This is a genomic window from Paractinoplanes brasiliensis (genome assembly GCF_004362215.1).
GTDB classification, from domain to species: domain Bacteria; phylum Actinomycetota; class Actinomycetes; order Mycobacteriales; family Micromonosporaceae; genus Actinoplanes; species Actinoplanes brasiliensis.
The window spans coordinates 6,117,585-6,348,270 of the sequence record NZ_SNWR01000001.1; the positions used below are offsets into that span (position 1 = coordinate 6,117,585).

General features: G+C 71.2%; 192 protein-coding genes and 5 pseudogenes (2 of these 197 only partly in view). 102 read left to right on the forward strand and 95 right to left on the reverse strand.

All coding sequences use genetic code 11. The features are described 5' to 3' along the window. Positions 1-213, forward strand: a pseudogene (locus C8E87_RS27755) (proteasome accessory factor PafA2 family protein) (it extends 890 nt beyond the left edge of the window). A gap of 156 nt (positions 214-369) precedes the next feature. Here C8E87_RS27755 and C8E87_RS27760 read toward each other — a convergent pair. From C8E87_RS27760 to C8E87_RS27775, 4 genes are all read right to left on the reverse strand, one after another. Beyond that, a complete protein-coding gene (locus C8E87_RS27760; protein ID WP_133875810.1) occupies positions 370-1,407 on the reverse strand; it encodes a glycosyltransferase in 1,038 nt (345 codons plus the stop codon). Continuing rightward, positions 1,404-2,540 (reverse strand): glycosyltransferase, encoded by a 1,137-nt coding sequence (locus tag C8E87_RS27765; protein WP_133875811.1) that lies wholly within the window; start codon positions 2,538-2,540, stop codon positions 1,404-1,406. The genes C8E87_RS27760 and C8E87_RS27765 overlap by 4 nt, the downstream gene beginning before the upstream one ends. A gap of 65 nt (positions 2,541-2,605) precedes the next feature. Continuing rightward, positions 2,606-3,058: a glycosyltransferase gene (locus C8E87_RS27770; protein WP_239080337.1), complete on the reverse strand. Its 453-nt coding sequence runs from the start codon at positions 3,056-3,058 to the stop codon at positions 2,606-2,608. A gap of 93 nt (positions 3,059-3,151) precedes the next feature. Next, entirely contained in the window at positions 3,152-3,334 is a 183-nt protein-coding gene (locus C8E87_RS27775; RefSeq protein ID WP_133875812.1) for a hypothetical protein, read from the reverse strand. Between the two features lie 440 nt (positions 3,335-3,774). Between C8E87_RS27775 and C8E87_RS27780 the strand changes: the two genes are divergently transcribed. Then, a complete protein-coding gene (locus tag C8E87_RS27780; RefSeq protein ID WP_133875813.1) occupies positions 3,775-3,981 on the forward strand; it encodes a hypothetical protein in 207 nt (68 codons plus the stop codon). Between the two features lie 403 nt (positions 3,982-4,384). Here C8E87_RS27780 and C8E87_RS27790 read toward each other — a convergent pair whose 3' ends face one another. Together C8E87_RS27790 and C8E87_RS27795 are read right to left on the reverse strand one after the other, a co-directional pair. Then, a complete protein-coding gene (locus tag C8E87_RS27790; protein ID WP_166661256.1) occupies positions 4,385-6,007 on the reverse strand; it encodes an MFS transporter in 1,623 nt (540 codons plus the stop codon). A 238-nt stretch (positions 6,008-6,245) separates the two neighbouring features. Beyond that, positions 6,246-7,337 carry an alkene reductase gene (locus C8E87_RS27795; RefSeq protein ID WP_133875815.1) on the reverse strand — a complete coding sequence of 364 codons (1,092 nt, stop codon included), beginning with the start codon at positions 7,335-7,337 and terminating at the stop codon, positions 6,246-6,248. Positions 7,338-7,601: 264 nt separating this feature from the next. Here C8E87_RS27795 and C8E87_RS27800 point away from each other — a divergent pair, with 264 nt between their 5' ends. Then, a complete protein-coding gene (locus C8E87_RS27800) occupies positions 7,602-8,516 on the forward strand; it encodes an alpha/beta fold hydrolase (RefSeq protein ID WP_133875816.1) in 915 nt (304 codons plus the stop codon). Between the two features lie 251 nt (positions 8,517-8,767). On the opposite strand, the gene C8E87_RS27805 is transcribed toward C8E87_RS27800, so the two are convergent. From C8E87_RS27805 to C8E87_RS27830, 6 genes are all read right to left on the reverse strand, one after another. Further along, a complete protein-coding gene (locus tag C8E87_RS27805; RefSeq protein ID WP_203720734.1) occupies positions 8,768-9,286 on the reverse strand; it encodes a DUF6069 family protein in 519 nt (172 codons plus the stop codon). A gap of 159 nt (positions 9,287-9,445) precedes the next feature. Next, positions 9,446-9,832, reverse strand: a complete 387-nt coding sequence (locus C8E87_RS27810) for a hypothetical protein (RefSeq protein WP_133875817.1) — start codon at positions 9,830-9,832, stop codon at positions 9,446-9,448. Between the two features lie 157 nt (positions 9,833-9,989). Then, a complete protein-coding gene (locus C8E87_RS27815) occupies positions 9,990-11,057 on the reverse strand; it encodes a nitroreductase/quinone reductase family protein (protein WP_133875818.1) in 1,068 nt (355 codons plus the stop codon). A gap of 425 nt (positions 11,058-11,482) precedes the next feature. After that, a complete protein-coding gene (locus C8E87_RS27820; RefSeq protein ID WP_133875819.1) occupies positions 11,483-12,946 on the reverse strand; it encodes an arabinofuranosidase catalytic domain-containing protein in 1,464 nt (487 codons plus the stop codon). A gap of 18 nt (positions 12,947-12,964) precedes the next feature. Beyond that, entirely contained in the window at positions 12,965-14,788 is a 1,824-nt protein-coding gene (locus C8E87_RS27825) for an RICIN domain-containing protein (protein ID WP_133875820.1), read from the reverse strand. Positions 14,789-14,868: 80 nt separating this feature from the next. Next, positions 14,869-15,882 carry a LacI family DNA-binding transcriptional regulator gene (locus C8E87_RS27830; protein WP_133875821.1) on the reverse strand — a complete coding sequence of 338 codons (1,014 nt, stop codon included), beginning with the start codon at positions 15,880-15,882 and terminating at the stop codon, positions 14,869-14,871. Between the two features lie 280 nt (positions 15,883-16,162). Here C8E87_RS27830 and C8E87_RS27835 point away from each other — a divergent pair, with 280 nt between their 5' ends. From C8E87_RS27835 to C8E87_RS27855, 5 genes are read left to right on the forward strand one after another with little or no spacing between them, the layout of a single operon-like run. Further along, entirely contained in the window at positions 16,163-17,416 is a 1,254-nt protein-coding gene (locus tag C8E87_RS27835) for a sugar ABC transporter substrate-binding protein (protein ID WP_438866165.1), read from the forward strand. A gap of 2 nt (positions 17,417-17,418) precedes the next feature. Then, positions 17,419-18,381 carry a carbohydrate ABC transporter permease gene (locus C8E87_RS27840; protein ID WP_133875823.1) on the forward strand — a complete coding sequence of 321 codons (963 nt, stop codon included), beginning with the start codon at positions 17,419-17,421 and terminating at the stop codon, positions 18,379-18,381. Then, positions 18,378-19,187 (forward strand): carbohydrate ABC transporter permease, encoded by an 810-nt coding sequence (locus tag C8E87_RS27845; protein WP_133875824.1) that lies wholly within the window; start codon positions 18,378-18,380, stop codon positions 19,185-19,187. The genes C8E87_RS27840 and C8E87_RS27845 overlap by 4 nt, the downstream gene beginning before the upstream one ends. Positions 19,188-19,214: 27 nt before the next feature. Next, positions 19,215-20,921, forward strand: coding sequence for an amylo-alpha-1,6-glucosidase (locus tag C8E87_RS27850; RefSeq protein WP_133875825.1), 1,707 nt, complete (start codon positions 19,215-19,217; stop codon positions 20,919-20,921). Further along, positions 20,824-21,273 (forward strand): TetR-like C-terminal domain-containing protein, encoded by a 450-nt coding sequence (locus tag C8E87_RS27855; protein WP_133875826.1) that lies wholly within the window; start codon positions 20,824-20,826, stop codon positions 21,271-21,273. Before C8E87_RS27850 ends, C8E87_RS27855 begins: the two co-directional genes overlap by 98 nt. Here the strand turns inward: C8E87_RS27855 and C8E87_RS27860 are convergent. Next, a complete protein-coding gene (locus tag C8E87_RS27860) occupies positions 21,228-21,980 on the reverse strand; it encodes a GntR family transcriptional regulator (protein WP_133875827.1) in 753 nt (250 codons plus the stop codon). The two genes, C8E87_RS27855 and C8E87_RS27860, sit on opposite strands and share 46 nt — an antisense overlap. Before the next feature lie 104 nt (positions 21,981-22,084). Between C8E87_RS27860 and C8E87_RS27865 the strand changes: the two genes are divergently transcribed. The 5 genes from C8E87_RS27865 to C8E87_RS27880 are packed head-to-tail and all read left to right on the forward strand — an operon-like array spanning position 22,085 to position 26,813. After that, on the forward strand, positions 22,085-23,200 hold the full coding sequence (locus C8E87_RS27865; RefSeq protein ID WP_133875828.1) for an SIS domain-containing protein: 1,116 nt from the start codon (positions 22,085-22,087) through the stop codon (positions 23,198-23,200). Between the two features lies 1 nt (position 23,201). Continuing rightward, a complete protein-coding gene (locus C8E87_RS27870) occupies positions 23,202-24,137 on the forward strand; it encodes an N-acetylglucosamine kinase (RefSeq protein WP_133875829.1) in 936 nt (311 codons plus the stop codon). Further along, positions 24,134-25,042 (forward strand): DMT family transporter, encoded by a 909-nt coding sequence (locus C8E87_RS44645; protein ID WP_203720733.1) that lies wholly within the window; start codon positions 24,134-24,136, stop codon positions 25,040-25,042. Before C8E87_RS27870 ends, C8E87_RS44645 begins: the two co-directional genes overlap by 4 nt. Further along, positions 25,039-25,971: a 1-phosphofructokinase family hexose kinase gene (locus C8E87_RS44650; protein ID WP_203720732.1), complete on the forward strand. Its 933-nt coding sequence runs from the start codon at positions 25,039-25,041 to the stop codon at positions 25,969-25,971. Before C8E87_RS44645 ends, C8E87_RS44650 begins: the two co-directional genes overlap by 4 nt. Next, entirely contained in the window at positions 25,968-26,813 is an 846-nt protein-coding gene (locus C8E87_RS27880; RefSeq protein WP_133875830.1) for a class II fructose-bisphosphate aldolase, read from the forward strand. Before C8E87_RS44650 ends, C8E87_RS27880 begins: the two co-directional genes overlap by 4 nt. Positions 26,814-26,899: 86 nt before the next feature. On the opposite strand, the gene C8E87_RS43865 is transcribed toward C8E87_RS27880, so the two are convergent. The 5 genes from C8E87_RS43865 to C8E87_RS27905 are packed head-to-tail and all read right to left on the reverse strand — an operon-like array spanning position 26,900 to position 43,086. After that, on the reverse strand, positions 26,900-28,723 hold the full coding sequence (locus tag C8E87_RS43865; protein WP_166661258.1) for a hypothetical protein: 1,824 nt from the start codon (positions 28,721-28,723) through the stop codon (positions 26,900-26,902). Continuing rightward, a complete protein-coding gene (locus C8E87_RS27890) occupies positions 28,716-34,376 on the reverse strand; it encodes a hypothetical protein (protein WP_133875831.1) in 5,661 nt (1,886 codons plus the stop codon). Before C8E87_RS27890 ends, C8E87_RS43865 begins: the two co-directional genes overlap by 8 nt. Before the next feature lie 7 nt (positions 34,377-34,383). Further along, entirely contained in the window at positions 34,384-37,722 is a 3,339-nt protein-coding gene (locus C8E87_RS27895; RefSeq protein ID WP_133875832.1) for a hypothetical protein, read from the reverse strand. Beyond that, the gene (locus C8E87_RS27900; protein WP_133875833.1) at positions 37,719-41,132 is read right to left on the reverse strand and encodes a DUF6603 domain-containing protein; all 3,414 of its coding nucleotides are present in this window, start codon (positions 41,130-41,132) and stop codon (positions 37,719-37,721) included. The genes C8E87_RS27895 and C8E87_RS27900 overlap by 4 nt, the downstream gene beginning before the upstream one ends. Before the next feature lie 16 nt (positions 41,133-41,148). After that, entirely contained in the window at positions 41,149-43,086 is a 1,938-nt protein-coding gene (locus tag C8E87_RS27905; RefSeq protein WP_133875834.1) for a S8 family serine peptidase, read from the reverse strand. Between the two features lie 294 nt (positions 43,087-43,380). Between C8E87_RS27905 and C8E87_RS27910 the strand changes: the two genes are divergently transcribed. Then, a complete protein-coding gene (locus C8E87_RS27910) occupies positions 43,381-45,567 on the forward strand; it encodes a heavy metal translocating P-type ATPase (protein WP_203720746.1) in 2,187 nt (728 codons plus the stop codon). After that, the gene (locus tag C8E87_RS27915) at positions 45,564-45,821 is read left to right on the forward strand and encodes a flagellar M-ring protein FliF C-terminal domain-containing protein (protein ID WP_133875835.1); all 258 of its coding nucleotides are present in this window, start codon (positions 45,564-45,566) and stop codon (positions 45,819-45,821) included. The genes C8E87_RS27910 and C8E87_RS27915 overlap by 4 nt, the downstream gene beginning before the upstream one ends. Before the next feature lie 328 nt (positions 45,822-46,149). Here C8E87_RS27915 and C8E87_RS27925 read toward each other — a convergent pair whose 3' ends face one another. Further along, the gene (locus C8E87_RS27925) at positions 46,150-46,449 is read right to left on the reverse strand and encodes a metal-sensitive transcriptional regulator (protein ID WP_122980656.1); all 300 of its coding nucleotides are present in this window, start codon (positions 46,447-46,449) and stop codon (positions 46,150-46,152) included. Between the two features lie 211 nt (positions 46,450-46,660). Then, the gene (locus C8E87_RS47100) at positions 46,661-46,777 is read right to left on the reverse strand and encodes a metal-sensitive transcriptional regulator (RefSeq protein ID WP_498368244.1); all 117 of its coding nucleotides are present in this window, start codon (positions 46,775-46,777) and stop codon (positions 46,661-46,663) included. A gap of 127 nt (positions 46,778-46,904) precedes the next feature. Between C8E87_RS47100 and C8E87_RS27935 the strand changes: the two genes are divergently transcribed. Next, positions 46,905-48,332: an MFS transporter gene (locus C8E87_RS27935; protein ID WP_133875836.1), complete on the forward strand. Its 1,428-nt coding sequence runs from the start codon at positions 46,905-46,907 to the stop codon at positions 48,330-48,332. Positions 48,333-48,602: 270 nt separating this feature from the next. On the opposite strand, the gene C8E87_RS27940 is transcribed toward C8E87_RS27935, so the two are convergent. From C8E87_RS27940 to C8E87_RS27975, 9 genes and pseudogenes are all read right to left on the reverse strand, one after another. Next, on the reverse strand, positions 48,603-49,220 hold the full coding sequence (locus C8E87_RS27940) for a TetR/AcrR family transcriptional regulator (protein WP_203720731.1): 618 nt from the start codon (positions 49,218-49,220) through the stop codon (positions 48,603-48,605). Positions 49,221-49,432: 212 nt separating this feature from the next. After that, on the reverse strand, positions 49,433-50,494 hold the full coding sequence (locus tag C8E87_RS27945) for a cation diffusion facilitator family transporter (RefSeq protein WP_133875837.1): 1,062 nt from the start codon (positions 50,492-50,494) through the stop codon (positions 49,433-49,435). Positions 50,495-50,712: 218 nt separating this feature from the next. Then, positions 50,713-51,291 (reverse strand): alpha/beta fold hydrolase, encoded by a 579-nt coding sequence (locus C8E87_RS27950; protein WP_133875838.1) that lies wholly within the window; start codon positions 51,289-51,291, stop codon positions 50,713-50,715. A gap of 89 nt (positions 51,292-51,380) precedes the next feature. After that, positions 51,381-51,743 carry a hypothetical protein gene (locus C8E87_RS27955; RefSeq protein WP_133875839.1) on the reverse strand — a complete coding sequence of 121 codons (363 nt, stop codon included), beginning with the start codon at positions 51,741-51,743 and terminating at the stop codon, positions 51,381-51,383. 29 nt (positions 51,744-51,772) lie between these two features. Further along, positions 51,773-51,970: pseudogene (locus C8E87_RS27960) on the reverse strand (hypothetical protein); the annotation flags it as partial. Between the two features lie 34 nt (positions 51,971-52,004). Next, on the reverse strand, positions 52,005-52,745 hold the full coding sequence (locus tag C8E87_RS46690) for a class I SAM-dependent methyltransferase (RefSeq protein WP_166661259.1): 741 nt from the start codon (positions 52,743-52,745) through the stop codon (positions 52,005-52,007). A gap of 112 nt (positions 52,746-52,857) precedes the next feature. Beyond that, the gene (locus C8E87_RS43870; protein WP_166661260.1) at positions 52,858-53,448 is read right to left on the reverse strand and encodes a hypothetical protein; all 591 of its coding nucleotides are present in this window, start codon (positions 53,446-53,448) and stop codon (positions 52,858-52,860) included. A gap of 34 nt (positions 53,449-53,482) precedes the next feature. Beyond that, positions 53,483-54,163, reverse strand: a complete 681-nt coding sequence (locus C8E87_RS27970; protein WP_133875841.1) for a response regulator transcription factor — start codon at positions 54,161-54,163, stop codon at positions 53,483-53,485. Continuing rightward, entirely contained in the window at positions 54,160-55,275 is a 1,116-nt protein-coding gene (locus tag C8E87_RS27975) for a sensor histidine kinase (RefSeq protein WP_166661261.1), read from the reverse strand. Before C8E87_RS27975 ends, C8E87_RS27970 begins: the two co-directional genes overlap by 4 nt. Before the next feature lie 111 nt (positions 55,276-55,386). Here C8E87_RS27975 and C8E87_RS27980 point away from each other — a divergent pair, with 111 nt between their 5' ends. Continuing rightward, complete coding sequence (locus tag C8E87_RS27980; protein WP_133875843.1) at positions 55,387-56,088, forward strand: ABC transporter ATP-binding protein; 702 nt, start codon at positions 55,387-55,389, stop codon at positions 56,086-56,088. Continuing rightward, positions 56,085-56,810 carry an ABC transporter permease gene (locus C8E87_RS27985; RefSeq protein ID WP_133875844.1) on the forward strand — a complete coding sequence of 242 codons (726 nt, stop codon included), beginning with the start codon at positions 56,085-56,087 and terminating at the stop codon, positions 56,808-56,810. Before C8E87_RS27980 ends, C8E87_RS27985 begins: the two co-directional genes overlap by 4 nt. A gap of 197 nt (positions 56,811-57,007) precedes the next feature. On the opposite strand, the gene C8E87_RS27990 is transcribed toward C8E87_RS27985, so the two are convergent. Next, positions 57,008-57,493, reverse strand: a complete 486-nt coding sequence (locus C8E87_RS27990; protein WP_133875845.1) for a nitroreductase/quinone reductase family protein — start codon at positions 57,491-57,493, stop codon at positions 57,008-57,010. Positions 57,494-57,922: 429 nt separating this feature from the next. Here C8E87_RS27990 and C8E87_RS27995 point away from each other — a divergent pair, with 429 nt between their 5' ends. After that, positions 57,923-58,285, forward strand: a complete 363-nt coding sequence (locus C8E87_RS27995; protein WP_133875846.1) for a VOC family protein — start codon at positions 57,923-57,925, stop codon at positions 58,283-58,285. 190 nt (positions 58,286-58,475) lie between these two features. Here the strand turns inward: C8E87_RS27995 and C8E87_RS28000 are convergent, their stop codons facing one another. Together C8E87_RS28000 and C8E87_RS28005 are read right to left on the reverse strand one after the other, a co-directional pair. After that, positions 58,476-58,868, reverse strand: a complete 393-nt coding sequence (locus tag C8E87_RS28000; RefSeq protein ID WP_203720730.1) for a nitroreductase family deazaflavin-dependent oxidoreductase — start codon at positions 58,866-58,868, stop codon at positions 58,476-58,478. A gap of 139 nt (positions 58,869-59,007) precedes the next feature. Further along, the gene (locus tag C8E87_RS28005; RefSeq protein WP_133875848.1) at positions 59,008-59,988 is read right to left on the reverse strand and encodes a hypothetical protein; all 981 of its coding nucleotides are present in this window, start codon (positions 59,986-59,988) and stop codon (positions 59,008-59,010) included. A gap of 220 nt (positions 59,989-60,208) precedes the next feature. Between C8E87_RS28005 and C8E87_RS43875 the strand changes: the two genes are divergently transcribed. From C8E87_RS43875 to C8E87_RS28025, 5 genes are all read left to right on the forward strand, one after another. Continuing rightward, the gene (locus C8E87_RS43875; protein WP_166661262.1) at positions 60,209-60,397 is read left to right on the forward strand and encodes a PLDc N-terminal domain-containing protein; all 189 of its coding nucleotides are present in this window, start codon (positions 60,209-60,211) and stop codon (positions 60,395-60,397) included. Further along, positions 60,394-61,269, forward strand: a complete 876-nt coding sequence (locus C8E87_RS28010; RefSeq protein WP_166661263.1) for an ABC transporter ATP-binding protein — start codon at positions 60,394-60,396, stop codon at positions 61,267-61,269. The genes C8E87_RS43875 and C8E87_RS28010 overlap by 4 nt, the downstream gene beginning before the upstream one ends. After that, positions 61,266-62,015 (forward strand): ABC transporter, encoded by a 750-nt coding sequence (locus C8E87_RS28015; protein ID WP_133875850.1) that lies wholly within the window; start codon positions 61,266-61,268, stop codon positions 62,013-62,015. Before C8E87_RS28010 ends, C8E87_RS28015 begins: the two co-directional genes overlap by 4 nt. Positions 62,016-62,231: 216 nt before the next feature. Continuing rightward, positions 62,232-63,068 (forward strand): enoyl-CoA hydratase/isomerase family protein, encoded by an 837-nt coding sequence (locus C8E87_RS28020; RefSeq protein ID WP_133875851.1) that lies wholly within the window; start codon positions 62,232-62,234, stop codon positions 63,066-63,068. 256 nt (positions 63,069-63,324) lie between these two features. Beyond that, a complete protein-coding gene (locus C8E87_RS28025) occupies positions 63,325-63,699 on the forward strand; it encodes a winged helix-turn-helix transcriptional regulator (protein ID WP_133875852.1) in 375 nt (124 codons plus the stop codon). A 38-nt stretch (positions 63,700-63,737) separates the two neighbouring features. Here C8E87_RS28025 and C8E87_RS28030 read toward each other — a convergent pair whose 3' ends face one another. Continuing rightward, positions 63,738-63,902, reverse strand: a complete 165-nt coding sequence (locus C8E87_RS28030; RefSeq protein WP_133875853.1) for a universal stress protein — start codon at positions 63,900-63,902, stop codon at positions 63,738-63,740. A 79-nt stretch (positions 63,903-63,981) separates the two neighbouring features. Here C8E87_RS28030 and C8E87_RS28035 point away from each other — a divergent pair, with 79 nt between their 5' ends. Continuing rightward, positions 63,982-64,671 carry a CBS domain-containing protein gene (locus C8E87_RS28035; protein ID WP_133875854.1) on the forward strand — a complete coding sequence of 230 codons (690 nt, stop codon included), beginning with the start codon at positions 63,982-63,984 and terminating at the stop codon, positions 64,669-64,671. A 155-nt stretch (positions 64,672-64,826) separates the two neighbouring features. On the opposite strand, the gene C8E87_RS28040 is transcribed toward C8E87_RS28035, so the two are convergent. From C8E87_RS28040 to C8E87_RS28060, 5 genes are all read right to left on the reverse strand, one after another. Then, positions 64,827-65,072 (reverse strand): acyl carrier protein, encoded by a 246-nt coding sequence (locus tag C8E87_RS28040; protein ID WP_239080336.1) that lies wholly within the window; start codon positions 65,070-65,072, stop codon positions 64,827-64,829. Positions 65,073-65,077: 5 nt separating this feature from the next. Further along, positions 65,078-66,370: a dihydrolipoamide acetyltransferase family protein gene (locus C8E87_RS28045; RefSeq protein ID WP_133875855.1), complete on the reverse strand. Its 1,293-nt coding sequence runs from the start codon at positions 66,368-66,370 to the stop codon at positions 65,078-65,080. Continuing rightward, a complete protein-coding gene (locus tag C8E87_RS28050; protein ID WP_133875856.1) occupies positions 66,363-66,716 on the reverse strand; it encodes a transketolase C-terminal domain-containing protein in 354 nt (117 codons plus the stop codon). The genes C8E87_RS28045 and C8E87_RS28050 overlap by 8 nt, the downstream gene beginning before the upstream one ends. 256 nt (positions 66,717-66,972) lie before the next feature. Continuing rightward, positions 66,973-67,587, reverse strand: coding sequence for a GNAT family N-acetyltransferase (locus C8E87_RS28055; RefSeq protein ID WP_203720728.1), 615 nt, complete (start codon positions 67,585-67,587; stop codon positions 66,973-66,975). Between the two features lie 357 nt (positions 67,588-67,944). Further along, positions 67,945-68,334 carry a VOC family protein gene (locus C8E87_RS28060; protein ID WP_203720727.1) on the reverse strand — a complete coding sequence of 130 codons (390 nt, stop codon included), beginning with the start codon at positions 68,332-68,334 and terminating at the stop codon, positions 67,945-67,947. Positions 68,335-68,693: 359 nt separating this feature from the next. Between C8E87_RS28060 and C8E87_RS28065 the strand changes: the two genes are divergently transcribed. Both C8E87_RS28065 and C8E87_RS28070 read left to right on the forward strand, forming a co-directional pair. After that, positions 68,694-69,359: a hypothetical protein gene (locus tag C8E87_RS28065; protein ID WP_133875858.1), complete on the forward strand. Its 666-nt coding sequence runs from the start codon at positions 68,694-68,696 to the stop codon at positions 69,357-69,359. 1 nt (position 69,360) lies between these two features. Continuing rightward, the gene (locus C8E87_RS28070; protein WP_133875859.1) at positions 69,361-70,392 is read left to right on the forward strand and encodes a hypothetical protein; all 1,032 of its coding nucleotides are present in this window, start codon (positions 69,361-69,363) and stop codon (positions 70,390-70,392) included. Positions 70,393-70,703: 311 nt separating this feature from the next. Here C8E87_RS28070 and C8E87_RS28075 read toward each other — a convergent pair whose 3' ends face one another. The 7 genes from C8E87_RS28075 to C8E87_RS28105 form a co-directional block, all read right to left on the reverse strand. Further along, positions 70,704-70,946 (reverse strand): thioredoxin family protein, encoded by a 243-nt coding sequence (locus C8E87_RS28075; RefSeq protein WP_133875860.1) that lies wholly within the window; start codon positions 70,944-70,946, stop codon positions 70,704-70,706. 13 nt (positions 70,947-70,959) lie between these two features. Further along, positions 70,960-72,024: a permease gene (locus C8E87_RS28080; protein ID WP_133875861.1), complete on the reverse strand. Its 1,065-nt coding sequence runs from the start codon at positions 72,022-72,024 to the stop codon at positions 70,960-70,962. Beyond that, positions 72,021-72,326 (reverse strand): ArsR/SmtB family transcription factor, encoded by a 306-nt coding sequence (locus tag C8E87_RS28085; protein ID WP_203720726.1) that lies wholly within the window; start codon positions 72,324-72,326, stop codon positions 72,021-72,023. Before C8E87_RS28085 ends, C8E87_RS28080 begins: the two co-directional genes overlap by 4 nt. Positions 72,327-72,494: 168 nt before the next feature. Further along, positions 72,495-72,905 carry an arsenate reductase ArsC gene (locus tag C8E87_RS28090; RefSeq protein WP_133875862.1) on the reverse strand — a complete coding sequence of 137 codons (411 nt, stop codon included), beginning with the start codon at positions 72,903-72,905 and terminating at the stop codon, positions 72,495-72,497. A gap of 269 nt (positions 72,906-73,174) precedes the next feature. Then, entirely contained in the window at positions 73,175-73,915 is a 741-nt protein-coding gene (locus C8E87_RS28095; RefSeq protein ID WP_133875863.1) for an aquaporin, read from the reverse strand. A 19-nt stretch (positions 73,916-73,934) separates the two neighbouring features. Next, complete coding sequence (locus tag C8E87_RS45760; protein ID WP_133875864.1) at positions 73,935-74,594, reverse strand: arsenate reductase ArsC; 660 nt, start codon at positions 74,592-74,594, stop codon at positions 73,935-73,937. Further along, entirely contained in the window at positions 74,587-75,276 is a 690-nt protein-coding gene (locus C8E87_RS28105; RefSeq protein ID WP_133875865.1) for an arsenate reductase/protein-tyrosine-phosphatase family protein, read from the reverse strand. Before C8E87_RS28105 ends, C8E87_RS45760 begins: the two co-directional genes overlap by 8 nt. Positions 75,277-75,604: 328 nt before the next feature. On the opposite strand from C8E87_RS28105, the gene C8E87_RS28110 reads away from it, so the two are divergent. The 5 genes from C8E87_RS28110 (at position 75,605) to C8E87_RS28130 (ending at position 80,791) form a co-directional block, all read left to right on the forward strand. Further along, positions 75,605-75,925, forward strand: coding sequence for a rhodanese-like domain-containing protein (locus C8E87_RS28110; protein ID WP_133875866.1), 321 nt, complete (start codon positions 75,605-75,607; stop codon positions 75,923-75,925). Positions 75,926-75,934: 9 nt separating this feature from the next. Further along, positions 75,935-77,320 (forward strand): MBL fold metallo-hydrolase, encoded by a 1,386-nt coding sequence (locus C8E87_RS28115; protein ID WP_133875867.1) that lies wholly within the window; start codon positions 75,935-75,937, stop codon positions 77,318-77,320. 99 nt (positions 77,321-77,419) lie between these two features. Next, positions 77,420-78,022, forward strand: coding sequence for a rhodanese-like domain-containing protein (locus C8E87_RS28120; protein ID WP_133875868.1), 603 nt, complete (start codon positions 77,420-77,422; stop codon positions 78,020-78,022). Continuing rightward, complete coding sequence (locus tag C8E87_RS28125) at positions 78,019-78,942, forward strand: sulfite exporter TauE/SafE family protein (RefSeq protein WP_133875869.1); 924 nt, start codon at positions 78,019-78,021, stop codon at positions 78,940-78,942. Before C8E87_RS28120 ends, C8E87_RS28125 begins: the two co-directional genes overlap by 4 nt. A 271-nt stretch (positions 78,943-79,213) precedes the next feature. Beyond that, the gene (locus tag C8E87_RS28130) at positions 79,214-80,791 is read left to right on the forward strand and encodes a methyl-accepting chemotaxis protein (RefSeq protein WP_133875870.1); all 1,578 of its coding nucleotides are present in this window, start codon (positions 79,214-79,216) and stop codon (positions 80,789-80,791) included. A gap of 175 nt (positions 80,792-80,966) precedes the next feature. Here C8E87_RS28130 and C8E87_RS28135 read toward each other — a convergent pair whose 3' ends face one another. Beyond that, entirely contained in the window at positions 80,967-82,898 is a 1,932-nt protein-coding gene (locus C8E87_RS28135; RefSeq protein WP_133877125.1) for an APC family permease, read from the reverse strand. Between the two features lie 134 nt (positions 82,899-83,032). Here C8E87_RS28135 and C8E87_RS28140 point away from each other — a divergent pair, with 134 nt between their 5' ends. From C8E87_RS28140 to C8E87_RS28165, 6 genes and pseudogenes are all read left to right on the forward strand, one after another. Beyond that, complete coding sequence (locus C8E87_RS28140) at positions 83,033-83,152, forward strand: winged helix-turn-helix domain-containing protein (RefSeq protein WP_438866166.1); 120 nt, start codon at positions 83,033-83,035, stop codon at positions 83,150-83,152. A gap of 65 nt (positions 83,153-83,217) precedes the next feature. Then, entirely contained in the window at positions 83,218-83,544 is a 327-nt protein-coding gene (locus C8E87_RS28145; protein WP_133875871.1) for a PadR family transcriptional regulator, read from the forward strand. After that, positions 83,541-83,897, forward strand: a complete 357-nt coding sequence (locus C8E87_RS28150) for a DUF1048 domain-containing protein (protein WP_133875872.1) — start codon at positions 83,541-83,543, stop codon at positions 83,895-83,897. Before C8E87_RS28145 ends, C8E87_RS28150 begins: the two co-directional genes overlap by 4 nt. A 1-nt stretch (position 83,898) precedes the next feature. Continuing rightward, positions 83,899-84,186 (forward strand): DUF1048 domain-containing protein, encoded by a 288-nt coding sequence (locus C8E87_RS28155; protein ID WP_133875873.1) that lies wholly within the window; start codon positions 83,899-83,901, stop codon positions 84,184-84,186. Positions 84,187-84,366: 180 nt separating this feature from the next. Continuing rightward, a pseudogene (locus tag C8E87_RS28160) lies at positions 84,367-84,558 on the forward strand (ATP-binding cassette domain-containing protein); the annotation flags it as partial. After that, positions 84,555-85,049 (forward strand): annotated as a pseudogene (locus C8E87_RS28165) (ABC transporter permease); the annotation flags it as partial. The pseudogenes C8E87_RS28160 and C8E87_RS28165, both read left to right, overlap by 4 nt. 8 nt (positions 85,050-85,057) lie before the next feature. On the opposite strand, the gene C8E87_RS28170 reads toward C8E87_RS28165, so the two are convergent. Both C8E87_RS28170 and C8E87_RS28175 read right to left on the reverse strand, forming a co-directional pair. After that, a complete protein-coding gene (locus C8E87_RS28170; RefSeq protein WP_239080335.1) occupies positions 85,058-85,333 on the reverse strand; it encodes a VIT1/CCC1 transporter family protein in 276 nt (91 codons plus the stop codon). Between the two features lie 134 nt (positions 85,334-85,467). Further along, positions 85,468-86,010, reverse strand: coding sequence for a DUF2231 domain-containing protein (locus C8E87_RS28175; protein ID WP_133875874.1), 543 nt, complete (start codon positions 86,008-86,010; stop codon positions 85,468-85,470). Between the two features lie 175 nt (positions 86,011-86,185). Here C8E87_RS28175 and C8E87_RS28180 point away from each other — a divergent pair, with 175 nt between their 5' ends. The 3 genes from C8E87_RS28180 to C8E87_RS28190 are packed head-to-tail and all read left to right on the forward strand — an operon-like array spanning position 86,186 to position 88,643. After that, complete coding sequence (locus C8E87_RS28180) at positions 86,186-86,731, forward strand: FMN-binding protein (RefSeq protein WP_243755161.1); 546 nt, start codon at positions 86,186-86,188, stop codon at positions 86,729-86,731. After that, complete coding sequence (locus C8E87_RS28185; protein ID WP_203720725.1) at positions 86,728-87,408, forward strand: response regulator transcription factor; 681 nt, start codon at positions 86,728-86,730, stop codon at positions 87,406-87,408. Before C8E87_RS28180 ends, C8E87_RS28185 begins: the two co-directional genes overlap by 4 nt. Positions 87,409-87,419: 11 nt before the next feature. Further along, entirely contained in the window at positions 87,420-88,643 is a 1,224-nt protein-coding gene (locus C8E87_RS28190; protein ID WP_239080333.1) for a sensor histidine kinase, read from the forward strand. Positions 88,644-88,682: 39 nt separating this feature from the next. Here the strand turns inward: C8E87_RS28190 and C8E87_RS28195 are convergent, their stop codons facing one another. Then, positions 88,683-89,003, reverse strand: coding sequence for an STAS domain-containing protein (locus C8E87_RS28195; protein ID WP_133875877.1), 321 nt, complete (start codon positions 89,001-89,003; stop codon positions 88,683-88,685). A gap of 136 nt (positions 89,004-89,139) precedes the next feature. On the opposite strand from C8E87_RS28195, the gene C8E87_RS28200 reads away from it, so the two are divergent. The 6 genes from C8E87_RS28200 (at position 89,140) to C8E87_RS28225 (ending at position 94,864) form a co-directional block, all read left to right on the forward strand. Continuing rightward, complete coding sequence (locus C8E87_RS28200) at positions 89,140-89,577, forward strand: DUF6153 family protein (protein WP_133875878.1); 438 nt, start codon at positions 89,140-89,142, stop codon at positions 89,575-89,577. Between the two features lie 86 nt (positions 89,578-89,663). Continuing rightward, positions 89,664-90,314, forward strand: a complete 651-nt coding sequence (locus tag C8E87_RS28205; protein ID WP_203720724.1) for a DUF305 domain-containing protein — start codon at positions 89,664-89,666, stop codon at positions 90,312-90,314. A 272-nt stretch (positions 90,315-90,586) separates the two neighbouring features. Next, positions 90,587-91,192: a CueP family metal-binding protein gene (locus C8E87_RS28210; RefSeq protein WP_133875879.1), complete on the forward strand. Its 606-nt coding sequence runs from the start codon at positions 90,587-90,589 to the stop codon at positions 91,190-91,192. A 217-nt stretch (positions 91,193-91,409) separates the two neighbouring features. Then, complete coding sequence (locus C8E87_RS28215) at positions 91,410-91,616, forward strand: heavy-metal-associated domain-containing protein (RefSeq protein WP_133875880.1); 207 nt, start codon at positions 91,410-91,412, stop codon at positions 91,614-91,616. Positions 91,617-91,618: 2 nt separating this feature from the next. Next, positions 91,619-92,587 carry a DUF8832 domain-containing protein gene (locus C8E87_RS28220; protein ID WP_133875881.1) on the forward strand — a complete coding sequence of 323 codons (969 nt, stop codon included), beginning with the start codon at positions 91,619-91,621 and terminating at the stop codon, positions 92,585-92,587. Positions 92,588-92,599: 12 nt separating this feature from the next. Then, a complete protein-coding gene (locus C8E87_RS28225) occupies positions 92,600-94,864 on the forward strand; it encodes a heavy metal translocating P-type ATPase (protein WP_133875882.1) in 2,265 nt (754 codons plus the stop codon). 272 nt (positions 94,865-95,136) lie between these two features. Here C8E87_RS28225 and C8E87_RS28230 read toward each other — a convergent pair whose 3' ends face one another. Continuing rightward, on the reverse strand, positions 95,137-98,124 hold the full coding sequence (locus tag C8E87_RS28230; protein ID WP_133875883.1) for a S8 family peptidase: 2,988 nt from the start codon (positions 98,122-98,124) through the stop codon (positions 95,137-95,139). A 122-nt stretch (positions 98,125-98,246) separates the two neighbouring features. Here C8E87_RS28230 and C8E87_RS28235 point away from each other — a divergent pair. The 11 genes and pseudogenes from C8E87_RS28235 to C8E87_RS28285 all read left to right on the forward strand — a co-directional run. Continuing rightward, positions 98,247-98,456 (forward strand): annotated as a pseudogene (locus tag C8E87_RS28235) (hypothetical protein); the annotation flags it as partial. Positions 98,457-98,638: 182 nt separating this feature from the next. After that, positions 98,639-100,087 carry a type III PLP-dependent enzyme domain-containing protein gene (locus C8E87_RS28240; protein WP_133875884.1) on the forward strand — a complete coding sequence of 483 codons (1,449 nt, stop codon included), beginning with the start codon at positions 98,639-98,641 and terminating at the stop codon, positions 100,085-100,087. After that, complete coding sequence (locus C8E87_RS28245; RefSeq protein WP_133875885.1) at positions 100,084-101,403, forward strand: pyridoxal-phosphate dependent enzyme; 1,320 nt, start codon at positions 100,084-100,086, stop codon at positions 101,401-101,403. The genes C8E87_RS28240 and C8E87_RS28245 overlap by 4 nt, the downstream gene beginning before the upstream one ends. A gap of 1 nt (position 101,404) precedes the next feature. After that, complete coding sequence (locus C8E87_RS28250) at positions 101,405-102,637, forward strand: aminotransferase class V-fold PLP-dependent enzyme (protein ID WP_133875886.1); 1,233 nt, start codon at positions 101,405-101,407, stop codon at positions 102,635-102,637. Between the two features lie 97 nt (positions 102,638-102,734). Further along, positions 102,735-103,508 (forward strand): class I SAM-dependent methyltransferase, encoded by a 774-nt coding sequence (locus C8E87_RS28255; protein ID WP_133875887.1) that lies wholly within the window; start codon positions 102,735-102,737, stop codon positions 103,506-103,508. 272 nt (positions 103,509-103,780) lie between these two features. After that, positions 103,781-104,845, forward strand: coding sequence for a hypothetical protein (locus tag C8E87_RS28260; RefSeq protein WP_239080332.1), 1,065 nt, complete (start codon positions 103,781-103,783; stop codon positions 104,843-104,845). A 218-nt stretch (positions 104,846-105,063) separates the two neighbouring features. Then, on the forward strand, positions 105,064-106,059 hold the full coding sequence (locus C8E87_RS28265; RefSeq protein WP_133875888.1) for a metal ABC transporter substrate-binding protein: 996 nt from the start codon (positions 105,064-105,066) through the stop codon (positions 106,057-106,059). A 1-nt stretch (position 106,060) separates the two neighbouring features. Beyond that, positions 106,061-106,813 (forward strand): metal ABC transporter ATP-binding protein, encoded by a 753-nt coding sequence (locus C8E87_RS28270; RefSeq protein WP_133875889.1) that lies wholly within the window; start codon positions 106,061-106,063, stop codon positions 106,811-106,813. Beyond that, positions 106,810-107,694, forward strand: coding sequence for a metal ABC transporter permease (locus tag C8E87_RS28275; protein ID WP_133875890.1), 885 nt, complete (start codon positions 106,810-106,812; stop codon positions 107,692-107,694). The genes C8E87_RS28270 and C8E87_RS28275 overlap by 4 nt, the downstream gene beginning before the upstream one ends. Next, positions 107,678-108,514, forward strand: a complete 837-nt coding sequence (locus tag C8E87_RS28280; RefSeq protein ID WP_133875891.1) for a metal ABC transporter permease — start codon at positions 107,678-107,680, stop codon at positions 108,512-108,514. The genes C8E87_RS28275 and C8E87_RS28280 overlap by 17 nt, the downstream gene beginning before the upstream one ends. Continuing rightward, entirely contained in the window at positions 108,511-108,810 is a 300-nt protein-coding gene (locus C8E87_RS28285) for a metalloregulator ArsR/SmtB family transcription factor (RefSeq protein WP_133875892.1), read from the forward strand. Before C8E87_RS28280 ends, C8E87_RS28285 begins: the two co-directional genes overlap by 4 nt. Before the next feature lie 37 nt (positions 108,811-108,847). Here C8E87_RS28285 and C8E87_RS28290 read toward each other — a convergent pair whose 3' ends face one another. Further along, entirely contained in the window at positions 108,848-109,105 is a 258-nt protein-coding gene (locus tag C8E87_RS28290; protein ID WP_133875893.1) for a type B 50S ribosomal protein L31, read from the reverse strand. 148 nt (positions 109,106-109,253) lie between these two features. Beyond that, on the reverse strand, positions 109,254-110,486 hold the full coding sequence (locus C8E87_RS28295) for a CobW family GTP-binding protein (protein WP_133875894.1): 1,233 nt from the start codon (positions 110,484-110,486) through the stop codon (positions 109,254-109,256). A gap of 44 nt (positions 110,487-110,530) precedes the next feature. On the opposite strand from C8E87_RS28295, the gene rpmB reads away from it, so the two are divergent. From rpmB to C8E87_RS28315, 4 genes are read left to right on the forward strand one after another with little or no spacing between them, the layout of a single operon-like run. Beyond that, a complete protein-coding gene (gene rpmB / locus C8E87_RS28300) occupies positions 110,531-110,767 on the forward strand; it encodes a 50S ribosomal protein L28 (protein WP_133875895.1) in 237 nt (78 codons plus the stop codon). Continuing rightward, on the forward strand, positions 110,767-110,934 hold the full coding sequence (gene rpmG, locus C8E87_RS28305) for a 50S ribosomal protein L33 (protein ID WP_133875896.1): 168 nt from the start codon (positions 110,767-110,769) through the stop codon (positions 110,932-110,934). Before rpmB ends, rpmG begins: the two co-directional genes overlap by 1 nt. Next, positions 110,934-111,239, forward strand: a complete 306-nt coding sequence (rpsN, locus tag C8E87_RS28310) for a 30S ribosomal protein S14 (protein ID WP_133875897.1) — start codon at positions 110,934-110,936, stop codon at positions 111,237-111,239. Before rpmG ends, rpsN begins: the two co-directional genes overlap by 1 nt. Before the next feature lie 44 nt (positions 111,240-111,283). Then, on the forward strand, positions 111,284-111,613 hold the full coding sequence (locus tag C8E87_RS28315) for an ArsR/SmtB family transcription factor (RefSeq protein ID WP_133875898.1): 330 nt from the start codon (positions 111,284-111,286) through the stop codon (positions 111,611-111,613). Between the two features lie 221 nt (positions 111,614-111,834). Here the strand turns inward: C8E87_RS28315 and C8E87_RS28320 are convergent, their stop codons facing one another. Further along, positions 111,835-112,677 carry a helix-turn-helix transcriptional regulator gene (locus C8E87_RS28320; RefSeq protein WP_133875899.1) on the reverse strand — a complete coding sequence of 281 codons (843 nt, stop codon included), beginning with the start codon at positions 112,675-112,677 and terminating at the stop codon, positions 111,835-111,837. A gap of 485 nt (positions 112,678-113,162) precedes the next feature. Here C8E87_RS28320 and C8E87_RS28325 point away from each other — a divergent pair, with 485 nt between their 5' ends. Next, positions 113,163-113,807, forward strand: a complete 645-nt coding sequence (locus C8E87_RS28325) for a class I SAM-dependent methyltransferase (protein ID WP_203720722.1) — start codon at positions 113,163-113,165, stop codon at positions 113,805-113,807. A gap of 24 nt (positions 113,808-113,831) precedes the next feature. Next, positions 113,832-114,677 (forward strand): helix-turn-helix transcriptional regulator, encoded by an 846-nt coding sequence (locus C8E87_RS28330; RefSeq protein ID WP_133875900.1) that lies wholly within the window; start codon positions 113,832-113,834, stop codon positions 114,675-114,677. A 129-nt stretch (positions 114,678-114,806) separates the two neighbouring features. Here C8E87_RS28330 and C8E87_RS28335 read toward each other — a convergent pair whose 3' ends face one another. Both C8E87_RS28335 and C8E87_RS28340 read right to left on the reverse strand, forming a co-directional pair. After that, complete coding sequence (locus C8E87_RS28335) at positions 114,807-115,973, reverse strand: sensor histidine kinase (RefSeq protein ID WP_203720721.1); 1,167 nt, start codon at positions 115,971-115,973, stop codon at positions 114,807-114,809. Next, a complete protein-coding gene (locus C8E87_RS28340) occupies positions 115,970-116,638 on the reverse strand; it encodes a response regulator transcription factor (RefSeq protein WP_133875901.1) in 669 nt (222 codons plus the stop codon). Before C8E87_RS28340 ends, C8E87_RS28335 begins: the two co-directional genes overlap by 4 nt. A gap of 145 nt (positions 116,639-116,783) precedes the next feature. Between C8E87_RS28340 and C8E87_RS28345 the strand changes: the two genes are divergently transcribed. The 4 genes from C8E87_RS28345 to C8E87_RS28360 are packed head-to-tail and all read left to right on the forward strand — an operon-like array spanning position 116,784 to position 120,254. Beyond that, positions 116,784-117,284 (forward strand): hypothetical protein, encoded by a 501-nt coding sequence (locus C8E87_RS28345; RefSeq protein WP_133875902.1) that lies wholly within the window; start codon positions 116,784-116,786, stop codon positions 117,282-117,284. Continuing rightward, the gene (locus C8E87_RS28350) at positions 117,281-118,348 is read left to right on the forward strand and encodes a peptidoglycan-binding protein (RefSeq protein ID WP_133875903.1); all 1,068 of its coding nucleotides are present in this window, start codon (positions 117,281-117,283) and stop codon (positions 118,346-118,348) included. Before C8E87_RS28345 ends, C8E87_RS28350 begins: the two co-directional genes overlap by 4 nt. Further along, positions 118,345-119,043 carry an ABC transporter ATP-binding protein gene (locus C8E87_RS28355; RefSeq protein ID WP_133875904.1) on the forward strand — a complete coding sequence of 233 codons (699 nt, stop codon included), beginning with the start codon at positions 118,345-118,347 and terminating at the stop codon, positions 119,041-119,043. Before C8E87_RS28350 ends, C8E87_RS28355 begins: the two co-directional genes overlap by 4 nt. Continuing rightward, positions 119,040-120,254, forward strand: coding sequence for an ABC transporter permease (locus C8E87_RS28360; protein WP_133875905.1), 1,215 nt, complete (start codon positions 119,040-119,042; stop codon positions 120,252-120,254). The genes C8E87_RS28355 and C8E87_RS28360 overlap by 4 nt, the downstream gene beginning before the upstream one ends. Before the next feature lie 164 nt (positions 120,255-120,418). Here C8E87_RS28360 and C8E87_RS28365 read toward each other — a convergent pair whose 3' ends face one another. Both C8E87_RS28365 and C8E87_RS28370 read right to left on the reverse strand, forming a co-directional pair. Further along, the gene (locus tag C8E87_RS28365) at positions 120,419-121,354 is read right to left on the reverse strand and encodes an SDR family oxidoreductase (RefSeq protein WP_239080331.1); all 936 of its coding nucleotides are present in this window, start codon (positions 121,352-121,354) and stop codon (positions 120,419-120,421) included. 328 nt (positions 121,355-121,682) lie between these two features. Further along, positions 121,683-124,736: a PAS domain-containing hybrid sensor histidine kinase/response regulator gene (locus C8E87_RS28370; protein WP_239080330.1), complete on the reverse strand. Its 3,054-nt coding sequence runs from the start codon at positions 124,734-124,736 to the stop codon at positions 121,683-121,685. Positions 124,737-125,027: 291 nt separating this feature from the next. On the opposite strand from C8E87_RS28370, the gene C8E87_RS28375 reads away from it, so the two are divergent. Continuing rightward, positions 125,028-126,314: a serine hydrolase domain-containing protein gene (locus tag C8E87_RS28375; RefSeq protein WP_239080329.1), complete on the forward strand. Its 1,287-nt coding sequence runs from the start codon at positions 125,028-125,030 to the stop codon at positions 126,312-126,314. Positions 126,315-126,646: 332 nt separating this feature from the next. Here the strand turns inward: C8E87_RS28375 and C8E87_RS28385 are convergent, their stop codons facing one another. From C8E87_RS28385 to C8E87_RS28395, 3 genes are all read right to left on the reverse strand, one after another. Further along, positions 126,647-129,229 (reverse strand): cation-translocating P-type ATPase, encoded by a 2,583-nt coding sequence (locus C8E87_RS28385; RefSeq protein ID WP_133875908.1) that lies wholly within the window; start codon positions 129,227-129,229, stop codon positions 126,647-126,649. A gap of 217 nt (positions 129,230-129,446) precedes the next feature. Then, a complete protein-coding gene (locus C8E87_RS28390) occupies positions 129,447-130,067 on the reverse strand; it encodes a DedA family protein (RefSeq protein WP_133875909.1) in 621 nt (206 codons plus the stop codon). Then, positions 130,064-130,927, reverse strand: a complete 864-nt coding sequence (locus tag C8E87_RS28395; RefSeq protein WP_133875910.1) for a universal stress protein — start codon at positions 130,925-130,927, stop codon at positions 130,064-130,066. The genes C8E87_RS28390 and C8E87_RS28395 overlap by 4 nt, the downstream gene beginning before the upstream one ends. Before the next feature lie 216 nt (positions 130,928-131,143). Between C8E87_RS28395 and C8E87_RS28400 the strand changes: the two genes are divergently transcribed. The 3 genes from C8E87_RS28400 (at position 131,144) to C8E87_RS28410 (ending at position 135,609) form a co-directional block, all read left to right on the forward strand. Continuing rightward, a complete protein-coding gene (locus tag C8E87_RS28400) occupies positions 131,144-131,896 on the forward strand; it encodes an ABC transporter ATP-binding protein (protein WP_133875911.1) in 753 nt (250 codons plus the stop codon). A gap of 11 nt (positions 131,897-131,907) precedes the next feature. Further along, positions 131,908-134,337, forward strand: a complete 2,430-nt coding sequence (locus C8E87_RS28405) for an FtsX-like permease family protein (RefSeq protein WP_203720720.1) — start codon at positions 131,908-131,910, stop codon at positions 134,335-134,337. Between the two features lie 150 nt (positions 134,338-134,487). After that, complete coding sequence (locus C8E87_RS28410; protein WP_133875912.1) at positions 134,488-135,609, forward strand: acyltransferase family protein; 1,122 nt, start codon at positions 134,488-134,490, stop codon at positions 135,607-135,609. A 162-nt stretch (positions 135,610-135,771) separates the two neighbouring features. On the opposite strand, the gene C8E87_RS28415 is transcribed toward C8E87_RS28410, so the two are convergent. Both C8E87_RS28415 and C8E87_RS28420 read right to left on the reverse strand, forming a co-directional pair. Next, positions 135,772-136,962, reverse strand: a complete 1,191-nt coding sequence (locus tag C8E87_RS28415) for an acyltransferase family protein (protein WP_133875913.1) — start codon at positions 136,960-136,962, stop codon at positions 135,772-135,774. Between the two features lie 119 nt (positions 136,963-137,081). After that, positions 137,082-138,020 carry a CE1 family esterase gene (locus C8E87_RS28420; RefSeq protein ID WP_133875914.1) on the reverse strand — a complete coding sequence of 313 codons (939 nt, stop codon included), beginning with the start codon at positions 138,018-138,020 and terminating at the stop codon, positions 137,082-137,084. Positions 138,021-138,256: 236 nt separating this feature from the next. Between C8E87_RS28420 and C8E87_RS28425 the strand changes: the two genes are divergently transcribed. The 6 genes from C8E87_RS28425 (at position 138,257) to C8E87_RS28450 (ending at position 143,001) form a co-directional block, all read left to right on the forward strand. After that, on the forward strand, positions 138,257-139,663 hold the full coding sequence (locus C8E87_RS28425; protein ID WP_166661265.1) for an MFS transporter: 1,407 nt from the start codon (positions 138,257-138,259) through the stop codon (positions 139,661-139,663). Continuing rightward, positions 139,660-140,109: a universal stress protein gene (locus tag C8E87_RS28430; RefSeq protein WP_133875916.1), complete on the forward strand. Its 450-nt coding sequence runs from the start codon at positions 139,660-139,662 to the stop codon at positions 140,107-140,109. The genes C8E87_RS28425 and C8E87_RS28430 overlap by 4 nt, the downstream gene beginning before the upstream one ends. A 157-nt stretch (positions 140,110-140,266) precedes the next feature. Continuing rightward, positions 140,267-140,776 carry a GyrI-like domain-containing protein gene (locus tag C8E87_RS28435; protein WP_133875917.1) on the forward strand — a complete coding sequence of 170 codons (510 nt, stop codon included), beginning with the start codon at positions 140,267-140,269 and terminating at the stop codon, positions 140,774-140,776. 54 nt (positions 140,777-140,830) lie between these two features. Beyond that, positions 140,831-141,328: a pyridoxamine 5'-phosphate oxidase family protein gene (locus C8E87_RS28440; protein ID WP_133875918.1), complete on the forward strand. Its 498-nt coding sequence runs from the start codon at positions 140,831-140,833 to the stop codon at positions 141,326-141,328. Positions 141,329-141,865: 537 nt separating this feature from the next. Next, positions 141,866-142,141, forward strand: a complete 276-nt coding sequence (locus C8E87_RS28445) for a DUF1876 domain-containing protein (RefSeq protein WP_133875919.1) — start codon at positions 141,866-141,868, stop codon at positions 142,139-142,141. 209 nt (positions 142,142-142,350) lie between these two features. Beyond that, on the forward strand, positions 142,351-143,001 hold the full coding sequence (locus C8E87_RS28450) for a hypothetical protein (protein ID WP_133875920.1): 651 nt from the start codon (positions 142,351-142,353) through the stop codon (positions 142,999-143,001). 121 nt (positions 143,002-143,122) lie between these two features. Here the strand turns inward: C8E87_RS28450 and C8E87_RS28455 are convergent, their stop codons facing one another. The 3 genes from C8E87_RS28455 to C8E87_RS44655 all read right to left on the reverse strand — a co-directional run bounded on the left by C8E87_RS28455 (position 143,123) and on the right by C8E87_RS44655 (position 145,067). Beyond that, positions 143,123-143,386 (reverse strand): 2TM domain-containing protein, encoded by a 264-nt coding sequence (locus tag C8E87_RS28455; protein ID WP_133875921.1) that lies wholly within the window; start codon positions 143,384-143,386, stop codon positions 143,123-143,125. Between the two features lie 100 nt (positions 143,387-143,486). Then, on the reverse strand, positions 143,487-143,957 hold the full coding sequence (locus C8E87_RS28460) for a universal stress protein (RefSeq protein ID WP_133875922.1): 471 nt from the start codon (positions 143,955-143,957) through the stop codon (positions 143,487-143,489). A 414-nt stretch (positions 143,958-144,371) separates the two neighbouring features. Then, on the reverse strand, positions 144,372-145,067 hold the full coding sequence (locus C8E87_RS44655; RefSeq protein WP_239080328.1) for a phosphoribosyltransferase: 696 nt from the start codon (positions 145,065-145,067) through the stop codon (positions 144,372-144,374). A 438-nt stretch (positions 145,068-145,505) separates the two neighbouring features. Between C8E87_RS44655 and C8E87_RS28475 the strand changes: the two genes are divergently transcribed. Then, complete coding sequence (locus C8E87_RS28475) at positions 145,506-145,937, forward strand: hypothetical protein (protein ID WP_166661266.1); 432 nt, start codon at positions 145,506-145,508, stop codon at positions 145,935-145,937. 44 nt (positions 145,938-145,981) lie between these two features. Here the strand turns inward: C8E87_RS28475 and C8E87_RS28480 are convergent, their stop codons facing one another. Further along, the gene (locus tag C8E87_RS28480; protein ID WP_133875923.1) at positions 145,982-146,719 is read right to left on the reverse strand and encodes an ATP-binding protein; all 738 of its coding nucleotides are present in this window, start codon (positions 146,717-146,719) and stop codon (positions 145,982-145,984) included. Positions 146,720-146,936: 217 nt separating this feature from the next. Here C8E87_RS28480 and C8E87_RS28485 point away from each other — a divergent pair, with 217 nt between their 5' ends. The 4 genes from C8E87_RS28485 to C8E87_RS28500 all read left to right on the forward strand — a co-directional run bounded on the left by C8E87_RS28485 (position 146,937) and on the right by C8E87_RS28500 (position 150,211). Further along, the gene (locus C8E87_RS28485) at positions 146,937-147,878 is read left to right on the forward strand and encodes a sigma-70 family RNA polymerase sigma factor (RefSeq protein WP_133875924.1); all 942 of its coding nucleotides are present in this window, start codon (positions 146,937-146,939) and stop codon (positions 147,876-147,878) included. Then, on the forward strand, positions 147,875-149,152 hold the full coding sequence (gene eno, locus C8E87_RS28490; RefSeq protein ID WP_133875925.1) for a phosphopyruvate hydratase: 1,278 nt from the start codon (positions 147,875-147,877) through the stop codon (positions 149,150-149,152). The genes C8E87_RS28485 and eno overlap by 4 nt, the downstream gene beginning before the upstream one ends. Positions 149,153-149,309: 157 nt before the next feature. Next, a complete protein-coding gene (gene trxA / locus C8E87_RS28495) occupies positions 149,310-149,699 on the forward strand; it encodes a thioredoxin (protein ID WP_133875926.1) in 390 nt (129 codons plus the stop codon). A gap of 65 nt (positions 149,700-149,764) precedes the next feature. Then, positions 149,765-150,211: a methyltransferase family protein gene (locus tag C8E87_RS28500; RefSeq protein WP_166661267.1), complete on the forward strand. Its 447-nt coding sequence runs from the start codon at positions 149,765-149,767 to the stop codon at positions 150,209-150,211. 6 nt (positions 150,212-150,217) lie between these two features. On the opposite strand, the gene C8E87_RS28505 is transcribed toward C8E87_RS28500, so the two are convergent. The 8 genes from C8E87_RS28505 to C8E87_RS43880 form a co-directional block, all read right to left on the reverse strand. Next, entirely contained in the window at positions 150,218-151,045 is an 828-nt protein-coding gene (locus C8E87_RS28505) for a sulfite exporter TauE/SafE family protein (protein WP_133875928.1), read from the reverse strand. Further along, on the reverse strand, positions 151,042-152,100 hold the full coding sequence (locus C8E87_RS28510) for an SLAC1 anion channel family protein (RefSeq protein WP_133875929.1): 1,059 nt from the start codon (positions 152,098-152,100) through the stop codon (positions 151,042-151,044). The genes C8E87_RS28505 and C8E87_RS28510 overlap by 4 nt, the downstream gene beginning before the upstream one ends. Positions 152,101-152,175: 75 nt before the next feature. Continuing rightward, the gene (locus C8E87_RS28515) at positions 152,176-153,375 is read right to left on the reverse strand and encodes an NAD(P)/FAD-dependent oxidoreductase (protein ID WP_133875930.1); all 1,200 of its coding nucleotides are present in this window, start codon (positions 153,373-153,375) and stop codon (positions 152,176-152,178) included. Next, the gene (locus tag C8E87_RS28520; protein ID WP_203720718.1) at positions 153,372-154,046 is read right to left on the reverse strand and encodes a peroxiredoxin; all 675 of its coding nucleotides are present in this window, start codon (positions 154,044-154,046) and stop codon (positions 153,372-153,374) included. Before C8E87_RS28520 ends, C8E87_RS28515 begins: the two co-directional genes overlap by 4 nt. Positions 154,047-154,071: 25 nt before the next feature. Beyond that, entirely contained in the window at positions 154,072-155,457 is a 1,386-nt protein-coding gene (locus C8E87_RS44660) for an MBL fold metallo-hydrolase (RefSeq protein ID WP_203720741.1), read from the reverse strand. Between the two features lie 134 nt (positions 155,458-155,591). Then, complete coding sequence (locus C8E87_RS28530; RefSeq protein WP_133875933.1) at positions 155,592-156,488, reverse strand: universal stress protein; 897 nt, start codon at positions 156,486-156,488, stop codon at positions 155,592-155,594. A gap of 302 nt (positions 156,489-156,790) precedes the next feature. Further along, the gene (locus tag C8E87_RS28535) at positions 156,791-157,993 is read right to left on the reverse strand and encodes an NAD(P)/FAD-dependent oxidoreductase (RefSeq protein WP_133875934.1); all 1,203 of its coding nucleotides are present in this window, start codon (positions 157,991-157,993) and stop codon (positions 156,791-156,793) included. Between the two features lie 106 nt (positions 157,994-158,099). Further along, positions 158,100-158,261, reverse strand: a complete 162-nt coding sequence (locus C8E87_RS43880; protein WP_166661268.1) for a DUF8730 family Cys-rich protein — start codon at positions 158,259-158,261, stop codon at positions 158,100-158,102. Positions 158,262-158,479: 218 nt separating this feature from the next. Here C8E87_RS43880 and C8E87_RS28540 point away from each other — a divergent pair, with 218 nt between their 5' ends. Genes C8E87_RS28540 through C8E87_RS28555 form a run of 4 tightly spaced genes read left to right on the forward strand, consistent with a single transcriptional unit; the run spans position 158,480 to position 163,576 of the window. Continuing rightward, positions 158,480-159,163, forward strand: coding sequence for a response regulator transcription factor (locus C8E87_RS28540; RefSeq protein WP_203720717.1), 684 nt, complete (start codon positions 158,480-158,482; stop codon positions 159,161-159,163). Continuing rightward, on the forward strand, positions 159,160-160,506 hold the full coding sequence (locus tag C8E87_RS28545) for a sensor histidine kinase (protein ID WP_133875936.1): 1,347 nt from the start codon (positions 159,160-159,162) through the stop codon (positions 160,504-160,506). Before C8E87_RS28540 ends, C8E87_RS28545 begins: the two co-directional genes overlap by 4 nt. Positions 160,507-160,562: 56 nt before the next feature. Then, positions 160,563-161,390: an LmeA family phospholipid-binding protein gene (locus C8E87_RS28550; protein WP_166661269.1), complete on the forward strand. Its 828-nt coding sequence runs from the start codon at positions 160,563-160,565 to the stop codon at positions 161,388-161,390. Beyond that, positions 161,387-163,576, forward strand: a complete 2,190-nt coding sequence (locus C8E87_RS28555) for an MMPL family transporter (RefSeq protein ID WP_133875938.1) — start codon at positions 161,387-161,389, stop codon at positions 163,574-163,576. The genes C8E87_RS28550 and C8E87_RS28555 overlap by 4 nt, the downstream gene beginning before the upstream one ends. A 197-nt stretch (positions 163,577-163,773) precedes the next feature. Here C8E87_RS28555 and crcB read toward each other — a convergent pair whose 3' ends face one another. The 7 genes from crcB to C8E87_RS28590 form a co-directional block, all read right to left on the reverse strand. Continuing rightward, the gene (crcB, locus tag C8E87_RS28560) at positions 163,774-164,133 is read right to left on the reverse strand and encodes a fluoride efflux transporter CrcB (protein WP_133875939.1); all 360 of its coding nucleotides are present in this window, start codon (positions 164,131-164,133) and stop codon (positions 163,774-163,776) included. Then, positions 164,130-164,471, reverse strand: a complete 342-nt coding sequence (locus tag C8E87_RS28565; protein ID WP_239080346.1) for a DUF190 domain-containing protein — start codon at positions 164,469-164,471, stop codon at positions 164,130-164,132. Before C8E87_RS28565 ends, crcB begins: the two co-directional genes overlap by 4 nt. Then, a complete protein-coding gene (locus C8E87_RS28570) occupies positions 164,471-164,959 on the reverse strand; it encodes a fluoride efflux transporter FluC (protein ID WP_239080327.1) in 489 nt (162 codons plus the stop codon). Before C8E87_RS28570 ends, C8E87_RS28565 begins: the two co-directional genes overlap by 1 nt. A gap of 113 nt (positions 164,960-165,072) precedes the next feature. Continuing rightward, positions 165,073-166,935, reverse strand: a complete 1,863-nt coding sequence (gene nhaA, locus C8E87_RS28575; RefSeq protein ID WP_133875941.1) for a Na+/H+ antiporter NhaA — start codon at positions 166,933-166,935, stop codon at positions 165,073-165,075. Positions 166,936-167,005: 70 nt separating this feature from the next. Then, positions 167,006-168,292 (reverse strand): Na+/H+ antiporter NhaA, encoded by a 1,287-nt coding sequence (gene nhaA / locus C8E87_RS28580; RefSeq protein WP_133875942.1) that lies wholly within the window; start codon positions 168,290-168,292, stop codon positions 167,006-167,008. A 99-nt stretch (positions 168,293-168,391) separates the two neighbouring features. Then, positions 168,392-170,002, reverse strand: coding sequence for an efflux permease Rv1217c-related protein (locus C8E87_RS28585; protein WP_133875943.1), 1,611 nt, complete (start codon positions 170,000-170,002; stop codon positions 168,392-168,394). Then, positions 169,999-170,886, reverse strand: coding sequence for an ABC transporter ATP-binding protein (locus tag C8E87_RS28590; RefSeq protein ID WP_438866196.1), 888 nt, complete (start codon positions 170,884-170,886; stop codon positions 169,999-170,001). Before C8E87_RS28590 ends, C8E87_RS28585 begins: the two co-directional genes overlap by 4 nt. A 541-nt stretch (positions 170,887-171,427) precedes the next feature. Between C8E87_RS28590 and C8E87_RS28595 the strand changes: the two genes are divergently transcribed. Genes C8E87_RS28595 through C8E87_RS28605 form a run of 3 tightly spaced genes read left to right on the forward strand, consistent with a single transcriptional unit; the run spans position 171,428 to position 178,440 of the window. Further along, positions 171,428-174,133, forward strand: a complete 2,706-nt coding sequence (locus C8E87_RS28595) for a trypsin-like serine protease (RefSeq protein ID WP_166661270.1) — start codon at positions 171,428-171,430, stop codon at positions 174,131-174,133. A 42-nt stretch (positions 174,134-174,175) separates the two neighbouring features. Then, entirely contained in the window at positions 174,176-178,093 is a 3,918-nt protein-coding gene (locus tag C8E87_RS28600; protein ID WP_133875945.1) for a hypothetical protein, read from the forward strand. An 11-nt stretch (positions 178,094-178,104) separates the two neighbouring features. Further along, positions 178,105-178,440 (forward strand): hypothetical protein, encoded by a 336-nt coding sequence (locus tag C8E87_RS28605; protein ID WP_133875946.1) that lies wholly within the window; start codon positions 178,105-178,107, stop codon positions 178,438-178,440. Positions 178,441-178,517: 77 nt separating this feature from the next. On the opposite strand, the gene C8E87_RS28610 is transcribed toward C8E87_RS28605, so the two are convergent. Next, positions 178,518-179,972, reverse strand: a complete 1,455-nt coding sequence (locus C8E87_RS28610) for a PepSY-associated TM helix domain-containing protein (protein WP_133875947.1) — start codon at positions 179,970-179,972, stop codon at positions 178,518-178,520. A gap of 230 nt (positions 179,973-180,202) precedes the next feature. Between C8E87_RS28610 and C8E87_RS28615 the strand changes: the two genes are divergently transcribed. Next, positions 180,203-181,666, forward strand: a complete 1,464-nt coding sequence (locus C8E87_RS28615) for a cobyric acid synthase (protein ID WP_133877136.1) — start codon at positions 180,203-180,205, stop codon at positions 181,664-181,666. Positions 181,667-181,693: 27 nt separating this feature from the next. Here the strand turns inward: C8E87_RS28615 and C8E87_RS46445 are convergent, their stop codons facing one another. Next, positions 181,694-181,816, reverse strand: a complete 123-nt coding sequence (locus C8E87_RS46445) for a hypothetical protein (protein WP_279536872.1) — start codon at positions 181,814-181,816, stop codon at positions 181,694-181,696. On the opposite strand from C8E87_RS46445, the gene C8E87_RS28620 reads away from it, so the two are divergent. The 3 genes from C8E87_RS28620 (at position 181,815) to C8E87_RS28630 (ending at position 186,688) form a co-directional block, all read left to right on the forward strand. After that, on the forward strand, positions 181,815-182,372 hold the full coding sequence (locus C8E87_RS28620; protein WP_133875948.1) for a dihydrofolate reductase family protein: 558 nt from the start codon (positions 181,815-181,817) through the stop codon (positions 182,370-182,372). The two genes, C8E87_RS46445 and C8E87_RS28620, sit on opposite strands and share 2 nt — an antisense overlap. Before the next feature lie 468 nt (positions 182,373-182,840). Further along, positions 182,841-185,276: a non-reducing end alpha-L-arabinofuranosidase family hydrolase gene (locus tag C8E87_RS28625; RefSeq protein ID WP_133875949.1), complete on the forward strand. Its 2,436-nt coding sequence runs from the start codon at positions 182,841-182,843 to the stop codon at positions 185,274-185,276. A gap of 38 nt (positions 185,277-185,314) precedes the next feature. Next, positions 185,315-186,688, forward strand: coding sequence for a poly(ethylene terephthalate) hydrolase family protein (locus C8E87_RS28630; RefSeq protein WP_203721007.1), 1,374 nt, complete (start codon positions 185,315-185,317; stop codon positions 186,686-186,688). A gap of 88 nt (positions 186,689-186,776) precedes the next feature. Here the strand turns inward: C8E87_RS28630 and C8E87_RS28635 are convergent, their stop codons facing one another. Next, positions 186,777-189,533, reverse strand: a complete 2,757-nt coding sequence (locus C8E87_RS28635) for a glycosyl hydrolase family 95 catalytic domain-containing protein (RefSeq protein WP_133875950.1) — start codon at positions 189,531-189,533, stop codon at positions 186,777-186,779. A 367-nt stretch (positions 189,534-189,900) separates the two neighbouring features. On the opposite strand from C8E87_RS28635, the gene C8E87_RS28640 reads away from it, so the two are divergent. Next, positions 189,901-192,324: a ricin-type beta-trefoil lectin domain protein gene (locus C8E87_RS28640; protein WP_133875951.1), complete on the forward strand. Its 2,424-nt coding sequence runs from the start codon at positions 189,901-189,903 to the stop codon at positions 192,322-192,324. A 340-nt stretch (positions 192,325-192,664) separates the two neighbouring features. On the opposite strand, the gene C8E87_RS46695 is transcribed toward C8E87_RS28640, so the two are convergent. The 4 genes from C8E87_RS46695 to C8E87_RS28660 all read right to left on the reverse strand — a co-directional run bounded on the left by C8E87_RS46695 (position 192,665) and on the right by C8E87_RS28660 (position 200,098). Beyond that, positions 192,665-195,364: an ATP-binding protein gene (locus C8E87_RS46695; protein WP_133875952.1), complete on the reverse strand. Its 2,700-nt coding sequence runs from the start codon at positions 195,362-195,364 to the stop codon at positions 192,665-192,667. 90 nt (positions 195,365-195,454) lie between these two features. Beyond that, the gene (locus C8E87_RS28650; protein ID WP_166661271.1) at positions 195,455-196,660 is read right to left on the reverse strand and encodes a cytochrome P450; all 1,206 of its coding nucleotides are present in this window, start codon (positions 196,658-196,660) and stop codon (positions 195,455-195,457) included. A 118-nt stretch (positions 196,661-196,778) separates the two neighbouring features. Further along, positions 196,779-199,208 (reverse strand): cation-translocating P-type ATPase, encoded by a 2,430-nt coding sequence (locus C8E87_RS28655; protein WP_239080697.1) that lies wholly within the window; start codon positions 199,206-199,208, stop codon positions 196,779-196,781. Next, a complete protein-coding gene (locus C8E87_RS28660; RefSeq protein ID WP_133875954.1) occupies positions 199,205-200,098 on the reverse strand; it encodes an AfsR/SARP family transcriptional regulator in 894 nt (297 codons plus the stop codon). Before C8E87_RS28660 ends, C8E87_RS28655 begins: the two co-directional genes overlap by 4 nt. Positions 200,099-200,257: 159 nt before the next feature. On the opposite strand from C8E87_RS28660, the gene C8E87_RS28665 reads away from it, so the two are divergent. Further along, positions 200,258-200,734, forward strand: a complete 477-nt coding sequence (locus C8E87_RS28665) for a phospholipase (RefSeq protein WP_239080696.1) — start codon at positions 200,258-200,260, stop codon at positions 200,732-200,734. Between the two features lie 105 nt (positions 200,735-200,839). Here C8E87_RS28665 and panD read toward each other — a convergent pair whose 3' ends face one another. From panD to C8E87_RS28695, 6 genes are all read right to left on the reverse strand, one after another. Further along, positions 200,840-201,268, reverse strand: coding sequence for an aspartate 1-decarboxylase (gene panD, locus C8E87_RS28670; RefSeq protein ID WP_133875956.1), 429 nt, complete (start codon positions 201,266-201,268; stop codon positions 200,840-200,842). A 39-nt stretch (positions 201,269-201,307) separates the two neighbouring features. Beyond that, a complete protein-coding gene (locus tag C8E87_RS28675) occupies positions 201,308-202,999 on the reverse strand; it encodes an acyl-CoA dehydrogenase family protein (RefSeq protein WP_133875957.1) in 1,692 nt (563 codons plus the stop codon). After that, on the reverse strand, positions 202,996-204,768 hold the full coding sequence (locus C8E87_RS28680; protein WP_203721006.1) for a fatty acyl-AMP ligase: 1,773 nt from the start codon (positions 204,766-204,768) through the stop codon (positions 202,996-202,998). Before C8E87_RS28680 ends, C8E87_RS28675 begins: the two co-directional genes overlap by 4 nt. 3 nt (positions 204,769-204,771) lie before the next feature. Further along, entirely contained in the window at positions 204,772-205,545 is a 774-nt protein-coding gene (locus tag C8E87_RS28685; RefSeq protein ID WP_133875958.1) for a thioesterase II family protein, read from the reverse strand. Between the two features lie 139 nt (positions 205,546-205,684). Beyond that, the gene (locus C8E87_RS28690) at positions 205,685-208,069 is read right to left on the reverse strand and encodes an ABC transporter permease (protein WP_133877140.1); all 2,385 of its coding nucleotides are present in this window, start codon (positions 208,067-208,069) and stop codon (positions 205,685-205,687) included. Next, positions 208,069-208,797, reverse strand: coding sequence for an ABC transporter ATP-binding protein (locus tag C8E87_RS28695; RefSeq protein WP_133877141.1), 729 nt, complete (start codon positions 208,795-208,797; stop codon positions 208,069-208,071). The genes C8E87_RS28690 and C8E87_RS28695 overlap by 1 nt, the downstream gene beginning before the upstream one ends. A 128-nt stretch (positions 208,798-208,925) precedes the next feature. On the opposite strand from C8E87_RS28695, the gene C8E87_RS28700 reads away from it, so the two are divergent. Both C8E87_RS28700 and C8E87_RS28705 read left to right on the forward strand, forming a co-directional pair. Beyond that, positions 208,926-210,173: a sensor histidine kinase gene (locus C8E87_RS28700; protein ID WP_133875959.1), complete on the forward strand. Its 1,248-nt coding sequence runs from the start codon at positions 208,926-208,928 to the stop codon at positions 210,171-210,173. Then, positions 210,170-210,805, forward strand: coding sequence for a response regulator transcription factor (locus tag C8E87_RS28705; RefSeq protein ID WP_133877142.1), 636 nt, complete (start codon positions 210,170-210,172; stop codon positions 210,803-210,805). The genes C8E87_RS28700 and C8E87_RS28705 overlap by 4 nt, the downstream gene beginning before the upstream one ends. Here the strand turns inward: C8E87_RS28705 and C8E87_RS28710 are convergent. Continuing rightward, positions 210,790-211,353, reverse strand: a complete 564-nt coding sequence (locus tag C8E87_RS28710; RefSeq protein ID WP_133875960.1) for a flavin reductase family protein — start codon at positions 211,351-211,353, stop codon at positions 210,790-210,792. The two genes, C8E87_RS28705 and C8E87_RS28710, sit on opposite strands and share 16 nt — an antisense overlap. A 133-nt stretch (positions 211,354-211,486) precedes the next feature. On the opposite strand from C8E87_RS28710, the gene C8E87_RS28715 reads away from it, so the two are divergent. The 4 genes in view from C8E87_RS28715 to C8E87_RS28730 are tightly spaced (at most 43 nt apart) and all read left to right on the forward strand, a layout consistent with a single transcriptional unit that may run on beyond the window. Continuing rightward, positions 211,487-213,220, forward strand: a complete 1,734-nt coding sequence (locus C8E87_RS28715) for an acyl-CoA dehydrogenase family protein (RefSeq protein WP_203721005.1) — start codon at positions 211,487-211,489, stop codon at positions 213,218-213,220. Between the two features lie 42 nt (positions 213,221-213,262). After that, positions 213,263-213,526 (forward strand): acyl carrier protein, encoded by a 264-nt coding sequence (locus C8E87_RS28720; RefSeq protein WP_133877144.1) that lies wholly within the window; start codon positions 213,263-213,265, stop codon positions 213,524-213,526. Positions 213,527-213,569: 43 nt separating this feature from the next. Next, positions 213,570-224,495: a non-ribosomal peptide synthetase gene (locus tag C8E87_RS28725; RefSeq protein WP_133875961.1), complete on the forward strand. Its 10,926-nt coding sequence runs from the start codon at positions 213,570-213,572 to the stop codon at positions 224,493-224,495. Further along, positions 224,492-230,686, forward strand: partial view of a non-ribosomal peptide synthetase gene (locus C8E87_RS28730; protein WP_133875962.1) — the 5' portion only. The gene runs 4,776 nt beyond the window's last position; 6,195 of the gene's 10,971 nt are visible here — the first part of the coding sequence; the start codon lies at positions 224,492-224,494; the stop codon falls past the right edge of the window. The genes C8E87_RS28725 and C8E87_RS28730 overlap by 4 nt, the downstream gene beginning before the upstream one ends.

A 230,686-nucleotide genomic window follows, 5' to 3' on the forward strand; every position in this document is an offset into this window, starting at 1 on the left:
CTGCAGATCTTCGAGGCCAAGGAGGTCCCGCCGCAGACGACCCGGGCCCGGCTCCGCGGCGAGTTCATCCGGGCCGCGAAGGAGAAGCAGCGAGACTTCACCGTCGACTGGGTGCACCTCAAGCTCAACGACCAGGCTCAGCGCACCGTGCAGTGCAAAGACCCGTTCCGGGCGTACGACGAGCGGGTGGAGCGCCTGATCGCCGGCATGTGACCCACCGAGCCGGCCGAGCCGTTCTGCTTGCCGCTGTGGTCGCCGTAGTCGCGGGCTGCAGGCCACGGAGCTCGTTCATGTCGTCGTCGGAGATGGTGAAGTCGACCTGGGCGTGACCTGCTTCGGCAAACCCTCACACGAGCGGCGATCGGCGCCTCAACCGGTGTGGTGCTGGAGAGTGGAGATCAGGGCGAGGGTGGACTCGGCGCCCTGGTTCAGGTTGGGTCCGTGCAGCGTGAGCCCGTCGTAGCCGCCACCGGTCGCCGGGTCCCACATGATCTGGTTGATGTCGTTGGCGCCGAGGAACCAGTCGACGCAGCGGCGGGTTCCGACGTGCCAGCTCGCGTCGCCGGTGACCGCGGCGGCGGTGGCGCAGGCGTCGGCCAGCGCCGCCACCTCGATCGGTTGCTGGTCGTGACGCAGCCTGGGGTTGCCGCGGAGCCAGCCGGACGACGGGAGCACCGACAGGTGGCCGTCGCTGATCTGAATGTGCAGCAGCCAGGTCAGCATGCGCAGGCCGGCGGCCCGGGCCGCCGGGTCGTCGAGGAGGTCGCCCGCGACGATGAGGGTTTCGGCGAGGGCGGCGTTGGCGTAGCTGAGGCGTTCCTCCGGCCACGGCCAGTGCGGGTCGAGACCCGGACGGCCGATGACAGCAGCGGCATCGGCGAGAAGCTCCGCGGCTGTCTCGTTGCCGGGGTCGGTGCGGAGCAGCTCGGCCGCACCGAGCGCGGCGAAGGACATGGCTCGCGGGGCGTCGGTCCGGCACGAGGCGCCCCGGGTGAAGGCGAGAAGAGCTTCCTGACGGATCCACGGCACCGGGCAGCGGGCGGCGGCGGTGCCGAGGCCCCACAGAGCGCGCCCCCACCAGTCGCCGAGACCGGGTTGATCGGTCCAGGCCCGGTGGAACCCGAGCCGGTTGTGGAAGGCGCCCTGGGCGTCCTGCGCGTGGGTGAGGAAGGTCAGATAGCACTCCGCGAGCCGGATCACGTCGGTCGACAGGGCGGCCTCGCGGCTGGTGACGACGAGGCCGCGAGCGACGTCGTCGGTGCAGTAGCCGTGCTCGCGCCGGGCGGTGGCGTGGCGGGCATGCTCGAAGAGGCCGGTGTCATCGGTGAGCCGCACCAGGTGGGCGAAGGTGGGACCGGAGATGTCGTGACCGGCTGCCGGCGCGAAGGTCGCCGTCCTGACGGTCACGGGCCGGCCGCGACGGCCGGCCGGGCGGCGGCGACCAGCGTCGTCGCCAGGTCGTGGTATCGCTGCGCGACGGCCGGCCAGCGCAGCGTCGACCCGGCGTGGCCGTTGCGTTCGAGCAGAGTCGCGGCCAGCGCGGGCTTGGTGATGATTCGGCGGATCGCGGCGGCCAGGGCAACCGGCTTCTTGTGCGGCACGAGCAGACCGGGCCCGTCGGTGAGCAGTTCCACAGCGTGCGGGAACGGGGTCGCGACGACCGGGATCCGGGCCGCCACCGCCTCGACCAGGACGCCTGAGGTGACCTGCTCGGTGGAGTCGTAGGGAAGCACCACGACATCGGCGGAGCGCACGAGTGCCCCGAGCGCCGCGTCGTCGAGGTAGTCCGGCGCGTAACGCACCCGGTGCGCGATGCCGAGGGTTGCCCCGAGCCGGTGCAAACTCGCCCGGTACGCTTCGCCGTGCAGCTCAACAACCTTGGGGTGGGTCCGGCCGGCCACCGTGTAGACGGGCTCCGGCTCGACGTCCCGCAGCAGTGCCAGGCCGCGTAGCGCCCACTCGATGCCCTTGCCGGGTCCGAGCAGACCCCAGGTGAGCAGGTGCGGCTCGGCACGCCGAGGTGCCACGGCGTCGGCGTAGCCGGAGGCGCCGTGCGGGATCACGGAGATCTTCGCGGGGTCGACGGCATAGCCGGCAAGCAACCGGTCGTACGCGGCCCGGGTGATGGTGACGACCGCGCCGGCGGCAGCCACAATCCCCTCGAGCAGTGACCTCTGACTTTCGGTGGGGTGGGTCAGCACAGTGTGCAGAACGACGATGCTCGGCACGGTGAGCCGGTGCAGCACGGACAAGACTTCTCCGCCGTCGCGGCCGGGGTAGATGCCGTACTCGTGCTGGATGACGGCGACGTCGAAAGTGTTGAGCACCTCGGCGGTGTCACGCCAGCCGACCGGTGTCGTCGCCCTCCAGGTGTGCACCACCCCGGGCGCGGGTACCGGGTCGTCGCCCTTCGCCGCCACGCGCACGACGCCGCCTGGGCAGTCGGGCGTGCCCAGATGCGCGACGAGTGCGGAGTTGAACGTTGCCAGGCCGCAGCGGGTGGGTGGGTGAGTGCTGAGGAATCCGTACCTGATCGTCATGATGTGCCTTTCGGTCATCGGCCCGCGGCGTCGAACGCCGGCCGGGTCGAGAGAGCAGTACGGGTTCAGCGACGGCTGTCGCCGATGAGCCTCTCGTAGACAGCTGGGTAGCCGGCGACCATCCGGTCGGCGCCGAAGCGTTCGCGGGCCTGCGAACGGCAGCCGGCCCGGTCAACCGTGTGAATCGAGTGGACGGCCGCCACAGCTTGGCCGATGTCGCGTACAAGGCGACCGGTGATGCCCTCGTCGACGATGTCGGGCAGGGCGCCGCGCGGATAGGCGATGACCGGCGTACCGCAGATCAGGGATTCCACGATCGACAGACCGAACGGCTCGTCGAAGTCGATCGGGTGCAGCCGGGCTGCGGCGCCGCCGAGGATCTCGCCGCGACGCGGGTTGAACGGGAGCCCGTCGGCGTCGACACCGTGGTGCACCGTCACGGCATAGTCGAGGTCGGGGCTGCGGTCGGCGTCCGAGATGGACACGAACGACGAGTCGCTCGCCTGATAGGCGGGCAAGATCCGGGGACTCGAGCAGGCCGGTCACCTGTTCCCAGGGGCCGTAGGCTCGCGGCGGAGTTCGCCAGGTCACCGGTCCCAGGAGGGCGACCCTCACGGGGAGTCGGATCCGGCCAGCTCTTCCAACACGGTCGGGTCAAGACGAAGCGTCGCGAGCAGGCCGCTGTGCCGGGCCGAGTCGATGCGGTCGGGCAATTCACGGTCGACGAAATCGGCTCGGGCATGCTGGCCGCGCTCACGCAGAACAGCGACGACGGCTGCCTTGGATATGATCATTTTGTCTGCTTCCTGGAATCACCGGTGGTCGATGGGCTGAAGCCGCCGGAGTCTGGAGCGACAACTACCAGCCTACGCCTACCACCGGAGCCGCACTCCGAGCGCGGCGGGCAGGGCGCCGGCGGCACCGGTCCGGTGATGCTTTGCCGCGTGCGGAGCAGGGTAATGCGCGTGCTGCACATCTGACGCCGTGGCCGCCTTGCCGGCGGTATGCGGGGGACATCGGCGCGGCGGTCCGCTTCTCGCCGGTGATGGGTCGTCGTCAGCGAATACGGGGGTTCGAAAGGTTGCGAACGTCGTCGGTCGCCGGCGGCAGCCACCCATATTCGTCACATTCGACGGAAGCATGGTCCGGTGGAGGATGAGGTCGTTTGCCTGCAGGTGGTCGTCGGCCGTCCGAAACGGCTGTACGGTCATGGTGGAAAAGGGGTGGTCTGCCCGTGCGCTATCTCAGCGACGTCAATCTCCGTGCCGTACTCGCGGTCCTCATCAGCCGCTCCGGCGGAACGGTCGAGATCGCCAACACCGAACTGTACGACGCGATGTTGCCGGATCAGGGTCGCACCGAGACGTTCGTGGTCGAGGAGACCGCGACCGGTGTGCGCCTGTCGCTCGCGCCTCGCCGCGGGGAGGGCACCGGGACCTAGACATCCTTTGCGATCAGGGTCTGGCTGGTGAGGGCGGAGATAGACCGGTTCCGGTGAGGCAGCCGTCAATCAGACGGGTGCGGTATTGCATGCGTTCGAGGCGGTGCTTCACCGCGGCGGCCAGGCCGGTGGCGGTGTGTACGCCGAGTCTGAGTGCCAGTTCCGGACCCGCTCAGGCCGGTGGGAGCCTCGGCGGGGCTGGACGGGAGACCGCCGATGCCGTTGAGGTCGAAGACCCGCGCCCGTACCGGCCACCCGGCCCTGACTCGGGCCTGAACCCCGCCACGCAAACCGGCCGGCCCGACGACGAGCTGCCACTGCCGCTCGACCCCTCAGGCGTACGCCCTGAACTGTTACAGCTCGAGCGGGTGTGTTCTCTGCGACAGCATCCGGCGAGAGCTCGTCAATCCTCTGTGTGGTCTTCGGGCGCCTGGGCGGGCGACGCGAGCGTGTGCTGGTCGGTCGACGCCGGCGTTTGTTTCTCGGGCGGCCGGGCGGGCAGGGCGATCGCCGTGAGCAGAATGCCGGCGGCGGCGACACCGGCCGCGGTGAGCAGGCCGAGATGCATGCCGTCCATGAAGGCGGATCGGGCCGCGGCGGTGAGCAGGTGGCCGGCCTCACCGCCGAGCCGGGCTGCGACCTCAAGAGCGCCGCCGATCGAGCCGTGGACCGTGGCGGTAACGTCGCCCGGCAAGTGGTACGGGGCCAGCGCGGTGCTGATCTGGTCCTGGTAGCGGGTGTTGAGGAGGCTGCCGACGACGGCGACGCCGAGGGCGCCGCCCACTTGCAGGGAGGTGCCGTTGGTGGCAGCCCCCACGCCGGTGCGGCCGGGTGGCAGGGAGCCCATCACGGATTCGGCGGTGGCGGGCATGACGAGTCCGGCGCCGAGCCCGAGCAGGATCATTCCGGGCAGTACGTCCCCGTACGACGAGTTGGTTGTGGCGGTGGACAGCTGCCACAGGCCGCCGGCGACGGCAGTGAGCCCGGCCGCCACGACGAGCTTGGTGCCGATCAGACGGACCAGCTGGGCCGAAGCGGGTGCGGCCACGGCGAGCACTGACGCCACCGGCAGGATTCGCACGCCGGCGGCCAGCGCCGAGTAGCCGAGGGTGAACTGCAGGAACTGGGTGAGCACGAACATCGCGCCGAACAGTGCGAACGTGTTCAGCCCGGCGGCGGAGGTGGCGACTGAGAAGCGGCGGCTGCGGAAGAAGCTCAGGCTCAGCATCGGATGCGAGCTCGCGTTCTCCCAGACGACGAACAAGGCCAGCACCACGAGGCCGCCGAGCCCGGCGCCGAGGACGCGGCCCGACCCCCAGCCGTCCGTCGGTGCCTCGATGATCGCCCACAGCAGCAGGCCGAGGCCCGCGATCGACAGGGCGGCGCCGACCGGGTCGGCACGCCGCGGGACCGGGTTCCGCGAGTCCGGGACCAGCAGCAGCGCGCAGGCGAAACCGAGGGCGGCGATGGGAACGTTGACGAGGAAGACCGAGCCCCACCAGAAGTGGGCCAGCAGCAGGCCGGCCGCGATCGGGCCGATCGCGATGCCGAGTCCGCTGGTGGCAGCCCACGCGCCGATCGCGCGTTGCCGGGCAGCCGGTTCGCGGAACATGTCGGTGATGATGGAAAGCGTGGCCGGCATGATCAGGGCCGCGCCGACGCCCATGCTCGCGCGGGCGGCGATCAGCGTGTGCACGCTGGACGACCACGCCGCCCACGCGGAGGCGACGGCGAACAGGCAAAGGCCGAGCAGGACCGCGCGCTTGCGTCCGTAGCGGTCGGCGAGACTGCCGGCGACCAGTAGCAGGCCGCCGAAGACCAGGGCGTAGCCGTCGACGACCCATTGCAGCTGGCTCGAGGTGGCGTGCAGGTCGCGGACCAGGGTCGGCAGCGCGACGTTGAGGATGGTGTTGTCGAGGGTGACGATCAGCAGCGATACGCAGAGAACGAGCAGCGCCCATGCTCTGTGCGGGGGAACCGGTGGTTGCTGGGTCACCTGGGTGTGGTCAGCCTTGGTCGTACTCATGGCCCCATCAAGAACCTCGGCCGGTCGGGCACGCCACGGGCATCCGCCCCCCATCAGCGCGCCATAGGGCCTCGGTACCGTGGACGAGACGACGGGCTGCCGTCCCGGACGGCGCTCCGAAGGTGCCGGCCGGCATCGGAGTCGGGAGCGGCCGGGCACGTCCTACGCTTGGCGGGTCCGGTCGGTGGTCGCTGCGGGTCGGTGCGGACCCGTCCAGCCGCCGGATACGACGGTTGCGTCAGACGGACACCGGGGCGATCGGGCCCGGGCCGTACGTAGGGTAAGTGAGGTAGCCGTCGTCGCCGCCGACGTAGTAGGTGTCCGGATCGGCCTCCGTCAGCGGTAGATCTGCCCGGAATCGCTCCACGAGGTCGGGATTGGCGAGGTACGCGCGGCCGAACGAGACCAGGTCCGCCCCTTGGGCCAGCCAGCGCTGGGCGTCGTGCCGGGCCGACGGGACGGGACTGTTCGCCGCCGACGGGTTGACGATCAGCGTGCCGGGCCACGCGCGGCGCAGTCCGAGCAGGACCTCGTCGTCGTTGCCCACCAGGTGCACGTACGCCGGGCTGAGCCGGACGAGTTCGGTGAGCAGTGCCCCGTACATCTCGGCGATGTCGGTGTCGATGGCGTCCCCGATGCCCGCACCCGGCGACAATCGCAGGCCGACGCGATCCGCGCCGATCGCATCGACGGTGGCCGCGACCGCCTCCACCGCGAACCGGATACGCCCGGTGATGGTCCCGCCGTAGCGGTCCGTGCGCAGATTGGCGTTGCCGGAGAGGAACTGCCCGATCAGGTATCCGTTCGCGCCGTGCAGTTCCACGCCGTCGAAGCCGGCCTCCACTGCGCGCCGCGCCGCTGCCGCGAAACTCTGCGCTTCATCGGCCACCTCGTGGGTCGACAGCGCGCGCGGCGTCGGTGCGAGCTGCGGTCCGGTGGGGGTGAAGACGTAGACCTCGCGTGCGGCGACCGCGGACGGCGCGACTGGTTGGTGACCGGTCGTGTCCGGGTGACTGATCCGTCCCGCGTGCATGATCTGCGCGAAGATCCGTCCTTCGCCGGCGTGCACGGCCGAGGTCACCTGCCGCCACGAGTCGACCTGGGCAGGCGTGTAGAGCCCCGGCGTCAGCGGGTTGGACTGCCCGACCAGGCTGGGTTGGACACCCTCGCTGATGATCAGGCCCGCGCCGGCCCGCTGGGCGTAGTAGGTCGCCATCGACGCGGTCGCCAGGCCGTCGCGGTCGGATCGGACGCGCGTCATCGGAGCCATCACGACCCGGTTGGGGAGGCGGAGTCCGCCGAGCAAGACGGTGTCGAAGAGTGAAGTCATGACTCGACCGTAAAATCTGACACCGATGTGAGATGCAAGTCGTAGATGCGTGACGTGGCAAGGCTCACCCGGCCTGGGCGCCGAGATCTGACGGGTGAAGCCCGGCGCCGCGACGGAGGAATCGGTCCGACAACGACTTCCGAGGTCGGGGCCGGCGTTCGGGACCATGGTTGACCGGGGTACGTCCGTCCGGCCCTGCCTGTGCACCCGGGCCGCGTGTGAGCGTGGCATTGCGGCGCGTACGCGGAAAGGGGGGAGCCGCAGATGCTGGATCCGCTCGCCCCGGCCCGCACCGACGGTCGCGTCCGCATCGGCCGCCGGGAGGTCGCCTACACCATGGCCGGTCGCGGCGAGCCGTTGTTGCTGGTGCACGGGCTCGGCAGCACCCGGCAGACGTGGAACGGCATCTTGGACGGGCTGGCCGTCACCCACACCGTCATCGCCCCCGACCTGCCCGGGCACGGCGAGTCGGACCCGCCGGCCGGCGACTACTCCCTGGGCGCCTTCGCGGTCGTCCTGCGGAACCTGCTGATCGCGCTGGGGCAGCGGTCGGCGACGTTGGTCGGCCACAGTCTCGGCGGGGGGATCGCCCTGCAGTTCGCCTACCAGTTCCCGGAGCGCACCGAGCGGCTCGCGCTGATCGGCAGCGGTGGGCTGGGGCAACAGCTGACGCCGATGCTGCGGGCCGCCACACTGCCGGGCGCGAAAGTCGTGGTGGCGGTGCTGGCGCGCTTCCCCGAGTCCTTCACCCGCGGCTTCCTGCGGGGCGTCACCCGGGCGGTGCCCCGGTTCCTGGCCCGGCCCGACTCCGGACCGGTGGCCGAGGACCTGCACCGGCTCATCGACCCCCGGCAACGGCGGACGTTCGTGCGTACCGCCCGCAACGTGATCGACTGGCGGGGTCAGACGGTCAGCGCCACCGAGAGCCTCGCGCTGCTGACCGACCTGCCCGTGCTGCTGGCCTGGGGCACCGACGACCGGGTGATCCCCCGCTACCATCACCGCGCCGTCGCGGAGCAGCTCACCGTGCCACAGCTGCTGGAGATCGCGGGGGCCGGCCACTACCCGCACATCACGGCGCCGGGCGAGGTCCTGGCGGCCCTGGCAGAGTTTCTGGTCTCGACGAAGGCGTTTCACTACACCGAGGAGCGGTGGCGTGAACTGCTGACGTCGCGGTAGGGGAGGGCCGGCGGGAGGTCGGCGGTGCGACGCCGGGGCCGCTTGCGGATCAGGTACCGGTGGTCGCCGTCCCGGCGTTCGGCGACCGCCAGTTCCTGCCCCGTCGCGCGGCACCACGCCCGTACGTCGCGCCCGGCCGGTCACCATCACCAGTACGCCGGCGAACCACCGTCCGGAAGGGTCGGAGGTCACCTGCGGGGCCGTCAGCTCGGGCCGTTCCCCGGCCCCTCGGCATCCGGCGGGCGCGGCGATCAGGACCTTGCCGGCCGCTGCGGTCTGGATCTGGTCAGCTCGCCGTCGTACGGTTCCGGGCCGCCCGGTCGTCGCGTCGCCCGAGCCACGCTGTCCACGGTCGTCGCGATGGTGACGCCGATCGCCAGGTTGATCAGGGCGGTGGCGATCTGCGAGCTGGTCCGGCCGGCAAGGGTCAGCGGCATGACGACCGCGATGACCGTCAGCAGGGCCATGATCCAGCCGAAGAAGCGCCGAGGTTCGGCCACGGCGACCGTGAGCAGGTGCATCAGTGCGGCCGCGAGCAGCGCGGAGACCGCAGCGCCGGCCGCGTAGGTGACCGTGCTGGCGTCGCCCCAGACACCGTCACCCCGGGGCGCCATGATCGGCACATCGAACAGGCCGCGGGCGACGAGCACGCCCACGACGGCGACCAACGCCGCCACGACCGCCGTGGCGAGGCTGGTGGCCCAGAATCGTGCAGCGTCCAGTGTGTATCGCTCGGGCCCTTGGCGGATGTCGCCACCGTAGGCTGTCATCGGAGGATCCTTTCGTCGTGACCGGATCGTCGTTACGCGCATCGCCCGGTACGACCTCAGCCTGCGACCGCCCGCGCTCGGTCGCCACGGCCGAAAGGCCACGCCGCCGGGGGCCTTCGTCGCGGACGGAGCACGCCCGTCAGCAGGCACAGTCGGTGATCATGGCAGGGTCAGGGTGGCGGTCCAGCCGAGCATGACGGCGCCGCTGACGAGCAGGGCGATGAGGTACACCGGGACGCCGAGCAGGGCGGCCAGGGGGACACCCCACAGCGGGTTGCCGCCGAGCAGGTCGATGAGCCCTCGGGTGGGCAGCGCCTCGATGAGCAGGTAGCCGACGGCGCTGTAGGCGAGGAAGTAGAGGCCGATACGCCGGCCGAGCTGCCAGGTCTGCCGCGCGAGCCGGGGCAGCCGCAGCCGCCGGATGACGGCCGGCGCCGTCACCACGGCCGGTGTGGCGGCGCCGGCCAGGGAACCGCCGGAACAGCCGGACGTGGCGCAGGCGCCGGTTCCCGCGGCGCGGTCCGCGTCCTGGGCGGCGGCCGGCAACCGGGCTTGACCGGCCAGCAGGCCGCGATCCTCCAGGCGGGCGGTGACACCGCCCGCGGCGAAGCCCAGCGCGGTCGCGCCGGCGAAGTACAGCAGCGCGAACGGCCAGCGGGTGCCGTTCGGAGAACCCCGTGCCTGCGGGGACGACAGGATGAGGTTACGGGCGCGGCGTGGGCGGGGCGGCCGCCAGGTAACGGCGGAAAGACGGGTGCGCGCAGGACAGGATCAGCGCGGCGGCCAGCACCGCGTAGAGGACCTCGAGCACCGACCGGTCGGGGATCAGTGCCACCTCCAGCGCGATCCACCCGAGCAGAGCAATCCCGGCGAGACCGGTCGCCGCCCAGGACCAGTGCCGGCCCGTGGCGCGTTCCAGCCAGGTCGCGCCCGGCCGGCGCGGCCGACACCGGACGCCCCAAGCGGCCAGCAGCGACCCGGCACCGATACCGAGACCCAGCACCAAGCCCGGAACCCGCCAGTCGGAGACCAACGGCACATGATCGAGCCACTGCGCCTTCAGGTAGCTGTTTCCCCTCGGGTTGAACAGCATCTCGGCGCCGCCGCCGACTGCGGTCACCCCGACGAACGCCAGCGCGAGGATCACCGCGGTCGCCGTAGCCGGCCGCCCGCGAGCCGACGGTTCGCCTGCCGTCCCGGCACCCGGCGCAGACACCGCCAAGACCGACAGGTCCGAAGGGTGTTCAGCGCTCGCAGCACCGTTTTCGGGCGTCAGCCGTAGGACGGGGATCGACCGGCTGGTTGCCCGCGCATACGCCGCGTACCCCGGTGCCCGGTCAACGACGCGCCGCCACAGGTCCGCGGCCCGCTCGCCGGTGACCGGTTCGGCGCGAACGGCCAGTTGCCGTCCGCATACCTCGACCTGAGCCCGCGGTTCCGCCACCACATTGAAGTACCAGGCAGGATGCGTGGCTGACCCGCCGTTGGCGGCGACCACCACCATGGCCTCGCCGTCCGGCCAGAACTGCAGCACCACGCTGCGCGGGCGGCCCGACCGGCGCCCGGTGGTCGTCAGCACCAAAACATCGACCCGCCATGGCCGGGCGACCCCGCCCCGGCTGCGTCGAACCGCCCACACGGCCAGCGGAGACAGACACCGATCCAGGTTGCGGTGCACGCTCAGGGCGGCGGCCCACCACCGCGGCAATCTTCCCATGCGATCCGGTCGCACTTCGGCCGAAGGCGTCGTTGCTCCCCGCCGGCTGGACATCGCGCATCAGCCTTCCCAGGCGGCCGCACCGCTTGCCGACGCGGCGTCTGTCTACCCGTCTATCAGACGATCCGCCGGCGCAGGCAGGGCCGACCCACTCGTCGGGCCGGGTCGAAAGCCTCGTCGACGAGCGCGTCGCAGAACTGGCGCATGCCTGGGGAAGCACATCCCGGCACCTCCGCCTTGCCGGCCGAGATCACTTGGCGGTTCAAGGACCGTCGGCCCTGGCAGGAAAGGCGGGGCGCCGACGGAATGGGGTGAGGGCCGGACCGCCACCACCGTGATGCGCCGGGACTGGCCGCTGGTCCAGGTTTCGGTCAGCGAGGTTCATCAGGCCGACGATGATGTGCCGGCACCGCAGACTGCCCGGCAAGGGGACGAATCGGGTCCCTTGCCGGGCAGCGGAGGCAGCGTCGGGAGGGCGCCTATCGGTAGCCGGCCGCGACGATGTTGGCCTGTACCGCGTTCTCGGTCGCGTCGGACGGGTAACCGGTGACCATCGCGCCCTCGTAGAAGGTGCCGGCGCTCTGGTTGGCGCCGCCGTCCGGTTTGCAGCAGTCGCCGCCGCTGCCGAGCACGATCGCCCCCTGCTTCTTCATCGGGCTGTATCCGGGCGGCAGCGACCCGTCCCACAGCGTGAAGAGACTTCCGCTCTGGGCGTTGCTGCCCTTGATGGCGAACCGGGAGGTGCCGTTGTTCTTCAGCGTCGCGGTGACGAACTTGCTGGTGAACGCGCGCTGGTTGGGGTTCCAGGTGCTGCTGCCGCCGGGGAACAGACCCCATTCGAGGTCGGCCTGCACCCACGGCCCGGACCCGGAGCAGCCGCCGAACCAGCAACTGGTGCCGAAGTAGATCGCGTCCATGGCCCCGGCGGCGTCGGCCTTGCGGGTGGTCTCGCTGTTGCCGTAGTCGAAGCAGCAGCCGCTGTTGACGTGGGTGCCGCTGGTGACCATGTACATGCCCTCGGGTGCGCTGCCGGTCGGGACACCGGTCAGGTGCCCGTCGCGCCAGTAACTGTTGCCCGGTTTGATGTAGAGCGAGTACGCCTTGGCGCCGCCGACGGTCAGCGATTCGGTCGTGGCGACGGCGGGGGAACTCTGCGGCGAACCGGGCACGACCGGCGACCCCTGGTACCACAGGTCGTTGCCGCGGCCCGACTGGTCGTAGACGACGGTCACCACACAGGTCGTGCCGGCGCAGAACGCGTCCTGGCTCGCGGCGTCGGCCGCCCCGCTGCTGAGCGTGCCGATGTTGCGGGTCTGGTTGTCGGAGCGCCGCACCTGGTAGAGGTTGCCGCGATAGGAGCCGTACAGCGCCCGTACCGTGCTGTGGGCCGCCACGCACGGCGTTCCGCCGGCGGCGTAGATGTCGCAGGTTCCGCCGCTGCCGGTCGGCGCGGTGACCTGGGACCATCGCTGGTTCGCCTGGCCGTTGCAGGCCCACAGGATGATCCGGGTGCCGTTGGCCGTGCCCGCACCGTTGGCGTCGAGGCACAGCCCGGACTGCACCCCGGTGATCGTGCCGTCGTCGTTGACGTTCCACTGCTGGTTGGACTGGCCGTTGCAGTCCCAGATGACGACCGCCGTCCCGTTCGTGGTGCCGCGTCCGGAGGCGTCCAGGCACTTGGCGCCGTACACGGTCAGTTGTTTCGTCGTGGTGTGGGTCCAGGACTGGTTTCCGGCCGAGGTGCAGTCGTTGAGCTGGGTCTGCGTGCCGTTGGTGGCGCTGGAGCCGGGCACGTCGAGGCAGCGGCCGGACTGCGCGCCGACGATGCGAGTCGCGGTCCCCACGATGGCGGCCGAAGCGGCGACCGGGACGGCCACGACGGCGAGAAGGAGGCTCAGCGCGGCCGGCGGTACGAGGTATCTGCGGGGTCGGGAGTCAACCATGACGAACGCTCCAGGGGGTCATCGGCCGGGCAGGCGCCAGGTCTGATTGAGCGGGGACGCTTGGCTCGTGGGGTTGCAGGCCCATTGGTGGATCGGTGCGCGCGGGGCGGTGGAGACGGTGCTGACGTCGACGCACTTGCCGCTGTGCCGGGCGACGAGCTGGTGGTCGTGCGAGTCGTTGCCGGCGTAGCTGACCCGGCGCAGGGTGAACTGCTGATTCTGGGCGCCGCTGTTGCAGGTCCACTGGATCACGGCGGCGCCGTCCGCGGTGGATGCGCCGCTGACGTCCAGGCACTTGCCGCTCTGCTGGTTGACGACGGTGTACGTGTCCGCGACGCCGGCCGACGGCCGGAAGTTCCACTGCTGCTGGGCGCCGCCGTTGCAGGTGAACTGCTGTTGCTGGTTGCCGTCGGTGGTGCGGGAGTCGGTGTTGTCGAGGCAGAGGCCGCTGTGTTGCGCCACCGCGATGCTCTGGAAGCTCCCGCTGGTGGTGGGCGGCAGCACCGTGATCGTGTACGCGTCGTTGACGGCGTTGTTGGCGATGGCCACGGTGGCGGTGTTGCCGTTGAGCGGGACGACCTGGTCCTGGACCGTGGCCGGGCCGGCGACCGCGCCGCCGTTGTTGTACGGGATGCGGTGCACCTGGATGCGGACCTGGTTGCCGGTGACGACGCCGGCGGTGCTGTTCAGCCCTTGCAGGTTGACGGTGAGCGTGCCGGTGGTGCGGCCGCCGCCGATCAGGACCTTGGCGTTCCCGTCGGTCTTGGTGGCGTAGGAGTCGTAGCCGGCCGACGCCGTGCCGGCCACGGCGGTCCCGGTCTGCTGGGCGTAGAAGCGGTAGACCCACCACTCGCCCGTTGGCTGGTACTGACCGGCGGAGGTGCGGGTGAGCAGGTTGCCCAGGTCGTTGTGCAGGTTGCCGCCGCTGGCCCAGTTGGCGCGCAGCCCGTCGGCGCCGGCCCGTTCGAGCCGGGCGATGTACCAGGCGCCGTCGCCGGGATTCTGCTCGTTCGAGGCGCCGTACTCATTGATCTGGTAAGGCCGGGGGTGGGCGATGCCGCGGGAGTCGAGGGTGGTGTTGGCCGCGGCGACGTTGGTGACCGGGTCGCCGGGCAGCGAGTGCCAGCTGACGATGTCCGGCACCACGTTGTTGCCCTTGACGTAGTCGAGGTACTGGGTCCACCACGCGTAGCCGGTGGACGGCACGCACGCGCAGCTCGGGCCGACGATCAGGGTGCCCGGCATGTCGGCGCGCAGCCGCTGGTAGGTGCGCCGCCACAGGTCGAGGTACTGCGATGCGGGCCGGTTCCAGAACAGGGTGATGTTGGGTTCGTTCCAGATGTCCCACTGGACCGGGACACCGGTCGCCTTCACATCGTTGATCACCCGGGTGAGGAAGTTGTCGTAGTCGGTCCAGTCGCCGTTGTCGCCGGGGAAGCGGGCGATGGCGGCTCCGTCGGCGCCCCACAGATCGTGGGCGAGCAGGATGAACTTCCCGCCGAGGGCCTGGGTCCGCAGCATCTGCGCGCGGGTGGCGTTCCACCGGCGGTCGTACCCGCCGCCGACCCAGCCGCCGCCCGCCAGCTGCGCGCCGCCGGCCCGCATGGCCTGGTATTTGACGTCGGTGAAGAAGTTGTCCGGCGGCGCGGCGCCGTTCTCGGTCATGCCGTAGATCCAGCCGGACGCCCGGTAGGTGGGGGTGGCGGTGGTGGCGGCGAAGTTGACGCTGATGCTCTGGTCGTCCGCGCGCGCCGGGGACGGGGCGGCGAGGACGCCCAGCCCGGTCAGGACAGCGGCCAGGGTTCGGACGACTTTGGTGCGGAGCGGGGATCCGGGTTTCATGGCGCCTCCGGTTGGGGGGGACGAGGGCAGCGGGAATCGCGGGAGGAGCCGGCGGCTCGTCCCGGGGGAGGGCGGACGGTTCAGTCGGTGCGGGCGGGTCCGGTGCTGTCGCGCAACGAGATGGGCGGTGCGAGCAGCAGGTGACGCGGCGCGCCGGTCGGCGCGGCGATCCGCTCGAGGAGTAGTTCGACGGCGTGGGCGCCCATTTCTCCGGTGGGCACGTCGGCCGCGGTGAGCTGGGGCCGGAAGCCTTCGGCCCAGTGCCGGGCGGCGACCCCGGCGATGGACATCTCGCGCGGGACGGCGACGTGGAGCCGCTCGATGCCGCGTTGGAGGCCGGGCAGCGCCGCCTCGTTGATGGTGGTGATGGCGGTGACTTCCGGATGGCGTTCGCGCAGCTGTTCGAACCATTCCTCGCCGGCGGCGGGGTCGTCGGCGCAGGGCAGCTCGATCCCCCTCAGGCCCCGCCGGCCGACTGCCTCGGCGAAGCCTGCCTGAGCGCGGTGGGCCGGGCCGTAGCCGGCCGCGACCAGTTCGGCGGAACGGTTGAGCAGGGCGATGCTGCGGTGGCCGAGATCGGCGAGATGATGCACGCTGCGGGCGACCAGTTCGGCGTAGTCGATGTCGACCCAGCAGACGCCCTGCGGGTGAGCGGTGTGACCGATGGTGACGAACGGGAGCCCTTCCTGCTGGAGCCGGGTGACCCGTTCGTCCTCCAGCCTGATCTCCATGAGGATGATCCCGTCGACCCGGCGGCCGGAGATCAACCGCTCGAACGACCGGTCGTGGTCACCGCCGGACGGGGAGAGCAGCACGTCCAGGTCGGCGTGGGCGGCCGCCTCGACGACGCTGGCGACGAACCCGAGCTGCATGTCGGTCAGGCGCAGGCTGGCCGGCGGGATGACCAGCCCGAGGGTGCGGGTGCGGCCCTCCTTGAGCGCCCGGGCGGCGGCGTTCGGCCGGTAGCCGAGCTCGTCGATCACGGCTTGGATCCGCTGTTTGGTCTGGGCGCTCACCGATCGGCGTCCGCTCAGCGCATAGGACACGGTGCTGCGCGACACGCCGGCCCGGCGGGCGATCTCCCCGATGTTCACGCGTACCTCCTCACCCTGACCTCGCAGCTTGACCTACCCCGGCGCCGACCCGGACAGCGGGGTCTCCGGCATGTCGAATCGGTTCGCGGCTGACGCTAGACAGCGATATCCGCCGATGTCAACGGCGGGTCCGCCAGATGACCGGGATGTTGCAAAAGGCGGTAATAACGCTCAAGAAGAGTGTTGACCGGACCTCGAAATGAGCCCTACTGTCGGCGCAGCACCTGGTCGAATCGATTCGAATCCCGTCGTGCGATGTCGCATACAGGAGATGGTTGCCGTGAGAAACCCGTCCCTCAGCCGCCGCGCAGCCTGTTGCGCGTTGTTCGCCGTGGTCCTGACCGCGCTCAGCGGCGCCTGCTCCGACGCCGGGGCGCCCTCATCCGGAACGTCGGCCCAGGAATTCACGGTCTGGGATCCGTACCCGCAGTTCGACGCCTCGTCCGACTGGGTCAAGCTGCTGACCAAGTGCGGCGCCGACGCGGGCGTCGCCGTCAAGCGCAGCGGATTCGACACCACCGACCTGACCACCAAGGCCCTGCTGGCCGCCCAGCAGGGCGACTCGCCGGACGTGCTGATCGTGGACAACCCCGTGGTCTCCACCCTGGCCGAGGCCGGCGTGCTCACCACCACCGACGACACCAAGGTCGACACCGCCGCGATCGAGCCCAACCTGCTCGCCGCCGGACAGCTCAACGGCAAGACCTATGGCGTCCCGATCGGCGCCAACACCCTCGCGCTCTACTACAACAAGAAGGTTCTCGACGCGGCCGGGGTCGATCCCGGCACGATCACGGACTGGGAGTCCCTGACCGCCGCGCTGGCCAAGGTCAAGGCAGCCGGCAAGAAAGGCATCACCTTCTCGGCGATCGGCACCGAGGAGGGCAGCTTCCAGTTCCTGCCCTGGTTCTGGGGCTCCGGCGCCGGCCTCACCCAGCTCGACTCGCCGCAGGCCGTCGCCGCCCTCACCCTATGGACCGACTGGCTGAAGAACGGCTACGCCCCGAACTCCGTCATCAACAACACGCAGACCACCAGCTGGCAGGAGTTCGCCAGTGGCGGCTACGCCTTCGCCGAGAACGGCACCTGGCAGCTGGCCAACGCCAAGAAGACCGGCTTCGAGTACGGGATCATCCCCATCCCCGCCGCCACTGGCGGAACCGCGCCGGCACCCACCGGCGGCGAGTTCGTCACCGCGCCGGTGCGCGACGACACCGCCCGGTACGCCACCAGCGCCCGGCTCATCGGCTGCCTGACCAGCTCCGACAACGCGTACACCACGGACACCACGCTGTCGTACGTCGCCGCGACCGACGCCGTGCAGGCCAAACAGGTGGCGGCGAACCCGGACCTGAAGGTGTGGGTCGAGGCGGTCGAGGCGGCCAAGGGACGGACGAGCGACAACCTCGGCACGAAGTATCCGAAGATCTCCGAGCCGCTGTGGGGCGCGTTCCAGGCAGCCCTCTCGGGGAGCGCATCGCCGCAGGACGCGCTGAGAGCCGCCCAGGCGTCGGCCGCCGCGGCCACCAAGTGACCATGGCGACACCCGTGACCGACCGTTCTCCCGCCGTGGCCCGGCCGCCGGCGGGAGAACGGCACGACGCGGCCGCTCGTCGCCGGCGCCGGGCGGAGCAATGGCAGGCCTGGGCGTTCGCCGCGCCGGTCGTCCTCTACCTCGGCGCGTTCTACGCCTACCCGCTCTACCGCAACCTCGACCTGAGCCTGCGCTCCTACACCGTGCGCTCGTTCGTGCACGGCGGGGCGCCCTTCACCGGGCTGGACAACTACCGCACCGTCGTCGCCGACCCCACGTTCTGGCCGGCGCTGACCCGCACCGTCGTCTTCACCGTGGTCTGCCTGGCGTTCCAGTTCGCGATCGGCATGGCCCTGGCTCTGTTCTTCCGCCAGCACTTCCCGCTCTCCGCCACGTTGCGCGCGCTGTTTCTCGTACCCTGGCTGTTGCCTCTGATCGTCTCCGCATCGAGTTGGTCCTGGATGCTCAACAGCGAGTCCGGCGTCGTCAACGCCGGGTTGAGGGCACTCGGGGCGGGGCAGGTGAACTGGCTGACCGATCCGCGGTGGGCGCTGGTCAGCGTGATCGTCGCCAACATCTGGATCGGCATCCCGTTCAATCTGGTCGTGCTCTACAGCGGCCTGCAAGCCGTCCCACCGGAGGTTCACGAGGCGGCGGAGCTGGACGGCGCGTCCGGCTGGCAGCGCTTCCGATGGGTCACGTTCCCGCTGCTGCGTCCGGTGTCGGCCATCACGATCCTGCTCGGCCTCGTCTACACGCTCAAGGTCTTCGACATCATCTGGATCATGACCCGCGGTGGTCCGGCCGACGCGTCCACCACGCTGGCCACCTGGTCGTACCGGCTGGGCTTCGGCAGCCTGGTACCCCGGTTCGGGCCCGGCGCGGCGGTCGGGAACCTGCTGATCGTCATCGCGCTGGCATGCGGGCTGATGTACATCCGGGTGCAACGCGGGCAGCAACGATGAGGAAGGCGTGGAAGACCGCGGCCGGCCTCGCGCTGACGGCCGTCATGCTGTTCCCGGTCTACTGGCTGATCAACGTGTCCTTCACCAAGGACACCGACATGCGCGCCGACCCACCGCACCTGTTCCCCTCCGACGGCACTCTGGAGGGCTACCGGGCAGTGCTCGACCAGCAACTGCCGTACCTGGGCACCAGCCTCCTGGTCGGGTTCGGCACCGTGGCCGTGACGCTCGCGCTGGCCGCCCCAGCCGGCTACGCGCTGGCCAAACTGCGTCCACGCGGCGGTGGTGTCCTGGGTTTCGTCCTGCTGATCGCCCAGATGATCCCCGGCATCATCATGGCGATGGGGTTCTACGCCGTCTACCTGCGCGCCGGCCTGCTGAACTCGGTCGCGGGCCTGATCCTGGCCGACTCGACCATCGCGGTGCCGTTCGGGGTGCTGATCTTCGCAGCCTTCATGGCCGGCATCCCCGACGAACTGATCCACGCCGCGCTGATCGACGGCGCCTCACGGTGGCGGACGTTCGTCTCGGTGGTCCTGCCGGTCAGCCGCAACGCGATCGTCACCGTCAGCGTGTTCGCCTTCCTGTGGGCCTGGTCGGACTTCGTGTTCGCCGCGACCCTCGACGGCGGCGGCGCCCACCAGCCCATCACGCTGGGCATCTACCACTACATCGGCAACAACAACCAGCAATGGAACGCGATCATGGCCACCGCCGTGGTCGCCTCGATCCCCGCGACGCTGCTGCTCATCCTGGCGCAGCGCTACGTGGCCGCCGGCGTCACCGCCGGCGCCGTCAAGGACTGATCAGCTCCCCACGAAAGGCGCCCGTCCGTGATCACGACCTTCTCCGTCCAGGACATCCCGTTCAGCTACCCGGGGTCCTGGTTCGACATCTCCCCCGTCATCGCGGAGAAGACCTACGCCGCAGACCTGCACCTGGTCTCGCACCAGTCCGGCATGCACCCGGTCCTGCGCTTCGAGCCCCGCCACGCCGGCGGCCGTGCCGAGGCCCGGGTCGTCGCCGGCCCGACGAGGTTGCGATGGGAACACCCGGCCGGCGACATCGAGGCGGCGTACGAGTCCGCCGACACCGTCCGCCTGCGCGGCGTCGGCCTCGGCCTGCGCGTCACGGCGGCGGCGACCACGCTGACGCCGTTCTCCGGCACCTACCTGTACCGGGACCCGCGCGCCGCGTCGTACGTGTTCACCTCCTACGAGACCGGGCGGCGCTACCGGCTCACCGTGCTCGGCGGGAGCGCGCACACCGCGACCGGAGCCGAATCGCTCGGCGCCGGCGACCGCCACGTCGATCTGCCCGCCGACGCGGCCTGGGAGGTGGCCATCGAGGAGTACACGAGCAGCCGCGACCCGTACCGCTCCACCGCGTCCTTCGACGAGGTGGCCCGCACCGCCGCCGACAGGTTCGGCCGTTACCTCGAGGCGGTCGCCCCGTGGCGCGACGCCCGGACCCCCGCCGCCGAACTGGCCACCTATGTGCTGTGGTCGGCCACCGTCGCCCCCGGCGGGTTCTTCCACCGTCCCGCCGTCCTGATGTCCAAGCACTGGATGGACAAGGTCTGGAGCTGGGACCACTGCTTCAACGCGCTGGCCCTCGCCGCGGGCGATCCGGGGCTGGCCTGGGACCAGTTCCACATCCCGTTCGACCACCAGGATCCGACCGGCGCGTTGCCGGACTCCGTGGCCCATTCCGAGGTGCTCTACAACTTCGTCAAACCGCCCATCCACGGCTGGGCCTTCGGTCACCTGCGCCGGCTGCTGGCGGAGCCGCTCGACCGCGATCAGCTGAGCGAGACCTACCAGCGGCTGAGTCACTGGACGACGTTCTGGCTGACCCAGCGGCGCGCACCCGGCCGACCTCTTCCGCACTACCAGCACGGCAACGACAGCGGGTGGGACAACGCGACCACCTTCGACACCGGCCGCCTGCTGGAAACAGCCGATCTCACCTGCTTCCTGATCATGCAGCTTCGAGAGCTGAGCGCGCTCGCCACCGAACTCGGTGACACCGGCGCCGCCGGGAACTGGACCGTGACCGCCGAGGAGCTGACCACCGCGCTGCTGTCGACCCTGTGGGACGGCAGCCGATTCGTGGCCCACAGCCCCGAGACCGGCGAAACAACGAGCAGCACCAGCTTGCTGGCGCTGATGCCGATCGCCCTTGGCGCCGACCTGCCCGCCGACATCCGGACGACGCTGGCCGCCGGTCTCAAAGCCCACCTCACCCCGCACGGCCTGGCCACCGAGCCGCTCGACTCGCCCCGCTACACCGCGGACGGCTACTGGCGCGGTCCCATCTGGGCGCCCGCCACCCTGCTGATCGAGGACGGCCTGCGGCGGGCCGGCCATGACGCGTTCGCCGACGATGTCAGCAGCCGCTTCCGCGAACTGTGCGAGACGTCGGGCTTCGCCGAGAACTTCGATGCCGAAACGGGGGACGGCCTGCGGGACCGCGCGTACACCTGGACGGCCGCCGTCTATCTCGTCCTCGCCGCGGCCCACCAGGGCCGGGCAACCTGACTCACCGGCGCGTCGGGTGTTCGTGGCCGGCGTTCCCGGCCGGCTCGACGACCAGGCCCTTCCGTCTGCCCGAGCCGTCTGCCGACGCGCCCACGGCCGCGGTGAGATCGACCTGGAGCGGACGCCCTCCGCAGTGTTCGCCATGCCGTTCGACCTGGTGCGCCACGACATTCATATGGACCTCGAACCGGTGCCGGCCGCCCGCATCCGCTCGATCGTCGACGACCTGTTCCTGCCGCTCCTTGGCGAGCACGGCACGGCGACGGCGGCGGTGATCAGCCCGCTCACCGCCCGCCCGCCAGCACGTCAATCCGTGATCGAGGCGCGGAACGTGTACCTGTCGCCGCGGTAGGCCTGGATGGTCAGCTCGATCGGTGCCGCCTCCTGATTGAAGGTCAGCTGCGTGGCCGCCAGGATCGGCACCGGGCCGGTGATCTCCAGCTTGGCCCGTTCGTCGTCGGTGGCGATGCGCGCCTCGACCGAGTAGTCGGCGTAGTGCGGCCGCTGGGTGGGTGACGCCTCGCGCAGCACGTCGTAGAGCGAGCGCACGGTGAAGTCGGTCGTCGCCATCGCCGGTGCGACGGCGAGCGGCAGCCGGTTGTGCTCGAGCGCGATCACCATGTTGTTGAGGTAGCGCAGCCGGAACATCTCGAACAGGTCGGCGCCGGCGACCGTGTTGAGCAGCTCGGCCTCACGCACGGTCGCCGGGCGCACGCCCGAGCTCAGCACCCGGCTGCGCATGGTGAGCCCGCGCTGCTGGGCGAGGTCGGTGAAGCCGAGGACGCGGCCCGCGGTGCCCGTCCCCCCGCGGGGTTTCGGCGCGGCGGCGATCGCCCACCCGCGGGCCGGCAGGGAGACGAGCAGGCCGCGTTCGCGCAGCTCGGCGAGGGCGGCGCGGATGGTCACGCGGGAGGCGTCGTAACGCTCGGCGAGCTGCCGCTCGGACGGCAGCCGGGCTCCGTCGGCGCCGTTCACCGCGCGCAGGTCCTCCTCGATGCGGTCGGCGAGGCGGAGGTAGAGGGGCAGCGCGTCAGGACCGACAAGGGGGCGCGTCTCCATGCCGTAACGCTACCAGCAGCATACCAGCACGCCCCATTGACAGCCCAGTTGCATACCAGTAGCTTTCCAGAACCAGACCGGATAGCAAAAGTTGAGGTAAGCACATGGCAAGCAGCGCCTTTACCAAGGCGGAGATCGAGCAGCAGCCGAGCGTCTGGCGCGCCACCCGCGCCGTCGTCACGGCCGCGCGCGGTGAGATCGACAGGCTTCTCGCCGCCGCCCTGGCCGACCCGCGGACCCGGATTGTGCTGACCGGAGCCGGCACCTCGGCCTACGCCGGCGAGTTGCTGGCCGGAGAGCTCACCCGACGGCTCGGGCGGCCGGTGGAGGCGGTGCCGACCACCGACCTCGTCACCGACCCGGAGGCGGCCGCGGTTCCCGGGCGCCCGATGCTGCTGGTCTCCTTCGCCCGCAGCGGCAACAGCCCCGAGTCGGTCGCCGCCGCCGAGCTGGTCGACCGGCTTGCCGACCCGGCCCACCACCTGGTGATCACCTGCAACGCCGAGGGCGCGCTGAGCCGCCGCTACACCGGCGCGGCGAACGCCACCGCGATCCACCTGCCGCCCGCGACCAACGACCGCGGCTTCGCCATGACGTCGTCGTTCACCAGCATGGTCCTCGCCGCCTATCTGAGCCTGGCCGGCGACGCCGATGTGGACGCCCTCGCGAACGCCGCGGAGACGGTGCTCGACAACGCCGCCGACATCGAGAAGGCGGTGACCACGCTCGCCCCCGACCGGATCGTCTACCTCGGCTCCGGCGGCCTCAAAGGGCTCGCACACGAGGCCGCGCTGAAGTGCCTGGAGCTGACCGCCGGCGACGTCCTCGCGCTCGGCGAGTCCACACTGGCCTTCCGGCACGGGCCGAAGGCGGCACTCACCGCGGACACCCTCGCGGCTGTCTTCCTCTCCGGCGACGCCTACCGGCGCGCCTACGACCTCGATCTGGTACGCGAGCTGGTCACGTCGCTGGGCGCCGACCGGGTCGTGGTGATCGGCGACGAGCCGTACGAGAGCGGGGTCGCGCACTGGAACGTGCCGCGCCCGCCCGGAACCCCGGACGCCCTCTGGGCGATCGCCGCCGTGCTGACCGCCCAGCTGACTGCGCTGGCCTGCTCGTTGGCCCGCGGCCACACCCCGGACGACCCCTTCCCGGCCGGCGAGGTCAACCGCGTCGTGCGGGGCGTGACCATCCACCACTTCGGCGAGGGCGAGGACTGACATGTTCCTGGGCGTGGACGGCGGCGGCAGCAAGACCGCGTTCTGCCTGATCGACGAGAACGGCGCGGTCGTGGCCGAGGCCCGCACCGCGAGCATCTACTACCTGATGAGCGGCATCGACATCGTCGCCCCACTGCTTTCCGACGGCGTGGCGCAGGTCTGCGCCGCTGCGGGCATCAGACCCGCCGAGATCGCGTACGCGTTCTTCGGCATCCCCTGCTACGGCGAGGTCGCCCGGGACGTCCCGGCGCTCGACGCGATCCCCGGCGGGATCCTCGGGCACGACCGGCACCGCTGCGGCAACGACATGATCTGCGGCTGGGCCGGGTCGCTGGGCGGGTCCGACGGCATCAACGTCGTGGCCGGCACCGGCTCCATCGCCTACGGGGAGAACGGCCGCCGCCAGGCAAGGGCGGGCGGCTGGGGCGAGCTCTTCGGCGACGAGGGGTCCGGCTACTGGGTGGCCGTCCGCGGGCTCGCCGCGTTCAGCCGGATGTGCGACGGCCGCCTCCCTCGCGGCCCGCTCGTCGCGATCCTCCGCCGGGAGCTGCGGCTCGCCGACGACCTCGACGTGGTCGACATCGTGCTGAACCGGTGGAAGGGCGACCGCGCCCGGATCGCCGCGCTCAGCCCGCTGGTCAGCGAGGCCGCGGCGGCCGGCGACGCGGCCTGCACAGCGATCCTGCGCGACGCCGGGCACGAGCTCGCCGCGCTCGTCGACGCCCAGGCCCGGGCGCTCGTCTTCCCCGCCGGGCCGGTTCCGGTGTCCTACTCCGGCGGGATGTTCACCTGCCCGCCCCTGCTCACCGCCTTCCGCGCGGCCCTGGGCGACCGCTACGAGCTGCGTACCCCGCTGTTCCCCCCGCACCTCGGCGCCGCCATCTACGCGGCCCGGCTCGCCGGGCACCACCTCCACCTCGAAGGGATATCGGCATGACCACCCTCACCGCGACACGCCGGACCGGATGGATTCCGTACGCCGGGCTGCTGGTTCTCTTCTGGGGTGTCTGGGGCGCCTTCTCCAGCCAGCCGACCAGCAGGTACGGCTATCCCGACGGGATGGTCTACCTCATCTGGTCGATCACGATGATCATCCCGGCGGTGGCGGCCCTGCGTGGCGCGACCGTCGACCGCCGGCCGATCGCCGCCTTCTACGGGCTGCTGATCGGCGTCACCGGGGCGGGCGGACAGCTGCTGCTGTTCAAGGCGCTGACCATCGGGCCCGCGTACATCATTTTCCCGATCATCGCCCTCTCCCCGGCGATCACCGTGGTGATGGCGCTGATCGCGCTGAAGGAGCGCCTCACCCGCCTCGCCGTCGTCGGCGTCGTGCTCGCGCTGGTCGCGATCGTGCTCTTCTCCGTCGCCCCCGGCGACGAAGACGTCTCCACCGGCCCCTACCTGCTGCTGGCTGTGCTGATCTGCGTCGCCTGGGGAGTGCAGGCGTACTACATGCGCAAGGCGGCCCTGGCCGGCGTCAACGACGCCACCACCTTCGGCTGGATGACGATCAGCGGCATCGTGCTCATCCCGGTGGCGCTGATCATGATGGGTGGCTTCCCGACCGGCTTCCCGTGGCAGGCGCCCGCGCTCACCGCGGCGACCCAGGTGCTCAACGCGGTCGGCGCGCTCTTCCTGGTGATGGCGATGAGCCGGGGCAAGGCCTCGCTGGTCGCGCCGATCACCAACGCGCTCGCGCCGGTGCTGACCATCGCGCTGTCGCTCGTCGTCTACCAGACCATCCCGTCCGGTTTCCAGACCGCCGGCATCGTGCTCGCGCTGGCCGGCTCGACACTGATGGTCTACACCACCGAGAAGAACGCCGAGCTGATGGCGTCGTGAGCCGCGTCGTCACCGTCACCCTGAACCCGGCCATCGACATCACCTACGACGTCGCCTCGCTCATCCCCGGCGGCAGCGTGCGGGTCGGGGCCGTGCGGTCGCGGGCCGGCGGCAAAGGCATCAATGTGGCAGCTGTGGTGCGGGCGCTCGGCGGCGACACCGTCGCCGTGGCGCCGGCCGCGCTGCGCACCCCCGACCCGTTCCGCGACGGCCTCGACCGGCTGGGGCTGTCCTACCGGCTGGTCCCGGCGTTCGACGCGGTCCGCCGCACGATCGCCGTGGTCGGCGCGGACGGGTCGACCACCGTCCTGCTGGAGCCGGGCAGCCCGGCGCCGCCCGGCACTCCCGAGGCTCTGGCCGCCGCGGTCGCCGAGGAGCTGGCGAGCGCGGACGCCCTGGTGGTTTCCGGCAGCGTCCCACCGGGGCTGCCCGCCGACCTGCCGGCCCGCCTGGTGGCGCTCGCCGCCGCGCGGGGCGTCCCGGCCATCGCCGACGTCTCCGGCGAGGCGCTGCGGCTCGCGGCCGGGGCCGGCGCGGTGCTCATGCCCAACCGGGACGAGCTCGCCGAGCTGGTCGGCGCGGCCGTCCCGTCGGCCCGGGACGTCGCCGGGTGGGGGCGCCGCCTGCTCGACGGCGGTGCGGCGGCCGTCGTCGTGACGCTCGGCGAGCAGGGCGCGGTGGCGGTGACGCCGCCGGGCGCCTGGCTCGCGCTCCCGGCGGAGACCGTGGACGGCAACCCGACCGGGGCCGGCGACGCGGCAGCCGCCGCCCTGGCCCTGCAGCTGACCGCCCGGGCGTCCTGGCCGGACGCCCTGACCGACGCTGTGGCGACCGCCGCCGCCTGTGTGCTGCGGCCGGTGGCCGGCGACATCGACCTGGAAGCCCGCGCCCGCTGGCGCGATGACATCACCGTGGAGGAACTGCCGTGACCAAGCCGTCGATCGTGGAGGAGCTGCGGGGCAGCGGGCGGGGCATCGGCGCCTTCAACGTGATCACGCTCGAGCACGCCGAGGCCGTCGTGGGCGGCGCCGAGGACGCGGGGCTGCCGGTGATCCTGCAGATCTCGCAGAACGCCGTGCGCTACCACGGCTCGCTGGCGCCGATCGCCGCGGCGTGCCTCAGCATGGCCGGCACGGCCGACGTGCCGGTGGTGGTGCACCTCGACCACGCCGAGGACGAGACGCTGATCGACGAGGCGATCGAGCTGGGCCTGCCGTCGGTGATGTTCGACGCGGCCACCCTGCCGTACGCCGAAAACGTGGCCCGCACCCGGGCGGTGACCGAGCGGTGCCACGCGGCGGGCTGCTGGGTCGAGGCGGAGCTGGGGGCGATCGGCGGCAAGGACGGCGTGCACGCCCCCGGGGTGCGTACCGACCCGGCCGAGGCCGCCGGCTTCGTGGCCGCCACCGGCGTCGACGCGCTGGCCGTGGCGGTCGGCTCGGCGCACGCCATGGCCAGCCGGGACGCGGTGCTCGACGACCGCCTGATCGAGCGGCTCGCCGCCGCGGTGCCGGTGCCGCTGGTGCTGCACGGCTCCTCGGGGGTGCCGGACGACGGGCTGCGCCGCGCCGTCGCGCACGGCATCGTCAAGGTCAACGTGGGCACGCTGCTGAACCGGGCGATGACCGGCGCGGTGCGGGAGGTGCTCGCCGCCCGCGCCGATCTCACCGATCCGCGCAAATACCTGGCCCCCGGCCGGGCGGCCGTGCGCGGCGAGGTGGCCCGCACGCTGACCCTGCTGGCCGGGGAGCAGTCACTGGCGGCCCGGTGACTTCAGGCGGGTCTGATCTCCTCGGAACAGCCGCGGTGCGAAGTCGATCAGGTTCTGCTGCCACGCGTCCCAGCCGTGCGGGCCGGTCACGTGGCCTGTAGGTAGTCGAACCCCAGACCGCTGCTGCGCGTGCGCCGCGCGGTCTGCTTGTGCACGCCCACCCAGGTGACGACCCGGCCGTCGTACCACCGGGTGCGCTGGAACCTCTGGCTCACCGCGACGCCGCTGCGCGGCACCTCCTCCTCGTGCAGGAAGTACGGTCGTGGCGGCGCGGCGTCCAGGCCCTCGCGCAGCAGCACCGTGCGCGGCCGGACCCGCACCGGGGCCGGCGCGGGATCGCCGTCCAGGATGCGCGGCATCGCGGCCCGCTGCAGCTGGATCTCCCGGTTGTCGCCGTCGACGTGCACCGGAATGAACGGGATCCAGTTCTCCGGCACGCTGCCCATGACCCGGTACCGAATCGGCGCCTGCGGGTCGCCCGCCGGGGGCACCACGGTGCCGTCGGCGATCGCGGCGTCGAGGATGCGGCGGTGGAAGACGAGCGTCTCGCGGGCGAGTTCCTCGCCGGGCCGGCTGCCGCCGGTCGCCAACGGCACCCGCGTCTCGACTCCCCACACCATGTTCGCCATCTCGTCGCGGATCAGGCACACCTCCTCCAGGGGTCTGCCCTCCTGGATCTTCGGGACGGTCGGCAGCAACACCAGGTCGTCGGTGCCGTTGGTGAACATCGACCAGCGCTGCCACTGGTCGCCGGCGCCGGACCCGCTCGGTTCGATCCAGAACCGTTCCCCGAACACGTTGGTCACCGCGAGCCCGGCGACGTGCGCGATGCTGCCCGCGGGCAGCGACTGCGGCACGAGGTACCAGTCGTTGGCGTACACCAGGCCGAACTCCATGAACAGCAGCTTCGCGAGGTCGGTCGTGTCCGGGCGGATGTCGCCGAAGTTGGTCTTCCGGTCCTCGAATGCCCACCAGCGGGTGTTCGGCATGCCGTCGAAGACCACCTGGACCGGGATGAACGAGGTCGTGGTCGGCTCGGGCGGCCCGGGGGTCGGCGGGTCGCCGGGGATGGACAGCGGCGGCGCGGCCGGGGCGGCATCGACGTTGTACCAGTCCAGCCGGCCCTGGTAATACTGCTCGGCCAGGTAGACCCGCTCGCCGTCGGGAGTCGGCGCGGACACCGCGAACTGGTATTCGAGGCGGTCGGGCTGCCAGGCGTCGCCGGTCGGCGGCTGGTAGAACAGCGTGTCGGCCCAGCGGCGGAACCGGTCGGCCAGCTCGTCGACCACGGTGAAGTCCGCCGCGTCGATCGACGTGCCGTCGTAGGCGTGGTGTGCCGCGTCCGCGCGCAGGTAGTCGTACAGCAGGTAGCCGTCCATGACCCGGCCGGCCAGCGCGGCCACCTGCTGCCAGACCTCCGGGTGGGCGACGATCAGGGCGTCCGCCGGGTCGTCCGGGTCGGGGTGGTCGACCGGATAACCGTCGATGAACTCGTCGTCGAAGTCGCCCACCGCCCGGACGAGCTTGAGCCAGCGCCGGCCGAGGAGCAGCCGCAGGTCGAGCGAGAGGACCGCGCCGCCCGCCAGGTACGGCACCGGACGGGCCTCGACCTGCGCCTCCAGCGGAACCGTGGTCAGGAACTCCCGCGCATCGTGGTCCCCGGCCCGGTATTTGGTGAGCCGGGTGGTGGCGACGTGCGCCTGGGCGAAGACCGGCGATCCGGCATCGTCGCCGAACAGCTCGCCGAGCTGCCACTGCCGGGCAAGCATCCACAGCGGATCGCGCACCTCGGCGCGCAGCGCGCGGTCGAAGTCGGCCAGCCGCGGCCGGCCTTCCAGCCGGTTCCAGCGCGTCACGGTCGGCAGGATCCGCTCGTCCAGCGCGGCGCGCATGTTCTCGATCTCAGCCATCGCCGCCCTCCAGAACCGCCGTCAGGTCGTTGTTCAGCGCCAGATTGAGCATCATGGTGATCGGGTAGCGGGTCACCGCAGACAGGGTCGCGGGCAGCAGCGCCGCATACTCGGTCGTGTCCAGCCGGCTGGGCTCCACCGCCCGCAACCGGGCCTCGACGAACACCTCGCGTACGCCGTCGACCAGGTCCTCCCACTGCCACGACTCGGCCGGCTGCGGGCTGGTGACCAGCAGCAGCACCTGCGGCGGCTCCGAGTTGGGCCGGTCGTAGTGGAAGGTGAGCCCGGTGGTCTCCGCCGGCCGGGGAATGACCTCGGTCCACTCGTCGAGCAGCAGCGCGCACTGGCGTGCCGCCGGGTCGTACGGTCGCGCGTGGTGCGCGGTGTAGAGCAGCCGCTCGCCGTCGAAGGCGTAGTCGGCCGGATGGTCGAGGCCCAGCCAGCGGTCGTCGGCGTGGTAGGGCAGCTGGATCGGGGTCAGTTCGGGCTCGGCCTTCCGGAAGGCGCCGGTCAGCGCCACCACGAGCTCCCACGCGCGGGCGGGCTCGCGGACCCGGGCGACGCCGGCGAACCAGTCGTCCACTGGCTGGTCGAGCTCGAGCCCGGCCGGTGCCGGGTCGGTGAGGTAGGACAGCAGCAGCGCGCGATCCGCGTAGGCCTTCGCCAGCTCGCTCGCCTGCCCGGCCGAGGCGGTGAACTCCCAGACCATCCGGAAGTCGTCGCCCAGCAGCACCTTCGCCGCATCGAGATGGAGCTGGGCCGCTGTCCGGCCGGAGCTGCCGGCCGCCTGGTCGAGCAGGGCCTGCGCACCGTCTGCCCGGCTGGTGATGCCGTCCGCCAGCAGGGTGATCCGGGCGTGCAGCTCACCGGCGAACCGGATCACCTCATTCTCGATCGCCGAAAGATCAAGACCAATGCTTTCGTACGCGGCCAGCGGCTGAACGGCCGCCACCCGCTGCAGCAGCGCGGCGAGTTCGGGCGTGCCCGGCTCGGTGGTGATGGCGTTGAGGTCGTCGAGTTTGCCGGCGAACGCCTGGCGGGCCGTGGCGAGCGCGACCAGGTAGGCGGCCGTGGTGGCGGGCAGCGGAACGGTGGCCGTGGTGGCGATCTCCGCCTCGGCGGCGCGCAGGATGGCGAACCGCTCGTCGTCGGAACCGGCGAGCGGCAGCTGCACGGTGGTCAGGTCGTCATACCGGGCGAGCCGATCCCGCCAGCGCTCCACGACCGTGCCGACGGCCGCGAGGACCTCGGCGAACCGGGCGGCCTTCCAGTCGTACGCGAAGCCGGAACCGGCACCCGGGACGGCGTAGAACCCGGCCGCCGAGTAGAGCGGGAGCAGCCGGTCGAGCCAGCCGTCGATGCCGTCGAGAAGGTCGGCGCGATGAGTGACCGGGTCGGACAGCAACGCGGCGAGGTCCGCGGCGAGCGTGGTCAGGTCGTCTCCCGCACCGGCGGCCGTCACCAGCGCACGCAGGCCGGCCAGCGGCCCGGTGAGCCGGACCGGGTCGACGACGATGCCGTCCGGCTGGTCGGCCGAGGTCTCGTTCGGCAGCGAGATGTCGGCCGCGGTCAGCGGGCGGGCGGCGAGCAGGAGCGTACGCAGCGGCGCGATCAGCGCCCCGACCTCGAAGAACGAGTAGGCGGGCCGGCCCACGACGCGTGCCGTGTGGTCGACCTGGACGGCCGTGTCCCACCGAGCCGGCACGGTTGCCAGCACGTGCTGCACAACGAGGTCGTCGAGGCCGGTCATCGCCTGGTCGGACTGCGGGTTGAGGGTGTGGAGCAGGTCGATCGGCTGCAGACCGAGGTCGGCCTGGGTCACCTCGACGGTCCGGGTGACCCCGTCGGTGGCGTCGACGTAGGTCGCGGTGCAGAGAACGTCGGCCGGGGCCGGCAGATGCTCGTCGAGCCAGGCGTTCACTGCGGGCTCCACCCGGGAGCGCGGCGTGACCGGCACCGCGTTCGGCGACACGTCCGGGTCGAGACCCGCCACCAGGTGCAGGCCCATCCGATGGGTGAGGTGGATGCCGCTGCGGGGGTTGGCGACCACCGCCGGCTCGGGTGGGAAGTCTCCGTGGCTGTAGGCGTCGAGGGTGGACGCGACCCGGTCGCTGTTGCCGAGCACGGTCTGGAAGACGCCCTCGGCGAGCGCCAGGTCGGCAACCGCGTCGTTGAGGTCCCGGATCTTGGCGACCTCGTCGTTGAGCACGGCGGCCTCGGCGGCGGTGGCCGATGGCAGCGTGGCCCCGAACGGGTACGTTGTCGCGCCGGTGCGGTTGATCTGGTCGACCAGCGCGAACCCGTCGACCACGTTGCGCGCCTCGACCAGCGCGATGTCGTCGGCGTCGTCCGACACGGTGTCGGTGAGATGGTCCGCGACCAGCGGGAAAGCCTTGCGCAGCGGATAGATGAACCGGTCCACCTCGGCGTCGGCGTGCCGGTCGTGCAGCCCGCGTTCCAGCTGATAGCCGAGCAGCGCGCCGAGTTGCTGCCCGGCCCGGATCCCCTCGATCGCACCGAGCGCGGCGCGCACCCGCTCGGCGGAGAGGTTCACCGCCAGGGTTCCGGGGTTGCCCGGTGCGGCGTTGGCCAGGAACCCGTTGCGCAGGATCGCGGCCGTGGTGGCCTGGTTCATGGACGGCGCCTGGATGAAGCCGCCGTTGGTGCTGTCCCGCACCAGCGGCGGCCGCACCGGGCCCGGCGGATTGAAGATCGCATCGAGGTCCGGCGGCAGCTCGACCTCGGTCAGCACCTTGCCCTCCGGGCGCACGCCGCTGAGCCAGCCGAACGCGCCCAGGTGCAGGCCGGTCCGGACGCTCTGCTCGTCTCGGCCGCCGTAGCGGATCGCCGCGAGCTGGTAATTCACCAGGCCGCTCCGCCAGGCGTCCAGGCGGTAGGTGCACAGGTCGACGTGTTCGCCGAAGGCCCGTCCGAGCCGCGCGGTCGGTGCGTCGGCGAGTTCCTCCAGCGCCGCGAGCTGCGCGTCGAGGTGCCGGGTGGCGGACCGCTCGCCGAGGTTGCGGCTGATGTAGTCCATCACGAGCAGGTCGTCGCTGCCGGTGATCCGGCTGGCCGGCCGGTAGAGGAACTCGTAGCGGCTTTCGCTGCGCTGGTCGAACCGCACCGGCTTGCCGGAGGTGGACAGCGTGGGCTCCGGGGCCGGCCGGGCCCGTTCGGCCAGGCCGCCGGGCGAGGCGACGTGCACGAAGCTCGGGTCCAGCCGGGCCACCGCCAGCTGGTCGGCGGACAGCACGCCGGCCTCCTCGTACAGGCGGAGCGAGGCGTCCCAGTAACCCAGTTCGACGGCGTGCCGCAGCATCAGGAAGAGCAGCGCGGTCGGCGGCTTGCCGGCGGTGAACCCCTCCTGCCGGCGCACCGCGTCGAGGGACTCCCGGGCCGCGTCGATCAGCCAGCGCAGATAGTTGCGGCCGTCGTCGGTGGAGGGCCGCACCGGAACGGTCTCCGACACCGGCGGGTCGTCGACGACCGTACCCATGAGTTTGTTCGCGTCGTCGAGGAAGAACTTCTCCAGCAGTTCGGGGATCTCGGTGCCGTCGTGGCCGAGCCGGCCGAGCACTGACATGCCGGTGGCCTGGTAGTTCACCGCGACCAGGGCGGCGATCAGCTGTCCGAGGAAGCCGTCCAGCCGCATCCGGTTGGTGAGCTCCTCGAGGCTCTCCGCGAAGCGCTGGTGGAACTCGACCGAGGAGCCGTGCAGCCCGACGATGTCGAGCAGCAACTGATGCGGATCGCCCGGGGAGTCCACCGTCGGCACCGCGGCGACCAGCGGTTCCCAGTCCTCGCGGACCTGCGCCAGCAAACGTTCCAGCCGGGCCACGAAGGCGCCGGCTCCGGGCGGCGGGTCGAGCACCGCGGCGGGCGGCACCTCGGCCAGGGAGATCCGGCTGAGGGCCGTGGTCGGCAGGATCCCGTACGGCTGGTCGCCGATCCGGATGGCCGGCACCGTGCCGCGGCCGACCACGAGGTGGGTGAAGAACCAGCGGACCAGCTCGACGGTGTGGGCGCCGAGCAGCGGCCGGAGCATCGTCTCGAGGAAGTATCCCCAGGTCGCAGGCCACAGGGCGATGTTCATGGCGCGCGCTTCGACCTGGTCGCGGCCCCGGGCGCCGCTCGTCCGGTCGAAGGTGGCCAGGTCGACGCCGAGCATCTCGGCGAGCCACTGCCCGTCTGGCCGGGTCAGCCAGTCGTCGCTCCGGGCGAGCGGCGGCAGGCCGCCCAGCACCAGGTCGTAGCTCTCGTCCGGGTCTTCCCGCGCCGAGAACGACGAGCCGGCCTGCTCGACGTTGTTGGTGGCCGAGCCTTGCGGAAGCACGCTGAAACCGGCCGTGCCGTCGCGATGATGAGCGAACAGCTCCTCGACGCCCGCCTTGCACGCAGCCGGGTCGGCCGCCATCCGTACGCCCAGGACCAGCAGCTCGTCGAAGCCCGGTGCGACGTCCACGTCGTCAGCGGTGATCCGGAAGCCCATCCCGATCCGGACCGCCTCCTCGAAGTCGGCCAGCCAGCGGATCGGCTCGCCGAGCACGATCTCGCCGTCCGCGGAACTGGTTTGATCGGCACCGGCGGCGAGCGGGTCGACGCCGGTGGCCAGCGGGTGCGGTATCAGGGCGCCGAGCTTGTCGACGACCTTGACCCCGGAGCGGTACGCCAGCAGCACGAACCGCTCCGGCAGCAACCGCACCGTCGGCGGGTGCGACCAGGGCATCCGCTGCGCGTCGGCGGCCGAGCGGTCGGGCAGTTCCAGGAAACCGGCCTCGACCCGGACCTTGGCGCGGTCGGCTCCCGCGATCGGCTGCGCCGCGAGGTTCCGCGGCACGGTCCCCGCGCGCAGCTCGGCCGCCCGGCCCGCACCCACCGCGTCGTCCAGCGCCGTGTCGGCAGCCTGCCGGGCGGCCGGGTCGGCGCCGGCCCGCCAGACGGCGGCCCAGTAGGCGGCGACGGCGGGTTGTTCGGCGGCCGGCACCGAGGGCAGCGCGACGATCACGAGGAACACGTCGCTCGGGTCCGTACGGACCGGGAAGGTCGCATCGGCCGGCGGGGCGTGCTGTCCGAGCAGCCAGGCCGCCCGGCCGTGTCCCGAGGCGGCGGCGAAGGCCTGCCACGCGCCGCGGCGCAGCGACTCGTCCCCGCCGGCCGCGAACCAGTCGACCCAGAACCGATCCGTCGCCATCAGCTCCGGCTCGGCGGGGGTGTCCTCGAACGAGTCGATCAGGCAGTCGTCCGGATAGACCCGCACCAGCAGTTCGTCGGCGCCGCCGGCCTTCGTGAACCGGGTCTCCAGGCGCAGCGGGAACATCAGGAACGGCAGGTCGGCCGCCCGCACGCCGAGGTTCTCCCGCGGGTCGGTGAACGCCGCGAACGCCGCGGTCAGCTCGGCGACCGTCGCGCTCGCCTGCTCCCGGAGCACCTGCTGCTCGGCGATGGCGGTGTCGAGCTCGGCTGCCCGGCCGCGCAGGGCCGCGGCCAGCTCGCGGTCCGCGGCGCGGCTCTCGTCGAACGACCGTTGCAGTCGCAGCCGCTGAGTGGCGACCCGGGCACGCGCCTCGGTCGCCCGGAAGAGCCGCGCCTCGCATTCCGCCAGCCGCGCGCGGGCCGCGGTCAGCCGTCCGCCGATGTCGTCGATCTGGCTCATCGCCGGCTCACCCCGGAAGCATTCTGGTCGCGTGCACGGCCACCAGGACCGGCACCTGGTACATGACGTAGGCCAGCTCGGCGGCGGAGACGTCCTCGTGCCAGCCGACCTGCACGTCCTCGGCGTGCTGCGCCTGCTGTTCGGGCGTGGACGAGCCGGGCGGCGGCACCAGGACGACCGCCGGCGCCGGCGCCGGTCGCAGGAAGTCGCCCGCCACGCCGCCGGGCAGCACGTCCGCCCACGACAGGTCGTTCCAGTAGCTTTTCGGCGCCCCGCCGTCCTGCTCGATGTCGAAACCGAAGCGCGGCTCGCCGGGGCGTTCCTTGATCACGAAGAACCAGCCCGGATCGTCCGGGTCCGCCTCGGTCTCGCCGGCTGCCTCCGCGGTGGTCAGGTCGAAGCCGAAGAAGTAGATGTCCGGGTCGACCTTCGCCTCGTACAGCGGCGTCTTGACCTTGCTGAGGGGCGGGTCCGCCTCCTCGGCGGCGCTGAGCGTGACCAGCCGGCGCGGCTGCGACCGGTCGATCGCTCCGGCGTCGTCGACCGTCCACTCGGCCCGGTGCGCGTAGATCACCGCGGTCGGATACTTCTTGAGCAGCTCGCCGCGCACGACCAGGACGACCTCCTGCCGGGCCGGGTCGGACGGCGCGCGGTTGTCGTGGTCGCCCAGGTGTGACGTCGTCGGCCACTCGTGCAGCGGTGGGATGTCGCGCAGGCTCTCGCGTTGGGCCTCCGGGTCGCCGCCGTCCGGGCGGTACCGGCCGCCGGCGTCCCAGAACTGCCGGAAGTAGCTGCCGCGCTGGTCGGTCAGGTATTCCCGCCAGAGCAGCTCGCGGGCGAACTCGTGGTTGAGCCCGACCAGGTAGGACTCGATGAACCGCTGGTTGGTCTCCAGCAAGGAGATGCTGTTCTGCGCGACCAGGTCGAGGTTCGGCAGCAGCAGCTCGGGGGAGATGGCCGCCAGCGGCGCGTACATCGGGAGGTCGATCCGCGGGTAGGCGAAGACCTGATCGACGGTCTGCAGGTCGCCGGTCATGGCGCCGGTGATCCGGGTCGGCAGCTCGAGCGCGGCGGCGATCCGGCGCGGCACGGTGATCGCCGGGTGCAGTGCCGCCAGCGTGCCGGTCACCATCGTGTCCAGCACGAGCGGGGAGCGCGCCGGTTCCACCGCGACGGCCGCGCTCGACTGCACCAGCCGGTACGCCTCCCGGAGCGCCTGCTTCAGCCGTACGGCCTCGGTCGCATCCGTTCCGCCGGCGGCCGGCTGATCGGTGCTGCCGGCCGGCTGCAGGGTGAAGTCCGGCCGGGCCGGCAGCCGATCCACCGCCTCCGGGGTCTGCCCGGCCGGGCCCACCGCGTCCGCCGCCGCGACCTGCCGGGCCAGCCGGCGCAGGTACCACCCGGCGACGGCCAGGCCGGCGGCGATCAGGATGCCGATCAGCCCGCCGAGGATGCCTCCGGACAGGCCGGCCACCACCGCGATCACGGCCAGCAGCAGGAGCAGCCACAGCAGCCACCGCGAGCGGCGCAGGGCGGCGATGAGCCAGCCGGGCACCGGCGGCAGCAAAGCTCCGGCTACATCATCCACGGTGGACAGATTCGGCGGGGTGACCTTGGGCGGGGCCGGCTGGACCGATCCGTCGTTGATCCGGCCGACCAGCTCGTCCGGCAGCAGGCCGAGCCGCTCCACGGTCCGGCCGCGCGGGCGGAGGATCCGGCGCATCGGCGCGGAGCTCGCCGCCCGCGGCACGATGCTGGTCCGCACCTGGTGCAACCGGGTGGTCCGGCCGCCCTCGATGGTGCCGGAGCGCAGCAGGACGCGGCCGTCGACCGGGGTGGTGAGACCGAGGAACCGCTGCGGGTTGGCGGTGGCGAGGGTCGCCATGGTCTGGTGCCAGGTCCAGCTCACCTGCACCGCGACCTGGGCGAGGCGGATCTCGCGGTTCGCGGCCAGCACGTCGCCGAGCTGTTCCCAGGCGGCGTTCATGTACGCCTCCTGGTTGGCCCGGACCACGTCCGTCCCGAAGCCCGCGGCGGTGCGGAACCGCGGGTCGAGGTTGAGCTCGTGCACCCAGCCGTCGGCATCGGTGAGCAGGCGCGGCGTCTTGGCGTGCCAGCGGCCGTAGATCGGCGGCGTCATCAGCGGATCCGGATCGTCGTCCGCCCGCATCGCGGCGGGCAGGTCCGGGTTCGCCTTCGCGGTCGCCGGATCGATCCGGGCGTAGTCGTCGGCCAGGTTCACGAAGGCGGCCAGCTGCGTCTGGAACGGGTGCGGATGCGGCTCGTCCCAGTTCTCGTAGAGCGCCGCCTTCTCCTGCTCGGCCTCGTCCTGCGCGGCCGCCGGCACCTGCAGGGCGCCGCCGAGACGCAGCACGCCGTGCAGCGCCGGATCGGTGATGCCGGGCAGGTCGCTCCCCGGCGCCTGCACGTCGATGTCTCGCCGGCCGACCCGGACGTCCATCGGCCGGGGCTCGAGCAGCCGCACCAGATATTCGAAGTCGCCCACCGTCCCGGTGCGGAAATACCAGCGGTGGTAGTACGGGTAGGACGTCGCGTCCGGGCGGTCGGCCGGGTTCGGGTACGGGTCCCAGGCCGCGTGCGTGGCGAACGGGGTGCCGGCCGGGTCGGCGCCCAGCCCGGCCAGCCGCCCCGACTCGAAGACCGGCATCAGGAAGGCGTGGTAGGCCGTGTTGGTCTCGAGTAGCCGCGGCGACACGATCCGGGAGTACGCCAGATCCGGGTTGGTGGCCAGGATGGTGGCCAGCCCGTCCAGGACAGGTCCGGAGTTCTCCCCGGCGACGATCGCCTCGCCCGGCACGAGCGGCTGGTTGACGTGGACGTGCGCCCACGCCCACAGGTCGTCCGACGGCGGGAACACCACCGGATCGGCGATGTCCACGAAGGGCAGCGGCCGGCCGGCGATCCCGACGGCGCCGTCGCGGAACTCATCCTCGGCCAGCACCACGAGCGCCAGCCAGGGGCGCAGGCGGCTCTTGTTGTCGGCCTGCGGGGCGGCTGGCGTGTACCGCCACGGGAAGTCCTCGTCGTAGAAATCGATGTAGGGCAGGTAGTTCGGCTCGAAATTGGTGATCCAGTCGCGCGGCTCGACCTTGACGATCGCCCGGGACTCGACGCCGATCACGTCGCCGGGGCCGTACAGCTCGACGTCGCGCTGGATGTCCTGCTGCACGGTCGTGCCCGCCACCACCGGCGTGCCGGTGACCCGCAACTGCACGTCGACGGTGGCCCGGGTGCGGACCGCCGGGTCCAGGTCGGCGGCCTCGACGCTGTTGGCGATGCCCTGCCGGAACCACGGCAGGAACGTGTAGGCGCCGATCTCGGTCATGCCGCCCCCGCCACCTCGGCCATGGGTATGACGTGCGTATTCCCGCGCAGGCCGGGGTCGGCGGCCAGCTGAGCGGCGAGGTGCTCCTCGGCCCGCGCCGCACTCGGGAAGACCGCATCCTCATGGATCGGCGTGTTGTCCACGGTGGAGGCGACGACGAACCCTCCCTTGCCGACGACGATCTTCTCGGCGTACGGATCGAACTGGGTCTTGATGTTCTGTGACAGCGGCGAACGGGCCACGCTCGCGCCGCCGAGGAAGTGGCGGAACAGCACCTGGAGGAACGCGTAGAGCACGATGACGACGCGCGGCCGGTTGCGGTCGAGGATCACCGTCTCGTAGCGGACGTGGCGCTCGACTGCCCGGCCGGTGGCCATGCTCTGATCGGCCGGGGCGAGCTGGAGGCCGGAGCGCTGGTTCTCGAACGCCGGTTTGGACAGCTTCTGCGCGTCGGTGAAGTCCTGGAACTGGGCGATCGCGAAGGGTTCCTCGGCGTCGCCGACGCGGGCGAGGCCGCCCAGTGCCGTCACCTCGAACTTGGTGCCGTCGCTCGGCTTCTGGGTGCCCACCTTGTCCAACGTGATGGACAGCGGCACGTAGCGCTGCGACACGTGCAGCGAGCCGAGCGGGTGCAGCACGAGGGCGTCGCTGTCCGGCAGCGGGCGCAGCGTCACCAGGACGGTGCTGGCGCCGGGCGCGATCGCCTTCCAGTTCCCCGGGTTGGCCAGCTCGGCCGCGAGCGGTGGCAGGACCGCGATCGGCGGGAGCCCGCTGTCCTGCTGTTCGCCCCAGGTGAAGTCGAAGTTCGCCTTGATCGAGAAGAACAGCAGGCTGAGCTTGCCGTACCCCTTGGCATGCCAGGGCGTCGGCCCTTCCAGGCTCAGCTTGAGGGAGATGCCGAACAGCCCGAGGCCGAAGACCTTGAGCTCGACACCCGCTGAGATCTCGAGGACGAAGTAGAAGGGGTTGAACTGGAACAGCGCGTCGAAGCCGAAGTGACCGGACACGCTGACCTCGTCGAGCCCGAAGAAGAGTTCGACGCTTGCCCCGAGCTGCACGGTGTTCGAGGTCACCGCGAAGTAGCCGCTGACCCGGATGCGGCCCCAGGATTCGTCGAGGATGCTGAACGCCAGCCGGCGCGGGCTCGGGAACGGCAGCGGCGGCGGGCTGAACTGCGGATGGAAGCCACCGACGGACAGCACGAAGTTGGCGTCCGAGCCCCAGGCGACCAGCAGGCCCATCTCGCCTTCCAGGGTGATGAACACGACCCGCGACTCGTACAGGGCGGCGAAGAACCAGAGGCGTTGCTTGTCGAACTCGATGGCGCCGATCAGGTTGACCTGCAACCGCAGGACCGAGGCCTCCTCGGTCGGCAGCACCACCCGCAGGACGCCCACGATCGCGACGTTGCCCGGGATCTCGATGATGATGCCGATGCTCGCGGTGATCAGCGGCGGGGTGCCCCAGCCCAGCTTGACCATCGGGCCGATCAGGAAGGTGCCCTCGTGCGCGGGGAAGAACCGGCGCAGGTCGCTGATGATCCGGGGCGCGTTCTCGACGACGTTCTCGGGGAACATCACGGAGGTGATCGCGCCGCTGCGCACGCCCTCGGCCAGGGCGTCCAGGTTCATCGACCGGTTGAGGCCGAGCAGCCCGCCGACCCCGACCAGGACGAACCCGAAGCCCAGCTGGAACGGCGTGCCGAACTGCGCCGTGATGATCATCAGCAGCGAGAAGCCCGGGGTGCCGTCGGGGTTCTTCGTGGTGATGATGCCGACGGCGGTCAACGTGAGGAAGCCGCTGAACACCAGCTCCAGGGCGCCGGCGTACTCGCCGCGCTCGGCGTCGATGTAGAGGTAACCGCCGCCCTTCACCACGCCGGCGTCGACCGCGAGGCCGATGCCGTTCGGCGGCTTGAAGCCGAGGGCGAGGTCGAACGGCCCGAAGGCGGCGTCGGCGCCGGTGGCGAACCGGAGATCCAGCTGCGCGCCGATCCGGTCGACCGCGGCCGACAGCGGGCCGATCGTCCCGGTGAGAGCGGCCGAGGTCTCCCATGCCAGGGTGCCGTCGGCGAGGATCCGCAGCGCCAGATAGACCGTCTCCAGGGTGACCGGTCCGAGGTTCTTGTGGATCGGTAACGCGATCTCGATCCCGCCGCTGGCGGTGACCCGCATGCCGAGGTCGCCGCTCCACTCCAGCCCGAGGTCGAACTCGCCCTGGACGTCGGCGCCGGACAACAGCGAGCCGATGAAGCTGTCCGCGTCGTCGCTGCCCAGCTTGAGGCTCAGTTTGGTGAGGTTGGCGAACAGCAGCGGATTGATGGTGGCGGCGCCGTCGGCGGGGTTCCAGGCGGCCTCGAGCCCCACGCCGAGGCCCAGGTTGTCCACCGACATGGTGACCAGGCCGTTGCCGGCGACCAGGTCGAACGGGCGCGCGTCGAGCCGCCGCTCGAGGAAGAGCCGAACCTCCCCGCCGATCTCGGCCGGCGGTATCAGCCGCACGTTCAGCGGTGGGCTGATCGCCCCGCGGATCTGGCCGAGCAGCCGCATTGAGGCCTGGAAGACGATGTCCCAGCCGTCGAACACGTCGAACCGCTCGTCGAGCGCGGCCCCGAGGCGGCCGAGGAACAGCAGAGTCAGCCCGGGCGGGACAGTGGCCGGGTCGCGCTGCAACCGGAAGGCGCCCAGCTGCAGGAAGGGCTCGCCGCCGTCGAGACCGGCCGACACGTCGGACTCGTCCGGGAACAGGTCGGTGATCAGGGTGAACAGGTCGAGGGGATCGAAATCCGCCGCGCCCCAGCCGAGCGTGTCCCGCAGGTGCGCCTCCGGTTCGTTGACCAGGCCCTGGAACCGGTCCAGCTGAAGCCGCCGGCGCACGTGGCGCTGGCTGAGCGGGTTGGCCGGGTCGGCGTGCGACTCGCTCCAGTCCAGCAGCCCCAGCAGCCGCAGGATCAGGCCCAGCGTCGGGGTCTCGTCGGTGATGGCCGCGCCGATGGCGTAGTCGGCCATCACCTTGGCCAAGCCGGCCGCGAAGTCCTCGGCGCCGGCGCGCTCGGCCGGATCGGGCACCGTGGCCGGGGTGATCGCCGCCCGCACACTGGTCACCAGGTCGGCCAGGGCCACGGCGAACTCGCCGAGTGCGGCGCCCAGGCGTACGAACGCGGCCGGCATCGCCGTCTCGTCGCCGGCCGTCGCGGACGCGGCGAGGGCGTCGCTGCGGTCGCGGAGCACGACGCTCTTGGCGGCGCACTGCTCGGCCCTCGACGCCACGGCCGGGTCGCCGAGAACGGCGGGCGGCAGGGTGAGCCCGAGTTGCTCGGTGTCGAGGTCGGCGAAGAGCGCGTCGGCGCTGCCGAGGGCGCGACCGAGCCAGGCCGCCAGCCGGATGATCTGGGCGGTCTCGTCGGCCATGACGCCTCCTCGTGGCTTACGGCGGGACGTTGTCGAAGCTGTCCTTGACATCCAGCCGGCCACTGCCGGCCTCCTGGGGCGTGACCGGCGGCGCGGTGCGCGCCTGCCCCCGCAGGGTGGCCAGCGCGTCGGCGACGGTGAGGGCCGGCTTCTTCTGCAGCATCAGGGCCACCGCGCCGGCCACGTGCGGCGTCGCCATGCTGGTCCCGTTCTTCGGGGTGGTGAGCGCCGGACCCCACGGCGCGGCCGACCGGCTCTTCGCCGCGTCGACCGACTTGCCGGGCGCGGCGAGGTCGGGCTTGTCCGGCTGCACCACCGGAAGCGCCCCGTGGGCGGCCAGCAGACCCCGGGACGAGAACGTGGTGATGGGCACGGTCGGTTGGGTCTCCGCGTCGTAGGCCGCCACGGTGATGGTGTTGCCGGCGCCGCCGGGGTCACCGACCAGCGCCTCGTCCTCGACGTGGACCTCCGGCGGCTGCCCGGCGTCGGCCAGCTTCATGCCCTCCCTGCGCCCGCTGCGGCACCACAGGTGGACCGTCATCGGGCCGGAGGAGGTCAGCCGCAGGGTGTAGGCACCCAGCACATGGCGGTTGAGATGCGGCTCGATCAGGAACTCGAACTCGTTGCGTACCACGCTTCCCGCGCCGCTGCGCAGAACCTGGGTCTCGGTGGCGTTGGTCAGTTGCCAGTCCCGGCCCAGATGGGTGCCGGTGACGCGCACCGCGCCCAGCGCCGGCCCGGCGACGAACGGCACGGTGGCCGGAAACCGGATCGCGCCGGTGAGGGTCGCCCCGCCCGACTGGTACCAGACGGCAGCCCCGGCGCTGCGGGTGCCGGGCACGTTGGCGCAGGCCCGGTATTCCAGCTTCTTCGCGCCGCGGTCGTCGAACAGCTCGAGCGGCACGTCGACGGTCGCCGCCGCCGGGAAGACGATGCGGGCATGCTGCCGCTTGCCGCCGGCGTTTCCGGCAGCGATCACGCAGACCTTGCCGGTGAGCGCCGGATCGAAGGTGTGGGTGAGGAAGTCCTCGCGATCGGTGAAGCCGTCGTGCGGTCCGGCGTCGGAGCCGAGGCTCATGCTGATCACCAGGGGCCTGCCCAGGTCGTCGGCGACCTTGAACAGGTAGTCGACCGCGTCCCGGAAGATCTGGTCGAACGGCAGCGGTGCGAACGGCGGGACCGGGCTGTCGGGATGGTGCTGCAGATCGAGGAGCTTGACCATGATGATGTCGGCCTCGGGCGCCACCCCCACGAACGTGAACGCGTCGCGCCCGTCCCCGGCGGCGATCGAGGCGCAGTGGGTGCCGTGCCCGACACAGTCCACATGCCGGACCGCCGGCGCACCCACCACGCCCCGGAGCCGGTCGTTGATGTGCGTGTCCCGGTATTCGACGCCGTAGTCCGGCGCCCCGGCCAGGCCCGCGCCCAGCGGTGTCTTCTCGCCGCCGACCACCTCCAGGCCCGGGTCCCAGATCCGCAGGATCCGGGTCGTCGGCGGAGCGGTCGAGCTGAGGAAGAACCTGTGCCCCCAGTCGATCCCGGTGTCGACGACCCCCACCAGGACGCCCTTGCCGGTGGTGCCGGTGAAGACACCACCGGCCAGCGTCCAGACCGCGTTGGCGCGGACGTCCGGAACGCTCAGGTCCAGGCTCGGCGCCATCGGCTCGCCGAACCGCAGGGAGATCACCTGGTCGCTGCCGACCAGCGCGTCGACCGCTCCCAGGTCGATCGTTCCGGTGGCCCGGCCCGGCCCCTCCTCGGCGATCGGCGTGAAGCCCAGAGGAACGATTGTGGCCAGGTCGCCGTCGTACTGGAGGGTCACGTTGAGCAGGCCGTCGTCCGGAACCGGGAGCTCGGAGCGGAACCGGCCGGCCGGCGCACCGGAGAGCCGGCGCTGGTAGGCCCAGTGGATCCGGCGCAGCGCGCTGTCGAACTTGTCCTCAAGTCCATGCATCCCGGTCCCCGCCAACGATCGGTTCTCGTGGCGACCAGCATCGCAGCAGGCTCACCCGCCAGGGCGCCAGAGTCGTCGATCCGTCTCTGGACACCTCCCTTGTCCCGTCGGTCCGGTGCGGACACATCGTTGTCGGCACTCAGGGAGGTAGCGGTGACGGCCTCCACCTCGAAGCGGTCACCATCCCGGTCGCCGACACCCTTCGAAGACACCTGGCCGTGCGCGGTCTTCGGCTGCCGCGGCCCTTGCTTCATACCCCTGGGGGGTATATGTTCGGCGTCGGAGGTGGTTGAAATGCCGACCCGGAGTGAACGCGACAACACCCGTCAACACGGCCACGAGCACCACGCGGCGGCCACGGCTCTCGACCATGCGGGCGCCCACGACAACGTCCATCAGACGACAGCCGGACACGACCATCACGCTCGCGGGCCCAGTGCCGAAGCCCATGGCGGTCATGGGCACGAAGGCCATGACAAGCACGCCGGTCACGACCCGGAGATCTTTCGCCGCAAGTTCTGGCTCAGCCTCGCCCTGACCGTCCCGATCGTGCTGACCAGCCACATGATCATGGACTGGTTCGGCTACAGCCTCGACTTCCCCGGTATGGCCTGGGTCGGCCCGGTTCTGGGTACCGTCGTGTTCTTCTACGGCGGCTGGCCGTTTCTGGCCGGCGCGGTCAGCGAGGTCCGCGACCGGGCGCCGGGCATGATGATGCTGATCTCGATGGCGATCACGGTCGCCTACACGGCATCGCTGGCCACCGGTCTCGGCCTTTTCGACCTGGATTTCTGGTGGGAACTGGCGGCGCTGGTGACCATCATGCTGCTCGGGCACTGGCAGGAGATGAAGGCGATCGGCCAGGCGCAGGGAGCCCTGTCCGCGCTGGCGGCGCTGCTGCCCGACGACGCCGAACGCCTTGTGAGCGGCGGCGGTGTCGAGCGGGTGCAGGTCGCCGATCTGGCCGTCGGTGACACCGTGCTGGTGCGTTCCGGTGCCCGGGTGCCGGCGGACGGCCGGATCGTCGATGGCGCCGCCGAACTCGACGAGTCGATGATCACCGGTGAGTCGAGGCCGGTGCCGCGTGGTGAGGGGGACCGGGTGGTCGCCGGGACGGTCGCGACCGACTCGGCGATCCGCGTCGAGGTCGAGGCGGTGGGGGAGAACACTGCTCTGGCGGGCATCGGCAGGCTGGTCGCGCAGGCCCAGGCCGCCGGCGGCCGGGCGCAGGTGCTGGCGGACCGGTTCGCGGCGATGCTGTTCTACATCGCCTCGGCGGCCGCGGTGGTGACGTTCCTGGTCTGGTGGCTGCTCGGCGATCTGGACCAGGCGGTTGTCCGGACGGTGACGGTCCTGGTGATTGCGTGCCCGCACGCGCTCGGCCTGGCGATTCCGCTGGTGATCGCCCTGTCGACGGCGTTGTCGGCCAAGGCGGGCATCCTGGTCAAGGACCGGCTGGCGCTGGAGCGGATGCGCACCATCGACACGGTGCTGTTCGACAAGACCGGCACTTTGACCAAGGGCGCGCACACCGTGACCGGCACCGCCGCCGCCGACGGGTTCACCGACGACGACGTGCTGCGCATCGCCGGCGCGGTGGAAGCCGACAGCGAACACCCGCTCGCCCGGGCGTTGACCGCCGTCGCCCACGAACGAGGCCTGCACGCCGACGCGACCGGGTTCCGGTCGCTGACCGGGCGCGGCGTCCAGGCGAGCGTCGACGGACACACGTACGCCGTCGGTGGACCGGCTCTACTGCGCGAATTCGACGCCGTTGTCCCTGGTGGCTTGCAGGAGCCAGCCAGGCAGTGGGCGGCGCGGGGTGCGGCGGTGCTGCATCTGCTGCGCTTGCACGACGACGGTGGTGCGACCGAGGTGATCGGCGAGTTCGCGTTGGAGGACGAGGTGCGCCCGGAGGCCCGGCAGGCCATCGAGCAGTTGCGCCGTGCCGGAATCGGCAAGATCGTGATGATCACCGGGGATGCCCGGCCGGTGGCCGAGGCCGTCGCCGCTGACCTGGGCTTCCGCGCCGGTGTCGACGAGGTGTTCGCCGAGGTCCTGCCGGCGGACAAGGACCGTACGGTCGCCGAGCTCCAGGCCCGCGGCCTGCGGGTCGCGATGGTCGGTGACGGTGTCAACGACGCCCCGGCGCTGGCGCGGGCCGACGTCGGTCTGGCGATCGGGGCGGGTACGGACGTGGCCATCGAGTCGGCGGGTGTCGTGCTGGCCTCCTCCGACCCGCGGGCGGTGACCTGCGTGATCCGGCTGTCGAAGGCGTCCTACCGCAAGATGATCCAGAACCTGGCGTGGGCGGCCGGCTACAACATCGTCGCCATTCCGCTCGCCGCCGGTGTGCTGGCCTGGGCCGGGATCACGTTGAGCCCGGCGGTCGGCGCGGTGCTGATGAGCGCCTCGACGATTGTGGTCGCGCTCAACGCCCAGTTGCTGCGCCGGGTGAACCTGGTCCCGCAGCAGCAGTGAGCACCGGGCTCGGCCCCGGCCGTTCGACGGTCACCAGCAACGCCGAACTCGACCTCGACCAGGTCACCACCTCCAGTACCACCTACCGGCGCGATCCGGCCGCCGGATCCCTGTCGGAGAGGATCAGCGAGCGCTCCTACCTCGGCGACAACGGCGGCACCCGGTACGAGAGCAGCAGCACGGCGCGCGTCAACGCACTCGACCAACTTCACGAGACCCGCCATGAAGCCCCCCCGGCGACATCGTCCGGCTGAGCATCGCCGTCCTCGTCGACCAAGCCGCCGCGGCGAACATCGACCTGGCTCAGCTCCGTGAACTGGTCGCCGTGGCCGCCGGCATCGACGCCGGCCGCGGCGGCAGCCGACCCGCAAGAGCTGCTCCGTGCGTCACTACACCACCAGCGCACCCCGGTCCGGGCTACGGCCGTACCGATCCTCACTGCACCCGACGAGGGCAGGCGGCAGCAACGCGCGATCGGGCCGGTCGACGCGGATCGGGCCGCGCAGCAGCTGCGGGAATGGATCGGGCCCGGCCGGTGACGACGGGCGACCGGCTCAGGCATCTCCGGACTGCACCCGCAGGTCAGGACTTCACGAGCCGGGCTATCGCCGCGCTCGCCTCCTTGATCTTCGCGTCCACGTCACCTTCGGCTGCGGCATGGACCACGCAATGGCGCAGATGGTCCTCGAGCAGGCCGACGGCGACCGCGTGCAGGGCACTCTTGGCCGCCGAGATCTGGGTCAGGATGTCGATGCAGTAGGTGTCCTCGTCGACCATGCGCTGCAGCCCGCGGATCTGCCCCTCGACCCGCTTCAGCCGAGCCATCAGCGCCTGTTTCTCGGCCGAATACCCGTGCGGCCCGGCCGGTTTCGCCTCACTCATGCCGTGCAAGATACCCGGCACCGGTATCAACCCGTCTCGGCTACGGAAACGCCCTGGGCAGTGCCGCGCCCGCCCAGGTGACGTGGCGGGAGAGCGGACAGCATGCCCTCCCGCCACGGCCGCGGTGACGTCTTCGGTCAGCGCACCAGCTGATAGCCGGCTGTGGCGACGGCCGCAGCCACGCTGTCATCGTCGAGCGCCGCGGCGCTGGTCACCGTGACCGCTTGGCGTCGGCGTCGGGTCCGCCGTCTCTCGCCGCGTCGACGACGCAGTGCGCGAGATGGTCGTCGAGCAGCCCGAGTGCCACGGTCTGCAGTGCGTACTGCATCGACATCCTCACGCCAACGCTGTGACGCGGAAGTCAATCGACGGACTCCCTTGACCTCGTATACCCCAGGGGGGTAACAATGGCGCCGCAAGCACATACCCCCTGGGGGTACTAAGGAGGTTCGGTCATGTCCCGCAGTCCGCACCGGTGGTGGGCGCTCGCGCTCATCGCCCTTGCCCAATTCATGGTCATCATGGACACCTCGATCATCGGCGTCGCCCTGCCGAAGATGCAGAACGACCTCGGCTTCACCCCGAGCAATCTGTCCTGGGTCTTCAACGCCTACGTCGTCGCCTTCGGCGGCCTGCTGCTGCTCGGCGGCCGCCTGTCCGACCTGTACGGCGCCCGCCGCATCTTCGCCACCGGCTGGGCCGTCCTGCTCGCCGGGTCCGCTGCCGCCGGGCTGGCCGGCACCGTCGAACTCGAACTCGCCGCCCGCGCCGTACAGGGCGCCGGGTCCGCCCTGATCGCCCCGTCCGCGCTGACCCTGCTGATGATGCTCTTCGGTGACCGGCCCGCCGAACTCACCAAAGCCCTCGCCCTGTACGGGGCGGCCGCACCGGCCGGCGGCACCGCCGGAGTGTTCCTCGGCGGCGTCATCACCGAGTACGTCAGCTGGCCGTGGGTGTTCTACCTCAACATCCCGATCGCCGTTCTGGCCCTGATCGCCACCCCGGCGCTCATGCCCGCCGGCGGCAACCGGCCCGGCAGCCTCGACCTGGCCGGCGCCCTTACTGTTACCGGTGGACTGGCCGCGGCCGTCTACGCGATCGTTCGCGCCCCGGAGGCCGGCTGGAACTCCGCCTCGACCTGGCTCATGCTCGCCGGATCCGCGATCCTGCTTGCCGCGTTCCTGATCATTCAGGCGCGTCGTCGTCAGCCGCTGATCCGGTTGGGCATCTTCGCCGGCCGGAACCTCACGGCGGCGAACCTCGCCCAGCTGCTGCTCGGCGCGGCATGGATTCCGATGTGGTTCTTCCTCAACCTCTACCTGCAGCAGGTCCTCGGCTTCAGCGCCTTCCCCAGCGGCGCCGCACTGCTACCGATGACCGTTCTCATCATGGTCGGCATGATCGTCCTCGCTCCGCGGGTCATCGGACGGTTCGGCACGAAGACCACCCTGGTCGCGGGTCTCGCTGTTCTGGCGGCCGGTCTGGGCTGGCTCGCTCTGATCCGCCCGACCGGCAGCTACCTGACCGACGTGCTGCCCGCCTCCCTGGTCGCCGCCCTCGGTATGGCGCTGGCCTTCATCCCGTCGCTGGGCACCGCGCTGTCCAGCGCCCGCCCGGAGGAAGGCGGCCTCGCCTCCGGCATCGTCAACACCAGCTACCAGATCGGCTCCGCCCTCGGCCTGGCCGCCATGACCGCCCTCGCCGCAGCCCACGGCGCAGACGCCCTGGGCGAGCCGGCTGCCCTCACCAGCGGCTACTCGGCAGCGTTGTTCGGTGCCGCCGGCATCGCCCTGGCGGCCGCCATCCTCGCCGTCATCACCCTCACCAACGGCAACAACACCCCCGCCACCGCGCCGACCGAAAACGCGCCGGCCACCCGATGACCACCGGGTGCTGTCCCAGCGCTCCGCCGGAACCCGACCGGCTCCGGCGGAGCACCGGGCCCACCCCGGCCCCACCCGCCTACCCGCCACGAGAAGAGGCGATCAACATGCCCACGCTCCTGACCGACAGCAGCACTGACCTGACCCACGCCACCGCTTCCAGCAGCAGAACAAGACGAGCCGCCCGCGCCGGACCATGGGCACTACCGGCCTACGGACTGCTACTCGGCGACCAGCCACCCGACCGGCAGTTCGATCCGGAGCACGCCGTCACCCTGCCCCCGGCCTGTCAGCTGCTCCACCCGGTCCGCGGCACCGATGTGCAACTCCCACAGGCGCCCCTCGCTGCGCCGCCGATAGCACCGCCGCAGATTCGGCGACCAATGCCCAGCTGGAAGCCGGCAGCCGACTCATCGCCTGCCGCGCGTCGCCGGTCGGATCCACACCGCCGAGTGTCAGCTCGCCGGCCCGCAATGGCTCGCCGAGGGCGGTCTCGACCAGCTCAGGACGGGTCCGGAAATGCCCGTACACCGTCATCCGCCCCACCCCGGCCGCCTTGGCGGTGTCCTCCATGGTCGCGTCCGGCTCGCGGCGGAGGCATTCCAGGGCGGCGGACACGATGCGCGTGACGCTGACGCTCGGCGTCAGCGCGCCGCCGCGCAGTTCGACATCGGCCCGACCGCGCAGATCGAGGCCATCGCACCCCTGGCCACCGGATCGCGCAAGATAGCGGTCGCCCGGATCGCCGGACGTTGCGGCGGTGCGCCTCCGCTCCCGCTGTGACATCTGCTGCGCTGCCAGGCGCGGGAGAAAGCCGGCCGCCGTGAAGATCCGTCCGCGGTCGTGCTGGACGCGCCCGGGGCCGACCTCGACTCGCAGGCCGGGCATCCCGCATCGGCAGCCTCCGGCCCGACCGTGCGTCCCTCGCCACGCACGGGCCGGAACCGCAAGGCAGCGAGGTCGGGGAGCAGCCGACCAGCGTAACGGAGGCCACGGTGCCCGCCCGGCGCGTGTTGGCGCATACAGGTCGGCGTCCAACCCTGGGCGGGATCAGCTTCCGGAACGGTGTCGGGCCGTCGCCGGCGACGGTGAGCCGCCGGTCAGCGTTCGGCACCCGCCATGCGGTCACGGCGGTGGTGGGAAAGGCCGGTGTGGCAGTCGTCGCCGGGGTGGCTGTCCGGGTCGACGTGCACGGTCGCGCCGGTCAGGCGGGGCACCCGATGGGTGAGTTGGTGTTCGGCGTCGGCGGCGATCTCGTGGGCGGCGAGCAGCGACAGGTGGGCGTCAACGACGATGGCGGCCTCGGCCTGCATGCGATGCCCGATCCAGCGCAGCCGCAGGCCGGACACGTCCCGTACGCCAGGGATCTCGCGGAGCGCTTGCTCGGCCCGGTCCACGAGCTCGGGGTCGACGCGGTCCATCAGCCGGCGGTAGACCTCCCGGGCGGCGTCCTTGAGCACGAAGGCGATGGCGACGGTGATGGCGAGGCCGACGACCGGGTCGGCCCAGTCCCAGCCGAGCCAGGCGCCGGCGGCGGCCAGGACGACTGCAAGGGAGGTGAACCCGTCGGTGCGGGCGTGCAGTCCGTCGGCGACCAGGGCGGCGGAGCCGATGCGCCGGCCGACGGTGATCCGGTAGCGGGCCACCACCTCGTTGCCGATGAAGCCGATGACGCCGGCCGCGAAGACCCAGGGCAGGTGCGTCATGGTCTGCGGATTCAGCAGCCGGTCGACGGCGAACCACGCGGCGGTGACGGCGGAGGCGGCGATGACCAGCACGACGAACACGCCGGCGAGGTCCTCGGCGCGGCCGAAGCCGTAGGTGTACGCCCGGGTGGCGGCGCGCCGGCCGAGCAGGAAGGCGATGCCGAGCGGTACGGCGGTCAGCGCGTCGGCGACGTTGTGCAGCGTGTCGCCGAGCAGGGCGACCGACCCGGAGAACACCACGATCAGCGCCTGCAGCGCCGCGGTGACGCCGAGCCCGATCAGCGAGATCCACAAGGCCCGCATGCCTTCGCGCGAGGCCTCGAGAGCGGAGTCGACCTTGTCGGCGCTGTCGTGCGAGTGCGGCGTGAGCAGGTGACCCACCCGGCGCCACCAGCCGTCGCCGTGCTGATGGTCGTGGTCATGCCCGTGGTCATGGTCATGGTGGTGCTCGGTCATCGGATCGATCCCCGAAGTGAAGCAGGCGGATGCTGGATCTTACCCAGCGTATGTGCACCTTCACGTTTGCGACAACGCGGTAACTGCGAAGGAGCTGCAGAAACGTCCCTTGGCGACAGCTTGGTGAAGGCAATTGCGCAGGACTGCCGTTACGGGCAGCTCATGTATCCGTCGACGTCCGCCTCTACTGAAGACGCAGTGGGCGGTGACCTGAACTGTCACAGGTAGGCGCGCAAGTTTGTGGCGAACGCGGCCGGGTCGGTCAGGTGGGTCGCCGGGAGTCGTGCGGGTGCCGCGCGCTGCGTAGGCGGAGCTGCGAGCCAGTGCTCGTAGGTTTTGAGCAGTGCGGGGTCTTCGCGAGGTTCGGCGTACGAGAGGAAGGCCGTAGGCACCTCCTCGACGGTTGCGGCACCCGTTGGCCCGTCGACGGCGAACACGCGATGGGTGGCGTACCTGTCGGCGAAGGTGAGGGCCAGCCCGGCCGACGCGTCGTGCCCGACGACGATGGGAGCGCGCGTCGAGCCGAGGCTCTGCACCAGGGTGGCCAAGTCATCGGCGATGCGGGCCATGGAGCAGTCGTCCCGGATCGGCGACTGGCCGTGGCCCGGCAGATCCGGGGCGACGACGGAGCAGTGGCCGGCCAGTTCGGCCGCGACCGGCCACCACATGGTGCGGTCGAAGAGCAGGCCGTGCAGGAGCAGGATCGGGCGTCCGGTCGTGCCCCAGCGGTCGTAGGCGAGCAGGTTTCCGGGGGTACCGGCGATCTGAGTGTTGCGCAGGACGGGTTGAGGATCCATGGAGCGTCGTCTCCAGCGGGTGCGAACGCGAGGCAGACGCCGGTCACGAGGAGCGGCGCGTGCGGGGGCAGTCGGGGGCGAACCCGCTGCTACACGCGCAAGACGCCGGAGAGTGCCAGCGGTGGCGGGGCGGCCGCGAAGGATTCGTCAACCGGCACGACGTCTGCCTCGGGCCGGGCAGGCGCAGCCGAGACGGCAGCGACCGTGGCGACAGGGTGCAGTCGATGGCTCGGAGTGGGCGTCCATTCGCTGCCGTGGTGGTGCTCGTGATCCAGGGGCGCTTGGACGACGGCAGCGTCGGCCACGGTGGTTGCCTCAGCCGTTCCGGTGGTGTGGTGGGCGCTTCCGGCCGACACGAGCACGCCGGCGCTCAGGGCCAGCAGGATCATCACGAGGGCGGGCAGCCGCTGCGGACGCACACGCGCCCACCGCGACCGTCCGCCCCGCATCATGCCCCCAGAGTACGTGGCCGGCGAGATGCTCACTCGGGCGTGGACCGCCGGGCGCCGTCGCGCAGTAGGCGGAGCCCGTTCAAGCCGACGATGATCGTCGAGCGCTGTTCGACCCTTTCGATGAACCGTTGCGTCCTGGCCTTGGTCGCGCTCGCCTGCTCGACCAGCGCGACGATGCGTGCGACGACGCTTTCCGCGGCCGGCCGGGCGACCTCGACGCGCAGAGCGCCCGTGCCGTTGACGGCGCCGGCGAATACCTCATCACCGGGCTGCTTGCCGACCGGACTCGTAGATCACCCAGTGCCGCGCCGACGCGCTCGGCCGAAATGCCGGGCTGTCGTCGAGGACGCTGCGGTGCACCGGGTTGAAGTAGGCGACGATCAGCCGTCGCGGCGTCGCCTTGAGCGATGCCTCCAGGTTCGCCACGACCGAGGCCAGTGTCGCGGCGCCGAACGGGTTGAACAGGAAGACGACGCTCGGATCGGCCGGGAAGGCGTAGTCCACCGCGTCGGTGGTGAGCACGGTTGCCGCCGGGAGGCCGGCTGTGTTGGCCCGGGCGATGTGGCTGAGCCGGTCGTCGAGCTCGACACCGATCACCGCGCCGAAGCCGTGCTCGGCGGCCAGGACCAGGGTCCGGCCCTTGCCGCAACCCAGGTCGATCAAGGTGAACTCCCGCGGATGCTCGATCGGGAGCGCCCGTAGCAGTTCGCGGAAGTGGTGCATGGGGATCGGCGAGTAGGCGACCGCGTCGTCGTACGTGGCCGCTGCCGGGCGCGCTGTGCCGTTATCGGCTCGCGTGTCCAGGTTCATCCGCCGATCCAGCTGCTGCTCCTGCCATCGGTGTACGGGCCGGGCGATCAGTTCGCCGAGCAGCCGTACGGTCTGGCCCAAGGCGGCGGGCAGGCCGCCGGCCCGGTAGGACTCACCGACGGCTCGGTGCAGTGTTGTCGCGCGCCGCCGGACCGTCAGGCTCGTACGGCGTACCAGGGAAAGGTCTTGCATGTCTGCCTCCATGCCGCGGCCGCGATGCCGCGGTTGAGTGGGGGACGTCAAACAGCGCAGCGTTCGCCGCTCCCACGCGTGGCGCGGGAGGACCCAGGAACGTGAACTGACCTCAGCAGACAGGCGGCGCGCGGCCGGCGACGGCGTACGCCCAGACCAACCGCCGCCACGGCCGGTCGTCCGGGGCAGGCGGCCGGGGCCGGGCAGTGACGGCCGGCTCCGGGACCGGCCGCACCACCGGGATGCGGACACCGCCGGTGAGCCGGACCCAGTACAGAGAGGTGCCCGCTCCGAACGCCGCATGCAGCAGGGCGCCGAAGACAATGACGATCGGCGGGGTGCTCTCCAGACCGAGGACAGTGTGTTCGATGGCGTCGGCAGTCAGGAACGCCACCGTGGACAGGCCGGTGGCCGGGGCAACGGTGTTGCGGTTCTCTGATCGCGAGGCGGGCCGGAATCCGCCGACGAGCAGGGCCGCGACCAAAGCCGCCGCGGCGAGCGCGCCCGTGACCACGGCCGCGGCGGCGGTCACCTCATGGACGTGACGCCCGGAGGAGCTCAGTACACCCTGGTGGCTGTGCGCGATGAACCAGAAGTTCAGCGTGTGCGCGACCAGCCAGCCGAACGCCCCGACGGCCACAGCCGAGCCGGCAGTGACCAGATCGGCCCTGCCTCCGGCGCGTCGACTTCGATTCGGCACCATCGCTGCCCGCAGCGTATCCGCGGGACGTTCAAGGTCACCTCGTCCTGTCAGCCGATGGAGGTACCACCAGTCCGGTCTCGTAGGCGATCACCACCAGCTGCGCGCGGTCATGGGCGCCGAGTTTGGCCATCGTGCGGTTGACGTGAGTCTTGACCGTGTGCGGGCTGACCACGAGGCGGTCGGCGATCTCGTCGTTGGACAGCCCCGAGCCGACGAGGGCCAGGATCTCGCGTTCCCGGTCGGTCAGGCCGGAGAGCCGGGCGGGCGGGACGAGCCGCCCCGGATCGGGGCGGGCGAGGAACCGGGCGATGAGGCTGCGCGTGGCCGCAGGGCTGAGCAGGGCCTCGCCGGAGTGCACGAGGCGGATGGCGTCGAGCAGTTGGTCCGGTTCGGCGCTCTTGCCGAGGAAGCCGCTGGCGCCGCTGCGCAAGGCCGCGAAGACGTACTCGTCGATTTCGAAGGTCGTCAGGATGAGCACGTGGACGCCGGCCAGATCGTCGTCGGCGGTGATCAGGCGGGTGGCGCCGAGGCCGTCGAGCTCGGGCATCCGGATGTCCATCAGCACGACGTCGGCGCGCTCGGTGCGGGCCAGCGTGACCGCCTCGGCGCCGGTGCGGGCCTCGCCGACGACGGTCAGGTCCGGCGCGGAGCGTACGAGGGTGGCGAACCCCGCCCGGACGACGGGCTGATCGTCGGCGATGACCACGCGAATCACGTCGCTACCCCGCCCGGCAGTGTGGCGGCCACGAGGAAACCGCCCGACGGCCGGGGACCGGCGCGCAGCGACCCACCCACCGCCCCGACCCGCTCACGCATCCCGGCGATGCCGTGACCCGCGGCCGGCACCGCGCGCGGTCCGTCGTTCTCGACGGTGAGCTGCAGCTCGTCTCGGCGAAAGCACATGGTGATCTGTACGGGCTGACCGGCGGCGTGTTTGCAGGCGTTGGTCAGCGCTTCCTGAATGACCCGGTACGCCGTGAGGTCGACGGGCCGCGAGAGAGCCGGCGGCGCCCCTTGTCGGTGAACGTCGACGCGCAACCCGGAACGCCGGAACGACGCCAGCAGATCATCCAGCCCCGCCAGGCCGAGAGTGGGCTCAACCGGCGCGGCAGGTTCGCCCGGCTGGCGCAACAAGCCGACCGAGTCGCGCAGTTCCTCCAGCGCCGCCTTGCTGCCGTCACGGACATGCCGCAGCGCCTCGCGCACCTCCGGCACCGGGTCTGTCAGCAAGTGCGCCGCCACGCCGGCCTGCACGTTGATGAGGGCCAGCTGATGACCGACGCTGTCGTGCAGATCGCGGGCGATGCGCAACCGTTCCTCCGCCACGCGGCGCTGAGCGTCCAGCTCGCGGCCGTGCTCGCTCTCGGCCAGGTAGCGGCGGCGATGCCGGGCGGCCGTGCCGGCGGCCACCGCCAGCGCGCCCAGGGCCACCAGGGTCAGGTTCTCCGGCCCCAGCACACGGCTCGGCGCATAGAACGTATGGAAGGCGCCGATCGACAGCACCACCACGCCACCGAGCACCAGCGACCGGCGGCGGTCCGAATGCTCAGCCACCGTGTAGAGCGCCACCAGCGGAGCGCTCAGCGCCAGGATGCCGTTGTCCCCGCGATACCGCGCCATGTACACCTCGGCCGCGACGGTGCTGACGGCCAGGACGGTGAACGGCAACCGGCTTCGTAGCAGCAGCGGGGCCGCCGCCGCGGCGGCCAGCAGCACCGCGACGCCGTCGTGCAGGTGATCGCCGCCGGCCCGGCCGAGCAGCGTGGCGACGAGGACCGCACCGGCCACGGCGCCATCCGCGACATGCGGGCGGCTGAAAGCCTCCATGAGCACACGGTAGGGGTGCTGCGGCTCGGAGACGATACCGCGGTTGCTGTACGCCGAAGATGCCGCCGCTGGGCGACGACAAGAGCCCTTCGTCCGGACACAGTCAGGTCCATGAGCCATGTGACAGTGACCGGCCTGACCAAGCGGTTCGACGCCGTGGAGGCCGTCAGCGATCTCAGCTTCGAGGTGACGCCTGGGATCACCGGCTTCCTCGGTCCCAACGGCGCCGGCAAGACCACCACCCTGCGCATCCTGCTCGGGTTGATCCGGCCGACCGCCGGAACAGCCACCATCGACGGCAAGCGCTACGCCGACCTTCCGCATCCCCGCCGTGCTGTCGGAGCAGTCCTCGAGGCGACCGGCTTCCACCCCGGCCGCACCGCCCGCCAGCACCTGCTGATCTTGGCCACCGGCAGCGGCCTGCCCGCTGCCCGGGTCGACGAGGTGCTCGATCAGATCGGCCTCGCCGCCGATGCCGGCCGGCGCGTCGGCGGGTTCTCGCTCGGCATGCGCCAGCGACTCGGCCTCGCGGCGGCGCTGCTCGGCGACCCCGCCGTGCTGATCCTCGACGAGCCCGCCAACGGCCTCGACCCGGCGGGCATGGCCTGGCTGCGCAAACTGCTCCGCGAGCAGGCGGATCAGGGCCGCACCGTGTTGATCTCCAGCCACGTGCTGGCCGAGGTGGCCCAGACCGTCGACCGGGTCATCGTCATCAGCGGCGGCCGGTTGCGTTACTCCGGCGCCCTGGACCGACTGGCCGGGGACGGGCTCGAGAGCGCGTTCCTGCGGCTGACCGAGGAGGCTCCCCGATGATCGTGCGCGCCGAGATCCGCAAACTGCTCACCACCCGTACCCCGCTGATCCTGTTCGCCGCCGCGCAACTGCTCGTCATCGCCGGCATCTCCGGAGTCATGGCCAGGCGCGACGACATCGCGGCCACCGAGACGCAGCGGGCCGCCGTCTCGCACATCGGCCTGGTGTCGCTGTTCGCGCTCGTCCTCGGCATCATGGCGGTCGCCGGCGAGTACCGGCACCGCACGATCTCCGACACGTACCTCACGACGCCCGACCGCGCCCCTGTCGTGCTGGCCAAGCTCGGTGTCTACTCGATCGCCGGGCTGGTCTTCGGCGTGGCCGCCGCCGCGACCGCCCTGGCCTCGGCCGCCATCTGGCTGGCCGCCCGAGGCGAGTCCCTGGCCGTCACCTCCGGCGACCTCTGGCAGACCATCGCCGGTGGCATCCTGTGGAACGCCCTCTTCGGCGCGATCGGCGTGGGCGTCGGCGCGCTGATCACCAACCTGATGGGCGCGATCGCCGCCGCCCTCGCCTGGATCGCCCTGGTCGAGGGCATCGTCGGCCAGCTCGTCGGCGACGCCGCCGGCTGGCTCCCGTTCGCCCTCGGCTCGGCCCTTGACACGCTGCCGACCGCCACCGACGGCCCGCCGCAGTGGCTGGCCGGTCTGGCGCTGGCGGCCTACGCCGTGGTCTTCGCGGCCGCCGCCACTCTGACGACGGTACGGCGCGATGTCGTCTGAAACCCGGCCGAGGCGTACGAGGAGCGGCGCTTCGACGTTGCCCGGCCCATGCCGGCAGGCGAGTTCGCTCGGCCGATTTCAGGGTCCGGGTGCTCCAGTGGTTCTGATCCGCCCCGTATCACCCACCGGCGTCGCAGCGGGACCGGCTCGATGCCGTGCGCCGCCGCCGCTGTCGCCACGCCGGCGATTCCTGTCGATCACCGCTGCTCTTCTTCCCGCGACCGCGGAGCCAGCACCACCACCGCCGTCTCCGTCGGCCGCAGCGCGGCGTACGCGTCGAGCTTCCGATCGATCTCCCGCCAGCGACCCCACAGCCGCGCCCGCTCCTCCCCGGTCGCCGCGTGTGCCCGTACGAGCCGCCGCCCGTCCGGCAACTCCACAGTCGCCTCCGGGTTCGACCGCAGGTTCAGCCACCACGCCGGCTCGGGTTTCCCCCACCCGTTCATCGCCAGCGTCACCACATCCGGCCCGTCCTCGAAGTAGGCCAGGATGACGCCGCGCTCGACCCCGCTACGCCGCCCGATCGTGGTCAGCCGCATCATCCCGTAGCGCCCCGCGCTCGGCCGTCGCAACCCGACCCGGCCGCCGCTCACCCGGTACAGCGTCCGATGAACCGACCAGGCGAACCGAATGAACCAGCGCGGGGGCAGCCACGGTCGGGTCGCCTTCTCGTGCACAGACATGTGTAGGCCTCCTCCGGCAGGATCACCTCGCCGTCACCCTAGGATCGGTGGCCGTGGCGAAGCCAGAGCCGAAGGTCATGTGTTGCCACCGCCTGACCCGCGACCACCAGCCGGCCAGACGCGGGTCCGGAGGGCGGTTCCGGCCTTGCGCCGGCAACACCTCCAGGCGCAGCTGAACCTTGCGGCCGGCGCCGGTTCGCCGGTCCTCCGCCGCGGAAGGAAACGGGGGGCGCTCGCGAAGACCACCCGCTCCGTCGATGCCGGTTCCGCGGGACGGAACGCTCGGAGCACAGGTCGTTCGCCCCTGGTGCGGCCGATCGGACGCGGGTGTCGTAGACGTCAGCACGATCCGACCGTCCCCGTGGGGCCGCGCCTCGCAACCTGGAAGTGCCGTCGTCCGCGGGGGCCTGATGAGGGAGGACGGAAGACATGCCAAATCCGGTGGTGCACTGGGAGATCGGCGGTCGTGACCTCGAGACTCTGCAGGACTTCTACGCCAAGGCGTTCGGCTGGACGATCCGCGACGGCGGCCCCGGTTACCGCATGGTGGACCGCGTCGGCGGCGGGCTCGGCGGCGGCCTGATGCAGGCACGCGAGCAGGCCCCGCCGTACGTGACGATCTATGTTCAGGTCGAGGATCTGGAGACCGCCCTCAAGCTGATCGGTGACCTGGGCGGAACGCCGCTCGTCCCACCGACCCCGATCGACGACTCGATGTCCTTCGCGTTGTTCCGCGATCCCGAAGGCAACGTCGTCGGGCTGCTTCGCGCTGCCACCCCGATCACCGACTGACAGGTGGCGCACGGACCCCAGCGGCATGAGCGGGTCCGGTCGCCGTGGCGGGCCGGCGATGGGTTCCTTGGGCATCGCCGGCCAGGGACCGGTGGCCGGGTTCAGGATCAGGCCATGAACCGGCTTGGCGGCCCGCGACGGTGGCACCGGTCTGCCGACCCATAGGGAGTCGCCCTGAGGCTTGGCTGGCTCAGCCGGGGCGGTCCGCCGGGGTGAGTTCGAAGACCGGGTGCCGGCCGGCCTCGGCGACGAAGTCGGATACCGGCGCGTCCGGTGCGGCGTCGAAGTACGGCCGGGTCGGCCGGGCGATCAGGATGTATTGCTTCAGCACCGGACCGGCCTCGTCCGCGCCCACCTCCCGGACGGCGTAGTGCGTCGTGTGCCCACGGCGGCTGAGCGTCACCCGGCCGGCTGCACGGGCGTTCAGCACCCAGGCCACCGCCCCGTACGGCGCCACCAGGAAGCGCCGGTCGTCGCGCTCGATGAGGGTGACCGGGGTGGTGCGCATCCGGCCGGTTCTGCGTCCGCGGGTGGTGAGCAGGTACGAGTGCGGGACGAGACCGGCGCGGATCAACACGCTCACGACGCGGTCCCCGATCCGGCGTGCGCGTGTCATGTGGAAGGCGGGAGCTCTGTCGGTAGTCATGATGTCCACCACGACCTTTCTGGCGCGCCCAGGGCGCGCCCCGATTCGTGACGCCCAGCCGGGACCGGACGGTTTCTCAGCGGAAGTAGCCGGCGTGCTGGTCGAACTGGCTGCCGACCGTGCCGACGATCTGGCCGCGGTCGCCCAAGGCGTTGACGGTGACGTGGTCGGGGATGCCGGCCGTCGTCAGATCCCGCAGGACGCCGTCCTGCCAGAGGAACGGATGCATGGCGCCGGAAGCTGTCTCGGCGAAGCCCACAACCTGACCGCGGTCGTTGACGTCGATCGCGTATGCGGCCTCACCACCGAAGGTGCCCAGGTCGAGGAAGGTGCCCGACTGCAGCAGGTACGCGCGGCTGGTGATGAAGCTGGCGTTCCCGACGATCCATCCCCGGTCGTTGATGGCGACCGGCGACCAGTCGTCGTATCCGGCCGGCGCGCCGAGGTCGTACGTCCGGCCGCCGAACCACATCGTGGCCCCGGTCCCGCCGACGTGGTCCGTCCCGATGACCTGGCCGCGGTCGTTGATGTCCCATGGGTACCCGGTGCCGAGCTCCGTCATTCTCCCGTCCCGCCACCGGAACGCCCGCTGGCCCGCGGTGGTGTACCGGGTTCCGACGACCTCGCCCCGGTTGTTGATGGCGGTGGCCATGCTGTCCACGCTGCCGGGGTCGATGTCGGTCAGCGTGCCGTGCCGCCAGACGAAAGCGTGCGCCGTGGACTGTTCCGGATCCCAGTGCACCACACTGAATCCGGCCACCTCACCGCGGTTGTTCACCGCCGTCGCCCGTCCGTACTCGCCCTGGCCCGGCTGCAGCACACCGAGATCGGTCAGCCGGCCGGCTGACCAGAGGAACCCGTGGGTGCCCGAGCCGGCGGTGAGTGATCCTTCGCCGACGATGTCGCCGCGATCGTTGATGGCCCGGGCCTCCCCGCCGAATCCCAGATCCACGGCCTCGTAGCGCCTGGTCGCCGCGGCGGCGCCGCCCGGCGCGACTGTCAGCGCCAGGACGACCGCGGCCGCGGCTCCCAACGCCCGGTCCACGTTGCTGAACATGGAGGTCTCCCTTCCCTCCCTGTGTCGTAACGCGGGGCGGTCCGCGCCGCGAGAGGCGAAAGGCCCGACTTTCCGGGTGACGATCGCATCCGGCGTCTTCGCCGCACGAGGAACGGAGACGGGTCAGCAGGGGCCGAAGTCCCCTTCCCGGCGGACCTTCGGCAGATCTTTGTCCCGTGAGGGCGGGCGCGTCATTCCTGGCGCACTACCATCGTGTGCCATGAGCGACACCACCCTTGCGCTCCTGCCCCTGATCCTGCTCGGCGTGGCCTTCCTCGGTTACTGCTTCTACGACCTCTCCCGCCACGAGGTGCGTTACCTGCCCAAGTGGGCCTGGGCGCTGATCTGCGTGATCTCGATCCCGCTCGGGGGAATCGTCTACCTGCTCGTGGGCCGTGGCCACCGGTGATCGTCGAGACCTCGGCGTTGACGAAGCGCTACGGGGCACACGCCGCTCTGGACGGTGTCGATCTGGCCGTCCCGGCCGGCTCGGTGTACGGGCTGGTCGGGCCGAACGGCGCGGGCAAGACCACGCTCCTGGGCATCCTCGCCGGGCTTCGTCGTCCGACCAGCGGATCGATCCGGCTCGAGGTGGAGCGTGACCGGGTCGCGACTCTGCCCGACACACCACAGTTCGATCCGTGGCTCACCGGCCGGGAAGTGGTCTCGCTGGCGGCTCGTCTGGCTCCTTCGACGCCGACCGGCAAGGTGGACGAGGTGCTGGCCGAGGCGGGGCTCGCCGAGGCCTCCGCCCGCCGGGCCGGTGGCTATTCGCGCGGCATGCTGCAGCGGCTGGGACTGGCCGCCACCATGGTCGGCGAACCGTCTCTGCTACTCCTCGACGAGCCGGCGTCCGCCCTCGATCCGGCCGGCCGCCGGGAGGTGCTCGACCTGATCGCCCGGCTGCGCGGCCGCGCGACCGTGATCTTCTCCAGTCACATCCTGGCCGACGTGCAGGAGGTCTGCGACCGGATCGGCATCCTGCGCGACGGCCGCCTGCTCTTTCAGGGCAGCCTGGATCAACTGCTGGTGGGCCGGGCGACGCCCTCGGTCGAGCTTCGTCTGCGAAGCGGTGGTGATCAGGCCGAGGCGCTGCTGCGGCGCCAGGATTGGGTGACTTCGGTACGTCCGGGCGGCGCCGGGCTGATCGTCGGGGTACGCACGATGGACGAGGCGGAGACCCACATGGCCGGCGTGCTCGCCCAGTCCGGCGCGAAGGTGATCAGCGTCGGCCCGCGCGAGGCCGAGCTGGAGGACGTGTTCCTGGAGCTGACGTCATGACCCTGTGGCGCCTGGAACTGCTGCGTCTGGTGCGGACGCGACGCCTGGTCGCGCTCCTTGCGGTGTACGCGTTCTTCGGCCTGACCGGCCCACTCACCGCCCGCTATCTCGATCGGATTCTCGATGCCATCGGCACCGAGGGCGTTCAGGTGCAATTCCCCGAGCCCACGCCGGCCGACGGCATCACACAGTTCGTCGGCAACGCGTCGCAGATCGGTCTGCTCGTCGTCGTCCTGGTCTCGGCGTCGGCGCTGGCGTTCGACGCGCGCCGGGAGATGGCCGTCTTTCTGCGGACGCGGGTCGCCGGCGTACGCTCGATCGTCCTGCCGGCGTACGCGATCAACGTCGCCGGCGCCGTGGCCGGCCTGTTGCTCGGTACGGCCTGTGCCTGGTACGAGACAGCGATCTTGCTGGGCGCCCCACCGGCCACCGCCATGCTGGCCGGGATCGCCTACGGGTCCGTGTCCCTGGCGTTCGCCGTCGCCCTCGTGGCGTTCATGGCCGCCCTGGTGCGGAGCGTGCTCGCGGCGGCGGGCAGCGCGCTGGCCGTCTTGCTGCTCATCGGCATCCTCGGCAGCGCCGCTCGGGTGGGCACGTGGCTTCCCACCGGGCTGCTGGGCGCCCTCGGCGAGCTCACCGCCGGCCGGGCGCCCGGCGACTATCTGCCGGGCCTCGCGGTGACGCTGATTCTCATCGTCCTCGCGTTGACCGGCGCGGTCCGGCTCGGTGACCGCCGCGAACTCTGACGTCCGGCCGACCGGTCGCACAGCGGGCCACGGCGCCGCGCCGGACCACTGAGCAGTCCGGGTCTTCGGGTGCGCCCAGCTGCGGCAGGCCGGGTAGGTACCCCTGGGGATCTCTGGTACCGCGAAAGTGCGTTCTTGCGACGCACGATCCGGCGAGTCGAGGATTGGTATGCGTGAGGAACCTACACGCCTGTCGACAACCGATCGGATATCACGATGCACCTTCCCAGCTACTCGTCCCTGCACGTACGCCTCGCCGGCGGCGTCGCCACGGTGGCTCTCGACCACCCGCCGGTGAACACGCTGGACGGGCAGATGATGCTCGACCTGCATGATCTGCTCGGGCGCCTGCGGGCGGACGACACCACCCGGGTGATCGTGTTCGAGAGCGCCCACGACGAGTTCTTCCTCGCCCACGTCGACTTCGGGATCTTCGACAGCTACCCGGCTCTGGAGGCGGTCCGGAAGGACTATCTGCATGTCAACGTCCATCAGGGGATCGGGGAACTGCTGCGCAGTCAGCCGCAGGTCACCATCGTCAAGCTGGCCGGCATCGCCCGGGCCGGCGGTGCGGAGTTCGTGGCGGCCGCGGACATGACGTTCGCGGGCACGGAGCGTGGGAAGATCGCGCAGAGCGAGGTCCTGCTCGGGATCATCCCCGGCGGCGGTGGAACCCAGCTCCTGCTCGAAAAGGCCGGCCGCAACCGTGCGCTCGAGGTGGTGCTGGGAGCCGACCTGTTCGATGCGGAGACCGCGGCGCTGTACGGATGGATCAACCGCGCCGTTCCCGACGCCGAACTCGACGCGTTCGTGACCCGGCTCGCCGGCAACATCGCGGCGCTGGACCCGGGCGTGATCGAGGGGGTCAAGCGCGCGCTTCCGGCCGCGGATCTCACGCGCGGCCTGAACGTGGAGCACGACGAGTGGTACCGGCTCGTCGGCGGGGACGCGCCGGGCCGGAAGATGAGGCTCGCGATGGAGCGGGACCTGCAGACCGCCGGGCCTGAGCGTGATCTCGAAGGCTTCCTGCGGCAGGTCTCGGCCGACATCTGAGCGCCGGCCGCGGAGACGCCGTCCGGGCCGGGGCTACCGCGGGAATGCGCGCTCGGTCGAGACCCTTGTTGGCGCCCGTGACGACGGTGGACGTGGCGGTGTCCGTGGATGTTCCTTGCGGGAGAGGGCGGGTCGTCGGCAGTACGTACCTGGTTGTCGAGGGAGGTGTAGGTTCCTTGTGCATACCACACTGGCCGGGCCGCCAGTGCTGGTCAAAAACGCACTCCCGGAGCACCAAGGATCGGAAGGGATACCCATGCCCGTCACCGCCCCCAGTACGAGTCCCCGATTCGTCGTGGATTGCCCGACCCGGCCGATCCTGGACCAGGTCGCCGACAAGTGGACGATGATGGTGCTGGCCGTGCTGGAGGAACCCACCCGCTTCAACGAGATCCGCCGGCAGCTGGAAGGCGTCACCCAGCGTGTCCTGACCCAGACGCTGCGGCGTCTGGAGCGCAACGGCCTGGTCGTCCGCCGGGTCCTCGAGACCTCGCCGGTCGGGGTCGAGTATTCCCTCACGCCCCTGGGCGAGTCGTTCCGCGAACCGTTCACCCGGCTGTACGAATGGGCCCTGGCCCACAGCGACGAGATTCAGGAGTTCCAGCGCGCGTACGACGCCCGAAACGCCTAGTTGTTACTCCAGCAGGAGATCCGGCGGTAGCCGGAGAGTCAAGAAAACGGTGACAAGGCCGGTCCGGGTCCGCGCGAGCGGTGCAGCACCTGGTAGCTCACCGAGCCGAGTTGCCAGCCGGCGATGCCGCCGCTGCCCAGGACGACGAGCCCGGCGTGCTGCGACTCCGCGCACAGGCTCGGCGTTCCGCGGAGGACCCGCATTCCGGGGACCTTCGTCCCTGCCGACACGGTGCGCGCCGCCATACGATCGGAACTGGAGCAACGAGGGAGGCCGACCGTGATGAGGACGTGGACTGTCGATGATGTGATGACCCGCGCGGTGGTGTCGGCCGAGCCTGCCACGACCTACCGAGAGCTCGTCGACCTGCTGGCCGAGCGGCGGATCAGCGCCATACCGGTGATCGACGAACTGGGACGGGTCCTGGGCGTGGTTTCCGAGACGGATCTGCTCCGCAAGGTCGAGTACGCCGGTGGCAGCGAACCGCGTGTCTTCGACGGCCCGCGCCGCCGGGACGACCTCCGCCGCTCGCAGGGGCGTACCGCGGCCGAGCTCATGACCACCCACCCGGTCGTCGTGCCCGGGGGGACCTCGATCATGTCGGCGGCCCGGACGATGGACCGGGCGGGCGTCAAACGGGTTCCGGTGGTCGACGTCCGCGGCCGGCTGATCGGCATAGTCACTCGAGGTGACCTGCTGAAGGTGCACCTGCGGTCGGACGGCGAGATCCTCGCCGATGTCCGGATCAACGTCGTGGAAAGGTTCCTGCCTGAGGAAGCGGAGACTGTCCTCGTGAACGTGGTGGACGGTGTCGTCACGTTGGCCGGAAAGGTCGACCGCTGGTCGTCCGCGGATATCGCCGAACGGCTGACCCGCCAGATCGCCGGTGTCGTCGACATGACCTCCACGCTGGAGTACCGCTTCGACGACAGCCAGGTCCACGGCTCGCGGTTGGGGTTCGGCACGCGCTGACGGGCGTCACCCCACGGGGTGAACCACGTCGGCTGTCGTGTCGCCGCGCCCGTTGTCCGCGTCCGCAATGGTGCGGCCGTTGCCGGTGTCAGAACCATTGATGCAGTTCGGCGGTCGATGCGAGGTCCCACGTGGCCGGTCGCCGCCGACGCGGTTCAGGATGTGCCATGGGCGGCCGCGTCCAGGAACATCGCGGCGCCGGACATCGTGGCCAGCCTCGGATAGTCGTCCTCGTCGATGCGCCGGCCGCTCCGCTCGCTCAGCAGCTCGACGAAACGTAGGAAGTCGAGCGAGTCCAGCTCCAAGGCCTCGCGAAGGTCCGCGCCAGGCTCCAGGTGGTCGAGGTCGGCCTCGGGCGCCACCTCACGCAGCGTCGTACGGATCATCGTCATGGTCTCCATGTGATTCACAGCTCCTCCGGTCGTTCCAGCAGCCGGGCGAGGGTGCGCAGATAGCGGGCGCCGGTCGCCCCGTCGGTCGCCCGGTGGTCCGCGGCGAGGCTCACGGTCACCGTCCGGCGTATGCCGAGAAGGCCGCGCACCGCCCACGGGCGCTCGGTGACGGTTCCGTATCCGACGAGCGCGACCTGCGGGGGATAGATCACCCCGATGATCGATTCAACGCCCTGTTCGCCGAGGTTGGAGACGGTGATGGTCGGGCTGGACAACTCCGACGCGCGTAGCCGCCCGGCTCGGGTCCGGGAGACCAGGTCCTTCAGCCGGTCCATCAACTCGTCCAGGTTCAGCGTGTCCGCCTCCGCCATGGCCGGCGCCACCAGCCCGCCGCCGCGTAGCGAGATCGCCACACCGAGGTTGACCGTGGGTGCGGGCAAGAAGGCTTCGTCGATCCAGAAGCCGTTCAGCTCGGGCACCTCGCGCGCGGCGCGGGCCGCGGCCTTCAGCAGCAGCGCCGCGGGGACCACGCGTCGCGGCACCGGCAGATCCTGGTTGCGGTCATGCAGCCAGGCGAGGGCGTCGGTGAGGTCGATCGTCTCGGTCAGGTAGTAATGCGGGATCTCGCGCTTGGACCGGGCCATGAGCGCGGCGATGGTGGCTCGCATGGCGGCGGCGCGCCGCGCGGCCTGCTCCGCGGTGGTGGGCACCGCGGGTTCCGCGGCGGGCGGGGCCGGCCGGGCGACGGCGGGCTCGGCACCTTCGACATCGGCGGCCCGGATGATGCCGGCCGGGCCCTTTCCGCTGATGGCGGACAGGTCTATGCCGGTCTCCCGGGCGAGCCGCCGGGCTCGTGGCGAGACCCGGCGACGGGCCGGCCCGGCCGGCGGCGGCGCGGGGGCCTCGACGGCGTGCTCCACGTCCAGCCGGGTGACCCGGCCGCCCGGCCCGGTGCCGTGCACGGTGCCGAGGTCGACGTGCCGCGCCGAGGCGTCCCGGCGTACCAGCGGCGACAGCACAGGCGCCGCCGGGTGACCGGTGAGCGGCGGCGGGGCGATCGGCGCCACCGGTTCCTCTTCCCCGATCAGGGCCAGGGGGGTGCCGACCGGTACCTGGGTGCCCGGCTCGACGAGCAGCCGCCGGACGGTGCCGCTGGTGAAACACTCCACCTCGATGGCCGCCTTGCTGGTGTCCACCACGGCGACGACGTCGCCTTTGTGGACGGTCGCCCCCGGCTGGACCAGCCATTCGAGCAGCGTTCCCTCGGTCATGTCGGCGCCGAGCGAGGGCATCCGGAACTCAGCCATCGCCGTTCACCAGCCCGGCCGCGGCCGCCTGGACGTCCTCCGGCTGCGGAAGCGCCGCGTGCTCGAGGGCGGCGGCGTACGGCATGGGCACTTCGGCTGAACAGACCCGGCTGATCGGGGCGTCCAGCTCGTAGAAGGCCTGCTCGACGATGCGGGCGCTGACCTCGGCGGCCAGGCTGCCGGAACGCCACGCCTCGTCGACGATCACCACGCGGTGGGTGTGGGCGACGGACTCCATGATCGTTTGATCGTCGATCGGCCGAAGTGTCCGCAGATCCACGACCTCGGCCTCGACGAATGCTTGCCTCGACCATGTGCACGCTGCGGCAAGCGATGCCAGGGCCATCGGTTGGCGGCGGGCGGGCCGTCGGTCCCGAGCGTCATCGAGGAGCCGGTCCGTACAGGGTGGGCACCTCGGCCGTGCAGCTGCGCACGCTGCCGTTGCAGACACACCGCAGGCGGCTACGACGGGGCATCCACCGGCGACACCCGATGGCTGCAGAACACACTGCGGCAGGCGGGCCGCGACTTCGACGTATGGATCGGTCTGGACCCGGACGGCAGCCTCACCGTGGAGCGGTCGTCAGCGGGGAGCCGGTGACTCACCGGTCATCGCCTAGATCGCCCAGCTGGTGCACGGCGGCCGCCACATCGTCGCTGTCCAGAGCCACGGCGGCCTCGGCGAAACCCTGCCGGATGGTTTCTTTTCTGCCGCTGCCCACCAGGTCGAGCAGGGCTGTCACAGGCCGGTTCTCTGCCAGATAGAGGGCGCTGAAGGTGCGGATCCCGCGGTCGAGTGCGGCTTCGGCGAGCATTTCCACCAGCGCGGTGGCCAGACCGGCCCGCCGCCATGCCGGGTCCACGGCGACGGCTATTTCCGCGGCACCGGCCGCGCTGTGTTCGTAGCGGGCGATGGCGATGCCGTCTGCGGTGCATGGGTCGGCAGCGATCAGGGCGAACCGCTTCTGGTAGTCCACCGTGCAGAGGTGTGCCAGCAGCGTCGGCGTGATGCGCGGCGGTGACCCGAGGAAGCGGCGGTACAGGGTTTCCGGGTCGGCGGTTCGGATCGCCTGTGCGAGGTGAGCGCTGTCCTCGGGAACGATGGGGCGAATGAACGCCCGCCGCCCGTCCGAGAGCCGTAAGTCGCGCTCGTACTCACGCGGGTAGCCCGGCGGTACGCCGTCTGGATGCTGCGCAAGCGGCTTCATCGTATCCATGGTGGTCGACTGCAGCTCGATTGACCGCCGGCCGAGTTGCTCATAGGTCCGGGACGTTCGTCACGGCCGGTCGGGCGGTGCGGCGATCAACATTTCGTACGCGCGCCGACCGGCCTGACCGGCGCGGGTGGCGTCCGGTTCCTCGGTCGAAGGCTGGTGCAGGCCATGCGCCAGTCCGCCTTCTGCGGTCTTTGCTCGAGCTCCGGCTCAGCCGGCGGGCGTCACGATGCCGTAGTGGCCGTCGTAGCGGTGGTGGGGCAGCCGTCCGCGGCCGTCGGTAGCGTCGGCGCAGAACAGGAATGGCTGCCCGGTCGACATCGGCGGTCGTGGCCGGTTGCCGGTCGATAAGTCCAGGGTCTAGCCGCCGTCACCGAGCCGGCGGCCGAGTTCCGGCTTGCCGAGGTAATCGGCGAAACCGAGGACGTTGCCCCACGGGTCGTGGATCTCGAACGCCCAGCCGGTCGGGATCCGGAACGGCGGGCGCAGCGGCCGCACCCCTTTGACGGACAGTTCCTGCGCGGCGGCGCGGGCGTCCGGCACCTCGAACCAGACCTTCTGCCGGCCGGCGGGCGGGTCGGCGACTCCCACACCCAGCCCGGGCGTCTCGTCCCCGACCTGGAACAGCGCCGTGGACATCTGGTCGAACCGTTTCGTGACGGGGAAGCCCAGTACGTCGCGATAGAACTCCACCGCTCGGGCGAAATCGCCGACCGGCACGAACACGTTGTCAATCCCCAGCACTTTCACCGGGATCTCCCTTCCCTCGTGCGCATCAGCCTCGATTCTTCGCGGGTTTCGTGGAACTCGGACAGAGCCGGACAGCCCACCCCGGTGAGGCCACAGGGCCATGCGCTGCCGCGGCGATCCGGTGCAGCCCGGCCGGCGCCCTGGCCAACCGGCCCGCGGGCAGGGACGAAGGTTTCGACCGATGAGGTTCAGCCGGGAATGGTTCCCGACCCGTCGAGGACCAACGGCCCTGTCGCGGGTCGGGCGCCGGAGGCTACGTTGTGGGGTTGAGGGTCGGATGTATCCGCGTGAGTGAATCCGTTTGCCCTGCCCCGCTGGATCTGTCCGGCCGGATGTCGCCCGCACGTAGGGAGGAGATCATGGCCATGATGTTCACGTCCGCACGAAATCTGGTTCGGCTTCTCGCGGTGCTGCTCGTCGCCGGAGGTGTCGTGATGGTGACCGAGCCGGTCCAGGCCCAGGGCCGGTCTGCCGTCGGTGTGGTTCCGGGTTCGGCCTTTCTGCAACCACGGGACCTTGGTGGCGTGCAGGCCCGGCCGGCGGACGACGGGTACGCCCGGCACTTGCGCCCGCCGTTGCCGGGAGGTGCTCAGCGTTATCGTAGCCAGGCGTCGCTGCGCGCTCAGGGCGCCGTGGTGATCGATTACCCGACGGCTGACTTCCACACCGCGCTGGTCGAGCACGTCGCCGTTTACCGGGGCGCCGGTGCCGCCCGATATCTGCGTGAGCTGCGTACGGTGTTGCGCTGTGGCGGACGCACCGACGCGGTGGGGCAGTGGACGGTCGTGCGCGCCGGCGTGGCGGGGCGGGACTCGCTGCTCATCCGGTTGCGGGAGCGTTGGGAGTACCCGGACGGGCAGCCGTTGACCCACACCACGTACGTGATCGTCGCCCGCGCCGGCCGCGCCGTCGTGGTGCTGGCCGATCTCGGATGGGAGTACGGCTCCGGCGATCGCGTCACGGTCCAGCGGTTGATCGGCCCGGCGCTGCGCCGGGCGGCGACTCTCGGACGGACGGAGGCCTGAGATGGCTCGGCTGGTACGCATCCTGGTGGCAACGACCTGCGCGATCGTTGCCACAGCGGCCGCCGCCGGACCAGCCGCGGCCGGCGAGGCGGCGCGGCTGCCCTGGCAATACCGGGCGGTGCCGCTGGTCGGTGTGGACGGTGAACGGGCCGGTGCGTTCGCGATGAACGACAGCGGGCAGGTGGTGGGCCAGTTCGAGACCGCGGATCGTGCCCTGCATCCCTTCCGGTGGGAACGCGGGCGGATGACCGACCTCGGGGTTCTGGAGACAGGCCCGGACGAACGCGGCATGGCCCGGGACATCAACGCCCATGGCGACGTGGTCGGCAGCAGCGACCGCGGTGGCCTTCAGCGGGCGGTGTTGTGGCGGCGAGGCCACATCGTCGACCTCGGAGATCTGGGCAGCGGATCCAGCTACGCCTCGGCCATCAACGACCGTGGACAGATCGTCGGCACGAGCTGGACCGCCGACGGCGAACCACGCGGGTTCATCTGGCAGCACGGACGGATGCGCGACCTCGGCGTCGGCGGATTCACCCAGCCCCTCGACATCAACAACAAAGGTCAAGTGGTTGGCTGGTCCGGCCGGGGCGTCGAGGGACCACAGTACGCGTTCCTGTGGCAACACGGCACGGTGACATGGTTGACGACCAGCACGAGGAGCCGAGCGCACGCCATCAATGACCGCGGTGAGATCGTGGGCAGCATCACCGACGGGACCACCGAGCCGATCAGCCGCGCCGTACGCTGGCTGCACGGCAGGATGACCTTCCTCGGGTCCCTGCCGGGCGGCAATGCCAGCGGCGCGGTCGCGATCAACGAGCATGGGGTGATCCTCGGCAGTGGCAACGTCGCGCCGTTCTCGGCCGACGAGCACGCGTTCCTCTACAGCCGTGGAACCCTGCGAGACCTCACCTTGGCCGGCGTGCCGGCGGAAGTGGCCCACGGTGTGCGCGACATCAACAATCGGGGTCAGTTGTTGATTGCCGCGACGCTCTACATCCCGGTTGGACGAGATAGCGGTGCCGTCTGATTCGAATCTGTGCACATGAAGATGGATGCTGGCATTGAGCGTATGGCGACGTGAACGGGTCTCCTGGTCGGCGATGCCGGACGTCGATGCGTTGGTGCCTCCTAACTGGATGACGTGCCGCACCTCGATGAGACGAACGCTCGTACGGTGATCTTCGCCTGTTTGGCCGGTCTTGCTGGGGCCGGTGAATCCATGGCCGTGGTCGGTGGCGAGGTATGGAAGTTGGCTGCGCTTGTCCGCGGTAGTCCCTGCGGTCGACGATCTACCCGCGGCTTACGGCATTCGATGAGGAGCCCGTCGATTGTGGGCGGTCAGACGGTTGCGTTGGTCAGCAGATCCCGTAGTTGGGCCGCGGTGGGGATGTGCCCGGCGAGGACGACGTGATCGTTGACGACGAGGGCGGGCGTGCTCATGACGCCGTAGCCGACGATGGTGGGATAGTCGGTGACGCTGGTGACCTCGGCTGTCAGGTTCAGTTCGGCGAGCGCGTCGCGGGTGAGCCTCTCCAGGGTGTGGCAGTTGGTACAGCCGGGCCCGAGGATCTTGATGATCATGGTTCCGTTCCTTTCAGAGGATGGCGTTGAACAGGTAGCCGGTCGCCACGATGGCGGTGGCGACCACACCGACGAACGCGGCGAGTAGTGGTGGTTTGAGGACGCGGCGCAGCAGGATCAGTTCGGGTAGTGAGAGCGCGACGACGCTCATCATGAAGGCCAGGACGGTGCCGATCGCCATGCCTTTGGCGTACAGGACCTCGACCAGCGGCAGGATGCCGGCGGCGTTGGAGTACAGCGGCACCCCGATGGCAACGGCGACCAGCGGGCCGAACGGGTTGTCCGGTCCGGCGACGCGGGTGAACAAGTCCGCCGGTGCCCAGCCGTGGATCACGGCGCCCAGCCCGATTCCGGCGAGCAGGTAGGGCCACACTTTCCGCAGGATCGTGGCGACCTCTTCGCGGCCCATCGCGATGCGGTCCGGCCAGGTCAGCTGTTGCCCCGGCACGACGGGAGTGCCGCGCAGGGTGGTGTGGTAGACAAAGTCCTCCACCCAGCGCGCCGGGCTGATCCTGCCGAGGACGTACCCCGCGATGGTGGCGATCAGCAGTCCGGAGATCACGTAGAGGGCGGCGATGCGGGCGCCGAACATGCCGTAGAGCAGCACGACGGCGACCTCGTTGATGAGCGGGCTGGCGATCAGGAACGACAGGGTGACGCCGAGGGGCACTCCGGCGGCGACGAAGCCGATGAACGCCGGTACCGCGGAGCACGAGCAGAACGGGGTGGCGACCCCCAGTCCCGCTGCGGCGAGGTTGGCGACGCCTTCGCGGCGCCCGCCCAGCAGGGCGCGGGTGCGTTCCAGGCTGAGGTAGGAACGGGCGATCGTGATCATGAAGATGATGCCGGTGAGCAGCAGCAGGATTTTGACGCTGTCGTAGAGGAAGAAGTGCACGCCGGATCCCAGCCGGGATCCCGCGTTCAGTCCGATCCATTCGTAGACGACCAGGTCCCACCACGGCCGGTTCAGCTGATATGCGATCAGCCATGAACACGCCACGGCCACCAGCGTCACACCCCGCGCGGCCGGTCGGCGCCAGCCGCCCACGGCCGGTGCGGGCTGCGATCTGCTGGTCATCGCGGCCTGCCTGGGAAGGTGGGAAGTGCGGCCTGAAGCCGGGCGGCCGCGTTGTCGGCGATGGTGTAGTCGACCCAACGGCCCCGCCGCCGGGCGCGCACCAGGCCCGCCTCACGCAGCACCTTGAGGTGGTACGACAGCAGATTCGGCGCTACCGCCGCGACCGGCTGCAGATCGCAGACGCATCGGGTCCGGCCGTCGGCCAGATGGGTGAGCAGCCGCCACCGCACCGGGTCAGCGACCGCACCCAGCAGCGCCGCCGATTCGATCGTGCTTGCTGCAATCGCCGTTGAAGTGTTCACCCTCGCAGCATCCACCGACCGTCGTTGGACTGCGTAGATCCTGTCGACTCGTTCGGCAGGGACTGATGGGCCATCGGCGTTTGCTGACGCGAGGCCGGATATGCCGTCTATTTCGATCAAGGTCCGGCGCGGAGCCGATGATGATCAGATCGCGGATCGCGTCCATGGTCAGGAGGCGGGGATCAGGTCGGCGAGGAGCACCTCGATGCGTGACTTGATCTCGTCGCGGATCGGCCGGACCGACTCGACGCCCTTGCCGGCCGGGTCTTCCAGCTTCCAATCCTCGTAGCGCTTGCCGGGGAAGACGGGGCAGGCGTCGCCGCAGCCCATGGTGATGATGACGTCGGACTCCTTGGCGGCGTCCCAGGTCAGCTTGGTCGGGGTCTGGTCGGTGATGTCGATGCCGACCTCCCTCATCGCCTCGACCGCGGCCGGGTTGATTTGGTCGGCGGGTTCGGAGCCGGCGGAGCGGACCTCCACGGTGTCCCCGGCGAGGTGGCGCAGCCAGCCGGCGGCCATCTGGGAGCGGCCGGCGTTGTGGACGCAGACGAACAGGACGGTGGGCTTGGTGTCGCTCATGACAGGCGTCTTTCTCGAGGAGTGGCGGTGAGCCGGCTGGGCAGGTTCGGGATTCGGGTGTCGATCTCGGGCAGCTGGTGCGTGGTGCCGGCCGTGGCGAGGGCGGCGAGCCGGTCGGCGGCGAACTGTTCGGTGAGTTCCGGCAGCCGGGGGTCGGCGGAGGCGGTGCGGTGCGACGTAGCGGGTCACGGTGTCGTTGGTGTGGACGCCGTCAAAGCGTGCGGTCAATCTGGCGGTCGTTGTGGCGAGCAGCGCCTGGGTGTCGGTGTTCACAGGCGGTGAGCCGGGTCGGCGTCGTGTGGGACGACGACGGCGCCGGCGTTCTCGCCGGCGTGCGGGTACAGCGCCAGTACCAGGCCCACCCCGAGCAGCAGGCCGACGAGCTGGGCTGCGACGAAGCCTGGCACCGACGTGGGGGCGATGCCGGCGAAGGTGTCGGTGAACGCCCGGCCGACGGTGACGGCCGGGTTGGCGAAGCTGGTGCTGCTGGTGAACCAGTAGGCGGCGCCGATGTAGGCGCCGACCGCGGCCGGGGCGACCGAGGCCCGGCCGGACCGGACCAGCGCGAAGATCAGCAGGAGCAGGCCGACGACGGCGACGACCTCGCCGAGCCACAGATGCCCGTCGGCGCGGTCCTTGGTCGACATCGTGACCGGCGCCAGGTCGAACATCAGATTCGCCAGGATCGACCCGGCGATGGCGCCGAGGGTCTGCGCTACGGCGTACCCACCGAGCTCTTTGCCGGCGAGGCCGGTGCCGTGGCGTCGGCCGAGGAACCAGTCGGCCGCGGAGACGACCGGGTTGAAGTGGGCGCCGGAGACCGGGCCGAAGGTCAGGATCAACGCGCCGAGGGCGAACGCGGTGGCGACCGAATTCTGCAGCAGTTGCAGGCCGACGTCGTTGGGTGACAGCTTGACCGCCATGATGCCGGAGCCGACGACGGCGGTGACCAATAGTGCGGTGCCGAGGAACTCGGCGAGCAGCCGCCGCCACAAGGTGATCTGGTGCATGGCCTGAGACGACTCCGGTTCAGTTCGCGGGGATGGCGAGTTGGTCGAGCAGTACGCGGATACGGCGTTCGAGGTCGTCGCGGATCGGGCGCACCTGTTCCGGAGGGAGGCCGGCGGGGTCGTCGACGTCCCAGTTCTCGTACCGGGTGCCGGGGAAGATCGGGCAGGCGTCGCCACAGCCCATGGTGATCACGACGTCGGCGGCGCGGACGATCTCGTCGGTCCACGGTTTCGGGTATTCGCCGGTGATGTCGATGCCGCGTTCGGTCATCGCGGCGATCGCGGCCGGGTTGACCTGCGCGCCGGGTTCGGAGCCGCCGGACCAGGCGACCGCCCGGTCACCGGCGAACGCGGTGAAGAAGCCGAGGGCCATCTGCGAGCGGCCGGCGTTATGGGTGCACAGGAACAACACGACCGGTTTGCCGTCGCGATGGTGGCCCTCGACGCGGGCCAGGGCCTGCAGGCGCTGGCGGGCGAAGCGTTCGGCCAGCAGCGGCAGGTAGTTCGGGATCGTGTGGGCGGTGGCGAACTGGTCGTAGCTGGTGTGCAGGAACCGTTCGATGGTCTCGGGACCGTAGAGGCCGATGAACTCACCGGCCAGCCGGACGGCGGCGGTGCGCAGGGCGAGCTCCTGGTCGACGGAGAGGTCACGTTGGTCGGAGTGAAGCAGATCAGCCATGGTCGGCTCCGGGGTTGAGGGTGGGCGCGACGCGGTCGATGCGGTCGGCGAGGTCGGTGTAGGCGGCCTCGAACGCCTCGTCGGTGTCGACGCGGGCGGGGTCGGGCACCGACCAGTGCAGGCGCGGCCGGATCGGCCCGGTGAGGTCTTCGTGGGCGTTGTCGCAGACGGCGATGACCAGGTCACCGGCACCGACGACGTCGTCGATGTGATGGGTGCCGGCCGGGTCGAGGGCGAGACCGTGCTCGTGGGCGACCCGGACAGCGCGGGGGTGGACTCGCTGGGCCGGGATCGTGCCGGCGGAGGCCACCGGGCCGCCGACGCGGTCACGCCACAGGGCCGCGGCCAGTTGGGAGCGGGCGGAGTTGTGGGTGCAGACGAACACCACCCGCTCGGCACTGTCCAGCCGCGGCGCGGTCAACGAGGACAGTACGCCGGGCACGAGTCGCAGGTAGGTGCGGCGACGGTCGCCCTCGGACCGGGTCCGCACGAGCAGCCCGGCCTCCTGCAAGACCTTGACGTGGTGGGCGACGAGATTGGTGGGCATGGCGAGGTCGGCAGCGATCTCCCCGGGGGAGGCGTCGCCGAGGGTGAGCGCGTCGACGATGGCGAGGCGGGCGGGTTCGCCGAGCGCGGCGTGCACTCGGGCCCGCGCCGTCAGCAAAGAAGCTTCAGCGTTCATTGACTCAATAGTTGCTGAGCTTTTGCGTTTATGCAAGCGGAGGAGACGGACCGGTCCGGCGCCCCTGCCTCGGCCCTCCGTCGATGATGACCGCCTCATGGCGCATTCCTGCTCGCCTGTCCGTCGCGCTCAACCCAGTTCGGTATACCCCGGGGAGTATACCGAACTGTAATCAAATCCATCGCCGATCGCCAATGCCCAGCGTGCGGGCGGTGCCGGCGCCTCCGGCGAAGCAGGCGGCGGCCCGCGCGCTTGACGGAGCGGCCGATCCGTGCGCTACGGTGGCCGCAGATACCCCCGGGGGTATGCGAAGGAGGAGTTCCAGCAGATGCGTGAAGTTGACAAGACCACGTTCGCCGCCGCCCATCGTGACGGCGCCGTGGTCGTGGATGTCCGGGAGCCGTTCGAGTACGCCGCCGGGCATGTGCCCGGTGCGGCGCTGATGCCGTTGCGGCAGCTGCCGGCGCGGGCGGCCGAGTTGCCGCGTGGTGTGCCGGTCTACGTCGTGTGCGCCAGCGGCAACCGCAGCCTGTCCGCCGCCAATTTTCTGGCCGCGTCCGGTATCGACGCCCGGTCGGTGGCGGGCGGCACCGGAGCGTGGCAGCGCGCCGGCCGCCCGGTCGTGCGCGGCACGAGAGCCGCGGCCTGACCCCCGTTGATGACTGTAGAAGGAGCTCCGAGCGTGTTGCGTATCCTGCCGATCGACACCCCGACCCTGGGCGACCGCAGCTATCTGGTGCACGACGGCGAGGTGGCGTTCGTGGTCGACCCGCAGCGTGACATCGACCGGGTGCTGGACCTGGCCGCAAGCGAGGGCGTCCGGATCACTCACGTGTTCGAGACGCACATCCATAACGACTACGTCACCGGCGGTCACGCCCTCGCGGCGGCGACGGGCGCGGCGTACCACGTCAACGCCGACGATCCGGTCACGTTCGACCGTGTTCCGGTTCGCGACGGCGACGTGATCGCCGTGGGCGACAGCCTCCGGGTGCGGGTCCTGGCCACTCCCGGGCACACCTTCACCCACCTGTCGTACGCCCTGGCGGCCAACGGCGAACCGGTGGCGGTGTTCTCCGGTGGTTCCCTGCTGTACGGGTCGGTCGGCCGCCCCGACCTGCTCGGTCCCGACCACACCCACGCCCTCGTCCGGCACCAGTACGCCTCTGCGCAGCGGCTCGCGACCGAACTGCCGGATGCCGCCGGGGTGTATCCGACGCACGGGTTCGGCAGTTTCTGCTCCGCCACGCAGAGCGCAGCCGACGCCGCGACCATCGGCTCGGAGAAACTGGCCAACCCGGCGCTGACCCGCGACGAACAGACCTTCGTCGACGAACTGCTCGCCGGCTTGGACGCCTGGCCCGCCTACTACGCCCACATGGCGCCGGCCAACAGCGCCGGACCCGCCGAGCCCGACCTGACCCGGCCGGAGCGGGCCGACGCCGAGCAGATCCGTAAGCGGATCGCCGCCGGCGAGTGGGTGGTCGACCTGCGCAACCGGGTCGCGTTCACGGCCGGGCACGTCGCCGGGACGCTGAACTTCGGCCTGGACGGCAGCTTCGCGACCTACCTGGGATGGCTCATCCCGTGGGGCACGCCGGTGACCCTGCTCGCCGAGACCCCGGAGCAGGTCGAGGCAGCGCAGCGGGAACTGGTCCGCATCGGCATCGACCGGCCCGCCGCGTACGCCACCGGAACGCCCGCCGACTGGGTCGGCGGCGAGGGCCTCGCCACGATGCCGCGGGCCACCTTCGCCGACCTCGCCCAGGTCCTCCATCACCGCGCTGCCGCCGTGCTCGACGTGCGCCGCAACCTCGAGGCCGCCGAGGCGCGCATTGAGGGTGCCGTGCAGATCCCGCTGCACGAGCTGCTCCGCCGCATCGACGAGGTGCCTCTCGGCGAGGTGTGGGTGCACTGCGCGGCCGGTTACCGCGCGACCATCGCCGCCGGCCTGCTGGCCGCCCACGGCCGCCGTGCGGTCGTCATCGACGACGACTTCGACAAGGCCCGCGCCGACGGCCTGCTCACCCTCGCCGTCGCCTGATCCCGGCCCCGATCACCGCCGGGCGGCCTCCCCTTGGCTGCCCGGCGGACAACCCTGCCCGTGATCCAGCCTGCCCACATTCCAGCCGAACGAGGAGTCATGAACCCCACCCAGCCTGGCGCCGTGGACGCCACCACCCTGCGCGACCTGCTCGCCTCCCCGCACGGCGGACCGCGAGTGCTCGACGTGCGCACGCCCGGCGAGTTCGACAGCGCGCACATCCCCGGCGCCTACAACGTCCCGCTCGACCTGCTCCGCGAACACCGCGCCGAACTACGCGCCCACCTCGACGACCAGGTCGTGCTTGTCTGCCGCTCCGGCGCCCGCGCCACCCAGGCCGGGCAGACTCTCGCCGAGGCCGGCCTGCCCAACGTGCGGATCCTCGACGGCGGCATGCTCGCCTGGCAGGCCACCGATGCCCCGGTCAACCGGGTCCGGCCCCGCTGGGACCTGGAACGGCAGGTCCGCCTTGTCGCCGGCAGCATCGTGCTGGCCGGCGTCCTCGGCTCCCTGCTGCTGCCCGGCCTGCAGTGGGTCGCGGGCCTGCTCGGCGCCGGCCTGGCGGCAGCGGCGATCACCAACACCTGCGCCATGGGCATGCTGCTGGCCAAACTGCCCTACAACCGCGGTGTCGACGGCTGTGACTTCGACAGCATCGTCGGCCGGCTTCGCGACACCGCGCCGCCCGGAGACAGGCCATGACCCTCGCGCTCACGATCGTGCTCGCGGTCGGCATCGGCATCAGCCTCGGCCTGCTCGGCGGTGGCGGGTCCATCCTCGCCGTACCGCTGCTGGTCTACGTCGCCGGACTGCCCGCCAAGGAAGCCATCGCCACCTCGCTGCTGGTCGTCGGCACTACCAGCGCCGTCGCCGTCATCCCGCACGCCCGCGCCCACCGGGTCCGCTGGCGCACCGGCCTCATCTTCGGCGCCGCCGGCATGACCGGCGCCTACGCCGGCGGCCGGCTCGCCGCCCACATCCCCGGCACCGTCCTGCTCGCCGGCTTCGCCCTGATGATGCTCGCCACCTCCATCGCAATGATCCGCGGCCGCCGCCCCAAACCCGGCAAAACCGCACCGCACGAACTACCCGTCCTGCACGTCATCGCCGACGGCATCATCGTCGGCCTCGTCACCGGCCTGGTCGGCGCCGGCGGCGGCTTCCTCGTCGTTCCCGCCCTCGCCCTGCTCGGCGGCCTACCCATGCCCGTCGCAGTCGGCACCTCCCTGCTCGTGATCGCCATGAAGTCCTACGCCGGCCTGGCCGGCTACCTCTCCAGCGTCCACATCAACTGGCCGCTCGCCGCCGCCGTCACCGCCGCCGCCGTCCTCGGCAGCCTCGCCGGCGGACGACTCGCCGGACGCATCCCCGAACCACTGCTCCGCAAGACCTTCGGCTGGTTCGTCGCTGTCATGGGCGTCTTCGTCCTCGCGCAGCAGTCGCCGACCGGCCTGCTCACAAACCCGATCCTCTGGGCGGCCATTGCCGGGCTCGTCACCGCCGGGGGCGTCTGGGCTCTCGTACGCCGCCGGTCCGCAAGCCCGCCCGACATTCCCGGCGTCGCAAGGCGCGACGAGTCACCGGGCCTGCCGTCGGCCGGCCACCAGCGAGTGCCGCGGTGAGCACCGGCACGGCGCCGACCTCATCGCGATCACGCTGTCCGGATGAACCTCGTGCAGGCGCCAGGCCGACGGCCCTGGCCGCCGAGCTGTCCACCGTCCCGGTCATCGCACCCCGCACGGCACTATGACCCACGCCGCCCTCGAGGCCCCGCAGCAACTGGCCGCGACTGCTGTCCGAAAGATGAACATTTGGTTAATAGCTCTGTTCTGTGCCGCTTCGTGTCGAACAGAGGAGAAGGAAGGGCCGGCGTAGGCAGAGGACGGGTGACTGGTGAAGGCGAGACGCTGGATACGGGATCGCAAGGTCGCCACGAAGATCCTGGCGGTCGCCGGCGTGGCAGTGGCCGGTACCATCGTGACCGGTGGGCTCGCCCTGGCCGGGATCGGCGATCTGCAGAGCACCCGAGCGGCCGAGTTGCAGCGCGCCGTCCCTTACATCACCAGCCTGAACAAGGCCGCGTTGGAGGCGAAGGCCGCCGCGAACGACGAACGCGGCTACCTGATCGCGGGAGACGAGGCGTTCCGGGACGAGGCGCTCGGGCGCAAGGAGGCGGTCGACGGCGAGCTGGCCGCGGCCCGTGCCCTGGGCGCGGCGGCCGAGCGGGCCACCATCGACGACATCGCGGAGGCGACGGACGCGTGGTTCGCCGCGCTCGAGACCGAGTTCGGCACGTACGCCGGCGGCGACCGCCAGGCAGCCGTTTCGGTCGCGCTGGGCGCCAACCGTGACCTGCGCAAGACCTACGAGACGCTGCTCGCCGACGAGACCACCCGTGCCGACGAGGCCCTCATCGCCGGCCGCGACTTCGACGCCACCGTGCAGTCCACGCGCCAGGTCGTCCTCGTCGCGTTCGTCGCATCGGTCGTCCTTGCCGTTCTGCTCGCCCTGGCCTCAGCCCGGATGATCGTGACACCGCTGCGCAAGGTCTCCACCGTCCTGCAGGCGGTGGCCGACGGCGACCTCACCCAGGACGCGGATGTCGATCAGCGCGACGAACTCGGCCAGATGGCCGGCAGCCTGCGCCGGGCCACCGGCTCGCTGCGGGCGACGCTCGGTGACCTGTTGGTGCAGGCGCGCGCCCTGGACGACGCGGCGACCTCGCTCTCCGCGACCAGCAGCGACAGCTCGGTCAGCGCGCAGGCCGGTGCGCGGCACGCCGCCGCGGTGGCCGAGTCAGCGGCGATCATGTCGTCGAACATCCAGACTGTGGCCGCGGGCGCCGAGGAGATGGGCGCCTCGATCCGGGAGATCAGCCACAGCGCCACGCAGGCGGCTCAGGTCGCCGGCCGAGCTGTCGACCTCACCGCCACGACCACCACCGTGATGAGCAAGCTGGGCGATTCCTCGGCCGAGATCGGCAACGTGATCAAGGTGATCACCGCGATCGCGGAGCAGACGAACCTGCTCGCGCTCAACGCCACCATCGAGGCGGCCCGGGCCGGGGAGTCGGGGAAGGGCTTCGCGGTGGTGGCGTCGGAGGTGAAGGACCTGGCGCAGGAGACCGCGAAGGCCACCGAGGACATCAGCCGGCGGGTAGCCGCCATTCAGACCGACACCACCGGCGCGATCACCGCGATCGAGCAGATCAGCGCCACCATCGCGCAGATCAACGACTTCCAGACCACGATTGCCTCGGCCGTCGAGGAGCAGACCGTCACCACGAACGAGATGAGCCGCAACGTGGCCGAGGCGGCCAGCGCCGGTGGTCACGTGGCCGGCACCATCAACCAGGTCGCCGCCTCGGTGCGGTCGGCCACCAGCGGCGCCGACGACGCGCACCAGGCGGCCGGCCGGCTCACTCAGATGTCCGCCGACCTGCACCGCATCGTTGGCCGTTTCACGATCTGAACGGCTCGGGCGGCACGGTCGTCAGCCCGCGCGCTCGAGACGTGCTCCGCCTGAGCCCGCCTCCACCGATCGACGCCGTGATGGCTCGCCGGCCAAGGGGGATCCTCACCTTCAGCCTCAACCTCACCCCGGACGGTTGCCTCAACCATCGGAGGGCATCGCGGATCGGATCAATTCAAGATCCGACGTGGATACCGGGGCGGCGGCTCTGATCGGGTTCGTGCTTGCGGATGATCTCGCGGGTGACGGGGGCAGTGTCGCCGCGGCCGAGGAGGAAGTAGCGAATCATGTGGACCAGGGGACTGCCCTCGGCCCAGGCGAAGTAGCAGTGCGGGCGTACGCCTGTGGCGTCGCGCAGTGCGAGCAGGATCGCGGCGATGGCGTTGGGCGCGGCCGGTGCCTCGGTACGCAGGATGCGGTAGCCGTCGACGTCGAGGCCCCGGACGGTCAGGGTGTCGCTGAACGAGGACGGATCGACCACATCGACCTCCAGGAAGAGGATGTCGTTGGTGCCGGGGACCGGGTTGTCGCCGCGCTGTTCGCGCTCCTTGAACTGGTATTCGGCGGCGTCGCCGGTCTGGCGGCGGTGGGCGACCAGGTCGAGGGCGCCGTCGAGCTCGATCGACTCGGTGATGAAGCGGCGGGCGGTCTCGTCGAACTCGATGCTGTCCACGCGGAGCTCGGTGGTGCGGCTGACCCGGGAGATCAGCGAGACCGTGATGATGCCGGCGATGAACAGGCCGGAGATGGCGATGCCGTCGGGCTTCTCGATGATGTTCTCGACCAGGGCGTAGCCGAGGATCAGGGTGAGCAGCGCGAACCCGGCGGTGCTGGCGTGCTTGTGGTGGCGGAAGGCCCAGGCGGTGACGGCGAAGGCGCCGGAGACCATCATGGCCAGGATGCCGGTGGCGTACGCGCCGGCCTGCGCGTTGACGTCGGCGTCGAAGGCGATCGTGATGATCACGGTGATGGCGGTGTAGACCAGCACGACCGGGCGCACGGCCCGGCCCCACTCGGGCGCCATGCCGTAGCCGGGCAGGTAACGCGGCACGATGTTGACCAGCCCGGCCATCGCCGACGCGCCGGCGAACCACAGGATCAGGATGGTGCTGATGTCGTAGGCGGTGCCCACCACCTCGCCCAGCTGCTCGTGGGCCAGCCAGGCCAGCGCCCGGCCGGTGGCCTCGCCACCCGGCCCGAACTCCTCGCGCGGGATGAGCACGGTGGTGACCAAGCTGGCCGCGAGCAGATAAAAGCTCATGATCAACGCGGCCGTGGTGAGCAGCCGCCGGCTGTTGCGGATCCGCTGCTCCAAGTTCGACGCCGAGACCAGCGGCATCATGCTGACCCCGGTCTCGAAACCGGACAGGCCCAGCACCAGCAGCGGAAACGCCACGATGGCGGGTTGCAGCAGCCCGCCTACGTCACCGCCGCCCACGTCGCCGAGCGCGGCCGTCCAAGCCGACCAGGCCCCGGGATCGGTGACGACGTGGACCAGGCCGGCCCCGATGACCAGGGCGTTGAGGCCGAGGAAGAGCGCCACCAGTGGGATGGCGACGCTGACGGCCTCGCTGAAGCCGAGCAGGAAGACGAAGCCGAGCAGCAGGAGCAACCCGACGGTCAGCGCCACCTCATGCCCGTGCAGGAAGGACGGGAAGAACGGGTTTTCCACCACGTGCACGCTGGCGTCCGCGGCGGACAGGGTGATGGTGATCAGCCATGAGGTGGCGACGAAGCCGAGCAGGACCAGCACGAACAGCTTGCCCTGCCAGAACGGCAGCAGCCGTTCGAGCATGGCCACCGACCCGGCGCCGTGCGGGCTCTCCCGGGCCACCCGGCGATACATCGGCAGCACCCCGAACAGGGTGAGCGCGACGATGAGCAGGGTGGCCAGCGGGGAGACCGCCCCGGCCGCGGCGACGGCGATCGCCGGCACATAGGCCAGGCTGGAGAAGTAGTCCACCCCGGTCAGGCACATGACCTTCCACCACGAGTGCTGCTCGGTGTTCCCCTCACCGGCCGCCGGTCCGACCGGCTGCACCCGATGCCGCAGCAGCCAGCCCGCCACCCCCTGCGACGGCGGGACCTCGTGGGCCGGGGAGGCCATGACCGCCGGCACGGCGTACTCCGGCGGCACCTCAACGGGGGCGGGTTGCTCACTCACCGGGACAGGGTACGGGGTGGCTGCATCGATCGGTTGATCGAAACCGCGTTCAGCCGGGTCGTGAGCTGTGTCAGTACATGGCACGGCTGCGCCGCAAACTCGAGAACGACCCGGCCCGCCCGCAGCACCTCCTCACCGAGCCGGGCGCGGGTTACCGGCTCCGCCCCGATCTGTCGGTACTCGGTACTACCGGATAGCGGTACTCGGTGTTACCGTGTACTGGTACCTGGTGGCACTGGGTACCGGGTCTGAAGGAGGTGCGATGGAAGATCTGACGGAGATGTTGAAGGGCACGCTCGAAGGCTGCGTGCTCGAGATCATCAGCCGCGAGGAGACCTACGGGTACGCCATCACGCGCCGGCTGAACGACCTCGGCTTCACCGACGTCATCGACGGCACGGTGTACACGATCCTGCTGCGGCTGGAGCGCAACCAGCTCGTCCAGGTCACGAAAAGACCGTCCGAGGTGGGCCCGCCGCGCAAGTTCTACACGCTCAACGACGCCGGGCGCAGGGAACTCGCGACGTTCTGGGCCAAATGGCACTACGTCTCCGCGCGGATCGACAAACTTCGGGAGGGAGGATCATGAGTTTCTGGGAAACCGTCACGGGCAGTGATCTGACCCGGGACTGGAAGGCGTTCGAGGCTCGGGCGCAAGCTTTGCCGGGCGACTATCGGGCCGCGTGGGAGCAGATGGTCACGCACCTTTTCTCGTACGGAAGCTTCACGGGGCGCAATCTGACGCCGATCGCCGACGCGGCGCTGGGGCTGCTCGAGGAAGCTTCGGCCGAGGGGCAGAGCGTTCATGAGGTGATCGGTGACGACATTGCGGGCTTCTCGGCGGCTCTGGCCGGCGGGGCCGGGGCCCGGAACTACCGCGACCGCTGGCGCGAGCAGCTGAACCGCAACGTCGCTCGCAAACTGGCCCGGCTGGGGGACTGACATGGGTCTTCAGGACATGATCGAGGGCAAGAGGCAGTGGCGGGGACACGTGGCCCGGGTCAAGGCGCTGCCACCCGACTATCGGATCGTCTACGACGAGATCCAGCGATATCTGTTCAAGGTCGGTCCGGTCGGCCTGCTCGACGGTGGGCTGCTTCCAGAACTCGTCGAGTTCTTCGAGGAAAGCGCCGCAGCGGGTCGGGGGGTTCTCGAAGTTACCGGCACTGATGTCGCGGCCTTCGTCGACGACCTGATCAAGGATACGCCCACCGAGTCCGGCGCTGACTGATCGCGTGTGCGCCAGACCGACCGGGTCTACCGCACGCGCACGGAGAAGTACGTCGTGCACCTCGAGCGGTCCGAGGGCGCACGATCGAGGACCTCGACATCTGACCCGAGTCTGACACCACGGACGAGCCGACGTCGGCCGCCCGGCGATGACTGCTGCCCGCCGTACTGGAGGCGAAAGATGGAAACAGCGATCCGGGTCACCGGACTCCGCAAGACCTACCGGGAACTGTCCGTCCTTGAGGGCGTCGATTTCGAAGTGGCGCGGGGGAACATCTTCGCGCTGCTGGGATCCAACGGCGCCGGCAAGACCACGGTCGTACGCATCCTGTCCACCCTGCTCAAGCCGGACGGCGGCAAGGCGGTGGTCAACGCTTCCACTCGATGCCGATCGCCCGTTCCTCGGTGCTGTGGGGGCACGTGCTGACCTCGCTGGTCTCCAACGGCATCTCGGCGGCGGTCATCGTCGGAGTCGGGCTGGTGATCGGTTTCCGCACCTCGGCCGGGGTGCTTGCCTGGCTCGCCATGGCCGGCATCCTTGCACTGTTCACGCTGGCCCTGACCTGGCTCGCGATCATCGCCGGCCTGAGCGCCTCCACTCCCGACGGCGCGTCCGCCTTCTCCTACCCGCTGATCTTTCTGCCCTTCATCAGCTCGGCCTTCGTCCCCACCGGGACCATGCCCGGCCCGGTGCGCGCCTTCGCCGAGAACCAGCCGGTGACCGCGATCGTGAACGCCATCCGGGCACTGTTCGACAAGCAGCCGGTCGGCACCGGCATCTGGATCGCGCTCGCCTGGTGTGCCGGCATCCTGGTCGTCGCCTACGCGTTCGCCATGGCTGTCTACCGTCGCAAAATCGCCTGAACGGCCGATCACGTCAACCCCGTCGGAGCTCTCCGCGGGCGTGGAGGCCTCGCTGGCGCCGCCGTTGTCCACCTCCTGATCCGAGACGTCAGCCCGGTCCGGCTTGAACGCGAGCCATCACCCGGAACGCCGCTTCGTCGCGGTCGGCCCTTGGCCTCGTACAGGGCTGTCAGCTCGTCGAGTCCCTGATCGGGGGACTCGACCAGCTCGGCGCGTTCCTTGGCGAGCGGGGCACGTCCGGTGTCGTGCCGGCTGCTGGCAGAGGCGTACTCGCCCGGAGCCATCGACACCCCACCAGCGACGAGACCCAGGACCCTGCGGTGATGATGGGCCCGCCGGCCAGGGTCGCACCGGCCAATCCGACGACGAGGCCCGCGGTCGACACGATGCCGTCGTCAACGCCCAGCACGCCGGCCGCTCAGTCGCCGTCGGGTCCCCCGGGCACGGCGGTGGGGCTGAAGTTGCCGGTCCAGGAGGCTTTCGCCCCGGAGTCACCGATGCGGTAGGTGTCGTAGACGGCGGCCGCGCCGGCGAGGATCGCGAGGACGGCGACGACCCGGGTGATGGTGACCGACATCGGGGCCAGATAGGTGCGCCGCTGACCGGTTCCGGCAGTACCAGTAGTGCCGGCAGAGGCGGTGGCCTCCCGTTGCCGCCACCAGATCAGCAGAGCCAGCACGGCCACCGGCAGGGCGACCCCAATGGCGGTGTCGCCGAGCTCGGCGTGGTGACGCACCAACTCGGTTTCGGCGACGCGGTGCTCCAGCCATTCCCCGGCGCTGGTGGTGACGGGCACCAGCGCGACGACCAGCACCGACAGGATCGCGTTCGGGCCGGCCAGGCGACGGCGCAGCGCCGGCCAGACGGCGGTCAGCACGAGCAGCAGCGCGGCGAGTGGGAGCAACACCACGATGGCGTGCACCAGCAGGATATGCGCCGGTAGTCCGTTGACGGAGCCCATGAATGTCCTTCCAAGTCGGCAGCGGAGGTGACGCGAACCGGCTGACTCACGATCGGCCCGGCGTCCGGGGCGAAGGCTATGGACCGAATCTTCGAGTCTTCCCATCTTCGCCGGAGACGCTGGAGCGGCCGGCCGAACGGGAAAGGGGCCGTGAACCGCCGTGAGCATGACCAGAGTGACAGGACGGGTCCGGCTGACCCCCACGGGCCGCACGGGCCGCGGACCGCGTGTGCCGCAGCGGTGGTGGGCCGATCTGGCCGGCTCGGCCGCACTGCTCAGCGCGGTCGTCGTGGTGGCGTTGTGGGTGCACAGGCCACGTTACGTGAGGCCGGCGTCGGTCCTGATCACATCCGTACCGAGGAGTTCGCGTAGTGAACACACCGGCTCCGCGTCCCGCACACCTGCCGTGCGCGCTACGACCGTCAACGGAACGGTGCCGCAGACCCGATGGGGGCCGGTCCAGATCCAGGCTGTCATCGTCGGGAAGAAGATCACCGGCGTGCGGGTGCTGCAGCATCCGACTGGCAACAGCCACGACGACCAGATCAACGCGTACGCCCTGCCGCAGCTGCGCCAGCAGGTCCTGCGGGCTCGGAGCGCCCGGATCGACGGGGTCAGCGGCGCCACCGTGACCAGCGACGGCTACCGAGCAGTCGCTGCGGGCTGCACCCGACGCGGCACACCTGCGATGAGCGGCCGACCTGCGACAGTGATGTCATGACCGATGCTGTCGTGCCCGCGGCCCGGGTGCTGGTGGTCGAGGATGACCGCGAGCTGGGCCCGCTGCTGCTGCGCCTGTTCCGCGGCGCCGGGTACGAGCCGGACCTGGCCGCGGATGGTCAGGCCGGTCTGCACCTGGCCCTGACCCGCCGCTACGACGCCATGATCCTGGACCGGGGACTTCCGGCTGTCGAGGGCCTGGACCTGCTCGGCCGGCTCCGCAAGTCGGGGGTCGATGTTCCGGCGCTGGTGCTGACCGCGCTCGGCACCACCGCGGATCGGGTGACCGGTCTGGACAGCGGCGCCGAGGACTATCTCGTCAAGCCGTTCGAGGTCGATGAACTGCTCGCTCGAGTCCGGGTGCTGCTGCGCCGGCGGTCCACGACAGCGGGGGAGCAGCTGCCGGTGGGCCGGGCGACGTTCGATCTGATTGCCCGGACAGTGACTGACCCCGACGGGTCGGTGGTGGCATTGTCGGGCCGCGAGAGTGACCTGCTGCGGCTGCTGGCCCAGCACCCGGGGCGGGCGTTCACCCGGGAGCAGATCCTCACCCGGGTCTTCCCCGATGCCACCGGGGTCGCTCTGGTCGACACCTATGTGCATTACCTGCGCCGCAAACTCGGCCCGGCGGTGGTCGCCACGGTGCGGGGTGTCGGGTACCGGCTGGGGGCAGGATGAGGAACCGGGCCGTGGCCGGAACCGATCCCGATCGGATCCCGCTGTCGCGGGCGAGGCGGGTGATCGCCTGGCAGACGGCGGCTGCGATCACCGTGAGCCTGCTGGTCGTCGGCGTGCTGGCCTTGATCGTGGTCGTGCACAGCCAGAATGCCGCCGCGACGAGCCTGCTGCGGCAGACCGCAGCCACCGCGGAGGACGTGGACGACCCACCACCCGGGGTGTGGATCTTCATACAGAACGCCGACCGCAGGATCGACGCGTCCGAAGACGTGCCCACCGGGCTACCCGACCGGGACGGGTTCGACCAGGTCCGTGACGGCGGTGGCGATGTGCTCTCCACCATCGACGGCCGCGAAGGCGGCTATCTGGCCCTGACGAGCCGGCGCGGCTCGCGGACCGTGCAGGTCGTCATGAGCCGTCACGAACAACACGACGAACGCGAACGGCTGCTCGGCGCCCTCGCCGTCGGTGAACTGGTGGGCCTGCTCATCGCGGCCCTCTCGGCTGGGCTGCTCGCCCGCCGTGCGACCGCCCCCCTCGCCGAAGCCCTCAGCCGGCAGCGGCAGTTCGTCGCCGACGCCAGCCATGAATTGCGTACCCCGCTGACTCAGCTGCACACCCGGGCTCAACTGCTGCAGATGGACTTGCGCGCGGGCGCCGCCGTCACCGAGGTCACCGCCGACGTCGACCATCTCGTCACCGGCACCCGGCACCTCGGCGAGGTCGTCGAAGACCTGCTGCTGTCCACCCAGCTCACCCGCCGCGACGACATCCGTCTGCCGGTCGATCTGAAGGTCGTCGCCTCCGACGTCATCGCCGAGCAAGCCCCTCGGGCGGATGATCAGCACGTGGCGCTGACACTCGACCCTGGTATCGGTGCGCCCACGATGGTGCGCGGTCACCAGGTGGCCCTGCGGCGGGTTCTGACGGCCTTGGTCGACAACGCCCTGAGTCACACCCCGGCCGGCGGGCACGTGAGCGTCGTCATCGGTCGTGAGCACGGCATGGTCACGGTGGTGGTCCGCGACGACGGCGCAGGTTTCGACCCGGCTCAAGCGCAACGCCTGTTCGCCCGCTTCGCCCGGGCCGGCGACGACGATCACCGCCGTTTCGGGCTCGGCCTGGCCTTGGCCCGGGAAGTCATCGCCGGTCACGGCGGCACGATCGACGCCTGGGGACAACCAGGTCAGGGAGCGGCTTTCACCATCCGGCTCCCGCCGGCACCGGAGCCGTGAGCCGGCATACGCCACGAAAGCGCCTTCGGGCGAGCGGTGTCAGCGGCAGAGAACTTCCGACAACCCGGTGATGTCCAGGACTTGCTGAACGATGCCGTGACCGTTGACGACGGTGAATGTGCGCTGAGCTGCGGTGGCGGCCTGGTAGCCGGCTACCAAGGCGGCTACGGCAAAAGAGTCGATGAGGCGGGTGTGCTCGAGGTCGACGAGGATCTGCGTAACGTGCGGCCGGGCGGCGGCGTCGACCAGCGCCTGGGTGAGAGTGCTCCCGGCACTCATGTCGAACTCGCCGGACAAGCATATTCGCAGCACACCGGTGGGCGTCTGCTGGTAGGACACGGTGAAGGGTGGAGTCGTCACGAGCGCACTGTCTACCACGCGGGTATGACAACGGCGCCTCACGAACGGGGCTCACCGGCGCGCGGCGGGGGAAACACGGACCAGAGGTGCTTGGTCGTCGGCGGTGACGGTCACGCCACGCGCTACCGTGGACGCCGTGACGAGCACAGCAGCGACCACGGTGGGCCGCACGGCCCGCCTCGCGCTGCTGCTCGCGACCGCTCTCGGGCTGACGCTCATGCACACACTCGGTCACACCGGCGTCCGCGCCGACCCACACCCGGCGATGACCGGCATGAGCACCGCTGTGGCGGCAGATGCCGCCGGAATGCTGTCCGCGGTGGTAACCGCGGCGCAGCCGTGTCCGGACGGGCACTGCGACGGCCACGGCGGGCACGGCTCCGGAGCGTGGAGCGCCTGCCTGGCCATCCTGACCGGCCTGGCCGTGATCATGATGCTGCTCTGGCTGCTCACCGCAATCGGGGGCCATCGTCTGCTTCCCGTGCCCGCCGTGCCGCGGTCACTGTCCCCACGGGCACCACCGGATCGCACCACCGGGCTCATCCTGGCATCGGCAGCGGTACTGCGCATATAGCAACGCCACCTCGACGTCGACCGGCCAACGGTCGTGTCGAGGCGTTCGCGCGTACCCGACATCCTGCCGAAAGGTTACGTTCCGCAATGATGCGTAATTCCCAGCTGCCCGCCACCGTGCTGCGCAGCGCCCTGCTCGCCGGCGCCGCCGTCACCGCCACCCTCGTCCTGTCAGCCTGCGGCGGCAACGACCACTCCTCGACCGGCACCGGCATGAACCACGGCGCCACCACCGGCGGGTCCCCGGCCGCCTCGGCGGTCGGCACCTTCAACGACGCCGACGTCACCTTCGCCCAGGCCATGATCCCGCACCACCAGCAGGCCGTGCAGATGGCGGACATGGCCGACGGCCGCGTCGCCGATGCCGAGGTCAAAGAGCTCGCCGGCAAGATCCGGGCCGCGCAGCAGCCGGAGATCGACACCATGACCGGCTGGCTGACCGCCTGGGGCAAGCCCGCCCCCGAACCGCACATGAGCATGGGTTCCGGCGGGGAGCACGGCTCGATGCCCGGCATGATGACCGACGACGACATGAACAAGCTCATGGACGCCAAAGGCGCGGCGTTCGACAAGCACTTCCTGACCATGATGATCAGCCACCACGAGGGCGCCATCGAGATGGCCCGGACCGAGGTGAAGCAGGGCTCCAACCCGGAGGCCAAGGCCCTCGCGCAGAAGATCATCACCGATCAGCAGGCCGAGATCGCCACGATGAGGACCATCCTCGAACGCCTCTGATCCGTCGGATCGCGCGGGCGGTCAGGCGTGACCCGCCTGGCCGCCCCAGCCCGCCGGCTCGTACGTGCGGTCTCGCACACGGTGTGCGGCGAGTCCGCCAAACCGGCCGAGTGACGCCGTCTTCACGGTGGCGCACCACTCGCACGGCAAGGGCCAACAGGCGGGTGTCTGCGTGCCGGGCTGCCGTCACGAAGGGGGAGGATGGCCTGTTCTGGTCCTGACCTGTGCGCCCGGTCAACCGTGTGTCCGATTACCGATGGAGAATTCTGAGTATGAGACGGCTCTTTGTTGTGGGTGCGTTGTCGGTCTTGACGATGGCCGGTTGCGGCGGCACCGGCGGTTCTGCTCCCGTCGCCGGACCGGCCGGCGCGACCGTGGCGGCGTCGTCGTCGGCTGAGGCGCAGCCGCTGCTGGCCCGCCATGGTCTGGCGGGCAAGAGCACGGTGGAGGTCATCGACCAGCTCGACCGGTTGGACCCGCAGCGGCGCCCCGCCGGCCTGAAGGCATCCGTGCGAGCCGGTGAACTGCTGATCTCCGACGGCGGACAGGAGCACAGCCTGCCGATCCCGGCCGACCGGTTCTATCTGTCGGTCGGCCCGTACCTGCAGCAGACCCACGACTGCTTCTTCCACGCGCCCACCGGCTGCAAGGGTGAACTGGCCGGCAAACAGGTGCAGGTCAAGATCGTGAACGATGCCGACGGCGCGGTCCTGGTGGATGAGTCGCGCACCACCTTCGCCAACGGCTTCGTCGGGTTCTGGCTGCCGCGCAACATCACCGGCACCCTGCGGATCACCTCCGACGGCAGGACCGCCGAGTCGAAGATCAGCACCGGCGCAGACGCGCCGACCTGCCTGACCACGCTGCGACTGGCCTGACCACCACGTGGCCCGGGGCAAGCCTCGGGCCACGTCGGTGCGCTGCCGGTCAGCCGCCTGGCCGGCGGGAATCGCCACGGCGGGCACTTCGTGGTGCCACGGCCGAAGGCGTGCAGCGCGTCACCACCCCGGGCCTTGATACCCTAGGGGGGTATGGGTATGGTTGTCGGTGGGTGGCGACGTCCCGTCGCTCACGTCCAACGGCAAGGAGATCGTGATGGCTACCCAGACCTACACCGTGACAGGCATGACCTGCTCGCACTGCGTCAACTCCGTCAGCGCCGAAGTCGGCGCGATCCCCGGTGTCACCGACGTTCAGGTCGACCTTGCCTCCGGCACGGTCACCGTCACCAGTGACCGGCCCGTCGAGGAGACCGCGGTGGCCGCGGCCGTCGACGAGGCCGGCTACGAACTCGCGAGGTAGTCATGAACACCGTCATCAAGCTGGGCGGTTTCGGGGTCGGGCTGGCGGCTGTGTTCACGGCCGCCCTCGGCCTCGGCAGCCTTTTCCCGGCATCCGCACCGGCCACCCCGGCCGCCCACGGTGGCGGCCACACCGGCACACCACCCGAGCAGAACACCCCGGCGGCGGGGCTGCCGGCCGGCCTGCAGATCAGCCAGGACGGCTACCGGCTCACCCCACTCACCGGCAGCCTGTCGACGGGTGCACCGCAGCCGTTCCGGTTCCGGATCACCGGCCCGGACTCCCGGCCGGTCACCGCCTACACGACCAGCCACGACAAGGACCTGCACCTGATCGTGGTCCGCCGGGACCTGTCCGGCTTCCAGCACGTTCACCCCGAACTCGGTAGCGACGGCGCCTGGTCCATCCCGCTGGCGGTGCCCGCGGCCGGGCAGTACCGGGTCTTCGCCGACTTCCAGCCCGCCGGCCACGACGGTCTCACCCTCGGCGCCGACGTTCCCGCTCCCGGCGACTATCAGCCCACTCCGCTTCCGGCGCCCGCCCGGACCGCGACGGTCGACGGTTACACGGTCACCCTCACCGGCGACCTGACACCTGGCGCCTCGTCCAGGGTGACACTGTCGGTGAGCAAGGGCGGCAAGCCGGTCACCGACCTGCAGCCCTACCTCGGCGCGTACGGTCATCTGGTGGCGCTGCGCGACGGTGATCTGGCCTACCTGCATGTGCACCCCGACGGTGAACCAGGCGACGGCCGCACCACGGCCGGCCCCGAGGTTGCCTTCCACGCCGAGGTGCCGTCCGCCGGCGCCTACCGGCTCTACCTGGACTTCCAGCACGCCGGAAAGGTCCGCACTGCCGAGTTCACGGCCGTCGCTGGAGGCGTCACCGGTGTGCCGAGCCTCCCGCCGACGGCCGCCTCCGCCACGCCGAGCCCGTCCGGGCACGGCGCCGACGGCCACACCCACGACTAGGAGGAGAGAGTCATGGCAACCGCCGCCGGGTCGCTGCCCGTGGCCCCGAACCGGATCGAGCTGGCGATCGGCGGGATGACCTGCGCCTCCTGTGCCGCGCGGATCGAGAAGAAGCTCAACCGCATGGACGGCGTGGTCGCGACCGTCAACTACGCCACCGAGAAGGCCAGCGTCGCCTACCCCGACGGTGTGAGCGCCGAGGACCTGATCGCCACCGTCGAGAAGACCGGCTACACCGCCAAACTGCCGCCACCACCGCAACCGCCCGGCGACGACCCGGCCGAGCAGACGCAGCCGGTCGACGAGTTGCACGCGCTGCGGACCCGGCTGTTCGCCTCGATCGTGCTCAGCGTGCCGGTGGTGCTGCTGGCGATGGTGCCGGCCTGGCAGTTCACCTACTGGCAGTGGCTGTCGCTGACCCTGGCCGCGCCGGTCGTGGTCTGGGGCGGGCTGCCGTTCCACAAGGCGGCCTGGACCAACCTGCGCCACGGCGCCGCGACCATGGACACCCTCATCTCCATGGGCACGATCGCGGCGTTCGGCTGGTCGCTGTGGGCGCTGTTCTTCGGCACCGCCGGCACCCCAGGGATGACGCACCCGTTCAGCCTCGACATCGGCACCACCGACGGTGCGGGCGCCATCTATCTGGAAGCCGCTGCCGGGGTCACCACGTTCATCCTCGCCGGCCGCTATTTCGAGGCCCGTTCCAAGCGCCGTGCCGGGGCCGCCATGCGGGCCCTGCTGGAGCTCGGCGCCAAGGACGTCGCGGTGCTGCGCGACGGCATCGAACGGCGGATCCCGGTCGCCGACCTGGCGGTGGGGGATCGGTTCGTGGTCCGGCCAGGGGAGAAGATCGCCACCGACGGTGTCATCGAGGACGGCACGTCGGCCGTGGACGCGAGCATGCTGACAGGTGAGTCCGTGCCGGTCGAGGTCGCTCCGGGCGATGCGGTGGTCGGCGCGACCGTCAACGCTGGTGGCCGGCTGATCGTGCGTGCCACCCGGATCGGTGCCGACACGCAGCTCGCGCAGATGGCGAAGCTGGTCGAGCAGGCCCAGAGCGGTAAGGCCGCCGTCCAGCGGCTCGCCGACCGGATCTCCGGCGTGTTCGTGCCGATCGTGATCGCCCTCGCTGTAGCCACGCTCGGCTGGTGGGTGGGCACCGGTTCCGGCTGGACGGCCGCGTTCACCGCTGCCGTCGCCGTGCTGATCATCGCCTGCCCCTGTGCGCTCGGCCTCGCGACACCGACGGCGCTGCTGGTCGGCACCGGCCGCGGCGCGCAGCTCGGGATCCTGATCAAAGGCCCCGAGGTGCTCGAGTCGACCCGGGCCGTGGACACCGTCGTGCTCGACAAGACCGGCACCGTGACCACCGGCCGGATGAGCCTGGTCGACGTGGTTCCCGCCGAGGGCGTCGACCGTGACGAGTTGTTGCGGCTGGCCGGGGCGGTCGAGGCCGCCTCGGAGCACCCGATCGCCCAGGCGATCGCCGCCGCTGCCGCCGACAGCGCGCCGCTGCCACAGGTGACCGGGTTCGCCAGCACCGAAGGCCTGGGCGTCACCGGCACCGTCGACGACCACACCGTGCACGTCGGCCGCCCGGCGCTGCTGAGCCAGGCCGGACTGAGCCTTCCGGCCGACGTGGAGCAGGCTGTCTCCGTCGCGAATGCCGCGGGGCAGACCGCGGTGGTCGCCGGTTGGGACGGTCAAGCCCGCGGCGTGCTGGCCGTGGCCGACACGGTCAAGCCGACCAGCCGCGACGCCGTCGCCCAGTTGCGTGCGCTAGGACTGTCGCCGGTGCTGCTTACCGGGGACAACGAGGCCGTCGCGCGGTCCGTGGCCGGGCAGGTCGGCATTTCCGAGGTGATCGCCGGGGTGCTGCCGGCCGGCAAGGTCGACGTGGTGAAACAGCTGCAGGAGCAGGGCAAGGTGGTGGCGATGGTCGGTGACGGTGTCAACGACGCCGCCGCCCTGGCCCAGGCGGACCTGGGGCTGGCCATGGGCACCGGCACGGACGCCGCGATTGAGGCCTCCGACCTGACCTTGGTCCGCGGTGACCTGATGGCCGCCGCCGACGCGATCCGCCTGTCCCGGCGCACCCTGCGCATCATCAAGAGCAACCTGTTCTGGGCCTTCGCCTACAACGTGGCCGCCCTGCCGCTGGCCGCGGCGGGCCTGCTCAATCCGATGATTGCCGGCGCGGCGATGGCGTTCAGCTCGGTGTTCGTCGTCGCCAACAGTCTGCGGCTGCGACGTTTCACCAGCATCACGAAGTAGCCGTACGGCAGTGCCGCCTGCATCCTGGCCAAGGACGGGTGCAGGCGGCACTGTGTGATGCCCGGACACGAAGCGCGGTCAGTTGAGGGAACCGACAAGCACACACTGCGCCGACGGACCGACCGGCGCACACCATGCCGGACACACGGTTGCCGCCGCGCATCACCACGGCGTTGCAGCGACCGGGCAGCACGCTGTGGCGCGGAAGCCACTCGCCGTGCACTCTTGGTGCGGCGCGGGGACACGGCACGCTGCTGTGCCCCCGCGCCGTCTCAGGCGGTGACCGCCATGACCGTCTGGCCTATCCCCGTTGTGCCGTCGCCGTAAGCGACCAGGCCCAGATATCTGGCGCCCGCCGTCAGGCCGGTCCACGCCGCCGTCACTGTGACCGGCTGACCCCGGGTGACCGTCTGGACCGGCGGGGTCGCCGTCAGATTGCCGGCCGGGGTGTCGCCGACGATCCACGAGTGGTGCTTCACATCCAGCTCACTGGTCCCGGGCGCGGCGGCGAACAGAACCACGTAGATGTCGTACGTACCCGGGGCCAGCGTCAGCCGTTCCTCGGCCGTAGCCCCCGCGCTCGAGCCCACCAGGGTCGTGGTGCCGGCCCGGTAGGCGAACAGGTCGAGGTCGGTGCCGTCCGGATGGTCGGCGTCGAAGGTCGCCGACCGGGCCAGACGGGTGCCGGCCGGCACGGTGAGCGTCACCTTGGCGACCGCCGGGCCGGCCGCCGGGGCGCCGGTGTCGAAGTCCGGCTCCGTGCCGACCAGGTGCAGGCTGTTCACCGTGGACGGCACCAGACCGGCCGGGGTGGCGGTCAGTGTGCCGGAGAATCCAGGGGTGACGCGCAGCGCGGCCGACCCGCTGACCCCGCTGCCGGCGACCTCGCGCGGCGCGGCGAGCGCCACTGGCCGGATCGCGATCGGGCTGCGTACGTCGGACGAGATGAGCCCGTTTGCCCCGGCCTTGTTGACCCACGTCAGCGCGCCGAACGTCCACTGCCCGATCGCCGCGTCGGTGCGGGTCACGGTCACCTTGAACGAGGTGGACTTGCCGGGCAGGATCACGAAGCGCTTCGGCGTGACCGTCACCGTGGTGCCGGCCGGCGCCTGGATCTTCGCCTCGTAGACGCCGGGCAGCTTGCTGACGTTCTTCACCGTACGGGTGACGGTCTGCTGACCGGCCAGGTCACCGACGGCGATCGACGGATAGTTCAGGTTGCTCGGGTCGGCCGAGCCGTACTCGTCGCACGCCGCACCGGTGGCGCCGCTGCCGCACGCGAAGCGGATCCACTCGGGATAGGTGGAGTCGTACACCAGGCCCGGCCGGTACGCGGGTCCGGGCCGCACATGTCCGGCGCCGAAGTCCAGCGGTGTCGCGGCGGCGCCGGCCCGCTGGATCGGCTGACCGGAGTTGTCGGTCTGACCGGCCGTGGTCATCATGGCCGACTTGACCCACATCGGCGACCAGCCGGGGTTCTCGCTGATCATCAGGGCTGCCAGCCCGGCGATGTGCGGGCTCGACATCGACGTGCCGGAGTAGGCGTCCCACGTTCGGCCGAGGTTGCCCGGAGGCGCCACCGGCGCCACGACGTCCACGCCGGGCGCCGTGATGTCCGGCTTGAGCAGGTCACCGTTGCCGGCCAGGGCCGGGCCCCGGGACGAGAAGGCTGCCATCTCCGGCGCCCGGACCTTGACCTGGGTGCCGGCCGACAGGGTGGCTGTGGCGCCCGCGGTCGCCGCGTATGCCTTGACCGCCAGGCCGGCCGCGCTGTTGACGTGGATACTCGGCACAAAGTGGTAGTCGGCGTTGAGCGAGTTGTCGGGGTTGTTGTAGAGGATCATCCCGACTCCACCGGCCTGCTTGACGGCAAGGCTCTTGTCCGTACGGGCGTTGCCGCCGCGAAGGCAGAGCACAACCTTGCCGGTCACCTTGGCCGGGTCGAGCCGGCCGGAGTAGCAGAGCTGCACCTCGGACGCCGGGGCATCGGACAGGCCGGCCTGCACCGAGTCGATCAAGGGCGCCGACGGGACGGCGGTGCCCTGACCGACGCCCTGGTAGGTGGTGCCGTTGCCGAGGGTCACCGACTTCTCGTAGCCGCGGTCGTGTGTGCTGGCGGCGACGGTGGTGATCCAGGGCGAGTTGTGCGCGACCGTGCTCGCGCCGGGGCCGCTGTTGCCGGCCGAGGCGGCCACGAAGACGCCGGCGTTGGCCGCGTTGAGGAAGGCCAGCTCGACGGGGTCGACGAACGAAGAGGTGGATCCGGAGATCGAGTAGTTGATGACGTCGACGCCGTCGGCGACCGCGGCGTTGATCGCGGCGACCAGGTCGACGGTGCTGCCGCTACTGCCGCCTCCCTGGTCCCACAGAGCTTTGTAGACGGCGAGCCGGGCGGCCGGCGCCATGCCTGACGCCTTGCCTACGACGCGGCTGTCGATGGTCGCGTCCACGTTGTGGCCGCCGACTGCGGTGCCCGCAGTGTGCGAGCCGTGCCCGTTGAAGTCGCGCGGTGACCGGAACTCGCCCGGATTGGTCTCGTCGAGCGTGCCCTCGGTGAAGTAGCGGGCGCCGATCAGCTTGTTGTTGCAGGTGACGTTGCGGGCCGGGTCGGTCTCCTCACCGCGCTGACACACGCCGCGCCACTTCGCGTCGATGACGCGCTGGTCCGGCCGGGGGTTCGGTAGCGCGGCGAATGCCGGGTTCTCCGGCCAGATGCCCGAGTCGATCACGCCGACGATCACGCCGAGGCCGGCCTTGGCCGAGCCGCCGAACTCGCGCTGCCACACACCGCCCCGGCCGGTCAGCCCGAGCATCTCCGGCGTGGAGATGGTGTCGGCCTTGTGGACGGTGTTCTTCGAGACCGCGAGCACGCCGGGGCTGCGGCGCAGGGTGTCGGCCTCGGCGGCGGACATCCGGGCCGCGTAGCCGCTGAACGCGACGTCGTACTCGTAGAGGGTCTCGGCGGCCGAGATCCCGGCCCGGCGCTGCGTTCGTTGCCGTTCGGACTTCAGATGGGTCCGGTAGGCCTTGGCGGCGCTGCTGCCCAAGTCGATCTTCTTGCCGGGCGCCGGCCGTGTCGCCGGGATGCCCGATACCCCGCCGACGTAGGTGGCCACGGGCGGCGCGGCCAGTTGCACTATGTAGAGGCTGGAAGCCGGGGCCGGCGCCCCACGGGCTACGCCGGCGTCGGCGGCCACCAAGACCGCCGACATGGCGACGGCCAAGGCGATCCGGACGGGTCGTTTCGATGACACGGGCATCCTCCGATGCTCGATCGAACGCTCACAATGGCCAGAGCCTATTGACAAACGTCGACCTGTTGGAAGATCTCGCGACGGTCCTAATGCGGGAGGATGAGGGAACGTTGGCCAAGAATCTGCGCACCTTGACCGGAACGGTGTCGGCTGGAGTCGAGCACCAGTGCCTGCTACTCGATGGATACCTGCTTGTCGGAGGTGACCGCTCGGTCATCCGGGCCGGCGCGCGCCTCACCGTGACTGGCGAGGTCGTGCCCGACCTCATCACAAATTGCCAGCAAGGCACGCCGTTAATGGTGATTTCCGTTCGCCCCGCCTTTGATATCAACAATTGACCATATAGGCAATGTTGCATAGGGTAGCCATCAAATTACTTAACGCTCATGATCCTCTTGGTGTGGGAGGTCTCATCGATTACGTTTGAGGCACCGGCGTAGTCAGCGTGGTCTCCGATCGGGGGCGCTGCCGTCGCGTATCTCGTCGTCGGCGCATCCGCAACCTCGAGGACGGGAGAGCCATGGCGTCCTACCTGGAAGCGCGGGTCGAGGGCGACCTGCGGGCACTTCTGCAGCAACACGATCTGCTCCGCACGCTGGTCGATGCGTTCGGATCGCCGCTCAACCTGGTGCTACCGGATCAGCTCGTCGGCAACGTCGAGGCTTTCCGGGCGGTCCATCGCGATCATCGGTTGGCCGGGCAGATCTTCTTCGCGCACAAAGCCAACCGATCGAGCGCACTGGTGCGCGAACTCGCGGCCACCGACGCCGGCATCGACGTCGCGTCGCTCGGCGAGCTGCAGCACGCGTTGGGCGCCGGATTCGCCGGCCACCGCATCATGGCCACTGGTCCGAAGAGCCGGGATTTCCTCTGGCTGGCGGCCCGGGTCGGCGCTGTCGTCAACGCTGACTCGACGGCCGAGCTGACCGAGCTGGCCGGCCTGGTCGCGGCGCACGGGCTTCCCCCGGTCCGGGTGATGGCCCGGCTTTCCGGGTTCTCCCCGGCCGGGGTCAACGTCCTCGTCCGCGCCAGCCGATTCGGCATCCCCGCCGACGATCTCGGTCCGCTGTGGGAAGTCCTCGAGAAGTACCGCGACGAGCTCGATCTGCACGGCTTCGCTTACCACCTCGACACCGTCGGACTTCCCGAAAAGATCGCCGCGCTCGAGGGCTGCCTCCGTGTCCTCGACGAGGCGCTCGAGCGTGGGCTGAACCCGGTCGCAGTCGACATCGGCGGCGGATTCGGCGTCAACTATCTGGCTCACGGCGCGCAGTGGGAACAGTGGACAACCGAGCTGACCAGCGCGGTCCTCGGGCGAACCCCTCCACTGACCTGGAACGGTCACGGCTACGGCCTGCGCAACGAGAACGGCAAGGTTCGCGGCGTGCTCGGTCTCTATCCCGCCTACCGGCCGCTGACCGGTGCGGCTTATCTCGACCGGTTGCTGGCGAGTGAATCGCCGTCGCTGCGCCGTCCGCTGGGCTCGCTGCTGCTGGAGAGCATGGGGGAGCTCTACACCGAGCCGGGCCGGGCGTTGCTCGACCAGTGCGGCGTGGTCCTGACCAGGGTCGAGGAGGTTCGACCCGGCCCGGGCGGCGACCTGTTGATCCGGGTCGCGGCCAACGCGCGCGACATCAGCCTCGAGGAACACGGCGTGCTGCTCGACCCGGTGCTGGTGGGCGGCGATCGGCCCGGCGGCGACGGCCCGTACGGGGTTTATCTGCTCGGCAACCTCTGTCTCGAGTCCGACCTGATCACCCGGCGCAAAGTGTTTCTGCCGACCCTGCCGAGCCCCGGTGACCTGCTCGCGTTCCCCAACACGGCCGGCTACTTCATGGACTTCAGCGCCGGGCGGCCGCTGATGCAGCCCACCGCTCAGACCATCGCGGCCTACCGCGACGGCGGCTCCTGGCTGTGGTGCCTGGACGAGCAGTACTGGCCCGTCGACCGCCGAGAGGGGACAGCATGAAGTACGACAGCATCACCGAGGTCATCGGCGACACGCCGCTGGTGCGCATCGACCAAGCGGTGCACGGCCTGCGCCACATCGACCTGTACGCCAAGATGGAGCTGCTCAACCCGTTCGGGTCGCTCAAGGACCGGGCCGCGTGGAACATGGTGCGGCCGCATCTGGCGGGGGCCGCCGAGCGCGGCGACACTCTGGTCGAACTGTCCAGTGGCAACACCGCCAAAGCCCTTGCGTTGATCGCCGGCCTGCACGGGTTGCCGTTTCGCAGCGTGACCAACCGGATGAAGGTCCCGGAAATCAAGGACCTGCTGCTCCTGCTGGGCGCGGAGATCGACGAGCTGCCCGGCCGGGCCGAGTGCCTCGACCCCACCGACACCGACGACCCGCTGACCCGCATGTACCAGACCATTACGGCCGGCGGCGCGGGCTTCCTGCACACGGACCAGTACTTCAACGACCTCAACGTCGAGGCTCACGCCCGGGGGACCGGCCCGGAGATCGTCGCCGACCTGGGCGGCCTGGTGCCCGACTACTTCATCGCCTGCGTCGGCACCGCAGGCTCCTCCACCGGCGTCGCCCGCGCGCTGCGCGAGCACGACCCCACCGTTACCGTCGTCGGCCTGGTGGCGGAGAAGTCCGACTTCATTCCGGGGATCCGCAACATCGACGAGGTGCACGAGGTGGGACTGTTCGACCCGGAGGTCTATGACGCCATCGAGACGATCAGCGCCGACGACGCGATCGACGGGCTGCTGACCCTGGTGCGCCGCTGCGGCACCCTGGCCGGGCCGACCGGGGGCGGCGCCTATCAGGGCGCCGTGCGTCACCTGCGCCGTCTGGACGCGGAGCTCACCGAACGCCGTACGGCGGTGTTCATCGTCTGCGACCGTGTCGAGAGCTACATGAGTTACGTCCGGGAGCGCCGCCCGGAGCTGTTCCGGCAGCCGGCGCGGGGCAACAGCGTCGGCACGCTCACCGGTGACGAGCTGGCCGCCGCCAAGGTCGTCGGGGTCGCCGACGCCCAGGAGTGGATCGTCAAGGACGACCCGCTGATCGTCGATCTGCGTAGCGCGTTCGCCTACCGGGCCCGGCACCTGGAGGGATCGGTCAACATCGTCGACGAGCTGTTCGGCGAGATGCTGCAGGGCGGTCTGCCCTTCGGACGTGGCCGGCCGGTGTTGCTGGTCTGCCCGGTCGGGGAGAAATCGGCACGCTATGCGGCGCTGCTCACCAGGATGGGCCATCCCGATGCGCGCTCCCTCGACGGTGGCGTCATCGCTTGGCGGGACGCGGGCGCGGCTCTGGTACGCGACTGATATGAGCGTGCAGACGGTGGTCGCCCGATACAACCACGGTGCGGCCTTTCCCGACGAGTTGCGTTCCTGGCAGGCGGCGTTGCGCCGGCAATTCCCCATCATCGTCGCCAATCCCGGCCTCGCCTACCTGGACAGCGCGGCCACCGCGCAGAAGCCCCAGCCGGTGCTCGACGCGGCCTGGGCCTATCTGAACAGTGAGAACGCCAACGCGAGCCGGGGTAGCTACACCTGGGGTAACCGGACCACGGAGCGCATCGAGCGGGCCCGCATGCGGGTACGGGCATTTCTCGACGACCCCGACCCCAGCCGCTCGGGGGTGCATTTCGTCAGCGGTGCGACCGAAGGTCTGCGCACTGTCGCGCGGGATTGGCTGACCGGATACCTGCGCGACGGTGACGAGATCATCATCCCGTACGCCGATCACAGTGCGAACATGCTGCCCTGGCTGGAGGCCGTCCAATTACTGGACCGGCAAGGGATCCGGGTAATCGTGCACGAGATGCCGTACGACTCCGCCCAGGAGTACGACGTCGCGCGTCTGGCTCGGCTGGTCACCGACCGGACTCGTTTCATCGCCACGACCCAGGTGCATCATGTGTACGGCGGCGACATGAACGTGCACCGGCTGCGCCGGGTGGCCGGCCCCGGCGTGGTGATCTGCGTGGACGCCGCGCAAAGTGCGGGTCATCTGCCGATCTCCGTACGCGACCTCGACGCCGACTTCGTGGTTTTCTCCGGCCACAAGGCGATGGCGCTGCCAGGCACCGGCGTCGTGTGGGCCGCCAACCGCCAGGGTCCGGTCTTCACCCCGGGCGGCTGGGCCGGCACCCCGAACACCAGCGGCATCGTCAGCCTGGCGGCCGCGCTCGATTGGCTCGACGCGGCCGGCACGACCCGGATTGCCCGGTGGACCGTCGCCTTGGGCGCGCGGCTGACCGATGGGCTGCGCCGGCTGCCCTCCTACGAGGTGCTCGGCTGTCAGGACAGCCTGCCCGCCGCCTCGGCCGTTCAGCAGCGTCACGGAATTATCACCTTCCGTCATCATCGGATCGGTTCCAATGACCTGGGCTTTGTTCTTGCCGACGCCGGTTTCCTGGTCCGGGCGGACGATCACTGCCAGGGTGAGCGCGGTGAGAGAACCACATCGGTACGGGTCAGCCTGCATGTGTACAACACGGCGGAGGAGATCGACAGGCTCCTGAGCCTCCTCGCCGAGCTCGACACGCAAGCGTGAGAGCGACACGTTATCGAAAACGACTTCCGTTATAGTGGTACGCACGGTGACCGCGCTGGCGGCACTCTCCCGCCCGCCATTGATCCCGAGGCTGCCCATGACCTCCACGTCGCAGGAACAGTTCGCCCCGGTCTCACCTGCTCCCGCCCTGACCCGGTCCTGGCGCCAGTCGTGGGACGAGGTCATGGCCGGATGCCTGCCCGGTCTCGGCGGTTTCGAGGAGGCGCTGATCGCCGCGACCGAGACGGTTCGCGGCGGCGCGCCGACGCGGGTTCTCGACCTCGGCGGCGGGCCCGGCGTGATGGCCGAACGTCTGGCGGCCCGGTGGCCGGGAGCCGACGTGCGGCTGCTCGACCTCGACCCGGTGCTCCTGCTCCTGGCCGAGACCGCCGCCCCGGCCGGGGTCACCGTGCACCGCGCCGATCTGGCCTCGCCGCATTGGCCGGCCGCCGTCGTGGGCGCCGGGCCGGTCGATCTCGTGACGATCGTCATGACCATGCACTACCTGCCGGAGGAGCGGGCCGGCGAACTCTACCGGCAGGTCCGGGCGATACTGCGGCCCGGCGGTCTGATGGTCGTTGCGGACCTCATGCCCGACGGTGACCTCCCCTCCCTTGCGGGCTCTTCTCGTCCCGTCGCCGACGAGGCGGCGGCCGGCCTGGCCTGGACCAGGTGGTGGGAGGAGATCGAGCGCGAGCCCGCCCTCGTGCCGTGGCTCCGGCAGCGCGAAGCCCTGTTCGCCGATCGTGCGCCTGCGGAGTTCACTCCCGCCGAGACCTGGCACCGCCATGCGGCGCGCGCAGCCGGATTCCGAGAAGCCGGCGTTGTCTGGCGCAGCGGCGCTCATGCCGCCCTGTGCGCGATCGCCTGACTTCTTCCCTGCGGTCCGCGCGTTGGTTGATCATCTGAGGGTTCGGCGCGACGGTCCAGGTCGCAGCCCGGGACCGACAAACCCTTCGCTGAGCCGCTGCCCCCTGAGCGAGCCGCGGTCGATCTGATCGCGCTGAACAGGACGGTCGCATCGTTCACCTCCCTCGGGACGATTCGACTAACCTGCTGGAGTCGCGGGCATCGACAAGCTGGCGGCCGAGCTGCATCCGTGAGCAAACGCCGGCCGGGAAATGCGTTGAGGTGTGTTCCGACGTGAAGGCGCACAGACGGCAGATGGCCGGCCTCGGCGTGGCGCTGGTGGCGGGCGCGGCGCTGATCTGGGCGCCGTCGCCGGCGGAACCGGCGCCGCCGCCTCCCACTGCCGCGCAGGCCTGGCCGGACGCGCAGAAAGGGACGCTGCCGCCCGACTTGCCGGACGGGACGGCGTACGACCCCGGACTGTTCCTCGACATCCGGACGTCGGTCGGATCGGCCCCCACCCGGGACGGCAAGCACATACGCCTGGTGATCCGTGGCCCCGGCGAGGCTGTCCGGGAACTGCGGCGACTGCCATTGACCCAGAACCCCGCCTTCGTGAGCCCCAGCGTCGCCGGTGACATCCTGGTCTGGGCCGAAAGCACCCGGGCCGGGCTGCACTTGTGGACAGCCGACCTGCGCGCCGGCCGGCCGGCGCGGCTGCTGACCGGCGACATCGGTGATGCGCGGCTCTACCAGACCCAGTACGACCTGGTCATCTCCCCCGGGCGGGTCAACTGGGTGGCCGCGGCGCCCGAGGCCGGCACGGAGATCCGGTCCGTGGCGCTGACCGGCGGGCCGGTCGCGAAGCGGGTCGTGCCGGGCAACTGGGCGCTGACCGCCTGGCCTTGGATGGTCGACGGCTTGGCGGACATCTCCGGCGCGAGCCGGCTGCGCAGCCTCGTCACCGGCGAGGAACGGGCCGTGCCGATCACCCGTCTGAGTGAGACAGCGTGCACTCCGCTCTGGTGCCGGGCCGTCTCGCTGGACGACGACGGCTACCCGAAGATCGAGGTGGTCCGGACCGACGGTGGCGAGCGTCGGCTGGTCGCCCGGGAAACTGCCCGTACCGTCATCTCCGACGTTGCGGTTCTCGGCCGCTTCGAGGTCTTCGCACGCGTCACCCCGGCGTCGGAACTTACCGGGCGAGACGAACTGCTGGTCTACGACATCGAGACGAACCGGACCGTGCGGGTCAGTCCGGAGGCCGGCAATGTCCGGTACCGCAACGGCGTACTGGAATGGACGACTGGCAACGCGGAGTCCTTCCTGCGTCATGTCCTGGATCTGCGATCGATCTGACGAATGACCTCAATGGAAAGGTTTCCGTTGTGAGGTGATGCGGGTGCCCGCGCAGGGCTCTGTCATATACGGAATGGCTCCGAGCTGTCCTGCATATATGCACAACTGTTCATAACCGCAATTCTGGTGGCGCGATGCAAGGATTGTCATCTCGCAATTAGACGATTATTTGTGAAAACGATTATCGTTCTGCTCCTCAGTAACAGGGAGTGGAATCGATGAAACACCGGCAACGCATACTTTGGATCGCGGCCGCCGCGGCAACCGCCACAGTGCTGGCCGGCTGCGGCTCAGGCTCGGACGACAACGCCGGCCAGGCCGCCCCGGCGGCCTCCGGCGGCGCGGCCCTCGCTGTGGTCGCGACGACCCCCGAGGTGGCCGACTTCGTTCGCAACATCGGCGGATCCGACGTCGCCGTGACCCAGATCATCAAGCCGAACGTCGACCCGCACGACTACGAGCCGACCCCGGCCGACATCAAGGCGATCGGCGAGGCGAAAATCGTCGTCAAGAACGGTGTCGGCCTGGAGGAATGGCTGGACCGCACGATCGAATCCGCCGGCTTCAAGGGCGCCGTCGTCGACTCCAGCCAGGGGGTGACGCTGCGCGAGGGCGGTCACGAGGAGGGCGAGGAGCACGCGGAGGAGGAAGGCGAGGAGCACGCGGGGGAGGAGCACGACCCGCACATCTGGCACAACCCGCAAAACGTCAAGATCATGGTCGCCAACATCGAGAAGGGCCTGGCCGCGGCCGACCCCTCCCGGGCGGCGACGTTCGCCAAGAACCTCACCGCGTATGCCGCGCAGATCGACAAGCTCGACGCCGACAACGAGGCCGCGTACGCCGGACTGCCCCCGGCGGAACGCAAGCTGGTGACCAACCACGACGCGTTCGGCTACTACGTCGACCGGTACAAGCTGGAGTTCGTCGGCTCGGTCATCCCCAGCCTCGACACCTCGGCCGAGCTGTCGGCCAAGCAGCTCAGCGATCTCGTGGCCAAGATCAAGGCAACCGGCGCCAAGGCCATCTTCACCGAGAGCTCGCTGCCGCCGAAGAGCGCCGAGGCCATCGCCCAGCAGGCCGGAGTCAAGGTGATCGGCGGTGAGGACGCCCTCTACGGCGACAGCCTCGGCGCCCCGGGCACGCCGGAGGGCACCTATCTCGGCGCCGAACGGCACAACACCGAAGTCATCGTCTCGGCACTGGCCGGCTGACATGGCACCCGTCCTGCGGTACGCGGGGGTGAGCGTCGGGTATGACAGCGCGCCGGTGCTCACCCACGTCGATCTCGAGCTCGCCGCCGGCCAGCGCCTCGCGCTGGTCGGGCCGAACGGGGCCGGCAAATCCACGCTCATCAAGTCGGTGCTGGGCCTGGTGCCCGTGCTGGCCGGATCCGCCACCGTGCTCGGAGCCGACCCGGCCGCGGCGCGCGGCCGCGCCGGATATGTGCCGCAGACGGACACGCTGGACGCCGACTTCCCGGTCAGCGTCCGGCAGGTGGTGATGATGGGCCGCTACCGCGCCATCGGCTGGTGGCGGCCCGCTGGTACGGCCGACCGCCGGGCGGTGGCCGAGGCCCTGGACCGCGTCGGTCTGGCCGACCGGGCCGGGCACCGCTTCGGCACCCTGTCCGGCGGCCAGCGCCAGCGTGTGCTGCTGGCCCGGGCGATCGCCGCCGAGCCGCGGCTGCTGCTGCTCGACGAGCCGTTCAACGGCGTCGACGTGGTCAGCCAGGAGGCGATCACCCGGGTCCTGCGCGAGCTCAGCGACGGCGGGACCGCCCTGGTGCTCAGCACCCACGACCTGGGCGTCGCGCGGGATCTGGCCGACCAGGTCAGCCTGCTCAACGGCCGGCAGTGGGCCGTGGGAAAGCCGGCGGACACGCTCACCGCCGACAAGCTTCGAGCGGCCTACGGCGGCCACGCCGTCGACCTGCCCGACGGCCGGATGATTCTGGTCGAACCGTGATCGAGCCGTTCACCCTGCCGTTCATGGCCCGCGCCCTGGCCGAGATCGGGCTGCTGGCACTGGTCTGCGGCCCCGTCAGCGTGTTCGTCTTCGCCCGGCGGCTGTCGTTCGTCTCCGACGCGATCACCCACACGGTCTTTCCCGGCGTCGTGATCGGCTTCGTCGCCGGTGGCCTTCAGGGCCTGTTCGTCGGCGCCCTGGTCGCCGGTGTCGTCACGGCGGCGGTGCTGACCGTGATGACGCGGGGTGGCCGGGTTTCCGACGACGCGGCCACCGCGGTGGTGCTGACAGCCATGTTCTCCCTCGGCGTGGTGCTGGTGTCGCGGCGCACCTCGTACACCGCGGACCTGACGTCGTTCTTGTTCGGCCGTCTGCTCACCGTCACCCCGCGGCAGCTCGCCGAGACGGCCGTGCTCGCGGTGGTGGTCCTGGTCGCCCTGCTGATCGGCGCCCGGGCCCTGCTGTTCCGCACCTTCGACCCGGCTGGTGCGGCCGCGGCCGGGTTCCGGGTCGCCTGGCTCGACCTGTGGCTCAACATCGTCGTCGCGCTGGTCGTGGTGGCCGCGGTTCGCGCCGTCGGCACGATCCTCGTGGTCGCCCTGCTGATCGTCCCGGCCGCGGCGGCGCGGATGGTGACCGATCGGCTCGCGGTCATGGCGGTGATCGGCACGGTCCTGATCGGCTTCGCCGGCTACGCCGGGCTCCTGGCCAGCTGGACCGCGTCCCTGCACTACGGCGTGGCCCTCACCTCGGCCTCGTCGGTGGTGCTGCTGCTGGTCGCCGCCTATCTCCTGCTCATCCCCGTACGACTGTTGCGGGACCGGCGCCGTCCGGCGCCGCCCGCGACGGAGAGGAACTCCGCCCATGAGCTGGTGGGATGACGCGTTGCACCGCGCCACCGTCGAGGTGATCCTCGCCGCCGCGCTGGCCGGGCTTGTCGGGGTGCAGATCGTGCTGCGCCGCCTGTCGTTCTTCACCATGGCCCTCACCCACGCGACTTTCCCCGGGGTGGTGGCCGCCTCCATCATCGGCGTCAACATTTTCGTCGGTGGCGTCGTCGCGGGTGGGATCGTCGCGCTCGGCGTCGCGGCGCTGACCCGCCGGCGGGGTCAGGACGCGTCGGCGGCCACGGGGGTGCTGCTGTCGGCGGGCTTCGCGCTCGGGGCGGCGCTGGTGGCCACGCAGAGCGGTTTCAGCCGGGACCTGTCGTCGTTCCTGGTCGGGTCGATCCTCACGGTCGGCACGCAGGATCTCATCACGACCGCCGCGGTGCTCGTGGCCGTGGCGCTTGTGCTCGCCGTGGCGGCCCGGCCGTTGCAGCACATCGGTTTCGACCGGGCCGGGGCGCAGGCGGCCGGGACGCCGATCGGCCGGTGGGACGTCGTGCTGCTGCTGACCATCGAGGTGGTCGTGGTCACCATGGTGCCCGCCGTGGGCACGATTCTCGCCGTCTCGCTGATCGTCGCGCCGGCGGCCGCGGCGCGACTGTGGTCGGACCGGTTGCCGGTGATCACCGTGCTGGCGGTCCTCTTCGCTGTCGGCAGCGGGCTCTTCGGATTGTGGATCTCCACCCGGTGGAACGTCGCCGCGGGCGCGAGCATCTCGCTCACGGCTACGGCGGTGCTGGCGCTCTCGTGGCTGCCGGCCCGGCTCCGGGCGCTGCGGTACCGGCTCACCGTCGCGGCCGGAGCACCGGCATGAGCGCGGAACCGGTGATCAGCCCGAACGCGCTGGCCAAGGCGGTCGCGGCGTTGCGGGGCATGGCCTACGAGCATCGGCTGCACATCCTGATCCTGTTGCGTGCCGGGGAAGCCACCCCGTCGGCGTTGAGCGAGGCGGTCCCGGCGCACGCCACCGCGGTGTCGCATCACCTGCGCAATCTGATTCACGCCGGTCTGGTCCAGCGACGGCGCCGGGGCAGGCAGGTGTATTACTCGCTGCCGAACGAGTCGATCGGCCGGCTCGTCGACGAGGTGCTGACGTACGTCGCCGACTGAGGGTGCCGGGACACCCTTCGGGAGTCCCGGCTCAGCCTCACTTCGGGCCGAGGGCACGGGCGTACTTGGCGCGGAACTTCTCGACCCGCCCGGCGGTGTCGAGCAGCCGGGTGCGGCCGGTCCAGAACGGGTGGCTGGCCGCCGAGATCTCGACGTCGATCACCGGATACGTGTTGCCGTCCTCCCACTCGACCGTCTTGTCGCTGGTCGCGGTCGATCGAGTGAGGAACGCGTAGTCGGCGCTGCGGTCGCGGAAGACGACGTAGCCGTACGCCGGGTGAGTGTCTTTCTTCATCTCTGTTTCTCCTTTGTGGTGGCGAGCCGGAAGCACCGCGCGAGCGGATCGGGTGCTGCGGCCCGGAACTCGGCACCCTCGGCGAGCTCGCTGTCGGTGAGCAGGCAACCGGCAAGGATGCGGCGCAGGTGTGCCCGCTGAGGATTCGTCAGGACGTAGCGCGCTCTGTGACCGTGGGCTGGTCCGCGTCGCCATCGGCGGGGAGGAAATCGGCGAAGGGGTCGGGTAGTACGCGCCAGCTGTCCGTGCCGTCGGCGAGTTCGGCGTCGCTCAGCAGGCAGGCGCTCAGCGTCGCGGTCATGGCGTCGACGTCGAGGTCGAAGCCGACGAACGACAGCATGGTGTTGCGGTCGCCGTAATAGAGGTCCCAGGTGGCGTCGGCGGCGAGACGGCGCATGTCGGTCGCCTCGTCCCAGCGCTCGCGGGGCAGCGCGGCCAGCCAATGGCCGAGATTGCCGAGCAGCAGGCCACCGCCGGATGACTCCCAGGCGATCGCCGTGCCGGGCTGGGTGGCGATCCATAGTTGCCCGCGCCCGCGCAGCGCCTCGGCGGTCAGGTCGTCGAGGGCGTCGTGCAGCCGCTGCGGGTGAAACGGGCGTCGGCTCTGGAAGAGCATCGCGTTGACGCCGTGCTCGCCGGGCCGGTCGTGGATGCCGATCGGATAGCCCTCCAGCGCGCGGCCCATCATGCCGGGGACGGCCGGATCGTGACGCCCGGAGCGCAGCAGCCGCCCGGCGAGTCCCGTGCAGTCGACCTTGGGGCTGTCGCCGACGTGCACGTGCGCCGCCCACGGCGCCAGCCGGTGCAGGAGGGCGGCGAGCCGATCCCGCTCCAGCGCGTCGGCGCCGGGGGTGCTCCACACGACCAGCGTGTCGGCGAACTCGATCTGGCGGATCACGACGTCCGCAACACCGCGCTCGTCGTTGCCGGCGGCATGTAGGTCACGGTCGCGCAGGCTGTCGGTGCTGGTGAGATCGTCGATCACGGCGGTGGCCTCGACGACGGTGACATAGGAGTCGAACCGCACGGCCTCGGCGACGGCGAGACCGGCCGCGGCGACCGCTTCGGGCTCGACGGCGGGTGGCAGCGCCAGCACCAGGTCGCTGCCCGGGCGCTCCCGGCTCAGCCGCACGAGGGTGGGCAGGATGTCTTCCCGCAGGGTGCAGGACACGCAGCCGTGCACGAGATCGGTGCGGCCCTGCTCGAGAACCTCATCGGCGGTGCGCACGGTGCGGCGCACGACGCCGTCGCGGACACCGGTCAGGTCATGCGTGACGAGCACGAGCGAGGGGTCGGTGACCAGCAAGCTGCGGGCCACGGCGTCAGTGGCGGCGGCGGAGAATCCGGCAAGCACGGTCACGTGGGGACGGGAGTCGGTCATACCCCCATCTTGTTGGAAACGATTTTCATTGTAAAGTGAGCCGCATGTCTTTCGTCTGTGACGTCACCGGCAAACAGCCGGGCTTCGGCAACAACGTGTCCCACTCCCATCGGCGCACCCGACGCCGGTGGAACCCGAACGTGCAGCGGCGCCGCTACTTCCTGCCCTCGGAAAACCGGCACCTGCGGCTCAACGTCAGCACCACGGGCATCAAGATCATCGACCGGGACGGCATCGAGGCCGTCGTGGCCCGGCTGCGCGCTCGGGGAGTCAAGCTCTGATGGCCCGCTCGACCGACGTCCGCCCCGTCATCAAACTGCGCAGCACCGGCGGGACCGGCTACACGTACGTCACCCGCAAGAACCGCCGCAACAACCCCGACCGCCTGGTGCTGCGCAAATACGATCCGTTGCTGCGCCGGCACGTCGACTTCCGCGAGGAGCGCTGATGGCCCGCCGAGCCCTGATCGAACGGGAGAAGCGGCGCGCCTCACTCACCGCCCGCCACTTCGAGCGCCGCGCCGAGTTGAAACGCCTCATCGCCGCCCCCGCCACCTCGCCCGAGGAGCGAGCGGACGCCGTACGGCAGCTCGCGTCGCTGCCGCGCGACTCCAGCCCATCACGGCGGCGCAGCCGTGACATGGTCGACGGCCGGCCACGAGGGGCGCTCACCCGCTTCGGGCTCTCGCGCGTGCGGTTCCGCCAGATGGCACATGAGGGGCAGCTCCCCGGCATTCGCAAAGCGTCGTGGTGACGGAGCGCATTGCCGCGCTCGGGTGCCCGTGAAAGCATCTGCGCATGCGAGACGGTGCCATCGAGCGCTATGAGGCGGCCGGGGAGCTGTTCAAGGCGCTGTCGTCGCCGATCCGCCTGGCCATCGTCGACCTGCTCGCGGCCGAGCCTCGCTATGTGCACCAGCTGGTCGAGCTGACCGGCCTCACCCAGCCCCACGTGTCGCAGCATCTCCGCGTGCTCCGCATGGCCGGAGTGGTCCGCGGCGTGCGGCAGAGCCGCGAGATCGCCTACACCCTGCGCGACGACCACGTGGCCCACATCGTGCGGGACGCGCTCGCGCACGCCGGGGAGGGCTGGCGGCACGCGCCGGATCGTGACTCAGGCCCCACCTGACGCCTGACTCGCGATCCGGCGTACGCCGTCGGCAACGCTGCGCGGCGACCACCGCCCGCCGCAAACTGCTGCCGCGACGTTCCCGCGTCCCCCAACGGACCGCCGGGAGCTGTGAACAGCAGTTCCTCCGGACGGAGGACCTGTTCCAAAAGCCAAGAGGACGGACTGTCGATCCTGGTGCGGCGCCGTGTCAAGAAAACCGGAAGTGGGACACCCCGTTGTCAGCGCATCGATTGAGCGCCGATCACGGACAGCAGCTGCAACTTCTGGTGGCTTTCGGTGCCGGGAGTGGCGGTGTAGACGTGCAGTCGGTGAGCTTGACCCGGGTCGACCAGCGTCTGACAGTACAGTTCGAGGCGACCGATTTCAGGGTGCATGAACGTCTTGCCGTCCGGGGGCCGAAGGCCGACCTCGTGGCGTTCCCACAGCGTCCGGAATTCTTCGCTCTCGCCGAGAAGCCGGTCGGCGAGTCTGGCCGCCCGGGAACCCGGTCCGCGCATGGTGACGGCCTGCCGTGCGGAGGAGGCGAACAACCGGGACATGAAGGGTTGCTGTTCCGCGGCATACAGCTGCCGGGAGGCCGGGTCGGTGAACCACCGATACGCGATTGAGCGCGCTGGGCCGGTGTAACTGGTCGTTTCGCCCGTGAGCGCCACGCCGAGCGCGTTCTGCCGCAAGGTCTCTCCGAGTTCGGTGACGATCTCCGCCGGGGTGTCGCCGAGGCGATCGAGCACCCGTAACAGGCCAGGACTGATGTAGTCGCTCTCGCCGCCTCGTGGCGGTGGTTGGTGCCCGGCGAGCCGGAACAGATGGTCCCGCTCGTCCAGCGAGAGGTGCAGTCCCTGTGCGATCGAGGCGATCATCTGCCCCGAGGGCTTCGGCCCTCGCTCCCGTTCGAGTCGCGAATAGTAGTCGCTTGACATGTGGCAGAGCGCGGCCGCTTCCTCGCGGCGCAAGCCGTCGGTCCTGCGGCGCGGTCCCCGTGGTAGGCCGACGTCCTCCGGTTGCAGTGACTCCCGTCGGCGCCGGAGAAACTCCGCCAGACCGGCCCGATCAATCGTCATGCCGTTGCCCTTTCTCGGTGCTCCCCCATTTGTACCGGCGGGCCGGCCCGGGGAGCCACGGATTGCCGATCCCCCCTTGGCGATCCGAAAGTCCGCTGATACAGATTGTTTGCAGCTCCTAACCCTTTCGGCAGGCGATTCCGGCGTCAAGGGAGCTGAAAACGTTTTTGCCATGGGCTTTCGCCTCGCCCATCCCCATGCCGCACGGTCGTTGTACGCCGCGGCCGGTCCGGCCGCCCCGGATTGTCGATTGCCTGTTCCCGGCGCTGTCGCACGGTCTGTCCATCCTGGGATCAGCGAGCCCTGGATCTTGGTTATTCCGTACGCCAGCATCGTCGGTACCGCATCTGCGGACGACGGCCGGCGATCTCGATGAATGCCTCGGCAGCCATTTCCTGACCCCGTCGGCGAAGCCGTCATTCGGTACGGAAGATCTGCGCCGTCTCGTTGATGGGCGCCGCACAACAATCTCAAGAAGGTAGACCGTGTCGTTTCTTGTCGAATTCATGCGCAACCCCCTGACTGTGGGCGCCGTCCAAGCAAGCGGCTCGGCACTGGCAGAGGTGGCCACGGCGACGGTACCTGCGACGGGCTCTCCGGTCGTCCTGGAGCTCGGTCCCGGTACGGGCGCCTTCACCGCACCTGTTCAACGGCGCCTGGCGGGATCCGGTCGGCACATCGCGATCGAGCTCAACCCCCGGTTCGCCGCCAAGTTGGCCATGCTGCATCCGGCGGTGGATGTCGTGACCGGGAACGCCGCAGCCCTGCGCGGGGTGCTGGCACAGCGGGGCGTCGACTCCGTCGACGTGGTGATCAGCGGCCTGCCTTGGGCGGCTTTCGACCGGAAGCTGCAACAGGATGTCTTGTCAGAGGTTGTCGCCGTCATGCATCCGGCCGGGGTCTTCACCACGTTCGCCTACGTTCACGCCCGCTGGGCGCCGCCGGCTCGGCGGCTGTTGCGCTCTCTTCAGGATCGTTTCGAGGAAGTTGTCGTCAGCCGGACGGTCTGGAAGAACCTGCCGCCGGCATTGGTCTACTTCTGCCGTCGGCCTGTCCCGGTGACCACTGAAGAGAGGCGCGACTCCGCGGTTGCGGCGTCAGGTTCCGCCGACGGCCAGACCTTCCACTGAGCGACACCGATCGAGGGAGAGATCGTGATCGACCGGACGAGCTTGGCCACGTTCCTCCGGCGCCGCCGGGAATCGCTGCAACCGGGAGATGTCGGCCTCCCTCGCGGTGAACGCCGCAGAACCGGCGGCCTGCGGCGTGAGGAGGTGGCGGCCCTGTGCCAGATCTCGACCGACTACTACTCGCGACTGGAGCAGGGGCGACAGTCGCGGCCATCGGCCCGTTTGATCGCCTCCATCGCTCAGGGGCTCCACCTGACGCTCGACGAACGGGATCAACTTTTCCGGCTCGCCGGGCACCGCCCGCCTCCACCGGGGGTGGGCGGCGACCACATCAGCCCTGGCCTGCTGCGCATCCTCGATCGTCTCGGTGACACGCCCGCGGAGATCGTCACCGAGCTGGGCGAGACACTGCGGCAGAACCAGCTCAGCGTCGCGCTCACCGGGAATCTGACGAACTACCGCGGACCTGCCCGCAGCATCGCCTACAGGTGGTTCATCGATCCCGCCGCCCGACGGTTGTACCGGCCCGACGATCACGCCTTCATGTCGCGGTTGTTCGTGTCAGCGACACGGGAAGCAGCTGTCCTGCGAGGTCCGGATTCCCGCGCCGCCGGCCTCGCCGAGCTTCTGCTGGCTCGCAGCGCCGAGTTCAGAGTCCTGTGGGAGGACCACACCATCGGCGTTCGCCCGCGTGAGGTCCAGCGGTTCGACCATCCCAAGGTCGGCAGACTTGACCTGATCGGTCACCATTTGATCGACCCGAGCCAATTTCATCGGTTAGTTGTCCACACCGCCGTCCCGGGCACCGAGAGCTACGACAAGCTGCAGCTGCTGGCCGTCGTCGGTGCGCAGTCCTTCCTGACATGGTGACGATGAGGTCGTACTGCTGACCGGAATGGCCATCGGAGCCGGAACGGCTGTCGCGGCGCCGCCGAACGGCTGGTCCAGGAGCAACAGGCCGGCGATGGGGTGAATCGTGAGCGGCCGGGCGGTTCGCGATCAGGTTGGCTGCGAGGCGCTGAAGTGGCCGGAGTCGCGGCGTGCGGTGGTCCCGGTGGCGGGAATCCGCACCTCCACCGCCAGGCCGCCGCCGTCGAGCGGTCGAGCGTGGACCTGCCCGCCGTGGGAGGTGGCGATGGCCTGCACGATGGACAGGCCGAGCCCCGCCCCGTCGCTGTCCGCGGTGCGGCCGCCGCCGCGCCAGAACGGCTCGAACAGCCGGGCGGCGTTCTCCGGATCCACGACCGGTCCGGTGTTACTGACGGTCAGGTGTCCGTCGGGTCCCAGGCGCACCGTCACTCGGCCACCGGGCATGTTGTAGCGGACCGCGTTGTCGAGCAGGTTACGGACGAGCTGGGTGAGCAGCGTCGCATCACCGGTGACCGCGCAGGGCTCGAGGTCGTGGGCGAGAACCGGCCCGTCGGCGGGACAGTCCTGCACGGCCTCGCACATCACGTCCCGCACGAGGGTGTCGAACGGCACGGGATCGTTGCGGCGGGTTCCCTGTTCGCCTCGGGCCAGGGTGAGCAGTCCGTTGATCAGCGCGATGCTGCGGTCGTTGTTGCGCAGCAGTTCGTCACGAGCCCGACGGATGCGTTCCGGATCGGCCGAGGAGAGGCCAACCTGAATCGCCGTACGGGCCACGGCGAGCGGTGTGCGTAGCTCGTGGGAGGCGTTGGCGATGAATCGCGCCTGGGCGTTGAACGCTCCGTCGAGCCGGTCGAGCAGGCCGTCGAGGGTGTCGGACAGGTCCTTGAGTTCGTCCGCCGGCCCTGCCATGGCGATCCGTTCGTGCAGGTTGTCCGTGGAGATCCGGCGTGCCTGGGCCGTGATGGCGTGCACCCGGCTCAGCACACGACCGGTGACCCACCAGGCCAGCAACCCGACGATGACGGTCATCGTCAGGAGGGCGGCTATCCATTGGACGAGGATGGTGCCGATCGCGTCGTTGCGCTGCACGGCGATCGCGTCCAGCAGGTGCGACGAACTGGTGGCTTCGGTTCGGCCGCCCACCGGCGCCGTGTACTCCGATGGCAACTCCGCGCCGACTCTGGTGATCACCAGGCGGTTCTGCACGTAGACCATCGCGACCACCAGAGCGCCCACGACCAGGAAGACGCCGGTGTGCAGGAGGGTGAGCCGCAGGCGCAGGGTCAGCCGGTTCACGCTGCCCGCCCGGCCATGCGGTAGCCGACGCCCGGCAGGGTCTCGATGGCTGTCGGTTCGCCGAGCTTGCCGCGCAGCCGGTGCATCGTGATGCGAACCGCGTTGGTGAACGGGTCGGCGTTCTCGTCCCAAACCGTCCGGAGCAACTCCTCGGCGCTGACGACGGCGCCGCCGGCGGCCATGAGCGCGGCCAGCACGCCGAACTCCTTGTTCGACAGCACGACCGGCCGGCCGTCCCGAGTCACCTCGCGCAGGCCCGAGTCGAGGGCGATGCCTCCGTGCCGCAGCACCGGTGGCAGCGCGGGCCGGGAGCGGCGCCCCAGCGCGTCCACCCGTGCGACGAGTTCCTCGAAGTCGAACGGCTTGCCCAGGTAGTCGTCGGCGCCCAGCCGCAACCCGGTGACCCGGTCGCCGACGTCGGCCATCGCGGTGAGCATGAGCACCCGGGCGCGCCCGCCGTCGGCGATCAGTCGCCGGCAGACCTCGTCGCCGTGGGCGCCGGGAAGGTCCCGGTCGAGCACCACGATGTCGTATTCCCCGCTGCCCAGTTTGTCGAGCGCTGTGGTGCCGTCATGGGCGAGATCGACCGACATGGCGCGGTCCCGGAGCCCCTCGGCGATGTACCGGGCCAGCGTCTTCTCATCCTCCACCACGAGCACGCGCATGTGTTTCACGCTAGCCGCGCCCACCTTTCACCGCCGTAACAAGCCCTGCTTCGACCCGGTGAAACGCCGGTGAAACGCCGGGCTCCGTAGAACTTTGGCGAGCGACCGGCGGCGGCCGGCCGACTGTCCGGTGGATGGAGTGATCATGCGGAGATTGACCTGTATGGCGTCGCTGGTTCTGGCGCTTGCTGGTGGGCTGCTGGCTGGATGCGGTGACGGCGGGGCCGCCGAGGACGGGGTGGCCAGTGCCGGAGGACGGGCGCCGGCGGCCGCGCCGAGCGCGTCGGCGACCACGAACGACCCGGCAGCTTTGGCGAAGTGCCTGCGCGACAACGGCCTCGACGTGAAGGACCCGGAGCCGGGTTCGGGTCAGCTCACGCTGCCGGAACCGGGCCCCCTGCTGGACGCGGCGATGAAGAAGTGCGAGCAGTACGGCGTCGGTGTCATGCAACGCACCGGCGTGGACGTGAACGACCCGGACCAGCAGGAACGGCGGCTCAAGTTCGCGTCGTGCATGCGTGAGCAGGGCGTCGACTGGCCCGACCCGAAGCCCGGCGAGCCGATGGAGATGCCCCAGCAGACGCCCCAGTTCATGACCGCGTTCGAGAAGTGCACGCAGAGCGTCCCGCTGGCCGGTGGTCGATGAAGACCCGGACGAAGGTGTGGACGGCAGCCGCCGTCACGGTGGTGGCTGCCGCGACCGCCGGCGTCCTGATCGTGCCCGGGGTGAGCCGTGACGATCGGACGACGGCGGCCGCCCCGGAGCCGACGGTCGCCGTCGTCCGGACGAACCTGGTGCGCACCGAACAGGTCGACGGTGAGCTGGGCTATGCGGGATCTGCCACGGTCACCACCACGAGCAGCGCGATGGTGACCTGGCTGCCGCAGCCGGGTGACACCATCTCTCGCGGACAACACGTGTACGACCTCGACAACGTGCCGGTGCCCCTGTTGTACGGCAAGCTGCCGTTCTGGCGCGACCTGCACAACGGGGTCGAGGATGGTCCGGACGTACGCGTGCTGGAGCAGAACCTGCGAGCGCTCGGCTACGGCGGCGGGCTGACCGTCGACGAGCACTTCACCGCGGCGACCTCGGCAGCCGTCCGGAAATGGCAGAAGGCCCGCGACGTCGAGCGGACCGGGCGGGTGAACGCCGGCGACGTCGTCGTGCTGCCCGGTGCAATTCGCGTGGCGGACGTCAAGGCCAGGATCGGCACGCGGGCAGGCGGCGACGTTCTCACCGCCACCGGCACCCGCAAGCAGGTCACCGTCGACCTTCCCGCCACCAAGTCCGATCTCGCGGTCCGCAACAGCAAGGTCACCGTGGTGCTGCCGGACGGCAGAACGGTCACCGGAAAGATCACCGCCGTCGGCACGACCGCCAAGGCTCCGGACGACCCGCAGGACGGCCGCGACAAGACGCCGACCCTGCCCGTGACGGTCCTGCTCGACGACCCGGCTGAGACCGGCGCGCTCGACGGCGCCCCGGTCACCGTCAACTTCCGCGGCGCCGTCCGCGAGGGCGTGCTGGCGGTGCCGGTCAACGCGCTGCTGGCCCTCGCCGAGGGCGGCTTCGGTGTGCAGGACGTGTCCGTCGACGGCACCAGACGTATCGTCCCGGTCCGGCTCGGCGCCTTCGCCAACGGCCAGGTGGAGGTCATGGGCGACGGCTTGACCGCCGGCATGAAGGTGACGGTGCCGGCCGGATGACCAGCACACCACCGGTCATCGAGCTGGACCGGGTCACCAAGGAATATCCCGGTGGGGTCCGCGCCCTGCACGATGCCTCCCTGCGAATCAGGGCGGATGAGCTCACCGCGATCGTCGGGCCCTCCGGCTCCGGCAAGTCGACCATGTTGCAGCTCATGGGAACCCTGGACCGGCCGACCAGCGGGACGGTACGCATCCTCGGCCACGACGTGGCCCGGCTCACCGATCGACAGTTGTCGGCCGTACGCGCGAGCTGGATCGGCTTCGTGTTCCAGCAGTTCTATCTCACGTCCCACCTGACCGCGGCGCAGAACGTGGCGAACGGGTTGTTCTATCACGGTGTCTCCGGCCGGGACCGCTTGCGGCAAGCCGTGACCGCGCTGGACCGCGTCGGCCTCGGACACCGTCGCGACCACCGCCCACATGAACTGTCCGGCGGTGAGCGGCAGCGCGTCGCGATCGCCCGCGCCCTGGTTGCCCGGCCCGCCGTCGTGCTGGCCGACGAGCCCACCGGGGCGCTCGACTCCCGCTCCGGCGACGCCGTCATCGCGCTGCTGCACGAACTGCACGCTGACGGCACCACCATCACCGTCATCACCCACGACAGAGGGATCGCCCGCTCGTTCCACCGCCAGGTGGAGATCCTCGACGGCGAGATCCACCACGACAGCGCGAGGGCGGTCCACAGGCCGTGAAACAGAGCATCGAAACACCCCCGCTGCCCCGTGCTGCGCGGCTGCGCACTGGCGACCTGATCGCCGCCGGCCTCACCGGATTGCGGAGCCGCCCACTCCGCGCCGTGCTGTCCGCGCTGGGCATCGCGATCGGCATCGCCGCCATGGTGGCCGTGCTCGGCATCGGCGCCGCCGGCCAGGCCCGGCTGATCGACAAGATCGCCGGCCTCGGCACCAACCTGCTCACGGTCACTCCCGGGCAAAGCCTGTTCGGCAAACCGACCCCGTTGCCCGACGACGCCGTCGGCATGATCGGGCGCATCGGCCCCGTCGAGTCCGCCACCGCCACCGGCAGCGTCAAGGACGCAACCGTGCGGCGTACCGACAAGATCGATCCCCGCGAGACCAAGGGCATCGAGGTCGTCGCCGCCCACCCCGGCCTGCTGTCCACGCTCAAGGGCGGGCTCGCCGCCGGCGCGTGGCTCAATCCGGCAACCGCGCGATACCCGGCGGTCGTGCTCGGCTCCACCACCGCCCGGCTGCTCGGCATCGACCAGCCCGGGCAGCAGATCTTCATCGCCGGGCAATGGTTCACCGTCATCGGCGTCCTGCGGCCGCTCGACCTCGCCCCGGAGATCAACACCTCGGCCCTGGTCGGCTGGGACGCGGCCCGGAAACACCTCGGCTTCGACGGACATCCCACCCGCATCTACGTACGCTCCGCCACCGATGCCGTCATCGCGGTCCGTGACGTGCTCGCTCGTACGGCCAATCCGCAGGACCCGGACGCCGTCAACGTCGGCCGGCCCTCCGACGCGCTGACCGCACAACTCGACGCCGAGAGCACGTTCAGCAGCCTGTTGCTCGGGCTGGGCGCCGTGTCGCTGCTGGTCGGCGGCGTCGGCGTCGCCAACACGATGATCATCTCGGTGCTCGAGCGCCGCCAGGAGATCGGTCTGCGCCGTGCCCTCGGCGCCCGCCGCCGGCAGATCCTGCTGCAATTCCTGACCGAGGCCGTCGCCCTGTCCGCTCTCGGCGGTGTCGCCGGCGCGACCCTCGGGGTCGCCGCGACCGTGGTCTACGCCTCCCTGCAGGGCTGGCCGGTGATCCTGCCGGGCGCCGCGATCACCGCGGGAGTCGCCTCGTCGATCGCGATCGGGGCAGCAGCCGGCCTTTATCCCGCTCTGCGCGCCGGGCGGCTGCCGCCCACCGAAGCACTGAACACAACCTGATCCCGCCGTGCAACCGGAACTGCGCGGCACCGCGGCCGGGCGCGATCTGAGGACGGATCACGTGCCGATCATCGAGCCACGACGACGCCCGCATCATTCGAGCCGGCCGCCGACGTCTCCCGGCGCACAGCTGCGGATGGTGCGCCGACAGCCTGCCGCAGGGGTCAGGCGGGAAATTTCACTCCGACCAACCGCTCGGAGACCTCCCAGATTCTGCGTGCGTCGTCCATGCTCCGCAGCGGGGCCCACAGCTGCTGTTGTGCGGGTGGGCCGCCGACATTGCCGATGCCTTTGGGACCGTAGAACTGCCCGCCTTGTGAATCAGGGCCGGTCGCGGCGAGGAGTGCGGGCAGGGCTGCGGAGGGGACGGTGCCGACCACACCGACGCGGGACAGCACACGAATCATGCGGCGGCCGCCGGTTTCGGTTTGACGTCCAAGTCCGGGTTGAGCGGCGAGCAGGTTGGTGGGGGAGACGCCGGGGTGGGAAAGGTTGCTGGTGATGCCCCAGCCGCCTGCTTGGCTGCGCTCCTGGAGTTCGCGGGCGAACAAGCCGACGGCGATTTTGGATTGGCTGTAGGCCTTCATGACGTCATAGCTGTGTTCCCAGTTGATGTCGTCCCAGTTGATGGTTCCGCCGCGGGCGGCAATGCTGGTCTGGTGGGTCACTCGGGCCTTGCCTCGCTGCAGCAGCGGCAGCAGTCCTTGGGTGAGGAGGAAGTGACCGAGGTGGTTGGTGCCGAGTTGCAGCTCGAAGCCGTCCTTGGTGACCTGGTGCGTGGGTGGTGTCATGACGCCGGCGTTGTTGATGAGGACGTTGATGGGACGGCCCTCGTCGACGAGCTGATCGGTGAATGCGGTGACCGAGTGCAGGGAGGACAGGTCGAGGACGCGGGTGGTGACTTGCGCCCCCGGGTGGAGGCCGCGGATCTGCTCGGCGGCCTTTTCTCCTTTGGCGAGGTTACGGACGGGCATGATGACCTCGGCGCCGGCTCCGGCGAGGCGGGTGGCTATGACGGAGCCGATCCCGTCGCTGGCGCCGGTGACGACGGCGAGTTTGCCGGTCATGTCGGGAATCGTGATGTCGATGTTGCGGGTCACGGGCGGTCTCCTTGGCTGGTCGATGCCGGTCGGCGTGTGTGGTGATCGTGTCGTATCGGGCCCTGCGGATTCAGGGCTTCCTCGACCGTGGATCGCCGATCCCATGCTGAGAGACGCCGGGTCCGGGAAGGTGATCGCTCGCGCTGCCGTCGAACGAGACCGCGCGGCACAGCGGTCATGCGGCGACGAGCGTCTGACAGTTCAGATCGATTCGTCCCAGCCGTAGCGATCACGATCCTTGCCGCACGTTGTCCGCCGCCGCCCGTACGCCGATTGTTGAATCACAAGCGAGCACGGGCTGCGCATTCGGCGAAGGCGAGTAGAGCTTTCACTGCGCTGTGAGGGAGTGCTCGGCCGGTGTGCCCGCCGTTTGCAGGACGGCGCGGACGCGGTCGAGCAGTTCGCGGCTGGTGAAAGGTTTCTCGACGAGGGTGACGCCGTCGGGCAGGGTTCCGTTCTCGGTGAGGACGGGCTCGGCGTAGCCGGACATGTAGAGCACCGGTATACCGGGGCGGCGTTGTCGGACCCGGGCAGCGACTTCGTTGCCCATCATCCTGGGCATGATCACGTCGGTCAGGAGCAGGTGGATCGGGCCGGAGTGGGTTTGGGCGAGGTGTATGGCTTCGGCGCCGTCGGTGGCGGCGAGGACGTGGTAGCCGGCGCGGGTAAGGACGCGGGTGGTGATTTGGCGCAGATCGTCCTCGTCCTCGGCCATCAGGATGGTTTCGTGGGGTCGCGTTCCGGTGGGGGTTTCGACGGCGGGAAGGGCGGCAGCGGGGGTGGAGCTGGGCTCCGTGGAGGTTTCGACGGCGGGCAGGATGATGGTGACGGTGGTGCCGATGCCCGCTTCGGAGTACAGGCGTACGTCGCCGCCCGCGGCGGTGGCGATGCCATAGACGGTGGCCAGGCCGAGTCCTGTGCCGGAGCCCTTGGGTTTGGTGGTGTAGAACGGTTCGAAGGCTCGTTCGATGACCTCGGGAGGCATGCCGCTGCCGGTGTCGCTGACGCGTAGGCGTACGTAGTGGCCGGGAGGCAGGGTCCCGCCGGTGCTGTCGTCGTCGGCGATGTCGGCGTTGCTGGTGTCGAGGGACAGGGTGCCGCCGGCGGGCATGGCGTCGCGGGCGTTGACGGCCAGGTTGAGCAGGATCTGTTCGAGCTGGCTGGCGTCGGCGTGGATCGGCCTCAGCTGCCGGTCGAGGCTGGTGATCATGTGGATGTGCTCGCCGAGGGAGCGGCGCAGCATCTGCTCGACGTCGCCGATGACGTGGTTGAGGTTGAGGACGGTGGCTTGGGTGATGTCGCGCCGGCCGAAGGCCAGCAGTTGCTTGGTGAGCCGGGCGGCACGTTCGGCGGCACGGCCGACCTGTCCGAGATCGTTGCGGACCTCGGCCAGTTCGGCCGGGTCGATGGCGGGCTTGTCCAGGGTTTCGATGGCCATCTCGGTGTAGTTGCTGATCACGGCGAGGATGTTGTTGAAGTCGTGGGCTACGCCGCCGGCGAGTTCGCCGAGGCTTTCCAGCCGTCGGGCGTGCTGCAGGCGGCGTTCGCTGGCGTCGCGTTCGGCTTGGGCGATCAGCCTTTCCCGTTCGGACTGGGCGATCAGCCGGTCGGTGACGTCGCGGATGGCGGTGGTCACGATCATGCCGCGGTTCGTGTCGACGGAGGAGAGGCTGATCTCGGCGGGGAACTCGGTGCCGTCCTTGCGGACGGCGGTCAGCGCCGCTCCGGCCCCCATCGGCCGGCTACGGGGGTGGGCGAAGTAGCCGTCGCGGTGCTGCTTATGAGTGGTGCGCAACCGTTCGGGCACGAGGACGTCGACCGGTTGACCGAGCAGTTCCTCGCGGGGATAGCCGAACAGTCGTTCCGCCTGTGCGTTGATGAGCGTGATGGTGCCGTCGCGGGTGACGCCGATGATCGCGTCCGGCGCTGCTTCCAGAAGTCCCTCGAACATCGCCTCGGCCCGCTCGCGTTCGCTGATGTCGCGCGAGATCGACGCCACCCCGGTGATCACGCCGGTGGCATCGGTGATCGGTGACAGGGTCAGCGACACGGTGACCGTTGAGCCGTCTTTGCGGCGGCGCGTAACCCGGTACTGGTCGATGTTCTCGCCGGCGGTGATGCGCTGCATCAACTGTTGCTCGGCCTGCTCCTGCCCCGGCGGGAACAGCATGGATGCGTGCCGGCCCAGGATCTCGTCACGCCGGTAGCCGTAGAGTTGCTCGGCTCCGGCGTTCCAACTGGTGATCACCCCGCCGAGAGTTTTGCCGATGATCGCGTCGTGTGACGACTCGGCGATCGCGGCGAGGCTTTCCCGTTCGGCCAACGTCTGCGCCCGCCCGGCCAGCGCCGCGGCGTGACCGGCGAGTTCGGTGAAGGCCTCGACGTCGTCCTCGGCGAACAGGCTGCGGTAGCGGTTGAGCAGCAGCAGCGCGCCGCGCCCGTCCGGTGCGTCGACCGGTCTCGCGGTCACGAACCGGGTATCGGTGGCCTGAGCCAACATCACTGCCACGACGGGTGGGCGGGTCCAGCCCGCCAGTGCGTCGATCGGGTCGTCGGCGCCCAGCAGTTCGTCCAGGCCGGCCGTCGTGCACTCGAGCGTGTTCGTCGGCAGAGCGGCGCAACCCACCACCTGCACTGAGCGATCCGGTGCCGGCATCAACACCGCCAGGGTGTCCGCGCCCAGCACCGTTCCCGCGTCTCGGCAGTAACTCTGCCACGTCCGGGCCGACTCGTTGGCGGGCACGGCCAGAAGCCGGCGCATCGGTGCATGGGTCGCGGCCCGGGCCCACATCCGACGCACCCCACGCGGCGGCACGAAGGCCAACAGATACAACACACCGGAGACCACGGCGAGCACTCGCGCTTGCACCGCGGCGCCGGTGGCGGAGATCAGCAACGCTGTGCCGAACACACCGGTTCCGGCGGACGCGCACCACAACCGGGCCCGTGCCGCGCCGCCGCGCCGATGGGCCTCGGCGGCGAGCAACCACGCCGCGACGGCCTCCACGGCGAAGAACACGATCACGGCCGGCCAGACCGCCGGCCGCGGAATCGGCCGTGCCGCCGACGCCATGACCGGCAACGCGCTCAACGCCCACACCGTGCCCGCCGCCGGTAGGCACCAGGAGCGCAACGGACGTAGCCGGCTGACCAACCGCAACGTGAACACGGGTTTCGCGAGCAGCAAGCCGACGGCGAGGATCATCACCGTTCGCGGTGGCGCACCCACGAACAGGCCGGCGACTCCGATCACGAACAGCATCGCAACCGACGCGAACATCCACATCACGTCACGCAGCAGCGGGTCCCGGCGCCGTAGATATCGCCACGACACCCACGCCAGGATGAACGCGAACAGCAACGTGACCAGGATCAGCGCCATGACAACCTCTGTCCCACCGATGGGCGTTCCCCGATATCAGCGCAATACCGTTCAGGGTATGACAAGAGAAGACGAAATATGCTCGAGTCGCCCTGAAGCGGCGTGCGCCCTCGGCCCTCGGCCGGCCCGGGGAGATCGATTCGCCCCCTCTCGTCGCGCTCGTCAGTTCTCTGAAGCGGGTGAGGCAGAGCAGGACCGACTTTGCCGCGGTCCTAAGTGAGTCATGCCTGTCAATCAGTTCCCCGCTTCGGGGATTGCCGACGGGGAGCGACACTTGGCATGATCTCGGCCATGTCGCTGACTCGCCGCCACCTCCTGGGCGCCGGCGCTGCCGCGCTGACCGCCACTGTCACCGGCTGCGGCCGCGACGCGTCGGGCTGGGTCGACGGGCGGTCCGCCAGTGGGCAGGGGGCGGGAGCCGCCGCCGCGGCCGCACCGGCCTATGTCGCCCCGCTCAAGGCGGTGCTGGCCAAATACCTGAAGCCGACGACGGCCAACCCGAAGCACCCCACGTACGCCGGGGCAGCGCTGGTCGTCATGGTCAACAACTCGACCACGGCCAACCTCGCCGTCGGGCACGCGCTGCGCTACGGCGCCGGCCCGGTCGAGCTGGCCGCGGCCAAGCGGGTCGCGATGCGGACCGACTCGATCTTCGATCTGGCCTCGCTGACCAAGGTGTACGTGGCGATCGCCCTGCTCCAACAGGTCGACCAGGGCAAGGTCGACCTGGACGCGCCGGTCGTGCGCTACCTGCCCGGGTTCACCGGCACGGGCAAGAGCGCGGTCACCGTACGCATGCTGTTGACCCACACGAGCGGGCTGCCGGTCGGCGTCACCGGGGTCAAGGGCCTGTCGGTCGCGGCCCAGCGGGCCAAGGTGCTCACCACCCCCCTGGTCAGCGGCGCCGTGCCCGGCAAGACGTTCCGCTACTCCAGCGTCGGGCTCATGGTGGCCGGGCAGATCGTCGAGAAGGTCACCGGCCTCGCGCTGGACGCGGCCGTCAAGAACGGCGTCACCGCACCCCTGGGTGCCCGCTACATGGGGTTCAACCCCCGCACATGGCTCACCGCGGCCGACCAGGCGGCCCGGCTGGCCGCCACCGATGCCCGCACCTCGCGCGGCCTGCTGCGCGGCACCGTGCACGACGACATCGCGTACCAGATGGGCGGCGTCATCGGCAGCGCCGGCATGTTCGGCACCGCCCGAGACGTGGCCCTGACCGGCCAGATGCTGCTGGCCGGCGGCGTCTATGGCGGCAAGCGCATCCTGTCGGCCGAGATCGTCAAACAGATGCTGGCCAACCACAACGCCGGCCTGCCCGCGGTCGACCCGGAACGCCCCGGCCGCCCGTCCGACCACGGCCTCGGCGTCACCCTGCGCCAGCCGTGGTTCATGGGAACCCTGTCGGCGGCCACCACGTTCGGCCACACCGGCTTCACCGGCACCTCGCTGCTGGTCGACCCGCGCAAGAAGCTGGTCGTGTCGCTGATGACCAACCGGGCCCACCCCAACTGGAGCTGGGCCAACCCCGACCCGATGCGGGCCGAGATCGCCACCACCCTCGACAAGTACCTCTGAGGCGTTGGCTGGTCCGACTCAACGCTGCCATGCCAGGCCGGTGTCATCCCACGGCGGTGCCGAGCAGTGCTCCGATGCCGTAGGTGACGGCCATCCCGAGGGCGCCGCCGAGTACCAGGCGCAGCACCGCCCGTCCGGGCCGGGCACCGCCGAGCCTTGCCGGTGGCGGCCAGGGCGGCGAGGACCACGATAAAGGTGATCACCACGCGGATGCCGGGGCCCGCGGGTGGTGGCGCTGTCCGGGGATGACCGCACGCCGTGGACCTTCGAGGAGTTCGGCCGCCGCCTGGGCGATCGGTATCGGACGCTGCGGGTCGGGGCGGAGCTGCGGATCAGCGCCGCGACGGCCCCGGCGTAGGTGTTGCCGGGCGTCGTCCGGGGTGCACGAGGCGGTCCAGGCGGATCGCGGCGTAGCCGAGGGTCGAGAGCGCGCAGATGATCAGCAGGTCGAGCAGCGGCACCGGTTCGGTGCCGAGCAGCTCGTTGAGCATCGGTAGATAGAGGCCGGCGAACTGCAGGGCAAGGGCGGCGGCGACCGCGACCAGCAGCATCGGGTTGGCGCGGCTGCCAGGACGGGCGCGGGAGCCGAGGGCGACGGCGAGCTGGGTGGCGCCGAGGGCGAAGAAGGCCATGCTCTGCCAGGGCCGGTCGGTGGCGTTCGCCCAGACGGCGATGCCGAGCGTGACGGCGGCGATGACCACGCCCACGCGCAGGATGCGCTGCCAGAGACCGGCGCCGAGCACGGATTCGGCGGGAGGGCGGGGTGGCCGCTTCATGACGTCGGGCGGGGCGGGTTCGCTGCCGAGGGCGACGCCGGGCAGGCCGTGGGTGAGCAGGTTGACCCAGAGGATCTGAGCGGGCAGCAGGAACAGCGGCAGGCCGAGGAAGGGCCCGGCGAGCATGACGGCGATCTCGGCGGCACCGCCGGACAGTCCGTAGAGCAGGAAACGGCGGATGTTGGCGTAGACCCGGCGGCCTTCTTCGGCGGCGGCGACCACAGTGGCCAGTTCGTCGTCGGCGAGCACGAGGTCGGCGGCCCGGCGGGCGACCTCGGTGCCGCGCAGCCCCATGGCGACGCCGATGTCGGCGTGGCGCAGGGCGGGTCCGTCGTTGACCCCGTCTCCGGTCATGGCGACGATGTCGCCGGCCTGGCGGCGGGCGGTGATGATGTCGAGTTTCTGTTCCGGGGTGGCGCGGGCGAAGACGCGGGCGTGGCGAAGCCGGTCGGTTGCGGAGGGTACCCGGCAGTCGATCACATCGTCGCCGATGTCGATGATGCCGACCTCGGTGGCCACGGCGCGGGCGGTGGCGGGGTGGTCGCCGGTGATGAGCACCGGGGTGATGCCGGCGGTCTGGCACGCCGCGATGGTCGTGGCCGCGGACGGGCGGGCGGGGTCACGGATGCCGATCAGGCCGAGCAGCCGCAGCCCGCGTTCCCATTGCTCGACCGGCGGGGCGGTGTCGTGGTCGGCCTGCGCGACGGCCAGAACGCGGTAGCCGTCGCCGGCCAGGGTGTCAGCTTGTTCGGCGCAGCGGGTGATCAGGGCGGGAGGCTCATCGAGGAACATGGCGCTGAGCAGGACCTCGGGTGCTCCCTTGCAGATGATCCGTACGCCGCCGGACTGCCGATGCACGGTGGTCATGCGTTTGCGGTCGCTGTCGAACGGCAGTTCCCCGACGCGCGGCAGGGCGGTCTTCAATGCGGTGGGGTCGAGGCCGGCCTTTCCGGCGGCGGCGAGCAGGGCCGCCTCGGTGGGGTCGCCGAGCGCGGCCCAGTCCCCGTCCGGGGCGGCGGGGGAGTGGATGGTGGCGTCGGTGCACAGCGCGGCGGCGGTGAGCAGCCGGCCGACGTCCGGGGTGTTGTGCGCGGTGACCGGGCGGCGCTTGCGGCGGATGGTGCCTTCGGGGGAGTAGCCGTGGCCGTCGAGTTCGGCTGTGCCGGTGGGTGTCCAGAGCCGGCGGGCGACCATGCGGCCTTCCGTGAGGGTGCCGGTCTTGTCGGTGGCGATGACGGTGACCGAGCCGAGGGTCTCCACGGCGGGCAGTCGCCGGATGAGGGCGTGCCGGGCGGCCATCCGACGGGCGCCCAACGCGAGGGCGAGGGTGACGACGGCGGGCAGCGATTCGGGCACAGCGGCGACGACGAGGCTGATCGCGGTGACGACCATCAGTTCGAGCGATTCGCCGCGGGCCAGCCCGAGCGCGAGCACGACGGTGCAGAGCACCACGGCGGTGCCGGCGAGGATGCGGCCGACGCCGACCAGGCGGTGTTGCAGTGGGGTGAGTCCGGATCCGGTGGCCATCAGCCCGGCGATGCGGCCCATGGCGCTGGTCGTGCCGACCGCGGTGACCATGGCACGGCCCCGGCCGCGTACGACCACGGTGCCGGAGGAGACGATGTTGTCGGAGTCGGCGGACTTGTCGACCGGCACTGACTCGCCGGTGAGGGCGGACTCGTCCACCAGCAGGGCGGCAGCCTCGGTCAGGGTGGCGTCGGCGGGCACGATGTCGCCCTCGGTGAGGACCAGCAGGTCTCCGACGACGACCTCGGAGGCGGGGATCAGCCGCTGCCGGCCATCGCGCAGCACCCGGGCCTCGGGGGCGGTCATGGTGGCCAGTGCGGTGATGGCCTGGTCGGCCTTGACCTCCTGGATGACGCCGACGGTGGTGTTGACGACGATGACCAGGGCGATGACCGCGGCGTCGGTCCAGTCACCGGTGACGACGGTCAGCGCGATCGCGACGAGCAGCACGATGATCAGCGGGTCGCTCAGCTGAGTCAGGACCCGCCGCCACACCGGCACGCGTTTGCGCGTCGGCAGCGCGTTGGGCCCGTCGTGTTCGAGCCGCCGTGCGGCCTCCCCGGACGACAGACCCGGGCCACCACCGGACGCGACGCGAACGTCACTGGCCATCTCAGCCGCCTCCTCGCCTCGGCGTCCTCTCCCACGTTGCATCGGCGATCGGTGGCTGCCCAGGGTCACCCGGCCCCGAGGACGTTGACCATCTGCCCCTGGCCTGGCGGCCCGAGGAGCTGCCCGGGTCCGGAGCTACGGCGGTCGGGCAGGGCCGTCCGTACGAGGGGAATGAACCGCCGGCGAAACCGGGCGGCAGGAGCCTCGGGTACGCCGATCACTGCTTGGCGCCGGCGTGGTGGCTGCGGCGGCCGCGAAGCCATCCCATGCCGAGTGGGGCAACGGAGACGGCGACGACGCCGACCAGAATCAGTTGGATGTGGTCGCGGACGAACGGCACCCGCCCGAGGAAAAAGCCGAGCACGGTGACACCGCTGCCCCACAGCGCCCCACCGATCACGTTGCAGGCCGTGAAGGTGCGATATCGCATGCGGAGGGAGCCGGCGACGATCGGGGTGAACGTGCGCACCACCGGCACGAATCTGGCCAGGACCACGGCATGGGGCCCGTACCGGTCGAAGAACCGGCGAGTCCTGAGGAGGTTCTCCTGTTTGAACAGCCGGGAGTTCGGGCGGCGGAACAGCGGCGGCCCGAGCCGCCGCCCCGTCGCGTAGCCGACCTGGTCGCCGGCGATCGCGGCGGCGGTGACCAGCAGGCACAACTGCCACAGCGGCAGGTGCAGGACGGTCTGCTGGGAGACCAGCAGACCCGCGGTGAACAGCAGGGAGTCGCCGGGCAGGAAGAACCCGACCAGCAACCCGGATTCGGCGAAGACCAGCGCGAGTATCCCGGCCACGCCGAAGGTGGAGATCAGCACCTCGGGGTCGAGAAACCTCATGGCTCGCGGGCGGGGTCGTGCACCACCAGCACCGGCCGGTGAGCGTGGTGCAGGGTCGCCATGGCGACGCTGCCGAGCAGGATCTCCCGAGCGGCGGAGCGCCCGCGCGAACCGACCACCACGACGGCCGCGTGCCGCTCGCGAGCGGCCGTGGCGAGCCCTTCAGCGACCGCCCGGCCCGGCGTGAGGTGGCCTCCGTGGGCGGGCAACCGAAGGAACTCGTGTGGTGCCTTCGGCGGGTCGACGGCGTCGTCGGCCACGGCGGCGACAACGGTGGCCCGGCTGGTGAGCAGCTTCTGGGCGGTGTTCAGGGCCAGCTGTGCGCCGGGAGATCCGTCCCAGCCCACCAGCACCGGCCCTCGGGCCAGATCCGCGCGTTCGTCGCTCAGCAGCGGATAGGGCACGACCAGGACGGGCCTGGGAGTGTAGTGCGCGACCGCATCGGAGACGCTGCCCAGCACGGCGGAGGCACCACCGAGTCCGCGGGCGCCGACCAGCACGACGTCGGCGTCCAGCTTTGCCGCCAGATCGGCGATGGCGAAACCCTCTCCTCCGTAGACCCTCTCGGTCAATGGTTCGCACGCCCATCCAGCGGCCTGAGCCAGGGTGACGCCCGTCCCGGCGATGTGTTCGGCTTCTGCCGCGCCCTCACGCTCGATCGCCGCGACGAGATCCTGCAGTCCGATCGTCCGGGTCCGCAGCCGCCGGCGGATCGCCTCGCTGGCGAACGGTGGGGTCCAGCAGAACGTGATCCGGGCATGAGCCGACGGCAACAGCACGGCTCCTGCCTCGATCGCTGCTCCTGCCGACAGCGATCCGTCGTAGCCGGCCAGCACTCGTACGGCTGAGGTGTCGTCCATGAACTTCACCTGCTTCCGGGATCAGGCTTCCAGCGTCGCTGGTCGTTCCGCGGTCGCGGGAGAGGCTGAGTCCTCGCCAGGACCGGCCGTTCGGCCCTGGCAGGCACTGACCCTGGGGACGCGGCGCGAGGGGTCGACAGCGCGCCGGAACGGGCCGGACGGCCCTGTCCGATCCGGGTCCGGCGTGGCAGACCGAAGGGTATGGGTGGCGCGACGATGAATTTCGGCCCGGCGGTGGACGCGCGGACCGGTGCGAAGGGAACCCGGATCGATCTGGACGACGTGTGCCGGCATTTCGTCGTCGGCGATGTCGTGGTCAGGGCGTTGGACCAGGTGAATCTGCACGTCGACGAGTCCGCGTTCGTGGTGGTGCTCGGCCCGTCCGGGTCGGGCAAGACGACACTGCTCAACCTCGTCGGCGCCCTGGACGCGCCGACCTCGGGCACCATCCGGCTGGCCGGGACGGACCTGACCACCGCGACGCGGGCGGAACGAACCCGCATCCGCCGCCGCACCGTCAGTTTCGTCTTCCAGAGCTTCAACCTCTTTCCCGCGCTCACGGCGCTGGAGAACGTGCAGTTCGGCGCCGACGTGGCCGGGCGCGCGCACGCCGAGCGGCTGGCGCAGCAGGTGCTCGAGCAGGTCGGCCTGGGCGAGCGTGGCCGGCACTTCGCCCACCAGCTGTCCGGTGGCGAGCAGCAGCGCGTCGCGATCGCCCGGGCGCTGGCCACCGGCAACCCCATCCTGCTGGCCGACGAACCGACCGGTGAGCTCGACTTCCACACCGGCGTGCAGATCCTGGAGCTGCTGCGAGCGCAGGCCGAATCCGGCAAGACCGTCGTGGTGGTCACCCACAACCGGGAGATCTCGCGGGTCGCCGACCGGGTGATCGAGCTGTCCAGCGGCCACATCGTCGCGGACGGGCCGCCCGCGGGTGGCCGCGCCGGGCTCGCCGACCTGCGCTGGTAAGGGGGTGCGGCGTGAACCGGTTCCGGTTCTGGATGCGCTGGTCCTGGCGGGACCTGCGACGCCGCTGGGTGCTGGTCGGTGCGATCGCCCTGGTCATCGCGCTGGGCACGGGCACGTACGCGGGCCTGCTCGGTACCTCGGCGTGGCGCACCCAGTCGAACGACGCCAGCTTCGCCGCCCTCCACACGCACGACCTGCGCGTCGCGCTGCCGCAGGGCAGCCACGTCCGCGAGGGCACACTGGCGGCCGTGCTGTCCGGCCTGCCGCACGCCGGTGACGTGACCGCGGCGCGGGAACGTCTCGTCGTCCCCACCCAGATCGCCGGTCCCGGCGGGCTGCTGGTCACCGGGGAACTTGTCGGCACGGACACCCGTCCCGGCCCGGTGGTCGACGGCGTCTGGATCAGCGCGGGCCGGGCGCTCGGCCTCGCCGACGACGGCCGGCCTCAAGTGGTGGCGGAGACCGTCTTCGCCGGCAAGAACAACCTGCCGATCCCGGCCGAGCTGACCGTCTCCGGCGGCGCCACGCTCACCGTCGTCGGGCGTGGTCAATCCCCGGAGTACTTCCTGGTCACCGGCGCCCAGGGCGGTGGCACCCCGTTCCTGAGCCAGAAGGCGTACGGGGTGTTGTTCGCCTCGCTGCACACCGTCCAGCAGGCCACCGGCGCGACCGGTGCGGTCAACGACCTGGTGCTGACGCTGCGCCCCGGCGCGGACCGCGACGCCGTCGCCGGCGAGCTGCGACACGCGCTCGACGCGGCACGGCCACCGGTCGCGGCCACGGTCAGCACCCGCGACGACATCGACGCCTACCGCATCCTGTATCAGGACATCGACGGCGACGCCCGGCTGTGGCGGGTGGTCGCCCTGCTGGTGCTCCTCGGCGGGGCGCTGGCGGCGCTCAACCTCACCACCCGGATCGTGGAGGCCCAGCGCCGCGAGATCGGCATCGGAATGGCGCTGGGCGTGCCGTCGCGGCTGCTCGCCGTCCGGCCGCTGCTGTTCGGCGCCCAGGTCGCGCTGCTCGGGGTGGCGCTGGGGTTGCTGGTCGGCTGGGCGATCGGGATACCGCTGCGGGCACTGTTCACCGACATGGTCCCGCTGCCGATCTGGCGAACCCCGCTGCAGTGGGACGTCTTCGCCCAGGCCGCCGCGCTTGGCTTCATCCTGCCGTTCGCGGCCGTGGCCTGGCCGATCTGGCGAGCGCTGCGGGTGCAGCCGGTGCAGGCCATCCGCGTCGGTCATCTCGCCGCCCGCAGCGGTGGCCCGGTCCGATTCCTTCGAAGGCTGCGCCTGCCCGGACGGGGGTACCACCAGATCCCGCTGCGCAACGTGCTGCGAACACCACGCCGCAGCGCCCTGACCGCACTCGGGATCGCCGCCTCGATCACCACCCTGGTCACCGTCTTCGGTTTCCTGGACACCTTCCGCGGCACCCTGGACCGGGCCGGCGACGAACTCCTGCACGCCGCGCCCGATCGGGTCGCCGTCACCCTGGACACCTTCCAGCCCCGCGACGGCGACGTAGTGCGGCAGATCGCCGGCCTGCCCGAGGTCGCCTCCGTCGACCCGGGCCTGCTCACGGGCGGCACCGCTCGCGCCGGCGGCCACCAGATCGACCTGGCCATCGAGGTCCTCGCCGCCCGCCCCGCCTGGACACCGACGCTGACCAGCGGCACCGTCCACGGCGGCATCGTCCTGGCCGACAAGGCCGCCCGCGATCTCGGCGTGCACGCCGGCGACACCGTCACCGTCGAACATCCCCGAGCCACCGCCACCGGCCTGCGCACCGTGCAGACCCCGATGCGGGTCACCGGCATCCACCCCAACCCCATGCGGATGCTGGCCTATCTCGATCAGGCCTCCGCCGGCCCGTTCGGTCTCACGGGCGCGACGAACCTGCTGACCGTCACGCCCGCTGCCGGCGCCGGTCCGGAGGCAGTACGGCGGGCGTTACTGGCCGTCCCGCACGTCGCCTCCGCCCAGACCGCCCGTGCGGCGACCGACGGCATGAAGGCCAGCCTGGACGAGTTCGTCGGCATTCTGCAGGTCGCCGCGGCGGTCACCCTCCTGCTGGCGCTGCTCATCGCGTTCAACACCACCACCATCGGCGTGGACGAACGCGCCCGCGAACACGCCACCATGCTCGCGTTCGGCCTTCCGCCCCGCACCGTGCTGGGTATGACGACCGTCGAAACCGTGCTGGTCGGCGGCGCCGGCACGATCGCCGGCATCCTCGGCGGTTACGTGCTGCTGCGCTGGCTGACCGTCACCACGATCCCGTCCGTGCTGCCCGAGATCGGCGTCACCGCCATGCTCTCCACCCGGACCGTGGTCGAAGCGCTCGCGCTCGGCGTGCTCACCGTCGCCGTCGCGCCGCTGTTCACCCTGCGCCGGACCCGTCGGATGGACATCCCTGCCACCCTGCGCGTCATGGAATAGCCGGGACCTTCTTCGTGGCGCGGGGTCCATGGACCCTGGTGTCGTGGTCGCGGCCGGCACGACGGTCAAGGCGTGGCGACGAGGAGCTCCGCGAGCGGTTCGCCATCCGGCCGGAGCGACGGTGAACCGGCTCGGTGGGCGGCCGGGCGTGTGTCCTGTCTGGACAACCTCAAGGTGGCCCTGATCGCCGCCATCATCGCGATGCACGCCGTACTCGGATATGCCGGCTCCATGACGGCGTGGTCCTACACCGAGGTCCGCGAGGTGACCCTCAACCCGGTGGCCGAGGCGGTGCTGCTCGTACTGGTCACCCCGTTCGGGCTGTTCATCATGACGTTGTTGTTCCTCGTCGCCGGGCTACTGACCCCGCCGTCGCTGGAACGCAAGGGCGCCGGGCGGTTCGTCCGGGACCGGTTGCTGCGGCTGGGTGTGCCGTTCCTCGCGTACGTCGTGGTCGTACAGCCGACGGTCATGTACGCGTTGGAGCACCCGTTGGGCAACGCGCCGGGATCGTACTGGGACAACTTCGTCGACGACGAGGGCGCTATGGACACCGGCCCGCTGTGGTTCGTGGGTGTTCTGCTGATCTTCTCCCTCGGGTACGCCGGCTGGGTTCGGGCCGGGCGCCGGCGCGCCACGGCGCCCGGACGCCGGACGATCAGGATGGGCCGGTTGCTGCTGGTGGCCGCGGTGGTGGCACCCGCGTCGTTCCTGATCCGGCTGGTCTACCCGTACGGCGGTGACAGTGGACTCACCGACCTGAACTTCTGGCAGTGGCCGGCATGCCTCGCAATGTTCGGGGTGGGCATCACCGCCGTACGCCAGGGATGGGTGGAACGGATTCCGGACCGGGTGTATCGCGACAGCCGCGCGGTGGCGGTCGCGGCCGTCGCCGCGTCGCTGGTGTTCCTGGGCGTGGTGGGTTCGCTGGATCGGATCGACGACATGATGGGCGGCCCGCAGTGGCCGGCCGTGGGGTTCACGGTGGTGGAAACGGTGCTGGCGGTGTTCGGGCCGGTGTGGCTGCTCGGCGCCGCCCAACGTCACCTCGGAGCACTTCGGCGCTGGGCCGGCCCGGCGACCGTCCGGAGTGCCTACGGCGCGTTCATGGTGCAGACTCCCGTGCTCATCGGGCTCGCGGTCGTGCTGCGTCCCGTCCCGCTGCCGGCGGAGGCGAAGGCACTGATCGTGGCGACGGTCGGCGTCGCCGTGTCCTTCCGGCTGTCTTGGCTGCTGATCAGCCGGATCCGCGGGCTCGCCCGGGTCCTCTGACCCGCTCGTCAGGCACCTCCGGCGAGAAAGCTCTCAAGCCAGGGCAGGCGTGCGCGTCGGTGTCGACGTAGCACAGCACGTCCGCCGGCAGTATCCGGGACATCGCCCGCGCGGGGTGTTCGTGCCCGGCCCAGGCGTCGTCGATGCCGCCGGTTCCCGGGATCACAGGATCCGTCGCAGCGGGGCTCGCCTCAGTCGACTGGCCAGCCAGAAGCTGGCCAGGATGCCGAGCGCGGCCACCGTGGCGCCCTTGGCCTCGGCCGGCCACGTCACCGGACGCAGAGCGATCGCCAGGGTGAGCAGCACCGGCGCCTGCAGGGTGAAGGCAATGTACGAGGAGCGTGTCCAGGTGGTCAGCGCGGTTCCGGTCAGCCGGCGCTGCGCCAGGCCACACAGCCATACCGAGCCGGCGACCGCCAGCGCGCCCTCCACGCCGGCCAGCAGGAGCGCCGGCCAGTGCCATCCGCCGAGGTAGGGGGTGGCGTCCGCGGCCACGTCGGTGACCCCGGCCGCGATCGCGGCCCCCGGCAGGGCCGCGACGATTATGAGCACGGCCCAGCCGCACGCCTGGTACAGCCGGCCGGGAACCTCGGCCAGCCATTCACGGCGTCCGGCCGCCACGCCGAGGGCGAACATGCCGATGCACTGCGGCCACTGCCACAGGTGCAGGTCGAGGATCTGGGTGCTTCGGGCGGGGAACCAGAGCCGTACCACGAAGGAGGCCAGGGTGATGGCGCCGGCCACCGCGACCAGGTGGCGTCCGCGCAGCGGAGCCGGCGGCCGGGATGGGCGCCGGACCGACCGTGCCGCGGCCCATCCCCAAGCGGCGTATCCGAGCGAGACGTAGAGCAGTACCTCGCCGAACCACATCGGTCCGGAGTCGAGGAACGGCTGCCGGTGGCGAAACTCCCACCAGTACGAGACGTTGTGGCCGGCGGCCAGGTAGGCGAACCACATGAACAACGGCCAGATCACCAGAATGAACGCGGCGACCGGCACGCCGAGCTGCAGAAGGCGCTCGACCGCGAATCGGCCGGGTCCCCTGCGGGCCATCGCCGCCTGGCTCACCAGGCCGGATACGAAGAAGAAGGCGCCGATCAGGAACAGGGCCGAGGGCCCCAGTATCGCGGTGAGCACCCACTCGACCCGCGGGGCCATGGTGACCTCGTTCACCTCGTCGTACGGCCATCCGCCGATCGCCAGGTACCCGAGCAGGGCATGCCCGCCGATGATCCAGGCGACCATGGCGGCGCGAACATTGTCCACGTACGCCAGCCGGCGTGGCGGCGGGCTGCTCGCGCGCCGCCGATCATCGACACCGCGGCCGGGATCCCGGCCCGCATCCTCGGCCACGGCCTCGACGACACCACCAACGGCCCGGCCTGTCCAGGGCCGGACGGCTCCCGGTCCGTGAGTTGCTCGCGGACGATGGACTGACACGTCGGCTCCTGCGGCGACACCCTCGCCGATCGTTACGAGCCGCGTTTCACCTGGGCAAGCAGGAAGTCGGTCACCGCCGGGGCGAAACCGGGCCCCAGCTGCGGCACATGCGGACCACCGCTGATCGTCCACGCCTGGACGGTCGAGCCCCCGGCGCACCCCTGGGTGTACGCCCGTACCTTGGTCTCGGCCCCCGGCAGGTCGGCGACCAGGTCGAGGTCGGGGGACTCGCGGCCGTCCCCTGAGCACTGGTTGTAGCCCCGCCACTGGTCAACCACGGCGGCCGCCGACGGATAGGTCACGCCGTTGATCTCGCCGCCGTCGAAGGCGATGGTCTCGTCGGCGCTGCTGTGAACGGCGAGCACGCTGACCGGTGCGGACGGCCGGCACTGTGCGGGATCGTTCCAGCCGGCGCCGTTCAGGGCGACGATCGCGGTGACCTGGTCGGCGTGATCACAAGCCATCCGGAACGCCATGAACCCGCCGTTCGAGTGTCCGATCAGATAGACACGGGCGCGGTCCACCCGGTACGAGTCCGCGATCGCGGAGATGAGCTCGCTGAGTTGTCGCGAGTCGTCGGGCTTGGCGCCGGTGAAGGCGCAACACGCGTCCGTGGCGTTCCAGAAACGTTCACCCTGGTCGTCGGTCGATCCGTCCGGATAGGCGTAGATGAACCCGTGCCGCTCTGATTCGGGGGTGAGCCGCAGGTAGGTCTCCAGCTCTTGCGCGTACGAGCTGTAGCCGTGCAGCGCCAGGATCACCGGTGCGGGCCGAGCCGGATCGTAGGAGCTGGGTACGTGCACAGTGACCTCACGGCCGGCGAACTCCACCGTGGCGGTGCCGCTGCTCGGCATCGCCGTCGGGATACTGGTCGAGGTGCGCGGGTCGTCCGTCGAGCAGCAGGCCAGCATCACCGCCGCCGCTGCCGCTGCGGCACCTGTCCGAATCGTCCGCCATAGTCGATCAGTCATCGCACCTCCCGATTCGGGACGCCACCTGAGCCTACCGGGATTCGTGCCCGCCGTGTGCCGCTGAGGACCTCATCGTTACCTCGCAGGTCGGCCGGCGCAGCGTCACGCCCCGTGAACCGGTCCGGGGGCGATACAGGCCGCCCGGCACGCGTCCGGCCTTGCTCCGCGCTGTGGGGCCTGCCGGCGACGGTCCAATGGCCCTGACGCGAACGGTCGCCGCGTCTGATGGTGGGGACATGGCCACGGGGCAGCACCCGAACTCCTCCGCGCTGGCGGAAGTCATCCGGCTGCGCCCGTTCCGGCGCCTGTGGCTCGTCTTCGGGTTGTCGTCGCTGGGGGACTGGCTGGGCTTGCTGGGCACCTCGTTGTTCGCCTCGGCTCAGATGAGCTCGCCGGCAGGTCAGGGCGCTGCCTTCGGCGCGATCATCGCCGTCCAGCTGCTGCCGTCGCTCGTGCTCGGGCCGGTCGCCGGCCTGCTGGCCGACCGCTTCGACCGGCGGCGCACGATGGTGGTTGTCGACGTGGCCCGTTTCCTGCTGTTCGCCTCCATCCCCACGGTGGCCCTGCTCTCGGACAGTGACGCCCTGGTCGTCGGATGGGCGGGTATCGCCTCCTTCGCCGCTCAAGCCGGCGCGATGGTGTGGAACCCGGCCAAGGAGGCGGCGGTGCCCAACCTGATCCCACGCCACCGGCTCGAGATCGCGAACCAGTTGACCATCATCACGACGTACGGGATCACTCCTGTGCTGGCGGCCCTGTTCTTCGCGGCGGTCGCGAGGCTCCCGAGTCTCGGCAGCACCGATGCGGCCGCCTTCGCGCTCTTCTTCAACGCTTTGACCTTCCTCGCGTCGGCCGTCGTCGTCTACTTCGGTGTGCCGGAAATCTCCGGAAGGCCCTCCGCCGCCACAGCGCCCGCCGAAACATCCCGTGAAGCGCTGCGGACCGGATGGCTCTACTTGACGGGAACCCCCCTGCTGCGCGGGCTGACCATCGGGTTGCTGGGAGCCTTCGCCGGCGCGGGCATCGTGGTTGGCGGCGCACGCTTCTACAGCCGGTCGCTCGGCGGCGGCGATGCCACCTTCGCGCTGCTGTTCGCCGGATTGTTCATCGGGTTCGGTCTGGGCGTGCTCGCCGGGCCGCGGCTCGCCGGGCAGGTGCCGCGGCGCGTGGTCTTCGGCCTGTCCGTGCAACTGGCCGGCCTGGCGGTCGTCCTGCTGTCCGTCACCGCGCGTCCGGCGGTGGCGTTCGCCGAAGTCGTGGTCGTCGGGTTCGGCGCCGGGCTGGCCTTCCTCTGCGGGATCACCCTCATCGGTGGTGAGGTCGACGACGCCGTACGGGGAAGGGTCTTCGCGTTCGTCCAGACCGCCGCCAGGGCCATGTTGCTGCTCGCCGTGGCCGCGGCCGGCGCCCTGGCCGGAGCCGGATCACCGCATCGGGCAGTCCTGGGCCCGTGGTCGGTCTCGCTGGCCGACAGCCGCCTGCTGTACGCGGTCGCCGGTCTCAGCGGCATCGTGGTCGGGCTGGTCGCGCTGCGGCAGATGGCCGGTGAGGACCTCGTGTCGCTGGGCCGTGCGGGGTGGCGTGCGCTCGCCCGGAGGCCGAAGGGCCACCGCAACCAATCGCCTGACAGGAGTGCGAGATGACACACAACGATTCCGATATCCGAGACGTCGACATCGTGGTGGGTGTCGACGGATCGCCGGCCTGCCTGGCCGCTTTGCGGTGGGCGCTGGCACAGGCCCGTGCAACGGGAAAGCGGCTGCACGCCGTGTGCGTCTGGGAACTGCCCCCCTCCTACGGCTGGACCCCGGTTCCCCCGTCGGAGAACATCGCCGTGGCGGCGGGCAAGATGCTCAGCGAATCGGTGCGTCAGGCGCTGGGCCCCGGATCCTTCGACGTGGACGTGCTCGAGAGCGTGGTGTGCGGGCATCCCGCCCAAGTGCTGATCGACGCGTCGGCTCACGCCGCCCTTCTGGTGGTCGGGTCACGCGGGCATGGTGGCTTCGCCGGGGCGCTGCTGGGTTCGGTCAGCCAGCACTGCGTGCAGCATGCGCACTGCCCCGTGGTCGTCGTGCGAAGTGATCGCTGACGCGCTGGTTGCCGCCGCGGGGGACGCGGGCGGGAAGGCGGCGCTGTGGTCTCGGCTGCCGGCGGCGGGGCGCCGACTTCGGGACTTCCGGCCCTGTTGCGCGGACCCGTGCGACCTCACGGTGGGACGAAAGGGCAGATGCCGAGAGGAGGTCGCAATGGCGAACCTCGACCTGGCCGATCCGCTCCGCGAGACTGCGCTGCGCGACGCGGAGGTTGTCACCTGCTCGCGCGCGCGGATAGCCGGTTTCCAAGCGGTGGTACGCGTCCCCGAGCTGCGGCACTGGACCCAGAACGTGTTGCCGGACGCGGCCGCGGCCCTTCGCCGCCGCGGCGCACGGCCAGTCGGACCACCGATCGTGGTCCTGCGTCCGCGTTCTGACGGAGCCATCGAGGTCACGGCGGGCTATCAGATCGATTCCGCGTCCCCCGCCGATGGGCTGGGCTGCGAGATGCTGCCGGCCGGACCCGCCGCGCGCGCTGTTCACGCCGGTCCCCACGAGTCGTTGCTGTCGGCCTACGACAGGGTGCTGGAACGGCTGACCGTGCGTCTGCGGGGAACAGTTCCGGTCATGTGGGAGGAATATCTGGTCGGGCCCGAGCTGACGGACTCGCCGGCCGCATGGCGTACGGCGGTGATCTGCCCGCTGAACGACGTGGCGGCATGACCCGGGTTGGCTGGGAGTGCCGGAGCACAAGGAGGACGAGGGAAGGGAGCCGTCATGTCGACCTCGATCCGAGACACCGGACGCGCCGTCGCGCTGACCACCGAGGATGTGTGGTCCGCTGTGCGACGGGCATCGTTCGCGGTGCTCAGCCATGTCACGCCCGCTGGGGCGCCACGGTCCAGCGGTGTGGTCTACGCCGTCGAGGACCGGCGGTTGTTCGTGGCTGTGGGCAAAGACAGCTGGAAGGCGCGGCACATGGCCGTCGACGGTCTCGTCGCGGTGACCGTCCCGATCCGGCGGGGTGGCCCGCTGTCTCTCATCTTCCCCATCCCGCCCGCGACGGTGAGCTTTCCCGGGGTCGCGGTGGTGCATCCCGGCGATCATTTGGCGGGCATGCCGAACCTGTCACGGCTGGTGCCGCCGCAACGGCGAGCCGATTGCTCGATTCTCGAGATCCGGCCCACCGGCCACTTCGTCACGTACGGGTTGGGGGTGCCTCTGCGGGTCATGCGCGACCCGGTTCGCGCCCGTGGCCGTGTCGCGACAGGCTGATCGGGCGCGGAGCAACGGGCGGCAGGCACGCCGCCCGTTGCTCCAGCGGAACAGCTGTCACGCCGCGACGGCGATGCCGATGCGGCGGATGTCGCCCGGGTGAGTGCACTCGAGCACGATCCGGTTGCCGGGCTGAGCGCGCATGACGGTTCGGTCGGGAGCCCATCGGATGCGCTCGGTGGGTGCGGCCGGCGCTTCCGTCTTGGCGACGGTGGGTCTCGCGGCTCGTCGGCCGCCTCGTTCCGCTCGGTCGTCCCGTCCGGCGCTTCCGGTGGGCTCACCGCCAAGCATCGTCCTGTGGCCGCACCGTCGTCAGGGCCATAGGTCCTGATGACGTGGCGGGCGCCGGCCGCGGATGCGTTCCGGTGCGTTGCGGCCGGTCGGGACCATCGGCGCCGGCGGGCTCCGGTCACCGGCCTGCCCGTGGCGTGGATGGCGCCCAGGGGTAACGAACCCGGTCGCCGGGACCTTCGGCTCTGGCTTGTGGGAGGCGTGTGGGCTGCGATGGGGGTATCGACATCGGAGGAGGGAGCAGTCATGGTGCACACCCGGAACTGGACGATCGAGGTGAGCATCACCGAGAACGAGGATGAGCGCCGGACCCGTGCCGTGGCCGTGTTGCGTACCGGTGTGCGGTCGCCGTTGCGTGGTGAGGGTGAGGCGCGTCGGCGTCCGGCCGACGTGGAGGTTCCGGAGATCGGCGACGAGCTGGCCACCGCTCGTGCTCTGGCTGATTTGGCCTACCAGTTGCTCGACGTGACCGCGGGTGACATCGAGCAGTTCACGCACCGTCCGGCCCACCTGTCGTCCTGAGGCCGGCCATGACGCCGGCCCCGTCCCAGCGACCGATGCCGCTGGCGGCGCGGGCCGGCGTACCCGGCAGCGGGCACAGGCCGCGGCCCGTGCCTATGGCGAGGAACGTTTCCGCCGCGATCCATTGTGGAACCGGACTTGAGGTCCTCGCGGAGGAGACCCCACGCAGAAGCCCCTCGAAGGGGAGACCGATCGCTCGGAGGTCAGTGATGACGACACGCCAGCTGGACAACGCGCCAGGGCCGCCGAGGCGACTGCGGGGCAGGCCGCTGTTCAGACGGTGGCTGCTGACCGTCACGGCAGGGGAGTTCGCCGGCTTCGCCGTTCCGGCAGTCGTCGGCGCGCTCACCGCCCAGGCGCCGGTCCTGCTCGGCCTGGCCGCGATCCTGGTCGCCGGCGCCGTGGAGGGCACGATGCTGGGACTGGCCCAGGCCATGGTGCTCAGGCAGGTGTCGTCGCGCCTGCCCGCGAGGCGGTGGGTGGCGGCGACCGCCGCCGGCGCCGCGCTGGCGTACCTGATCGGGATGTCGCCCTCCGCGCTGGCCGATCAATGGAGTGAGCTTCCGCCGGCCGTTCTTGTCGTCGCCGGATCGGTGCTCGGCATGGCTCTGCTCGCGACGATCGGGACGGCCCAATGGCTTGTCCTGCGGTCGGTGCGGCCTCGATCGGGAAGCTGGATCGTGACCACGGCGGTGGCGTGGCTTGTCGGCCTCGGAGTCTTTCTTGGCTTCGCGACGCCTCTGTGGCGGCCCGGTCAGCCGCTCGCCCTGACGATCGCGATCGGGGCCGCCGGCGGCCTGCTGATGGCGGCGGTGACGTCGGCGATCACCGGCCTTGCCGTCCGGCGGCTGTTCGGCTGAGCGACAGGCTGGCCGCTGCTCTGCCGGCCACTGCCGAAGGACCTGAGCTTCGGCGCTGGACTACCCTTGCTTCCCAGGCGTGGCCCGGAGGACTCCTCCAGGCCACGGCTGTTCCGCCTGTTCAACGCCGGCTCAGTCTCTCCATCTCGGTGTGGATGGCCTCTTCCGACGGGTCGGAGCTGACGTAGACGTCCCACACGTGGAACGCGATCCCGATACCCCAGCCAAGCAGCGGGAACATGGGCCAGTAGAACCCGCCAGGGGTGGTCAGCAGCCAGATCCCGTTGAGGAAAAGGTTGACCAGGACGTACGAGAGCAAGTGGGCCTGCAGATCTCTCTTCTTGCGCAGGCGAGTGATCGCGGCCGCCCGTAGGTCGTTGCTCATGGCCGGCCTCCTTTCAGAACCGAGTCTTTGCCGATGCGCTGGCGGACCCGGCCGGGGATGAGGTGACCGGAGCCGCTGTTCTGGTGCCGTGATCAGGTGCTCAACCGCGGGTCTGGAGGGACTCCGGCACCGGCGCTGCTGTCTGCATGGGGATCACCACGACCGGGCACACCGCGCGGCGGATGGTTTTGTCGCTGACCGATCCGAGCACGGTGTGCCGGATGCCGCTGTGTCCGTGACTGCCCAGCACGAGCAGATCAGCGGCCCGGCTGCAGGCTCCGAGCACCTCGGACGGGCTGCCTTCGATCACCTCGGCGGCGACCGGCACGTGTGATCCGTGGCTCGCGAGCAGGGCCTTGATCTCGTTGTCGAGCAACCGGGTGGCGCGTTCCTTGGCCTCTTCCGGGTTTGTCGCGGTGACCGGGCCGAACTCGAGGCCGTCCCACGACCACGCGATGACGGCCTGGACCGCGCTACCGCGGGCATCGGCCTCCCGCAGCGCCCACTCCAACGCCCGGCGACCGCCCTCGGAGCCGTCGACGCCCGCCACGATCAGGTGCTGAGTGCTCATTCCCTTCACCTCCACGAGGAAGTTCCTGTCGTGAGAGTCTCTCTCCCGGACGGCCGGCCATGTCAGGGCTGAAAGTCCCGCACCGGGCGCGTTCGTCACCTTCGGAGCGGCGACGGCCGGCGTCCCACGATCCAGTACCGGCCGCCCGTGTCCCGGCGGGCGAGGTCGCCGGTGAGATACCAGCCGTCGGCGAAACGGCCGGCGGTACGTCCCGGGTCGTGCATTGTCGTGCACGGCAAGCCCCCACCGGGTGTGAGAAACAACCGGCTGCCGGCCGGGCCGCCGAATCGAGCGTGCCGGGTTCCTCGAACAGGTGCGTGGCGCCCGGCACGACCTCGATACGATGTGGGCAGTTCAGCCGTGCCGCCGCGTTCCGGTTCAGGGCGAGCACCGTACGATCGAGACCTCCGACGATCAGCAATGTCGGGGCCCGGACCTCGCCGAGCCGGTCGCCGGCCAGATCCGGCCGCCCTCGACGGCGCCGTCCGGCACCTCGACCTCGCGATCAACGGCCAGGCGGCGGCGCAAGGTGCGGTCGGCCGCATGGTTCATCAGCACCAGCACCTCGTGGTCGGTGGTCGGCCGGAAGTCCTTGTAGTACTGGCCCACCGCGCCGAAGCCGGCAGGACGCTCGAGACAGATGACCTCGTCCGCCACGTCGGCCAGACCCGTTACCGCGTCCGGCGACCCGACGGGAGAGGCCAGGACGACGCGCGCGGCGCCCAGGGCGCGTGCCACCCGGCACGCCGCTCGTGCGGTGGAGCCGGTGGCGATGCCGTCGTCGACCACGATCGCCGTACGCCCGGCCAGGCGCACAGGCGCGCGATCGCCACGCAATGCCTGCAGCCGCCGCTGCACCTCGACCCGCGCATGCGCCTGTGCGGCGCCGAGTTCGTCCGGTTTCACCCCGGTGCGACGGACTACGCCACGGTTGACCACCGAGGTGCCGGCCTCACCGACCGCTCCCATGGCCAGTTCCGGTTGCCAGGGGACGCCGACCTTGCGCACGATGATCACATCGAGGGGCGCATGCAGCTTCGCCGCCACCTCGGCGGCGACGGGCACGCCGCCCCGCGGCAGCCCGAGCACCACTGTGTCATGATCCGGCAAGCAAGCCAGTCGCTCCGCCAAGCGGCGGCCGGCGTCGACCCGGTCGCGAAAAATCATGGTAAACCCCCTTTTTCAGCCGTTCCGTGGTTTGGCCCCGTTCAGCCCGGATGGCCGAACGTCTCCCGGACGGACCATGTTTTTGAACCGGCGGTATGCGGCATCGAGCCCGCGCAGGGCAGCTGTGAGCAGCCGGGCGGCGAACTCCGCGCCGAACAGGGGTCTCCGGCAGATCCGCCATCAGCGGATGGGGCGCGGGACGGTCGGACACCGTCAACGTCCAGGTCATTGCCGTCTCCCCGGTGCGAACTCCTGCTGCCCAGAGTGGACGTGACGACGGCCGGACCACAGGGCCGAAGGCCCTCAAGAGCGGGTCGTGCGCCCGCTGCCAGGCGACGCGCCGCTGCCTAACGTGGGAGGGAAGTCCAGGGGGAGGTAACGATGTCCGTCAACACCTCGGCTCCGAGAACGACCACTGCGCGTACGGGATATGCCGTCGCCGCCGCCGTGAACGCTGTGCTGCTCTACCTGATCAACGGGCGTCCTGGCTGGGAGGTGGTTCCTTTCCTGACCGCTGACATGGACGACGTCCTGACGCTGATAAATGTGTCCCTGGTGGCCGGGCTTGTCGTCAACCTGATCTTCCTGGCGTGGCCCGAGCCGTGGCTGGTGTCCGCCGGTGGCCTGGTCACCGTCGGGATCGGACTCGCCGTGCTGTTCCGCCTGTGGCAGGTTTTCCCGTTCGACCTGGCCTCGGGCTGGACGGTGACGGTTCGGGTGGTCCTGATGGTTGCCATCGTCGGTACCGTCATTGCCGTCCCCGTCCAAATCGTGTCGCTGGTCCGTGCAGTCCGGAGCCGGCCGCGGATGTAGTGCGTCACGGAGGCGAGCGGCCAGTGACGGGCCAGGCGCGGTCGTCATCCACCGGTGCGCATCAACGCCCAGACGATCTTCCCACCGGGAACCCGGGTGGCGCCCCAATGGGTGCTGGAGGCGTCGACGATCAGAAGCCCTCGGCCCGAGCCGGGCGGCACGATCATGCCGGTCGGCGGATTGTGGTCGATGGTGTGCGGCAGGACCCGGCTGCCGTCCTGCACGGCTATCCGCAGGTAACAGCGGGTGTGCGCGACCATCACCTCGAAATCGGTGGCGGCGTGCTGGATGGCGTTGGCGGCCAGTTCGGAGGTGATCAGCCGGGCTCTGTCCCGCAGGGCGGTCAGGTTCCAAGCCAAGCAGGCCTCACCGGTCAGGGCGCGGGCTGCTGCCGCGCTTGCCGGTACGGGTGCCAGGTGCTGCCGCCGCCAGCGTGGCACGTAGGCGCGCACCGCCGTCATCGCCTGCCAGCGATCGTCGTAGAGGGCCACGAACATCCGGTAGGCGCTGAGCTCGCGCCGGATGCACGGCTCGGCCGCATACAGCAGCACAGGCACACCCCACGTCTGCTGCGCGGCATGGCTGGCCACGGGCAATACCAGCACTTCCCCCGGTTCGGACTGCGAGAGCCCGGAGAGATCGACGACAACGGCCGCCGGGCACTCCGCGGCCGCCTTCCCGATCGCGGAACGAATCGTTGTCTTCGTTGCTTTCGTCAGTGCACCCGAGACCATGACGGTGGTGATGCCGCTTTCCAGGTCTCGTTGCGTCGTGGTCCTCATCGCCAGGCCCTCCAGGAGCCGCAATGGGCGAAGTAGCTGCCTTCTGGCAGGACGGCTCCGTCCGCTTCACCGACGGCTCCACTCTTGCGCGGCGCGGCGAAGAACACAATGGTGAGTGCGAGGCAACAGGCTGCAGGATGACCGAGGCGAGCAGGCGCGCCCGCACGTCGAAGGGCTTTCGCCCCTGTCGCCGCAGGTCGCGCCGCGTTGTCCTGAGATGGTGGATCGAACACAGGCAGCCACCCTCGGCGACTCGCGTCATCGTGGTCGCGGACCGGCCGCCGTCGCGCGCACCTTCGAACCGATCGACGAGGATCGGGTGGAGGCGTTGCTGCGTGAACTCGACGGGCTCCGGCCCGGCAGCGTCCGCCACCAGCTCGTCCGCGAGAGGATCATCGACCTCGCGCTGCCTCTCGCGTTCCGTCTGGCCACGCGTTACCGGCATCGGGGTGAAATGGACGAGGATCTTCGGCAGGTGGCCGCCATCGGCCTGGTCAGCGCGGTCGACAGATATCGTCCCGGCGCCGGGCGTGGATTTCTGGCCTACGCCGTGCCGACCGTGGTGGGCTCTCTGCGCCATCACCTTCGTGATCACGTGTGGAGTATGCGGCCGCCTCGAGGCATTCTCGAGCTCCGGCGCTGTGTGACGACGGCGGAGGACGAGTTGACACAGCGCCTGCACCGGGAGCCGGCCGACGCCGAGCTCGCAGCACAGCTGGGTCTTCGGACCGTCGACGTGCTCGCGGTGCGGCAGTCGGCACGGTCCGGTCACTTCACCTCGACGGAGTCCTTGGCTCCGGACAACCCACGGCTCGCGGATCCCTGGGACGGCTTCGAGGCCGCCGACAACGCGCTCATCCTGCGAGCCGCGCTGGACCGGCTGCCCGCCAGGCTCCGCGAGATCGTCCGTTTGCGGTTCTGGGAGGGGCGGACGCAGTCCGAGATCGGCGCAGCCCTCGGACTCTCGCAGATGCACGTCTCCCGCCTGCTGGCCCAGGCCCTGCGCCTGCTGCACGACGGGCTGACCTCGCCGACGAACGCCGGAGGGAACCCGGCTCGGCCTGGTCAGACAGGACCTTCGGCCCGTGCCGCTCGGCCGGGACGCTGCCACAGTCGCGGAAGAGATAGCCCGCAGTTCGCGCAGGAGGTCCTGTCATGACGCTGACCATCGCCGGCCTGAAGGCCGCGGAAGTGCTCGATTCCCGGGGACGGCCCACCCTGGCGGTGACGCTGCGCCTGCCTGACGGACGCCAGGTGCGGGCCGGGGTGCCGTCCGGGGCGTCCACCGGCAGCCGTGAGGCGGTCGAGCTGCGAGACGGCGATCCGCACCGTTACGGGGGCAAGGGCGTCCTGCGGGCTGTCGCGAACGTGAACGAGGAGATCGAGAATCTTGTCGCCGGACGCCGGTTCGTGGACCTGGCGGCCGTGGACAGGGCCCTGATCCAGGCCGACGGCACCGCAACCAAGGCGCGGCTGGGTGCGAACGCCATCGTCGGCGTGTCGATGGCCGCCGCCCGCGCGTTCGCCGTGCTCGCCGACGAGCCGCTGTGGCGTTATCTGACCCCGGCCGGGGTTCTGCCACGGCTGCCAGTTCCGCACTTCAACGTCGTCAACGGCGGCATGCACGCGCCGAACCGGCTCGACTTCCAGGAGTTCATGATCGCCCCGCGTGGGGCGCCCAGCCTCGCCGAGGCGGTCCGGGCCGGCGCCGAGGTGTACGCCGCCCTGCGCGGTCAGCTGTCCGGCAAGGGATTCGCCACCGGGCTGGGTGACGAGGGCGGTTTCGCGCCTGAGATCGAGGCTCCGGAGGACGTGCTGAGCATGCTGGTCGAGGCGATCACCGACGCCGGCTACGAGCCGGGACCGCATGGCGTGGCCATCGCGCTCGACCCGGCGGCGAGCGAGTTCTACCGCGACGGTCGCTACCACGTCGCGGGGGAGCGGCTGACCACCGACGACATGATCGCCCGTTACGAGGCGATGGTGGAGCGCTTCCCGGTGTGGAGCATCGAGGACGGCCTGGCCGAGAGCGACTGGGACGGCTGGGTCCGGCTCACCGAGCGGCTCCAGGGCCGGGTGCAGCTCGTCGGGGACGACCTGCTGGTCACCAACCCGGACATCGTCGCGGACGCCATCGCCCGCAAGGCCGGCAACGCCGCCCTGATCAAGGTGAACCAGGTCGGCACGGTGACCGAGACGCTGGAGACGATGCGACGGTGCCGTGCGGCCGGCTGGGCGCAGATGGTCTCGCACCGGTCCGGCGAGACCGAGGACGCCTTCATCGCGGACCTCGCCGTCGGCTCCGGCTGCGGCCAGCTCAAGACCGGCGCTCCGGCCCGCGGTGAGCGGGTCGCCAAGTACAACCGGCTGATCGAGATCGAAGCCGCCGGCAACCTGCCGTACGGGCCACGCCGAGCAGGAGGGGATCTGTGACCTCCGACGGTGGCTTCACCGCCTGAGCCTGTCCCGGCCGAAGGCGCGTTGGGCCGTTGGACCCATCCCGCACACATACCCCCCAGGGTATGCTGGAGCAGTGAAGGAAGGCGATACAAATCTGGTGCCGGGTCCGACCGGCAGGAAAGGAAACGCCGTGAGCACGACAGCCCTGACGATGGAGACGTTCGAGCAGACCATTTCCGGCGACGGCATCGTGCTGGTCGACTGGTGGGCGTCCTGGTGTGGCCCGTGCCGGCGCTTCGCCCCGGTCTTCGAGCAGGCCGGCCGGAAGCACGACGACATCGTCTTCGCCAAGGTCGACACCGAGGCCGAACAACGTCTGGCCGCTGCTGCCCGGATCTCCTCGATCCCGACGCTGATGGCCTTCCGCGACGGCATCCTGGTCTTCTCCCAGCCCGGCGCGCTGCCCTCAGCAGCCCTGGAGGAGCTGATCACCGCCGTTCGCGGACTCGACATGGATGAGGTCCGCAGCAAGGTCGCACAGCAGAAGACCAGCGGCGCATCCGCCAAGGCGTCCACCTGAGCAGTCCTTGCCCCGATGGCGCGAGCATGTACAGACGCGGCGAACGCGCAATTGCCTGGTCGCTGGTGACGCTGCAAATGCTGCTGCTGGCCGGGCTGCTCGGACTGCCCGGAGGCCGTGTGTGGTCCGCGCCGGGATGGCTGATCGCCGTCTCGGCGGGGGCCATCGCCGTGGCCGCGGTTGTCGCCGTGGCCGGTGCTCTGCGGCTCGGCTCCGGCCTGACGGCCTCGCCGCTGCCCTCGCCCGGCGCCCAGTTGCGGACGGCCGGGGTGTATGCGTGCGTCCGTCACCCGATCTACAGCGCGCTGCTGCTCGGCGGGGCCGCAGTGGTGGTGCTGAGCGGCCGTGCGTCGCGGGTGTGGGTCTGGCTGGCGTTGCTGGGCTTGCTGTGGCTGAAGACGCGGCTGGAGGAACGGGAACTCACCGCGCGCTTCCCCGGCTACCGCACCTACGCCGCCGCCACCCCGCGACTGGTCCCCAACCCGCTGCGCTGCTGGAAGCGACCTGCCTGACGTGTGTCAGGAAACGCTGACGGTTCGTACGATCGTGTAGGCGGCGACGAGCAGGATCAGTACGGCGAAGGCCCGGGTGGCGATCTTCTCGGGTACATGGGCGGCGGCCTTCTTGCCGGCCGAGCCGGCCGCCATCGCGGCCAGCGCGAACGGCACGGTGGTCGCCCAGTCGACGTGCTCGTAGCCGCTGCGGGCCGCCAGCGAGGCGAGCGAGTTGATCGCGATGATGACCAAGGAGGTGCCGACCGCCGCGGGCATCGGCAGGTCGAGGACCAGCACGAGCGCGGGCACGATGACGAAGCCGCCGCCCACGCCGAGAAATCCGGTCAGGAAGCCGACCACCAGCCCGGCGGCGACGATCTTCACGGTGGTCCGGGTTCGGGTCCCTTCCGCGTCGTGGGTCTGCTCGACGGTGCCGGCCGACCGGCCGGTGACCGGTCGGGTGGTGGCCGGCGGCGGCTGAGCGCGTTCGCCGCGGCGGGGCTGCACGAGCATGCCGGCCGCGGTGACCACCATGAGCCCGGCGAACCCCAGAAGCAGGATGCGCGGCGGTACGTGCCGGTTGGCGAACGACCCGGCCACGGCGGCGGCGATGCCGGTGACGCCGAAGGTGAGGCCGGTACGCCAGCGTACGTTCCCGGCTCGGGCGTGCCCGGCGGCACCGGCGATCGCGGTGGCCCCGACGATGATCAGGCTGCTGGTGGTGGCATTCTGCGGGCTCTGTCCGAGCAGGTAGACCAGCGCCGGCACGGTGAGGATGGCGCCGCCACCGCCGAGTCCGCCGAGGATGACGCCGATGACCAGGCCGAGCCCGGCCGCGGCGAACAGTGTCATGGCTGTGCCCCGGCTTCGGCGCGAGGCGGGGAAGGAGAAGACGGCTCCCGGCGGCACAGTTCCCGACGGTGGATGGCGACCACGGTGCGGACCGACAGCGCAGCCACCAACAGGCTGACCACCGCCAGGGTCAGGACGGCGGCGGTCCTGTATCCAGCGGCGCCGGGCCGTGACGCGCCTGCGAAGGCGCCGGCGAGCGCGGCGAGCGGGAACGTGTACGCCCAGGCGGACAGGGTGAACGGCAGTCTGCGCAGGGCGCCGGCCTGCACGAGCAGGAGGAGGGCCTGGAAGGTTGCCAGGTGCAGCAGGATCCGGGCCGCCGGATCGGTGACCGTCCCGCCGAGTCGGAGCCAGGCCAGCTGGGCGACGGCCGGCGGAGCAACCAGGATCGCCAGCGTCGGTGCCAGCCGTGGCGGTAACGGGCCATTCACGAAGAGCCGGTTGAGCACGATCGGCAACAGCGCGATCCAGTAGCCCAGGCCGATGGCGAAGAAGAACCAGGAGATCTCGGCGGGAGCGTGCGTGGTCCCGGCAAGCGGGACGACCAGGTTGCCGACGACCGGGATGAACCAGGCCGGATGCACGTGACCGGGTTCGAAGCGGGAGTCGGCAATCCACACCCGGAGCACGTCCAGCGTCAGGACCAGCTGGACGGCGGCTCCGGCCCACCACAGCACCGCCGACAGCGACCGCGACGTGCTGAGCAGCGCTGCGGCCAGGATCAGCAGGGACACCGGGACGGTGGCGGCGAACGCGAGCATTACCGGGTGCCGCCATTCCCGGCGCACCGCCACCGGGTATCGGATCGCCTTTGTGCCGTAGGCGACGCCGACGACCGCGAAGACCGTCAGCGACGTCCAGGCGAGGACCTCTCCGGGAAGGGGGGACAGGTCGAGGGCGGCCGCCGTGCGTTGCCACGCCAGCGCGGTGCCACCGATACCCATCACGGTGGCGAAGACGCTCACCGGCAGATGGGCGAGACCGTGAGAACTCGCGGGGATCGGGGGCAGCGCTTCCATGGCTGGGGTCGCCGGGTTGGTGAGGTGAAAGGTCATGGCTCCTCGATCAGCATCGGCGGAGGAGAGGACTGGCGCCGCGCCGGGCCGGCCCGGCGCGGCGCGGCGTTCCGGTCAAGCGCGGCCGCGAAGCATGCCGCGCCAGTAGAGCTGCGGGAGCCCGTACCGTTTGAGCAGGTACATGTCGTAGCGGGGCCGCATGGTGTCGAGGAACGGGAAGCTGGGCCGCGGCGTAAGGGTGTAGTCGAACTCGGCGAGCAGCATCCGGTTGTGGGCGGTCACCACCGGGCACGAGGTGTAGCCGTCGTAGCGGGCCTCGCCGAGCGTCCCGCGCCGGGCCGCCAGGACATTGGTGGTGACGACCGGCGCCTGTTTGCGGATGGCGGCCCCGGTTTTGGAGGTGGGCAGGTTGGCCGCGTCGCCGAGGGCGAAGACGTCGGGCCAGTCCGGGTGGCGCAGTGTGTGTTTGTCGACTTTGAGGTAGCCGTACGGGCTCTCAGGGTCGGCGAGCGCGCTGTCGCGGATCCAGTCGGGGGCGCTCTGCGGTGGCGCGGTGTGCAGGACCTGGAATTCGAGTTCTTCCTTGGTGCCGGTCGCGGTGTCGAGCAGGACGGCGCGCCGGTTCGGGCCGTCGACCTCGGCGAGTTCGGTGTTGTGGCGTACTTCGATGCCGTATCCGGCGGCGATCTTCTTGAGGACCTCACCCCAGTCGGGCTGGCTGAACATGGCGGCGGTGGGCAAAACCATGATCAGGCGCATCCGGTCGAGCAGCCCGTGGCGGCGCCAGTGGTCGGCGGCGAGGTAGGCGATCTTCTGCGGGGCGCCCGCGCACTTGATCGGGCCCGGCGGGGTCACGAAGACAGCGGTTCCGGGCTCGGCCCCACTGATGAAGTCCCAGGTGCGCGGGGCGAGGTCGGGGCGGTAATTGCTGGCCACCCCGTCGCGGCCCACGGACTCGGCGAGGCCGGGGATCGCGTCGAAGTTGAGCTGGATCCCGGGGGCCAGGACCAGCTGCTGGTATCGGAGAACACTGTCGTCGGCCAGGGTGACTGTGTGCGCCTCGGGGTCGACGGCGGTGGCGCGGTGACGGATCCAGGTAACGCCCTTGGGCATGACGGCCGCTTCCGAGCGAGCCGTCGTGCCCATTGGGACCTGGCCGGCGCCGACCAGCGTCCACAGTGGCTGGTAGTAGTGCACGTCGGAGGGCTCGACGACCGCCACGTCGGCGACACCGGCGCGCCGCAGGCGGGCGGCGACGCTGATGCCGGCGGCGCCACCGCCGACGATGACAACCTCGTGCCGGCGGGCGCTCATCGATCGACTCCCCGGTCCGGACGCGTTGCCAGGTACCAGTCGGTGAGCTTGACGTCGTGGTCGGCGAGGCGGGCGTCCAGTTCGTCCTGGGTGGTGGGCGCGCCGAGCACGACGTCGTCGCCCGGCCGCCAGTTCGCCGGGCACGAGACGCCGTCACGGTCGGAGGTCTGCAGGGCATCGACCAGGCGCAGGACCTCGGGGATCATCCGTCCGGCGTTCATCGGGTAGTACAGCACTGCCCGGACGATCTGCTCCGGGTCGATGACGAACACCGCGCGTACGGCGGCGGTCTGTGAAGTGTTCGGGTGCAGCATGCCGTAGGCGCGGGCCACCTGCATGTCGAGGTCCGCGATGATCGGGAACGGGATACGGACGCCGAGCTTGTCGGCGATCGACCGGGTCCAGGCCAGGTGGCTGTGGACGGAGTCGATGGAGTTGCCGAGCAGGGCGGCATCGCGGGCGGCGAAGTCGGCGGCCAGTTCGGCGAAGGCGATGAACTCGGTGGTGCAGACCGGGGTGAAGTCGGCCGGGTGGCTGAACAGGATCAGCCACCGTCCCGCATAGTCGGTCAGGCGAACCCGGCCGTGCGTGCTGTCGGCGTCGAACGCCGGGGCGTGGTCGCCGATGCGGGGCAGGGCGGCCGGGGCTCCGGCGGAGAGGTTGTCGGTCATGGAAGTCGTGCTCCTTGCGGCGAGGTCAGGCGGTGGTGGGCTGGTGGGCGGCTTCCCAAGCCAGATAGCCACCGAGCAGGTCGGAGACGTCGGGGTGGCCGGCGCGGCGCAGCAGGCTGGCGGCGACCGACGAGCGGTAGCCACTGCGGCAGCAGACGACCACGGGCCGGTCGGTGGGGATCTCGGCCAGCCGGGCGGGTAGCTGGGCGAGCGGGATGCGCCGGGCGCCCTCGACGGCGCCGGCGGCGACCTCGCCGGGGTTGCGCACATCCAGGACGATCAGCGACCGTCGGGCGGCAAGCGCGGCGCTCAGTTCGGTGACGGTCAGCCGGCTGGCCCGGTCGATCAGGTCGGGCACGGTGAGGAAGGTGGCCTCGGGCTCGCGCAGGTAGCCGGCCACGTTGTCGAGGCCGATGCGGGCGAGCCGGGTGACGATCTCTTCCTCGCGGTCCTGGGCGGCGACGATGAGAATGCGGTCGCCGGGTTTGACGACGGTGCCGGCGGTCTCGGCGAAGCGCCCGTCGGCCGGGACGTTGAGCGAGCCGCGCAGGTGGCCGGCGGCGAAGTCGGGGGCGTCGCGGGTATCCAGGACGACGGCGCCGTTGGCCTGCTCGGCCCGGAACTCGTTGAGGGCCAGCGGGGTCGGCGGCTTCTCGAGGTCGAACAGCGGATGCTCGCGGCGGTTGAGAACCGCGTCGTGCACGAAGTAGCCGGGCGCGGCGGGTTGACCCTCGGTGACCAGGGCGAGGAACTGCTCGGCGCTCATCGGTGCGCAGGCGTAGTTGGTGGCCCGTTGCCGCCCGATGGTGGAGGCGCGCTCGGTGGACAGGTTCTTGCCGCAGGCGGATCCGGCGCCGTGGGCGGGGAAGACCCGGACGGTGTCGGGCAGGCTCATGAGTTTGTGCTGCACGCTGTCGTACAGCATGGTGCCGAGTTGCTCGGCGGTGTGGCCGAGCGAGGCGAGCAGGTCCGGACGGCCGACGTCGCCGATGAACAGGGCGTCGCCGGTCAGCACCGCGTACGGCACCTGGTCGCCGGCGTGCTCGTGGACCAGGATGCTGATCGATTCCGGGGTGTGGCCGGGGGTTTCCAGGACCTGCAACGTGACGTCGCCGAGGCTGATGCGTTCGCCGTCGGCCAGCTTGCGGATCGGGTAGTCGGCCTCGGCGCGCTGCCCGTACCCGATCCAAGCGCCGGTCTTGGCGGCCAGCTCGAGGTGCCCGGCGATGAAGTCGGCGTGGAAATGCGTGTTGATGACGGCCTCGATCGTCAGGCCGTGCGCTTCGGCGTCGGTCAGGTACTCGGCGACGTCCCGGCGCGGATCGACGACCACGGCCCGGCCGGTGGTCTCGTCGGCGATCAGATACGACGCTTGGGAAAGGCAGTCCAGGTAGTACTGGTTGAAGATCACGTTCTCCTCCACGAAAGTCGACCGGTCTTCAATATACCCCGGGGGGTATGTGATGAAGGCAGCTGAAGGTCCTTGACCGGTGGGACCAAAGTCCCGCCCTGGCCGAGGTGTCCCGGCCGCGAAGCAGTTGGATGTCAGCCGTGCCGACGGTTGTCGCGCACGACTGCGACCGGGCAGGCGCCGTGGTAGATCAGATACTGGCTCACCGATCCGAGCAGCAGGCCGACGAAGCCACCATGACCGCGGTCACCGACGACCATCAGCTGGGCCTGCCGTGACCAGGAAGTCAGCACCTGCCCGGTCGCGCCTCGCCCCAGCTCAGGCCGCACCGACAGGCCCGGGTGGCGGTCGCTGAGACCGTCCAGCGCCGCGGCCAGCTGCCGGCCCTCTTCGGCTTCGAGCAGGTCAAGGTCGTAAACCAGCGGTATCTCCGCCCCCGGAGCGGCCGGCGACGGCGTACGCCACACGTGCACGGCGACCAACTCGACGCTGCGGTGGTGTGCCTCTTCGGCCGCGAACTCGAGCGCACGAGCCGACCTCGGTGATCCATCGACCCCGACGACCACGGGACCGCCAGTTCTGGCGTGCCCCCGCACGACGATGACCGGGCAGCTGCCGTACGTAGCCAGCTGCGTCGCGACCGTGCCGGCCAGAATGCCGTCGAAACGTCCTCGGCCCCGGTCGCCTACGACGATGAGGCCAGCCCGGCGGCTGCGTTCGAGCAGGACGAACGCGGCAGGGCCGTCCGCCACCTCGGTGGTGACCGTGACACCCGGCGCCGCCTTCGCGGCGCGCACTCCGGCCTGCTCGACGACTGCGGCGGCCTCGGCCCGCAGCAGGGTGGCCGGCTCAGCGGCTCCCGGCGCCGCGGGCCGGGCCGCAACCAGCGCCGGCGGCCAGGCGAAGGCATGGACGATGTGCAGACGAAGACCGCGCAACTCGGCTTCGTGCGCGGCCAGGTCAACGGCGTCCAGGCTTGACGGTGAGCCGTCCACGCCGACAACCACCGGTGCGTCAGCGAATGTCGCCATCTCGACCTCCTCCCGTGGCGCGAGCCGGCCCGGACCCGGCGACCGTTCACGCCACCGCATGCTGAGTCCCGAAACAAGCATCACGCCGAGCGAGCGTGCTTCAGCAGGGCCTGAGGTCCCGATTGCTCAGGCACCCGCGGTCGCCGTCGGCGGTTCAGCCGGGGAACAGTGCGAACGCAAGATGTGGCCCGGTATTGATCGGCCCGCCGACGTCGGCCGCAACAAGGACCAGGCAGAGGCGCCAGCAGCCTCGACACGAGGTCCGCGCGCCGAGGCTGCTGGTGGCTGTGCCGCCGGAACGGTCAGGGCAAGCTGACGTGGCCGCCCTTCATCTTCCACAGGTAGTACTTCTCGAAGGCCAGCTTGAAGGCGTGGTTCTGCGGGCCGGGGATGAGCACGCCGTGTTTGCGGGGCGGGAGCATCTTGTCGGCCAGGATGAGCACGCCGTTGTTGCCGGCGTCCATGACGCACACGGCGGGGATGTCGCCGAAGCTCTTGTGGGCGCCCGGCTGCTCGCCGCGGATCTGAGCGGCGACGTTCTTCGCCGCGACGTGGGCCATCTGCTCGGTCGGCAGACCGGTTTTGGGCACGCCGACCGGGGTGGGCGTGGTCCAGGGCGCTTGCACGGCGGCGGCGAGCCCGACCGCGTAGATGTCGTCGTACCGTTTGCTCTGGTAGGTGTCGCGGACCTCGACGTAGCCACCGGTGTTCGTCAACCCGTCGGTGCGGCGCAGGAAGTCCTGGCCGGCGAACGGGGGCACGATCATCGCGAACGCGTACGGAATCTTGCTGCCGTCGGCGGTGACGACCGCGCCGTCCTCGACCGTGCTCATGGCCACATCGGTGCGGAAGTCGATGTTCTCCTTGCGCAGGAACATTCCCAGCAGCTGCTCGCCGTGCGGCAGGCCGCCGATGCCGAAGTGGCCCAGGAACGGCTCCGCGGTCACGTACGTGATCTTCGCCTGCCGCTTCAGCCCGGCCTTGCGTAGCTGGTAGGAGGTGTTGAACAGGAACTCGTACGCGGCGCCGAAGCAGCTGGCGCCCTGTGTCGCGCCGATGACGATGTCGCCCGGCGCCTGGCGGAACCGCTTCCACGCCTCGCCGGTGCGGACCGCCGCGTCGAGGGAGGTGATCCAGTTCGAGTTCTCCCGCAGCCCGTCGACCGCGTCCAGGTTCTCCCGGGTGCCGGTTGCGATGATCAGGTAGTCGTACGGGAAGACCTTGCCGGACGCGGTGCGCACGGTCTTCGCGGCCGGGTCGATCAGGTCGGCGGCGTCGCGGACGAATTCGACGCCGGCCGCCTCGAAGGTCGGTGCGACCGGGAAGGTGATGTTGTCCGGGGTGCGCTTGCCGAACGGCAGCCAGATCAGCGACGGGTTGAACAAGAACCGGTCGCGGTCGCTGAGAACCGTCACGTCGACGTCACCGTGCAGCTCGTGTTTCACCGCGATCGCCGCGGTCAGCCCGCCGAAATTTCCGCCGAGGACCAGCACTTTGGAACGCATTTCCGGCCTCCTTCGCCTCCGGCGTCAAAAATACCTAGGGGGGTATCGATGCTCGTAGGGGCGAAGGTCCCGCATCCTTCGAACTTCACCGGCCGGAGGCTGCGGGTCAGCGACCGAAAAGCCGGGCGAGGAACCCGGTCGACGGCTCTTTCTCGTGCCCGGCGCAGCGCTCGGCTTTGGCCACGCCCCGCATGACTTGATCCACGTGCTGACCGCACCCGGCCCAGGTGGTCTTGCCGCACTTGCGGCACGTGACCTGACGGCACATTTCCCTGTCTCCTCACCGTCGACGACTGCCTCATATACCCCCGTGGGTATGACGATAGCAGCTGAGGCCGGGCCGCCCGGACGCATTGCCCAGCTCGGTGTGGTGCCGGTGGACCCCAGGCGCAGGCCGCGGCCGTGGAAGTCGGTCGCCCCGTGCGGCGTGTTCGCCTGGTGCGGATTCTCATCCGACTCACATCCTGGCGTGTTGTGATGGTCGGGATGACCCGCATCCTCGTCGTCGACGATCAGCCCAACATCGTTGACATGCTCGCCACCGTGCTGCGCTTCCACGGCTTCGCGGTCGACACGGCCGGCACCGCCGCCGAGGCGCTGAAGCGGGCCGCCGAGCAGCGGCCCGATCTGGTGCTGCTCGACGTGATGCTGCCCGACGGCGACGGCCGGGACGTGTGCCGGCGGCTGCGTGGCGACGGCGTCACGGCCGGTGTGGTGTTCCTGACCGCCCGGGACGCGCGGGACGACCAGATCGCGGGGCTCACCTACGGCGGCGACGACTGGATCACCAAGCCGTTCGACGTCGACCTGCTGCTCGCCCGGGTGCGGGCGGTGCTGCGCCGCACCGGGGCCCCCGCCGTCGCGAACCGGGTCCTGCGCTACGCCGACGTGACGCTCGACCCTGACAACCTCGAGGTGCGCCGGGCGGGCGAGCCGGTGCAACTTTCCCCGACCGAGCTGAAGCTCCTGCGCTACTTCCTCGAGAACCCGGCGCGGGTGCTGTCCCGGCAGGAGCTGCTGCGGGCGGTGTGGGAGTACGACGTGGAGGCGGGCTCCAACGTCGTCGACACCTACGTCGGCTACCTGCGGCGCAAGCTCGACCGGCTCGGGCCGTCGCTGCTGGTCACGCACCGCGGCTTCGGTTACGCGCTGCGCGAGTCGAAGCCGTGACGCTGCGGCGCTCGCTGCTGATCGTCGTGGCCGGGCTGACCGTGGCGGCATTGCTGATCGTCACGGCCACCGCCGTGCTCGGCATGCGGCAGTATCTTCTGAACCGCACCGACGAGCAGCTGGCCGCGGCGGCCGTGCTGGCCCGATCCCGCACCGAGCTGCTGGTCGGCGACCCGGAAATGCGCGGCGAGGCGATCCGGCAGGTCGTCTCTGTCACCGACTACGTCGTCGAGATCCGCACCGCCGGCGCCGGCACCATCCGGGTGGTGTCGGGCGCGCCCCTGCCGGCGAGACCGCTGCTCGACCAGGCCTCGGCCGCGGGCGAGGAACCGCAGAACGTAGCCGGTTATCGCGCCGTCATCACCCACGACGGCGACTACACGGTGCTGGTCGCGCTGTCGTTGCAGCCGCTGCGCGATACGGTCCAACGGTTGCTCCTGGTCGCCGGGGTCACATCATTGATCGTGCTGGCGTTGCTGATGCTGATCGCCCGGCTGCTCATCGCCCGCCGCCTGCGCCCGCTCGACGCCATCACCGCCACCGCGACCGACATCGCCGGCGGTGACCTCGTCCGGCCGGTGCCGTCGCTGGCCGGCCCGCGCACCGAGGTCGGCCGGCTCACCTCGGCGATCAACAAGATGCTCGCGCAGATCCAGGAGGCGATCGGCGCCTGGCAACGCTCGGAGAGCCGGATGCGCTCCTTCGTCGCCGACGCCTCTCACGAGCTGCGTACCCCGGTCACCTCGATCCAGGGGTACGCGCAGCTCATCCGTACGGGGGTGGTCGACGTGCGGGAACGCCCGGACGTGCTGCGCCGGCTGGAGGAGGAGGCGACCCGGATGGGAACTCTGGTCAACGCGCTGCTCTACCTGGCTCAGCTCGACGCCTCCCCGGAGCTGCGGCGGGCGCCCGTCGACCTCGCCCGGCTGGCCCGGGACGCGGTGGCGGACGCGTCCGCCGTCGAACCGGACCGGCCGTTGTCGGCCGAGACCCCGGCGGAGTGCGTGGTCACCGGCGACGAGGATTCTCTGCGCCAGGTGCTCGCCAATCTGCTGGCCAACGTGCGCGCTCACACGCCACCGGGTGCTGCGGCGGTCGTCCGCGTCGGCCCCACCCCGGACGGACGTTTCGTGCGCGTCGAGGTCACCGACGAGGGGCCGGGCATGGACGCGAAGACGGCCCGGCACGCGTTCGAGCGTTTCTGGCGGGCCGACCGGGGGCGCACGGCCGGCGGCGGCGCTGGGCTCGGGCTGGCGATCGTCGCCGACGTGGTGGCGAGCCACGGCGGCAAGGCCGGCATCGACGGCTCGACCGTCTGGTTCACCCTGCCCCGCGATTCTTGACGAACTCTCATCGTCCTCGCATCCGACCGGCATCCCGGCCCGGTTCGCTTGACCGCGTGCCCAGAAAACAAGTGATCATCGGCGCGGTCGTGGCCGCCGTCCTCGCGCTTCCCGTCGCTGCCGATCGGATCGCCGCGTCCGTCGTCGAGCATCGGCTGGCGTCGCGGCTGCAGTGCGCGGCCGGCCTCGAGACCGCGCCCGACGTGCACCTCGGCGGCTTCCCGGCGCTCACCCAGCTCGCGAGCCAATCCCTCGACGAGATCCGCGTCCAAGCCCGGGACGTTGCCCTTTCCAAGATCACCGTAGGGCGCCTCGAAGCCGAGGCCGAGCACGTGAGCCTCACCGGCGGCAGCGTCGGCGCCGGCGCGGTCACGGTCGACGCGACGATCCCTTACAGCGAGCTGACGGGCCTCGGCACCAGCAGGACGAACGGTTCCGGCTCCGAGGACGGCGGTCAGAGTTCGGAGGGCGGCGCGGCCGGGACCAGGGGCGGTGGCAAGCGTGGGGGTCTCACCGCCGGCGACCTGCGGATCGTCGGGGCCGATGGCACGCAGCGGCTGGTCCTGCAGGCCGACGTGACGGTGCGGGGCCTCAAGCTGCCCGCGACCGTCTTCGCCGACGTCGCACTGGCCGGCGATCGGCTCACGGTCACCCCGGCCGAGGTCGAGCTGTCGTCGTTCGGTCTGCGCCTGCCCGCCTCACGCCTGCCCGCGGCCACGTCGCAGGCGCGCACCGTCGACCTTCCCGCGCTGCCGGGCGGCCTCACGTACCGGTCGGTGTCCCCGGCCGCCGACGGCCTGCGGGTCGTCGCCGGCGGCACCGATCTGCACCTCGAACCCAACGGCAAGACCAACAGGGACAAGACCTGCGGAGGTACGGCGTGAGCACCATCGAGGACGGCCCGCTGCACGCGGTGATGGGCCGGGTAGGGCGGTTCAGCACCCGCCGGCCTTGGCTGGTGGTGGTCGCATGGCTGCTTGTCGCCGTCGCGGTCGGCAGTCTCGTGCTGGCGTTCGGGCGGGTCACCGATGAGGACGCCTCGCTGCCCGGCTCGGACGCGCAGCGCGGCCGGGACCTGCTCGCATCGCACTTCACCGGCTCGCAGAACGCCACCGGCCAGGTGCTGTTCCGCTCGCAGGCCGCACCGCTGGACACCGCCGCCGTCGCCGCCACGTCGCAGCGGATCGCGGCCGTCGAGCACGTCGACGCGGTCGGCAAGCCGGTGCTCAGCACCGACGGCCGCACCGGCTATGTCGACGTGCAGTTCGACGTCGGCCCCCGCGACGTCACTCCGCAGCTGACCGGCGAGGTGATGGACGCCGCGGCCACCGCCGGCCTGGAGACCCTGCCCGCCGGCGCCCTGGCCCGGCCGGAGAACGACACCCGAAGCAGCGAGGCGTTCGGCCTCGTGGTGGCCCTCGTCGTGCTGGTGATCGCTTTCGGCGGCCTGCTCGCGGCCAGCCTGCCGCTGCTGACCGCGATCATCACGCTGGTCTGCGGCGTCGGCGCCATCGGCCTGGCCGGCCACCTCACCGGCATCCCGTCGGTCGCCACCACCCTGGGTACGATGATCGGACTCGGCGTCGGAATCGACTATGCCCTGTTCCTGATCACTCGCTACCGGGCCCTCCTCACCGCCGAAGATCAGTCGGCCCCGGCCGCCTCCGGGACGACCTTGTCCGGGCAGACCGCCGCGGGAGCTGACGCCGCGAAGGCCGATGCGTTGAGGGCGCGGCGGCGAGCGGCGATCGTGGCCGCGGTGGCCTCATCGGGCAGCGCGGTCGTCTTCGCGGGCGGCACCGTGATCGTGGCTCTCGGCGGGCTCGCCGTCGCCGGCGTGCCGATCCTCGCCACACTCGGGTGGACGGCCGGCCTTGTCGTGCTGGTCGCGGTCGCGTCGGCCACCACGCTGCTGCCGGCCCTGCTCACCCTGGCCGGCGGGCGGGTCTCGGCGCAACGCCGGCGGGACCGGCCGTCGTTCTGGGGGCGGCTCGCCGACCGGGTCACCCGGCGGCCCTGGCGCTACGCCGTGACCAGCGCGCTGCTGCTTCTTGCCCTGGCCGCGCCCGTGACGGCCATGACGCTCGGGCAGACCGACGCGGGTGACGACCCGGTGGGCACCGACACCCGGGCCGGCTACGACGCGATGGCGGCGGGATTCGGGCCGGGCGTGAACGGGCCGCTCACGGTGGTGGCGTCCCTCGGCACGCCGGCCGCCTCGGCCGCCGACGCTCGGCTCACCCAGCTGTCGGCGGAGGTGGCCGGCACGCCCGGGATCGCGTCGGTGCAGCCGGTGCGGCTCTCCCCGGACGGGACGGTCGCGTCGATCCGGGCTGTACCCACAACCGCGCCGAGCGATCCGGCTACCCGGCAGACGGCCGACCGGCTCGGCGACCTGCGCGTGGGCGAGACCTTCGTCGCGGTGACGGGGCAGACGGCCATCCGCGGCGAGCTGGCCGACCGGGTCGGCGCCCGGATGCCGTACGTCATCGGTCTGGTCGTTCTGCTCAGCGCCCTGCTGGTGTTCGCCGCCTTCCGCGCCCCCGTCGTGGCGGCGAAGGCCGCCCTCATGAACCTGCTGTCCGTGGGAGCCGCTTATGGGGTGCTGACCGCCGTGTTCCAGTGGGGATGGGGCGTCACCTGGATCGGGCTCGACGGGCCGGTACCGATCGAGGCCTACGTGCCGATGATGCTGTTCGCGCTGCTCTTCGGCCTGTCCATGGACTACGAGGTGTTCCTGCTGACTGCGGTGCGCGAGTCGTGGGTGGCGAACGGCGACAACGCCCGTTCGGTACGCGACGGGCTGGCCGGCACCGGAGTCGTGATCACCTCCGCCGCCCTGATCATGGTGTGTGTCTTCGCCAGCTTCGTGCTGAGCCCGACACCTGTGGTGAAGATGATCGGCCTCGGCCTGGCCGTCGCGATCGCGATCGATGCCACCGTTATCCGGGGTCTGCTGGTGCCGGCAACCATGGTTCTGCTCGGCAAGGCGAACTGGTGGACACCGCGGCGCCGCCGCCGGATCGCGGAGCCGGCGGAACCGGAGACGCTGGAGCCGTCCGCCCGGTAGGAGCCCGCGCGGAAGCGCCCCGCCTCCGTGACCGGGGGCCGGGCGCTCTCGTGCGGCTGCCGGCTGTTGAGCATCTTGTGCATATGTACCGCGTACAGGCGGCAATGATGTCCAGGCCGTCCGCACCCGCCCGGACGCCGCTACCGCGCGCTGACGCCGGGCACGAAGGTCGAGGTGGTCGTCGATGCAGGCGCCGCTCAGCCGAACGCCTGCGCCACCACCAGGCCCAGCGCCGCCGCACCGAACCCCGCCACCAGCGATGCCACCACGTTCACCATCGCGTAGAACAGGGCGCCGTCCTGCAGCAGCCGCAACGTCTCATAACTGAACGTTGAATACGTGGTCAGTGCCCCGCAGAAACCCGTGCCGACCAGCGCCGCCACCGCAGAGTCGGTCGGCAGGCCGGTCACGACACCGAGCAGCAGCGACCCGGCCACGTTGACGGTCAAGGTGCCCCACGGGAACACCGAGTCGTGCCGGGACTGAATCAGCCGGTCGGTCAGATACCGCAACGGTGCCCCGACGGCCGCGCCCACCGCCACCAGCAACCAGGTCACCGCGGCTCCCGGCCGACGTAGCGGACAACTTCGACGGGGTCGACGATCACCAGACCCTCGGCGATCAACTCGTCGAGCTCCGGCAGGAAATCGCGGACCTTCGCCGGCTCGTCGACGATGATCACCGCGACCGGCAGATCCTGCGACAACGACAACAGGCGTGTCGTGTGCACCCGGTTCGACGCCCCGAACCCCTCCACACCGCGCAGCACCGTCGCCCCGGCCAGCCCGCACCGGTGCGCCCGATGCACGATCTCGCTGTACAGCGGCTTGTGATGCCACGTGTCGGATTCGCCCACGAACACCGTCAACCGCAGCGCTGACCCCTGCAACCGCATCACCGCTCACCCACCCTCGCCGACCGCCACCGCACCAGACCGGACATCGTTACCGTGCCGGCCCACACCGCGAGCAACGCGCCGACGACAGTGACCGCCAGATACAGCAACCCCAGCTGCGGGACACCGGCCGCCACCGCCTTGTGCGCATCCACGACGTAGGTCGAGAACGTGGTGTAGCCGCCCAGCACCCCCACGCCGACGAACGGTCGCAGCAGCCGCCGGCCCGGCAGGACCTCGCTCACGATCACCATCAGCACACCGATCAGCAGGCACCCCGACACGTTGATCACGAACGTCGCCCACGGGAACCCGCCGGCCGGATGCGGCCACAGCAGACCAAGCCCGTACCGGGACCACGCACCGCACACACCACCAGCGGAAATCGACGCCAGCACCGGCCACGGACTCTGCCGAAGCTGGGTGCGCACGGCCGGAACATGCAGATCGACATCGGCGTCCATCGGAGCCGGCACACGCTCACTCACGAATCGATCCTCCTACCAGGGCGCACGCGGTGGTACTTCGATCCGCGGCCCCGGACCTGAGCACCGGACCAGCGGACACTGCTCGCTCTTCGTCCCCCTACGTGGCGATTTCCTCATGACGCAACGACTTCGAGCGCCCGTTCCACGGCGGCGCTCACCTCGTCGAGCGTGCCGTCGACTCGGGCGCCGTTGAGGAAGAATGTGGGCGTGCCCTCGGCGCCGCTGTCGTGGGCGCTGCGCACGTCGGCCTCGACCTGGGCGGCGATGACGGCTGTGTCCAGGTCGACGAGGAAGCGGGACACGTCCAGACCGGCCGAACGTGCGATCTCGGCCAGCGCTCCCTCGTCGAGGTCGTCGGCGGCGAGCAGCCGGTCGTGGACGGTCCAGAAGTTGTCCTGCGCGGCGGCGGCTTCGGCAGCCTGGGCGGCTCGGCGAGCGTACGGGTGGATGTCGTCCAGCGGTAAGTGCCGCCAGACATACCGTAGGCGGGCCGGGTGCCGGGTGAGCAGGCCGGCGATGACCGGAGCGGCTTGGCGGCAGTACGGGCACTCGTAGTCGCCGAACTGGACCAGTTCGACAGGGGCGTCGAGCGGGCCTCGGTGGTGCTCGCCGGAGGCTTCGACCGCAGGTTGGAGGAGGGTGGTCTCGTCAGGTGCGGTGCGCCGGCCGGTCAGCCGGAACAGCAGCCAGCCGAGGCCGGTCGCGGCGACGGCGGCGGCCAGGATGCCGATCTTGGCTTCGTCGCGGACCTGCTCATCGGTCAGGGCCAGTTCGGCGATGAACAGCGACACGGTGAAGCCGATGCCGGCCACGGCGCCGACCGACAGCACCTGCGGCAGGCGTACGCCGGAGGGCAGCCGGCCCAGGCCCGTACGCACGGCGAGCGCCGAGGTGCCCCAGATGCCCAGCGTCTTGCCCACGACCAGGCCGGCGAACACGCCCAGCGTCACCGGTGAGGTGACCGCCCGTGACAGCACCTCGGGGCTGAGCACGACGCCCGCGTTGGCCAGCGCGAACAGCGGCACGATGAGCAGGCTGCTCCACGGCCGCAGCAGGTACTGCAGCCGGTCGTTGGACGACACCGCACCCTGCGCCGCGATCGACAGTGTCCGGGCGGCTTCCGGGCCGGGCTCGCGGCGGAACTTCCGCAGGATCCGCTCGAGCCGGTCCAGGTCGGCTGTGCGGGCCAGGAATGCCGGGGTGAGCAGGCCGAACGCCACCCCGACGATGGTCGGGTGCAGCCCCGACTCGACGGTAGCCACCCACAGGGCGACACCGACGACGAAATACGGTGTGGCCCGCCAGATCCCGGCGGCGCGCATGGCCAGGACGACGCCGAGCAGGGCCGCCGCGGCCAGCAGGGGCGCCAGATGCAGCGATTCGGTGTAGACGACCGCGATGACCAGGATCGCGCCGATGTCGTCGACGACTGCGAGGGTCAGCAGGAAGACCCGGACGTTGGCCGGGCAGCGGGGACCGATCACCGCCAGGACGCCGAGGGCGAAGGCGATGTCGGTGGCCATCGCCATGCCCCATGCGTGCTGGGCCGGAGTGCCCACCGTGATGACCGCGAAGACGACTGCCGGCACCACCATGCCGCCGCCGGCGGCCAGGATGGGGACCAGCGCCGCTCGGCGGTCGCGCAGATCGCCGAAGCTCAGTTCGCGGCGGATCTCCATGCCGGCGAGCAGGAAGAAGAACACCATCAGGCCGTCGTTGACCCAATGGCGCAGGTCCTCGGCGAGGTGCGCGTCGCCGAACCCGATGGTGAACTCGGTCCCCCACATCGCCTCGTAGCTGCCGCCGGGGAGGTTGGCCCAGACCAGTGCGAGCACGGTGGCGGCGAGAAGTGCCGCGGCGCCGCGGGTCTCGGTGACCAGGATCGTCCGGACCCGGTGGTCCAGGCGAAGTGTCCGGTCGGTGCGCGGTAGCTGCCCGCCCTCGGAGATGCGGCGCACGATGCCGGCAACGCTCATCGTCGCGGTCCTTGGTGACGGCGGAGCTTCCGCATCAATTTTCCTGTACCCCTTGACCGCCGCGTTCGGCTCACTGCTGGTAGACGTCGGGAATGTTGTCGCGGTTACGGTCGACCTGCTCGGCCTCGTACAGCTGCCGGTAGGTGCGGTTGCGCATCCGCAGAACAACGGTGGCCATCAGCGCCGCGGCCAGCGAGCCGAGCAGTACGGCGACTTTGACGTGATCGTCGCTTTCGCTGCCGGTGCCGAAGGCGAGTTCACCGATGAGCAGGGAGACGGTGAAGCCGATGCCGCCGAGCATGGCCAGGCCGACGACGTCGATCCAGGCCAGCCCGGTGTCCATCTTGGCGCGGGTGAACCGGGCGGTGAGCCAGGTGGCCAGGGTGATGCCGATGGGTTTGCCGACGATCAGGCCGGCCATGATGCCCAGGGCGATCGGGTCGGTGATCGCCGAGGTGAGTCCGTCGAAGCCGCCGACGGTGACGCCGGCGGCGAAGAACGCGAAGATCGGGACGGCCACGCCGGCGGACAGGGGGCGGAAGCGGTGCTCGAAGTGCTCGGCGAGTCCGGGGCCGTCGCCGCCGTCGTGGCGCAGAACTGGCACGGCGAAGCCGAGCAGCACGCCGGCGACGGTGGCGTGCACTCCGGATTCGTGCACCAGGGTCCAGGCAGCGAAGGCGAGCGGTAGCAGCAGCCACCACGAGCGGACGCGTCGCTGCACCAGCAGGGTGAACAGGCCCAGGGGCACGAGCGCGGCCAGCAGCGGAATGATCGAGAGGTTGGCGGTGTAGAAGACCGCGATGATGAGAATGGCCAGCAGGTCGTCGACCACGGCCAGGGTCAGCAGGAAGGTGCGTAGCGCCGAGGGCAGGAACCTGCCGATGACGGCGAGCACGGCCAGGGCGAAGGCGATGTCGGTGGCGGTGGGGATGGCCCAGCCCTTGAGCGCGCCGCCAAGGTTGAGCACGACGTAACAGAGCGCCGGCACGATGACGCCACCCAGAGCGGCCGCGACGGGAACGGCGGCCCGTCGGGGGTCGCGCAGGTCGCCGGCGACGAATTCGCGTTTGAGTTCCAGGCCGGCGACGAAGAAGAAGATCGCCAGCAATCCGTCGGCGGCCCAGGTGCCCAGCGAGAGGTCGAGGTGCAGCGCGGACGGGCCGATCTTGTAAGCGACCAGGGCGTCGTAGCGTTCGGACCAGGGGGAGTTGGCCCAGACCAGCGCTATCACCGTGCCGAGCAGCAGCAGGACGCCGCCGATCGTTTCCTTGCGCAGGACGTCGGCGATGCGGCGGGCTTCGGTCCACGATCCGCGGCTGAAGAGACGAGGTGCCTGGGTCACAGGTCGGGCTCCCATTTTTTGGGGTCGGGTCAGCACTTGCCGACCAGACTTCCCGGCGCACCAGGAGTTACCCTACCGGGTCGGCGGCGGGTGCGCTGTGATCCAGGTTGTACGTCAGGATCGCAGGTCGCGGGACCGGTAACCTGCGATACCGGCAACTGTCAGGGCCACGGCCACACCGAGCATGACGGCGGTGGGGAGCCAGTCGACGCCGGTCAGGGGCACGGGCGCCAGGTGCGCGTAGGGGGAGAGGTCGCGTACCCATGCCGGCGCGGCGATGCTTTCGGCGGTGACGAGCAGCAGGAAGCCGCCGAGCGTGGGAAGGCCGCCGATGACGCCCACCCATCGGGGCGCCCAGCCGGTCGCCAGGACGGCCGCTCCCAGACCGATCAGGATCACCGGCGTGGTGTTCCACACGCCGTGCAGGGCCGCCGTCACAGGGAGGTCGCCACCGATGGCCTTGACTCCCGCCCACGTGGCCAAGCCGGCCACGGTGACCAGCAGGGCGGCGGCCACGGCGGCCGCGGTGATCTCAGCGCCGATCAGCCGGGCCCGGCCGACCGGCTGAGCGGCCAGCAGGGCGAGCCGGCGGTCTGTCTCCGCCGCAACGAACTCGCCCATGCGGACGGCGGTGAAGCCCCCAACGGGCATGGCGAGCAGCGCGAACAGCGTGGCGGCGAACCCGGCGACACTGCCGAGTCCGGTGAACCCGGCCTTCTCGGCCTGGCCGGCCAAGGCGGGGTTGTCGGCCAGGAACTCGGTCACCGAAACCGCGGTCAGCCCGATGAGCAGGTAATAGGCGCCGATGCCGAGCGCCCAGCCGGACAACACCCGCACCACTCGTCGCACCGCGAAACCTTCCACGCTGCCCAGCAGGCGCAGCCGGGGCCGGCGACGGGTTTGCCCGGCGACCAGCCCACCGCGTACCTCGCGTCGTCCGGCGGCTGCGACCGCCGCCAGCGTCACGACGACGGTCGCGGCCAGCAGGACCAGCAGGGGCGCGACCCAGTTGTGCACGTACGGGCCGCTCAGCGCGGCCAGCCCGAACGGGGACAGCCAGCGCAGCCCGCTCAGCGAATCCACCCCGTCGCCGATCATGCGGGCGAGCAGCGTGACGCCCAGGACCGCGGCGGCTGTGCCAGTGGCCGCTGTGCGAGCGGGAAAAATCTGCGCGGCCAGGGTCGCGGTAGCGGCGAAGAACAGCCCGACCAGGCCGGTCCCGATACCGTGCACGAGCGCTCCGGACGGTGCTGTGCCGGCAGTCACCAGCGCGCCCACGATCACTCCGGCGGTGACGACCGAGACCATCATGACAGCGGCCAGATGCCGGACCACCGCACCCTTCAGCGTGACGCGGCCGGACAGCAGGACGTCCCACCGGCCGGCGTCCTCCTCACCGCGCGTGATGCGGGTGGTCGCCAGAATGGCCCAGGCCCCCAGGAGCACCGCGGTGACCGTGCCGACTCGCCACACGGTGAACCCGCCGGCCGTGTCGAGACCGATCGGCTCGCCGAACAGCGTGCGGACAGCCGGGTTGGCGGCGAGAGCTTGCAGGCTCCCGGCGGCGGCCGGGTCGGCCATCACCTGGTTGAAGGTGGTCGCGACCAGTGCGGTCATGCCCCCGGCCAGGACCGTGACGATGAGCCCACTGGGGCGGACCTGGCGGACCGCCAGACCCGTCACCGCCCGGCCGGGAGCCGGCGGGCGCACGACGGCGGTGCTCATCGGCCGGTCTCCGTGCCGTAGTAGTCGAGGAAGATCTCCTCGAGACTTGGTTCCCGTACCGCCAGGGCGGTTACCTCGGCCGTGGCCAGGCAGCGCAGGGCAGGCGCGGGCGGCCCGGTCAGGGTGAACCGCAGCCGGCCGTCACCGGTGGCAGTGACCGCCTCGACACCCGGAACCGGGCTCAGTTCGGGCGCCGGACCGGTGAAGGAGACGGTGACCTCGGAACGGTGCAAGGCCCGCAACTGGTTGATGGTGGCGACCTCGACGAGACGCCCGGCCCGCAGGATGGCGACCCGATCGCAGACGGCTTCGACCTCGGCGAGCTGGTGTGAGCTCAGAAAGACGGTCTGCCCCCGGTCGCAGGCCTCGCGGACTGCCGTGCGGAATTCGCGCTCCATGAGCGGGTCGAGGCCGCTGGTCGGCTCGTCGAGCACCAGCAGCGGCGCCCGGGTGGCGAACGCGGCGATCAGGGCGACCTTCTGCCGGTTGCCGGTCGAATAGGCGCGCGCAGGCTTGGCCGGGTCGAGGTCGAACCGCTCGATCAGCTCGTCGCGATAAGCAAGGTCGGTGCCCGGCCCGGTGCGGGCCTGCAGATGCAGGATCTCGGCTCCGGTGAGCTGCGGCCACAGCGCCACATCGGCCGGCACGTAGGCCAGCGACCGATGGGAGCGGGCGACGTCAGCGGCGTCGACACCGAACACTTCGGCGCGCCCGGCGCTCGGCCGGGCCAGGCCGAGCAGCAGCCGGATCGTGGTGGACTTGCCGGCGCCGTTAGGGCCGAGAAAGCCGAACACCTCACCAGGCCGCACGTCCAAGTGCAAGGCATCCAACGCGGTCAGAGCGCCGTAGCGCTTCGTCAAGCCAGCAGCGCGCAGCGCAGGAATGTCGGTCACGGGTAAGCCTTTCCGTCGGCATGGATCACTGACTGCCGACCAGGCTTCCCGGCGCACCTGTCGTCACCGTACTACCGCTTCGACCCCGGAGAAAGTTCGCCGCGCCAACGGACGGGATGGCCGGTGATCGATCATCGCGGAGTCGCCCGGCCTGCGGTTCCCGTACGTCAGCCCGGTGTGGCTGATCGGACGCCATGTCACCAGCAGCGATGGCAAGCAGTTCGCCGCCCGCGCCTGGTCACGCGTGCGGGGACGCCGCCACCCCGCTTGCTCATTCGCAACGCGACGACTGCTTCGGCCGGGACGTTTCAACCGCCCGGCCGGAGGCGCCACCCGCGCTCTTTTTCTTCCGGACGCGAATACGGGCGAATCGCGGGAGCCTTCGAGGGAGATCAATTGACGTATTGATGCTCGTCACGCTCCTGCGAGGGGCCTGAAAGGCATTTCCGCGCGCCGGAGGCGGGGTTGTCCGTCGATGCGCCGCGCTTTACCTTCCCAAGTCACGGCATCGACAGCACGGGGGTGCATCTCAATGCGTACGTTTCTGCCTGGGCGCCGAAAACTGTCCTGGTTGACGGCGGCCGTGGTCGCTGTCGCATCAGGAGTGCTCGTGGTCGGCGCCGCCACGGCCGAGGCGGCCGACGGCCAACCGGTCCTGGCCGACGATCTCCCCTATCCGGGCGCGGCGCAGATCCTCGCCGAGCAGAACGTCCGGCTGATCGCCGGTGACGGGCACATCCGGCTGGTGAGCTGCGCGACCCCGGTGTCCGGCGACATCGGCCTGGTGAAGGTCTACACCACTGACGAGGCGATCGGCGCGGACGGCATCGGCCGGGTCTGCTTCCGGGTCTCCGGCCCGACCGGGCTGCTCACCCTGCAGGTTCCGGGGGTGTACGAGATCCGCGGTGACGGCCTTCGCACCGGCGCCGGACACGAGATCAGTGCCGACCTGCGCACCGACGACGGCGAAGCAGTCAGTGTCGAGGTCGACCCCGACGGCAGCACCCAGGTCGGCCTGGGCGCCGACCCGCACGGCTCACCGACCACGCTGCTGCGGCTGGTAGTCGCCGACAACGGCCCGGCCGGCGCGCTGTCGTCCCATCCGTTCGTCGCGAGGGTGCTCGCGGGTGACCGCGGCTGCGCCGGGGTCCTGATCGCACCTCGATGGGTGGCTACCGCCAAGGGCTGCTACGGCGACGGCGCGGTCACCGCCGGGGCGCCGCCGCAGGAGACGCATGTGGTCGTCGGGCGGGCCGACCTGCGCAACGGCGGCGGCCACACGTCCGAGGTGGTGGAGGTCGTGCCCCGGGCGGACCGTGACCTGGTCCTGGCCCGGCTCGCCGAGCCGGCCACCGGCATCACTCCGATCGGCCTGGCCGACACCGCGCCGGGGCCGGCCGCGACGGTGCAGGCCGCGGGGTACGGACGCGGAGCTGACGGATGGCCGGGCGACCAACTGTGGCTCGGAACGTTCACGGTCACGGGCACCTCGGCCGGCACGGTCGAGCTGGCCCGAGCGGCAGGCACCACGACCAGTACCTGCTCCGGCGATGCCGGCGGGCCGGCCTTCGTCGAGGTGGACGGTGAGTACCGGTTGGCCGGCGTGCATTCGCGGTCGTGGCAGACCGGCTGCGCGGGCGTGACCGAGAGCCGGGACGTGGCCGTCACCACGCGCACCGACGACATCGCCGGCTGGATCCGGACCCAGACCCTCGACGCCTGCCGGGCGCCGGTGGAGGAGGGCTTCACGGCGCTGCGTGAGGACGGGAGCGCATCGGCGAGCCCGTGGTCCGTGGTCGGCGCCGGCAAGGTCACCGAGGCCCAATGCGAGCTGTCGCTGACAGGCGGCGCCGCGCTCGCGCAGTACACCGCGCGGCGCATGCCTGCCGCGTACACGCTGCGCCTGGACTTCAACCCGGCGGCCGCGGACGCCGATGCCGGTGTCGTCGTCGGCCTCCCGCGCGTCACCGACGCTGCCGGCACCCGGGGTGTCCCGGTCCGGACAACCACCGGCGGCACGGCCGGCGCCTCGGCCGGAGTCTGGAACGCGCTGGAGATCACGGTGGCACAACGGCGGGTCACGGTGCGGATCAACAGCACGCTCGTCGACGACTTCACCGTCAGCGACCCGTCCCTCTTGCTGGCCTCCGGCTTCCTCGGGCTGCGGGCCGATGCGGCCCACCCGAAGGTCCGGTTCCGCAACCTCCGGGTACGCGCCGACCAGCCCGGCGTTGACGCCGGCACGGTTCCCGTGCTGTACAACTACAACAACGCGTTGACCCGGATGTTTCTGTTCCAGGGCGTCGGCGGCCCGCAGGCGGCCGCCCCGCGGCTCGCTTGGGATTCCGGCACCGGTAACTGGGAGGCCGCTCGCACCCGGCCGATCTCGGGCGACTTCGACGGCAACGGCACGACCGACGTGGCCGCCTTCTACAACTACGGCAGCGGCCTCAGCCGGCTGTTCCTGTTCCGCGGCGTCACGGGCACCGGTGTCGCACCGGTCCAGGTGTGGAGCTCCGCGGCCGGCGGCTGGGACTCGAACCGGATGAAGGCCGTGCCCGGGGACTTCGACGGTGACGGCAAGACCGAGATCGCGGCCTACTACAACTACGACAACTCGCTGACCAGGCTGTGGCTCTTCGACAACATCGACACCGGCACGACGGCCCGTCAGGTCTGGGACTCCGGCGTGGGCGCCTGGGACTGGAACCGGATGAAGGCCGTGCCCGGGGACTTCGACGGCGACGGCAAGACCGAGATCGCCGCCTACTACGCCTCCGACGGCGCCCTGACCCGGCTGTTCCTGTTCCGCGATGTCGCCGGATCCACGGTGCCCGTCACCCAGGTCTGGGACTCCGGTGCGGGCGCGTGGGAGGGCAGCCGGCTCACCCCGCTGCCCGGCGACTTCGACGGCGATGGACGAACCGACATCGCCGCGTTCTACGACTACGGCAACGCGCACACCCGGCTGTTCCGCTTCACCGATGTCGCCACCGCGGCGAGCGTGGCGCAGGCCTGGGAAGGCGGCCCGAACAACTGGAACGCGGCCAAGGCCAAGGCCGTGACCGGCGACTTCGACGGCAACGGCAAGTCGGACCTCGCCGCCTTCTACGACTACGGCAACTCCCAGATCAAGCTGTGGCGGTTCACCGCCGTCGACGCGACCGCCCAGCCCGCGCAGGCGTGGGACTCCGGTCCCGGTGCTTGGGAATGGCCGCGGGTGCTGACCGCCGGCTGAACCGCCGCTTGGCACTGATGCTCGTAAGGGGATGGAGTCGTCATGACGCGCTTTTCCACGCCCGCGCCGGTCCGCCGCAGCCTCATCGCCGTGCTCGCCGCCCTGGCGGTGTTCGCCGGCCTGCTGCGCGCCGCACCAGCCCGGGCCGAGGACCCACCGATCACGGCCGACCGCTCGGCGGTGTTGCTGGCCTGGCAGGACGGCGGCGCACAGGTGCGCCGCGCCGCCGAGGCCGCGCTCACCGGTGGCGACGACCAGATACGCGCCTTTCTCGACGGCGGGGCCGCGCGGGCCCAGCGGCAGGACGAGCGCGACGCCGTCCTCGCCGCCATCGGCGACAGTGGCCCGGCCGTGCGGGCCGCGGCCCGCACGGCGCTGGACACCGCTGACGATGACGTCCTGGCCGCCTTCCTCGACCACGGCTGGCGATCCGCTTCCGAGATCGACGCCCGTGTCCGGGTCAACCAGCTCATGGCCGTGGGTGGCGACCAGGTCAAGCAGGCCGGTCAGCAGGCCCTGGACTCGGAGAGCCCGGCGAAGCTCCGTCAGTTCTTGGATACCGGCTGGCAGGCGCAATGGCAGACCGATCAACGGCTACGGGTCAACCAGGCCATGCAGACCGGCGGCCCGGAGGTCCGGACGGCCGGCCAGCGGGCCCTCGACGCCGGCACGGCCGAGGCGCTCGAGTCCTTCCTGGAGTACGGCTGGGCGGTCGCCGCGTCGTGGGACGAGGAGACCGCAACCCTGACCGGGCTGCTCGCCCAGGCGGAGGCCGCCGGAACGCTGGCAGCCCAGGAGACCCAGCGGGCCACCGAGGAGGCCGAGAAGGCCCGTGCCGCGGCCGAGGCGGCTCGTAAGGCCGCAGCCGAGGCGGCCGCGGCGACCGATGCCGCCCGCAACGACACCGCCGAGGCCGCAGCCCAGGCGAAGCGGGCCGCGGACGCCGCGCAGAAGGCCGCCGCCTCGGCGAAGGTGGCGGTGCAGGCCGCCGCGGCCGCCAATCGGGCCGCCCGGGCGGCGGCGACCGCCGCCCAGCGTGCCGCGTCGGCCGCGTCACGCGCCGAGCAGGCGGCGACCAGCGCCTACCGGGCAGCCGCAGACGCCGCCACGGATGCCACCAAGGCCGCGACCGCCCGGCAGGCCGCGCAGACCGCCCGCGACATGGCCAAGAAGGCCCGCGAGTTCGCGGACACGGCAGACCAGGCCGGCAAGGCCATCCAGGCCGGGCACAGCGCGGTCGCCGCGGCGAAGTCCGCCGCCCAGCACGCGAAGGAAGCCGCTGCCGCCAACGACCAGGCGGTCCAATACGCCAAGAACGCCGGTGCCGACGCGCGGGAGGCCATCGCCGCGGCGGCCCGGGCCCGGGCCAACGCCGAACGTGCCGTCCGGGCCGCCAACGCCGCGGAGGGCTACCTGCAGGTGGCGATCGACGCGGCCTTCGCCTCCCGCGACGCCGCCCGCCGCGCTGCCGACCACGCGGAGGCCGCCGCAGTGGCGGCCATCGAAGCGGCCGAGCACGCCGGCGAGGCGGCCGAGGCGGCCAACCGGGCCACCGCCGCGGCCCAGGCCGCGACCACGGCCGCCACGGCGGCCGTCGGCACCGCGGCCCAGGCGCAGATGGTCTTCGACGCGGCCCGGGTCGCCGACGCCGAGCGGCTGGCCGTCGTCCGCGATGAAGCCCTCGAGGACGCCCGCGCCGCGAGCGCCGAGTACGACGCCCAGCGCCGGGCTGCGGACTGGGATGCCGGCCAGTACGCGCAACGGACGGCGGAGACCAACCGCCTGCTTGCCTTGGCGCAGAACCCGGCCACCGACCCGGCGATCGCCGTAACCAGCGCACGCCGGGCCGCGCTGGCCATCGCGAGCGGTCCCGGCGCCTGGTCGCGCCAGGCCGCCCTGGGCGCCCTGACCGGCACCGACGCCGAGGTCCTGCAGTACGCGCGGACGGTAGTGGCCACGGCCGCGGCCCAGGACGACCGCGCCGCGGTGATGGACATCGGCATCTCCGACAACCCGAAGCTGGCCGCTGCCGCAAAGGCCGCGCTGGCCGGCAGCGACGCCCAGGTGTCGCAGTTCCTGCAGAGTCAGAGCTATCCGGGCCGCTACACCGACGACCGGCTCAAGGTCAACCAGATCCGGGCCGCCGCCGTCCGCGACAACGACGTGGTCCTGGCCCAGGCGGCACAGGCCGCCCTGGACGAAGAGACCCTCGCGGCCCTGCGCGGCTTTCTGGACGACGGGCAGTACACGGCGGCCGCGACCGGGCAGCGAGTCCGGGTCAACCAGATCATCAGCGACCCCGGCAGCGGACCCGAGCTCAGAGCAGCCGCCCAGGTTGCGCTGGACGGGCCGCCGCCGGCGCTCGCCGAGTTCCTCGACACAGGCCGCTACACCGCGATCGAGCGGGACGCCACCGCGGCCGCGCACATCGTCCAGGTCGCCGGGATGGTGCAGCGCATTCACCAGATCGCCGAGACGGCGGTCGGCGACGCGTTGCAGGCGCAGTCGATGGCGGCCCGGGCCCGCGGCGACGCCGTCGCGGCCGTGAACTACGCGAACCAGGCAGCGCAGTCGGCCGAGCAGGCCGCACAGTACGCGAACCAGGCCAACACCTACGCGAACCAGGCAGCGGCCTCGGTGCAGAAGGCCGCCGACGCGGTCGCCACGGCGCGCGCCGCCGCCACCCGGGCGGTGTCGTCGGCGCGCAGCGCGGTTCGTTCCGCGTCTTGGGCCGTGGCGTCGTACGAGAGTGCTGTCGCCTCGGCCGAGAAGGCGCAGACGTCGGCCAAGGCCGCCTACGACTCGGCGGTGGCGGCCGGCAAGGACGCCGACCTGGCCGCCGCCGCGGCCAACGACGCGTACAACACGTATCTCTTCGAGCGCAACTCGGAGCTCCTGGCCTGCCACGCCGAGTATGCCGAAGGGCCGGCCCCCGAGCTCGAGAAGCTGCTGACCGGCCAGAGCGGCAAGTGGTGGAAGAACTGCGCGGCGAACGTGATCGGCGACCCCGCCGAGCTCGCCAACCGGGCGTACAAGAACGCCGGTTTCTGCGGCATCTATCCGGAGAACAGCCGGCTTTACCAGAACTGCCTGCATTCCGTGCTCGACCCGGCGTTCAGCGGCATGCAGCCGCTGCTCTTCTTCGCCGAGGCGGTCAAGGGCATGATGGCCATGCTCGCGCCGGTCGCCGTCACCGTGGTGGCCGGATGCATCGCCACTGTGGTCTGCGGGATCGTGGCGGGAACCCTGCTCACCCTGGGGGACGTCGGGCTCAACGTCTTCAAGCACATCAAAGGCGACCAGTCCCTCGCTGACACCCTGCTCCACATCGGACGCGTCGCGCTCGAGTCGCTCATCTTCGTCGGTGTCGGCAAGCTGGTCAGCGCGGGCTTCCGCGCCCTCAAGGGCCTGTACCTGGCCGGCAAGGCCGCGAAGGCCGCCGAGGCCGAGCTCCAGCTCGCCAACCTGTCCCGGCTGAAGATCGTCGGCCTGCCGCCCTGCCTGCGCGCGATGGCGAAGGCCGCCGCGGCGCCCAATTGCACATCCCTGGTGCCCTACAACCTCGATGAGCTGAGCCGGCGCGCTTTCGCAGCCCGGGGCGAGGCCGGCTTCCCGGCGGGCAGCATAGAGTTCCCCGGCGGTAACGTGGCAGTGGCTCGGGTCGAGGGATACGACGGCCTGATCGTGGGCTTCAGCCGGGGCAACGGGTTCCATTCCGAGGACGACATCCTCGCGCAGATCGAGGAGCTGAAGAAGACCAACCCAGGTCTCGGAAAGATCACCGCGCTCTACAGCGAACGCCAGCCGTGCCCGGTCTGCGCCGGCAAGCTGCCCGCCTACCTGGCCCCCGACGCCAAGATCACCTGGTCGGTGCCGTGGGGTGACAATCCGATCATCAACGACTCGGCCAACAAGCTGCTCGCCTACTTCATCGCCAAGGCCAGCAGGGCCACCAGCTAGAGTCGCCTCCCATGACTGGTTCTCTGTCGGCGGGCGACGTCGAGCGGGCGCTGCGTCTCGCCGGCCTGCCCGCCCGTGTGCTCGGCGACGACGATCCCGGCGGCTTCAGCGTCCAGGCGTCCGGCAGCGTGGTGCTGGTCGCCTGGACACCGGCCGAGGAACTGCTGGCCGGGGCCGCGCAGGCCATGCTGACGGACCCCGGGTCCCCGGCACTCGAGCACCTCGGCCGGGTCACCGGCATCATGCGCCAGGCGATGATCGACATCCTGCGGTCGGCGGGACTCGACGCCCAGCCGGTTACCGGCGAGTACGGCCCGGGCGACGTCGAGGTGCGCGGCAGACTCTGATCCGGCCGGGCCGCACCGGCGTGAAGGGTCGTCGTAAGAGCAGTCTGCGGCCTGCTGACCTGCCGTGGGCGGACTGGTCAGCTGCCGGCAGGGGCGGGGGAGACAGGCGCCTCCGGCGGCTTGCGGCGCCCGCGTACGGCTCCGGTGATCAGGTCGAGGGCGAGGAAGGCCAGCAGCGGGATTCCGAAGAGCGGGAGCGCGAATCCCAGGGCGATCACGGCGGGGACGCCGACGACAATGCCCCAGGGCGGCAGCTGCTGCCATGCGCCACGAGCGGGTGGGGCTCCGAATGTTGCGCGGCGGTCGGCGCGGGTGGGGCGGCGCTGCCACCACATGCGGTAGCCCCAGACGATCACGGTGATGAGGCCGAGGGCGAGGGCGGCCAGGATGATCTGGTTGGCCGGGCCGAACAGCAGGCCCATGTGAGCGTTGATGCCCCAGGAGGTGAGCTTGGCCGGCACCGGCCAGTCGGCGAAGTCGACCCGGTCGGTGACCTGGCCGGTCGTGTCGACGGCGACGCTGTCGCTGCGGACCGGCCACAGCGAGTCGTTCTGGGTGACTTTCCACGCGGTGGCGGCGTCCTCGGGCGGGTTGATCTGCACCGGTCCGTCGAGTCCGGCGGCGCGGGCGCCGGCCAGGACGGTGTCGACAGCCGCCACGTCGACCGCCGTGCCGGCGCCGGAGTTGCCGTGGTGGGCCGCGGTGTCTGCTGGGGCCCTGCTGTCGAGGGCGGTGTTCACGGCGGGCCGGCTGCCCTTGAGCGCGTCGACCGCCGCGCTGAAGTTGGCGCCGGCGTAGCCGGACCAGGTCAGGCCGGTCGCGGACAGGACCAGCAGGCCGGCGAGCAGCCACACTCCGAGGGAGGCGTGCCAGCTACGGGTGCGGCGTACCCCTTTCTTCGCGGCGAGGTCGGGGGTGAGCAGTCGCTTGGCGGTGCGGTTGCCGCGCTGCCGTCGCCACCACAGCACGGCACCGCCGAGGGCGAGGATCCACAGCCAGCTGGCGGCGAACTCGGAGTAGAGCTCGCCGGGCTTGCCCAGGTGCAGGTCGCGGTGGAACTGGTCCAGCCAGGTGTTCAACGGTGTCGCGTTGGCCCAGGTGGTCAACTGGCCCGTGACCTCGGCGGTGTACGGGTCGACGTAGACGGTGTGAACCTTCTCCGAGGCCTCGCTGAGCTGCGGCGAGGAGAAGTCGACCTGGGTGGTGGCTTCGCCTTCGCCGACGCGTACGCCGATCAGGTCGCCGTCGGGGTGTGCGGTGCGTGCGGCTGCGACCTGCTGCGCCAGCGGCGTGGGGGTCTCGCCGGGGTCGGTGACGACGAGTTCCTCGCTGTAGACGATCCGGTCGAGAGTCGGCGCCATGGTGAACATCAGGCCGGTGATGGCAGCGACCAGGATGAACGGCGCGACCAGGAGGCCGGCGTAGAAGTGAAGACGTAGCAGCAGCGGCCCGAAGCCGTGCCCGTTGGCGGGACGTCGTGTCGCGGCTCCGGCCGCGGTTGCGGGTTCGGAGACGTCGGGGGCGCTGACCATCGGCTGTCCTCGGGGGTGTCGGGGCGCGCGGGGCCGCGCCGGCATCCAGGGTCGGGGTGAACCCCGCGGCACCCGGGAGTTCAGAGCAGTAGTCGTCGAGGGACACGCCTCAGTTCCCGGCGAATTTCATAGATGTGTGCCAATCGATGCACCGGGGGCGGCGGCCGGGCGGATGAGCGGGAGGCGATACTGGGGCGGTGGAGGGACAGGCTCGCCGAACCGGGCGGCTCATGGTGGCGGGCACGACGTCGGACGCCGGCAAAAGCCTCGTGACGACCGCGTTGTGCCGGGCGTTCGCGCGGCGCGGTGTCCGGGTCGCACCGTTCAAGGCGCAGAACATGTCGAACAACTCGATGGTGTGCGCTGATGGGGCCGAGATCGGTCGTGCCCAGTGGGTGCAGGCGCTGGCGGCGGGCGCGGAGCCGGAATCGGCCATGAACCCGGTGCTGCTCAAGCCGGGTGGGGACCGGCGCAGCCACGTCGTGGTCATGGGCAAGCCCGCGGGTGAGATCAGCAGCCGTGAGTTCATCGGTGGCCGGACGCATCTGGCCGAGGCCGCGTACGCCGCGTACGACGATCTGTCGTCGCGTTACGACCTCGTCGTCGCCGAGGGGGCCGGCAGCCCGGCGGAGATCAACCTGCGGGCCGGTGACTACGTGAACATGGGCCTCGCCCGGCATGCGGACATGCCGGTGGTGGTGGTCGGCGACATCGACCGTGGTGGTGTCTTCGCTGCGTTGTACGGCACAGTGGCGCTGCTCGAACCGGCTGATCAGGCGCTCATCGCCGGGTTCGTGATCAACAAGTTCCGCGGTGACGAGACGTTGCTCGCGCCTGGCCTGCGGCGGCTGGAGGAACTTACGGGACGTCCTGTCGTGGGCACTCTGCCCTGGAGATCTGACGTGTGGCTGGACTCCGAGGACGCGCTCGACCTGCAGGGCCGGCGCGGCGTCGCCGCAAGTGACCTGCGGGTGGTTGTCGTACGGCTGCCCCGTATCAGCAACTTCACCGACGTCGACGCGCTCGGGCTGGAGCCGGGCGTGGACGTCGTCTTCACCGCCGACCCGCACGACCTGGCCGGCGCCGACCTCGTGGTGCTGCCCGGAACCCGGGCCACCATCGCCGATCTTGCCTGGCTGCGCTCGCGTGGGCTGGACCGGGCGATCGTCCGGCACGCCGGAGCGGGCCGTGCGGTGCTGGGGATCTGCGGCGGGTTCCAGATGCTGGGCCGGCACGTGCACGATCCCGGCGGTGTCGAGACCGACGGGCCGGCGAGCGTGCCCGGCCTGGGCCTGTTGCCGGTCGAGACGACATTCACCGTACGCAAGGTGCTGCGTTTGCCGCGGGGGGAGGCGCTGGGAGCGCCGGCGTGGGGTTACGAGATCCATCACGGTCGCATCACCCGCGCGGCCGGAACCGCCGAGTTCCTGGGCGGCGCACGCGACGGCAACGTGCTGGGCACGATGTGGCACGGCAGCCTGGAGTCCGACGCCTTGCGTAGTGCTGTGCTCGAACTCGCCGCGACCGCGAGCGGCCGGTCGTTCACGCCGTCGGGTGTCAGTTTCGCCGCGGCCCGGCAGGCGCGGCTGGATCTGCTTGCCGACCTGGCGGAGAAGCACCTGGACGTCGACGCGTTGCTGACCCTGGCCGAGCGGGGCGCTCCCGCGGCGCCGGTGATCGGACCTTACGCGTAAGGGGCCGGCTCCTGACGGCGTAGCCGCTCAGCGCCGGGCCGGGAGCACGGCGCCGAGCGCGGCGGCCGCGTAGGGCGGGCCGGTTTGCCGGGCTCGCAGGGAGTTCCGGCACGTCTTCGGGGGTGGCTCGCCGATAGACTTCGCGGCCATGGGACTGTTGATCTTCAGCCTGAACGTCACCCTTGACGGTTGCGTCGATCATCAGGAGGGGATCGCTGATGATGAGACGCATGCCTTCTTCACCGGGCTCATGGACGAGGCCGGAGCGATGCTCTGGGGCCGCGTCACCTACGAGATGATGGAGGACTACTGGCCGGCCGTCGCCCGTGGTGAGCAGGAGGCGCCGCCGGCCGTCCGCGAGTGGGCGGTCAAGCTGGAGACCAAGCCCAAGTACGTGGTGTCGTCGACCCGCACGGATTTCCCGTGGACCAACAGCCACCACATCACCGGGGATCTGGGTGAGGGTGTGCAGAGGCTCAAGGACGTTACTCCGGCCGGGGTCCTCCTCGGCAGCGGCAAGCTCGCGACCGAGCTCGACCGGCTGGACCTGATCGACGAGTACCAGCTGCTTGTCCACCCCAGGATCACCGGCCACGGGCCGACGTTGTACCAGGGCGGGCTGCCCGCCACGCGCCGGCTCGAGCTGATCTCGGCGGCGCCGCTCAGCAACGGCGCGGTGGCCATGCATTACCGCCGCGCGCGCTGAATCGCAGGGGTTCGTCGCCGCCGGCCGACCGGCGGCGCCGAATCAGTTCGCCCGAACCCGCGATGACGCGGCCGCCTGTCTGAAAGTTTCCAGGCGGAGCCGGTACTTTCGGCATGGGAACCTTTGTGAACTTTAACATCGATGGCCTCCCGTCAATGGGCGTGGCCGGGCGGCTGTCGATCTTCCGGCAAGAAACGCCTTGATGGACGGAAACTCCGGACTCTCGATGAGACATTGACCACTGGCTATGTCCGAGGGTAACGTTCACCGAAAGTTGCCGGAATGTTTCGGAACCCCGCCTCCGTGGCTCACCTACCCCCGCAGCTTGCGGTTGACGGCGGACATGCCTGACGGTCTCGCCCCGAGCCGTCTCCGGAAACCGGCACGCCCACAACCGAGAAGACAGCCGCGCCGCCACCATGCGTCCCGGTTGCGTCCCCCTGAGCGCGAACAAAGGAAGGTGACCTGATGGCAGTCAATCCCCCGGCCGGCGCGGCGCGAGGTCGGCCGCTGCGTCTGCGGCTGTTGCTCAGTGGGGCGGTCGCGGCCGTCACCGCTGCGGGCGTGGCCATGGTGATGCCGAGCGCGAACGCGGCCGAAAGCACGTTGGGTGCCGCGGCGGCGCAGTCGGGCCGGTATTTCGGCACGGCGATCGCGGCGTCGCGGTTGAGTAACTCGCAGTACTCGACGATCGCGGCGCGTGAGTTCAACATGATCACGGCCGAGAACGAGATGAAACCGGACGCGTTGCAGCCCAGCCGCGGGCAGTTCAACTTCAGCTCCGGTGACCAGATCTACAACTGGGCCACCCAACGCGGTCTGCAGGTACGCGGCCACACCCTGGCCTGGCACGCGCAGCAGCCCGGCTGGATGCAAAGCCTGAGCGGCAGCGCCCTGCGCCAGGCGATGATCGATCACATCAACGGCGTGATGGCCCACTACCAAGGCAAGATCCGCGCGTGGGACGTGGTCAACGAGGCGTTCAACGAGGACGGCAGCCGCCGCTCGTCGAACCTGCAGGGCACCGGCAACGACTGGATCGAGGTGGCGTTCCGCACGGCCCGGGCCGCCGACCCGGCGGTCAAGCTGTGCTACAACGACTACAACATCGAGAACTGGTCGTACGGCAAAACCCAAGGCGTCTACAACATGATCCGCGACTTCAAGTCCCGGGGCGTGCCGATCGACTGCGTCGGGTTGCAGACCCACTTCACCGGTGGCAGCTCACTGCCCAGCAACTTCCAGACCACCCTGTCCAACTTCGCCGCCCTGGGCGTGGACGTGGCGCTGACCGAGGTCGACGTCACCAACTCCTCCACCACCCAGTACGCCGGGCTGACCCAGGCATGCCTGAACGTGCCCCGCTGCATCGGCATCACGGTCTGGGGCGTACGCGACAGCGACTCCTGGCGCGCCAACGAGAACCCCCTGCTGTTCGACGGCAACGGCAACAAGAAAGCCGCCTACACCTCAGTCCTCAACGCCCTCAACGCCGCCACGCCCACACCCACGCCGACCGGCCCCACTCCCACCCCCACCGGGTCGACGCCCAGCCCGCCCGGCGGCGCGAACGAGATCAGGGGCACGCAGTCGGGCCGGTGCATCGACGTGCCGAACGCCTCGCAGAGCAACGGCACGCGGGTTGCGCTGTACGACTGCAACCGGCAATCCCAGCAGCAGTGGACGTACACCTCCGACAAGCAGCTGAGGGTGTACGGGAGCATGTGCCTGGACGCCGCCGGGTCCGGCAACGCCTCGGCGGTGCAGATCTACAGCTGTCACGGCCAGGCCAACCAGCAGTGGAACGTCAACTCCAACGGCACCATCACCGGCGTGCAGTCCGGACGCTGCCTGGACGTGTGGGGCACCGGCAACGGCCAGCAGGTACAGCTCTACGACTGCCACGGCCAGGCCAACCAGCAGTTCAGGCTGGTCTCGCTCGGGGGTGGAACGACGTCGCCGACACCGACCGTCTCACCCACGCCGACGCCGGGTGAGACGTGCGCGCTGCCGTCGAGCTATCGCTGGTCGTCGACGGGTGCGCTGGCCGAGCCGAAGAACGGCTGGACGTCGTTGAAGGACTTCACCAACGTGGTCTACAACGGCAAGCACCTGGTGTACGCGTCGAACGTGAACAACGGCTCGTACGGGTCGATGAACTTCGGCCTGTTCGACGACTGGTCGCAGATGGCCTCGGCCGGCCAGAACCCGATGAACCAGGGCACCGTCGCACCCACCCTGCTGTACTTCGCGCCGAAGAACATCTGGGTGCTGGCCTACCAGTGGGGCCCGACCTCGTTCAGCTACAAGACCTCGACCGACCCGTCCAACGCCAACGGCTGGTCCAGCGCGCAAACCCTGTTCACCGGCACCATCGCGGACGCCCCGTACGGGGTCATCGACCAAACCCTGATCGGGGACGGCCAGAACATGTACCTGTTCTTCGCCGGCGACAACGGCAAGATCTACCGGGCGAGCATGCCGATCGGCAACTTCCCCGGCAGCTTCGGCGCGAACTACACCACGATCATGACCGACACCCGCGACAACCTGTTCGAAGGCGTCGAGGTCTACAAAATCGCCGGGCAGAACCAGTACCTGATGCTCGTCGAAGCCATCGGCAGCCAGGGCCGCTACTTCCGCTCGTTCACCGCCACCAGCCTCAACGGCACCTGGACCCCCAACGCCGCCACCGAGAGCAACCCGTTCGCGGGCAAGGCCAACAGCGGCGCCACCTGGACCAACGACATCAGCCACGGCGACCTGGTCCGCACCAACCCCGACCAGACCAAAACCGTCGACCCGTGCAACCTGCAACTGCTCTACCAAGGCAAGAACCCCAACGCCGGCGGCGACTACAACAACCTGCCCTGGCGCCCGGGCCTGCTCACCCGGCAACGCTGACAGTCGCACTTGTCATTGACAGCAGAGGAGGACCCACGATGCATCCACCCGACATCGGCGCCACTCCCGCTCACGGGCCCGAGGCGGCGCGACCACGCCGCCGGCGTCCGGGCATGCTCCGCGCCTCGATAGCGATCGGCGTGGCCGTGGCCGCCACGGTGCTCGCGACCAGGTCGGCGTCGGCCGCTGACAACCCGTACCAGCGAGGTCCGGATCCCACCGTGGCGAGCATCGCGGCCACGTACGGGCCGTTCGCCACCGCGCAGGTCAACGTGGCGCCGGGCAACGGCTTCAACGGCGGCACCATCTACTACCCGACCGACACCAGCCAGGGCACCTGGGGCGCGGTGGCCATCGTCCCCGGCTACACCGCCCGATTCGCCGACGAGGAAGCCTGGATGGGGCCGCGGCTGGCCTCGTTCGGCTTCGTCGTGATCGGGGTGGAGACCAACAGCACCACCGACTGGGACACCGCCCGCGGCACCCAGTTGCTGGCGGCGCTCGACTACCTGACGCAGAGAAGTTCCGTACGCGATCGGGTGGACGCGAGCCGGCTGTCGGTCATCGGCCACTCGATGGGCGGCGGCGGCGCCCTCCACGCGGCTTCCCAACGGCCGTCGCTGAAGGCCGCGATCGGTCTCGCGCCCTTCTTCCCCTCCGGCAACCTGAACAATGTCCGGGTGCCCACGTTGATCCAGGGCGGCCTGAACGACACGGTGGTGACCCCGTCGTACCTCGATGGTCTCTATCCGGGTCTGCAGTCCGGCACCCCCGGAGCGTACGTGCAGTACAGCGGCGCCGACCACCTCTTCTGGACCAGGGCGAACAACATCGAGCTGCGCACGCTGATCCCGTGGCTGAAGATCTTCGTCGACAGTGACACCCGGTACTCACCGTTCCTGTGCCCGGGGTTGCAGGACTCGGCCCAGGTCGCCCGGTACACCGCAAGATGCTCGCTGATTCCCTCCGGCACGCCGTCCTCGCCCACCGTCAGCCCGACGGTGACGCCGCCGGTCACCACTGCGCCGCCCAGCGCCGGCGCGCTCAAGGGCAGGGCCAGCGGGCGCTGCGCCGACATCACCGGCTACGGCACCGCCGACGGCACGCGGCTGCAGCTGTACGACTGCACCGGGCAGTGGAACCAGACGTGGAACTACACCGGCAACACGCTCGTCAACCCGCAGAGCGGCAAGTGCCTCAACGCCGGCAGCGACGGCACGTCCGTGAACCTGTGGACCTGTAACGGCGGCAACGCCCAGAAGTGGACGTTGCAGGGCAACGGCAACCTGGTCAGCACCGCCTCCGGCAAGTGTCTCGACGCCATCGGCCAGGGCACCGGCAACGGGACGGGGCTGCAGATCTACAACTGCGTCGCCGGCGGCCAGGGAAACCAGCAGTGGTCGCTGCAGTGACCCGGTGATCGAGCGCGGGGAAGGCGGGCGGCTGCCGCCGCTCGCCTTCCCCGCCCACGCTGACGCCACATCCACCTCGAACGGACCGTTACCGGGTGGTGCAGGTGATGCCGGTCGGCGGGTTGTTCGTTCCGGTCACCGAGGCGAGGAAGCCGAAGCTGGTGGAGCCGCGGGCCGGCAACGCGCCGTTGTGCGCCACGTTGGACACCGTCACGCCGGCCCCGCTCTGCGTGCGCGAGCCGTTCCAGACCTGGCTGATGACCTGACCGTTCGGGAACGTCCAGCTCACCGTCCACCCGTTGATCGGCGTGGACCCGGCCGTCACCGTCACCTCGGCCTGGAAGCCACCGGACCACGAGTTGGTGATGGCGTACGTGGCACTCGCGCCCGACGACGGTGGCGGGGTGGTCGCCGTGGGTGTCGGTGTCGCCGTCGTGCCGGGACGCGCGGTCCGGTAGGTGTGGCCGGCCCGGACCGCGAACTGCACGACGTCGGCCTCGGGACGTGTGGTGGCGGGAGTGCTGTCGTCCGTGAGGTCGGTCAGCACGTGGCTCGCCGTGAACAGCTGGGCCCGCAGCCGCAGGGTGCCGTCGCGGTCGGCCCGGATGACGAACTCGTCGGCCCGGCCGGCGGTCCACGCCAGTGAGACGGTGTATCCGCCGCGCCCGCGCAGACCGGTGACCCGCCCGGCGGGCCAGGCGGAGGGGAGCGCGGGCAGCAGGTGCAGCTCGGCGTTGTGGCTCTGCAGCAGCATCTCGGTGATGCCGGAGGTGGCGCCGAAGTTGCCGTCGATCTGGAACGGCGGGTGCAGGTCGAACATGTTGGGCGCCAGCCGGTCGGTGCGCACCAGGTCGCGGTACAGCTTGTGGGCCCGCGCGCCGTCCTCCAGCCGGGCCCAGAAATTGATCTTCCAGGCCAGGGACCAGCCCGTGCCGTCGTCGCCGCGCAGTTCGAGGGTCCGGCGCGCGGCCTCGTACAACGTGGGCGTGCCGCGCTTGGTGATCTGGTTGCTGGGGTGCAGGCCGTAGAGGTGAGAGACGTGCCGGTGATTGCGCTCGGTCTCGACCCAGTCGGTCAGCCACTCCTGGATGTTCCCGCGGCTGCCCACGCGGGTGGGGGCCAACCGGTCGCGGGCCGCCCGCACCTGCCCGCGCAACGTGGTGTCTGTGTCCAGGGCCTCGCTCGCGCGGGCGCAGGCGTTGAACAGGTCGCGCAGGATCTGGTTGTCCATCGTGGGTCCGGCGCAGACGCTGGCGTCGGTGTGGTGAGCCAGTTCGGGGGAGTTCGACGGGTTGGTGACCAGGTAACCGCGGGCCGGGTCGGTCACCAGGGTGTCCAGGAAGAACTGGGCGGCGCCGCGCAGGGCCGGGTAGTTGGCCCGCAGGAACTCGAGGTCGCCGGTGAACTGGTAGTGGTCCCAGATCAAGGTGGCCAGCCAGGCGCCGCCGGTCGGCCACATACCCCAGAACGCGCCGTCGACAACCGAGGAACCGCGCCACACGTCGGTGTTGTGGTGCGCGACCCAGCCGCCCGCGCCGTACTGCACCTGAGCGGTGCGGGCGCCGGTCACCGTCAGGTCCCTGATCATGTCGAAGACCGGCGCGTGGCACTCCGCCAGGTTGGTCGTGCCGGCCGGCCAGTAGTTCATCGGCAGGTTGGCGTTCAGCGTGTACTTGGAGTCCCACTGCGGCGCCGTCTGGTCGTTCCAGATGCCCTGCAGGTTGGCCGGCTGGGTGCCCGGCCGCGACGAGGAGATCAGCAGGTACCGCCCGTACTGGAAGAGCAGCGCGGCGAAGTGCGGGTCGTTCTGTGAGGCGTGCTGAGCGATCCGTACGTCGGTGGTCTGGTCCGCCGCGGCGGTGCGGCCCAGATCGATCGTGACCCGGCCGAACAACGCCTGATAGTCGGCCACGTGCCGGCTGCGCAGCTGGTCGTACGCGACGGCGCGGGCGGCGTTGAGACGGTTCCGGGCGATGCCCTGGTAGTCGCCGTTCACCGTACGGTAGTTGACGAAGCTGGTGCCGATCGAGACGAGCAGGGTCACGCTGTCGGCGCCCGAGATCCGCAGCGTGCCGCCGGAGCTGGTGACCGAGCCGCCGGCGGCGACGGCGTGCGCCAGGCCGAGGAACCGGACGCTGCCGGTGACGCCCTCCATGTTGCCCGAGATGCCGTCCACGGCGATGGTGGCGCCGTCGGGGCTCGACATCGTGGTGCGTTGCGGGCTGTCGAAGGTGGCCGTGACGCTGACACCGCCGGCCCGGTCGGCGGTCAGCCGGACCACGATGACCTGGTCGGGCGCGCTGGCGAACACCTCACGCCGGTAGCGCACGCCGCCCAGCACGTAGCTCACGGAGGCGGTGGCCGTGCTGAGATCGAGCCTGCGGTCGTATTGCGACGCCGTGCCGGTCGGGAAGGCGAGCCGCAGGTTGCCCACGGTCTGATAGGCCAGCTGCCCGCCCGGGTTGCCCATCATCGTCTGGTTGATCAAGTTTTGGGCCTGGCCCCACTGATCCGCGAAGACCAGCCGCCGGATCTCGCCCAGGGCCGCCGCTCCCCGGGGGTTGCTCGAGTCGTACGGGCCGCCGGCCCAGACGGTGTCCTCGTTGAGCTGCAACCGCTCGGCGGCTACATTGCCGAAGACCATCGCGCCGAGGCGGCCGTTGCCGATCGGCAGGGCGCGCAGCCAGTCGGTGCCCGCCTCCTCGTCGTAGCGCAGCACCAGATCGTCGGCGGCCGCGGCAGCCGCGGCCGGTGCGCCTCCGGGAGGCCAGGCCTGGGGGACCAGGGCGGTGCCGACGCCGGCGGCTCCGGCGGCAAGAAGCTGCCGTCGTGTCACATTGCTCATGATGATCTCCCGATGTGCCGGCACAGGACGGCCACGCCTCATCGGGATGTTAACATTCACATACTGGAAATCAAGAAGGTCAATGCGTGGGTCGGATTGTTTCGCCGTTGTAGCGAATAAGTCCGCCGGAGAAAGTGTTACGTGCGAACCTTTGAGGCCGCCGCTCGGGGGATTTGGGCAGGACTTTGTGAGTCTATGACCGATTTGCGGACGCTGGCAATCCCCAAGCGGGGGCTCCCGGAGACATCGATGCTCGTCATTGACGGCGAATTTTGGTTATCGCTAACTTCGCGATGTGTTTCAGCGGAAACAACCTGCACATCGGCAGAATTCGCGCACCGGCCTTTGGCGAAAGGGAATCGAGCTCATGACGACACGAGCCGACCGGCCCGACCACCGACTTCTTCGCCGCCGAGGGCGATCCCGCGGCTGGACCGGCGCAGCGGCCCTGCTGCTCGCCCTCACCGGCTCGGTGGTCGTGAGCCCGGCGCCGGCGCAGGCCGCGACCGCCATCACGATCAACGGCTCGTCGGGCGGGCGGGTGTTCGACGGGGTCGGCGCGATCAGCGGCGGTGGCGGCAACAGCCGGCTGCTCATCGACTATCCGGAGCCGCAGCGCAGCGACATCCTCGACTACCTGTTCAAACCCGGATACGGCGCGGCCATGCAGATCATGAAGGTGGAGATCGGCGGGGACACGAACTCCACCTCCGGCGCCGAGCCGAGCCACCAGCACAGCCGCGGCGCTGTCGACTGCAACCGCGGGTACGAGTGGTGGATGATGGCCCAGGCCAAGGCCCGCAACCCGGACATCAAGCTGGTCGGGCTGGCGTGGGGCGCCCCCGGTTGGATCGGCAACGGCAACTTCTGGTCGAACGACTCGATCGACTACCTGATCGCCTGGCTCGGCTGCGCGACCTCGCACGGCCTGACGATCGACTATCTCGGCGGCTGGAACGAGCGGGGCCGCGACCTCAACTGGTACAAGAACCTGCGTACGGCGCTCAACTCGCGCGGATACGCCGGTGTGCGGATCGTGGCCTCGGACGACTTCGGCTGGGGCTCGGCCGACGACGCGCTTCGCGACCCCGCGTTCGGAGCGGCCGTCTCGGTGTACGGCAGCCACTACGTCTGCGGCTATCGCAGCGCGCAGACCAACTGCCCCAGTTCGGCCAACGCGGTCAACTCGGGCAAGACGCTGTGGGCCAGCGAGAACGGCTCGGACGACTACAACGGCGGCGCGCCGGCACTGGCCCGCGGCATCAACCGCGACTACATCGACGGCCGGATGACCGCGTACCTGAACTGGCCGGTCCTCGCCGCGGTCACCCCGAACGTCCCCTGGTCGACCACGGGAGTGGCGGTGGCGCCGCAACCCTGGTCGGGCTACTACTCGATCGGCCGCAGTGCCTGGGTCATGGCGCACACGACCCAGTTCACCGCCCCGGGGTGGCGCTACCTGGACAGCTCCAGCGGCTACCTCGGCGGCAATCGCAACAACGGCAGCTACGTCTCGCTGACATCGCCGGGCAACCGCGACTACAGCACGATCATCGAGACGATGGACGCGGGATCGGCCCAGGACCTGCAGTTCAGCGTCACCGGTGGGCTGTCGGCCGGGACCCTGCACGTGTTCTCCACCAACGTCCGGTCGAGCAACCCGGCCGACCATTTCGTACGGCGGGCCGACATCACGCCGTCGAACGGCTCCTTCTCGCTGACGGTGCAGCCCGGCTACGTCTACAGCCTCACGACCACCACCGGGCAGGGCAAGGGAGCGGCGACCAGCCCGGCCCAGGGCGCCCTCGCGTTGCCCTACGGTGACGACTTCGATGCCTACCAGACCGGGCGCGAGGCCAAGTATCTGTCGGACCACCAGGGTTCGTTCGAGGTGACCGGGTGCGCGGGCGGCCGTACCGGCCAATGCGTACGTCAGATGTCGGAGCAGGCGCCGATCTTCTGGACCTCCGGCCACGCCGAGCCGTTCACCCTGCTCGGCGACGTGAACTGGCGCAACTACACCGTCTCCTCCGATGTGCTGCTGGAGAAGAGCGGCTACGTCCAGCTCGTGGGGCGGGCCGGCAACTACAACCACGACGGCCCGCAGAACCTCAACGCCTACTACCTGCGGGTGGCCGACAACGGGTCATGGTCCATCCGCAGCAACGACACCAGCGGCAACCAGCGGACCCTGGCCGGTGGCACCACGGCGGCCCTGGGCACGGGCCGCTGGCACAAACTGGCGCTCACCCTCAACGGCGCCACCCTGACCGCAGCCGTCGACGGCGTCACGGTCGGCAGCGCCACGGACTCCGCGTGGGTCGCGGGACAGGTCGGCTACGCCACCGGGCAGGGCGTGACGGCCCAGTTCGACAACCTGACCATCACCCCGCTCGGCACCCAGCCCGGACCCACCGGCGAGATCCGCGGCGCGGGCTCGAACCGCTGCCTCGACGTCAACGCGCAGAGCCAGGCCGACGGCGCGGTCGTGCAGATCTGGGACTGCAACGGCGGCACGAACCAGCGCTGGACTGCCACCTCGACCAGCCAACTGACCGTGTACGGCAACAAGTGCCTGGACGCCCCGGGGACAACCGCCGGCACGCGGGTCCAGATCTACACCTGCAACGGCGGCGCCAACCAGCAGTGGCGGATCAACGCCGACGGCACCATCACCGGCGTGCAGTCGGGGCTGTGCCTGGACGTCACCGGTCAGGGGACGGCCAACGGCACGGCTGTCGCCCTGTGGTCGTGCAACGGCGGCAGCAACCAGCGATGGACCCGGTCGTGACCGGCCGGGGGCGGAGCCGAAGGGCGAGCGCTGACACCGAAAGCGTGACTCGAACGTGCGGGCGCCGCCCCCGGGTCACACTTCGAGGCCGTCGTACATGTCGGCGAGGGTGAGAAACGGTCGGAGTTGGTCGGGTTCCGCCGTTCGGGCCGGTCGCACCGCGATGATCTCTGTGGTGGGGCGGGAGCGGGTGGCCGAACGGGGGAGCGATGGCGCACGGGGTCGCGAAACTGTGCCGTCGTCGTTGGGCTGCTTGTTCCGCTTCACCGGCTGCGCCGGCACGGCAGGCGCTCCACCGGCTGCAGAGGCGGGAGCTTCACCGGGTGTGAAGGCAGCAGCTCTACCGCTCCGCCAGAAGGAGGCGGAGGCCGTCGGCCTCGTACATGCCGTTCTCGGTGTAGAGGCGCAGCGCCCGCTCGAAGAACCCGCGGGCGGAGGCGCGATCGCCCTGCTGGTCGAGGGTGTGGCCGAGGCCCGTGAACGCCCGGGCCCGCTGCTCGGTCATGCCGTCATCACCGGTGACGGTCAGGGCCGCCTCGAAGTGGGCGATCGACGCCTCCAGCCGACCGGCCGCGCGGGTCGCCTCGCCGAGGCCGTTGAGGATGTCGGCCTCCGAGACGCGGTCGCCCACGTCCCGCTTGATCGCCAGGGCCTGTTCGTGACAGTCGATGGCCCGTACGGGGTCACCGAGGCGGGTGTGGACCAGCCCGAGGGCGTCGAGGGCATCGGCCTCGAAGGTGCGGTTGCCGAGCCGCCGGCTCAACGCCAGCGCCTCGCGCCCGTGCTTCAGGGCGTCGTCGAGCCGGCCGCACCGCGTTTCGAGGGTGGCCATGTTGCTCAGGGCCTTGGCGGCGCTGTCGAGGTCGCCGACCTCCCGGTGGAGCGCGAGCGCCCGGGTGAGGTAGTTGATCGCCGCGTCGAAACGGCCGAGCGTGCCCTCGTTGTAGCCGAGGTTGTGCAGGGCCCGGCCCTCACCGATCCGGTCGTCGGCTTCGAGGTAGAGCGCGTGCGCCTTCTCGTAGTGCACCTTCGACGCCGCGGGACCGCGGTGGTAGAACTCGAGGTTGGCCCGGTTGATCACCGCGTGGGCCTGACCACGGACGTCGTTGATGCCGCGGAACAGTTCGGCCGCCCGGTCGAGACGGTCGGCGGCGGGTTCGACCCGGCCGAGAAAGGTGTACGCGACACCCTGGGCGGACAGGGCTTTGGCTTCGGCGCGGGCGTCACCGGCCGCGCGGGCGGCCGCGGCGGCCCGCTCGTTGATGGCCAGCAGGTCGCGGTGGCTGGTGTAGAGCAGGTGGTAGAACAGCACCTCGGCCAGGCGGGTGGTGTGGGCCGGCCGGCCGTGGTCGGCGGCGTACGCGGCCACGACCATCAGCGTGGAGTGCTCGGCGCCCAGCCACGCCGATGCGGCATCCGGGCCGCTCAGCGCCGGTGCGGCCGTCGTGGTCGGCGGGGCCGCGGGCCGGCGGTCGGCGCCCGTGGGGTACAGGATCGTCATCGCGGTCACGGTGGTGGCCAGGTAGTGGTCGAGCAGACTGGTGAGGGCGGCCCGGCGTGCGGCGGGACGCTCGTGTTCGAGGGCGCGCTCGGCGGCGTGCAGACGGATCAGGTCGTGCTGGGTGTACCGGTCGTCGCCCGCGAGCGTGAGCAGGTGGTCGTCGTGCAGCTGCCGCAGCCCGGCGCGGACCGTCTCCACGTCATCGCCGGTCAGCGCGGCGGCCGCGTAGGCGTCGAAGTCCTCCGCCGGGTGCAGCGCCACCAGCCGGAGCAGACGTTGCCGCTCGGCGTCCAGGTTCTGGTAGGACCGGTCGAGGGCGAGGGCCACGCCGTCGTCCAGCCGCCCTGTCCGGCGGCGTTCGTCGAGCCGGTCGGCGTGGTCGGCCAGCGACCAGTCCGGTCTCGCCCGCACCTGCGCCGCGACCAGGCCCAGTGCGAGCGGCAGCCGTCCACACAGTTCCGTGATGCGGGCCGCGGCGTCCAGGTCGTCGCGGACGGCCGTGGCGCCGACCTCGTCGGTCAGCATGCGCAGCGCCTCGGGCTCGCCGAACACCTCCAGGCTCAGCGAGACGGCCGGGCGGAGCGCGTCGAGACTGCGACGGCTGGTGACCAGGACCGCGCAGCCCGGCGTGGCCGGCAGCAGGGGCCGCACCTGGTCGGCGTCGGCCGCGTTGTCCAGCACGATGAGCGTACGGGTGCCGGAAAGCCGCTCGTGGTAGAGCCGCCGGCAGGCCGCCAGGTCGTGCGGGATGTTCGAGCCGGGGACGCCGAGAAGCCGCAGGAAGCCGTCCAGCACTGCGACCGGGTCGGCGGGCGGGTGGCCCGGGTCAGGATCGAATCCGCGTAAACTGACGAAAAGAGTTCGGTCGTATCCGAGCAGATGCGCCGCCCGTACGGCCAATCGGGTTTTCCCGACCCCGGCCATGCCCTGGATCGCGGCGATCACGACCGGGCCGTTGGTGCTCAGCGCCTCCCGTAGCCGGCGCAATTCGTCCGTACGCCCGGTGAACAGCGCCGGCTCCGGCGGCAGGGTCGCGTGCACGCGTACCTGAGAGGCCGCCCACTGCTTGCCGTCGACGGCCTGCAGCGCCTGTTGCCATTGCGCAAGATAGCGGGGATCGGTGTGCAACACCTGGACGATCGCTGTGACCAGTTCCGTGTTGAGCCGGCGCCGTCCCGGCCGGAAGCAGTCGCCCACGGTGTTCCGGCCGACCCGCTCGCTACCCGGCCGGACGGCGTTGACCAGGGAGGTTATCCGCGCGTAGGACGGATTGCCGGCCCATTCCTTGAGCCGGCCGAGCCGCTCGGCCAGCTCGTCCATCGTCACCGCCACCCCAGGGTCGGGTGGCTGCCGCCCGCCGTCACGTGGCGCCTGCGCGGCCAAGGCCAGCCGCACGGCCCGGTGCAAGGTCGCCCGGCTCGGCAGGCGGGCGCCGCCGGCATTCGCCACCATCTCGCGGTGCAGCGCGGACACGTTGCCGCCCCAGTGTGCCAACCGCTCGAGCAATGCGGCATCGACGACGAACCCTTGGCGGTCCAACAGTGGCAGTCCCCTGATCGGCCTCTTCGGGCTACCACTATGCGGCACGGACGCCCATCGCGACAAAGCGGACGGGCGCGTTCGGGTGGATCAGGCGGCCGTGAAGGTTACCGGCAGGCGTTTGAGGAAGCGGAAGTTGACGCTCTCCAGCCAGTCCTGCTCGGTTTCCGCCAGACGCAGGTCACGGGTGCGGCGCAGCAGGGTGGTGAGGGCGATCTCGATCTCGGCCAGGGCCAGCGCGCCGCCGAGGCAGTAGTGGATCCCGTGGCCGAACGAGAGATGGTCGGCAGCACGACGGCGTAGGTCGAGGCGGTCGGGGTCGGGGTAGTGCAGCGGGTCGCGGTTGCCGGAGCCGAGCACCAGGGCGACGGATTCTCCCTCGGCGATGTGCCGGCCGCCGATCTCGAGGTCCTGCAGGGCCACCCGCGACGTGAACTGGACGGACGAGTCGTAGCGCAGCAGCTCGTGGGCGGCCCCGGCGCCCACGTCGGGGTCGTCGCGCAGCAGTCGCAGCTGGTCGGGGTGGTCGAGGAGGGCCAGGACGGCGTTGCCGATGAGATGGGTGGTGGTGGCCTGGCCCGCGTCGATGAGCAGCAGGAAGTTCGCGAAGACCTCGTCGTCGGTGTACTCGGCGCGATCGAGCCGGCCGGCGATCATCCGGCTGAACATGTCGTCGGCTGTGCCGGCTCGTCGCGCCGCGGCGCCGTGGTCGAACTCGGCGCGAAGTGCCTGGATCCGCGGCACCTCGGCCTGGGACTGGGTGAAGAACTCGTGCAGCAGGCCCTGCCAGTTCTCCAGCAGCGCTGTGCCGGGACCGTCCACGCCGGCCAGGCGGGCGATGACCGTCCGGCTGAGCGGCTCGGAGAAGTCGCGGATCACGTCCATCCGGCCGGTTGGCAGGACCCGGTCGAGCAACTCGTCTGCCACCGTCTGCACCAGCGGGCGCATCTCGCGGATGAACCGGGGGGTGAGGCCGGGCTTCATGAGGTTGCGCAGGCGGGTGTGCCGGGGCGGCTCGGTGAACAGCATCATGTCGGACAGCGCCTGTTTCAGCGGGGCCATGCCTGTGCGGGCGGTGGCGGGCAGCTGGTCGTAGAAGGACTGGATCCGCGCGCCGGAGAGCCGGTTGTCCCTCGACAGGGCCGAGATCTCGTCGTAGCCGAGCACCAGCCACGTCCGCATCCAGTCGTCCCACTGCACCGGCCCGGATTCGCGCAGCTGCCGGTAGAAGTCGTAGGGATCCGCAGCGTCCAGTTCGTAGAGCCGCAACAGGCTCACAGTGCCGACGTTGTCCACCCGGCCACCGAACCGGGCGCCGCTATATTTTGTCCCTGCTCGCCGTTCGTCCGGCGGCATAGAAAACCCGTAGCGGGATCCGCGACCGTCGAGGCCACGGATCCCGCCGGACGGGTCGTCACACTCCGGTGGGAACGGCGGCCTCCCGGCGCCGCAGCACGGCCCGCACCACTTCCAGGGCCCCCGCCGCGACGAGGGCGATGCCCGCCGCCGTCCACGGGCCGCGCAAGCCGATCAGCTCCAGCTGGAAGAACTCCTGCAGGAACGGCACGACCATCACCAGCGCGAACGCGCCGGCCATGCAGCCGACCAGGGCGAGCCGCCACCAGGTGTACGGCCGGGCGATGATCGCCAGTGCCCAGAGCGCGACCAGGAAGAGCGTCAGCGTGGCGCACGACGTCTCCGCGGCCAGGTTGCCGTCGTAGATGCCGCGGGCGACGAAGTAGGACGTGAGCGTCGCCCCGGCGCAGAGCACACCGGCGGGCGCCGCGAAGCGCAGCACGCGCCCGACGAAGTTGGGTCGCGCCCGCTCCGAGTTCGGGGCGAGGGCCAGGAAGAACGCCGGGATGCCGATGGTGAGCGAGCCGATGAGCGTGAGGTGCCGGGGCAGGAACGGGTAGGGCACCTGGGCCAGCACCACGACGATCGCCAGCAGCACCGAGTAGGCCGTCTTGGTCAGGAACAGGTTGGCCACCCGCTCGATGTTGCCGATCACCCGGCGTCCCTCGGCGACGACCGAGGGCAGGGCCGAGAAGTTGTTGTCCAGCAGCACGATCTGGGAGACCGCGCGGGCCGCCGGGCTGCCCGAGCCCATCGCGACACCGATGTCGGCGTCCTTGAGGGCCAGCACGTCGTTGACGCCGTCGCCGGTCATCGCCACGGTGTGCCCGCGCGCCTGCAACGCGCCGACGATCTCGCGCTTCTGCTGCGGTCCGACCCGGCCGAAGATGGTGTGGTCCTCGACGTAGCCGGCCAGGCGCTCGGGATCGTCCGGCAGGTTCCGGGCGTCGACCGGGTTGTCCGAGCCGGGCAGCCCCAGCGCCCGGGCGACGGCGCCGACCGAGCGGGCGTTGTCGCCCGAGATCACCTTGGTGGACACGCCCTGACCGGCGAAGTAGTCCAGCACCTCGGGCGCGTCCGACCGCAGCCGCTGCTTGATCACCACCAGGGCGGCGGGCACCACGGCCGAGCCGGGTTGCGTGGTCGACGGCGACCCGGCGCCACGCACCAGCAGGAGCACCCGCAGGCCCTCGGCGCCGTAGCCGTCCGCGGTCTGCAGCACCGGGTGGCCGGCCGGCAGGAGCGCGTCCGGCGCGCCCAGGATCCAGCTGCTCTCCTCGCCGGTGGGGGTGGCGAAGGTGGCGCCGCTCCAGCGCCGGGCGGAGGAGAACGGCACGGTCTCGCGGGTGACCCACCCGGCCGGCGCCGGGAACGCGTCCCGGATGGCGACCATGCTGGGGTTCGGCCGCTGGTCGGCGGCGCCGAGAGCGCCCAGCACGTCGGCGGCCGGCGCGTCCGGGTCGAGCACGTCGATGCTCTGCACGTCCATCGTCGTGTCGGTCAGCGTGCCGGTCTTGTCCAGGCACACCACGTCGACCCGGGCCAGGCCCTCGATGGCCGGGAGTTCCTGCACGAGGCACCGTTGCCGGCCGAGGCGGACGATGCCGACCGCGAACGCCACCGACGTCAGCAGGACGAGGCCCTCGGGCACCATCGGCACCAGGCCACCGACCATTCGCCGTACGGCCTCGGGCACGTCGTTGCGGTTGACCAGCAGCTGACTGATCACGAGCGCGATGCCGGCCGGGATGATCGCGTACGTGACGAACGTGAGGATCTTGTTGACGCCCTTGCGCAGTTCCGAGTCGACCAGGGTGAACCGGCGCGCCTCCTCGGCCAGCTGCGCGGCGTAGGCGGCCCGGCCCACCCGTGTGGTGCGGAACCGGCCGGCGCCGGCGACGACGAAGCTGCCCGACATGATCGGGTCGCCCGGCCGCTTGAGCACCGGGTCGGCCTCGCCGGTCAGCAGCGACTCGTCGATCTCGAGGTTGTCCGACACCAGCGCCTGGCCGTCGACCGGCACCCGGTCGCCCGGGCCCAGCTCGACGATGTCGTCGAGGACCAGCTCCGAGGCGCCCACCTGCACGGTGGCGCCGTCCCGGCGTACCTGGGGACGGGTCTCGCCGACGATGGCGAGCCGGTCGAGGGTGCGCTTGGCCCGCACCTCCTGGATGATGCCGATCAACGTGTTGGCGATGATCACGCCGCCGAAGAGGGCGTCCTGGATCGGTCCGACGATCAGGATCATGACGAACAGAACGCCGATGATGGCGTTGATCCGGGTCAGCAGGTTGGCCCGGACGATCTCGCCCATGCTGCGGCTGGAGCGCACCGGCACGTCGTTGACCTGGTTCGCGGCGACCCGCTCGGCCACCTCGGCGGCGCTCAGCCCGAGCTCCGGATCGGACAGCGGGCGCTGCCCTCCCGGTTCGTCCGGTGGCGCCACGCCCGAGCCGGGCGCGAGCGCGGGGTCAGCTGGCTTGTTCACGAAAGTTCTCCGATCGGGCCGGGGGTCGTCCGGGGCAGGGAACCACGTACGCGGTCGAGCACCGCGCCGGTCTGTGGGGGAAAAGCGCTATCCGCCCGTCTTGTCGGGTCTACTGAGGATAAGGGCTCGTCCCGCCGGAGGATCGCCAGGTGCAGCCGCTGCAACTCCGGCGAGATGTCGATGCCCAGCTCGCCGCGGAACGTCGCCTCGGCCTGGCGGTACGCGTCCAGCGCGGACGAGACGTCCCCGGTGAGATACAGCGCCGTCACGAGGTATTGCCAGCCCCGCTCGCGCAGCGGGTGGGCCGCCACCACGTCTCTGAGCTCCCGGACGACGGCGCCGCTCTCGCCGCAGGCGATCCGGGCCGCGATGAACTGCTCGCGCACCCCCATCCGCTGCTCGTTCAGCGCCTCCAGTCGAGACGTCAGCGACCTCGACCCCGAGACGTCCTCGCCGGCCGCGCCGCGCCAGTGCCGCAGGGCCGCGCCCAGCAGCGTGACGGCCCGGCCTGTCCGCCCCTGCCGCATCTCGGCGGCGCCGAGCGCGGCCAGCCGCTGGAAGTCGGTCACGTCCACGTCCTCGGGCGGCACCGACAGCAGGTAGGACGAGGACTGACCGGGTGCGCTGCCGCGCAAGGTCGTCAACGGTGATCCTTCGCCGGGGCCCGACCGCCGCAGGACGCGGCGCAGGGCGGTCACGTAGGTGCGCAGGTTCGCCGGCGCCGACGGTGGTGGAGTGTCCCAGAGCATGTCGATGAGAGCTTCCGTCTTGACCCGCCTCCTGCCCTCCAGCAGCAGGACGGCCGCCAGTGCCCGGACCCGGGGCGACGACACCGGTGCCGGACCGTCGTCGCCCAGGATCTCCAAGGGGCCCAGGATCTTGAACCTCATCGTGCTCCACCTCCGCCCCGCGCCGAGCGTGCCGCGAATATGCGTTCGCTGTGCCGGTCATCCGGATAGTGGAGTTCGTCGATTGATTTTCGTATCCGGAGGTAACGCATGCGCCGTCCAGGTCACCTTCTCTTGATCCTCGCGATCAGCATCGGTCTCGTGACCGGAAGCGCGGGCGCGGCCGTTGCCGCGGCGCCGACAAAGGCCGAAGTTCTGGCGAGCTGGACGCAGACGAGTGCGGCGAGCTACGCGAGCTGGAACTCCGCCCGGCAGAACCAGCAGGACTGGGCCCAGTACAGCTTCGACTGGTCCACCGACTACTGCACGACGAGCCCGGACAACCCGCTCGGGTTCAATTTCGAGCTGGCCTGTTACCGGCACGACTTCGGTTATCGCAACTACCGCGCGGCGGGACAGTTCGACGCGAACAAGGACCGCGTTGACAGCGCCTTCTACCAGGACCTTCAGCGCAGCTGCGACACGTACGGCAGCGTGGTCCGCCCCGCCTGCGACGCTCTGGCGTGGACCTATTACCAGGCGGTGCGGATCTTCGGGTTCCTGGTGGTGACCGACGCCGACATCGAACGGGCGAAGCGCATCAAGGAAGCCTCGGAACGGCAGGCCGCGAACCGCTGACGCAAGGGGTTCGGCCATGGCGCCGCCGGGAGGAACACCTCTCCCGGCGGCGCCGCTCGTCAGCGCGTACGGTGGAATTTCGGTTTCCTTACCGAGGTGAGCGGGTCAGCCGGCGGCGGCCGTGAGGTTGCCCGGGACGGCCTGGGCTGCCATGCCGGGCACCACGGCGGCCGGGTCGGCGCCGAGTTCCAGGATGCGGTTCTTGGCGTCGACGTGAACGACGCGCGGTTCATAGGTGCGGGCCTCGGCATCGCTGAGCGCAAGGTACGAAATGATGATGACGAGGTGACCGGGGTGGACCAGATGTGCGGCCGCACCGTTGATGCCGATGACCCCGCTGCCGGCCTCGCCGGGGATGGTGTACGTCTCCAGGCGAGCCCCGTTGGTGATGTCGACGATGTGGACCAGTTCCCCGGGCAGCAGGTCGGCTGCCTCGAGCAGGTCGGTGTCGATGGTGACCGAACCGACGTAGTGCAGGTCGGCCTGGGTCACGGTGGCGCGGTGGATTTTCGACTTGAGCATCGTCCGGAACATCGGGTCCTCTTCACGAAGTAGGCGGATCAGCGGGAAAGCTCAGATCTCGGTGAGCAGGGACGGGTGGGTGACGCCACCGGCGAGCACCAGGTCGGCAAGGTCGTCGAAGGCCTCGTCGTCAACTCCGGCCGCGCCGAGGCCGTCGAGGGCCAGGGCCAGGCAGGCGCGCGCCCACAGCGCGGACCGCCACAGCGCCTGGTCGTGCCGGCGGGGATTGCGGAGCCAGACCAGAAGGGCGGCCGCGCCGGCGAAGACCAGTTCGTAGCGCTCGGCGAGCCGGAAGGCGGCGGTGGCCGTGTCGCGGGCCCGCGGCTTGTACCGTCGCAGCTCCTCGTGCAGGGCGTCGGCCACGTCGACCAGCCTTTCGGCTGCCGCCGCCAGCGCGGGTGGCGCTCCGGCCGCCGCCTCGGGCAGTGCTCGCACCACGGCACACCCCTCCCGCGACGTCAGCCGCAGACGCTTCGGGTCGAGGGCGGGCAGAGGCAGGCCGAGGTCGGCGGCGAGGGGCGGCGAAGCGAGCTGAGGCCAGCCGTAGGTGCGGGCCAGGACGGGGAACTGGCTGATCAGCGCATGGCGGTTGACCGGCGTGCTGCCGTCGAAGATGGCCACGATCTGGTGGTCGCGTTCGAGCTTCTGCATGGCGCCGTGGGCGTACTCCTCGGTGAGGAAGCCACGGGTGCCGAGCAGTTCGGCCCCCTCGTCGAGGACCTGCTGCACCACGCTCGGCACGAACGCCTTGGCGATCGCGGAGACCACGCTTTGCTCCTCGGGGGCGGTGTGCACGGACCGCAGCGCGACGGTGGCGGTGGCCTCGGCGAGCAGCAACCCGGCCGCCATCCGCCCGACACCGCGACGGACCACGGGCAGACCGGCGAGGCGCCGGCCGTAGAGCGCTCGTTCGTGGACGAAGCCGGTCACCAGCGGCAGGGCGTGGTCGGCCGCGCCCAGCGACAAGGCGGTGCACGTCGTACGGGTCAGCTGCAGGCCCTTCAGCACAGTCTCGACGCCGCCGCCCACGCTGCCGACCAGCGCCCCGGCGTCGACCTCGGCCCCGTCGAGCCGGAACCCGCTGATGTCGGCGCCCCGGATGCCATGGGTGCGGACCTTCGGCGCGTACGTGATGGACCCGGCGTCCAGCCGGCGCTTGTCGACCAGGAACAGGCTGAACCCACGGGGGCCGCCGTCCGGGTCGGTGCGGGCGAGCACGCACACCTGATCGCCCCGGGTCGCGTTGTTGATGAGCCATTTGTCGCCGTCGAGGCGCCACCGCCCGTCGGCCGTGGCGACCGCGCTCAGCTCACCGGCCAGCAGGTCGCTGCCGTGGTTGCGTTCGCTGAGGCCCCACGAGACGACCGCCCCGTTGCCGACCTCTGCGCCCAGACGCGAGGCCTGCTCGTCCGTCCCGCTCACCCACACCGACACGGCCCCGAGGAAGGTCTTGCCGTGGGCGATGGCGACGGTCAGGTCACGGGCGGCGACCAGGCGCAGGAGCCCGGCCAGCTCGCCGATCTCGGCCAGCGACCCACCGTGCGCGACCGGCACGTAATGCCGGGCCAGGCCGAACTCGTCGAGCGCGGCGCAGGCGGCGGCCGGGAACTCGGACCGGCTGTCCAACTCGGCCAGGACCGCCGGGTCGAACCCGCCGCCCGGAGCGGCCCAGGTCGTCAGCGCGGCCTCGAGCCGGGCGAGGTCGGGATGCGTGGGCGGGGTGACCGCCGTCGGCGCGTTCACGGGGCCGGCACCAGGTCGTCGTGGTCCAGGTGCAGCGCGGTCAGCTGCCGCTGGAGGAACAGGTCGCGCATCTCGGTACGTTTGATCTTGCCGCTGGTGGTGCGCCGGATGCCGCCGCGGCGCAGCAGCGCGACGCCGCCGAGCCTGGTCCCGAACTCGCGGGCCACCGTCTGCCGCATGCCCTGGGCGAGGTCGGCCAGGTCCTCGGGGACCAGCCGGCCCCGGATCTCGTGGGCCACCACCAGCACGTCGTTGCCGGTGCGCCCGTGCGGCACCGCGAACACGGCCCCCACGCAGCCGTCCAGCTGCCGATGCTGCATCCGCAACTCGTGCTCGATGTCCTGCGGGTAGAGGTTGCGGCCCCGGATGATCAGTGTCTCCTTGATCCGGCCGGTCACGTACAGCTCGCCGTCGTGCAGGGCGCCCAGGTCACCGGTGCGCAGGAAGCCGTCCTCGCCGCCCGCCGTGCGCTGGTGGAAGGTCTCCGCGGTGGCGGCCGGATGCTCCCAGTAACCGGGGCTGATGCTCTCGCCGCGCAGCCAGATCTCGCCCACCTCGCCCTCGGGGAGCACTCGCCGCGACCGCGGGTCGACGATGCGGATGTCCAGGTGCGGGGTGTAGCCGCAGCTGACCAGCTCACGGGCCGGGGCGCCCGGCTTCGCCTCGGTGAGGCGGTGGGACTCGAGCCGCGCCGGATCGACCCGTCGCACCTTCGGCCGCCGGTGCGGCGCGGCGGAGACGAACACCGTGGCCTCGGCCATCCCGTACGCCGGCACCACCGTACGGGGGTCCAGCCCGGCCGGTGCGAAACGCCGGCGGAAGGCGTCCAGGACCTCGGCCCGTACGGGCTCGGAACCGTTGATGGTGTGCTTCCAGCCGGACAGGTCGAGCTTGGCGATCTGCTCGTCGGAGACCCGCCGCACGCACAGGTCGTAGGCGAAGTTGGGCGCCGCGGTGAAGTTGAGTCCCAGTTCGCTGACCATCTGCAGCCACAGGTGCGGCCGTTTCAGGAAGCTCGACGCGCTCATCAGCATGGTCGGCAGCCGCATCGCCAGCTGGGGGAGGATCAGGCCCATCAGGCCCATGTCGTGGTAGTTCGGGATCCAGGCGCCGCAGCGGGTGTCCGGCCCCAGGCCGAAGGCCTTGCGGTGGCTATCGGCGTTGTGCAGCAGGTTGCCGTGGGTGATCTGCACGCCCTTGGGATCGGACGTCGAGCCCGAGGTGTACTGCAGGACCGCGAGGGTGTCGCGATCGGCCGCCACGATCCGGCAGGCGCCGGGATCGGCGGGCACCTCGGCGTCGGTGGCCAGCACGGCGGCGTCCGGCAGAGTGCCCTCGGCCCAGGCGGCCACCGGCTCGTGGCTCGCCGCGTCGGTGAGGACGAAGGCCGCGCGTGAGTTGCGGGCGATCGCCGCGGCGCGCCGCTGCTCGTGCTGGTACGCGCCGGGCACCGGGGCCGGCAGCGCGACCATGCCGGCGTACAGGCAGCCGACCAGGGCGGCGACGAACTCGGGGCCGTTGGGATAGAACAGCAGTACCCGGTCGCCGGCGGCCCCGCGGTGCTGCAGCCAGGCCCCGATCCGCCGGGCGTGCTCGTCCAGGACGGCGTACGACCACCACGTCACCCCGTCCGGCTCGCCGGGGTCGGTGACCAGAGCCACCGCGTCGCGGGTGGGGCACGAACGTACGTGCTCCCGCAGCAACGCCGTGATGCTTGCCGCACCGGCCAGGTCGATGGGGGGAAACGGCTCGGCGTTCATGTCCTGCATGCTTCAGACCCTCACGGTTGGTGTGGTGGACGTCGACAGCACTTCGGCCAGCGCGGCCAGGATCGGGGGCTCGTCGGTGAGGTAGAAGTGGCCGCCCGGGAAGTCGCGCAGCCCGAATCCGGCCCGGGTGAAACCCGACCAGGCGGCCAGCTCGGCCCGGTTCACCTCGGGATCGTCGACCCCGCCGAAGGCGACGATCGGCGCGCCGACGGCCACGGCGCCGCGCCGGTAACCGGCGAGCAGCCGGTAGTCGGCCCGGATGGCCGGCAGCACCAGGCCGAGCAGCTCGGGATCCCGGGCCAGCTCGCCGAACGACTCGTCGCCGCGGGCGATCTCGGCCGCCAGCTCCTGGTCGGTGAGCAGGTGCTTGTCGCCGGTCTCGCGCTGGTCGGGGGCGCGGGAACCGGAGACGATCAACAGGTCGACCACGGGGCCGTGCCGCCGCTCGAGCTCCAGCGTCACCTCGTACGCGACGACGGCGCCCATGCTGTGGCCGAAGAGGACCAGCGGCGACCCGGCGAGCGGGCCCAGCGCGTCCGCGATCGGCCCGGCCAGCTGCTCGACCGAGGTCGCCGGGGGTTCCCGGAGCCTGTCCTGGCGGCCGGGATACTGCACCGCGTGCACGATGGTGCCCACGGGCAGACCGTCCTGCCAGGTCCGGTACGCATTCGCTGTCCCGCCGGCGTGCGGCAGGCACACCAGGCGGCGTCCGGCGACCGTCGAGCAGGGCGCGGGCCGCAGCCAGCGATCGGAAGACCGCAAACCGTCTGTGATCATGAGTTCGCCTCCCATATCCGGCGAGGGCGAGTACACCGGTGACCGCTACATCGTTTCTATAGACGCCGACGTCCGAGGGAGGAGCCCGGGGGCGGCGACGGGGGACGCCTGCCCCCGGGCTCCGGCCGCAGGCCCGCGATCATCCCGTCCGCGGGCGCATCACGTTCCACGTCACGAAGGCGCTCGCGGCCGTCGCCATGGCCAGGCTGCCGAGGACGGCCCAGGCCAGGGTGCCGCCGCTGAGGTTCATCGACACCGGCGTCCCGACCTCCGCGCTCAGCCCGGAGGCCACGCCGGCCAGCGGCGGCAGGGTGGCCAGCAGACCCAGCGCCGAGCCGATGATCACCAGCAGCCCGGTCTCGCCGAGCGAGAAGCGCAGCAGCTGACGGCGGGTGCCGCCGGCCGACCTCATCACCTCGAAGTCGGTGCGCCGCCCGTATCCCGCCATCGCCATGCTGTTGGCCACGGCCAGGCCGCTGTAGCCGACCGCCACCACCGTGAGCATCATGGCCAGGCTGTTCGTGAGCTTGGCGTCGGTGTTGTACTCCTTCAGCGCGTACTGTTCCGCGTCCTGCAGCCGGGCGCCCGCGCTCAGTTTCACCGGAGCATGGCCGGCGGGCAGGAAGATGTTGTCCGTCATCGCCGTCGGGTCGTGCTGACGGACCGTGTCCCGCGACAGCACGAACGAACCACGCGCCTGGTCGGGCGGCAGCACCTGGGCCACCCGCAACGGGGCGCTGAGGCCGTCGCGGAACCGGACGGTCACCGTCGCGCCGGCCTGCACCTTCAGGTACTTCGCCACGGTCGTGTCGAGAACCGCCTCACCCGGTCGTGACCAGCGCGGATCCCGGGACCCGACCCCGTCGATCACCGCGGTGCCACCGCCCGGCCGGGCGACGAACAAGCGGGTCGGCAGCGCGGCCCGGCCGACCGGGTTCTCCTCGACCACCGCGTCGCTCAGCGCGGGGGCGTTGCCGGGATCGATGAGCACCTGCCCGGCCAGCTGCTTGGTGGTCTCGGCGGGGTAGGCCGTCCGCATGGTGTCGACGAGCCCGCTGATCAGCACGGCGAAGCCGACCGCGACGATCACCGGCGCCGCGGTGGAGGCGGCTCGCCTGGTCGCGTTGAGCAGCTCGGCCCGGATGAGCATCGAGCTCGCGCCGGACGACCCGCGGGTGAACGGCGCCGTCGCCAGGCGGGCGATCGGGCCGATGACGATCGGCGCCAGCAGCGCGGCGGCGGCGATCAGGCACATCGACGTCGCGATGGCCAGGTTGACGCGGCGGTCCGCGCCGCCGGCAGCGGTCATGAACGCCAGCACGACACCGACTCCGAAGATCGCCAGTCCGGCGATCCACCGGCCCCGGCTCATCGGGCGCTGCTCCGCCGCGGCGTCGCGCAGCGCCTCGATCGGCGCCACCCGGGCGGCCGAGCGGCTGGCCACGAAGGCGCCCAGCGCCGCGACCCCGGTGCCGATCGCGGTGGCGACCAGCAACGGCCAGGCCGAGATGATGATCCGGGAATCGGGTGGCGTGACGTCGAGCCGGTCGAGCGACGCCAGCATCGCCGGCGCGCCGATGACGCCGGCCACGCAGCCGGCGGCCGAGCCGAGCAGGCCGACGATGACCGCCTCGCCGAGCACCATGCGGCGGATCTGGCGTGGGTCGGCCCCGATGGTGCGCAGCAGCCCGATCTCGCGGCGGCGTTGCGCCGTGGCCAGTGCCAGGGTGGCCGCGACCACGAAGATCGTGGTGAACAGCGCCATGATCGCCAGGGCGGCGACCAGCTGGGCGCCCAGGAACCGCTTGTGGGTGATGAACCCCGGCTCCACGACACCACGGGCGTCGCCGGTCAGTGCGGAGCCGCTCTCGCCGAGGATCTCGCCGGCCCGGCCGGCGACCGCCGGAACCGCGGAGCCCTGCGGCACCAGCAGCCCGATCGTGGTCACCCCGGTGTCCCGGCGGGCGGCCTCGGCGTCGGTGAAGTAGAAGCCCTCGCCGTCCGTCGTCCCGCTGACCGTGAAGGTGTGCACGCCGTCGGCGAGTCCGATGGTCAGAGCGGAGCCGGTCCGCGCCCCGACCCCGGCGCCGGCCACCACCTCGGTGCTGGTTGCCGGAGCGCGCCCGGAGACCAGCTTGTACGGCGCCAGCCGGGCGCTGGCCCAGCCGTGCCCGGCCTCGGTCGCCGCCTCGTCGGCCACCGGCTCGCCGTCGGCGAAGGCCTGGGCGTAGAAGTTGCGATCGACGATCGCGGCCTCGACACCGTCGATGCCTTCGAGCTGACGGACCAGGTCGGCGGCCTGGCTCTCGGTCCACGGAACGCGGTCCCCGGCGGCGCCCGCCTGGTTGACCGCCTGGTTCGACACCACCAGAACCGCGCTTCCGGCCACACGCGGGTGGGGGCGTGGACGCCCCGAGTCGTAGAGGATCAGGGTGACGGCGATCAGGCCGACACCGACAACGACGGCGAGGAACGTGGCGAGGAACGCCCGCCAGTGCTCACGAATGTTGGCAGCGGCCAGCATCATGCCTCCAGCCGGGCCATCTGGGCGGCGATCCGGGCGGGTCTCGACGCGTCCGCCGGGTCGAGCGCCATCCGGTCGGCGATCCGGCCGTCCTTCAGGAAGATCACCACATCGGCGTACGACGCGGCGACCGGATCGTGGGTGACCATGAGCGTCGTCTGGGCCTGCTGGTCGACCAGCAGACGCAGCAGCGCCAGCACCTCCCGCGAGGTCTTGGTGTCGAGCGCGCCGGTCGGCTCGTCGGCGAACAGCACGTCGGGCCGGGTGATCAGCGCGCGGGCCAGCGCGACCCGCTGCTGCTGACCGCCGGAGAGCTCGCTCGGCCGGTGCCCGGCACGCTCACCCAGGCCGACCGCGGCCAGCGCCCGGGCCACCTCGGCGCGGTCGGCGCGACGGCCGGCGAAGCGCAGCGGCAGCTCCACGTTCTGCGCCGCGGTCAGCGACGCGACCAGGTTGAAGGCCTGGAAAACGAAGCCGATTCGGTCCCGCCGCAGCGCTGTCCGGCGGCGCTCGTCCATCCCGCTGATGTCGTCGCCGGCCACGAAGATCTGCCCCGAGGTGGGCTCGTCCAGGCCGGCGGCGCATTGCAGAAGGGTGGACTTGCCGGAGCCGGACGGCCCCATGATGGCGGTGAAGGAGCCCGTGGCAAAACCGATGGACACCCCGTCCAGCGCCTGCACCGCCTGGGTTCCCCGGTGGTAGACCTTGTGCACGGCACGCAGCTCCACCGCCGTCGCCAAGGACGAATCTCGCGTCGCAGTCATACCCCCTATCCGACCGTATCGGGCGTTCTGTGGTCACTGATCCCAGAGATAGTCTTTAAGGTAGAGTCCGCACTACCGCGGCGAATTTGCCGATGGCCTACCGTGGCAGGGTGCGCAGCCGCCGGACAGCTTGGCAGGCGATGGCCCTGGAGCCGGTGGGCTTCCTCACCTCGGCCTGGCCCTGGCGAGCCCTGTTGTACCTGGTCTCCGGCGTGTTCACCGGCGCCCTGGCCTTGGTCCTGTTCGTCGTGCTGGTCACCGTCGGCCTGGCCACCGCCGTCGCGCTCGTCGGGGTCGTGCTGTTGCTGGCCGCCGTGCTGATGGCACTGCCCTTCGCGCGCCTGGAACGCCGTCGGCTGCGACTGGTCGATCTGGACGGCATCCAGGATCCGCACCGCCCGCCCGGGGCGCCGGGGCTCCGCGCGTGGGTGCGCACCCGCCTGGCCGAGCCGGCGACCTGGCGCGAGCTGGTCCTGATGATGGTCTCGCTGACCGCACTCTGGCTGGTCGACCTCGCCGTGCTCGGCCTGGCCTTCGTGGTGCCGCAGCAGTTCATCAGCGCCCCGTTCGACGACCCGGCGACCTGGCCCTGGGCCGTGCTGGGGGTGCTGTTGCTGCTCGCCGCCCCGTTCTCGCTGACCGCCTGGGCGGGCGCCCGCGCGACGCTGTGCCGGATCGTTCTCGCGCCCCGCGACACCGAGGTCGACCCGGACCTCAAGGAGGTCAGCGAGTCGCGGGCCCGGCTGCTCGACGCGTTCGAGGCCGAACGGGCCCGCATCGAACGCGACCTGCACGACGGCGCGCAGCAGCGGCTCGTCTCGCTCAGCATGACGCTCGGCATGATGGCCCTCGACGTGCCCGACGGGTCCCCGCTGCGCGGGCGGATCGAGTCGGCGCAGGAACAGCTCACCCTGGCGCTGGCCGAGCTGCGCCAGCTGGTCCGCGGACTCAACCCGCAGGTGCTCACCGACAACGGGCTGGTGGCGGCGATAGAGGAAGCGGTCAGCCGGTTCCCGGTGCCGGTCACGCTCGACCTGCGACTCGCCGGACGGCTCCCGCAGCCGGTCGAGACGGCCGCCTACTATGCCATCACCGAGGCGCTGGCCAACGTGGCCAAGCACAGCAACGCCACCCGGGTCGAGCTGGTCGGGCGGCATCACGCCGACATCCTTGTCCTCGAGGTGAGGGACGACGGCGCCGGCGGCGCGGACGCCTCCGGCGGCACCGGGCTGACCGGCCTGGCGGACCGGCTCGCGGTGCTCGACGGGCGCATGCGGGTGTCCAGCCCGCCGGGTGGCCCGACTCTCGTACTGATGGAGATTCCATGCCCCTTCGGGTGACCCTGGCCGAGGACTCGACGCTGCTGCGCGAGGGTCTGGTGAGCATCCTCGGCCGGTTCGGGCACGACGTCATCGACGCGGTGGGCGACGCCGACGCGCTGACCGAGGCCGTCCAGGCCCGCCGTCCGGACATCATCATCACCGACGTCCGGATGCCGCCCGGAAACGCCAACGACGGGCTGCGGGCCGCCGTACGCCTGCGCCAGTCCTTCCCCGGCCTGCCCGTCCTGGTCCTCAGCCAGTTCGTCGACCAGTCGTACGCGGCCCAGCTGCTGGACTCCGACAACGGCGACGGCGTCGGGTACCTGCTCAAGGACCGGGTCGGCGCGGTGGTGGAGTTCAACGCCGCCGTGGAACAGGTCGCGGCCGGGCAGACCGTCGTGGACTCCGAAGTGGTCCGCCAGCTGATCAGCCGGCGCCCCGACCCGCGGCAACGGCTGACCGCCCGCGAGCTCGAGGTCCTGGCGCTGATGGCGGAGGGCCGCTCCAACGACACGATCGGCAAACGGCTGCGGGTCACGGACGCGGCGGTCAACAAGCACATCGGCAACATCTTCAGCAAGCTCGACCTGCCGACCACGACCGACGGCCACCGGCGGGTGCTCGCGGTGCTGGCCTACCTGCGGAGCTGAGCCGCGGGGGCCGCGGCCCGCGCGCCGGCCGACAGATCGCGGAACCCGCCGTCGAAGAAGAGCAGCGGCTCGCCCGCCTCGGGCGTGTGCCGGGCCGAGACCACCTGGCCGATCACGATCGTGTGGTCGCCACCGGGGATCACGTCCCGGACGACCGAGTCGATCCAGGCCAGGGCGCCGGTGAGCAGCGGCGCGCCGGTTGACGGTGACGCCTGCCAGTCCACCCCGGCGAACTTGTCCGGCTGGGACGTGGCGAAGTGCCGGCCCAGCGACTCCTGGCGGGCACTGAGGATGTTCGTGGCGAAGGAGCCGGCCCGTACGATCCGGGCCAGGCTGCGGCCGCGGTTCGACGCGGACACCATGACCAGCGGCGGGTCCAGCGACAGCGACGCGAACGACTGACAGGTGAAACCGACCGGCCCCTCGTCCTGGGCGGTGACGACGGTGACGCCGGTGCAGAACCGGCCCGTCGTCCGGCGGAAAGCCCGCTCGTCGATCCCGGGCGCCGGTGATGCGCTCGGCGGAACAGACCCGGCTGCGGTGTCCATGGCTGCGACGGTGTGCGCCGTCCCTATAACTCGCCTATAGCGCCACCGCCCCGGACGTCTATAGGAACGCGATATCCCGCCGCCGGAATCTTCGACGCGTAGAGCCGCGACGCCGTCCGGGAGCGTGAGTCGATTGTCACCGACCCTTGCTGGTCACCAGGCCGGGCCCGGCGCCGATGAACTCGAGCGCCGGCTCGGCGACCCGTGGGATCCGGCCAACCCGCTCGGCTTCGACCGGGTCCTGGCCGCGGACGAGCGCGAGGAGATGTTCGGCGACGGCGAGCGGGCGCTCGACGGTTACGGCCTGAACGCCGAGTTCGTGCCGGCGGAGCTGGGCGGCCGGCTCACCGGGATGGATCGGATGGTGGACGTGCTGCGGGCCGTCTACCGGCGTGATCCCTGCCTCGGCCTGGGATACGGCACGAGCTCCTTCATCGCGGCGGTCAACGTGTGGACCGCCGGTGACGCCGTCCAGCAGCTCACCGTGGCCGACCTGCTGCTGACCAACCGCAAGATCGCCTGCGCGTACCACGAGCTGGCGCACGGCAACGACATGGCGGGCACGGAGCTGGCCGCCCGGCCCGGCGACGACCGGCTGCTGCTGCGGGGACGCAAAGAGGTCGTCACCAACATCGAGCGGGCCGACGCGCTGGTGCTGTTCGCGCGCACCGACCCCGGGCCGGGCAGCCGCAGCCACTCCCTGTTCTTCCTCGAGAAGGACACGCTGCCGGCCGGCGGCTACCGCTACCTGCCCCGGTTCCGCAGCGCCGGCATGCGCGGCGTGCAACTGGGCGGCATGGAGTTCCGGGACTGCCCCGTCGGCCCGTCGAGCCTGCTCGGCCCGGCGGGGCACGGACTGGAGACCGCCGTACGGGCGTTTCAGCTGACCCGCACCGCCCTGCCCGCGATGACGACCGGCCTGCTCGACACCGGGCTGCGGGTGACCCTGCGGCACGTGCTGAACCGGCGGCTGTACGGCCGGCCGGTCGCGGAGCTGCCGCAGGTCCGTTCCGTGCTTGTCAACGCGTTCGCCGACCTGCTGATGTGCGAGGCGATGGCCCGGGCCGGCCTGCGCGCGCTGCACCTGCTGCCGGAGGAGACCAGCGTGTACGCCCCGGCGGTCAAGTTCGGCCTGGCCCAGCCGCTGCTGGAGGCGATGCAGCAGCTGGCCGGGGTGCTCGGGGCGGAGTTCTATCTGCGCGACGGCCCGCACGCGATCTTCCAGAAGCTCGTCCGGGACATCAAGCCCGTCGCCTTCGCGCACATCGCCCGCGCGGTCTGCCAGGCCACGATCCTGCCGCAGCTGCCGCTGCTGGCCCGGCGCTCCTGGCGCGACGGCGAACCGGCGCCGGACGCGCTGTTCCGGCCCGGCGCCGCGCTGCCACCCCTGGCTTTCGAGCGGCTGCGGGTCAGCGCCGGTGGCCGGGACCACTTCGCCCCCTCGCTGGCCGCGGGCCTGACAGCGCTCGGTTCACCCACCGACCCGCAGGTGCGCGAGGTGGCCCGCCTGGCGGCCGGGTTCGCGGCCGAGCTCCAGGCGTTGCGGGCCGCATGCGCCGAGCTGAATCCGCGCCGGCTCTCGTTCCCGGCCGGCGTGGACGCGAACGAGCTGCCCGCCCGATACGTCCGGGTGCTGATGGCCACGGCCTGTTTCGAGCTGTGGCGCCACCATCACACGACCGGCCACGGCTTCCTGGCGGAACCCGCCTGGGCGCTGGCCGTCCTCACCCGCCTCGCCGCGACCGGCGGACCGGCGCCGGTCCTGCCGCCGGAGGTCGAGGGGCGGATGTTCGCCGAGCTGCTCGACCGGCACGAGGCCGGCCGAAGCTTCGGCCTGGCCGACGGCTCGCGGACGACCGCGGGCTGACCGGAATCCCGACCTCTGATGGAGGAATCTGCTGTGGACGACATGCTTGTGTCCGGATCGGCCCCGGCCTCGTCGCAGGACGACCTGCGGCGGTGGCTGACCGCCCGGGTGGCGGACTACCTGGAGTGCCCCGCCGAGGGCATCGACCCGCTGGTGCCGCTGGGCGAGTACGGCCTCGACTCCGTGGTGGCGCTGGCGGTGGCCGGCGAGATCGAGGACCACCTGAACGTCACCCTCGACTCGACAGTGCTGTGGGACCACCCCTCGATCGACGCGCTCGCCCGGTACCTGCATCCGACCGACTGACCCGGCCCTCGCCGACCGTTCGCGCCGTACGAAGGGGAAATCCTTGTCCGAAATCCGAACCGACCGCCACCCGGCGACTCCGGCGCAGGTCGGCATCTGGATCGCTCAGCAGCTGGAGCCGGACAGCTCCCGATTTCTCTGCGCCGGCTACCTGGACCTCGTCGGCGCCCTCGACGTCGACGTGCTCGCCCGCACAGTGGAGCAGACCGTACGGGAGACCGAGACGCTGCGGCTGCGCCTGGTCGACGAGGACGGGCAGCTGTGGCAGGAACCGGCGTCCGGCACGCCGCGGCCGTTGCTGGTCGCCGACGTGGCCGGCCACCCGGATCCGGCCGCCGAGGCGCACCGCCGGATGGAGCACGACCTGACCTCCGGCGCGGACCTCGCCGGGCCCCACCCACCGCACCGGCACATCGTCCTCCGGCTGGCGCCGGACCGGCACCTGCTCTACTTCCGGTACCACCACCTGGTGCTCGACGGCTTCGGTCAGGCCCTGCACTTCCGCCGCCTCGCGACCGTCTACTCCGCACTGGTCGCCGGCAACGAGCCCCCGGCGGCCCGGCACGTGCCGCTCACCGCCCTCGCGGCCGAGGAGCGCGCCTTCGGAAACACGCCGCGTGGGCGGCGTGCGGCGGCGTACTGGCAATCCCTGCCGGCCGAACCGCCGGCGAACGCCGCCCTCGTCGCCGGGCCCGGCCGCGCCGACGGCCCGGTGACCCGGACCTCGCTGACGCTCCCCGCCGAGCAGGCCGACCGGCTCCGATCGGTCGCCGGCGGCGCCGGGAGCCGCTGGTCGTCGGTTTTCATCGCCGGGCTCGCCGCCTACGTGCACCGGATGACCGGCGCCCGGGATGTCGAGCTGACCCTGCCCGTGACCGCACGGACCACCCCCGGCGCGCTCACCACTCCGGCGATGCTCGCCAACGAGCTGCCGTTGCGGCTGACGATCGAGCCGGCCTCGACCTTCGGCGACCTCGTCCGGCACACCACCGAACAGACCGGTGAGCTGCTGCGGCACCAGCGGCATCGCAGTGCCGAGCTGCGCCGGCGTGGGGGCGGCGCCGGCGTGGTGGTCAACGTGATGGGCTTCCCCGGGTCCCCGGCGTTCGGCGACTGCCGTGCCACCGCGCACCAGCTCTCCACCGGACCGGTGGGCGACCTGGTCGTCAACGTCTACGGCGACCCGGAACAGGGCATCCACGTCGACTTCCTGTCGGCCGCGGGCCGGCCGGACGGCGAGCTGACCGCGCACCGGGACAGGTTCGCCCACCTGCTCGGGCGGCTGTCCGACCGCCCCGGCCGGCCGCTCGGCTCTGCCGAGCTCATGGACGCGGCCGAGCTGGCCCGGCTCGAGGACTGGAACGACACCGTCCACCCGGTCCCCGCCTCGACCCTGCCGGAAGCCTTCGAGCGGCAGGCGCGTAGGGACCCCGGCCGCGTCGCCCTGCGAGCGGGCCCGGTCACCCTCACCTACGGCGACCTCAACGCGGCCGCCAACCGCCTGGCCCGGGTGCTGGTCGCCGAGGGCGTGGGCGCCGAGGACTTCGTCGCGGTGGCCGTGCCGCGCACCGACCAGCTGGTGATCGCCCTGCTGGCCGTGCTGAAGGCCGGCGCGGCGTACTGCCCGATCGACCTCTCCTACCCGGCCGACCGGATCCGCTACATGCTGACCGACGCCGCTCCGGCTCTGCTGCTGAGCACCCGCGAGTCGGCCGGCGCGGTGGCCGGTCACGAGGCGCCGGCCCTGGTGCTGGACAGCCAGGCCACGACGGACCGGCTGACCGCCGCGCCGGGACACGACCTCGCCGAGGCGGAACTGCGGCGCCCGCGAAAACCCCAGCACCCGGCCTACCTGATCTACACCTCCGGCTCCACCGGGGCGCCCAAGGGTGTGATCGGCCTGCACGCCGGAGCGGTCAACCGGCTCGCCTGGGGCGCCTCGGCGTTTCCGTACGCGACGGACGCGCCGGTGCTGGCGAAGAGCTCGATGAGCTTCATCGACGGGTCCACCGAACTGCTGGGGCCGCTGCTGCACGGCGGCGTCGTCGTGCTCGCCGGAGCCTCCGACGGCGCCGGCGCCGGCGACCTCGCCGCCCTGGTGGCCCGGCATCGGGCCGGGCGCCTGACCGTGGTGCCGAGCTTGCTCGGCGCTCTGCTCGACGGCGACGTGGCCGGCCTCGCGACCTGCCGGCTCTGGGTGACCAGCGGCGAGGCCCTGCCACCGGCCTACGCCGACCGATTCGCCCGCGCCCTGCCCGGCGCCGAGCTGGTCAACTTCTACGGCGCCTCGGAAGCCAGCGGGGACAGCCTGTTCGCCGCCTGCCGGCCCGGCGACGTGGCAATCGGCCGGCCGATCTGGAACACCCGGGCCTACGTGCTCGACGACCAGCTGCGCCCGGTGCCGCCCGGTGCGGCCGGCGAGCTCTACGTCGCCGGGCTGGGTCTGGCCCGTGGCTATCTGCGCCGGCCCGCCCTGACCGCCGAGCGTTTCGTGGCCTGCCCGTCCGGGCCGCCGGGGGAGCGGATGTACCGCACCGGTGACCTGGTGCGGCGGCGCCTCGACGGCGCTCTCGACCACCTGGGCCGTGCCGATCACCAGGTGAAGATCCGCGGCTTCCGCGTCGAACTGGGCGAGGTCGAGGCGGCCCTGTCCGCCGGCGCCCACGTCGCCGCCGCGGCCGCCGCGGCGCACCCCGATCCGGACGGCGAGCAGCGGTTGCACGGCTACGTCGTCGCGGCCCCCGGCGAGGACATCGATCCCGCCGAGCTGCGCCGGCACCTGGCCGGCCGCCTGCCGCAACCCCTGCTGCCGGCCACTCTCACCGTGCTGCCGGCCCTGCCGCTCACCCCCAACGGCAAACTGGACCGGGCCGCGCTCCCCGCGCCCCGGCGCGCCGCACCGGGCGAGGGCCGGGCCCCGGCCAACCGGCTCGAGAAGCTCTGGTGCGACCTGTTCGCCGAGGCGCTGCACCTGGACAGGGTGGGACCGGACGACGGCTTCTTCGACCTCGGCGGCCACAGCGTGCTGGCGCTCCGCGTGGCCGGACGGGCCCGCCGGGCCGGGTTCACGGTGACGGTTCGCGACATCATGCAGGTGGTGACGCCGGCCGGGCTGGCCGCGGTCTGCGCCGAGCTGCCCGCCGACGGTGGGAGCGCGTACGCCCCGGCGCCGCCACCGCTGCCCGGCGCCGAGCTCGCCGGCCTGCTCGAACGGGAGCCGGCCGGCGCTGCCGTGGCACCGCTGACCCCGCTGCAGGAGGGTCTGCTCTACATCGCCCAGAACCACACCGCGGCCTCGGATCCCTACACCGTGCAGGTGTCGCTCGACCTGACCGGCCCGCTCGACCCGGACCGCCTGCGGGCCGCCTGGGTGGCCCTGCTGCGGCGGCACACCGGGCTGCGGGCGGGCGTGCGTACCGGGCTCAGCCGCCCCGTACAGGTCGTCACGGACGTGCGGGCGCCCTGGCAGCACCACGACCTCACCGACCGGCCCGCCGACGCCGCGACGCTGCTGGAGGAGCAGCGCTGGGGCCGCTTCACGCTCGAGGACGCGCCGCTGGCGCGCTGTGCCCTGCTGACCCTCGGCGCGCAGCGGCACCGGCTCGCGCTGACCTTCCACCACATCCTCGTCGACGGCTGGTCGCTGCCCGTGCTGGTCCGGGACCTCCTCGCGCTGTACTCCGACGGCGGCCCGGCCGCCCTGCCGCCCGCCCCGTCCCACGTCGACCACCTCGCCTGGCTGGCCGCGCAGGACCGGCCCGCGGCGGCCGAGGCCTGGCGGGACGCGCTGAGCGGGCTGGACGGACCCACCCGGCTCGCCGCGACGACACCGGACAGGACACCCGTACGCCCGCGGCAGGTGACCGTCGAGCTGCCGGCCGAGGAGACGTCCGCGCTCCGCGAGACAGCGCGCCGCTACGGGGTGACCGTCAACGTCGTCGTGCAGACGGCCTGGGCGCTCGTGCTCCGGCTGCTGACCGGACGCGACGACGTGGTCTTCGGCACCACGGTGGCCGGCCGGTCCCCCGAGGTGCCGGCCGTCGACGACATCGTCGGCATGCTCATCAACACCGTGCCGGTCCGGGTGCGGCTGGATCCCGCGGAGAGCGCGGCCGGCGTGTTCGCGCGCCTCTGGAGCGAGTACGCGGCGCTGCTGGAGCATCAGCATCTCGGCCTGGCCGACATCCAGCGGGCGGCCGGCGCCGACGAGCTGTTCGACAGCCTGCTGGCCTTCGAGAGCTACCCGATCGAGCCCGCCGCCCTGGACGACCTCGCCCGCTCGACCGGCCTGCGCCTGGTGGGGATGGACGCCCAGGCCGCGACCCACTACCCGCTGACTGTGATCGTCCTGCCCGGCGACCGCCTCCGGTTCCGGCTCGACCACCAGCCCGACCTGATCACCCCGGAGGCGGCCCGCACGATCGCGGACCGGCTGCTGCGGGCCCTGCGGGAACTCGCCCGCGCGCCCCGGACGCCGGTGTCCCAGGTGGAGCTCCTCGATCCGGTCGAGCGCCGCCAGGTGCTCACAGTCTGGAACGACACCGCCCGGCCGCCGCTCGGGCTGTGTCCCAGCCGGCTGTTCGAGGCGCAGGTCGCCCTCGTCCCGCAGCGTCCCGCCGTCGTGCACGGCGACACCACCCTGACCTACGCCGAACTCGACCGGCGCGCCGAGCGTCTGGCCGGCCTGCTCGTCGAGCACGGCGCCGGGCCGGGCCGCATCGTCGCGGTGGCGCTCGGCCGCGACGAACTGCTCCTGGTGGCCCTGCTGGCGGTGCTGAAGACCGGCGCCGCCTATCTTCCGCTGGACACCGGCCACCCTGCCGACCGGCTCGCCTTCATGCTCGACGACGCCGCTCCCACGCTCGTGCTGAGCTCGACGGAGACCGCGGAACAGCTGCCGGCCGGCGGCCCGCCGCGGCTCCTGCTCGACACCGCGCCGACCCGGCAGCGGCTCGCCGCGGCGGGCCCGGCGTCGCCGCGGGGCCTGCTCAGCCCGGCCCTGCCGGCGTACGTCATCTACACCTCCGGCTCGACCGGCCGGCCGAAGGGCGTCGTGATCCCCGGACACGCGATGGTCAACTTCCTGACCGCGATGTCCGGGCCGGTCCCGCTCACGCCGGCCGACCGGCTCCTCGCGGTCACCACGGTCAGCTTCGACATGTCGGTGATCGAGCTGTTCCTGCCGCTGGCCGTCGGCGCGGCGGTCGTGCTGGCCGACCGTGAGGTGGTCCGTGACCCGGCCGCGCTCGCCGCCGAACTGGCCCGGCAGGACATCACCGCCATGATGGCCACGCCCAGCCTGTGGCACGCGCTGGTCACCGGGACCGACGCCGACCTGACCCGGGTGCGGGCCCTGGTGGGCGGGGAGGCGCTCCCGTCGGACCTGGCCGCCGATCTGGTCCGGCGGACGCGCGCGGTGATCAACCTGTACGGCCCGACCGAGACCACCGTGTACTCCACCACGCTGGCGGTCCGGTCCGAGGCGGGGACACCGGGGATCGGGCAGCCGATCGACAACACCCGGGCGTACGTGCTCGACGCCGGTCTGCGGCCCCTGCCGGCCGGGACGACCGGCGAGCTCTACCTCGCCGGCGACGGCCTGGCCCAGGGGTATCTGCACCGCCCGGGCCTGACCGCGGAAAGGTTCATCGCCTGCCCGTACGGGCCGCCCGGCGAGCGGATGTACCGGACCGGTGACCTGGCCCGGTGGACCCCGGACGGCCGGCTGGACTACCTGGGCCGCGTGGACCACCAGGTCAAGCTGCGTGGCTACCGCATCGAGCCGGCCGAGATCGAGGCCACGCTGGCCGGGCACGAGCGGGTGAGCCGCGTGACGGTGCTGCTGCGCGAGGACCGGCCCGGCGACCGGCGGCTGGTCGCCTACGTCGTGCCGGCCGCCGGAGCCACGCTCGAGCCCGCGGAGCTCCGGTCCTGGGCCGCCGAGGCTTTGCCGGAGTACATGGTCCCGGCCGCGGTCGTCGTGCTGGCGGAACTGCCGAGCACCCCCAACGGCAAGCTGGACCGCAACGCGCTGCCCGCGCCCGACCACGCCGCGGGCCGGTCCGGGCGCGGGTTCCGGTCGCCCACCGAGGAACTGCTCTGCGCCGCGTTCGCCGAGATCCTGGGGATCACGTCGGTCGCCGCGCACGACGACTTCTTCGCGCTCGGCGGCCACTCGTTGCTCGCCACCCGGCTGATCGCGCGCATCCGGTCGGTGGTGGGCCGCGAGGTTTCCGTGCGGCAGCTGTTCGACGCGCGTACCCCGGCCGCGCTGGCCGGGCTCCTCGGCGACTCCGGCGAGGTCCGGCGTCCCGCGCTGACCGCCGGTGACCGCCCCGAGCGGGTGCCGCTGTCCAACGCCCAGCGGCGGCTCTGGGTGCTGCACCGGGTCGACCGGGCCGACGCCGCGTACCACCTGCCGATGGTGCTGCGGATGCGCGGCGACCTCGACGCCGGGGCGCTGCGGGCGGCGATCGGCGACGTGGTGGCCCGGCACGAGAGCCTGCGTACCCTGGTCGCCGCGGACGGCCCCGAGCCCGGCCAGCTGGTGCTCCCGGCCGCCGCGGCGACACCGGAGCTCGTCGCGGCGCCGGTGACCGCGGCCGAGCTCGACGCCGAGCTGACGAGGCTCGCGCGGGAGCCGTTCGACCTGGCCGCCCAGCCGCCGCTGCGTTGCCACCTGCTGCGCCTCGACGAGAACGACCACGTGCTGGTGCTGGTGCTGCACCACATCAGCGGCGACGGCTGGTCCTTCGGGCCGCTGGCACGGGACCTGGCCACGGCGTACACGACCCGGCGGCAGGGCCGGGCGCCGGAGTGGGCGGAGCTGCCCGTGCAGTACTCCGACTACACGCTCTGGCAGCGGCGGCTGCTCGGCGACGCCGCCGATCCCGGCAGCGTGCTGGCCCGCCAGCTCGCGTACTGGACCGAAACGCTGGCCGGGCTCCCCGAGGAACTGGCCCTGCCGGTCGACCGCGCCCGCCCGGCCGTGCCGTCGCACGCGGGACGCCGGGTCGAGGTGTCCGTGACGCCCGAACTGCACGAGCGGCTGGCCGGCCTCGCCCGCGGCCGGGGCGCGACCCTGTTCATGGTGGTGCACGCGGCGCTGGCGAGCCTGCTGTCGCGGGTCGGCGCCGGCTCCGACATCCCCATCGGGGTTCCGGTCGCGGGGCGTACGGACGAGGCGCTCGACGATCTCATCGGGTTCTTCGTCAACACCGTGGTGCTGCGGCTCGACCTCGAGGACGACCCCACCTTCGCCGGTCTGCTGGACCGCTCCCGCGAGGCTGCCCTCGCCGCCTACGCGCATCAGGATCTGCCGTTCGAGCGGCTGGTCGACGCGCTGAAGCCGGCCCGGTCGCTGTCGCGGCACCCGCTCTTCCAGGTGATGCTCGCGCTGGACAACACCGGCAACGACGCCGCCCGGACGTCGATCGTTGCGCTGCCGGGCCTCGACGTCGACATCGAGCCGGTGGATCCCGGGGACGCCAAGTTCGACCTGTCCCTGTCGCTGGACGAGCTGCACGGGCCGCAGGGAGCACCGGGCGGCCTGCGCGGGTTCCTCGAATACAGCACCGACCTGTTCGACGAGGCCACGGCGCGGGATCTCGCGGCCCGTCTCGGCCGGCTGCTCGCCGCGGTCGCCGCCGACCCGGACCGGCCGGTGAGCCAGATCGACCTGCTCGACCCGGACGAGCGCCGGCAGCTGACCCGATGGAACGACACCGGTCACCCCGTGCCCGGCGAAACCCTGGCGGCCCTGCTGAACGCGCAGGCGGTCGCCGCCGCCGACCACACCGCTGTCGTCTTCGAGGGAACCGAGCTGACCTATGCGGAGTTCGACGCGCGGGCGAACCGGCTCGCCGCCGAGCTGCGCCGGGCCGGCGTCGGACCGGAGCGGGTGGTGGCGGTCGCGGCGCCCCGGTCGGTGGAGCTCGTGCTCGCGCTCGTGGCCGTCGTCAAGGCCGGTGGCGCCTACCTGCCCGTCGAACTCGACCACCCGGCCGACCGCATCGCTCACATGTGCCGGGACGCGGCCCCCGTGCTCGCGCTGACCACAGTGGATGCCGCCAAGGCGCTGCCGGCCGACGGCCCGCCCCGGTTGCTGCTCGACAGCCCGCGGATCCGGCGACTGCTCGCCACCGGTGACGCGGCCGCACCGGCGCTCGACGACCTCGACCCGGCCCACCCGGCGTACGTCATCTACACCTCCGGATCGACCGGCCGGCCGAAGGGTGTCCAGGTCAGCCACCGCGCGATCGTCAACCGGCTGGCCTGGATGCAGGGGATGCACCGGCTCGACGCCACGGACCGGGTGCTGCAGAAGACGCCGTCCGGCTTCGACGTCAGCGTGTGGGAGTTCTTCTGGCCGCTGCTGACCGGCGCCGCCCTCGTGGTGGCCCGGCCCGACGGCCACCGCGACCCGCAGTACCTGGCCGAGCTGATCACGTCCCGGCGGGTCACCACCGTGCATTTCGTGCCGTCGATGCTGCGGCCGTTCGTCGAGCACGTCGACGGCCGGGGCTGCCCCACGCTGCGCCGCGTGTTCGTCAGCGGCGAGGCGCTGAGCCGCGAGCTCCAGCGCCGGTACCACCAGGCGATCGGCGCGCCGCTGCACAACCTGTACGGGCCGACCGAGGCCGCGGTCGACGTGACCTTCCACGAGTGCCGTCCGGACGCCGGGGACGGTCCCGTGCCGATCGGGCGCCCCATCTGGAACACCCGGCTGCACGTTCTCGACGCCCGCGGACGCCAGGCGCCCCCGGGTGTGTCCGGCGAGCTGTACCTCGCGGGCACCGGACTGGCCCGGGGCTACCTGAACCGGCCCGGCCTCACCGCGGAGCGCTTCGTCGCCGACCCGTACGGCCCCCCGGGCTCCCGGATGTATCGCACCGGTGACCTGGTCCGACGCCGCCGCGACGGCAGCCTGGACTTCCTCGGCCGGGTCGACGACCAGGTGAAGCTGCGCGGCCTGCGGATCGAGCTGGGGGAGATCGAGACGGTGCTGGCCCGCCACCCCGGCATCGCGGCCTGCGCGGTGGTGGTTCGCGAGGACAGGCCGGGCGACCAGCGGCTGACCGGCTACGTCGTGCCGTCCGCAACGCCCGCCGTCACCCCGGACGACCTGCGGGTGCACCTGGGCGGCGAGCTGCCGGAGTACATGGTGCCGGTCGCCTTCGTCACGATGGACGCGTTGCCGGTGACCACGAACGGCAAGCTCGACCGGCGTGCCCTGCCCGCCCCCGCCGTCGATCCCGGCGGGCGGTCGCGCCCGCCCCGCGGTGACCGCGAGATCCAGCTCGCGGCCCTGTTCGCCGAGGTTCTCGGTGTGCCCCGGCCCGGCGCCGAGGACGGCTTCTTCGACCTCGGCGGCGACAGCATCCTCGCCCTCGACCTGGTCGGCCGCGCCCGCCGGGCCGGCCTGCTGATCAACGTCAGGGACGTCTTCGACCGGCGTACGGTGGCCGGCCTCGCGGCCGTCGCCACGCCGCTGGACTCCGGCCCGGCGGAACCGGCGATCTCGCCGATCGGCGAGCTGCCGGCCCTGCCGCTGATGCGGCGCTTCGCCCGTTCCGGCCACGACGAGCAGTTCCACCAGGCGATGCTGGTGCGGATGCCGGCCGCCGCCGGACAGGCCGACCTCACCGCCGCCGTGCAGGCACTGCTCGACCACCACGACGCCCTGCGCCTGCGCCGCACCGATCCCGGCGAGCCGGGGCTGGAGGTCCGCGAGCGCGGATCCGTGGCCGCCGGGCCGCTGGTGCGCCGGGTCGACGCCGCCGGACGCACCGCCCGGGACCTGGCCGAGCTGATGCGGGCCGAGGCGCTGGCCGCGCGCGGCCGGCTGGCGCCCGGCGAGGGCCGGATGGTGCAGGCCGTCTGGTTCGACCGCGGCCCCGCCGAACCGGGCCGCCTGCTGCTGATGGCCCACCACCTGGTCGTGGACGGCGTCTCCTGGCGCATTCTGCTGTCCGACCTGGCCACGGCCTGGCGGGCGTTGTCGGCCGGCCGGGTACCCGAGCTGCCGCCCGTGGGGACGTCGCTGCGGGCGTGGGCCCATCAGCTGCGCGACGACGCCGCGTCGGAGCAGGTGACCGCGGACCTCGGTCACTGGCTGGGGGTGCTCGACACGGCCGGCCTCGGTGCGCGCCGCCTCGACCCGGCCCGGGACACCGCCGGCGCCGCCGGCCACCTCGGGCTGCGCCTCCCGGTCGAGGTCACCCGCGCCCTGCTCGAACTCGCCCCAGCTTTCCGGGCCGGCGTGGACGAGCTGCTGCTGACCGGGCTGGCCCTGGTCGCCACCGACTGGCTGGCGGAGCTGGACGGCGGCCCGGCCGACCGGCTGACGATCTCGGTCGAGGGACACGGGCGGGCCGAGGAGCGCCGGCGCGGCACCGACCTGTCGCGCACCGTGGGCTGGTTCACCAGCCAGTACCCGGTCCGGCTGGACCTGAGCGGGCTCTACCGCGGCGACGCCGAGGCCGCGCTGAAACACGTCAAGGAGCAGTTGCGGGCCGTGCCGGACGGAGGCCTCGGCTACGGCCTGCTGCGTTACCTGAACCCCCGTACGGCGGCCGCCTTCACCGCCCCGGAGCCCGCCATGGGGTTCAACTACCTCGGCCGGTTCGCCGCCGGCGACTCCGACTTCTCCGCCCTGCTGGAGGGCGCCGAGCTCGTCAGCGCGGCCGAGCCGGAGATGCCCCTGAGCCACGCCGTCGAGGTGAACGCGGTCACCGAGGACGGATCGGACGGCCCGCAGCTGGTCGCCCGCTGGACCTGGGCGCCCAGCCTGCTCGACCGGCCCGCGGTGACCCGCCTGGCCGAGCGGTGGTTCGCCTGGCTGCACCGGTTCGCCCAGCGCGCCGGGCAGCTGGACCCGGGCGGCTTCACCCCGTCCGACGTCGCCCTGTCCCATCTCGACCAGCAGGACATCGACCTGCTCGAAGCCGAACTGGAGGCGTTCCGGTGAGCCGAAGCACCCGCCCCATCGAAGACATTCTGCCGCTCTCCCCGGTGCAGGAGGGCATGCTCTTCCACCACGCGTACGACTCCGGCTCGGCCGACGTCTATCACGTCCAGACGATCCTCGACCTCGACGGGCCGCTGGATGCGGCCCGGTTGCGGGTGGCGGCCGAGGCCCTGGTGCGCCGGCACATCGCGCTGCGGACGTCGTTCCGCTACGAGTCGTTGAGCCGGGCGGCCCAGGTCGTCCTGCGGACCGCGGAGCTGCCCTGGGCCGAGGCCGACCTGAGCGACGTGGAGCCGGACCGGCGGGACGCCGAGGAGCAGCGGCTGCTCGACGACGACCTGCGGCGCCGCTTCGACCTCACCGCGCCGCCCCTGGTGCGTTTCCTGCTCGTGCGGTCCGCTCCCGACCGGCACCGGCTCGTGCTGACCAACCACCACATCGTTCTGGACGGCTGGTCACTGCCAGTCCTGCTGAAGGATCTCTTCGCCGGCTACGCCGCCGAGCCGGGCGCCCCGGCCCCGGCCGACGCCCCGCCGCCCCGCGACCACTACGCGTGGCTGGCCCGGCAGGACGCGGCGGCCACCCGGGAGGCCTGGCGCACGACGTTGGCCGGGCTGACCCAGCCGAGCCTGGTGGCCTCCGCGGCCACCACGCCTGCCGAGCCGCCGAGCAGCCACACCTTCGAGCTCACCGAGGCCGAGTCGGGCGACCTGGCGGCCTGGGCGCGCGGGCAGGGCCTGACCCTCAACACGGTGCTCCAGGGGGCCTGGGCGATCGTGATCGGCCGGTTGCTCGGCCGCGACGACGTCGTCTTCGGCATCACCGTCGCGGGCCGGCAGCCGGAGGTCCCGGAGGCCGACCGGATGGTCGGGATGTTCGTCAACACGGTGCCCCTGCGGGTGGTGCTCCGCCGCTCGGAGCCGCTCGCCGCGCTCCTGTCCCGGATCCAGGACGAACAGGCCCGCATGCTGGGACACCACCACGCCGGGCTGGCCGGCATCCAGCAGGCGCACGGCCTGGGCCCGCTGTTCGACACCTCGATGGTCTTCGAGAACTACCCGCTGGAGGCGGTGGCCGACCGGCCCGTGGCGCCGGGTCTGCGGGTCCGCGGGGTCACCGGACGGGACGCGGCGCACTACCCGCTGGGCCTGATCGCCATGCCCGGCGCGCGGCTGCGTTTCCGGCTGGACCACCGTACGGACGTGTTGCCGGAGGGGACCGCGAGCCGGGTCGCCGGCTTGCTGCTGGGGGTGCTGCGGTCCGTCGTCGCGGGGGCCGACCGGCCGATCGACCGGCTGGACCTGGTGGACCCGGCGGAGCGCCGCCGGGTGGTGGAGGACTTCAACCGCAGCGCCGCCGAGCTGTCCCGGGCGACCCTGCCCGAGCTGTTCGAGGAGCAGGCAGCGCGGACCCCGGAGCGGGTGGCCGTCGTCTGCGGCGACACCCGGCTGACGTACGCCGAACTCGACGCCCGCGCCAACCGGCTGGCCCGGTATCTCGCCGGGCGCGGTGTCGGCGCCGAGCAGCGAGTGGCGCTGGCACTGCCCCGCAGCGAGCTGTTCGTCGTCGCGGTGCTGGGTGTCCTGAAGGCGGGCGCGGTCCATGTCCCGGTCGACCCCGGATACCCGGCCGAACGGATCTCGTACCTGCTCGCCGATGCCGCCCCGGCGCTGGTGCTGACGACGACGGCCGTGGCCGCGGAGCTGCCGGCGGGCGGGCCGGAAAAGGTTCGCCTCGACGAGGAGGACCCGTCGGCCGGGCCGGCCGCGGAGCCGTTGTCCGACCGGGAGCGCGGCGGGCCGCTGCGCCCGGAGCAGGCGGCCTACGTCATCTACACCTCCGGCTCCACCGGCCGGCCGAAGGGCGTCGTGGTCACCCACGCCGGCATTCCCAGCCTGGCCGCCGCACAGATCGAGCGCTTCGCCGTGACCGAGGAGTCGCGGGTCCTGCAGTTCGCCTCGCCCAGCTTCGACGCCGCGGTCTCCGAGATCTGCATGGCGCTGTTCAGCGGCGCCGCCCTCGTCCTGGCCCCGGCCGACCGGCTGCGCCCCGGCGGGCCGCTGACCGAGCTGCTCACCGCCGAACGCATCACCCACGTGACACTGCCGCCCTCGGCGCTCGCGGTGCTCGACCCGGGCACCCTGCCGGGCGTGGGCACGCTCGTGGTCGCGGGTGAGGCGTGCGCGCCCGAACTCGTGGGCCGCTGGTCGCCGGGCCGGCGGATGATCAACGCGTACGGGCCGACCGAGTCGACGGTCTGCGTCAGCATGAGCGACCCGCTGGCCGGCACGGTGACCCCGCCGATCGGCCGGCCGGTCCTCAACACCCGCGTGTACGTCCTGGACCACAATCTGCGCCCGGTCGGCCCCGGCCGGACAGGCGAGCTGTACGCCGCCGGGGCCGGGCTGGCCCGCGGCTATCTGGGCCGGCCGGGCCTGACCGGTGAGCGGTTCGTGGCCTGCCCCTTCGGCGAACCGGGCGGCCGGATGTACCGCACCGGCGACCTGGCCCGCTGGTCGGACGACGGGCAACTGGAGTTTCTCGGCCGGGCCGACCAGCAGGTGAAGCTGCGTGGCTTCCGGATCGAGCCCGGCGAGGTGGAGTCGGCGCTGATGCGCGACCCGGCCGTGGCGCGGGCCGTGGTCGTCGTCCGCGAGGACACCCCGGGCGACCGGCGGCTGGTGGGTTACGTGGTGCCGGGCGGGGTTGCCGACCCGGACCCGGCCGCCGTGCGTGCCCGCTTGGAACGGGAGCTGCCCGAGCACCTGGTCCCGTCGGTCGTGGTCGTCCTGCCGGACCTGCCGACCACGCCCAACGGCAAACTCGACGTCGCCGCCCTGCCGGCCCCGAAGGTCGCGGGCGGCGCCGGCGGGGAACCGCGTACGCCGCAGGAGGAACTGCTCTGCGGCATCTTCGCCGACGTGCTCGGGGCCGCCCGCGTCGGCGTCGACGAGTCGTTCTTCGCGCTCGGGGGCCACTCGCTGCTCGCCACCCGGCTGATCGGCCGGATCCGCACCGCCTTCGGGGTCGACGTCCCGGTGCGCGTGCTGTTCGAGAAGCCCACCGTCGCCGGCCTGGCCGAGGCGCTGGGCGTGGCCGCCCGCAGTTCCGGGCTGACCGCCCGGCCCCGCCCGGACAGGGTCCCCGCGTCGCCGGCCCAGCGCCGGTTGTGGTTCCTGAACCGGCTGCAGGTGGCCGACGCGACCTACAACATGCCGATGGCGTTGCGCCTCACCGGCCCCCTGGACAGGGCCGCGCTCGCCGCGGCGCTCGGCGACGTGACCGACCGGCACGAGAGCCTGCGCACCGTTTTCGCCGAGAGCGCCGACGGGCCGTACCAGGTGATCGTCGAACCGGCGGCGGGCCGCCCCGGGCTGGCCGAGGCCGAGGTCGACGAGGCCGGGCTCCCGGACGCGCTGGCGCGGGCCACCGCCGAGGGCTTCGACCTGGCGGCCCGGACGCCGCTGCGCTGCCACCTGTTCCGGCTCGGCCCGCGGACCCATGTGCTGCTGCTGGTGCTGCACCACGTGGCGGGCGACGCGGAATCCCTGCTGCCGCTGGCCCGCGACCTCACCACGGCGTACACGGCCCGGCATGCCGGAACCGCCCCGCGGTGGGAGCCGTTGCCGGTGCAGTACGCCGACTTCGCCGTCTGGCAGACCGAGCAGCTCGGCGCGGAGGACGACCCGGACAGCGCGGCGTCGCGGGCGCTGACCTTCTGGCGCCGGACCCTGGCCGGCCTGCCCGACGAGCTGGCGCTGCCCACCGACCGTCCCCGGCAGGTCACCGGCGTGCCGCGCGGCGACACCGTGCCGTTCGACATCCCCGCGGCCCTGCACGGCGAGCTGGTCCGGCTCGCCCGCGGCCGCCAGGCCACCTTGTTCATGGTGCTGCACGCCGCGCTGGCCACGCTGCTCAACCGGCTCGGGGCGGGCGCCGACATCCCGATCGGCACGCCCATGGCCCACCGCACCGACGCGGTGCTGCGGGACCTGGTCGGCATCTTCGTCAACACCCTGGTGCTGCGCACCGACGTCTCCGGCGACCCGGCCTTCCCCGAGCTGCTGGCCCGGGTGCGGCAGGCCGACCTGGAGGCGTACGCCCATCAGGACCTGCCGTTCGAGCGGCTGGTCGAGGTGCTCAACCCGGCCCGGTCGATGGCCCGGCACCCGCTGTTCCAGGTTGCCCTGAACGTCGACGGCGCCACCGGGCAGGACGCCGTCCGGTCGCTGGCCGGGCTGCCCGGCCTGACCGCTGTCCCGGAGCCGGTGCCCAGCGCCGTGGCCAAGTTCGACCTGCTGTTCGACCTGTCGGAGCGGTACGGCCCGGACGACGCCGCGGAGGGGCTCGAAGGCCGGCTGATCTACCGCACGGACCTGTTCGACCGCGCCACCGCGGTCCGGCTGGTGGGCCGCTTCCTGGCGGTGCTCGAGACCGCTGTCCGGGAGCCGCGTCGCCCGATCACCCGCTACGACGTGCTGGAACCGGCCGAGCGGGCCCTTGTCCGTCCGGCTCCGGCCGAGCCGGTGGGTGCCGCGGGCGAGACGCTGCACCGTACGTTCGAGGACCAGGCCCGCCGCACGCCCGACGCCGTCGCCGTGACGGCGGGGGAGCGCTCGGTGCGCTACCGGGAGCTCAACGCGGCGGCCAACCGGCTGGCCCGGCTGCTGGAGGAGCGTGGCGTCGGGCCCGAGTCCCGGGTCCTGATCCTGTTGCCCCGCACCGAACTGCTGCCGCAGGCCGCGCTGGCGGTGCTGAAGGCGGGCGGCGTGTACGTGCCCGCCGACCCGGGCTACCCGGCGGAACGGCTCGCCCTGATCGCCGCCGACGCCGCCCCGGTGCTGGCGCTGACAACCCGGTCGCTGCAGGACGCGGTGCCGGCCGGCGTGCCCCGGGTGCTGCTCGACGAGGTGTCCCTGGACGACCGGCCCGGCACCGACAGGCCCGGGCGGGCGCGGCCCGGCAACGCCGCCTACGCCATCTTCACCTCGGGCTCGACCGGCCGGCCGAAGGGTGTGGTGGTCGCCCACCGCCAGGTGCAGCGTCTGTTCACCGCCACCCGGCACTGGTTCGAGTTCGGTCCCGGCGATGTGTGGACGATGTTCCACTCGTTCGCGTTCGACTTCTCGGTGTGGGAGATGTGGGGCCCGCTGCTGCACGGCGGACGCCTGGTAGTCGTGCCGCAGGACGTGAGCCGTTCACCCGCCGACTTCGCCGCGCTGGTCCGCCGCGAGGGGGTGACGGTGCTCAACCAGACGCCGTCCGCCTTCTCCCAGCTGATGCAGGCCGAGGCCGGGCCGCTGCCGGTGCGCCTGGTGATCTTCGGCGGCGAGGCCCTCGACCTGCGCCGCCTCGCCGGCTTCTACGAGCGGCACGCCGGCGACGCGCCCCGGCTGGTCAACATGTACGGCATCACGGAGACGACGGTGCACGTCACCTACCGCCCGCTCGACCAGGCGACGGTGTCCGGCGAGGGCCGCAGCCTGATCGGCGCGACGATCCCCGACCTGACCGGGTACGTCCTCGACGAGCACCTGCAGCCGGCGCCGGTCGGCGTGGCCGGCGAGCTCTACGTGCACGGCGCCGGGCTGGCCCGCGGTTACCTGGGCCGCCCGGCGCTCACCGCGCAACGGTTCGTCGCCTGCCCGTACGACCCGGCGGGCGCTCCGATGTACCGCACCGGCGACGTGGTGCGCCGGACGTCCGACGGCGACCTGCAGTACGTCGGCCGGGCGGACGACCAGGTGAAGATCCGCGGCTTCCGGATCGAGCTGAGCGAGGTCGAGGCGGTGCTGGCCGGTGAGCCGGGCGTTGAGCAGGCCGCCGTGACGGTACGCGAGGACGTGCCCGGTGACCGCCGGCTGCACGCCTACCTGGTTGCCGGGCCGGGCACCGACGCCGCGGCTGTACGGGCCCGCAGCGCCGAGGTGCTGCCGGACTACATGGTGCCGGCCACGGTGACCGTGCTGGAGCGGTTGCCGATGACCGTCAACGGCAAGCTCGACCGAGGCGCGCTGCCGGCCCCGGTCGTCACCGTGGCGGAGGGCCGGGCCGCGTCCTCGGCCGCGCAGCAGGCCCTGTGCGGGGTGTTCGCCGAGGTGCTGGGCCTGCCCCGGGTGGGCGTCGACGACTCGTTCTTCGACCTCGGCGGCCACTCGCTGCTGGCCACCCGCCTCGTCGCCCGGGTGCGG

Excerpts from the sequence above, each read along its gene's own strand:
- C8E87_RS27765 (WP_133875811.1), bottom strand. The coding sequence starts at position 2,540 with ATGACGATCAGGTACGGATTCCTCAGCACTCACCCACCCACCCGCTGC.
- C8E87_RS27775 (WP_133875812.1), bottom strand. The coding sequence starts at position 3,334 with ATGATCATATCCAAGGCAGCCGTCGTCGCTGTTCTGCGTGAGCGCGGC.
- C8E87_RS27790 (WP_166661256.1), bottom strand. The coding sequence starts at position 6,007 with ATGAGTACGACCAAGGCTGACCACACCCAGGTGACCCAGCAACCACCG.
- C8E87_RS27795 (WP_133875815.1), bottom strand. The coding sequence starts at position 7,337 with ATGACTTCACTCTTCGACACCGTCTTGCTCGGCGGACTCCGCCTCCCC.
- C8E87_RS27800 (WP_133875816.1), top strand. The coding sequence starts at position 7,602 with ATGCTGGATCCGCTCGCCCCGGCCCGCACCGACGGTCGCGTCCGCATC.
- C8E87_RS27805 (WP_203720734.1), bottom strand. The coding sequence starts at position 9,286 with ATGACAGCCTACGGTGGCGACATCCGCCAAGGGCCCGAGCGATACACA.
- C8E87_RS27815 (WP_133875818.1), bottom strand. The coding sequence starts at position 11,057 with ATGTCCAGCCGGCGGGGAGCAACGACGCCTTCGGCCGAAGTGCGACCG.
- C8E87_RS27820 (WP_133875819.1), bottom strand. The coding sequence starts at position 12,946 with ATGGTTGACTCCCGACCCCGCAGATACCTCGTACCGCCGGCCGCGCTG.
- C8E87_RS27825 (WP_133875820.1), bottom strand. The coding sequence starts at position 14,788 with ATGAAACCCGGATCCCCGCTCCGCACCAAAGTCGTCCGAACCCTGGCC.
- C8E87_RS27840 (WP_133875823.1), top strand. The coding sequence starts at position 17,419 with ATGGCGACACCCGTGACCGACCGTTCTCCCGCCGTGGCCCGGCCGCCG.
- C8E87_RS27845 (WP_133875824.1), top strand. The coding sequence starts at position 18,378 with ATGAGGAAGGCGTGGAAGACCGCGGCCGGCCTCGCGCTGACGGCCGTC.
- C8E87_RS27855 (WP_133875826.1), top strand. The coding sequence starts at position 20,824 with ATGCCGAAACGGGGGACGGCCTGCGGGACCGCGCGTACACCTGGACGG.
- C8E87_RS27860 (WP_133875827.1), bottom strand. The coding sequence starts at position 21,980 with ATGGAGACGCGCCCCCTTGTCGGTCCTGACGCGCTGCCCCTCTACCTC.
- C8E87_RS27865 (WP_133875828.1), top strand. The coding sequence starts at position 22,085 with ATGGCAAGCAGCGCCTTTACCAAGGCGGAGATCGAGCAGCAGCCGAGC.
- C8E87_RS27870 (WP_133875829.1), top strand. The coding sequence starts at position 23,202 with ATGTTCCTGGGCGTGGACGGCGGCGGCAGCAAGACCGCGTTCTGCCTG.
- C8E87_RS44645 (WP_203720733.1), top strand. The coding sequence starts at position 24,134 with ATGACCACCCTCACCGCGACACGCCGGACCGGATGGATTCCGTACGCC.
- C8E87_RS43865 (WP_166661258.1), bottom strand. The coding sequence starts at position 28,723 with ATGGCTGAGATCGAGAACATGCGCGCCGCGCTGGACGAGCGGATCCTG.
- C8E87_RS27890 (WP_133875831.1), bottom strand. The coding sequence starts at position 34,376 with ATGAGCCAGATCGACGACATCGGCGGACGGCTGACCGCGGCCCGCGCG.
- C8E87_RS27895 (WP_133875832.1), bottom strand. The coding sequence starts at position 37,722 with ATGACCGAGATCGGCGCCTACACGTTCCTGCCGTGGTTCCGGCAGGGC.
- C8E87_RS27900 (WP_133875833.1), bottom strand. The coding sequence starts at position 41,132 with ATGGCCGACGAGACCGCCCAGATCATCCGGCTGGCGGCCTGGCTCGGT.
- C8E87_RS27905 (WP_133875834.1), bottom strand. The coding sequence starts at position 43,086 with ATGCATGGACTTGAGGACAAGTTCGACAGCGCGCTGCGCCGGATCCAC.
- C8E87_RS27910 (WP_203720746.1), top strand. The coding sequence starts at position 43,381 with ATGCCGACCCGGAGTGAACGCGACAACACCCGTCAACACGGCCACGAG.
- C8E87_RS27925 (WP_122980656.1), bottom strand. The coding sequence starts at position 46,449 with ATGAGTGAGGCGAAACCGGCCGGGCCGCACGGGTATTCGGCCGAGAAA.
- C8E87_RS47100 (WP_498368244.1), bottom strand. The coding sequence starts at position 46,777 with ATGCAGTACGCACTGCAGACCGTGGCACTCGGGCTGCTCGACGACCAT.
- C8E87_RS27935 (WP_133875836.1), top strand. The coding sequence starts at position 46,905 with ATGTCCCGCAGTCCGCACCGGTGGTGGGCGCTCGCGCTCATCGCCCTT.
- C8E87_RS27940 (WP_203720731.1), bottom strand. The coding sequence starts at position 49,220 with ATGCCCGGCCTGCGAGTCGAGGTCGGCCCCGGGCGCGTCCAGCACGAC.
- C8E87_RS27945 (WP_133875837.1), bottom strand. The coding sequence starts at position 50,494 with ATGACCGAGCACCACCATGACCATGACCACGGGCATGACCACGACCAT.
- C8E87_RS27950 (WP_133875838.1), bottom strand. The coding sequence starts at position 51,291 with ATGGATCCTCAACCCGTCCTGCGCAACACTCAGATCGCCGGTACCCCC.
- C8E87_RS27955 (WP_133875839.1), bottom strand. The coding sequence starts at position 51,743 with ATGATGCGGGGCGGACGGTCGCGGTGGGCGCGTGTGCGTCCGCAGCGG.
- C8E87_RS46690 (WP_166661259.1), bottom strand. The coding sequence starts at position 52,745 with ATGCAAGACCTTTCCCTGGTACGCCGTACGAGCCTGACGGTCCGGCGG.
- C8E87_RS43870 (WP_166661260.1), bottom strand. The coding sequence starts at position 53,448 with ATGGTGCCGAATCGAAGTCGACGCGCCGGAGGCAGGGCCGATCTGGTC.
- C8E87_RS27975 (WP_166661261.1), bottom strand. The coding sequence starts at position 55,275 with ATGGAGGCTTTCAGCCGCCCGCATGTCGCGGATGGCGCCGTGGCCGGT.
- C8E87_RS27980 (WP_133875843.1), top strand. The coding sequence starts at position 55,387 with ATGAGCCATGTGACAGTGACCGGCCTGACCAAGCGGTTCGACGCCGTG.
- C8E87_RS27985 (WP_133875844.1), top strand. The coding sequence starts at position 56,085 with ATGATCGTGCGCGCCGAGATCCGCAAACTGCTCACCACCCGTACCCCG.
- C8E87_RS27990 (WP_133875845.1), bottom strand. The coding sequence starts at position 57,493 with ATGTCTGTGCACGAGAAGGCGACCCGACCGTGGCTGCCCCCGCGCTGG.
- C8E87_RS27995 (WP_133875846.1), top strand. The coding sequence starts at position 57,923 with ATGCCAAATCCGGTGGTGCACTGGGAGATCGGCGGTCGTGACCTCGAG.
- C8E87_RS28005 (WP_133875848.1), bottom strand. The coding sequence starts at position 59,988 with ATGTTCAGCAACGTGGACCGGGCGTTGGGAGCCGCGGCCGCGGTCGTC.
- C8E87_RS43875 (WP_166661262.1), top strand. The coding sequence starts at position 60,209 with ATGAGCGACACCACCCTTGCGCTCCTGCCCCTGATCCTGCTCGGCGTG.
- C8E87_RS28015 (WP_133875850.1), top strand. The coding sequence starts at position 61,266 with ATGACCCTGTGGCGCCTGGAACTGCTGCGTCTGGTGCGGACGCGACGC.
- C8E87_RS28020 (WP_133875851.1), top strand. The coding sequence starts at position 62,232 with ATGCACCTTCCCAGCTACTCGTCCCTGCACGTACGCCTCGCCGGCGGC.
- C8E87_RS28025 (WP_133875852.1), top strand. The coding sequence starts at position 63,325 with ATGCCCGTCACCGCCCCCAGTACGAGTCCCCGATTCGTCGTGGATTGC.
- C8E87_RS28030 (WP_133875853.1), bottom strand. The coding sequence starts at position 63,902 with ATGCGGGTCCTCCGCGGAACGCCGAGCCTGTGCGCGGAGTCGCAGCAC.
- C8E87_RS28035 (WP_133875854.1), top strand. The coding sequence starts at position 63,982 with ATGAGGACGTGGACTGTCGATGATGTGATGACCCGCGCGGTGGTGTCG.
- C8E87_RS28040 (WP_239080336.1), bottom strand. The coding sequence starts at position 65,072 with ATGGAGACCATGACGATGATCCGTACGACGCTGCGTGAGGTGGCGCCC.
- C8E87_RS28045 (WP_133875855.1), bottom strand. The coding sequence starts at position 66,370 with ATGGCTGAGTTCCGGATGCCCTCGCTCGGCGCCGACATGACCGAGGGA.
- C8E87_RS28050 (WP_133875856.1), bottom strand. The coding sequence starts at position 66,716 with ATGGCCCTGGCATCGCTTGCCGCAGCGTGCACATGGTCGAGGCAAGCA.
- C8E87_RS28055 (WP_203720728.1), bottom strand. The coding sequence starts at position 67,587 with ATGGATACGATGAAGCCGCTTGCGCAGCATCCAGACGGCGTACCGCCG.
- C8E87_RS28065 (WP_133875858.1), top strand. The coding sequence starts at position 68,694 with ATGGCCATGATGTTCACGTCCGCACGAAATCTGGTTCGGCTTCTCGCG.
- C8E87_RS28070 (WP_133875859.1), top strand. The coding sequence starts at position 69,361 with ATGGCTCGGCTGGTACGCATCCTGGTGGCAACGACCTGCGCGATCGTT.
- C8E87_RS28075 (WP_133875860.1), bottom strand. The coding sequence starts at position 70,946 with ATGATCATCAAGATCCTCGGGCCCGGCTGTACCAACTGCCACACCCTG.
- C8E87_RS28080 (WP_133875861.1), bottom strand. The coding sequence starts at position 72,024 with ATGACCAGCAGATCGCAGCCCGCACCGGCCGTGGGCGGCTGGCGCCGA.
- C8E87_RS28090 (WP_133875862.1), bottom strand. The coding sequence starts at position 72,905 with ATGAGCGACACCAAGCCCACCGTCCTGTTCGTCTGCGTCCACAACGCC.
- C8E87_RS28095 (WP_133875863.1), bottom strand. The coding sequence starts at position 73,915 with ATGCACCAGATCACCTTGTGGCGGCGGCTGCTCGCCGAGTTCCTCGGC.
- C8E87_RS45760 (WP_133875864.1), bottom strand. The coding sequence starts at position 74,594 with ATGGCTGATCTGCTTCACTCCGACCAACGTGACCTCTCCGTCGACCAG.
- C8E87_RS28105 (WP_133875865.1), bottom strand. The coding sequence starts at position 75,276 with ATGAACGCTGAAGCTTCTTTGCTGACGGCGCGGGCCCGAGTGCACGCC.
- C8E87_RS28110 (WP_133875866.1), top strand. The coding sequence starts at position 75,605 with ATGCGTGAAGTTGACAAGACCACGTTCGCCGCCGCCCATCGTGACGGC.
- C8E87_RS28115 (WP_133875867.1), top strand. The coding sequence starts at position 75,935 with ATGACTGTAGAAGGAGCTCCGAGCGTGTTGCGTATCCTGCCGATCGAC.
- C8E87_RS28120 (WP_133875868.1), top strand. The coding sequence starts at position 77,420 with ATGAACCCCACCCAGCCTGGCGCCGTGGACGCCACCACCCTGCGCGAC.
- C8E87_RS28125 (WP_133875869.1), top strand. The coding sequence starts at position 78,019 with ATGACCCTCGCGCTCACGATCGTGCTCGCGGTCGGCATCGGCATCAGC.
- C8E87_RS28135 (WP_133877125.1), bottom strand. The coding sequence starts at position 82,898 with ATGGCCTCCCCGGCCCACGAGGTCCCGCCGTCGCAGGGGGTGGCGGGC.
- C8E87_RS28140 (WP_438866166.1), top strand. The coding sequence starts at position 83,033 with ATGGCACGGCTGCGCCGCAAACTCGAGAACGACCCGGCCCGCCCGCAG.
- C8E87_RS28145 (WP_133875871.1), top strand. The coding sequence starts at position 83,218 with ATGGAAGATCTGACGGAGATGTTGAAGGGCACGCTCGAAGGCTGCGTG.
- C8E87_RS28150 (WP_133875872.1), top strand. The coding sequence starts at position 83,541 with ATGAGTTTCTGGGAAACCGTCACGGGCAGTGATCTGACCCGGGACTGG.
- C8E87_RS28155 (WP_133875873.1), top strand. The coding sequence starts at position 83,899 with ATGGGTCTTCAGGACATGATCGAGGGCAAGAGGCAGTGGCGGGGACAC.
- C8E87_RS28170 (WP_239080335.1), bottom strand. The coding sequence starts at position 85,333 with ATGGCTCCGGGCGAGTACGCCTCTGCCAGCAGCCGGCACGACACCGGA.
- C8E87_RS28175 (WP_133875874.1), bottom strand. The coding sequence starts at position 86,010 with ATGGGCTCCGTCAACGGACTACCGGCGCATATCCTGCTGGTGCACGCC.
- C8E87_RS28185 (WP_203720725.1), top strand. The coding sequence starts at position 86,728 with ATGACCGATGCTGTCGTGCCCGCGGCCCGGGTGCTGGTGGTCGAGGAT.
- C8E87_RS28205 (WP_203720724.1), top strand. The coding sequence starts at position 89,664 with ATGATGCGTAATTCCCAGCTGCCCGCCACCGTGCTGCGCAGCGCCCTG.
- C8E87_RS28210 (WP_133875879.1), top strand. The coding sequence starts at position 90,587 with ATGAGACGGCTCTTTGTTGTGGGTGCGTTGTCGGTCTTGACGATGGCC.
- C8E87_RS28215 (WP_133875880.1), top strand. The coding sequence starts at position 91,410 with ATGGCTACCCAGACCTACACCGTGACAGGCATGACCTGCTCGCACTGC.
- C8E87_RS28220 (WP_133875881.1), top strand. The coding sequence starts at position 91,619 with ATGAACACCGTCATCAAGCTGGGCGGTTTCGGGGTCGGGCTGGCGGCT.
- C8E87_RS28225 (WP_133875882.1), top strand. The coding sequence starts at position 92,600 with ATGGCAACCGCCGCCGGGTCGCTGCCCGTGGCCCCGAACCGGATCGAG.
- C8E87_RS28230 (WP_133875883.1), bottom strand. The coding sequence starts at position 98,124 with ATGCCCGTGTCATCGAAACGACCCGTCCGGATCGCCTTGGCCGTCGCC.
- C8E87_RS28240 (WP_133875884.1), top strand. The coding sequence starts at position 98,639 with ATGGCGTCCTACCTGGAAGCGCGGGTCGAGGGCGACCTGCGGGCACTT.
- C8E87_RS28245 (WP_133875885.1), top strand. The coding sequence starts at position 100,084 with ATGAAGTACGACAGCATCACCGAGGTCATCGGCGACACGCCGCTGGTG.
- C8E87_RS28250 (WP_133875886.1), top strand. The coding sequence starts at position 101,405 with ATGAGCGTGCAGACGGTGGTCGCCCGATACAACCACGGTGCGGCCTTT.
- C8E87_RS28255 (WP_133875887.1), top strand. The coding sequence starts at position 102,735 with ATGACCTCCACGTCGCAGGAACAGTTCGCCCCGGTCTCACCTGCTCCC.
- C8E87_RS28265 (WP_133875888.1), top strand. The coding sequence starts at position 105,064 with ATGAAACACCGGCAACGCATACTTTGGATCGCGGCCGCCGCGGCAACC.
- C8E87_RS28270 (WP_133875889.1), top strand. The coding sequence starts at position 106,061 with ATGGCACCCGTCCTGCGGTACGCGGGGGTGAGCGTCGGGTATGACAGC.
- C8E87_RS28280 (WP_133875891.1), top strand. The coding sequence starts at position 107,678 with ATGAGCTGGTGGGATGACGCGTTGCACCGCGCCACCGTCGAGGTGATC.
- C8E87_RS28285 (WP_133875892.1), top strand. The coding sequence starts at position 108,511 with ATGAGCGCGGAACCGGTGATCAGCCCGAACGCGCTGGCCAAGGCGGTC.
- C8E87_RS28290 (WP_133875893.1), bottom strand. The coding sequence starts at position 109,105 with ATGAAGAAAGACACTCACCCGGCGTACGGCTACGTCGTCTTCCGCGAC.
- C8E87_RS28295 (WP_133875894.1), bottom strand. The coding sequence starts at position 110,486 with ATGACCGACTCCCGTCCCCACGTGACCGTGCTTGCCGGATTCTCCGCC.
- rpmB (WP_133875895.1), top strand. The coding sequence starts at position 110,531 with ATGTCTTTCGTCTGTGACGTCACCGGCAAACAGCCGGGCTTCGGCAAC.
- rpmG (WP_133875896.1), top strand. The coding sequence starts at position 110,767 with ATGGCCCGCTCGACCGACGTCCGCCCCGTCATCAAACTGCGCAGCACC.
- rpsN (WP_133875897.1), top strand. The coding sequence starts at position 110,934 with ATGGCCCGCCGAGCCCTGATCGAACGGGAGAAGCGGCGCGCCTCACTC.
- C8E87_RS28315 (WP_133875898.1), top strand. The coding sequence starts at position 111,284 with ATGCGAGACGGTGCCATCGAGCGCTATGAGGCGGCCGGGGAGCTGTTC.
- C8E87_RS28320 (WP_133875899.1), bottom strand. The coding sequence starts at position 112,677 with ATGACGATTGATCGGGCCGGTCTGGCGGAGTTTCTCCGGCGCCGACGG.
- C8E87_RS28340 (WP_133875901.1), bottom strand. The coding sequence starts at position 116,638 with ATGCGCGTGCTCGTGGTGGAGGATGAGAAGACGCTGGCCCGGTACATC.
- C8E87_RS28345 (WP_133875902.1), top strand. The coding sequence starts at position 116,784 with ATGCGGAGATTGACCTGTATGGCGTCGCTGGTTCTGGCGCTTGCTGGT.
- C8E87_RS28350 (WP_133875903.1), top strand. The coding sequence starts at position 117,281 with ATGAAGACCCGGACGAAGGTGTGGACGGCAGCCGCCGTCACGGTGGTG.
- C8E87_RS28355 (WP_133875904.1), top strand. The coding sequence starts at position 118,345 with ATGACCAGCACACCACCGGTCATCGAGCTGGACCGGGTCACCAAGGAA.
- C8E87_RS28370 (WP_239080330.1), bottom strand. The coding sequence starts at position 124,736 with ATGGCGCTGATCCTGGTCACGTTGCTGTTCGCGTTCATCCTGGCGTGG.
- C8E87_RS28375 (WP_239080329.1), top strand. The coding sequence starts at position 125,028 with ATGTCGCTGACTCGCCGCCACCTCCTGGGCGCCGGCGCTGCCGCGCTG.
- C8E87_RS28385 (WP_133875908.1), bottom strand. The coding sequence starts at position 129,229 with ATGGCCAGTGACGTTCGCGTCGCGTCCGGTGGTGGCCCGGGTCTGTCG.
- C8E87_RS28390 (WP_133875909.1), bottom strand. The coding sequence starts at position 130,067 with ATGAGGTTTCTCGACCCCGAGGTGCTGATCTCCACCTTCGGCGTGGCC.
- C8E87_RS28395 (WP_133875910.1), bottom strand. The coding sequence starts at position 130,927 with ATGGACGACACCTCAGCCGTACGAGTGCTGGCCGGCTACGACGGATCG.
- C8E87_RS28400 (WP_133875911.1), top strand. The coding sequence starts at position 131,144 with ATGAATTTCGGCCCGGCGGTGGACGCGCGGACCGGTGCGAAGGGAACC.
- C8E87_RS28420 (WP_133875914.1), bottom strand. The coding sequence starts at position 138,020 with ATGACTGATCGACTATGGCGGACGATTCGGACAGGTGCCGCAGCGGCA.
- C8E87_RS28425 (WP_166661265.1), top strand. The coding sequence starts at position 138,257 with ATGGCCACGGGGCAGCACCCGAACTCCTCCGCGCTGGCGGAAGTCATC.
- C8E87_RS28430 (WP_133875916.1), top strand. The coding sequence starts at position 139,660 with ATGACACACAACGATTCCGATATCCGAGACGTCGACATCGTGGTGGGT.
- C8E87_RS28435 (WP_133875917.1), top strand. The coding sequence starts at position 140,267 with ATGGCGAACCTCGACCTGGCCGATCCGCTCCGCGAGACTGCGCTGCGC.
- C8E87_RS28440 (WP_133875918.1), top strand. The coding sequence starts at position 140,831 with ATGTCGACCTCGATCCGAGACACCGGACGCGCCGTCGCGCTGACCACC.
- C8E87_RS28445 (WP_133875919.1), top strand. The coding sequence starts at position 141,866 with ATGGTGCACACCCGGAACTGGACGATCGAGGTGAGCATCACCGAGAAC.
- C8E87_RS28450 (WP_133875920.1), top strand. The coding sequence starts at position 142,351 with ATGACGACACGCCAGCTGGACAACGCGCCAGGGCCGCCGAGGCGACTG.
- C8E87_RS28455 (WP_133875921.1), bottom strand. The coding sequence starts at position 143,386 with ATGAGCAACGACCTACGGGCGGCCGCGATCACTCGCCTGCGCAAGAAG.
- C8E87_RS28460 (WP_133875922.1), bottom strand. The coding sequence starts at position 143,957 with ATGAGCACTCAGCACCTGATCGTGGCGGGCGTCGACGGCTCCGAGGGC.
- C8E87_RS28475 (WP_166661266.1), top strand. The coding sequence starts at position 145,506 with ATGTCCGTCAACACCTCGGCTCCGAGAACGACCACTGCGCGTACGGGA.
- C8E87_RS28480 (WP_133875923.1), bottom strand. The coding sequence starts at position 146,719 with ATGAGGACCACGACGCAACGAGACCTGGAAAGCGGCATCACCACCGTC.
- C8E87_RS28485 (WP_133875924.1), top strand. The coding sequence starts at position 146,937 with ATGGTGGATCGAACACAGGCAGCCACCCTCGGCGACTCGCGTCATCGT.
- eno (WP_133875925.1), top strand. The coding sequence starts at position 147,875 with ATGACGCTGACCATCGCCGGCCTGAAGGCCGCGGAAGTGCTCGATTCC.
- C8E87_RS28505 (WP_133875928.1), bottom strand. The coding sequence starts at position 151,045 with ATGACACTGTTCGCCGCGGCCGGGCTCGGCCTGGTCATCGGCGTCATC.
- C8E87_RS28510 (WP_133875929.1), bottom strand. The coding sequence starts at position 152,100 with ATGACCTTTCACCTCACCAACCCGGCGACCCCAGCCATGGAAGCGCTG.
- C8E87_RS28515 (WP_133875930.1), bottom strand. The coding sequence starts at position 153,375 with ATGAGCGCCCGCCGGCACGAGGTTGTCATCGTCGGCGGTGGCGCCGCC.
- C8E87_RS28520 (WP_203720718.1), bottom strand. The coding sequence starts at position 154,046 with ATGACCGACAACCTCTCCGCCGGAGCCCCGGCCGCCCTGCCCCGCATC.
- C8E87_RS28530 (WP_133875933.1), bottom strand. The coding sequence starts at position 156,488 with ATGGCGACATTCGCTGACGCACCGGTGGTTGTCGGCGTGGACGGCTCA.
- C8E87_RS28535 (WP_133875934.1), bottom strand. The coding sequence starts at position 157,993 with ATGCGTTCCAAAGTGCTGGTCCTCGGCGGAAATTTCGGCGGGCTGACC.
- C8E87_RS43880 (WP_166661268.1), bottom strand. The coding sequence starts at position 158,261 with ATGTGCCGTCAGGTCACGTGCCGCAAGTGCGGCAAGACCACCTGGGCC.
- C8E87_RS28540 (WP_203720717.1), top strand. The coding sequence starts at position 158,480 with ATGACCCGCATCCTCGTCGTCGACGATCAGCCCAACATCGTTGACATG.
- C8E87_RS28565 (WP_239080346.1), bottom strand. The coding sequence starts at position 164,471 with ATGCGGTTGCAGGGGTCAGCGCTGCGGTTGACGGTGTTCGTGGGCGAA.
- nhaA (WP_133875941.1), bottom strand. The coding sequence starts at position 166,935 with ATGAGCGTTGCCGGCATCGTGCGCCGCATCTCCGAGGGCGGGCAGCTA.
- nhaA (WP_133875942.1), bottom strand. The coding sequence starts at position 168,292 with ATGGGAGCCCGACCTGTGACCCAGGCACCTCGTCTCTTCAGCCGCGGA.
- C8E87_RS28585 (WP_133875943.1), bottom strand. The coding sequence starts at position 170,002 with ATGAGCACCGCCGTCGTGCGCCCGCCGGCTCCCGGCCGGGCGGTGACG.
- C8E87_RS28595 (WP_166661270.1), top strand. The coding sequence starts at position 171,428 with ATGCGTACGTTTCTGCCTGGGCGCCGAAAACTGTCCTGGTTGACGGCG.
- C8E87_RS28600 (WP_133875945.1), top strand. The coding sequence starts at position 174,176 with ATGACGCGCTTTTCCACGCCCGCGCCGGTCCGCCGCAGCCTCATCGCC.
- C8E87_RS28605 (WP_133875946.1), top strand. The coding sequence starts at position 178,105 with ATGACTGGTTCTCTGTCGGCGGGCGACGTCGAGCGGGCGCTGCGTCTC.
- C8E87_RS28610 (WP_133875947.1), bottom strand. The coding sequence starts at position 179,972 with ATGGTCAGCGCCCCCGACGTCTCCGAACCCGCAACCGCGGCCGGAGCC.
- C8E87_RS28615 (WP_133877136.1), top strand. The coding sequence starts at position 180,203 with ATGGTGGCGGGCACGACGTCGGACGCCGGCAAAAGCCTCGTGACGACC.
- C8E87_RS28620 (WP_133875948.1), top strand. The coding sequence starts at position 181,815 with ATGGGACTGTTGATCTTCAGCCTGAACGTCACCCTTGACGGTTGCGTC.
- C8E87_RS46445 (WP_279536872.1), bottom strand. The coding sequence starts at position 181,816 with ATGGCCGCGAAGTCTATCGGCGAGCCACCCCCGAAGACGTGCCGGAAC.
- C8E87_RS28625 (WP_133875949.1), top strand. The coding sequence starts at position 182,841 with ATGGCAGTCAATCCCCCGGCCGGCGCGGCGCGAGGTCGGCCGCTGCGT.
- C8E87_RS28630 (WP_203721007.1), top strand. The coding sequence starts at position 185,315 with ATGCATCCACCCGACATCGGCGCCACTCCCGCTCACGGGCCCGAGGCG.
- C8E87_RS28635 (WP_133875950.1), bottom strand. The coding sequence starts at position 189,533 with ATGAGCAATGTGACACGACGGCAGCTTCTTGCCGCCGGAGCCGCCGGC.
- C8E87_RS28640 (WP_133875951.1), top strand. The coding sequence starts at position 189,901 with ATGACGACACGAGCCGACCGGCCCGACCACCGACTTCTTCGCCGCCGA.
- C8E87_RS28660 (WP_133875954.1), bottom strand. The coding sequence starts at position 200,098 with ATGAGGTTCAAGATCCTGGGCCCCTTGGAGATCCTGGGCGACGACGGT.
- panD (WP_133875956.1), bottom strand. The coding sequence starts at position 201,268 with ATGTTCCGGACGATGCTCAAGTCGAAAATCCACCGCGCCACCGTGACC.
- C8E87_RS28680 (WP_203721006.1), bottom strand. The coding sequence starts at position 204,768 with ATGCAGGACATGAACGCCGAGCCGTTTCCCCCCATCGACCTGGCCGGT.
- C8E87_RS28685 (WP_133875958.1), bottom strand. The coding sequence starts at position 205,545 with ATGATCACAGACGGTTTGCGGTCTTCCGATCGCTGGCTGCGGCCCGCG.
- C8E87_RS28690 (WP_133877140.1), bottom strand. The coding sequence starts at position 208,069 with ATGCTGGCCGCTGCCAACATTCGTGAGCACTGGCGGGCGTTCCTCGCC.
- C8E87_RS28700 (WP_133875959.1), top strand. The coding sequence starts at position 208,926 with ATGGCCTACCGTGGCAGGGTGCGCAGCCGCCGGACAGCTTGGCAGGCG.
- C8E87_RS28710 (WP_133875960.1), bottom strand. The coding sequence starts at position 211,353 with ATGGACACCGCAGCCGGGTCTGTTCCGCCGAGCGCATCACCGGCGCCC.
- C8E87_RS28720 (WP_133877144.1), top strand. The coding sequence starts at position 213,263 with ATGCTTGTGTCCGGATCGGCCCCGGCCTCGTCGCAGGACGACCTGCGG.